The sequence below is a fragment of the Streptomyces sp. NPDC047917 genome (assembly GCF_043204345.1).
Lineage (GTDB): Bacteria > Actinomycetota > Actinomycetes > Streptomycetales > Streptomycetaceae > Streptomyces > Streptomyces sanglieri.
The window spans coordinates 182681-411749 of record NZ_JBIDCA010000005.1; the positions used below are offsets into that span (position 1 = coordinate 182681).

Annotated in this window: 198 protein-coding genes, 1 tRNA gene, 1 pseudogene and 1 riboswitch (1 of these 201 only partly in view); of the genes and pseudogenes, 82 read left to right on the forward strand and 118 right to left on the reverse strand. The window is 71.7% G+C overall.

The window, feature by feature from the left end; all coding sequences use genetic code 11:
* Positions 1-127 precede the first annotated feature (127 nt).
* Positions 128-439: a hypothetical protein gene (locus ACGF8B_RS13665; protein ID WP_392737703.1), complete on the forward strand. Its 312-nt coding sequence runs from the start codon at positions 128-130 to the stop codon at positions 437-439.
* Positions 440-455: 16 nt separating this feature from the next.
* Here ACGF8B_RS13665 and ACGF8B_RS13670 read toward each other — a convergent pair whose 3' ends face one another.
* The 3 genes from ACGF8B_RS13670 to ACGF8B_RS13680 all read right to left on the reverse strand — a co-directional run bounded on the left by ACGF8B_RS13670 (position 456) and on the right by ACGF8B_RS13680 (position 5932).
* Entirely contained in the window at positions 456-1760 is a 1305-nt protein-coding gene (locus tag ACGF8B_RS13670) for an SWIM zinc finger family protein (RefSeq protein WP_392737705.1), read from the reverse strand.
* Positions 1757-4786, reverse strand: a complete 3030-nt coding sequence (locus ACGF8B_RS13675) for a DEAD/DEAH box helicase (protein ID WP_392737707.1) — start codon at positions 4784-4786, stop codon at positions 1757-1759. Before ACGF8B_RS13675 ends, ACGF8B_RS13670 begins: the two co-directional genes overlap by 4 nt.
* 213 nt (positions 4787-4999) lie before the next feature.
* Positions 5000-5932: a slipin family protein gene (locus ACGF8B_RS13680; protein ID WP_392737710.1), complete on the reverse strand. Its 933-nt coding sequence runs from the start codon at positions 5930-5932 to the stop codon at positions 5000-5002.
* Positions 5933-6280: 348 nt separating this feature from the next.
* Here ACGF8B_RS13680 and ACGF8B_RS13685 point away from each other — a divergent pair, with 348 nt between their 5' ends.
* Positions 6281-6628, forward strand: a complete 348-nt coding sequence (locus tag ACGF8B_RS13685; RefSeq protein ID WP_392737712.1) for a hypothetical protein — start codon at positions 6281-6283, stop codon at positions 6626-6628.
* Positions 6629-6697: 69 nt separating this feature from the next.
* Here the strand turns inward: ACGF8B_RS13685 and ACGF8B_RS13690 are convergent, their stop codons facing one another.
* Together ACGF8B_RS13690 and ACGF8B_RS13695 are read right to left on the reverse strand one after the other, a co-directional pair.
* Entirely contained in the window at positions 6698-7408 is a 711-nt protein-coding gene (locus ACGF8B_RS13690) for a class I SAM-dependent methyltransferase (protein WP_392737713.1), read from the reverse strand.
* A gap of 82 nt (positions 7409-7490) precedes the next feature.
* Positions 7491-8702, reverse strand: coding sequence for a PucR family transcriptional regulator (locus tag ACGF8B_RS13695; RefSeq protein WP_392738339.1), 1212 nt, complete (start codon positions 8700-8702; stop codon positions 7491-7493).
* Between the two features lie 194 nt (positions 8703-8896).
* Between ACGF8B_RS13695 and ACGF8B_RS13700 the strand changes: the two genes are divergently transcribed.
* The 3 genes from ACGF8B_RS13700 to ACGF8B_RS13710 are packed head-to-tail and all read left to right on the forward strand — an operon-like array spanning position 8897 to position 12930.
* A complete protein-coding gene (locus ACGF8B_RS13700) occupies positions 8897-9793 on the forward strand; it encodes an SGNH/GDSL hydrolase family protein (protein WP_392737715.1) in 897 nt (298 codons plus the stop codon).
* A gap of 6 nt (positions 9794-9799) precedes the next feature.
* A complete protein-coding gene (locus ACGF8B_RS13705) occupies positions 9800-11791 on the forward strand; it encodes a hypothetical protein (protein ID WP_392737717.1) in 1992 nt (663 codons plus the stop codon).
* A 41-nt stretch (positions 11792-11832) separates the two neighbouring features.
* Complete coding sequence (locus ACGF8B_RS13710) at positions 11833-12930, forward strand: tyrosine-protein phosphatase (protein WP_392737719.1); 1098 nt, start codon at positions 11833-11835, stop codon at positions 12928-12930.
* A gap of 48 nt (positions 12931-12978) precedes the next feature.
* On the opposite strand, the gene ACGF8B_RS13715 is transcribed toward ACGF8B_RS13710, so the two are convergent.
* Entirely contained in the window at positions 12979-14097 is a 1119-nt protein-coding gene (locus ACGF8B_RS13715) for an ADP-ribosylglycohydrolase family protein (protein ID WP_392737721.1), read from the reverse strand.
* Positions 14098-14174: 77 nt separating this feature from the next.
* Between ACGF8B_RS13715 and ACGF8B_RS13720 the strand changes: the two genes are divergently transcribed.
* Positions 14175-14453: a DUF6343 family protein gene (locus tag ACGF8B_RS13720; protein ID WP_392737723.1), complete on the forward strand. Its 279-nt coding sequence runs from the start codon at positions 14175-14177 to the stop codon at positions 14451-14453.
* A 69-nt stretch (positions 14454-14522) separates the two neighbouring features.
* On the opposite strand, the gene ACGF8B_RS13725 is transcribed toward ACGF8B_RS13720, so the two are convergent.
* The 3 genes from ACGF8B_RS13725 to ACGF8B_RS13735 form a co-directional block, all read right to left on the reverse strand.
* Positions 14523-14891 carry a tetratricopeptide repeat protein gene (locus tag ACGF8B_RS13725; RefSeq protein ID WP_392738341.1) on the reverse strand — a complete coding sequence of 123 codons (369 nt, stop codon included), beginning with the start codon at positions 14889-14891 and terminating at the stop codon, positions 14523-14525.
* Positions 14892-14988: 97 nt separating this feature from the next.
* On the reverse strand, positions 14989-15594 hold the full coding sequence (gene coaE, locus ACGF8B_RS13730) for a dephospho-CoA kinase (RefSeq protein ID WP_392737725.1): 606 nt from the start codon (positions 15592-15594) through the stop codon (positions 14989-14991).
* A gap of 40 nt (positions 15595-15634) precedes the next feature.
* Entirely contained in the window at positions 15635-16573 is a 939-nt protein-coding gene (locus tag ACGF8B_RS13735; RefSeq protein ID WP_392737727.1) for a PAC2 family protein, read from the reverse strand.
* 453 nt (positions 16574-17026) lie between these two features.
* Between ACGF8B_RS13735 and ACGF8B_RS13740 the strand changes: the two genes are divergently transcribed.
* The gene (locus ACGF8B_RS13740; RefSeq protein ID WP_392737729.1) at positions 17027-17989 is read left to right on the forward strand and encodes a right-handed parallel beta-helix repeat-containing protein; all 963 of its coding nucleotides are present in this window, start codon (positions 17027-17029) and stop codon (positions 17987-17989) included.
* A gap of 108 nt (positions 17990-18097) precedes the next feature.
* Here ACGF8B_RS13740 and rpsA read toward each other — a convergent pair whose 3' ends face one another.
* A complete protein-coding gene (rpsA, locus tag ACGF8B_RS13745) occupies positions 18098-19609 on the reverse strand; it encodes a 30S ribosomal protein S1 (protein ID WP_072483117.1) in 1512 nt (503 codons plus the stop codon).
* A gap of 400 nt (positions 19610-20009) precedes the next feature.
* Here rpsA and ACGF8B_RS13750 point away from each other — a divergent pair, with 400 nt between their 5' ends.
* Positions 20010-20834, forward strand: coding sequence for a class I SAM-dependent methyltransferase (locus ACGF8B_RS13750; RefSeq protein ID WP_392737732.1), 825 nt, complete (start codon positions 20010-20012; stop codon positions 20832-20834).
* A gap of 61 nt (positions 20835-20895) precedes the next feature.
* The gene (gene hrpB / locus ACGF8B_RS13755; RefSeq protein WP_392737734.1) at positions 20896-23391 is read left to right on the forward strand and encodes an ATP-dependent helicase HrpB; all 2496 of its coding nucleotides are present in this window, start codon (positions 20896-20898) and stop codon (positions 23389-23391) included.
* 177 nt (positions 23392-23568) lie between these two features.
* Here hrpB and ACGF8B_RS13760 read toward each other — a convergent pair whose 3' ends face one another.
* The 3 genes from ACGF8B_RS13760 to ACGF8B_RS13770 all read right to left on the reverse strand — a co-directional run bounded on the left by ACGF8B_RS13760 (position 23569) and on the right by ACGF8B_RS13770 (position 26656).
* Positions 23569-24558 (reverse strand): DUF3068 domain-containing protein, encoded by a 990-nt coding sequence (locus tag ACGF8B_RS13760; RefSeq protein ID WP_392737736.1) that lies wholly within the window; start codon positions 24556-24558, stop codon positions 23569-23571.
* Between the two features lie 56 nt (positions 24559-24614).
* Positions 24615-24752 (reverse strand): SPW_0924 family protein, encoded by a 138-nt coding sequence (locus tag ACGF8B_RS13765; protein ID WP_107405773.1) that lies wholly within the window; start codon positions 24750-24752, stop codon positions 24615-24617.
* A 143-nt stretch (positions 24753-24895) separates the two neighbouring features.
* Complete coding sequence (locus tag ACGF8B_RS13770; RefSeq protein WP_392737738.1) at positions 24896-26656, reverse strand: lytic murein transglycosylase; 1761 nt, start codon at positions 26654-26656, stop codon at positions 24896-24898.
* Positions 26657-26842: 186 nt separating this feature from the next.
* Between ACGF8B_RS13770 and ACGF8B_RS13775 the strand changes: the two genes are divergently transcribed.
* Positions 26843-27682: a DUF4184 family protein gene (locus ACGF8B_RS13775; RefSeq protein ID WP_392737740.1), complete on the forward strand. Its 840-nt coding sequence runs from the start codon at positions 26843-26845 to the stop codon at positions 27680-27682.
* Between the two features lie 179 nt (positions 27683-27861).
* On the opposite strand, the gene ACGF8B_RS13780 is transcribed toward ACGF8B_RS13775, so the two are convergent.
* Positions 27862-28956: a hypothetical protein gene (locus ACGF8B_RS13780; RefSeq protein WP_392737742.1), complete on the reverse strand. Its 1095-nt coding sequence runs from the start codon at positions 28954-28956 to the stop codon at positions 27862-27864.
* Between the two features lie 308 nt (positions 28957-29264).
* Complete coding sequence (gene polA / locus ACGF8B_RS13785) at positions 29265-31976, reverse strand: DNA polymerase I (protein ID WP_392737744.1); 2712 nt, start codon at positions 31974-31976, stop codon at positions 29265-29267.
* Between the two features lie 155 nt (positions 31977-32131).
* Here polA and ACGF8B_RS13790 point away from each other — a divergent pair, with 155 nt between their 5' ends.
* The 7 genes from ACGF8B_RS13790 (at position 32132) to ACGF8B_RS13820 (ending at position 41289) form a co-directional block, all read left to right on the forward strand.
* The gene (locus ACGF8B_RS13790; protein WP_392737746.1) at positions 32132-34408 is read left to right on the forward strand and encodes an FdhF/YdeP family oxidoreductase; all 2277 of its coding nucleotides are present in this window, start codon (positions 32132-32134) and stop codon (positions 34406-34408) included.
* 111 nt (positions 34409-34519) lie between these two features.
* The gene (locus ACGF8B_RS13795; protein ID WP_392737748.1) at positions 34520-34990 is read left to right on the forward strand and encodes a PaaI family thioesterase; all 471 of its coding nucleotides are present in this window, start codon (positions 34520-34522) and stop codon (positions 34988-34990) included.
* Positions 34991-35638: 648 nt separating this feature from the next.
* Complete coding sequence (locus ACGF8B_RS13800; protein WP_342283400.1) at positions 35639-36856, forward strand: branched-chain amino acid ABC transporter substrate-binding protein; 1218 nt, start codon at positions 35639-35641, stop codon at positions 36854-36856.
* 101 nt (positions 36857-36957) lie between these two features.
* Positions 36958-37887, forward strand: coding sequence for a branched-chain amino acid ABC transporter permease (locus ACGF8B_RS13805; protein ID WP_124718262.1), 930 nt, complete (start codon positions 36958-36960; stop codon positions 37885-37887).
* Positions 37888-37892: 5 nt separating this feature from the next.
* Entirely contained in the window at positions 37893-39683 is a 1791-nt protein-coding gene (locus ACGF8B_RS13810) for a branched-chain amino acid ABC transporter permease (protein WP_392737751.1), read from the forward strand.
* A 5-nt stretch (positions 39684-39688) separates the two neighbouring features.
* On the forward strand, positions 39689-40576 hold the full coding sequence (locus ACGF8B_RS13815; protein ID WP_392738344.1) for an ABC transporter ATP-binding protein: 888 nt from the start codon (positions 39689-39691) through the stop codon (positions 40574-40576).
* A complete protein-coding gene (locus ACGF8B_RS13820) occupies positions 40573-41289 on the forward strand; it encodes an ABC transporter ATP-binding protein (RefSeq protein WP_392737753.1) in 717 nt (238 codons plus the stop codon). Before ACGF8B_RS13815 ends, ACGF8B_RS13820 begins: the two co-directional genes overlap by 4 nt.
* Positions 41290-41354: 65 nt before the next feature.
* Here the strand turns inward: ACGF8B_RS13820 and ACGF8B_RS13825 are convergent, their stop codons facing one another.
* Positions 41355-42005 (reverse strand): ANTAR domain-containing response regulator, encoded by a 651-nt coding sequence (locus tag ACGF8B_RS13825; protein WP_124718259.1) that lies wholly within the window; start codon positions 42003-42005, stop codon positions 41355-41357.
* A gap of 100 nt (positions 42006-42105) precedes the next feature.
* Here ACGF8B_RS13825 and ACGF8B_RS13830 point away from each other — a divergent pair.
* Together ACGF8B_RS13830 and ACGF8B_RS13835 are read left to right on the forward strand one after the other, a co-directional pair.
* Positions 42106-42178, forward strand: a tRNA-Leu gene (locus ACGF8B_RS13830).
* A 110-nt stretch (positions 42179-42288) separates the two neighbouring features.
* Positions 42289-43068 (forward strand): helix-turn-helix domain-containing protein, encoded by a 780-nt coding sequence (locus ACGF8B_RS13835; protein ID WP_392737755.1) that lies wholly within the window; start codon positions 42289-42291, stop codon positions 43066-43068.
* An 8-nt stretch (positions 43069-43076) separates the two neighbouring features.
* On the opposite strand, the gene pyk is transcribed toward ACGF8B_RS13835, so the two are convergent.
* Together pyk and ACGF8B_RS13845 are read right to left on the reverse strand one after the other, a co-directional pair.
* Positions 43077-44510, reverse strand: coding sequence for a pyruvate kinase (pyk, locus tag ACGF8B_RS13840; RefSeq protein ID WP_392737757.1), 1434 nt, complete (start codon positions 44508-44510; stop codon positions 43077-43079).
* Positions 44511-44636: 126 nt separating this feature from the next.
* A complete protein-coding gene (locus ACGF8B_RS13845) occupies positions 44637-45335 on the reverse strand; it encodes an SIMPL domain-containing protein (protein ID WP_392737758.1) in 699 nt (232 codons plus the stop codon).
* Positions 45336-45515: 180 nt separating this feature from the next.
* Here ACGF8B_RS13845 and ACGF8B_RS13850 point away from each other — a divergent pair, with 180 nt between their 5' ends.
* A complete protein-coding gene (locus ACGF8B_RS13850; protein WP_392737760.1) occupies positions 45516-47333 on the forward strand; it encodes a bifunctional metallophosphatase/5'-nucleotidase in 1818 nt (605 codons plus the stop codon).
* 69 nt (positions 47334-47402) lie between these two features.
* Here ACGF8B_RS13850 and ACGF8B_RS13855 read toward each other — a convergent pair whose 3' ends face one another.
* The 4 genes from ACGF8B_RS13855 to ACGF8B_RS13870 form a co-directional block, all read right to left on the reverse strand.
* Positions 47403-48818 carry a lysine N(6)-hydroxylase/L-ornithine N(5)-oxygenase family protein gene (locus tag ACGF8B_RS13855; RefSeq protein WP_392737761.1) on the reverse strand — a complete coding sequence of 472 codons (1416 nt, stop codon included), beginning with the start codon at positions 48816-48818 and terminating at the stop codon, positions 47403-47405.
* A complete protein-coding gene (locus ACGF8B_RS13860; RefSeq protein ID WP_392737763.1) occupies positions 48815-50218 on the reverse strand; it encodes a pyridoxal phosphate-dependent decarboxylase family protein in 1404 nt (467 codons plus the stop codon). The genes ACGF8B_RS13855 and ACGF8B_RS13860 overlap by 4 nt, the downstream gene beginning before the upstream one ends.
* Before the next feature lie 268 nt (positions 50219-50486).
* Positions 50487-52991 carry an aminopeptidase N gene (pepN, locus tag ACGF8B_RS13865; protein ID WP_392737765.1) on the reverse strand — a complete coding sequence of 835 codons (2505 nt, stop codon included), beginning with the start codon at positions 52989-52991 and terminating at the stop codon, positions 50487-50489.
* A gap of 79 nt (positions 52992-53070) precedes the next feature.
* Positions 53071-53715, reverse strand: a complete 645-nt coding sequence (locus ACGF8B_RS13870; RefSeq protein ID WP_392737767.1) for an SMI1/KNR4 family protein — start codon at positions 53713-53715, stop codon at positions 53071-53073.
* A 152-nt stretch (positions 53716-53867) separates the two neighbouring features.
* On the opposite strand from ACGF8B_RS13870, the gene ACGF8B_RS13875 reads away from it, so the two are divergent.
* A complete protein-coding gene (locus ACGF8B_RS13875; protein WP_392737769.1) occupies positions 53868-54596 on the forward strand; it encodes a PP2C family protein-serine/threonine phosphatase in 729 nt (242 codons plus the stop codon).
* 91 nt (positions 54597-54687) lie between these two features.
* Positions 54688-55521, forward strand: coding sequence for a hypothetical protein (locus ACGF8B_RS13880; protein WP_392737771.1), 834 nt, complete (start codon positions 54688-54690; stop codon positions 55519-55521).
* Between the two features lie 384 nt (positions 55522-55905).
* On the opposite strand, the gene ACGF8B_RS13885 is transcribed toward ACGF8B_RS13880, so the two are convergent.
* Complete coding sequence (locus tag ACGF8B_RS13885) at positions 55906-56223, reverse strand: 4a-hydroxytetrahydrobiopterin dehydratase (protein WP_392737773.1); 318 nt, start codon at positions 56221-56223, stop codon at positions 55906-55908.
* Position 56224: 1 nt separating this feature from the next.
* Positions 56225-57469, reverse strand: coding sequence for a Twin-arginine translocation pathway signal (locus ACGF8B_RS13890; protein ID WP_392737775.1), 1245 nt, complete (start codon positions 57467-57469; stop codon positions 56225-56227).
* Between the two features lie 182 nt (positions 57470-57651).
* Between ACGF8B_RS13890 and ACGF8B_RS13895 the strand changes: the two genes are divergently transcribed.
* The 4 genes from ACGF8B_RS13895 (at position 57652) to ACGF8B_RS13910 (ending at position 60488) form a co-directional block, all read left to right on the forward strand.
* On the forward strand, positions 57652-57867 hold the full coding sequence (locus ACGF8B_RS13895) for a hypothetical protein (RefSeq protein ID WP_392737776.1): 216 nt from the start codon (positions 57652-57654) through the stop codon (positions 57865-57867).
* 170 nt (positions 57868-58037) lie between these two features.
* Complete coding sequence (gene tgmA / locus ACGF8B_RS13900) at positions 58038-58337, forward strand: putative ATP-grasp-modified RiPP (protein WP_392737778.1); 300 nt, start codon at positions 58038-58040, stop codon at positions 58335-58337.
* Between the two features lie 7 nt (positions 58338-58344).
* Positions 58345-59310, forward strand: a complete 966-nt coding sequence (gene tgmB, locus ACGF8B_RS13905) for an ATP-grasp ribosomal peptide maturase (RefSeq protein WP_392737780.1) — start codon at positions 58345-58347, stop codon at positions 59308-59310.
* Positions 59307-60488, forward strand: coding sequence for a methyltransferase domain-containing protein (locus tag ACGF8B_RS13910; protein ID WP_392737781.1), 1182 nt, complete (start codon positions 59307-59309; stop codon positions 60486-60488). Before tgmB ends, ACGF8B_RS13910 begins: the two co-directional genes overlap by 4 nt.
* A gap of 48 nt (positions 60489-60536) precedes the next feature.
* Here ACGF8B_RS13910 and ACGF8B_RS13915 read toward each other — a convergent pair whose 3' ends face one another.
* Together ACGF8B_RS13915 and ACGF8B_RS13920 are read right to left on the reverse strand one after the other, a co-directional pair.
* Positions 60537-60863 carry a chorismate mutase gene (locus ACGF8B_RS13915; RefSeq protein ID WP_392737783.1) on the reverse strand — a complete coding sequence of 109 codons (327 nt, stop codon included), beginning with the start codon at positions 60861-60863 and terminating at the stop codon, positions 60537-60539.
* A gap of 11 nt (positions 60864-60874) precedes the next feature.
* Entirely contained in the window at positions 60875-61768 is an 894-nt protein-coding gene (locus tag ACGF8B_RS13920; RefSeq protein WP_392737785.1) for a helix-turn-helix domain-containing protein, read from the reverse strand.
* Between the two features lie 297 nt (positions 61769-62065).
* Between ACGF8B_RS13920 and ACGF8B_RS13925 the strand changes: the two genes are divergently transcribed.
* Positions 62066-63871 carry a beta-galactosidase gene (locus tag ACGF8B_RS13925; protein WP_392737787.1) on the forward strand — a complete coding sequence of 602 codons (1806 nt, stop codon included), beginning with the start codon at positions 62066-62068 and terminating at the stop codon, positions 63869-63871.
* Between the two features lie 24 nt (positions 63872-63895).
* Here ACGF8B_RS13925 and ACGF8B_RS13930 read toward each other — a convergent pair whose 3' ends face one another.
* Positions 63896-64672, reverse strand: a complete 777-nt coding sequence (locus ACGF8B_RS13930; protein ID WP_392737789.1) for a S1 family peptidase — start codon at positions 64670-64672, stop codon at positions 63896-63898.
* Positions 64673-64916: 244 nt separating this feature from the next.
* Here ACGF8B_RS13930 and ACGF8B_RS13935 point away from each other — a divergent pair, with 244 nt between their 5' ends.
* Both ACGF8B_RS13935 and ACGF8B_RS13940 read left to right on the forward strand, forming a co-directional pair.
* Entirely contained in the window at positions 64917-65825 is a 909-nt protein-coding gene (locus ACGF8B_RS13935) for a hypothetical protein (protein ID WP_392737791.1), read from the forward strand.
* 124 nt (positions 65826-65949) lie between these two features.
* The gene (locus tag ACGF8B_RS13940; RefSeq protein WP_392737793.1) at positions 65950-67122 is read left to right on the forward strand and encodes a hypothetical protein; all 1173 of its coding nucleotides are present in this window, start codon (positions 65950-65952) and stop codon (positions 67120-67122) included.
* A 72-nt stretch (positions 67123-67194) separates the two neighbouring features.
* Here ACGF8B_RS13940 and ACGF8B_RS13945 read toward each other — a convergent pair whose 3' ends face one another.
* Positions 67195-68106, reverse strand: coding sequence for an SDR family oxidoreductase (locus ACGF8B_RS13945; protein ID WP_392737794.1), 912 nt, complete (start codon positions 68104-68106; stop codon positions 67195-67197).
* Positions 68107-68204: 98 nt separating this feature from the next.
* Here ACGF8B_RS13945 and ACGF8B_RS13950 point away from each other — a divergent pair, with 98 nt between their 5' ends.
* Genes ACGF8B_RS13950 through ACGF8B_RS13965 form a run of 4 tightly spaced genes read left to right on the forward strand, consistent with a single transcriptional unit; the run spans position 68205 to position 71639 of the window.
* A complete protein-coding gene (locus ACGF8B_RS13950) occupies positions 68205-68948 on the forward strand; it encodes an enoyl-CoA hydratase family protein (protein ID WP_392737796.1) in 744 nt (247 codons plus the stop codon).
* Positions 68949-68950: 2 nt separating this feature from the next.
* Positions 68951-69820, forward strand: a complete 870-nt coding sequence (locus ACGF8B_RS13955; protein WP_392737797.1) for a CoA transferase subunit A — start codon at positions 68951-68953, stop codon at positions 69818-69820.
* On the forward strand, positions 69817-70578 hold the full coding sequence (locus ACGF8B_RS13960; RefSeq protein WP_392737799.1) for a CoA-transferase subunit beta: 762 nt from the start codon (positions 69817-69819) through the stop codon (positions 70576-70578). Before ACGF8B_RS13955 ends, ACGF8B_RS13960 begins: the two co-directional genes overlap by 4 nt.
* Positions 70578-71639 carry an NAD(P)H-dependent flavin oxidoreductase gene (locus ACGF8B_RS13965; RefSeq protein ID WP_392737801.1) on the forward strand — a complete coding sequence of 354 codons (1062 nt, stop codon included), beginning with the start codon at positions 70578-70580 and terminating at the stop codon, positions 71637-71639. Before ACGF8B_RS13960 ends, ACGF8B_RS13965 begins: the two co-directional genes overlap by 1 nt.
* Before the next feature lie 171 nt (positions 71640-71810).
* On the opposite strand, the gene ACGF8B_RS13970 is transcribed toward ACGF8B_RS13965, so the two are convergent.
* The 5 genes from ACGF8B_RS13970 to ACGF8B_RS13990 form a co-directional block, all read right to left on the reverse strand.
* Positions 71811-73475 (reverse strand): DEAD/DEAH box helicase, encoded by a 1665-nt coding sequence (locus tag ACGF8B_RS13970; RefSeq protein ID WP_392737803.1) that lies wholly within the window; start codon positions 73473-73475, stop codon positions 71811-71813.
* A gap of 197 nt (positions 73476-73672) precedes the next feature.
* A complete protein-coding gene (locus ACGF8B_RS13975) occupies positions 73673-73876 on the reverse strand; it encodes a cold-shock protein (protein ID WP_003969786.1) in 204 nt (67 codons plus the stop codon).
* A gap of 335 nt (positions 73877-74211) precedes the next feature.
* Positions 74212-75369 carry an acetyl-CoA C-acetyltransferase gene (locus ACGF8B_RS13980; RefSeq protein WP_392737805.1) on the reverse strand — a complete coding sequence of 386 codons (1158 nt, stop codon included), beginning with the start codon at positions 75367-75369 and terminating at the stop codon, positions 74212-74214.
* A gap of 31 nt (positions 75370-75400) precedes the next feature.
* Positions 75401-76012: a TetR/AcrR family transcriptional regulator gene (locus ACGF8B_RS13985; RefSeq protein WP_365464899.1), complete on the reverse strand. Its 612-nt coding sequence runs from the start codon at positions 76010-76012 to the stop codon at positions 75401-75403.
* 55 nt (positions 76013-76067) lie between these two features.
* Positions 76068-76850, reverse strand: coding sequence for an SDR family oxidoreductase (locus ACGF8B_RS13990; protein WP_392737806.1), 783 nt, complete (start codon positions 76848-76850; stop codon positions 76068-76070).
* Between the two features lie 93 nt (positions 76851-76943).
* Between ACGF8B_RS13990 and ACGF8B_RS13995 the strand changes: the two genes are divergently transcribed.
* The 3 genes from ACGF8B_RS13995 to ACGF8B_RS14005 are packed head-to-tail and all read left to right on the forward strand — an operon-like array spanning position 76944 to position 79992.
* A complete protein-coding gene (locus ACGF8B_RS13995) occupies positions 76944-77819 on the forward strand; it encodes an enoyl-CoA hydratase (protein WP_392737808.1) in 876 nt (291 codons plus the stop codon).
* Positions 77819-78964: an acyl-CoA dehydrogenase family protein gene (locus tag ACGF8B_RS14000; protein ID WP_392737810.1), complete on the forward strand. Its 1146-nt coding sequence runs from the start codon at positions 77819-77821 to the stop codon at positions 78962-78964. Before ACGF8B_RS13995 ends, ACGF8B_RS14000 begins: the two co-directional genes overlap by 1 nt.
* On the forward strand, positions 78964-79992 hold the full coding sequence (locus ACGF8B_RS14005; RefSeq protein WP_392737811.1) for an acyl-CoA dehydrogenase family protein: 1029 nt from the start codon (positions 78964-78966) through the stop codon (positions 79990-79992). The genes ACGF8B_RS14000 and ACGF8B_RS14005 overlap by 1 nt, the downstream gene beginning before the upstream one ends.
* On the opposite strand, the gene ACGF8B_RS14010 is transcribed toward ACGF8B_RS14005, so the two are convergent.
* From ACGF8B_RS14010 to ACGF8B_RS14020, 3 genes are all read right to left on the reverse strand, one after another.
* Positions 79972-80478: a pyridoxamine 5'-phosphate oxidase family protein gene (locus tag ACGF8B_RS14010; RefSeq protein WP_392737812.1), complete on the reverse strand. Its 507-nt coding sequence runs from the start codon at positions 80476-80478 to the stop codon at positions 79972-79974. The two genes, ACGF8B_RS14005 and ACGF8B_RS14010, sit on opposite strands and share 21 nt — an antisense overlap.
* A gap of 85 nt (positions 80479-80563) precedes the next feature.
* Positions 80564-81127 (reverse strand): HutD family protein, encoded by a 564-nt coding sequence (locus tag ACGF8B_RS14015; protein WP_392737814.1) that lies wholly within the window; start codon positions 81125-81127, stop codon positions 80564-80566.
* Complete coding sequence (locus tag ACGF8B_RS14020; protein ID WP_392737816.1) at positions 81124-81870, reverse strand: vWA domain-containing protein; 747 nt, start codon at positions 81868-81870, stop codon at positions 81124-81126. The genes ACGF8B_RS14015 and ACGF8B_RS14020 overlap by 4 nt, the downstream gene beginning before the upstream one ends.
* 141 nt (positions 81871-82011) lie before the next feature.
* Here ACGF8B_RS14020 and ACGF8B_RS14025 point away from each other — a divergent pair, with 141 nt between their 5' ends.
* A complete protein-coding gene (locus tag ACGF8B_RS14025) occupies positions 82012-82935 on the forward strand; it encodes a rhomboid family intramembrane serine protease (RefSeq protein ID WP_392737818.1) in 924 nt (307 codons plus the stop codon).
* Positions 82936-82969: 34 nt separating this feature from the next.
* On the opposite strand, the gene ACGF8B_RS14030 is transcribed toward ACGF8B_RS14025, so the two are convergent.
* Complete coding sequence (locus tag ACGF8B_RS14030; RefSeq protein ID WP_392737819.1) at positions 82970-88834, reverse strand: TIR domain-containing protein; 5865 nt, start codon at positions 88832-88834, stop codon at positions 82970-82972.
* 6 nt (positions 88835-88840) lie between these two features.
* On the opposite strand from ACGF8B_RS14030, the gene ACGF8B_RS14035 reads away from it, so the two are divergent.
* Positions 88841-90091, forward strand: coding sequence for an SLC13 family permease (locus ACGF8B_RS14035; protein ID WP_392737821.1), 1251 nt, complete (start codon positions 88841-88843; stop codon positions 90089-90091).
* Between the two features lie 4 nt (positions 90092-90095).
* Here ACGF8B_RS14035 and ACGF8B_RS14040 read toward each other — a convergent pair whose 3' ends face one another.
* The 6 genes from ACGF8B_RS14040 to ACGF8B_RS14065 all read right to left on the reverse strand — a co-directional run bounded on the left by ACGF8B_RS14040 (position 90096) and on the right by ACGF8B_RS14065 (position 100042).
* Positions 90096-90959, reverse strand: a complete 864-nt coding sequence (locus ACGF8B_RS14040) for an inositol monophosphatase family protein (protein ID WP_392737823.1) — start codon at positions 90957-90959, stop codon at positions 90096-90098.
* A complete protein-coding gene (locus tag ACGF8B_RS14045; RefSeq protein ID WP_392737825.1) occupies positions 90940-91626 on the reverse strand; it encodes a hypothetical protein in 687 nt (228 codons plus the stop codon). Before ACGF8B_RS14045 ends, ACGF8B_RS14040 begins: the two co-directional genes overlap by 20 nt.
* Entirely contained in the window at positions 91623-92573 is a 951-nt protein-coding gene (locus ACGF8B_RS14050; protein ID WP_392737827.1) for a hypothetical protein, read from the reverse strand. Before ACGF8B_RS14050 ends, ACGF8B_RS14045 begins: the two co-directional genes overlap by 4 nt.
* Before the next feature lie 220 nt (positions 92574-92793).
* Positions 92794-94254 carry a glutamate synthase subunit beta gene (locus tag ACGF8B_RS14055; RefSeq protein WP_392737829.1) on the reverse strand — a complete coding sequence of 487 codons (1461 nt, stop codon included), beginning with the start codon at positions 94252-94254 and terminating at the stop codon, positions 92794-92796.
* Positions 94247-98806, reverse strand: a complete 4560-nt coding sequence (gltB, locus tag ACGF8B_RS14060; protein ID WP_392737831.1) for a glutamate synthase large subunit — start codon at positions 98804-98806, stop codon at positions 94247-94249. Before gltB ends, ACGF8B_RS14055 begins: the two co-directional genes overlap by 8 nt.
* A gap of 501 nt (positions 98807-99307) precedes the next feature.
* Positions 99308-100042: a VIT1/CCC1 transporter family protein gene (locus tag ACGF8B_RS14065; protein ID WP_266420601.1), complete on the reverse strand. Its 735-nt coding sequence runs from the start codon at positions 100040-100042 to the stop codon at positions 99308-99310.
* 320 nt (positions 100043-100362) lie between these two features.
* On the opposite strand from ACGF8B_RS14065, the pseudogene ACGF8B_RS14070 reads away from it, so the two are divergent.
* From ACGF8B_RS14070 to ACGF8B_RS14100, 7 genes and pseudogenes are all read left to right on the forward strand, one after another.
* A pseudogene (locus ACGF8B_RS14070) lies at positions 100363-101211 on the forward strand (ADP-ribosylglycohydrolase family protein); the annotation flags it as partial.
* Positions 101212-101946: 735 nt separating this feature from the next.
* Positions 101947-103125 (forward strand): ADP-ribosylglycohydrolase family protein, encoded by a 1179-nt coding sequence (locus ACGF8B_RS14075; protein WP_392738347.1) that lies wholly within the window; start codon positions 101947-101949, stop codon positions 103123-103125.
* Positions 103067-104254 (forward strand): ADP-ribosylglycohydrolase family protein, encoded by a 1188-nt coding sequence (locus ACGF8B_RS14080; RefSeq protein WP_392737834.1) that lies wholly within the window; start codon positions 103067-103069, stop codon positions 104252-104254. The genes ACGF8B_RS14075 and ACGF8B_RS14080 overlap by 59 nt, the downstream gene beginning before the upstream one ends.
* Positions 104251-105624 carry an ADP-ribosylglycohydrolase family protein gene (locus tag ACGF8B_RS14085; RefSeq protein ID WP_392737836.1) on the forward strand — a complete coding sequence of 458 codons (1374 nt, stop codon included), beginning with the start codon at positions 104251-104253 and terminating at the stop codon, positions 105622-105624. Before ACGF8B_RS14080 ends, ACGF8B_RS14085 begins: the two co-directional genes overlap by 4 nt.
* Positions 105621-106505, forward strand: coding sequence for a ribokinase (gene rbsK, locus ACGF8B_RS14090; protein ID WP_392737838.1), 885 nt, complete (start codon positions 105621-105623; stop codon positions 106503-106505). The genes ACGF8B_RS14085 and rbsK overlap by 4 nt, the downstream gene beginning before the upstream one ends.
* The gene (locus ACGF8B_RS14095) at positions 106502-107701 is read left to right on the forward strand and encodes a CaiB/BaiF CoA transferase family protein (protein WP_392737840.1); all 1200 of its coding nucleotides are present in this window, start codon (positions 106502-106504) and stop codon (positions 107699-107701) included. Before rbsK ends, ACGF8B_RS14095 begins: the two co-directional genes overlap by 4 nt.
* Positions 107698-108504 carry an HpcH/HpaI aldolase/citrate lyase family protein gene (locus ACGF8B_RS14100; protein WP_392737842.1) on the forward strand — a complete coding sequence of 269 codons (807 nt, stop codon included), beginning with the start codon at positions 107698-107700 and terminating at the stop codon, positions 108502-108504. The genes ACGF8B_RS14095 and ACGF8B_RS14100 overlap by 4 nt, the downstream gene beginning before the upstream one ends.
* Before the next feature lie 61 nt (positions 108505-108565).
* On the opposite strand, the gene lgt is transcribed toward ACGF8B_RS14100, so the two are convergent.
* The 11 genes from lgt to hisI form a co-directional block, all read right to left on the reverse strand.
* Complete coding sequence (gene lgt, locus ACGF8B_RS14105) at positions 108566-109597, reverse strand: prolipoprotein diacylglyceryl transferase (RefSeq protein ID WP_392737844.1); 1032 nt, start codon at positions 109595-109597, stop codon at positions 108566-108568.
* A 110-nt stretch (positions 109598-109707) separates the two neighbouring features.
* Positions 109708-110532, reverse strand: a complete 825-nt coding sequence (locus ACGF8B_RS14110; RefSeq protein ID WP_392737846.1) for a DsbA family protein — start codon at positions 110530-110532, stop codon at positions 109708-109710.
* 74 nt (positions 110533-110606) lie between these two features.
* A complete protein-coding gene (trpA, locus tag ACGF8B_RS14115; RefSeq protein WP_392737847.1) occupies positions 110607-111419 on the reverse strand; it encodes a tryptophan synthase subunit alpha in 813 nt (270 codons plus the stop codon).
* Positions 111416-112696 carry a tryptophan synthase subunit beta gene (gene trpB / locus ACGF8B_RS14120; RefSeq protein ID WP_392737849.1) on the reverse strand — a complete coding sequence of 427 codons (1281 nt, stop codon included), beginning with the start codon at positions 112694-112696 and terminating at the stop codon, positions 111416-111418. Before trpB ends, trpA begins: the two co-directional genes overlap by 4 nt.
* Before the next feature lie 137 nt (positions 112697-112833).
* The gene (gene trpM / locus ACGF8B_RS14125) at positions 112834-113013 is read right to left on the reverse strand and encodes a tryptophan biosynthesis modulator TrpM (RefSeq protein ID WP_266693885.1); all 180 of its coding nucleotides are present in this window, start codon (positions 113011-113013) and stop codon (positions 112834-112836) included.
* A 47-nt stretch (positions 113014-113060) separates the two neighbouring features.
* Positions 113061-113870, reverse strand: coding sequence for an indole-3-glycerol phosphate synthase TrpC (trpC, locus tag ACGF8B_RS14130; protein ID WP_124718218.1), 810 nt, complete (start codon positions 113868-113870; stop codon positions 113061-113063).
* Between the two features lie 138 nt (positions 113871-114008).
* The gene (locus ACGF8B_RS14135; protein WP_392737851.1) at positions 114009-114509 is read right to left on the reverse strand and encodes a DUF2752 domain-containing protein; all 501 of its coding nucleotides are present in this window, start codon (positions 114507-114509) and stop codon (positions 114009-114011) included.
* A gap of 80 nt (positions 114510-114589) precedes the next feature.
* Positions 114590-114838, reverse strand: a complete 249-nt coding sequence (locus ACGF8B_RS14140; protein WP_124718216.1) for an HGxxPAAW family protein — start codon at positions 114836-114838, stop codon at positions 114590-114592.
* 127 nt (positions 114839-114965) lie between these two features.
* The gene (locus ACGF8B_RS14145; protein ID WP_392737854.1) at positions 114966-115625 is read right to left on the reverse strand and encodes a TIGR02234 family membrane protein; all 660 of its coding nucleotides are present in this window, start codon (positions 115623-115625) and stop codon (positions 114966-114968) included.
* Between the two features lie 14 nt (positions 115626-115639).
* The gene (locus ACGF8B_RS14150; protein WP_392737856.1) at positions 115640-117133 is read right to left on the reverse strand and encodes an anthranilate synthase component I; all 1494 of its coding nucleotides are present in this window, start codon (positions 117131-117133) and stop codon (positions 115640-115642) included.
* 12 nt (positions 117134-117145) lie between these two features.
* The gene (hisI, locus tag ACGF8B_RS14155; protein WP_093543499.1) at positions 117146-117529 is read right to left on the reverse strand and encodes a phosphoribosyl-AMP cyclohydrolase; all 384 of its coding nucleotides are present in this window, start codon (positions 117527-117529) and stop codon (positions 117146-117148) included.
* Positions 117530-117613: 84 nt separating this feature from the next.
* Here hisI and ACGF8B_RS14160 point away from each other — a divergent pair, with 84 nt between their 5' ends.
* A complete protein-coding gene (locus tag ACGF8B_RS14160; RefSeq protein WP_392737858.1) occupies positions 117614-118246 on the forward strand; it encodes a TIGR03085 family metal-binding protein in 633 nt (210 codons plus the stop codon).
* Between the two features lie 26 nt (positions 118247-118272).
* Here ACGF8B_RS14160 and ACGF8B_RS14165 read toward each other — a convergent pair whose 3' ends face one another.
* The 10 genes from ACGF8B_RS14165 to hisD form a co-directional block, all read right to left on the reverse strand.
* On the reverse strand, positions 118273-119523 hold the full coding sequence (locus tag ACGF8B_RS14165) for an MFS transporter (RefSeq protein ID WP_392737860.1): 1251 nt from the start codon (positions 119521-119523) through the stop codon (positions 118273-118275).
* A 25-nt stretch (positions 119524-119548) separates the two neighbouring features.
* A complete protein-coding gene (locus ACGF8B_RS14170) occupies positions 119549-120136 on the reverse strand; it encodes a winged helix-turn-helix domain-containing protein (protein ID WP_392737862.1) in 588 nt (195 codons plus the stop codon).
* 179 nt (positions 120137-120315) lie between these two features.
* Positions 120316-121071 carry an imidazole glycerol phosphate synthase subunit HisF gene (gene hisF, locus ACGF8B_RS14175; RefSeq protein ID WP_392737863.1) on the reverse strand — a complete coding sequence of 252 codons (756 nt, stop codon included), beginning with the start codon at positions 121069-121071 and terminating at the stop codon, positions 120316-120318.
* Positions 121068-121466, reverse strand: a complete 399-nt coding sequence (locus ACGF8B_RS14180) for a RidA family protein (protein WP_392737865.1) — start codon at positions 121464-121466, stop codon at positions 121068-121070. Before ACGF8B_RS14180 ends, hisF begins: the two co-directional genes overlap by 4 nt.
* Positions 121463-122188 carry a bifunctional 1-(5-phosphoribosyl)-5-((5-phosphoribosylamino)methylideneamino)imidazole-4-carboxamide isomerase/phosphoribosylanthranilate isomerase PriA gene (priA, locus tag ACGF8B_RS14185; RefSeq protein ID WP_342286411.1) on the reverse strand — a complete coding sequence of 242 codons (726 nt, stop codon included), beginning with the start codon at positions 122186-122188 and terminating at the stop codon, positions 121463-121465. The genes ACGF8B_RS14180 and priA overlap by 4 nt, the downstream gene beginning before the upstream one ends.
* On the reverse strand, positions 122188-122829 hold the full coding sequence (gene hisH / locus ACGF8B_RS14190) for an imidazole glycerol phosphate synthase subunit HisH (protein ID WP_342286413.1): 642 nt from the start codon (positions 122827-122829) through the stop codon (positions 122188-122190). Before hisH ends, priA begins: the two co-directional genes overlap by 1 nt.
* An 11-nt stretch (positions 122830-122840) precedes the next feature.
* Complete coding sequence (locus tag ACGF8B_RS14195) at positions 122841-123008, reverse strand: hypothetical protein (protein WP_342286415.1); 168 nt, start codon at positions 123006-123008, stop codon at positions 122841-122843.
* Positions 123005-123601 (reverse strand): imidazoleglycerol-phosphate dehydratase HisB, encoded by a 597-nt coding sequence (hisB, locus tag ACGF8B_RS14200; RefSeq protein ID WP_342286417.1) that lies wholly within the window; start codon positions 123599-123601, stop codon positions 123005-123007. The genes ACGF8B_RS14195 and hisB overlap by 4 nt, the downstream gene beginning before the upstream one ends.
* Positions 123598-124731, reverse strand: a complete 1134-nt coding sequence (locus ACGF8B_RS14205) for a histidinol-phosphate transaminase (protein ID WP_392737869.1) — start codon at positions 124729-124731, stop codon at positions 123598-123600. Before ACGF8B_RS14205 ends, hisB begins: the two co-directional genes overlap by 4 nt.
* Positions 124728-126050, reverse strand: a complete 1323-nt coding sequence (hisD, locus tag ACGF8B_RS14210) for a histidinol dehydrogenase (RefSeq protein ID WP_392737871.1) — start codon at positions 126048-126050, stop codon at positions 124728-124730. The genes ACGF8B_RS14205 and hisD overlap by 4 nt, the downstream gene beginning before the upstream one ends.
* 138 nt (positions 126051-126188) lie before the next feature.
* Between hisD and ACGF8B_RS14215 the strand changes: the two genes are divergently transcribed.
* From ACGF8B_RS14215 to ybaK, 4 genes are all read left to right on the forward strand, one after another.
* The gene (locus tag ACGF8B_RS14215) at positions 126189-127790 is read left to right on the forward strand and encodes an oxidoreductase (RefSeq protein ID WP_392737873.1); all 1602 of its coding nucleotides are present in this window, start codon (positions 126189-126191) and stop codon (positions 127788-127790) included.
* A 268-nt stretch (positions 127791-128058) separates the two neighbouring features.
* Positions 128059-129096 (forward strand): hypothetical protein, encoded by a 1038-nt coding sequence (locus ACGF8B_RS14220; RefSeq protein WP_392737874.1) that lies wholly within the window; start codon positions 128059-128061, stop codon positions 129094-129096.
* 5 nt (positions 129097-129101) lie between these two features.
* The gene (locus ACGF8B_RS14225) at positions 129102-129845 is read left to right on the forward strand and encodes an LON peptidase substrate-binding domain-containing protein (protein WP_392737875.1); all 744 of its coding nucleotides are present in this window, start codon (positions 129102-129104) and stop codon (positions 129843-129845) included.
* A 32-nt stretch (positions 129846-129877) separates the two neighbouring features.
* Positions 129878-130381: a Cys-tRNA(Pro) deacylase gene (ybaK, locus tag ACGF8B_RS14230; RefSeq protein ID WP_392737877.1), complete on the forward strand. Its 504-nt coding sequence runs from the start codon at positions 129878-129880 to the stop codon at positions 130379-130381.
* 348 nt (positions 130382-130729) lie between these two features.
* Here the strand turns inward: ybaK and ACGF8B_RS14235 are convergent, their stop codons facing one another.
* The 4 genes from ACGF8B_RS14235 to ACGF8B_RS14250 all read right to left on the reverse strand — a co-directional run bounded on the left by ACGF8B_RS14235 (position 130730) and on the right by ACGF8B_RS14250 (position 134956).
* The gene (locus ACGF8B_RS14235; protein ID WP_392737879.1) at positions 130730-131518 is read right to left on the reverse strand and encodes an ABC transporter permease; all 789 of its coding nucleotides are present in this window, start codon (positions 131516-131518) and stop codon (positions 130730-130732) included.
* Positions 131519-131552: 34 nt separating this feature from the next.
* Entirely contained in the window at positions 131553-132281 is a 729-nt protein-coding gene (locus tag ACGF8B_RS14240) for an ABC transporter permease (protein ID WP_392738350.1), read from the reverse strand.
* A gap of 271 nt (positions 132282-132552) precedes the next feature.
* Positions 132553-133527: an ABC transporter ATP-binding protein gene (locus ACGF8B_RS14245; protein ID WP_342284634.1), complete on the reverse strand. Its 975-nt coding sequence runs from the start codon at positions 133525-133527 to the stop codon at positions 132553-132555.
* Positions 133528-133672: 145 nt separating this feature from the next.
* The gene (locus ACGF8B_RS14250; protein ID WP_392737881.1) at positions 133673-134956 is read right to left on the reverse strand and encodes an NYN domain-containing protein; all 1284 of its coding nucleotides are present in this window, start codon (positions 134954-134956) and stop codon (positions 133673-133675) included.
* Positions 134957-135180: 224 nt separating this feature from the next.
* Here ACGF8B_RS14250 and ACGF8B_RS14255 point away from each other — a divergent pair, with 224 nt between their 5' ends.
* On the forward strand, positions 135181-135360 hold the full coding sequence (locus tag ACGF8B_RS14255; RefSeq protein ID WP_392737883.1) for a hypothetical protein: 180 nt from the start codon (positions 135181-135183) through the stop codon (positions 135358-135360).
* A gap of 99 nt (positions 135361-135459) precedes the next feature.
* Here ACGF8B_RS14255 and dnaE read toward each other — a convergent pair whose 3' ends face one another.
* Complete coding sequence (dnaE, locus tag ACGF8B_RS14260) at positions 135460-138999, reverse strand: DNA polymerase III subunit alpha (protein WP_392737885.1); 3540 nt, start codon at positions 138997-138999, stop codon at positions 135460-135462.
* 231 nt (positions 139000-139230) lie between these two features.
* Here dnaE and ACGF8B_RS14265 point away from each other — a divergent pair, with 231 nt between their 5' ends.
* The 6 genes from ACGF8B_RS14265 to ACGF8B_RS14290 all read left to right on the forward strand — a co-directional run bounded on the left by ACGF8B_RS14265 (position 139231) and on the right by ACGF8B_RS14290 (position 146028).
* Entirely contained in the window at positions 139231-140556 is a 1326-nt protein-coding gene (locus ACGF8B_RS14265; protein WP_392737887.1) for a DUF2252 domain-containing protein, read from the forward strand.
* Between the two features lie 177 nt (positions 140557-140733).
* A complete protein-coding gene (locus ACGF8B_RS14270; RefSeq protein WP_392737889.1) occupies positions 140734-141177 on the forward strand; it encodes a hypothetical protein in 444 nt (147 codons plus the stop codon).
* A gap of 227 nt (positions 141178-141404) precedes the next feature.
* Positions 141405-142124 carry a hypothetical protein gene (locus ACGF8B_RS14275; protein ID WP_392737891.1) on the forward strand — a complete coding sequence of 240 codons (720 nt, stop codon included), beginning with the start codon at positions 141405-141407 and terminating at the stop codon, positions 142122-142124.
* A 46-nt stretch (positions 142125-142170) separates the two neighbouring features.
* Positions 142171-142986, forward strand: coding sequence for a DsbA family protein (locus ACGF8B_RS14280; protein ID WP_392737893.1), 816 nt, complete (start codon positions 142171-142173; stop codon positions 142984-142986).
* A 97-nt stretch (positions 142987-143083) separates the two neighbouring features.
* Entirely contained in the window at positions 143084-144745 is a 1662-nt protein-coding gene (locus ACGF8B_RS14285; protein WP_392737895.1) for an alkaline phosphatase D family protein, read from the forward strand.
* Between the two features lie 314 nt (positions 144746-145059).
* Positions 145060-146028, forward strand: a complete 969-nt coding sequence (locus tag ACGF8B_RS14290) for a zinc metalloprotease (protein ID WP_392737897.1) — start codon at positions 145060-145062, stop codon at positions 146026-146028.
* A 44-nt stretch (positions 146029-146072) separates the two neighbouring features.
* Here the strand turns inward: ACGF8B_RS14290 and ACGF8B_RS14295 are convergent, their stop codons facing one another.
* The gene (locus ACGF8B_RS14295) at positions 146073-146651 is read right to left on the reverse strand and encodes a dienelactone hydrolase family protein (RefSeq protein ID WP_392737899.1); all 579 of its coding nucleotides are present in this window, start codon (positions 146649-146651) and stop codon (positions 146073-146075) included.
* 37 nt (positions 146652-146688) lie between these two features.
* On the opposite strand from ACGF8B_RS14295, the gene ACGF8B_RS14300 reads away from it, so the two are divergent.
* The gene (locus ACGF8B_RS14300) at positions 146689-147810 is read left to right on the forward strand and encodes a mechanosensitive ion channel family protein (protein ID WP_392738352.1); all 1122 of its coding nucleotides are present in this window, start codon (positions 146689-146691) and stop codon (positions 147808-147810) included.
* 58 nt (positions 147811-147868) lie between these two features.
* Here ACGF8B_RS14300 and ACGF8B_RS14305 read toward each other — a convergent pair whose 3' ends face one another.
* A complete protein-coding gene (locus ACGF8B_RS14305) occupies positions 147869-149455 on the reverse strand; it encodes a Na+/H+ antiporter (RefSeq protein WP_392737901.1) in 1587 nt (528 codons plus the stop codon).
* A gap of 241 nt (positions 149456-149696) precedes the next feature.
* Between ACGF8B_RS14305 and ACGF8B_RS14310 the strand changes: the two genes are divergently transcribed.
* Complete coding sequence (locus ACGF8B_RS14310; RefSeq protein ID WP_392737903.1) at positions 149697-152012, forward strand: glycoside hydrolase family 95-like protein; 2316 nt, start codon at positions 149697-149699, stop codon at positions 152010-152012.
* A gap of 14 nt (positions 152013-152026) precedes the next feature.
* Here ACGF8B_RS14310 and ACGF8B_RS14315 read toward each other — a convergent pair whose 3' ends face one another.
* Genes ACGF8B_RS14315 through ACGF8B_RS14330 form a run of 4 tightly spaced genes read right to left on the reverse strand, consistent with a single transcriptional unit; the run spans position 152027 to position 154950 of the window.
* Positions 152027-152509 carry a GNAT family N-acetyltransferase gene (locus ACGF8B_RS14315; RefSeq protein WP_392737905.1) on the reverse strand — a complete coding sequence of 161 codons (483 nt, stop codon included), beginning with the start codon at positions 152507-152509 and terminating at the stop codon, positions 152027-152029.
* Positions 152506-153447: an RluA family pseudouridine synthase gene (locus ACGF8B_RS14320; protein ID WP_342284626.1), complete on the reverse strand. Its 942-nt coding sequence runs from the start codon at positions 153445-153447 to the stop codon at positions 152506-152508. Before ACGF8B_RS14320 ends, ACGF8B_RS14315 begins: the two co-directional genes overlap by 4 nt.
* A 23-nt stretch (positions 153448-153470) precedes the next feature.
* Entirely contained in the window at positions 153471-154073 is a 603-nt protein-coding gene (lspA, locus tag ACGF8B_RS14325; RefSeq protein ID WP_392737907.1) for a signal peptidase II, read from the reverse strand.
* A gap of 58 nt (positions 154074-154131) precedes the next feature.
* A complete protein-coding gene (locus ACGF8B_RS14330; protein WP_392737909.1) occupies positions 154132-154950 on the reverse strand; it encodes a TraR/DksA family transcriptional regulator in 819 nt (272 codons plus the stop codon).
* Between the two features lie 566 nt (positions 154951-155516).
* Here ACGF8B_RS14330 and ileS point away from each other — a divergent pair.
* Positions 155517-158666, forward strand: a complete 3150-nt coding sequence (gene ileS, locus ACGF8B_RS14335; RefSeq protein ID WP_392737911.1) for an isoleucine--tRNA ligase — start codon at positions 155517-155519, stop codon at positions 158664-158666.
* A 537-nt stretch (positions 158667-159203) separates the two neighbouring features.
* Here ileS and ACGF8B_RS14340 read toward each other — a convergent pair.
* From ACGF8B_RS14340 to rsmH, 16 genes are all read right to left on the reverse strand, one after another.
* Positions 159204-160334, reverse strand: a complete 1131-nt coding sequence (locus tag ACGF8B_RS14340) for a DivIVA domain-containing protein (RefSeq protein ID WP_124718182.1) — start codon at positions 160332-160334, stop codon at positions 159204-159206.
* A gap of 49 nt (positions 160335-160383) precedes the next feature.
* The gene (locus ACGF8B_RS14345; RefSeq protein WP_072483208.1) at positions 160384-160668 is read right to left on the reverse strand and encodes a YggT family protein; all 285 of its coding nucleotides are present in this window, start codon (positions 160666-160668) and stop codon (positions 160384-160386) included.
* 70 nt (positions 160669-160738) lie between these two features.
* Positions 160739-161362 (reverse strand): cell division protein SepF, encoded by a 624-nt coding sequence (locus ACGF8B_RS14350; protein WP_342286275.1) that lies wholly within the window; start codon positions 161360-161362, stop codon positions 160739-160741.
* Between the two features lie 126 nt (positions 161363-161488).
* Complete coding sequence (locus tag ACGF8B_RS14355; protein WP_392737912.1) at positions 161489-162208, reverse strand: YggS family pyridoxal phosphate-dependent enzyme; 720 nt, start codon at positions 162206-162208, stop codon at positions 161489-161491.
* Between the two features lie 6 nt (positions 162209-162214).
* Positions 162215-162955, reverse strand: coding sequence for a peptidoglycan editing factor PgeF (gene pgeF / locus ACGF8B_RS14360; protein WP_392737914.1), 741 nt, complete (start codon positions 162953-162955; stop codon positions 162215-162217).
* Positions 162952-164166 (reverse strand): cell division protein FtsZ, encoded by a 1215-nt coding sequence (gene ftsZ / locus ACGF8B_RS14365; RefSeq protein WP_392737916.1) that lies wholly within the window; start codon positions 164164-164166, stop codon positions 162952-162954. Before ftsZ ends, pgeF begins: the two co-directional genes overlap by 4 nt.
* A gap of 277 nt (positions 164167-164443) precedes the next feature.
* Positions 164444-165238 carry a cell division protein FtsQ/DivIB gene (locus ACGF8B_RS14370; RefSeq protein WP_392737918.1) on the reverse strand — a complete coding sequence of 265 codons (795 nt, stop codon included), beginning with the start codon at positions 165236-165238 and terminating at the stop codon, positions 164444-164446.
* Between the two features lie 50 nt (positions 165239-165288).
* A complete protein-coding gene (gene murG, locus ACGF8B_RS14375) occupies positions 165289-166383 on the reverse strand; it encodes an undecaprenyldiphospho-muramoylpentapeptide beta-N-acetylglucosaminyltransferase (RefSeq protein WP_266691367.1) in 1095 nt (364 codons plus the stop codon).
* A 6-nt stretch (positions 166384-166389) separates the two neighbouring features.
* Positions 166390-167850 carry a putative lipid II flippase FtsW gene (ftsW, locus tag ACGF8B_RS14380; protein WP_392737920.1) on the reverse strand — a complete coding sequence of 487 codons (1461 nt, stop codon included), beginning with the start codon at positions 167848-167850 and terminating at the stop codon, positions 166390-166392.
* Between the two features lie 43 nt (positions 167851-167893).
* The gene (gene murD, locus ACGF8B_RS14385; RefSeq protein ID WP_392737922.1) at positions 167894-169327 is read right to left on the reverse strand and encodes a UDP-N-acetylmuramoyl-L-alanine--D-glutamate ligase; all 1434 of its coding nucleotides are present in this window, start codon (positions 169325-169327) and stop codon (positions 167894-167896) included.
* Complete coding sequence (mraY, locus tag ACGF8B_RS14390) at positions 169309-170379, reverse strand: phospho-N-acetylmuramoyl-pentapeptide-transferase (protein ID WP_124718175.1); 1071 nt, start codon at positions 170377-170379, stop codon at positions 169309-169311. The genes murD and mraY overlap by 19 nt, the downstream gene beginning before the upstream one ends.
* A complete protein-coding gene (gene murF, locus ACGF8B_RS14395) occupies positions 170376-171782 on the reverse strand; it encodes a UDP-N-acetylmuramoyl-tripeptide--D-alanyl-D-alanine ligase (protein ID WP_342286290.1) in 1407 nt (468 codons plus the stop codon). The genes mraY and murF overlap by 4 nt, the downstream gene beginning before the upstream one ends.
* A gap of 4 nt (positions 171783-171786) precedes the next feature.
* Positions 171787-173514: a UDP-N-acetylmuramoyl-L-alanyl-D-glutamate--2,6-diaminopimelate ligase gene (locus ACGF8B_RS14400; protein ID WP_392737925.1), complete on the reverse strand. Its 1728-nt coding sequence runs from the start codon at positions 173512-173514 to the stop codon at positions 171787-171789.
* Between the two features lie 18 nt (positions 173515-173532).
* Positions 173533-175512 carry a peptidoglycan D,D-transpeptidase FtsI family protein gene (locus ACGF8B_RS14405; protein WP_392737927.1) on the reverse strand — a complete coding sequence of 660 codons (1980 nt, stop codon included), beginning with the start codon at positions 175510-175512 and terminating at the stop codon, positions 173533-173535.
* 4 nt (positions 175513-175516) lie between these two features.
* Positions 175517-176179: a septum formation initiator family protein gene (locus ACGF8B_RS14410; protein ID WP_392737928.1), complete on the reverse strand. Its 663-nt coding sequence runs from the start codon at positions 176177-176179 to the stop codon at positions 175517-175519.
* 49 nt (positions 176180-176228) lie between these two features.
* Complete coding sequence (gene rsmH, locus ACGF8B_RS14415) at positions 176229-177194, reverse strand: 16S rRNA (cytosine(1402)-N(4))-methyltransferase RsmH (protein ID WP_392737930.1); 966 nt, start codon at positions 177192-177194, stop codon at positions 176229-176231.
* A gap of 378 nt (positions 177195-177572) precedes the next feature.
* Here rsmH and ACGF8B_RS14420 point away from each other — a divergent pair, with 378 nt between their 5' ends.
* The 4 genes from ACGF8B_RS14420 to ACGF8B_RS14435 all read left to right on the forward strand — a co-directional run bounded on the left by ACGF8B_RS14420 (position 177573) and on the right by ACGF8B_RS14435 (position 183308).
* Entirely contained in the window at positions 177573-178136 is a 564-nt protein-coding gene (locus tag ACGF8B_RS14420; RefSeq protein WP_392737932.1) for a beta-class carbonic anhydrase, read from the forward strand.
* A gap of 242 nt (positions 178137-178378) precedes the next feature.
* Positions 178379-179422 carry an AAA family ATPase gene (locus tag ACGF8B_RS14425; protein ID WP_392737934.1) on the forward strand — a complete coding sequence of 348 codons (1044 nt, stop codon included), beginning with the start codon at positions 178379-178381 and terminating at the stop codon, positions 179420-179422.
* A complete protein-coding gene (locus ACGF8B_RS14430) occupies positions 179422-180801 on the forward strand; it encodes a DUF58 domain-containing protein (RefSeq protein ID WP_392737936.1) in 1380 nt (459 codons plus the stop codon). Before ACGF8B_RS14425 ends, ACGF8B_RS14430 begins: the two co-directional genes overlap by 1 nt.
* Entirely contained in the window at positions 180798-183308 is a 2511-nt protein-coding gene (locus tag ACGF8B_RS14435) for a DUF3488 and DUF4129 domain-containing transglutaminase family protein (protein WP_392737938.1), read from the forward strand. Before ACGF8B_RS14430 ends, ACGF8B_RS14435 begins: the two co-directional genes overlap by 4 nt.
* A gap of 370 nt (positions 183309-183678) precedes the next feature.
* Here the strand turns inward: ACGF8B_RS14435 and ACGF8B_RS14440 are convergent, their stop codons facing one another.
* The 3 genes from ACGF8B_RS14440 to ACGF8B_RS14450 all read right to left on the reverse strand — a co-directional run bounded on the left by ACGF8B_RS14440 (position 183679) and on the right by ACGF8B_RS14450 (position 185751).
* Positions 183679-184071 carry a DUF3040 domain-containing protein gene (locus ACGF8B_RS14440; RefSeq protein ID WP_342287407.1) on the reverse strand — a complete coding sequence of 131 codons (393 nt, stop codon included), beginning with the start codon at positions 184069-184071 and terminating at the stop codon, positions 183679-183681.
* Positions 184072-184362: 291 nt separating this feature from the next.
* Positions 184363-185121: a class I SAM-dependent methyltransferase gene (locus tag ACGF8B_RS14445; RefSeq protein WP_392737940.1), complete on the reverse strand. Its 759-nt coding sequence runs from the start codon at positions 185119-185121 to the stop codon at positions 184363-184365.
* A 102-nt stretch (positions 185122-185223) separates the two neighbouring features.
* Complete coding sequence (locus tag ACGF8B_RS14450; protein WP_342287405.1) at positions 185224-185751, reverse strand: SAV_6107 family HEPN domain-containing protein; 528 nt, start codon at positions 185749-185751, stop codon at positions 185224-185226.
* Between the two features lie 168 nt (positions 185752-185919).
* Between ACGF8B_RS14450 and ACGF8B_RS14455 the strand changes: the two genes are divergently transcribed.
* The 5 genes from ACGF8B_RS14455 to ACGF8B_RS14475 all read left to right on the forward strand — a co-directional run bounded on the left by ACGF8B_RS14455 (position 185920) and on the right by ACGF8B_RS14475 (position 191996).
* The gene (locus tag ACGF8B_RS14455) at positions 185920-186723 is read left to right on the forward strand and encodes an ATP-binding cassette domain-containing protein (protein ID WP_392737943.1); all 804 of its coding nucleotides are present in this window, start codon (positions 185920-185922) and stop codon (positions 186721-186723) included.
* The gene (locus ACGF8B_RS14460; RefSeq protein WP_392737944.1) at positions 186695-188782 is read left to right on the forward strand and encodes a YhgE/Pip family protein; all 2088 of its coding nucleotides are present in this window, start codon (positions 186695-186697) and stop codon (positions 188780-188782) included. The genes ACGF8B_RS14455 and ACGF8B_RS14460 overlap by 29 nt, the downstream gene beginning before the upstream one ends.
* Positions 188783-188811: 29 nt before the next feature.
* Positions 188812-189423 carry a TetR/AcrR family transcriptional regulator gene (locus ACGF8B_RS14465; RefSeq protein WP_259930622.1) on the forward strand — a complete coding sequence of 204 codons (612 nt, stop codon included), beginning with the start codon at positions 188812-188814 and terminating at the stop codon, positions 189421-189423.
* Positions 189424-189830: 407 nt separating this feature from the next.
* The gene (locus ACGF8B_RS14470; RefSeq protein ID WP_392737947.1) at positions 189831-190448 is read left to right on the forward strand and encodes a DUF4126 domain-containing protein; all 618 of its coding nucleotides are present in this window, start codon (positions 189831-189833) and stop codon (positions 190446-190448) included.
* A 30-nt stretch (positions 190449-190478) separates the two neighbouring features.
* Positions 190479-191996, forward strand: coding sequence for a phytoene desaturase family protein (locus ACGF8B_RS14475; protein ID WP_392737949.1), 1518 nt, complete (start codon positions 190479-190481; stop codon positions 191994-191996).
* 46 nt (positions 191997-192042) lie between these two features.
* Here ACGF8B_RS14475 and ACGF8B_RS14480 read toward each other — a convergent pair whose 3' ends face one another.
* The 6 genes from ACGF8B_RS14480 to ACGF8B_RS14505 form a co-directional block, all read right to left on the reverse strand.
* The gene (locus ACGF8B_RS14480) at positions 192043-192978 is read right to left on the reverse strand and encodes a hypothetical protein (RefSeq protein WP_392737950.1); all 936 of its coding nucleotides are present in this window, start codon (positions 192976-192978) and stop codon (positions 192043-192045) included.
* A 49-nt stretch (positions 192979-193027) separates the two neighbouring features.
* Entirely contained in the window at positions 193028-193945 is a 918-nt protein-coding gene (gene metF / locus ACGF8B_RS14485) for a methylenetetrahydrofolate reductase [NAD(P)H] (protein WP_392737951.1), read from the reverse strand.
* Between the two features lie 145 nt (positions 193946-194090).
* Positions 194091-194744 (reverse strand): thiamine phosphate synthase, encoded by a 654-nt coding sequence (gene thiE / locus ACGF8B_RS14490; RefSeq protein ID WP_392737953.1) that lies wholly within the window; start codon positions 194742-194744, stop codon positions 194091-194093.
* 105 nt (positions 194745-194849) lie between these two features.
* Positions 194850-195215, reverse strand: coding sequence for an Rv2175c family DNA-binding protein (locus ACGF8B_RS14495; protein WP_124718155.1), 366 nt, complete (start codon positions 195213-195215; stop codon positions 194850-194852).
* On the reverse strand, positions 195212-195595 hold the full coding sequence (locus tag ACGF8B_RS14500; RefSeq protein WP_392737955.1) for a hypothetical protein: 384 nt from the start codon (positions 195593-195595) through the stop codon (positions 195212-195214). The genes ACGF8B_RS14495 and ACGF8B_RS14500 overlap by 4 nt, the downstream gene beginning before the upstream one ends.
* Positions 195596-196028: 433 nt before the next feature.
* Positions 196029-197285, reverse strand: a complete 1257-nt coding sequence (locus ACGF8B_RS14505; protein ID WP_392737957.1) for an NAD(P)/FAD-dependent oxidoreductase — start codon at positions 197283-197285, stop codon at positions 196029-196031.
* A gap of 207 nt (positions 197286-197492) precedes the next feature.
* A riboswitch (TPP riboswitch) is annotated at positions 197493-197605 on the forward strand.
* Between ACGF8B_RS14505 and thiO the strand changes: the two genes are divergently transcribed.
* The 6 genes from thiO to ACGF8B_RS14535 all read left to right on the forward strand — a co-directional run bounded on the left by thiO (position 197603) and on the right by ACGF8B_RS14535 (position 203296).
* Positions 197603-198787, forward strand: coding sequence for a glycine oxidase ThiO (gene thiO, locus ACGF8B_RS14510; RefSeq protein ID WP_392737959.1), 1185 nt, complete (start codon positions 197603-197605; stop codon positions 198785-198787). Its footprint overlaps the riboswitch before it by 3 nt.
* Positions 198784-199002, forward strand: coding sequence for a sulfur carrier protein ThiS (gene thiS / locus ACGF8B_RS14515; protein WP_392737961.1), 219 nt, complete (start codon positions 198784-198786; stop codon positions 199000-199002). The genes thiO and thiS overlap by 4 nt, the downstream gene beginning before the upstream one ends.
* A 2-nt stretch (positions 199003-199004) precedes the next feature.
* Positions 199005-199799: a thiazole synthase gene (locus tag ACGF8B_RS14520; RefSeq protein ID WP_392737963.1), complete on the forward strand. Its 795-nt coding sequence runs from the start codon at positions 199005-199007 to the stop codon at positions 199797-199799.
* A gap of 112 nt (positions 199800-199911) precedes the next feature.
* Positions 199912-201816, forward strand: coding sequence for a Stk1 family PASTA domain-containing Ser/Thr kinase (pknB, locus tag ACGF8B_RS14525; protein WP_392737965.1), 1905 nt, complete (start codon positions 199912-199914; stop codon positions 201814-201816).
* Between the two features lie 6 nt (positions 201817-201822).
* Entirely contained in the window at positions 201823-202701 is an 879-nt protein-coding gene (locus ACGF8B_RS14530; RefSeq protein WP_392737967.1) for a deoxyribonuclease IV, read from the forward strand.
* Positions 202702-202771: 70 nt separating this feature from the next.
* A complete protein-coding gene (locus tag ACGF8B_RS14535; RefSeq protein ID WP_392737969.1) occupies positions 202772-203296 on the forward strand; it encodes a DUF4396 domain-containing protein in 525 nt (174 codons plus the stop codon).
* Between the two features lie 55 nt (positions 203297-203351).
* On the opposite strand, the gene ACGF8B_RS14540 is transcribed toward ACGF8B_RS14535, so the two are convergent.
* A complete protein-coding gene (locus tag ACGF8B_RS14540; protein ID WP_384761022.1) occupies positions 203352-203984 on the reverse strand; it encodes a sulfite oxidase-like oxidoreductase in 633 nt (210 codons plus the stop codon).
* Positions 203985-204139: 155 nt separating this feature from the next.
* Here ACGF8B_RS14540 and bfr point away from each other — a divergent pair, with 155 nt between their 5' ends.
* Entirely contained in the window at positions 204140-204619 is a 480-nt protein-coding gene (gene bfr, locus ACGF8B_RS14545) for a bacterioferritin (RefSeq protein WP_124718145.1), read from the forward strand.
* A gap of 28 nt (positions 204620-204647) precedes the next feature.
* On the opposite strand, the gene ACGF8B_RS14550 is transcribed toward bfr, so the two are convergent.
* Together ACGF8B_RS14550 and ACGF8B_RS14555 are read right to left on the reverse strand one after the other, a co-directional pair.
* On the reverse strand, positions 204648-204932 hold the full coding sequence (locus ACGF8B_RS14550) for a bacterioferritin-associated ferredoxin (RefSeq protein WP_392737972.1): 285 nt from the start codon (positions 204930-204932) through the stop codon (positions 204648-204650).
* A gap of 171 nt (positions 204933-205103) precedes the next feature.
* The gene (locus ACGF8B_RS14555) at positions 205104-206450 is read right to left on the reverse strand and encodes a class II 3-deoxy-7-phosphoheptulonate synthase (RefSeq protein WP_392737974.1); all 1347 of its coding nucleotides are present in this window, start codon (positions 206448-206450) and stop codon (positions 205104-205106) included.
* A 103-nt stretch (positions 206451-206553) separates the two neighbouring features.
* Between ACGF8B_RS14555 and ACGF8B_RS14560 the strand changes: the two genes are divergently transcribed.
* Together ACGF8B_RS14560 and ACGF8B_RS14565 are read left to right on the forward strand one after the other, a co-directional pair.
* Positions 206554-206610, forward strand: a complete 57-nt coding sequence (locus ACGF8B_RS14560; RefSeq protein WP_107408160.1) for a trp operon leader peptide — start codon at positions 206554-206556, stop codon at positions 206608-206610.
* Between the two features lie 93 nt (positions 206611-206703).
* Complete coding sequence (locus ACGF8B_RS14565; protein WP_392737976.1) at positions 206704-208590, forward strand: anthranilate synthase family protein; 1887 nt, start codon at positions 206704-206706, stop codon at positions 208588-208590.
* A 69-nt stretch (positions 208591-208659) separates the two neighbouring features.
* Here ACGF8B_RS14565 and ACGF8B_RS14570 read toward each other — a convergent pair whose 3' ends face one another.
* From ACGF8B_RS14570 to ACGF8B_RS14585, 4 genes are all read right to left on the reverse strand, one after another.
* A complete protein-coding gene (locus ACGF8B_RS14570) occupies positions 208660-209664 on the reverse strand; it encodes a 2-hydroxyacid dehydrogenase (RefSeq protein WP_392737978.1) in 1005 nt (334 codons plus the stop codon).
* A gap of 131 nt (positions 209665-209795) precedes the next feature.
* Positions 209796-210488 carry a response regulator transcription factor gene (locus ACGF8B_RS14575; protein ID WP_342286885.1) on the reverse strand — a complete coding sequence of 231 codons (693 nt, stop codon included), beginning with the start codon at positions 210486-210488 and terminating at the stop codon, positions 209796-209798.
* The gene (macS, locus tag ACGF8B_RS14580; RefSeq protein ID WP_392737981.1) at positions 210485-211708 is read right to left on the reverse strand and encodes a MacS family sensor histidine kinase; all 1224 of its coding nucleotides are present in this window, start codon (positions 211706-211708) and stop codon (positions 210485-210487) included. The genes ACGF8B_RS14575 and macS overlap by 4 nt, the downstream gene beginning before the upstream one ends.
* 51 nt (positions 211709-211759) lie before the next feature.
* The gene (locus ACGF8B_RS14585) at positions 211760-212503 is read right to left on the reverse strand and encodes a lysophospholipid acyltransferase family protein (protein ID WP_392737984.1); all 744 of its coding nucleotides are present in this window, start codon (positions 212501-212503) and stop codon (positions 211760-211762) included.
* A gap of 237 nt (positions 212504-212740) precedes the next feature.
* On the opposite strand from ACGF8B_RS14585, the gene ACGF8B_RS14590 reads away from it, so the two are divergent.
* Complete coding sequence (locus ACGF8B_RS14590) at positions 212741-213520, forward strand: alpha/beta hydrolase (RefSeq protein WP_392737987.1); 780 nt, start codon at positions 212741-212743, stop codon at positions 213518-213520.
* Positions 213513-214190, forward strand: coding sequence for a hypothetical protein (locus ACGF8B_RS14595; RefSeq protein ID WP_392737989.1), 678 nt, complete (start codon positions 213513-213515; stop codon positions 214188-214190). The genes ACGF8B_RS14590 and ACGF8B_RS14595 overlap by 8 nt, the downstream gene beginning before the upstream one ends.
* A 21-nt stretch (positions 214191-214211) precedes the next feature.
* Here the strand turns inward: ACGF8B_RS14595 and ACGF8B_RS14600 are convergent, their stop codons facing one another.
* The 6 genes from ACGF8B_RS14600 to ACGF8B_RS14625 all read right to left on the reverse strand — a co-directional run bounded on the left by ACGF8B_RS14600 (position 214212) and on the right by ACGF8B_RS14625 (position 219251).
* Positions 214212-214970 carry an endonuclease/exonuclease/phosphatase family protein gene (locus tag ACGF8B_RS14600; protein WP_392737992.1) on the reverse strand — a complete coding sequence of 253 codons (759 nt, stop codon included), beginning with the start codon at positions 214968-214970 and terminating at the stop codon, positions 214212-214214.
* Between the two features lie 78 nt (positions 214971-215048).
* Positions 215049-215990 (reverse strand): ROK family glucokinase, encoded by a 942-nt coding sequence (locus ACGF8B_RS14605; protein ID WP_392737994.1) that lies wholly within the window; start codon positions 215988-215990, stop codon positions 215049-215051.
* Positions 215991-216065: 75 nt separating this feature from the next.
* Positions 216066-216524: a DUF5304 domain-containing protein gene (locus ACGF8B_RS14610; protein ID WP_392737997.1), complete on the reverse strand. Its 459-nt coding sequence runs from the start codon at positions 216522-216524 to the stop codon at positions 216066-216068.
* An 83-nt stretch (positions 216525-216607) separates the two neighbouring features.
* Positions 216608-217894 carry an ArsA-related P-loop ATPase gene (locus ACGF8B_RS14615; RefSeq protein WP_392737999.1) on the reverse strand — a complete coding sequence of 429 codons (1287 nt, stop codon included), beginning with the start codon at positions 217892-217894 and terminating at the stop codon, positions 216608-216610.
* 5 nt (positions 217895-217899) lie between these two features.
* Positions 217900-218349, reverse strand: a complete 450-nt coding sequence (locus tag ACGF8B_RS14620; RefSeq protein ID WP_266916385.1) for an SRPBCC family protein — start codon at positions 218347-218349, stop codon at positions 217900-217902.
* A 107-nt stretch (positions 218350-218456) separates the two neighbouring features.
* Positions 218457-219251: a metallophosphoesterase gene (locus ACGF8B_RS14625; RefSeq protein WP_392738002.1), complete on the reverse strand. Its 795-nt coding sequence runs from the start codon at positions 219249-219251 to the stop codon at positions 218457-218459.
* A 280-nt stretch (positions 219252-219531) separates the two neighbouring features.
* Between ACGF8B_RS14625 and ACGF8B_RS14630 the strand changes: the two genes are divergently transcribed.
* Positions 219532-221328 (forward strand): AMP-dependent synthetase/ligase, encoded by a 1797-nt coding sequence (locus ACGF8B_RS14630; RefSeq protein WP_392738005.1) that lies wholly within the window; start codon positions 219532-219534, stop codon positions 221326-221328.
* Positions 221329-221392: 64 nt separating this feature from the next.
* On the opposite strand, the gene ACGF8B_RS14635 is transcribed toward ACGF8B_RS14630, so the two are convergent.
* Entirely contained in the window at positions 221393-222535 is a 1143-nt protein-coding gene (locus ACGF8B_RS14635; RefSeq protein ID WP_392738007.1) for a glycosyltransferase family 4 protein, read from the reverse strand.
* Between the two features lie 121 nt (positions 222536-222656).
* Here ACGF8B_RS14635 and ACGF8B_RS14640 point away from each other — a divergent pair, with 121 nt between their 5' ends.
* Positions 222657-223901: a glycosyltransferase 87 family protein gene (locus ACGF8B_RS14640; RefSeq protein ID WP_392738010.1), complete on the forward strand. Its 1245-nt coding sequence runs from the start codon at positions 222657-222659 to the stop codon at positions 223899-223901.
* A gap of 13 nt (positions 223902-223914) precedes the next feature.
* Here the strand turns inward: ACGF8B_RS14640 and ACGF8B_RS14645 are convergent, their stop codons facing one another.
* The 4 genes from ACGF8B_RS14645 to ACGF8B_RS14660 all read right to left on the reverse strand — a co-directional run.
* Entirely contained in the window at positions 223915-225147 is a 1233-nt protein-coding gene (locus ACGF8B_RS14645) for a hypothetical protein (RefSeq protein ID WP_392738355.1), read from the reverse strand.
* Between the two features lie 19 nt (positions 225148-225166).
* Positions 225167-226198 carry an NlpC/P60 family protein gene (locus tag ACGF8B_RS14650; protein ID WP_392738012.1) on the reverse strand — a complete coding sequence of 344 codons (1032 nt, stop codon included), beginning with the start codon at positions 226196-226198 and terminating at the stop codon, positions 225167-225169.
* Positions 226199-226435: 237 nt separating this feature from the next.
* Positions 226436-227464 carry an NlpC/P60 family protein gene (locus ACGF8B_RS14655; protein WP_392738014.1) on the reverse strand — a complete coding sequence of 343 codons (1029 nt, stop codon included), beginning with the start codon at positions 227462-227464 and terminating at the stop codon, positions 226436-226438.
* 284 nt (positions 227465-227748) lie between these two features.
* Positions 227749-229069, reverse strand: partial view of an NYN domain-containing protein gene (locus tag ACGF8B_RS14660; RefSeq protein WP_392738017.1) — the 3' portion only. The gene runs 41 nt beyond the window's last position; only the last 1321 of its 1362 coding nucleotides appear in the window; the start codon falls outside the window, past its right edge; it ends in the stop codon at positions 227749-227751.

Genomic DNA, 229069 nt, shown 5'->3' on the forward strand with positions numbered 1-229069 from the left:
CGGCTTGTCCGGCGCCGGTGTGTGAGCGCCCGCCGCTGCGGAAGGGAGGAGCGGGCACACTCTTGTCGGGTAGTGTGCCGCGGCCGGGTGCGGAACCGCACACACGCACGAACGGGGAACGATCCACATGGGCACGCCAGTACGCCACTTCACGGCCTCGACACCGGACGGTCAGGAGTTCACCGTCAATATCGAGCGGGACTTCCGGTACGACCCGTACCGCGACTTCCTTGTCTGCGCCCACTGCGACTGGTCGCCGTCGCTGCTGACGATGAAGAAGATCGTCGACATGGCCGGGGAGCATCTGGCATCGGTGCACGGTGCCGACCAGGGCCTGTCCCAGCAGGACAACGAGGCGTTCCGCAAAGCGCGGCTGATCATGCTGCCGATCGTCGCCGTGCTCCTGGTCGCTCTCTTCGTCTATCTGCAGAACTTCTGAGGCCCGCAGGGCCTGTTCAGCTCCCGCTCAGCTCCAAGAGCGCGCTCACCGGGTCGGTGTCCGGCGTGGCCCGGGGCCACCAGTCGTCCTCTCCCGGCTCGGATTCGTAGCCGTACCAGCGGCCGTCGTTGCCGAAGCGGAGCTGAAGCGTGCCGCCGGGGTGGGTGAGGTGGTTGCGCCGGGGCTGGAAGCGGGGGAAGCCGGCGGCCGCGAGTGCGGGGCGGGCCCGGTCGAAGGGGCCGGCCGGGGGGTCCCAGGGGGTTTCGAGGACGGCCAGCCCTCCGGCGCCGCCCTGGCGCCAGGCCGCGACCGCGCGGGCCAAATCTGTGGTGGTGCGGCCGGTGGCGTACGCCAGCTCGCGGTAGAGCGCGCGGGTGGTGGCGGTGAGCCCGGCGGTGGGCCGGGACGCGGCCAGTCGTACCGCGTCCTGCCAGGGGGTGAGTCCGGCGAGCGGATCGAGGCCGGTGGTGAGCAGAGCGTGTGCGCGGGCCGCCGCGTCCGTGGCGAGGTGGTCGAGGGCCAGCGGGTCGCGTGCGCCGGGCAGGCTCGGGTAGGAGGGCGGCTGCGCGGGGTGCGGCAACACCGGCAGCGGGGCGGGGAGCGGGGGGAGAAAGCGGTTGCCGAGGGCCTCGCGGGCCGGCACGGAGGGGGTGGCGGGGGCCGCGGGGCGTTCCCGCGCGGAGTGGGCGGCGTTGCGGCGGCCCAGCTCTTCGAGGAGTTCCCGTTCGCCCCGGCCGCGCAGCAGCAGCAGGACGAACGGGTCGGTGTCCAGGAGCCTGGCCATCTGGTAGCAGAGCGCGGCCACGTGCTTGCAGGGCCGGCCGTGGTCCGGGCAGGAGCAGCCGGGGTCGAGATCTCCCGGGCCGGGCAGCAGAGCGATGCCGGCCTCGGCCGCCGTGTCGGCCAGCGAGTGCGGCATCTCCTTGGTGAGCAGCGCGGCGAGGTGTCCGGGCCGGGCCGCGACCGCGTCCAGGAAGGTGTCCCAGTCGGGGTCGGCGAGGGTCCGCAGCCGCAGTTCGCCGCGGTAGGGGCGGGGGCGGCTGCCGTGGACGTAGGCGACGACCCGGCCGGGGGTGACGGTGATCGCGGCGACCTTGCCGCTGTCGGCGTACGTACGGCCTCGGGAGAGCCGGGCCTCGTCCATCGAGAGGGATTCCAGGGCGGTCACCCAGGCGCGGCCCCACCAGCTGTCCGCGAAGGGTTCGTCGCCGTCGCCGGTGCGGGGCGGTACGGCCTCGAAGGTGCGCCGCAGATCGTCGGGGCCGGGGCGCGGGCGGGCGACGGGGCGGGGGTCGTGGCCGGGGCGCGGGCGGGGGCTCATGCCGGTCTCCGGAGCGAGACGAGGTCGGCCAGATCGCGGTCGCTCAGCTCGGTCAGTGCGGCCTCGCCGGTCCCGAGGACCGTGTCGGCCAGCGCCCGTTTGGCCTCCAGCAGCTCACCGATCCGGTCCTCGACGGTGCCTTCCGCGATCAGCCGGTGCACCTGCACGGGCTGTGTCTGGCCGATGCGGTAGGCCCGGTCCGTGGCCTGTTCCTCGACGGCCGGGTTCCACCAGCGGTCGTAGTGGATGACGTGGGCGGCCCGGGTGAGATTGAGTCCGGTGCCCGCCGCCTTGAGGGAGAGCAGGAAGACCGGGACCTCACCGGACTGGAAGCGGTCCACCATCCGTTCCCGCTCGGCGACCGGTGTGCCGCCGTGCAGGAGCTGGGAGGGGACGCCGCGCGAGGTGAGGTGGGCGGACAGGAGCCTGGCCATGGTCACGTACTGGGTGAAGATGAGGACGGCGCCGTCCTCGGCGAGGATCGTGTCGAGGAGTTCGTCGAGCAGGGCCAGCTTCCCGGACCGGCCGACGAGCCTGGTCGGCTCCTCCTTCAGATACTGCGCGGGGTGGTTGCAGATCTGCTTGAGCGAGGCCAGCAGCTTCATGATCAGGCCGCGCCGGGCGATGCCCTCCGACGCCTCGATGAACGCCATCGTCTCGCGGACCGCCGCCTCGTAGAGCGTGACCTGTTCACGGGTGAGGAAGACGGGGTGGTCGGTCTCCGTCTTGGGCGGCAGCTCGGGGGCGATGCCCGGGTCGGACTTCTTGCGGCGCAGGAGGAAGGGCCGGACCAGCCGGGAGAGCCGTTCGACCGCTTCGTCGTTGGCGAGTCCGGCGGCCGTGCCGGTGTTCTCGACGATGCGGGCGTGCCGGGCCCGGAACGCCTTGAGGGGGCCGAGCAGTCCGGGGGTGGTCCAGTCGAGCAGGGCCCACAGCTCGGAGAGGTTGTTCTCCACCGGGGTTCCGGTGAGGGCGACCCGGGCCGGGGCCGGGATGGTGCGCAGCGCCTTCGCCGTGGAGGACTGCGGGTTCTTCACGTGCTGGGCCTCGTCCGCGACGATCAGGCCCCAGCCGTGACCCGCCAGTTGTGCGGCGCTGGAGCGCATCGTGCCGTACGTGGTGAGGACGAAGCCGCCGCCGGACCCGGTGAGTGTGCGGTCGGTGCCGTGGAAGCGGCGGACGGGGACGCCGGGAGCGAAGCGGTTGATCTCCCGGTGCCAGTTGCCCAGGAGGGAGGCGGGGCAGATCACGAGAGTGGGCGCGGGGTGGGCGCGGTGCAGATGGAGTGCGATGAGGGTGATCGTCTTGCCCAGGCCCATGTCGTCGGCGAGGCAGCCGCCGAGGCCGAGCGAGGTCATCCGGTCCAGCCAGGCCAGGCCGCGCAGCTGGTAGTCGCGGAGGGTGGCGTCGAGGCCGGGCGGTGGGTCGATGGTGGTGTGGTCGGCGGTGATGCGCTCGCGGAGCGCGGCCAGCGCGCCGGCGGGCACCGCTTCGACCTGCTCGCCGTCGACCTCGGCGGTGCCGGTCAGGGCGACGGAGAGGGCGTCGACCGGATCGAGCAGGCCGAGCTCCCGCTTGCGTGCCTTGCGTACGAGCGCGGGGTCGACGACGACCCACTGGTCCCGCAGGCGCACCACCGGCCGGTGGGCCTCCGCGAGGATGTCCATCTCCGCCTCGGTGAGCCGCTCGTCGCCCAGCGAGAGCTGCCAGTTGAAGGCGAAGAGCTGCTCGGCGTCGAAGAACGAGGTGCCGTCGGTGGCCGAGCCGGGTGCGGGCCGCACGACGGCGGAGGCGGTGAGCGAACGGGCGAGCTCCCTGGGCCAGTGCACGTTCACCCCGGCCGCCGCCAGCCGCGCTCCGGCGTCGCTGAGCAGCTCGTACAGCTCATCCTCCTCCAGGGCGAGCACATCGGGCACCGGCTGGTCCAACAGCCGCTCCAGTGGTGCCCAGACGCGGGCGGCGCGGCGCAGGGCGAGCACGGCGTCGACCCTGGCGCGCGGGCCGAACGGCTCGCCCGCCACGCCGTTCCACAGCGCGGCGGCGTCGGTGACGTAGGTCGGGTCGGCGAGGCTGTGCACCTGGGTGATGGCCGCGGCGGCGTGCCGCGCGGCGCCGGTGCGGTGCGCGGTGGCCTCGCCGGGGCGGGCGGCGTCCGAGCCGCGGTGCGCGTCGGAGGAGTCGTACGTACCGGAGGCGTCGTTCACGTCGGAGGAGTCGTACGTGTCGGCGGTGTCGTTCACGTCGGAGGAGTCGTACGTGTCGGCGGTGTCGAAGAGTTCGTACGCCGACAGGTCCAGACGCAGCGACACCCGTACACCCGCGTCCAGCCCGGACGCGACCTCGACGGCCCAGTCACGCGCCCCCGGCAGGTGCTGGGCCTCGCGGGACGCGAAGGGCGCCCCCATCGCGTACGCCGCGGCGGGCGTACGGGGCAGGGTGTCGGCGACCGCGTCGAGGAAGGTGCCCAGCAGCCACTGGGGGTCGGGGAGCCGGAGCGGGGTGAGATCCGGCAGCGGGACCGCGTGGCCCTCGGCCGGCATGGCGGCGGCGATCGCCCGGAGATGGGCGATGTCCTCGGCGTCGCGCGGCCCGGCCCGCCAGGCGTCGTGGTCGTCGCCCGTCAGACCGGGGAGCAGTCTGCCGCGCGCCGCCAGGTTGAGCGCCTGGAGCGCGGCGGCGCCCCAGCAGCGCGCGGCGGGGTGGGCGGAGTCCTGGTGCCTGGCCCGCACCAGCAGCGGCAGCGCGTCGGCGACGGGCAGCAGCAGCGCGGGCACCGTCCGCCGTCGGACGTCGTCGTCCTGCCCCTGCCGGCGGGCGACGGTGATCTCGGCCGCGCTCGCACCGGGGGCCGGGCCCTCCGGATCCACGGGTGCCGCGCAGACCTCGCCCGGCTCCGGGAGGGCGCCGCCCGCGGGGTCCCAGAAGGCGACCCGCCCGTCCCTCGGCAGTGGCGCGGGCAGGAACACGGCGGCACAGCGCAGAAGACGGACGGTGGCGGCGTCCTGCTGGTGCTGTGCCGTACTCATCGGTCTCCTCCCCTCCCGCCCTGATCCGCTCGGCCCTTCCCGGACCTGCTGATCACCTTGCTCTTCATCGACTCCTGCGAGTCTAGGCGGGGGCTCTGACAACCAGGCTCCCACCCACGTTCCAGCAGGTCAGGCACCACATGAAACGCCCCGGTCCATGGGGTCGGACCGGGGCGGGGACGGTGGGGACAGGGCTGGTGCGGGCGGGCCGGATCAGTGCCTGGCCAACGGCTTCGAACGCGAGGGCCGTGCCGGAACGGCATTCGGCGCAGCGGGCGCGGGAGGCGGTGAGGGGGTGGGTGCGGAGGACGCCGCCTGCGGCGGTGCCACCTGCGGCTGCGCGGGCTGTGGCTGAACGGGCTGCTGTACGGGCTGCTGCTGCGCGGGCTGCTGTGCCCGCTCCAGGAAGCGGAGCAGCTCCACCGGGAACGGCAGCACCAGAGTGGAGTTCTTCTCCGCCGCCACCGCCACCACCGTCTGCAGCAGGCGCAGCTGGAGCGCGGCCGGCTGGGAGGACATCTCCTTCGCCGCCTCGGCGAGCTTCTTCGACGCCTGGAGCTCGGCGTCCGCGTTGATGACCCGGGCCCGCCGCTCACGGTCGGCCTCGGCCTGGCGGGCCATGGAACGCTTCATCGTCTCCGGCAGCGATACGTCCTTGATCTCCACCCGGTCGATCTGCACGCCCCAGCCGACCGCGGGACTGTCGATCATCAGCTCAAGGCCCTGGTTCAGCTTCTCGCGGTTGGACAGCAGATCGTCCAGATCGCTCTTTCCGATGATCGAACGCAGCGAGGTCTGTGCCATCTGCGACACCGCGAACCGGTAGTCCTCGACCTGGATCACGGCGCTCGCCGCATCGACGACCTTGAAGTAGATGACCGCGTCCACCCGGACCGTGACGTTGTCCCGGGTGATCCCGTCCTGTGCCGGCACCGGCATCGTCACGATCTGCATGTTGACCTTGCGCAGCCGCTCGACGCCGGGGAGCACCATGGTGAACCCGGGCCCTCGCACGTCGTCACGGAGCCTGCCGAGTCGCAGCACCACGCCACGCTCGTACTGCTTGACGATCTTGGCCGCCGCCGCCGTGTACAGCGCGGCCGCCGATGCCGCCGCCACTATCGCGATCACGAGCTCCTGGACCATGACGGCCCCCTGAAAGCCGGAAGGACTGCCTGACACTCCCGATCCCTGCGAGTCGTGCGCGACATACGGGTCGCGCAGGGGCGTGCGGGTCGCACGGGCCGCATGAATCAGTCGCTATTACCACGGTATGCCCAATATCAATCGATATGAACACGGATCGGGCCCTCGCCCTCCTGCCCGTCCCCCGCCCGGCCGCGCACCGGATGCCGGGGCGCCGGGGAGTGGGCAGGGTGACCAGCGTCAGCACCTAGCGGGTACGCGCCGCGTGGCCATCCGTGCGTACCCCGTGGCATACGCAGCGCCAGTGCCGGTGCAACGAGCCGGACGAGACAGACGAGGACCCCACCCATGCCCGTGATCGCTCACCGACGCCGCCGTCTCGGCATCGCAGCCGGGACCGCGCTCCTGACCCTCACCGTCACCGGCTGTTCCGGCCTCGGCCGGACCGCGGTCGGACCGATCGCCTACACGACGGAGCGCGATGTCGAGATCACGGTGAACAGCCCGCCCGTGAAGGGCTGCCACCGACTCGCCCCCTCGGGCGCCAAGGTGGTGAGCAACGGCACCCTGGTCGACATCATTCTGTACCGCACCCGCAACTGCACCGGGCCGGGCACGACGTACCTCGCGAAGTCGTTCACCGATGTCAACGCGGCCTCCGCCCTGCCGTGGCGCAGCTACAGCACGGTCCACTGACCGGCCGGCCCCGTCCGCCACGCCTCGCCGTCCGCGGTACCGGAAGCCGACGCTCACGGGCCGCGGGCCTCACCCGTTCCGAGGCCGCTCCGGCACGGCGCGCACCCATGTCCCGTCGTCCGTGAGATACCGGTCGACGGACAGGCCCGCCGCCTCCAGGTGCCCCTCGAACTGTTCCTTCGACAGCTCCCGCGACCGGAACGTCTGGGTCCATCGCGCGTCGTCGAAGACGTACTCGGCATGCACCGAGGCCACCCCGTCCCCCACGGGCTCCGCCGAGACGATCCGTACGGTGTATCCGGCCGGATGGGTCCTCTCCCGCGGCAGATCGGTGTGGTAGTCGGCGCCCTCGCGCTGGATGAGCACGACGCCGCCGTCCTTGACGTGCTTGCGGCACGTCCGCAGCATCCCGTCACGTACCCGGTGCTCGCTCGCGTGCACCAGGAACGACGCCAGCATCACCACGTCGAACCGCTGCTCGCCGAGGTCCAGCGACTCGATGGGGCTGCGCACGGTGCGGGCGCCCCGGATCTGCTCCAGCATCTGCGCCGACTCGTCCACGGCGGTGACCTCGAAGCCGCGCCCGACCAGCGGATGTGTCACCCGGCCCGCGCCGCAGCCCAGTTCCAGAATGGTCGCCCCGGCGGGCACCGCCGCCGCGATCACGTCCGGTTCGTCGCCGACGGCGAGCCGTCTGTACAGCTCGACCGCGCAACCGTCCGGTGTGATCTCGCCGGGGCCCGTCCCCGAATACCCTTCACGCACCAGTTGTCCGCTCATGCCCGTGGGAACGAACGGCAGTTGACCGCAGTTCCGGTCATCCCGCCCCGCACCGTCCCGCGCCGGCTCGCCCCGCGCCGGCTCACACCGAGCGACGGGCCACCAGTGCCGCGCTGATGTGCTGGAGGTCGGCCGGGCGGGCCGGGGAGAGGCCGGTCAGCCGGTCGATGCGGCGGATGCGGTAGTCGACGGTGTTGGGGTGGATGTGCAGGGCGGCCGCGGTGGCCCGCCGGTCCAGGCCCAGTTCGAGGTATGTCTCCAGGGTGCGCAGCAGCTCCGGCTTCGCCTCCAGCGGGCGCAGCAGCTGCGCGAGCCCCTGCAGGGCCTCGCTGGGCCGGCTGAGCTGGTATTCGAGCAGTACGTCGGCCAGCCGGTACAGGCCGGGCGGCCGGCCCGTACGGGTGATCAGATCGACGATCTCGGCGTTACGGGCCACCGCGGCCGGCACCGCCTCCGGTTCGGCGGTCTCCGCGGCGGCCGTGATGGGGACACCGGCGGCGCGGGTCGCCTCCTCGATCAGCGCACACAGACCGCCCGGCCCGAGCCACGGCGGCGGCTCGGCGGCGGGCAGCAGCACCGTGCCACCGGAGGCGTCGAGGGCGGTGAGCACCGGCGTACCGGCGAAGTGGTCCAGGGCGGTGCGGACCCGGCGGATCTTGCGCCGGGCCGCGACGCCCGCGCCGGGCCCGGGTAACTGGTTCAGCTCGTCGGGGTGCGGGGCGAGTGCGAGCGTCATCGTGAGGTAGCGGGCGGCCGGGCGCAGTCCGGTGCGGTGGGTGAAACGGTCCAGGGGTTCACCGGTCAGCAGGGCGGCCATCAGGGCGTGCCGGCCGCCGTGGTCCTGGCTGTCGAGGATCTGCCGGGCCTCCAGGTACGCGCTGCTGACGGCGGAGGTCAGCTGCTGCTGAAGGACCATGATGCGGTCCATGATCTCCAGGACGGTGGCGAGATCGCCGGGCAGCGCCCCCTTCGCGGCCTCCTGCCAGCACATCGCGGTGCCGACCTGGTAGGCGGTGAGGATCGCGTCCAGCGGCACGCCCTCCTCGGCGCGCTGGGCCGCCGAGTCGCGCTGCTGGGCGAGTTCGGCGTCCGTGGCGGGGCGGCGGTGCTCGACGACGTCGGCGAAGAGCCGCAGATTGTGCTGGACGATGTCGGCTATGTCGCCGGAGATCTCCTCGTGCGGCAGATCCGCGTAGACCGGCAGATCGGCCAGCAGCCGGGCCACGACACGGCCGGTCAGGGCCGGAACCCGGGCACGCAGCTGCGCGGCCACCGGACGTCCGGCGATGGACAGCGGCCGGCCCCCCGGCCCGCCCGGGACGCCGTGTCCGCCCGTGATGACGAGCGGCCGATTGTCACGCGTCACAAGTTCCCCCGCAGAAGTCTGCGTTACCCACCAGTTAAACGACGGCAGTTGAGTCTGCATGATGACCGGCGTCACACGCCATGCCACGTTCCCGCCCCCCACCGTCGGAGGATTTCGTGAACATGCCGCAGAAAAAGGGCATCTGTCGTTCCGCCAGGACCGTCATGGGCGCGCTCGCCCTGGCCGGTCTGGCCGTGGGGACCGGTGCGGTACCGGCATCCGCCGCCGGTACGGACGGCGCCACATCCTATGTCGCGCTCGGCGACTCCATGGCCTCGGGGCCGCTCATCCCCGACATCACGGGGCCGCTGCCCTGCGGACGTTCGACGCACAACTACGCGCACGAACTGGCCGATCGCCTCGGCGCCTCGCTGACCGACGTCACATGCAGCGGCGCCGCCTCCAAGCACATGACGGAGAAGCAGTCGCTGTCGCTGCTCGACATCCCGATGGGCTCGGCGCCGCCCCAGTTCGACGCGCTGCGCCCGGACACCGACCTGGTGACGCTGACCATCGGCGGCAACGACGCCGGGCTGGTCGGCATCGCGCAGAAGTGCACCACCCTCGACCCGAACGCCACCCCGTGCAAGGAGAAGTACAACGAGGGCGGCGTGGACCAGGTGGGACAGCGCATCGCGGAGTTCGCGCCGAAGCTGGGCGTCGTACTGGACTCGATCCACCAGCGTTCCCCGCAGGCCCGGGTGATCGTCACGGGGTACGGGCTGTACATCAAGCCCGGCGGCTGCTGGCCGCTGCAGCCGGTGCTGCCGGTGGACGCGGACTTCCTGCAGGGCAGCGTCGACCGGATGAACTCGGCGATCGCCGAGCAGAGCGCCGCGCACGGGGCCGAGTACATCGACCTGGCCACGCCCAGCAAGGGCCACGACTCCTGCCAGGCCCCGTCGGACAAGTGGGTCGAGGGCTACGTGCCGACCGCGGCAGCCGCCCCGCTGCACCCCAACCGCAGGGGTGAGGAGAACTACGCGGCCATCATCGGCGCGCATCTCCAGGGGAGCTGACCGAAGTTGCTCCATCGCCTGCTGCGCGGGCTGCTGGCGGCGGCGCTCGGCGCCGCCGCCCTGCTCGCCCCGGACGCCCGGCCGGCCCACGCCGCCGGGCCGTCCGGGCCGGGCTGCGACCCGCTGGCACCCGTCGAGTGCCTGCTGCCGTTCCCGAACGACTGGTACACCCGGCCCGACCCGGCCACCGACACCGGCCGCCGGGTGGCCTTCGGCGCCGGCGTCCTGCCGCGCGCCGCGGCCGGCCTGCCCATCGACCCGACGGCCTGGAACCGGTCCGACGGCTTCTCCCCCGGCTCGACGCTGATCGCGCACGTCCCCGGGCTCGACCCGGCGGCGACCGGTGCGGCCCCGATCACCGACATCGGCCGCTCCCTGGCCCCGGACGCCCCGGTCGTACTGCTGGACACCCGGACCGGCGAGCGGTGGCCGTACTGGGCGGAGCCGGACGCCAACGCCACCGACCCCGCACGACGGGCCCTGCTGATCCATCCCGCGCGCAACTTCCGCGAAGGCCACCACTACGCCGTCGCCCTGCGGAACCTCAAGGACGGGGCGGGGCGCACCATCGCGGCCGCCGGTCCGTTCGCCGCCGTCATCGGGAGGCCACTGCCCGGCGGGCATCCGCTGCACGCCCGGCAGCGCCGGCTCCACCCGGCCCTCAAGGCGCTGCACAGGGCCGGGGTGCGGTCCGAAGGGCTGTATCTGGCCTGGGACTTCACCGTCGCGAGCACCCGCGGTCTCACCGGTGACCTCTTCACCATCCGCGACGACGCGTTCCGCCGGCTCGGCGGCCGCTCCCCCGGGTTCGCCGTCACCCAGGTCACCGACTTCACGGCCGAGCAGGACCCCCGGATCGCCCGCGAGGTGACCGGCCGGATCGACGTGCCCAGCTATCTGAACCTGCCCGGCGGCCCGCCCGGCTCCGTACTGCGCCGCGGTCGCGACGGCCTGCCCCGGCGGCTCCCGCTCGACACCCCGCCCGCCACGTTCCGCTGCGAGATTCCGCGCTCCGCCTTCCGTACCGCCTCGCACCCCGCCCTCTACGGTCACGGCCTCCTCGGCCGCCGTTCCGAGGTCGGCGCCGGCAATGTCAAGGCGATGGCGGCGGAGCACAACTTCACGTTCTGCGCGACGGACTGGATCGGGATGGCCGAGGAGGACATCCCCGTGGTGCTCGGCGCGCTCGCCGACCCGAACCTCTTTCCCGCCGTCCCCGAGCGCAGCGAACAGGGCATGCTGAACGCCCTCTTCCTCGCCCGCGCCCTGATCCACGCCGGCGGGCTGAGCAGCGACCCGGCCTTCCGCGACGCGGCCGGCCGGCCGCTCGTCGACACCCGGCACGGCATCGGCTACGACGGGAACAGCCAGGGCGGAATCCTCGGCGGCGCGCTGGTGGCCGCCTCGCCCGACATCCGGCGCGGGGTCCTCGGCGTCACCGGCATGAACTACGGCCTGCTTCTCAACCGCAGCGCCGACTTCGCCCCGTTCCAGCAGGTCCTGGACACCTCCTACCCGGACAAGCTGCGCCAGCAGATCGTCCTCCAGCTGTTGCAGATGGTGTGGGACCGCGGTGAGACCAACGGGTACGCGAGCCACCTCACCGACCGTCATCAGGTGCTGATGCACATCGCGTACGGGGACCACCAGGTCGCGAACGCGGCGGCCGACGTGGAGGCGCGCACCCTCGGCGCCCGGCTGATCGCCCCCGCACTGGCACCGGGCCGCAGCCCGGACACCGTCCCGTACTGGGGCATCGGTACCGTCCCCCGGGCCCAACTGCCCTACCGGGGCTCCGCGATGACGGTGTGGGACAGCGGTACTCCCACCCCGCCGCTCACCAACACCCCGCCCACCGGGCCGCAGTACGGCCACGACCCGCACTCGGACCCCCGCAACTCGTCGGCCGCGCGTCAGCAGAAGGCCACCTTCCTGACCACCGGCCGTGTCATCAATGTCTGCGGCACCACGCCGTGCACCGCCGTCCCCGCCTCCTGACACCCCCCACCCCCCTGACAGGGATGCAGACAAGGAGCACCATGCGCACGCACCGCATCATCCAGGCAGCCGTCGCGGCCGCCCTGCTCGCCGGTACGGTCCTCGTACCGCCGGCCCTCGCCGCCACGCCCGCCGGCGCACCCGCGGCGAGCGCCGAGGCCGGCACCCGGGCCGCCGCGGTGCCGTTCACCGCGGCCACCGCCAAGCGCGCCGCCGACGGCGGCTACACGCTCTCCTGGTCCTCCGCCGCCGGTTCGGTGACCGTCACCGCCGTCACCTCCCCCGACGCGACCACCGGCACCCCGGTGGGCACCGCCCCCGGCACCGGTTCGCTGACCGTCCCCGCCGGAACCCTCGCCGAGGCCGGGCGCTGGTACTTCCGGCTGGTGCCGGACAGCGGCTCCCCGCTGGTCGTCGCCGAACGCTCGCTCGGGATCGAGTCCGCCCGCAACTTCCGGGACATCGGCGGCTACCGCACCACCGACGGCCGCTGGGTCCGCCCGGGGCTGGTCTACCGCTCCAACAAGATCAACAAGCTCACCGACGCCGAGCAGCAGCGCCTGGTCTCCCAGCGGCTCACCCTCGATGTGGACCTGCGCAACGCGGTGGAGCGGCACGACGACCCGGACCGGGTGCCCGCCGGTGTGAAGTACCAGGTCGCCGACGTGGTGTCGCTCAGCCACGGCATCCGCTTCCACGACTCGGCGCTGATGACCCTGGCCGAGGCCATAGCCGCGGGGCTGTTCTCCGGCTCGTCCGACCTCGGCCAGTCCATCGGCTACCCGTTCATGGTCAACTTCGTGGGCGCCGACTACGCCTTCCGCGACCTGCTCACGGCCGTCGCGACGAACGACTCCGGCGCGACGGTCTTCCACTGCAGCTCGGGCAAGGACCGCACCGGCTGGAGCACGGCCGTGCTGCTCACCCTGCTCGGCGTCCCGCGCGAGACCGTCGAGGCGGACTTCCTCGCCAGCAACGACTACCTGGGCAACCCGAAGGCCGTCGAACTGAGCTGGCTGCGCGCGGCGTTCGACGAGGTGAACCACATCTACGGCGACTTCGACACCTACGTGCGCGAGGGTCTGAAGGTCGACGACGCGACGGTGGCCGCCCTGCGCGCCAGGCTGCTGACCGACTGACGTGTCGTCAGGGTCCGGCGTGCCGACGGCCGGTGGTCCCACCGCCCGTCAGCACGCCGGGTATCGCCCGTCCGGCCAGGCGACCGCGTGCTCGGCCTCCAGGCAGAGATCGTCGGCCACCTCGGTGATCACCGCGCGGCCCTCGATCGACACCAGCCAGGACGGCGGAAGGTGTACGTCCCCGTGGCGTGCGCCGAGCAGGTTGCCGCAGATCGCCCCCGTGGAGTCGCTGTCGCCCGAGTGGTTGACCGAGAGCAGCAGGGCCGGGGCCACCTGGTCGGCGCCGGGCAGCACCAGGGCGCAGTACACGGCGATGGCGAGGGCCTCCTCGGCGACCCAGCCCGCCCCCAGCGTCTCCACCTTCTCGCCGGTCGGCGCACCCTCCGCGGCCAGCTCCACGGCGGCCCGCAGCGCCGCCGTGGTCTCCTCGTGCCCGGGGTGGTGGCGCAGCAGCTCCATCGCCCTCAGCACGGCGCCGGCCGTCGAGTCGCCCTCCAGGAGGTGTACGACGATCGCGGCGAGGGCCCCGGCCGCGTACGCGCCGGTCGGATGGCCGTGGGTGAGCTGCGCGCACCAGTACGCGAGCCGGAAGCCCGACTCGGGGTCCTGGCCCAGCAGGCCGAAGGGGGCGGACCGCATCACCGTGCCGCATCCCTTGGACCCGGTGTTGACGGGTCCGGGCTCCCCGAGCCGGCGTGTCGGTTCGGGGAGGTGGCCGGTGGCGAGCCCGGTCAGGCAGGCGTTGCCGGGGGCCCGGCGGGCGTAGAGCCAGGGCTGCTGCCGGAGCCAGCCGGTCCGTATCGGGTTGTCACCGCCCGCGAAGGGCGGCGCGGGGTGGTTCTGGGTGTCCAGCCAGCGGAGGTAGGCGTTCCGTACGAGCGCGGTCTCGGCACCGCCGATCCCCTTCGACGCCGCCCGGGCATGGGCCCTGATCAGCCCCTCGGCCGTGAACAGGGTCATCTGTGTGTCGTCCGTGACCCGGCCGGCGACCCCTTCCTCGTCCGGGAGAAGCCCCTGTACGCCGTGCGCACCGTGTGCCCGGCGGATACCGGCCAGGGACAGGAACTCCACCGGGTTCCCCAGGGCGTCCCCGATCGCCCCGCCCAGCAGACAGCCCCGGACCCTCGACCTGCGGCCGGTGCGGCCCTCCCACGCTGTGCCATTCACGCACGATCTCCTCAGTCCGACGTCACATGTCCCACAAACGCCGTCGCGGGTCCATGCTGGTAGAAGAGGCGATCGCCATGCGTACCGGCAATGAACCGACGACTGCCCGCAGTCCACTGCGGCTGCGGCTCTGGCTGAGTCTATGGGGGCTGGCCTGGGCCGTCTTCGGCCTGGCCGCCTTCACACTGACCGACCGGCCGGGCTGGGCCGCCGCCTGCGGCCTGCTGCTCCTGCTGGTCCTGGTGGATCTGACGGTGATCGTCCACCACATCCACCAGGGCCCGCACTACCAGCCCGGCCGCGATGTCCCGCCGTACGAACCCGACCACGGCGGTCGCGGCAGGTACGGGCACTGAAGCGCCCCCGGGGGCGCGACCCGGCGCCGGGTGCCAGTCCGGAGCCGGGCGTCGGTCCTGGGCCGGGCGTCAGTCCTGGGTCGGGAAGCGGGCGGCCTTCAGATACTCCGGGTTCGGGTCGAGCGCGGCCGCCAGCCGGAAGTGGCGGGCGGCCCGGTCCGTGCGGCCGGAGCGCTCGAAGGTGCGGGCCAGCGCGAAGTGCGCGAAGGCGTTGTCCGGTTCGCGCTCCAGGACGAGTTCGAATTCGAGCTCGGCGGGACGCAGCTGAGCGGCGGCGAAGAACGCGCGGGCGCGCAGCAGCCGGGCCGCGGTGTTCTCCGGATGGGCCGCGATCACCGAATCCAGCAGTTTCACCGCGCCCCGGGGGTCGCGCGCGGCCAGCAGGTGTTCGGCCGCGCGGAAGTCGATGACGTCGGTCTCCGGGGTCCTCTCGGGCACGGTCTCGTCCTTCCGTTCGTCGCCGGGTGCTCGACCCACCACCGGCTCCTCAACGTCCGGCCGAGGTCCGGTATTCCGGTCCCGGCCGGTGCCGGGGTCAGCCGGCCGCGGCGGCCCGCCCGGCCAGCTCCGACCAGACCTTGCGGACCTGCGGTTCCAGGTTCTCCAGCGGTCCGTCGTTGTCGATGATCAGGTCGGCCACGGCCCTGCGCTGCTCGCGGGTGGCCTGGGCGGCCATCCGGGCGCGGGCCTCGGGCTCGGTCATGCCGCGCAGCCGTACGAGCCGGTCGAGCTGGGTCCCGGGGCTCGCGTCCACGACGACCACCAGGTCATAGAGCGGCGCCAGGCCGTTCTCGGTGAGGAGGGGGACGTCGTGGACGACGACCGAGTCGGGGCCCGCGACCCGTTCCAGCTCGGCGGAGCGGGCGCCGACCAGGGGGTGCACGATCGCGTTGAGGGTGGCGAGCCGGTCGGCGTCGGAGAAGACGATCGAACCGAGCTTCGGCCGGTCCAGTGTGCCGTCGGTGGTGAGGATGCCCGCGCCGAACGCGTCGACGACGGCCGCGAGCCCCGGTGTCCCCGGCTCGACGACCTCCCGGGCGATCCGGTCCGCGTCGATCAGCACGGCCCCGTATCCGACGAGCAGTCGTGACACTTCACTCTTGCCGGCGCCGATCCCACCGGTCAGGCCCACTTTCAGCATGCCCGGCAGCCTAGTACGCGGGGGTGACCGGCGGGGATGGTCAGACGTCCCCCTCGCGCTCCGCGAGGAACCGCTCGAATTCGAGGCCGATCTCGTCGGCGGACGGCAGGTCCACGGGCTCGGCCACCAGGTTGCCCCGGGTCTCGGATCCGGCGACCGCGTCGTACTGGTGCTCAAGGCCCTCGACGAGCGAGACGAGCTCCTCGTCGCCCTGGTCGATCTGCCGGTCGATCTCGGTCTGGGTGCGGTGCGCCTCGGTGCGCAGCGCATGGGCGAGGCTCGGCAGGACCAGTCCGGTCGCGGCCGTGATCGACTCCAGCGCGGTGAGCGCGGCGTCCGGGTACGCGGAGCGCGCGACGTAGTGCGGGACGTGGGCGGCCACGCCGAGGACGTCGTGTCCGGCCTCCATCAGCCGGTACTCCACCAGGGCCTCGGCGGAGCCGGGCACCTGCGCCTCGTCGAACGGGCTGCGGTGGCCGGGCATGAGGTCCGTGCGGTTGCCGTGCGGGGTGATGCCGACGGGGCGGGTGTGCGGGACGCCCATCGGGATGCCGTGGAAGTTCACCGCGAGGCGGACGCCGAGGCGCTCGACGATCTGCTCGACGGCGGCGGCGAAGCGCTCCCACTCCACGTCGGGCTCGGGCCCGGACAGCAGCAGGAACGGCGCCCCGGTGGCGTCCTGCACGACCCTGACGTCGAGCGTCGGGGTCTCGTAGGCGGCCCAGCGGTCGCGCCGGAAGGTGAGCAGCGGGCGGCGGGCGCGGTAGTCGACCAGACGGTCGTGGTCGAAGCTGGCCACGACCTGGTGCGGCAGCGTTTCGAGCAGACCGTCCACGATCTGCTCGCCGGTCTCGCCCGCGTCGATGTATCCGTCGAAGTGGTAGAGCATGACCAGGCCGGCCGACTCCTGGGCGAGCGCCATGTCGACGACGGCCAGGCCCTTCGGCTCCCATTCGTACAAACTCTGCGGATCAGGCACGGTTACCGCTCCTCCTCGTGTTCCTGGAGAAGAACGCCCGGCGGGGCACATGCATTCCCGGACTGTGCCCTTTCACCCGCCGGTTCATGCCGGATCCGGTGCGAGAACCCCGGGGCCGCCCGCAGGGCGGGAGCCGGTGGCGGGCGTACGCCCTCCCGTCCGGGACAGCGGCGTTGACGTTCACGTCGGTGAACACAGCGCCGGGGACGCCGAGTTCATGACAGCGGGCCGGACCCCGGGGCCGCGCACGGAGGGCAACGGACCGTCAGTTTCCCGTGCACCACACAGGCGTTCCCCGGTTCACCCGGTTCACCGGTCCGCCCTCCCGAGGCATTGGTCCAGACATTGACAGGGCCGCACCCCGTCCCTACCGTCACTGGGCAGAGCGTTCAGAGACTCGCCCCACATTCATGTACGAGAACCTCGAACCCCTTCGACGGGAAGGCACCCCCCATGCGCACCCGCACTCCGCTCCCGGCCCTGCTGGCGACCGCGCTCGCCACCGGCGGACTCGCCCTCGCCTCCGCCACCACGGCCGGCGCGGCAACGGTCATCGACGTGAGCACCGCCGCGCAGCTCAAGTCCGCCCTCACCGCCGCGGCCCCGGGCGACACCATCCGGCTCGCCGACGGCACGTACACCGGCAACTTCAAGGCGACCGTCCCCGGCACCGCCTCCGCCCGGATCACCCTCACCGGCTCGGCCGGGGCGGTCCTCACGGCCGGCGGGGGCTACGGACTGCACATCGACGGCGCCTCCTACTGGACCGTCAAGGGCATCACCGTCACCGGCGGCCAGAAGGGCATCATGGCCGACACCGCCACCGGCGTCGTCATCGATTCGGTGACCGTGCACGACCTGGACATGGAGGGCGTCCACTTCCGCAGGTCCAGCAGGAACGGCGTCATCAAGGACTCGCGGATCTACGACACCGGGCACGACGGCCGGGGCATGGGCGAGGGCGTCTACGTCGGCACGGCCGGCGATCTCTCCGACCGGAGCGACGGGGTCCAGATCCTGCGGAACACGATCGGCCCGGGGGTCGGCGGCGAGAACGTCGACATCAAGGAAGGCACCACCGGGGCGAGGATCATCGGCAACACCTTCGACGGCAGCGGGCTGACCGGAGCCAACTACGACGACTCCTGGGTCGACGTGAAGGGCAATGACGTCCTGGTCGAGGGCAACAAGGGCTCCCGTACGAGCAACAACGGCTACGAGACCCACACCCAGCAGAGCGGCTGGGGCTGCGGCACCGTCTTCCGCGGCAACACCTCGGACCTGACCGGCGCCAAGGGCGACAAGCAGCTCGCCGTCAACGTCACCAACTACGGCACCGACTGCCCGACGACCGTGCACAGCAGCAACACGGTGACCGGCGGCAAGGGACTGACCAACATCACCGTCACGCCGTAACGGCGGGCGTGGACGGTCGTGGAAACGAGTGAGGCCCGCTCCCCTAAGGGAGCGGGCCTCACTTTTCAGCTACTGCGGTCGATCACCGGCCGGAGGGGGTGCAGAGCGTCAGCTCTGGCCGCCCGCCAGCTTCTCGCGCAGGGCAGCCAGGGCCTCGTCCGACGCCAGGGCGCCGGAGTTGTCCGCGGACTCCGAGGAGTACGAGCCGCCACCGCTGCCGCCGGAGGCAGCCGGGGCGCCACCGGCCGGGGCGGCAGCGCCCTCGGCAGCAGCGGCCTCGTCGGCCTCGCGGGACTTGATGACCTGGGCCTGGTGCTGCTCGAAGCGCTGCTGCGCCTCGGCGTACTGCGTCTCCCACGCCTCGCGCTGGGTCTCGTAGCCCTCGAGCCAGTCGTTGGTCTCGGGGTCGAAGCCCTCGGGGTAGATGTAGTTGCCCTGGTCGTCGTAGGACGCGGCCATGCCGTACAGGGTCGGGTCGAACTCGACCGACGCCGGGTCGGCACCGAAGGACTCGTTGGCCTGCTTCAGCGAGAGGCTGATGCGACGACGCTCAAGGTCGATGTCGATGACCTTGACGAAGATCTCGTCGTTGACCTGGACGACCTGCTCCGGGATCTCCACGTGGCGCTCGGCCAGCTCGGAGATGTGGACCAGGCCCTCGATGCCCTCGTCGACGCGCACGAACGCACCGAACGGAACGAGCTTGGTGACCTTACCGGGAACGACCTGCCCGATCTGGTGCGTACGGGCGAACTGCTGCCACGGGTCTTCCTGCGTCGCCTTGAGCGACAGGGAGACGCGCTCGCGGTCCATGTCGACGTCGAGAACCTCGACGGTGACTTCCTGGCCGACCTCGACAACCTCGGAGGGGTGGTCGATGTGCTTCCAGGACAGCTCGGAGACGTGCACGAGACCGTCGACGCCGCCGAGGTCCACGAACGCACCGAAGTTGACGATCGAGGAGACGACGCCGGAGCGGACCTGGCCCTTCTGCAGGGTCGTGAGGAACGTCTGGCGAACCTCGGACTGGGTCTGCTCCAGCCAGGCACGGCGGGACAGGACCACGTTGTTGCGGTTCTTGTCCAGCTCGATGATCTTGGCCTCGAGCTCCTTGCCCACGTAGGGCTGGAGGTCGCGGACACGGCGCATCTCGACGAGGGAGGCCGGCAGGAAGCCACGGAGGCCGATGTCGAGGATGAGACCACCCTTGACGACCTCGATGACGGTACCGGTGACGATGCCGTCCTCTTCCTTGATCTTCTCGATCGTGCCCCAGGCACGCTCGTACTGAGCGCGCTTCTTGGACAGGATGAGGCGGCCTTCCTTGTCCTCCTTCTGGAGAACCAGGGCCTCGATCTCGTCGCCGACCTTGACGACCTCGTTCGGGTCGACGTCGTGCTTGATCGAAAGCTCGCGGGAGGGGATGACGCCTTCGGTCTTGTAACCGATGTCGAGCAGGACCTCGTCCCGGTCGACCTTCACGATGACGCCGTCGACGATGTCGCCGTCGTTGAAGTACTTGATCGTCTCGTCGATCGCGGCGAGGAAGGCTTCCTCGTTACCGATGTCGTTGACCGCTACCTGCGGGGTGGTGGCGGTGGTCTCGGTGCTGCTCGTCATGTGGGAAAGGGCTCCGGTACGGACAGTGAGTCGTAGGTACTGCTACGCCGGGAGCCCGTATCACCTCTGCAGAAGCCGGACAGCTCGGGAAGCACCGAACCCGCCGGACGGGAGGCGCCTCGTGAACCGAGGGGACATACAACAGATGCGAGCGCGGCCTGCTAGGTCTGAGGCGCGCAGGCTCGCAGCGCAACTTGTAGCATACGGGGGCAGCCGGGCACGGTCAATGCGCGAAGGCGCACACCGGGGGCGCAACGGCTCATATCCGGCACAACTCGTGTTCCCCGAGGCCAGATCGGCCCCAGGAGACAAACCCACGGGCACGGGAGCCGTACTCACAGGTACCCCCAGGTACGTACCGCGTGCGGCGGGGTGAAGGCAAACTACAACGACGGACACGATGAGCCAAGAGATCTACCCGGCCGAACCCGAAGCGACCCGCCGCGGCGCGTCGGAGGCCGAGAGCAGCCGGGCCAGTCGCGGCTGGTGGGACCGGAACGCCGACGAGTACCAGAGCGACCACGGCGCCTTCCTCGGCGACGACCGCTTCGTCTGGGGGCCGGAAGGGCTCGACGAGGCGGAGGCCGGTCTGCTGGGCCCCGCCGGGTCGCTGCGCGGCCTGGACGTCCTGGAGATCGGCGCGGGCGCCGCGCAGTGCTCGCGCTGGCTCGCCGCGCAGGGGGCCCGGCCGGTGGCGCTGGACCTCTCGCACCGGCAGTTGCAGCACGCGTTGCGGATCGGCGGCGGCGACGCGCCGGCGGTCCGGCTGGTCGAGGCGGACGCCGGGGTGCTGCCGTTCCGGGACGGCTCCTTCGATCTGGCGTGCTCCGCCTACGGCGCGGTGCCGTTCGTCGCCGACCCCGTGCAGGTGTTCCGCGAGGTGCACCGGGTGCTGCGTCCCGGGGGCCGCTGGGTCTTCTCGGTGACGCATCCGGTGCGCTGGGCGTTCCCGGACGAGCCGGGGCCCGAGGGCCTGTCGGTCGCGGCCTCCTACTTCGACCGCACTCCCTATGTCGAGCAGGACGAGCGGGGCGAGGCCGTGTACGTCGAGCACCACCGGACGCTCGGCGACCGGGTGCGGGACGTGGTGGCCGGCGGCTTCCGGCTGGTCGACCTCGTCGAACCGGAGTGGCCGGCCTGGAACCACCAGGAGTGGGGCGGCTGGTCCCCCCTGCGCGGAAACCTGATCCCCGGCACGGCGGTCTTCGTCTGCGAACGGGGCTGACGGGACCGGTCGCGCGGCACCGGCGCTCCGGCACGGGGCCGGGTCGTACGAGACTGGGGGCGTGATCCGTACCGACGCCCTGGACCAGTTGCCCGTACGCACCGCTGTGCCCGACCTGGAGCGGGCGCTCGACGAGCGCGGTGTCGCGGTGCTGTGCGCGCCGCCCGGCACCGGCAAGACGACCCTCGTACCGCTGGTCCTGGCCGGTCTGACCGGTGGCGGTCCGGTGCGCCGGGTGGTGGTCGCGGAGCCGCGGCGGATCGCGGCGCGGGCGGCGGCGCGGCGGATGGCGTGGCTCATCGGGGAGCGGGCCGGAGGCCGGGTGGGGTTCACGGTCCGCGGGGAGCGGGTGGTGGGGCGCGACACGGTGGTGGAGGTGGTGACCACCGGTGTGCTGCTCCAGCGGCTCCAGCGCGACCAGGAGCTGGCCGGGGTCGACGCGGTGATCATCGACGAGTGCCACGAGCGCCATCTGGACGCGGACACGGTCGCGGCGTTCCTGCTGGACGTGCGGGAGGCGATCCGGCCCGATCTGCGGCTGGTCGCCGCGTCCGCGACGACGGACGCGCAGGGCTGGGCCCGGCTGCTGGGCGATGCCCCGGTGGTCGAGGCGGAGGGTGTCTCGCATCCGGTGGAGGTGGTCTGGGCGCCGCCCGCCTCGCCGGTGCGGCCGCCGCACGGGATGAGGGTCGATCCGGCGCTGCTGACGCATGTGGCCGCGACGGTGCGCCGGGCGCTCGCGGAGCGGGACGGGGACGTGTTGTGTTTTCTGCCGGGGGTCGGCGAGATCGGCCGGGTGGCGGGGCAGCTGACCGGGGTGGCCGCCGAGGTGCTCCAGGTGCACGGGCGGGCTCCGGCGGCGGTGCAGGACGCGGTGCTGGCCGGGTCGTCCGGCGGGGGGCGCCGGGTGGTGCTGGCGACCTCGGTCGCGGAGTCGTCCCTCACGGTGCCCGGGGTGCGGGTGGTGGTGGACTCGGGGCTGGCCAGGGAGCCGCGTACCGATCACGCCCGGGGGCTGAGCGCGCTGACGACGGTGCGGGCCTCGCTGGCGGCCGGAAGGCAGCGGGCGGGCCGGGCCGGGCGGGAGGCGCCCGGGGCGGTGTACCGGTGCTGGGCGCAGGCGGAGGACGGCAGGCTCGCCCGGTTCCCGTCCCCGGAGATCAAGGTCGCGGACCTGGCGGCGTTCGCGTTGCAGGCGGCGTGCTGGGGCGATCCGGGGGCGTCGGGGCTGGCGCTGCTCGACCCGCCGCCCGCGGGTGCGATGGGTGCGGCGCGCGAGGTGCTGACGGCGGTCGGCGCGGTGGACGCGGAGGGGAGGGTGACCGGCCGGGGCACCCGGATGTCGCGGCTGGGCCTGCATCCCCGGCTGGCGCGGGCGTTGCTGGACGGGGCCGCCGAGGTGGGCGGCCGGCAGGCGGCCGAGGTCGTGGCGCTGCTGAGCGAGGAGCCGCCGAGGGAGTACGGGGACGATCTGGCGGCCGCGTTGCGCGCCGCGCGGCGGGGCGGTGACGGGTACGCGGGGCGTTGGCGGCAGGAGGTGCGGCGGCTGTCCTCCTTCGTCGCGGACGCGGGCGGGGGCTCCGGGCCGGACGACGCGGCGGTGGGCCTGGTGGCCGCGCTGGCCTTCCCGGAGCGGGTGGCGCGGGCGCGGGGCGAGGGGGCGTTCCTGATGGCGTCGGGGACGGGTGCGGAGCCGCGGGACGGTTCGGGGCTGCGCGGTGCGCCGTGGCTGGCGGTCGCGGTGGCGGACCGGCCCGCGCACTCGGCGTCCGCGCGGGTGCGGCTCGCGGCCGTCATCGACGAGGACACGGCGCGGTCGGCCGCCGGGCATCTGCGGTTCGCGGGCGAGGAGGTCCGCTGGGCGGGCGGCGACGTGGTGGCCCGCCGGGTGGAGCGGCTGGGGGCCGTGGAGCTGTCGGTGCGTCCGTTGAAGCAGCCGGCGCCCGGTCCGGTGCGTGAGGCGCTGGTCGAGGGGTTGCGGCGCGAGGGGCTCGGGCTGCTGCGCTGGACGCGCGAGACCGGGCAGCTGCGGGAGCGGCTCGCGTTCCTCCACCGTGAGCTGGGCGAGCCCTGGCCGGACGTGTCGGAGGGTGCGCTGCTGGAACGTACCGGCCAGTGGCTGGAGCCCGAGTTGTCACGGGCCCGGCGCCGTTCCGACCTGGCCCGGATCGACGCGGGGCAGGCGCTGCGGCGGTTGCTGCCGTGGGCGACCGGTGAGGCGGTGCGGCTCGACGAGCTGGCGCCGGAGCGGATCGAGGTGCCGAGCGGTTCCCGGATCAGGGTGGAGTACGGCGGGGCGCAGCCGGTGCTCGCGGTGAAGCTCCAGGAGCTGTTCGGTCTGCGGGAGACCCCGAGGGTGGCCGGGGTGCCGGTCCTGGTCCATCTCCTCTCCCCGGCCGGCCGCCCCGCCGCCGTCACCGCCGATCTGGCGTCGTTCTGGCAGGACGGCTACCGCGCCGTACGGGCGGAGCTGCGCGGCCGCTATCCGAAGCACCCGTGGCCGGAGGATCCGACGACGGTGGAGGCGACCCGGTTCACCAAGAGGGCCCGGCGGTAGGCAGCGCGGGTGGAGGAGCGGGGCTGGGGTGTGTGCGTCGCAGGGCGGAGGACTGAGCCGACGCGGAGCGTCGGTGATCCACGACAACACCGCGAGGCGCGTGCCCCGGCCCCGCGACGCCGCGGTGCCGGCCGCCGGGTCCTCCGGGGCGCGGCTCAGGCGGGAGCAGGGAACGGCTCAGGCGGGAGCGGGCGTAGGGGCGGGGTCGGGTGCCGGGCCCGGGCGGCGGGAGCGGGCCTCCAGCCAGAGGGCGAGGGCGAGCAGTCCGGCGCCGAGGACCAGGAAGCCCCAGGGCAGGTACGAGGTGAGGAGCAGGACCAGCAGGCGCTGGGACTTGACGAGGTCGACGATCGATTCGACGTAGTCCGGGCGCATCTTCACGTGCCCGGCGAACACGGTCATGGTGTCCTTCGGCATCCCCATCTTCTTGGCGTTGCGCAGCTCCTCCTTGTGAATTTCCTCGCCGTTGACCGGCGCTCCGGTGACCGGGTCCACCCAGAACATCCGCCGGGTGGTGTACCAGCGGGTCATGCCCGTCTTCGCGATCTGTTCCGGGCTGACGCCCTTGATCGGCATCTTCTTCGGCATCGGGACCTTGGTCCACGGGATGGTCTGCTCGAAGTAGTAGACGTCCATGCCGTGGAAGGTGCGGGTGCCCTTGAAGTGGATGGGCGAGCTGGTGCGGGTCTGGGCGTCGAAGTACTCGTAGTCGCGTTTCTGGGTGAGGAAGGGCCACTTGAACTCGATGCCGTCGCGCCTGACCGGGTCGCCGTCGACCATTTCGCCGGTGGCGTGGACGGGGGCCTGGCTGTGGGCGTCGAAGATGTAGCGCTCGGGGATCTCGGAGACCATCTTGCCGTCCGGCCCGGCCACGTAGCTGAGGGCGTCCCAGACGACGACGTCGCGGCCGGCGCTGCGTTCGATCTTCTCGGACTCCTCGACGTTCCCCTTGAGGGTCTGCACGATGGTGACCTTGGGGACCGTCTTCACCTTCATGTTGTCGTTGTAGTCGAGGAGGGTGGCGGGCTTCGCCTCCAGCACCGTCTCCTGGTACTGGCTGGGCGGGATCTTCGCCAGCCTGGGGAAGGCGTACCAGCGCAGCAGTGGCGACATGGCGGCGAAGAAGACGGCGAATGCCAGGAGTACGAGGCTGGCTCGGCGGCGCATGTGGGTGCCCTCCCTCGGCTTCGGTTGCTTCCGGTGGTCAGTGCCGGGTCGGGGCACTAGTTCTTGGGGCCCGGGACGGTGGTCAGCAGAGGCTTGGGCGAGGTCTCTCCGGGCGGGGCGCCGATCGCCGTGATGGTGAAGACGAGCGCGAGGGCTGCGGCGAGCCCGATGGCGGCGGCGACGAGAGCTCGCATGCCGGTCCTCCCGGAGAGCACGGATCTGATGGGTCGTCAGGGTTGGGGCACCGTAGCAACGCGGGCGCGAGATGAGAACACGTGGAACAGCCCCTCTGCCGGGTGGTGGCAAAGGGGCTGCTCCGACGCGCGGGGGAACGGGGTCAGGCGGTGGGCGTCCCGGAGGGCTCGGGCGTCCTCGACGGTTCGGGGGTCTTCGACGGCTCGGGTGTTCCGGAGGGTTCGGGCGTCCCGGTGGGGTCGGGCGTCCCGGTGGGAGCGGCCGGCTCGACCTTCAGCTCGATGACGACCGTGGCGCCGCCCTCGGTGGTGAGGCGCAGCTTGTAGGTGCCCGCGGTGCCGTCGGCGTGGATCTCGGGCAGCTTCAGGGTGCCGTCGGCGCCGGTCTTCAGGTCCGTGAGGGTACGGACCGTCTTGTCGTCGGCGTCCTTGAAGTAGGGGCCCTTGTCGTTCTCGACCGGCTTCTCATCGTCGGTGATCATGGTGGCGGTGACGGCGACACCCGCCGCGATCGCGCCCTTGTAGGTGGCCTTGACCTCGACGGTGTCGGCGAACTCGGTGCCGGCCTCCGTGGTCAGCGCCTTCTCGTCGGTCCTGGCGATCTTGTCGGCCGGGCGGCCGGTGACCGTCGCGCGGTAGCCGACGGCGGGCAGCGAGCGGCCGGTGGCGACGGCCCGCACCGTGAACTTCCCGGCCTTCTCGCCGGCCTTCAGGACCGGGGCGGTGACCGTGCCGTCGGCGCCGGTCCGGAGGGTGACCGTCTTCTTCCCGCCGTCGAAGGCGGCGTCGGTGTCACCGGCGACGGTGAAGGTCACGGACACCTTGGCGAGCGGGCCGCCGAGCTTGTTCTTGGCCCGGACCTTGATCCGCTCGGCGAAGGCGTCGCCCGCGGTGGCCGTCAGCGGGCCGGTACCGGCGTTCTCCACGCCCGCGAGGGTCTCGGCCGGCTCGGTGGGCGGCTTCGGCTCCGGGGTCGGCTCGGTCGATCCGCCGTCGCCCGGCTTCGAGGGGCCGGGGGCCGGCTTGCCGGGCCCGGACGGCGACGGCGAGGGGCTCGGCCTGCCGGGGTCGCGGTCCGTACCGCCGCCGAGGCCGGGCGGGACGGTGCCCGTTCCGTCGGGGATCTCGTGGGTGCCGCGCTTGTAGTAGTCGAACCACGAGCGGACGGTACGCAGATAGGCGTCCGAGTGGTTGTAGCTCAGGACCGCCCGGTCGAGGTCCGCGGCGAGGGACAGGTCGCGGGAGCCGGCGCAGAGGTAGCGGCCGGCGGCGAGCGCCGCGTCGTAGATGTTGTTGGGGTCCTTGCGGCCGTCGCCGTTGCCGTCCTGGCCCCAGGTCGCCCAGGTGGACGGGATGAACTGCATCGGGCCGACGGCACGGTCGTGGGTCGAGTCCCCGTCGTACGCCCCGTTGTCGGTGTCCTTGATCATGGCGAAGCCCCGGCCGTCCAGGACCGGGCCGAGGATCGGTGAGAACGTGGTGCCGTTCGCGTCGACCCGGCCGCCGCGGGCCTGGCCGGACTCGACCTTGCCGATCGCGGCGAGCAGTTGCCAGGGCAGCCGGCAGGCGGCGTCGCTGCCGGCGACGGTCTGCTCGGCCTTCTTGTACGCGGCCAGGATCGAGGCCGGGATGCCGGATTCCGCGCTGCCGGTGACGGGCGGATTCGTGGACGTGCCGGGTTTGTCGGGGGTGTTCAGCGGCGGCAGGTCCGTGTAGTACGGCGAGTTGCCGGTGGCCGCGCTGTCGTCGGGCGGCGGTGTCGACCCGGTGGCCTGCGGGTCGTCGCTCCCGGTGACCAGCGTGGCACCCGGGGCCCCCGAGGCGGAGAGCGCCGCCACGGCGACGGCGGCCACAGCGGTGGTGGTCGCCCCCTTGCGAAGCCGGCGACCGAATTGCGCTGCCATACCTCTGGCCCCTCCCCTTCGTCGACAGTCCGCGCTCCCCAGCGACAGGACTCAGGCGACCCTACGGCAACATGTGCCGTCGGGACACTGCGTACTGACCGGTTCTTACCTGTTTTTCACGTTCCCGACGGGAAGTTGTACGGCGGGGGTCGGAGGGGCTCGCACGACTCACGCATACTTGCCGCCATGCCCTTCACACTCAGTCATGCCGCCGCCGTACTGCCGGGTATGCGGCGGGACGGGACGGCGCGTGGAGGGCTGTTCGCCTCGGCCCTGGTCGCGGGTTCATTCGCCCCCGACATGACGTACTACGCGGACACCGCGATCCCCGGCGCCATGGAGTTCGGGCAGGTCACCCACTCGGTGTGGGGTGTATTCACCGTCGATGTGCTGATCACCGCGGCCGTGGTGGCGCTGTGGCTGCTGCTGCGCGAACCCCTGGTGGCGCTGCTGCCGGCGGACTGGCAGGGGCGGGTGCACGCGTTCATCCGGGGACGGCGCGGTGCGTGGGGGGTCCGGGAGGCCGTCGGGTTCGTGGGGTCGGCGATGATCGGGGCCGCCACGCATGTCGTCTGGGACGCCTTCACCCATCACGACCGGTGGGGTGTGCGCCTGGTGCCGGTGCTCGACGGGAGCGTCGGCGGATTCCCGGTGTTCCAACTGGTGCAGTACGGCAGTTCCGCGGTGGCCCTGGCCGTGCTCGCCCGGTTCACCGCCTCGGGGCTGCGCGCCACCGGGGCCCGCCCGCTCCCGCTGTCGGTGCCGGTGCTGGACCGGCGGGGGCGGTGGGCGGCGGGGGCGCTGCTGAGCGTCTGCGCACTGCTCGGCATCGTCCACCGGTGCGCGCGCTGGTACGCGTACTTCGGGCACATCGACACCCCGCTCGACATCATCCCGACCGCCTGCTTCGGCGCCGGGGCGGGCCTGGCGGTGGGCCTGGTGCTGTACGGGGTGTGGATGCGGCTGCGGACGCGACGACCGCGTCCGGCCGCCCCCGTGGCCGAGGCCGTGTCCGTAGAGCCCTGATCCGGGCGAGGGGCCCTGAGGGCTGTCCCGCAATTCCTGGTGGAACAGCGTGCGGCGTCGGATGCGGTGCATCGCAAGGCGGAGGGACGTCCACATACTGGGTGTATGTGGACGTTCCGACAACGCGGCGAGGTGCCGTAGCTGTCGTCGCACGCCCGCCAGGAATTGCGGGACAGCCCTCAGGAGCGGGTGGCGGTCGCGCAGTTGCCGCCCGTGACCCTCGTGCCGTTGCTCGTGTCGATCGGCTTGCTGCGGTCGTACGGATCGACGCGACGGGCCTTGTCGGTGGCCTGCTCGTCGTCCGTACCGAAGGGCGGCACGAAGTAGCCGGTCGGGGCGGAGCAGCCGCCGTTGGTCAGGTCGAGCGTGTACGAGACGAGGGTCAGCGTGCCCGGTTCGGTGATGATCCTGGCCGGGTCGTCCCAGCTCATCACCACCTGGCGCCGCACGATCGTACGGACGACCTCGTCGTCCCGCCCGCCGTCTCCCGCCGGGGTGACCGGGTACACGAAGGTGACGTCCGCCGTCACCTCGACCGCCCCCTTCCTCCCCTCCCGGTACGTGAGCCGACCTCGGGTCCTGACCACGTCGCCGACCAGTCGGGACTGCTCCGGCCGGAAGCGGCTGAACAACAGCAGCGGGTCGGTCCTGCCGCTGGGCGCCTTGGACGACAGGGCGGTACGGAGATACTCCTGGACGTCCTCCTGGTGCGGGTTCAGCAGCGCGATCGCCTTCGTGGGCCGCTCACCGCGCAGCACCCGGGAGTCGAGCCCCGCGGCCACCAGGAAGTCCCGGCTCCGGCGCAGTGCCCGCTCGACCTGGGCGGTGTCCATCCAGCCGGTCGCCTCGGCCGGCGGCACCGTGATCCCTGCCGCTCCGTCGGCCCAGCGGGCGGCGGGCGAACCCCGGAACGGTTCGGCGAGGGTGGGGCGCAGATCCGGCTCGGTGCCGGGAGCCTCCCGCGGGCGCTCCGACTCGGCGGCCTGCGGCGCCCCGTCCTGCCCGCCGTCGTCGCCACCGCCGAACCAGCCGAGGACCTGCTGCGGGAAGAGCGTCACGACCAGGAGGGCCACGACAGCCACCAGCCCGGTCACGTACCAGCCCGTCCTGCGCCGGGGCCGGGCCGGAGTGTACGTACGCCAGCCCTCCGGCTCCCCGGGGCGCTCCCGCTGCCGCCGCTCCACTTCACGGGCGCGCGCCGACGGCTCCGTGGGAGCCCCGGGCGCACCCGTCACCGATTCGCGGAGGAACCGCTCCCACTCCTCATCGGACACGGACGACTCGTCCTGCCCCCCAGCCCCGCTCACACCGCGCTCCCGTCCTCGCTCGATCGCTCGATGCCCGGTGGGCCCGTCGTCCGGCCTTCCGGTCGGCCGACAGTGCACCGGTCCATCGAAAGTCGGTCATATGATCGCATGGTCAAGTCGGTTGCCTGTCAGGGACGGTGAGTGGCTGTCAGGTCGCCGCACTGTCCCCGGGCACGGGCGCGGCGTGTGACGTTCCGACGGCACAGCCCGGGGTCCGGACACGCGTACGGGCCCGGGGGCAGCACGCCCCGGGCCCGTCCGGCACCTCCGGCAGGTCAGTGCGCCGCGGACTCCCAGTCCGCGCCGACGCCCACCGAGACGTCCAGCGGGGCGCGCAACTGCACGGCCGTGGACATCTCGTGGCGCAGGATCTCCTCGACCCGCTCCCGCTCGCCCCCGGCGATCTCCAGCACGATTTCGTCATGGACCTGGAGCAGCATCCGGGACTTCAGCTTCGCCTCGGTCAGCGCCCGGTCGACCTGGAGCATGGCCACCTTGACGATGTCCGCGGCCGTGCCCTGGATCGGTGCGTTGAGCGCCATCCGCTCGGCCATCTCGCGGCGCTGGCGGTTGTCGCTGTTGAGGTCGGGGAGGTAACGGCGGCGGCCGAAGGCCGTCTCCGTGTAACCGGTGGCCCGCGCCTCCTCCACCACCCGGTGCAGATAGTCCCGCACCCCGCCGAACCGCTCGAAGTAGGTGTCCATCAGACCGCGCGCCTCGCCGGCCTCGATGTTCAGCTGCTGGGAGAGGCCGAACGCGGAGAGCCCGTACGCGAGTCCGTAACTCATGGCCTTGATCTTGCGGCGCATCTCCGGGTCCACGGCCGGCTTGTCGACGCCGAAGACCTGCGAGGCGACCGTGGTGTGCAGGTCCTCGCCGGAGGTGAACGCCTCGATCAGGCCCTCGTCCTCGGAGAGATGCGCCATCACCCGCAGCTCGATCTGGCTGTAGTCGGCGGTCATCAGCGTCTCGAAGCCCTCGCCGACGACGAAGCCGCGGCGGATGGCCCGGCCCTCGTCCGTACGGACCGGGATGTTCTGCAGGTTGGGGTCGGTGGAGGAGAGCCGGCCCGTCGCCGCCACGGTCTGGTTGAACGTGGTGTGGATCCGGCCGTCCGCCGCGATCGTCTTGACCAGACCCTCGACGGTGACCCGCAGCTTGGCCTGCTCGCGGTGGCGCAGCATGATCACCGGCAGCTCGTGCTCGGTCTGCGCGGCGAGCCAGGCCAGCGCGTCGGCGTCCGTGGTGTACCCGGTCTTGGTCTTCTTCGTCTTCGGCAGGCCCAGCTCGCCGAAGAGGACCTCCTGGAGCTGCTTGGGCGATCCGAGGTTGAACTCGCGGCCGACCGCGGCGTGCGCCTCCTTCACCGCCTGCTGCACCGCACCGGCGAACTGCTGCTCCATGCCTTCCAGATGGGCCCGGTCGGCGGCGATGCCGTGCCGCTCCAGACGGGCCAGCAGCGCGGACGTCGGCAGCTCCATGCCGTGCAGCAGCTCGGCCGCGCCGACCTCCGCCAGCCGCGTGGTGAACGCGTCGCCCAGGTCCAGGACCGCGCGGGCCTGCGCCATCAGGGACTCGGCCTCGGCCTGGTCGTCCGCGCCGAAGGCCAGCTGCCCGTCGGACGCGGCGGCGGGGGTCAGCTCGCGGCCCAGGTACTCCACCGCCAGCGCGTCCAGCGCGAAGGAACGACGGCCGGGCTTGACCAGATAGGCGGCCAGCGCGGTGTCCATCGTGACGCCCTCGACCTGCCAGCCGTGCTCGGGGAAGACCCGCATGGCGCTCTTCGCGTTGTGCATGACCTTGGGCCGGTCCGCGTCGGCGATCCACGCGGCGAACGCCTGCTCGTCGCCCTCGTCGATCGCGGCCGGGTCGAACCACGCCGCCGCACCGTCCGCCGCGGCCAGCGCGACCTCGGTGACCGCGCCGGAGCCCAGCGCCCAGGTGTCGACGGTGGCCACACCGAGCGGCTGCCCGCCGTGCCCGGCGAGCCACGGCGCGAGCTCGCCCGCGCCCAGCACCGCACCGTCCAGCTCGATGCCCGCGGCGGGCGCCGGGGCCTCGTCCTCGGCCGCGCCCGGGTCGACGGCCAGCAGCCGCTCGCGCAGGCTCGGGTTGCGGATCTCCAGGACGTCCAGCACACCGGTCACCGCCGTGCGGTCGTACGGGGCGCGCTCCAGGTCCTGGGGGGTCTTCGGCAGCTCCACGTCGCGGACCATCTCGGTCAGCCTGCGGTTCAGCCGCACCGCGTCCAGGTGGTCCCGGAAATTCTGACCGGCCTTGCCCTTGACCTCCTCGGCCCGCTCGACCAGCTCGGCGAACGAACCGAACTGGTTGATCCACTTCGCGGCGGTCTTCTCACCGACGCCGGGGATGCCCGGGAGGTTGTCCGACGGGTCGCCGCGCAGCGCCGCGAAGTCCGGGTACTGCTGCGGCGTGAGCCCGTACTTCTCCTCGACCTTGGCCGGGGTGAACCGGGTCAGCTCCGAGACGCCCTTGGTCGGGTACAGCACCGTGACGTTGTCCGTGATCAGCTGGAACGAGTCCCGGTCACCGGTGACGATCAGCACCTCGAAGCCGGCCGCCTCGGCCTGGGTGGCCAGCGTGGCGATGACGTCGTCCGCCTCGAAGCCGTCGACCGCGAAACGGTCCGCGTGCATCGCGTCCAGCAGCTCGCCGATCAGCTCGACCTGCCCCTTGAACTCGTCCGGGGTCTTCGAGCGGTTCGCCTTGTACTCCGGGAACTCCTGGGAGCGCCAGGTCTTGCGGGAGACGTCGAACGCCACCGCGAAATGCGTCGGCGCCTCGTCACGCAGTGTGTTCGCGAGCATCGACGCGAAGCCGTACACCGCGTTCGTCGGCTGCCCCGACCCTGTCGTGAAATTCTCCGCAGGCAGCGCAAAGAACGCCCGGTACGCCAGGGAGTGCCCGTCCATCAGGAGCAGGCGCGGTCGGTTGTCTGCCGTCTTCTTCGATGCCGTCTCAGCCACGCCCCCGATCCTGCCACGGACCACTGACATTCCCGACCGACCCGGCTCGGCGCCCGCCCTGTCCGTGCCGCGTGACAGGATCGCGGGAGGAACACGGACAGCACCGATGCGCACAGCACACCGCCCAGGTCCACCGGCCCGAAGGGGAGCACGCAATGGCCACCAAACCGCCCACGGGGGACCCGGTCCAGGACGCCCCGCAGGTCGAGCCCGCCCAGCACTCGGCCGCCGGGCTGCCCGCCGTCGGCCACAGCCTGCTCATGGCCCGGCAGCAGATGGGCGTGCGGCGCACCGCGCAGACCCTCCTCAAGGTCAACCAGAAGAACGGCTTCGACTGCCCCGGCTGCGCCTGGCCCGAGGGCGACAAGCGGCACACCGCGGAATTCTGCGAGAACGGCGCCAAGGCCGTCGCCGAGGAGGCGACGCTGCGCCGGGTCACCCCCGGCTTCTTCGCCGCGCACCCGGTCGCCGACCTCGCCGCCCGCAGCGGGTACTGGCTGGGCCAGCAGGGCCGGATCACCCAGCCCATGTACCTCCCCGAGGGTGCCGACCGGTACGAGGCGGTGACCTGGGAGCGCGCCTTCGGCATCATCGCCGAGGAGCTGCGCGCGCTCGGCTCCCCCGACGAGGCGCTCTTCTACACCTCGGGCCGCACCAGTAACGAGGCCGCGTTCCTGCTCCAGCTGTTCGCCCGCGAATTCGGCACCAACAACCTCCCCGACTGCTCCAACATGTGCCACGAGTCCTCCGGCTCCGCCCTGACGGAGACCATCGGCATCGGCAAGGGCAGCGTCTCCCTGGAGGACCTCCACCGGGCGGACCTGATCATCGTCGCCGGGCAGAACCCCGGCACGAACCACCCGCGGATGCTCTCCGCCCTGGAGAAGGCCAAGTCGGCCGGCGCGAAGATCATTTCGGTGAATCCGCTCCCCGAGGCCGGCCTGGAGCGGTTCAAGAACCCGCAGACCCCGCTCGGCATGATCAGGGGCGCCGCGCTCAACGACCTCTTCCTGCAGATCCGGATCGGCGGCGACCAGGCCCTCTTCCGCCTCCTCAACAGGATGATCCTGGAGACCGACGGCGCCGTCGACGAGACCTTCGTACGGGAGCACACCCACGGCTACGAGGAGTTCGCCGCCACCGCCCGCGAGGCCGACTGGGCACAGACCCTCGCCGCCACCGGCCTCGACCGCGGGACCATCGAGGAGGCCCTGGCCATGGTCCTCGCCTCGAAGCGCACCATCGTCTGCTGGGCCATGGGCCTCACCCAGCACAAGCACTCCGTGCCGACCATCCGCGAAGTCGTCAACTTCCTGCTGCTGCGCGGCAACATCGGCCGCGCCGGCGCCGGGGTCTGCCCCGTCCGGGGCCACTCCAACGTGCAGGGCGACCGCACCATGGGCATCTTCGAGCGCCCCGCCCCCGCCTTCCTCGACGCCCTCGACGCGGAGTTCAAGATCACCTCGCCGCGCCACCACGGCTACGACGTCGTCCGCTCCATCCGGGCCCTGCGCGACGGCGACGCCAAGGTCTTCTTCGCCATGGGCGGCAACTTCGTCTCGGCCACCCCCGACACGGACGTCACCGAGGCCGCGATGCGCCGCGCCCGCCTCACCGTCCACGTCTCCACCAAGCTCAACCGCTCGCACGCGGTGACCGGCACCCGCGCGCTGATCCTGCCGACACTGGGCCGCACCGACAAGGACGTCCAGGCGAGCGGCAAGCAGTTCGTCACCGTCGAGGACTCCATGAGCATGGTCCACGCCTCGCGCGGCAACCTCACCCCCGCGAGCCCCCACCTGCTCTCCGAGCCCGCCATCGTCGCCCGCCTCGCCCGTGCCGTGCTCGGCCCCGCGTCACACACCCCGTGGGAGGAGTTCGAGAAGGACTACGCCACGATCCGCGACCGCATCTCCCGCGTCGTCCCCGGCTTCGAGGACTTCAACACCCGCGTCGCGCGCCCCGGCGGCTTCACCCTCCCGCACGCCCCGCGCGACGAACGCCGCTTCCCCACCGCGACCGGCAAGGCCAACTTCACCGCCGCCCCCGTCGAGTACCCCGAACTCCCCGAAGGCAGACTGCTGTTGCAGACCCTGCGCTCCCACGACCAGTACAACACCACCATCTACGGCCTCGACGACCGCTACCGCGGTATCAAGGGCGGCCGCCGGGTCGTCCTGGTCAACCCCGACGACGCCCGCGCCCTCGGCCTGGCCGACGGGACGTACACCGACCTCGTCAGCGAATGGAAGGACGGCGTGGAGCGCCGCGCCCCCGGCTTCCGGGTCGTCCACTACCCCACCGCCCGGGGCTGCGCCGCCGCCTACTACCCGGAGACCAATGTGCTGGTCCCCCTCGACTCCACCGCCGACACCAGCAACACCCCGGCCAGCAAGTCCGTCGTCGTCCGCTTCGAGAACACCACCGCATGACCGGCCCGTGTGACCTGCCCGACAGGCCCTAAGCGTCCGCTCAGCCGTCTGATAAGAACGATGCACACAGCAATGAAGCAGTGACCATCGCAGACGATCGGAGCCGGACCCATGGGCGAGCACACCGCACCCAAGTTCCCCCAGGAGATCATCGACGAGTACGCCGCCCTCGGCGTCGACCTGCCCGCGCTCTTCTCCGCCGGCCACCTCGGCGAACGCATGGGCGTCACCATCGTCGAGGCCTCCGCGGAGCGCGTCGTGGGCACCATGCCCGTCGAGGGCAACACCCAGCCCTACGGACTGCTGCACGGCGGCGCCTCCGCCGTGCTCGCCGAGACCCTCGGCTCCATCGGCTCCATGCTCCACGGCGGCGCCGGCAAGCTCGCCGTGGGTGTCGACCTGAACTGCACCCACCACCGCGGCGTGCGCAGCGGACTCGTCACCGGTGTCGCCACCCCCGTGCACCGCGGCCGCTCCACCGCCACCTACGAGATCGCCATCACCGACGAACAGGACAAGCGGGTCTGCACCGCACGCCTCACCTGCATGCTCCGTGACACCCCCCGTCCCGACGCCGCCTGACGGTCCGGAACACACCGCACAACACACCGCGGCACCACTGCCCGGCCGGAACACAATCCGGCCGGGCAGCGCCATATCCGCACACAACAACGGCCACCACAACATGAGTTGGCAATCAAATGCGCCAACTCCCTTGACCAGAACTCGCGTTGTGTGGCCAACTCGGCATCCCACGCACACCACACCGCGTCGATCACATCCGCCCCGGTGTGACACTGCGTAACCATCACCCGGTCCGCGGACACCACCACACGGACCCGGCAGCCCGGCCGCGAAGCCGCCGGGCACCTCGCCGCGCCCACCCGCGCCGCACCCCTCCCCACCTCGTGCGACAGCAGCATGATCGGCTCAAGCCCCTTAGCAGAGCTGCAAGTTCTCAGAATGCGGTCACTTCACGGTCCGGTAAAAAGCCGTACATGTCCGCACAGCCACCTCAAGCCTTCCTCAACGGCATAACAAGACAGTCACATCCTGCGGCTGAGTCATCCCCGACCCCCACACCTGCGCCTAGAGTCACCGCCAGTCACCGCGCCGCCGGGCGCGTCTACAGCACGGCCCTGTACCACCCAGTACGGCCCGGCGAACGACACGGCACCTCAAGCAGAGGAGGCCGCGCCAGGGAAAGGACCTTTCGTGCGACACCGTTCTTTGCTCATACTCACCACCGTGCTCACGACCGGAGCACTGACCCTCACCGCCTGCGGGTCGCGCGACGACAGCAAGAAGGGCGGCGACAGCGGCGGCACCCAGACCGTCGTCATCGGCGTCGACGCGCCGATCACCGGCGACCTGTCCGCCCTCGGCCTCGGCATCAAGAACTCCGCCGACCTCGCCGCCAAGACGGCCAACAAGGAAAACACCGTCCCCGGCATCAAATTCGAGGTCAAGCCCCTCGACGACCAGGCACAGCCCTCGGTCGGCCAGCAGAACGCCCAGAAGTTCATCGACGACGACACCGTTGTCGGCGTCGTCGGCCCCCTGAACTCCGGCGTCTCCCAGTCGATGCAGAAGCCGCTCAACGACGCCAACCTCACCCAGGTCTCCCCCGCCAACACCGGCACCGAGCTCACCCAGGGCGAGAATTGGAAGACCGGCGACAAGAAGCGCCCCTTCAAGACCTACTTCCGCACCGCCACCACGGACCAGATCCAGGGCGCCTTCGCAGCGAAGTACCTCTACAACAACGCGAAGATCAAGCAGGTCTACCTCATCGACGACCAGAAGCCCTACGGCGCCGGTCTCGCCGCGTCCTTCAAGAACACCTTCACCACCCTCGGCGGCAAGATCGTCGGCTCCGACCACGTCAACCCCGACGACCGCGACTTCAACGCCGTCGTCACCAAGGTCAAGAAGTCCGGCGCCAAGGCCGTCTACTACGGCGGCGAGTACCCCGCCGGCGCACCCCTGAGCCAGCAGCTCAAGGACAGCTTCCAGGTCCCGCTCATGGGCGGCGACGGCATGTACAGCGCCGACTTCATCAAGCTGAACAAGAAGGCCCAGGGCGACATCGCCACCTCCGTCGGCAAGCCCGTCGAAGAGCTCGACTCGGCCAAGGCCTTCATCGCGAACTACAAGGCGGCCGGATACAAGGACGCCTACGAGGCGTACGGCGGCGGCACCTACGACGCCACCTGGTCGATCATCGAAGCCGTCAAGATCGCCGTTGCCGACAACGGCGGCAAGCTCCCCAGCGGCGACGACGCCCGCACCAAGGTCCTCGCGGCCATGGCCAAGGTCAAGTTCGACGGCGTCACCGGCCCCGTCTCCTTCGACGAATACGGCGACACCACCAACACCATGATGACCGCCTACCAGGTCGACGGCGGCAAGTGGACCTCCAAGCTCAGCGAGGCCTACAAGCCGTAACAAGCTCCCGGGCCACGCCCTGACCCACACCAGACCGCGCGGGAGCGCCACCAGCGCCCCCGCGCGGTGCCATATCCGAACCACTCCACGGAGGCCCTGCGGTGAACGAACTGCCGCAACAGCTGGCCAATGGACTCATCCTCGGCGCGATGTACGGACTCATCGCGATCGGCTACACGATGGTCTACGGAATCATCCAGCTCATCAACTTCGCCCACGGCGAGATCTTCATGATCGGAGGCTTCGGAGCTCTCACCGTGTACCTCTGGATGCCGGCCGGTGTCTCCCTCCTCGCGATCATCCCCCTCATGATCATCGGCGGCGTCATATGCTCCGTCGCCGTCAGCACGGCCGCCGAACGCTTCGCGTACCGACCACTGCGCACCGCCCCCCGGCTGGCCCCGCTGATCACCGCGATCGGACTCTCGCTCGCACTCCAGCAAGCCATCTGGAAGTGGTACCCCGACGCCAAGAAGGACCGCTCCTTCCCCCAGTTCAAGGGCGAAGCGATCGACATCTTCGGCGCCCACATCCAGCGCGGTGACCTCTTCGTCCTCATCACCGCACCCATCTGCATGCTCGCCCTCGGGCTCTTCGTCTCCAAGACCCGCTCCGGCCGCGGCATGCAGGCCACCAGCCAGGACCCCGACACCGCCAAGCTCATGGGCATCAACACCGACCGCATCATCGTCATGGCCTTCGCCATCGGTGCCGCGTTCGCCGCCGTCGCCGCCGTCGCCTACGGGCTCAAGAACGGCCAGATCGGCTTCAAAATGGGCTTCATCATGGGCCTCAAGGCCTTCACCGCAGCCGTACTCGGCGGCATCGGCAACATCTACGGAGCCATGCTCGGCGGCGTCGTACTCGGCATCGCCGAATCCCTCGCCACCGGCTACATGAGCAACGTCCCCGGCATGGACCTCTTCGGCGGCGGCGCCTGGAAGGACGTATGGGCCTTCGTCCTCCTCATCATCGTCCTGCTGCTCCGTCCCCAGGGACTGCTCGGCGAACGCGTCGCGGATCGGGCGTGATACGGATGACCACCAACCACACCACCGCACCCGGCCCCGCGTTCCTGCCGATCCCCCCGGCCGCGGCCCGCATCGGCACCGTCACCGGCTCCGCCGTCGCACTGGCCGGCACCTTCCTCGCCTGGACCTGGACCGACGAATTCCCCGGCGACCTCACCGTCACCGGCTACCCCGGCGGCCTCCAGGTCCTCACCCTCATCAGCGCCGCACTCACCCTGCTGCTCACGCTGTCCGGATACGGCATCCGAGGCCTGCGCTGGCTCACCCCCGGCGGCACCAACAGCCCCGTCCGCCTCCTGGCCCTAGGCACCCTCGGCACCACCGGCTACACCATCGGCGCCATCGCCTACGACCTCGGCGGCATCGTCAACCTGGAACCCGGCGCCTGGGTCAGCGGCATCGGCGCCCTCCTCACCACCGTCGCCGCACTCGGCCTCCCCGGCGACCAGCCGCTCGACGGAACCGCGACCACCGCCTGGCAGCGCTTCCGCAACAGCCTCGGCGCCCCCCACGCCCCCCGCGCCAAGGCACTCCCCTCCTGGGCCGAAATCCTCATCATCGTCGCCGCGTTCGGCATCGGCCTCTACGTCTTCGCCTACGGCATCGACACCGACTACACCGAACTCTTCATCGGCTTCCTCATCACCGTCGGCTTCGCCTTCACCGCACTCCACCGGGCCGGACTCGTCTCCCGCCTCACCGCGCTGACCTCGAAGCACCGCAACATCACACTCGCCGCCGCCCTCGTCGCAGCCGTCTGCTTCCCCTTCACCCAGCAGAAGGAGGAGTTCGCGCTCATCGGCGCCAACATCCTCATCTTCGGCACGGTGGCACTCGGCCTCAACGTCGTCGTCGGCCTCGCCGGCCTGCTCGACCTCGGATACGTCGCCTTCCTCGGCGTCGGCGCCTACGCCGCCGCCCTGGTCTCCGGCTCCACCATGTCCGCGATCGGCGTCGAATTCCCCTTCTGGGCCGCCGTCCTCACCGGCGCCGGAGCCTCACTCGTCTTCGGCGTACTCATCGGCGCACCCACCCTGCGACTGCGCGGCGACTACCTCGCCATCGTCACGCTCGGCTTCGGTGAAATCTTCCGCCTCACCGTGAATAACCTCAACGGCAACAGCGGACCCGACCTCACCAACGGCTCCCAGGGCATCCCCAGCATCCCCGACCTCAACTTCTTCGGATTCGACTTCGGGCTCAAGCACAACATCCTCGGCTTCGACCTCGGCAGGTCCTCCAACTACTACCTGCTGATGCTCGTCTTCACCGCCGTCGTCGTGCTCGTCTTCCGCCGCTCCGGAGAATCCCGCATCGGCCGCGCCTGGGTCGCCATCCGCGAGGACGAAACCGCAGCCACCGCCATGGGCATCAACGCCTTCCGCCTCAAGCTGCTCGCCTTCGCCCTCGGCGCCACCCTCGCCGGACTCGCCGGAACCGTCCAGGCACACGTCAACTACACCGTGACGCCCGAGCAGTACCAGTTCGCCGGCTCCGTGCCCCCCAACTCCGCGTTCCTCCTCGCCGCCGTCATCCTCGGCGGCATGGGAACCCTCAGCGGCCCCCTGGTCGGCGCCGCGATGCTCTACCTCATCCCGGCGAAGCTGCAGTTCATGCAGGAATACCAGCTCTTCCTCTTCGGCATCGCACTCATCCTCCTGATGCGCCTGCGCCCCGAAGGACTCGTCGCCGACCGCCGCAAACAACTCGAATTCCACGAGAACGACCAGCCCGACGTACCCGAACCGCGACAGTCCGAAGAGACCGCCGCCGGCATCGCCAAGGCGGGGGCGTGACCACCATGACCACCACCACGACAACCGCCACCACCGTCCTCGACGCCAACGGCGTGACCATGCGCTTCGGCGGCCTCACCGCCGTACGCAATGTCGACCTCACCGTCAACGCGGGCGAGATCGTCGGCCTCATCGGCCCCAACGGCGCCGGCAAGACCACCTTCTTCAACTGCCTCACCGGCCTGTACGTCCCCACCGAGGGCAAGGTCAGCTACAAGGGCACCGTCCTGCCGCCCAAGCCCCACCTCGTCACGCAGGCAGGCATCGCCCGCACCTTCCAGAACATCCGGCTCTTCGCCAACATGTCCGTCCTGGAGAACGTCCTCGTCGGACGCCACACCAGGACCAAGGAGGGCCTCTGGTCCGCCCTCCTGCGCCTGCCCGGCTTCGCCAGGGCGGAGCAGGCCAGCCGCGAACGGGCCATGGAACTCCTGGAGTTCATCGGCCTCGCCGACAAGGCCGACCACCTCGCGCGCAACCTCCCCTACGGAGACCAGCGCAAGCTGGAGATCGCCCGCGCACTGGCCAGCGACCCCGGACTCCTGCTCCTCGACGAGCCCACCGCCGGCATGAACCCGCAGGAAACCCGCGTCACCGAAGAGCTCATCTTCGCCATCCGCGACCAGGGCATCGCCGTCCTCGTCATCGAGCACGACATGCGGTTCATCTTCAACCTCTGCGACCGCGTCGCCTGCCTCGTCCAGGGCGAAAAACTCGTCGAAGGCTCCCCCGACACCGTCCAGAGCGACGAACGCGTCGTCGCCGCCTACCTCGGCACCCCCTTCGAAGGCGCCCCCGGCGCCGAAGAGGCCGCCGAGGTCGAAGCGGCCGAAGCCGAAGCCGGCACCGCGAAGACAACCACCACCAGCACCGAGGAGGAGGACACCCGATGACCGCACTTCTGGAGGTCGAGGACCTCCGCGTCGCCTACGGCAAGATCGAAGCCGTCAAGGGCATCTCCTTCACCGTCGAGGCCGGCCAGGTCGTCACCCTCATCGGCACCAACGGCGCCGGCAAGACCACCACCCTGCGCACCCTCTCCGGCCTGCTCAGGCCGGTCGGCGGCCGCATCGTCTTCGACGGCAAGCCGCTCACCGACGTACCCGCCCACAAGGTCGTCGCCCTGGGCCTCGCGCACTCCCCCGAGGGACGCCACATCTTCCCCCGGCTCACCATCACCGAGAACCTCCAGCTCGGCGCCTACCTCCGCAACGACAAGGCAGGCATCGAGAAGGACATCCAGCGCGCCTACGAACTCTTCCCCATCCTCGGGGAACGCCGGAAGCAGGCAGCCGGAACCCTCTCGGGCGGCGAACAGCAGATGCTCGCCATGGGCAGGGCCCTCATGTGCCGGCCCAAGCTCCTGATGCTCGACGAGCCCTCGATGGGCCTCTCGCCGATCATGATGCAGAAGATCATGGCGACCATCGTCGAGCTGAAGGCCCAGGGCACCACCATCCTGCTCGTGGAACAGAACGCCCAGGCGGCGCTCTCCCTCGCGGACCAGGGCCACGTCATGGAGGTTGGCAAGATCGTCCTCTCCGGCACCGGCCCGGACCTCCTCCACGACGAGTCCGTCCGCAAGGCGTACCTCGGCGAGGACTGACACACAACGGAAAGGCCCGCGCCCCGGACATCCGGGACGCGGGCCTTCCTCGTACTCACCTACGCCTACTCGGCCGCCTTCTTCTTCTCCTCGGCGTCCTCGATCAACGCCTCGGCCAACTGCTGCATCGACAGCCGCCGGTCCATCGACGTCTTCTGGATCCACCGGAACGCGGCCGGCTCGGAAAGCCCGTAATCCGTCTGCAGAATACTCTTCGCCCGGTCGACCAGCTTCCGCGTCTCCAGCCGCTGCGCGAGATCCGCCACCTCGGTCTCCAGCGCCTTCAGCTCCGCGAACCGCGACACCGCCATCTCGATGGCCGGCACCACGTCGCTCTTGCTGAACGGCTTCACCAGATACGCCATCGCCCCGGCGTCCCGGGCCCGCTCGACGAGATCGCGCTGCGAGAACGCGGTGAGCATCAGGACCGGCGCGATGGACTCCTCGGCGATCTTCTCGGCGGCGGAGATCCCGTCCAGAACCGGCATCTTCACATCGAGGATCACCAGATCCGGCCGGTGCTCCCGCGCCAGCTCGACGGCCCGCTGCCCGTCCCCGGCCTCGCCGACGACCGCGTAGCCCTCTTCCTCCAGCATCTCTTTGAGATCGAGACGGATGAGCGCCTCGTCCTCGGCGATGACGACGCGGGTCGTCAGCGGCGGAACGTGCGACTTGTCGTCGTCTGCGGCGGGCTGGGGCGACTCGGGCGTGGTCACGGGGCTCCTTTTTTCAAGGCAGGTGCTGCTACCTGAGCCTACCTAGCTCCTGTATGTTTGAGTCACAGCGGGCCTACGCTAACCTTTGATGCTAAGGCCAGCCCTGGTAGTCCAGCGGAAGAGACACGGTGCTCAAACCACCGACAGCGTGGGTTCGAATCCCACCCAGGGCACTTTACCTTTGATTCCAAGGACCGACGTCACTTCGTGATCTTCACTCCTGTCGGTGAACGCGTCTTCGAATCCGGGACGCATCGGCGAGGGCCGCACAAGACTCCGCCACATGGAACAGCACAATCCATCGATACGTGACGAAGCACTTGCCCTCTTGCGGGGCGGCAACACCAATCGAGCGGTTGCAGAACTCCTCAATGTCCCTCGTGGAACTGTCGGCTGGTGGCTGCACCAGGATCGCAAGCGCCGCGGCGTGCGATACGAGCAGCCCACCGACTGCCCGTCATGTACCGGGCGAGACTTCGACCGCATCGCGTACGCGTATCTGCTGGGCCTCTACCTCGGAGACGGCCACATCATCTCCAAGCCCAAACAGCACCACCTGTCAATCTTCTGCGGTGATACATGGCCCGGCCTGATCGATGAGGCAGAGTCGGCAATGCGCAAGGTGATGCCCTTGCCACGTACCGGGCGGCGGCAAAGAAACGGGTGCGTCGAGATCAAGTCCTTCACGAAGCACTGGACATGCCTCTTCCCCCAGCACGGCCCCGGCAAGAAGCACGAACGTCCCATCGTTCTGGCCTCCTGGCAGCAGGAGCTCGTCGACGCCCATCCCTGGGACTTCGTCCGTGGACTCATCCACTCCGACGGCTGCCGGAACATGAACTGGACCACCAGGGTGGTCGGGGGTGTGAAGAAGCGCTACGAGTATCCGCGGTACTGGTTCACCAATGTCTCGGACGACATCCGGCAGCTCTACACCGACACCCTGGACAAGCTCGGCATCGAGTGGAAGCACTGCACCCGCGCCGGAAAACACTACAACATCTCCGTCGCCCGACGGGCGTCCGTCGCGCTGATGGACGCCCACGTCGGGCCGAAGTACTGACGACCGGCCTACTCGGGGCTGTCGTCCTCGCCGATGTGGTGCACCCGCACCAGGTTCGTCGAGCCGGGGACACCGGGCGGGGAGCCGGCCGTGATGACCACGACGTCGCCCTTCTCGCAGCGGCCGATCTTCAGCAGCTCCTCGTCGACCTGGGCGACCATCGCGTCCGTCGAGTCCACGTGCGGGCCGAGGAAGGTCTCGACGCCCCAGGTCAGGTTCAGCTGGGAGCGGGTGGCCGGGTCCGGGGTGAAGGCGAGAAGCGGGATGGGTGAGCGGTAGCGGGACAGGCGCCGGACCGTGTCACCGCTCTGGGTGAAGGCGACCAGGAACTTCGCGCCGAGGAAGTCGCCCATCTCGGCCGCCGCGCGGGCCACCGCGCCGCCCTGGGTGCGGGGCTTGTTGCGGTCGGTCAGCGGCGGGAGGCCCTTGGTGAGGATGTCCTCCTCGGCGGCCTCGACGATGCGGGACATCGTGCGGACCGTCTCCACGGGGTACTTGCCCACACTGGTCTCGCCGGAGAGCATCACCGCGTCCGTGCCGTCGATGACGGCGTTGGCGACGTCGGAGGCCTCGGCGCGGGTGGGGCGGGAGTTGTCGATCATCGAGTCGAGCATCTGGGTGGCGACGATGACCGGCTTGGCGTTGCGCCTGGCGAGTTTGATCGCGCGCTTCTGGACGATCGGCACCTGTTCCAGGGGCATTTCGACGCCGAGGTCGCCGCGGGCGACCATGATGCCGTCGAAGGCGGCGACGATGCCGTCGATGTTCTCGACGGCCTGGGGCTTCTCCACCTTGGCGATGACGGGGAGGCGGCGGCCCTCCTCGTCCATGATGCGGTGGACGTCCTCGATGTCGCGTCCGCTGCGCACGAAGGAGAGGGCGATGATGTCGGCGCCGGTGCGCAGGGCCCAGCGGAGGTCTTCGATGTCCTTCTCGGAGAGTGCGGGGACGGAGACGGCGACGCCGGGGAGGTTGAGGCCCTTGTGGTCGGAGACCATGCCGCCCTCGATGACGGTGGTGCGGACGCGGGGGCCGTCGACTTCGGTGACTTCGAGGGTGACGCGGCCGTCGTCGACGAGGATGCGTTCGCCGGGGGTGACGTCGTCGGCGAGGCCGTCGTAGGTGGTGCCGCAGGTGTGGCGGTCGCCTTCGACGGGTTCGACGGTGATGGTGAAGCTGTCGCCGCGTTCAAGGAGTACGGGGCCTTCGCGGAAGCGTCCGAGACGGATCTTCGGGCCTTGAAGGTCGGCGAGGATGCCGACGCTGTGGCCGATCTCGTCGGATGCCTTGCGCACGCGGTGGTAGCGCTCTTCGTGTTCGGCGTAGGTGCCGTGGCTGAGGTTGAGGCGGGCGATGTCCATTCCCGCTTCGACCAATGCCTTGATCTGGTCGTATGTGTCGACGGCGGGGCCCAGGGTACAAACGATTTTTGCTCGGCGCATGGTTCGACCCTAGACCTTACCTACGGGTAGTTATTCAGCGTGCCGTGACCGCTCAACGACCTTTGGATGAAGGGTTATTGACAAGTGTTGAATTGTGCGGCGGGGTGCTCGGATGAGCATTCTTTTTTAGAGTTTTGGCGGTGACATGATGAAGCGGGCGTTCACCTGGGCGTGGACGGTCTGGCGTTGTGGTTCGAGGTCGAGGGCGGGGGCGGGCTCGGGTGCCGCTCCCCCGAAGGCGGCTCTGCCACGCATGGTGCCGGGTGGGGCGGGGACGGGTGGGGCGGTGTTCTCCGCGCCGAGGTCGGCGAGTTCGACGAGGGCGGTGAGGTGGGCGCCGAGGGCGTCGGCGTACTCGCGGGCGCGTTGGACGGCTTCGTGGACGGCCTGGCGGCGGGCGGTCGCGTGTGCGGGCGAGTCGGGGCGCAGTCCCCACCAGGGGCCGTTGACCCGGGTCATTTCGAGGTCGGCGATGCGGGTGGTGAATTCGCCCAGGGCGGTGAAGTCGTTGAGGACCGCGGTGATGTGGACGCGGCCGTGGTAGGCGTGGATTTGTTCGTTGCGGCCCTTCTGGGTGAGTTCGGGCGTGATGGAGAATGCGCCGGTTTCGAGTTTTTCCACGGCTTGTCCGTAGGAGCGTGCGAGTTCGAGTACGTGGTCGTTGCGGCGGGTGAGGTCTTCGAGGGCGTTGCGGCGGTTCTTGCCGCGGGCGGTGACGGTGATGCCGATGCGGGCGGTTTCGGGGTCGACCTCCAGGCGGGCTTCGCCGCGGACGGCGACGCGGGGGTGTTCGGGGGTGCCGTAGGACGGCGGGGTCTCGGTCATGGGTCCACTGTGGCACTCGGGTCCGACAGCGGCTGGTCACCAGATCGAAACCCGTCAGGGGTGTTGCGTGGCGTGGCTCCTGGGTCAGAATCTACGCGCGTTGTGTGCGGTGGCCTCGTTGCCGAGGAGCCGCTTCGCGCGAGAACCGAGTTGCGTGAGAACTGAGATGTGGGAGACGAAATGCCGCTGAACCGTAGGACGTTCCTGGGCACATCGGCGGCCGCCGGTGCGGGTGTGGCGATCGCGGGGGCCTCGGGTGCGCCCGCCTCGGCGCACGGTCACGGGCATGGGCATGGGCACGGTCACGGGCGTCCGCCGAAGCGGTACTCGTTCACGGTGATGGGCACCACCGATCTGCACGGGAACGTCTTCAACTGGGACTACTTCACGGACAAGGAGTTCGACGACACGGCGCACAACGATGTCGGCCTGGCGAAGATCTCGACCCTGGTGGACCAGGTGCGCCGGGAGAAGGGCCGTCGCAATACGTTGATGATCGATGCCGGTGACACCATCCAGGGCACCCAGCTGTCGTACTACTACGCCAAGATCGATCCGATCACGGCGAAGCGTGGTCCGGTGCATCCGATGGCTCAGGCGATGAACGCGATCGGGTACGACGCCGCGGCGCTCGGCAACCACGAGTTCAACTACGGCATCCCGGTGCTGCGGAAGTTCGAGGAGCAGTGCGACTTCCCGCTGCTGGGTGCGAACGCGCTGGACGCGAAGACCTTGCGGCCGGCGTTCGCGCCGTATGTCATCAAGCGGATGCGTACCCCGCACGGCCGGGACGTGAAGGTCGCGATCCTGGGGCTGACCAACCCGGGGATCGCCATCTGGGACAAGGCGAATGTCAGCGGGAAGATGGTGTTCCCGGGGCTGGAGGAGCAGGCGGCGAAGTTCGTGCCGCGGCTTCGTTCGATGGGCGCGGACGTGGTGATCGTCTCGGCGCACTCGGGCAACAGCGGTACGTCTTCGTACGGTGACCAGATCCCGTACGTCGAGAACGCGGCCGGTCTGGTGGCCGAGCAGGTTCCGGGCATCGACGCCATTCTCGTCGGGCACGCGCACCTGGAGATTCCCGAGTACTTCGTGGAGAACAAGCAGACCGGCAAGAAGGTGGTGCTCTCGGAGCCGTTGAAGTGGGGGCAGCGGCTGACGCTGTTCGACTTCGACCTGGTGTGGGAGAAGGGCCGCTGGGTGGTGGAGAAGGCGGGTTCGCAGGTGCTGAACTCCAACACCGTGGCCGAGGACCCGAAGATCACCCGGCTGCTGGCGGACGAGCACAAGAAGGTCGTGGCGTACGTCAACCAGGTCATCGGTACGTCGACGGCGGCGATGACGACGGCGGAGGCGGCCTGGAAGGACGAGCCGATCATCGATCTGATCAATGTGGTTCAGGCGGAGACGGTGAAGGCGGCGCTGGCGGGTGGCGCGTACGCGGCGCTTCCGGTGCTGTCGCAGGCGTCGTGCTTCTCGCGGACGGCGCAGATTCCGGCCGGGAACGTGACGATCAAGGATGCGGCGGGTCTGTATCCGTTCGAGAACACGCTTGAGGCGCGGTTGCTGACCGGTGCGCAGCTGAAGGACTACCTGGAGTTCTCGGCGCGGTACTACGTGCAGACTCCGGCGGGTGCGCCGGTGGACACCGCGAAGCTGACGAACGCGGACAACACTCCGGACTACAACTACGACGCGGTGTCGGGGCTGACGTACGAGATCGACGTCGCGAAGCCGAACGGCTCGCGGATCGTGGGTCTCTCGTTCGAGGGGAAGCCGATCGATCCGGCGGCGGAGTTCGTGCTGGCGGTGAACAACTACCGGGCCAGTGGTGGCGGGAACTTCCCGCATGTCGCGGGTGCCAAGCAGTTGTGGGCGAATTCGGAGGAGATCCGCAACACGATCATCGCCTGGGTGCAGGCGAAGGGGTCGGTGGACGGTGCGCAGTTCGCGTCGGTGGACTGGCGGCTGACGCGTGAGGGCACGCCGGTGTTCTAGGGGTTGTTCCGGTGGGCGGCCGTCTTCTCCTTCGGGAGGGAGGCGGCCGCCTTCTGTGTGTGGGGGGTGTCAGTTGTTCCGGGCGAGGGGGATGAGGTCGGGGCCCTGGGTGGGGACGTGTGGGGTGTGGGGGGTGAGGCCGAAGGTGGTGAAGGCGGTGCGTTCGGGGAGGGGGTAGGGGTTGGTGCCGGTGAGGTCGTTGAGGATGGTGGCGCTGCGCCAGGCGGCGAGTCCGAGGTCGGGGGCGCCGACGCCGTGGGTGTGGCGTTCGGCGTTCTGTACGTAGACGTTGCCGGTGACGGTGGGGTCGAGGACGAGGCGGAACCGGTCGTCGATGCGGGGTCGTTCGGAGGCGTCGCGGCGCATGTAGGGGTCGAGGCCGGTGAGGAGGCGGTCGAGGGAGCGTTCGCGGTAGCCGGTGGCGAGGACGACGGCGTCGGTGGTGAGGCGGGTGCGGGTGTTCTGCTGGGTGTGTTCGAGGTGGAGTTCGATGCGGGTGTTGGCGACGCGTCCGGCGGTGCGTACGGAGACGCCGGGGGTGAGGGTGGTGTCGGGCCAGCCGCCGTGGAGGGTGCGGCGGTAGAGCTCGTCGTGGATGGCGGCGATGGTGTCGGCGTCGATGCCCTTGTGGAGTTGCCATTGGTGGGGGACGAGTTCGTCGCGTACGGCTTCGGGGAGGGCGTGGAAGTAGCGGCTGTAGTCGGGGGTGAAGTGTTCGAGGCCGAGTTTTGAGTACTCCATGGGTGCGAAGGCCTGGGTGCGGGCTAGCCAGTGGAGGTTTTCGTGGCCCTGAGGGCGGGCGCGCAGGAGGTCGAGGTAGATCTCGGCGCCGGACTGGCCGGAGCCGATGACGGTGATGTGGGGGGCCTGGAGGATTTCCTGTCGGTGGTGGAGGTAGTCGGCGGAGTGGATGACGGGGGCGTTCTCCGCTTCGGTGAGGGGTTTGAAGAATTCGGGGACGTACGGTTCGGTGCCGATGCCGAGGGCGATGTTGCGGGTGTGGGCGCGGCCGAGTGCTTCGGCCTCGCCTTCGTTGTCGAGTTGGGTGAAGTCGATCTCGAAGAGTTCGCGTTGGTTGTTCCAGCGGACGGCGTCCACCTGGTGGCTGAAGTGGAGGCCGGGCAGTTGGTCGGTGACCCATCGGCAGTAGGCGTCGTACTCGGCGCGTTGGATGTGGAAGCGTTCGGCGAAGTAGAAGGGGAAGAGGCGGTCCCGGCTGCGTAGGTAGTTGAGGAAGGTCCAGGGGCTGGCGGGGTCGGCGAGGGTGACGAGGTCGGCGAGGAAGGGGACCTGGAGGCTGGCTCCGTCGATGAGGAGGCCGGGGTGCCAGTGGAAGGCGGGGCGTTGTTCGTAGAAGGCCGCGGAGAGGGGGCGGTCGGTGGGTACGCCGTGGGCGAGGGCGGCGAGGGAGAGGTTGAAGGGGCCGATGCCGATGCCGACGAGGTCGTGTGGCTGGTCGGTGTCGGGGGTGGGGAGGTCGGTCATCGGGGGGTCTTGCCTTCCGCGAGATCGTTGGTGAGCCGGTCGACGAGGTCGAGGAGTGTGTGCAGGTCCTGGGGGGTGGTGTGGGGGTTGAGGAGGGTGGCTTTGAGCCAGAGGCGGTTGCCGGTGTGGGCGCGGCCGAGCACGGCGCGGCCTCGGGTGAGGAGGGTGCGGCGGATGGTGGCGACGGTGGTGTCGTCGGCGCCGGTGGGGCGGAAGAGGACGGTGCTGATGGTGGGGCGGTCGTAGAGGTCGAGGGTGGGGGTTTCGTCGATGAGGTCGGCGAGGTGGTGGGCGGCGGCGAGGGTGCGGTCGATGAGGTCGGCGAGTCCGGAGCGGCCGAGTGCCCGGAGGGTGACGGCGATCTTGAGGGCGTCGGGGCGCCGGGTGGTGCGCAGTGAGCGGCCGAGGAGGTCGGGGAGGCCGGCTTCGGTGTCGTCCTCGGCGTTGAGGTAGGAGGCCCGGTGGTGGAGCGGGTCGAGGTGGTGGCGGTGCGGGACGGCGAGGATTCCTGCGGATGCCGGTTGCCAGCCGAGTTTGTGGAGGTCGAGGGTGACGCTGTCGGCGCGGTCGAGGCCGTGGACCTTGTGCCGGTGGGTGGGGCTGAAGAGGAGGGGGCCGCCGTAGGCGGCGTCGATGTGGAGTTCGGCGCCGTGGGCGGTGCAGAGGTCGGCGATGTCGGTGAGCGGGTCGATGCGGCCGGTGTCGGTGGTGCCGGCGGTGGCGGTGACCAGGAGTGGGCGTCGGCTCCGGGTGAGGGCTTCCCGCAGTGCGGGGAGGTCCATGACGCCGGTGGGGGCGGGGACGACGAGGGGTTCGGGGAGGCCGAGGAGCCAGGCGGCGCGGGTGATGCTGTGGTGGGCGTTGGCGGCGCAGATGGTCTGTACGGGGCCGTTGCGCTCGCGGGCGAGGAGGAGTGCGAGTTGGTTGGACTCGGTGCCGCCGGTGGTGACGAGTGCGTCGGGGGTGGGCCGGCCGGGGTAGACCTCGGTGGCCAGGGCGGCGGTGATGTCGGCTTCCAGGGCGGAGGCGGCGGGGGCCTGGTCCCAGGAGTCCATGGAGGGGTTGAGGGCGGATGCGGCGAGGTCGGCTGCGGCGGCGAGGGCCAGGGGTGGGGTGTGGAGGTGGGCGGCGCAGAGGGGGTCGGCGGGGTCTGCGGCGCCTTCGGTGAGGGCGGTGATCAGGGTGCGCAGGGCCTCGTGGGGGCCGGTGCCGTGGTCGGGGACGACGGGGTGGGTGGCGGTGCGCATCCGGGGGGTGACGGCGTCGGGGCCGCCTGCGGGCAGGGGGCCGTCGCGTCGGTGGGCTCCGTCGTGGAGCGCGGTGAGGACGGTGTCGAGGAGGGGGCGCAGGGCGGTGGGGCCGGTGGTGGTTCCGGCGAGGGGTGGGGGTGGGGTGGGCATGGTGTGGGCCCTTCGGATGCGCGTGGCCGGGCATGGGTGGACATGCCAGCTTGTCCGGGTTTTCGGTGGCGCCGCCGTGGAGCCGGGGGATGTGAACTCGAAAGGGGGACGGTTGGTGGGGTGTGGGGTGTTGCGGGGAGTTCCGGTGGTATGGGTGCGGCTCGGGATACGGGTGTGCCCGGCGTCCCCTGTGGTGGGGGCGCCGGGCACGGGTGGTGCGGGTGCGGGTCGGTGACCCGGTGGGTCGGTGACCCGGTGGGTCGGTGGGTCAGTGAGCCTTGCGTACGTCGAGGGCGCGGCGCAGGTCGTCGATCTGGTCGGTGAGCCTGCGGTGCAGGGCGGGGATGAGGGCGGGGTCGTCGAGGGCCTGTTCGCCGAGGCGGAGGTTCTCGGCGTCGACCGCGTACGCCGGGAAGGCGTAGCGTCCGGCGGCGTCCGCGATGGCGGGGCCGCGGCGGGCGGCGAGGTCGGTGGCCTCGGGGTAGTAGCGCGGCACGTAGTCCTGTACGAGGTCGGCCTGTTCGGGCTGCCAGAAGCCCTGGGCGACGGCGGTGAAGAGGTAGTTGGAGAGGCTGTCGTCGTTGAACATGGCGTGCCAGGCTGCGGCCTTGGCGTCGGGGGTGGGGAGGGCGGCGCGGCAGCGTGCGGCGCCTTCCTGTCCGGTGGCGCTGGGGTCCTGTTCGAGTTCGGCGGCGATGGTGGTCTCGTCGACGGCGCCGAGGACGGCGAGGCGGGTGAGGATGCGCCAGCGCAGTTCGGGGTCGAGTTCGGGTCCGCCGGGGACGGTGCCGTTGGTGAGCCAGTCCTGGATGGTGTCGGGCTGGGTGGCGGCGTCGATGAGGTGGCGTACGGCGACGAGGCGCAGGCCGGGGTTGTGGCCGTCCTCGGTGCGGCGGATGAGGTCGCGGCACAGGGTGGTGAGGGTGGCGAGGGCCGCGGGGCGGTTCTCGGGGCTCACGTAGCGGTCCGCGACGTAGGTGCCGGCGAAGGCGAGTACGCCCTGGGCGAGGGCGAGGTCGGTCTCGTGCGGCAGGTGGGCGCGGGCGGCTTCGAGGTAGGTGGCGGGGGCGAGTTCGCCGTCGCGGACCATGTCGCGGGCGGTGTTCCAGATGACGGCGCGGGTCAGGGCGTCGGGGATGCCGGAGAGGCCGGTGACGACGGTTTCCCAGGACCGGGTGTCGAGGCGGACCTTGGCGTAGCTGAGGTCGCCGTCGTTGAGGACGAGGAGCGCGGGGCGGTTGCCGGGGTGCGCGTCGGGGGTGCCGTCGTGGGGGACGTCGATCTCGAACCGCTCGCGCAGGACGAGCCGCCCGTTGCCGGTGCCGGCGTCCGGGGCCTGGTCGTAGGCGCCGACGGCGATGCGGTGGGGGCGGCTGCCGTGGTGGTCGACGTCGAGGGTCCAGGTGCCGTCGGACTCCTGGACGCGGGGGGTGAGGGTGTCGACCCCGGTGGTGCGCAGCCAGGCTTCGGCCCAGGCGTGGACGTCGCGGTCGGTGGCGGATGCGAGGTTGTCGATGAAGTCGGCGAGGGTGGCGTTGGCGAATTTGTGGCGGGCGAAGTGGGTGTTGATGCCGGCCAGGAAGTCCTTCTCGCCGAGCCAGGCGACGAGTTGGCGCAGGGCGGAGGCGCCCTTGGCGTAGGAGATTCCGTCGAAGTTGAGCATCGCGGACGCGGTGTCGGGGACGGCGTCCGGGTCGGGTGCGACGGGGTGGGTGGAGGGGCGCTGGTCGGCGTCGTAGCCCCAGCCCTTGCGGGCCACGCCGAAGTCGACCCAGGTGTCGGTGAAGCGGGTGGCTTCGGCGAGGGTCTGGTAGCCCATGTACTCGGCGAAGGACTCGTTGAGCCAGATGTCGTCCCACCAGGCGAGGGTGACGAGGTCGCCGAACCACATGTGGGCCATCTCGTGGGCGATGACCATGCCCCGGGTCTGGCGTTCGGTGTCGGTGACGGCGGAGCGGTAGACGAATTCGTCGCGGAAGGTGACGAGTCCGGGGTTCTCCATGGCGCCGGCGTTGAACTCGGGGACGAACGCCTGGTCGTAGGAGTCGAAGGGGTAGGGCTCGTCGAACTTCTCGTGGAAGCGGTCGAAGCAGGCCCGGGTGATGTCGAGGATCTCGTCGGCGTCCGTGTCGAGGTACGGGGCCAGGGAGCGGCGGCAGTGGATGCCGAAGGGCAGTCCGGCGTGTTGGGTGGTCACGGAGTGCCAGGGGCCGGCGGCGACGGCGACGAGGTAGGTGGAGATGAGCGGGGTGGGGGCCAGGGTCCAGTGGCCGTCGCCGCGGTGTTCGGCGACGCTGTTGCCGAGGACGGTCCAGCCCTCGGGGGCGGTGACGGTGAGCGCGAAGACGGACTTGAGGTCGGGCTGGTCGAACGCGGCGAAGACGCGCTGGACGTCTTCCATGAAGAGCTGGGTGTAGAGGTAGGTCTCGCCGTCGGTCGGGTCGGTGAAGCGGTGCATGCCTTCGCCGGTGCGGGAGTAGCGCATGGCGGCGTCGACGCGCAGTTCGTGGGTGCCGGGGGTGAGTGCGGTGAGGGGGAAGCGGTTCTCGACGAGGTCGGCGGGGTCCAGGGGCTGTCCGTCGAGGCTGATCGAGCGCAGAGTGGCCGGCTTGAGCTCGACGAAGGTGTCTCCGGCCGCGGCGGCGGTGAACTGGATGACGGTGCGGGAGTCGAAGGTCTCCTCCCCTGCGGTGAGATCGAGGTCGATCGTGTACCGGTGTACGTCGAGGAACTGGGCTCGGGTCTGCGCTTCGTCGCGCGTCAGTACGGACATGTGTCCATGCTGCCGTACGCGGTGGGCGGACCGCAGGCGGGTTCTCGCACGGCTGAGCGGTCTCCTCCCGGGCGGGTGGTCACTTCGTCTCGCCGCGGAAGCGGCGGTACTCGTCGTGCATGAGGTCCCAGAAGGAGCGGTGGCGGACCGCGCCGGGCAGCCAGTGGGCGAAGTACCAGGCCTCCCACTCGCCGTCGGGGGTGACGACGCGGGGGTTGAGCAGGTAGACGTCCGATGCCCCGGGGGTGTGGCTGATCTTGAGCAGGTCGTTCAGGTATTCGGTCCGGATGGCCCAGGGTTCCTGCTGGTCGCCGTAGACGAAGTACTGCTCGTCGGGGAGGCTGTCCGGTTCCCCTCCGTCGGGCCGGTCCTCGATCAGTTCCGGGTCGAGGTCCCTGACCCAGCCGATCTCGCGTACGGGAAGGAGCCGCCGGATCTCGCTCGTGGTGTCGAGCCATCCGTCGCTGGTCCGCAGGAACTTCCGGTAGCTGGGCGGCAGTACGGCGCCGAGCCGTGCTTCGAGCGCCGAGATCTCCTGCGGTGTCGCTCCCGCCGATCCCAGCCATCGGGCCGCCCGCACCGCGTCCGGAAAGGGCTCGGATCGCTCCTGCTCGTGCAGGACGGGGTCGAGCCATTCGTCGCTCCAGCGTTGGAGCAGTTCACGCCATGGGTGAGGAGTGGGGTGGAACTCGGGTGCGGGCTCGTCCCGTTCGGTGTCCGGCATGGTCGAACGGTACGCGGGGCCGCTGACAGCCGCTCTGGCAGAATGCGCGGCTGATGAGCGAGATCACGAAGTGTGTTCTGTGCGGCGGGACGGTCGCTCCCGACGGCTGTTGCTGGGACTGCGGTGGCGCCCAGCCGTCGTTCCGTTCTCGGGTGGAGATCACGGCGGGCGGTGGTGCGGCGGGGGTCAGTGACCGGGGCCGGCACCGGGGTGTCAACGCGGACGCGATGGCGCTGGCCACGGTCGGCGGATGGACGGCCGCGGTCGTCTGCGACGGGGTTTCCATGTCGCCGCGGTCGGAGCGGGCGGCCCGGGTGGCGGCCGGGGTCGGGCTGAACGTGCTGGTGGCCGGGTTGCGGGAGGGAGCGCTGCCGGAGTATGCGCTCGCCGACGCGGCCGTGCGGGCGGGACGCGCCGTCGTCGGTCTCGCGGAGTCGGTGGCGGCCGCGCCCGCCTGTACGTTCGTCGCCGGTGTCGCGGGCCCCGAGGGTGTCTGGAGCGCCTGGATCGGTGACAGCCGTGCCTACTGGCTGCCCGATCAGGGGCCGGGAAGGGCGCTGACCGAGGACGACACGGGCGAGCACGGGGCGCTCTCCGCGTGGTTGGGGGCCGATGCCGGTGATCCGGCGCCGCGAGTGCGCAGCTACCGGCCCTCGGTGCCGGGCCGGCTGCTGCTGTGCACCGACGGGCTGTGGCGTTATCTGTCCGGCGCGGCCGCGTTGCGGGAGGTGCTCGGCCGTCGTCCGGCCGGTGGTGGTGTTCCGGAGGAGGCGCGGTCGCTGGTGGGGTACGCCCTGGAGGCGGGCGGGCACGACAACGTGACGGTGGTGCTGGTCCCCGTCGTACCCGGTCCGCCGGGTGTTCCGGTGGCCGGGGCGTAGCCGGGCCGGATCGTGCAACCGTGCGGGCGGCCGCCGCGTCCCGCGTTGCGACGGGCGCTGCTGCCCGGTGCCGGGCGGGAGGGGTGGGCGGATGGGGCGGACGGTGTCCGGGGCGGTGCGGGAGGTGGCCGGGCGGGGTGCGGGAGCTTCCGGTGGTGAGCGGCGATGGGTCGTGGGGGTCGCGCCGTGGGGTGTGGCGGCGGGTGCGGTCGCCTGGTGTCTCGCGGGGAGCTGGCGGGCCGCGCACACGCGGAACTACCCGTGGAACGTCTGGACCCCGGTCGGCTACGGGGCGGTCAAGGGGGTGTTCCTGGGGCTGCTGGCCGGCTGGTGCGCCGTGGTGGTGCTCCGGTTCGTTCCGGCGGACCGGTGGCGGGCGGGCGGCGGGGCGGTGGCGCGGTTCGCGGGGCTCGTGTTCGCCGGAGGGCTGCTGGGCGCTCTGGTGCCCGGCACCCTCCGGGACTTCCTGGGTGAGCCGCAGCCGCGGACCCTGTACTACTTTGACGGGCCGAGGCCTCGCTCGCAGTGGTTCTGGCGGCCGTTGCTGGCCGAGTGGCTGACGTACACGGTGCTGCCGGCGTTCGGGTGTGCGGTGCTGCTGACCGTGGGCGCCGTGCTGTCGGCGCGGTGCTCGCGCCGTGACCGGTTCGGCTGGGCGGTGCCGGCCCTGGTGGGTGTGGGGCTGTTGTTCCTCCCCGGCCGGGCGGCCGCCGGACTGCCCGAACCCCAGGGCAACGGTGATCATGTCAACGAGTCGGCGGGGGCCGGGCTCGTCGTACTGGCCACGGGGCTCGGGCTGCTACTGAGTGCCTGGGCGGTGCGGTCGTGGCGCCGGTCGCACCGGCCGGTGGGTCCTCGGGCCCCGGCGCTCACGCCTGCCCGTTCGTCGCCGCCTCCTCCGCGATCCGCTCGTGGTGGCGGATGACCTCGGCCACGATGAAGTTCAGCAGCTTTGAGCGGCGTCCCGAGGTGCAGGTCACTCGACTGAGTTCTGGCCCGTGAACTGGGCAAATGCCCGCCCGCCGCAACCTGGCCTGCAATGACTGCGCTCTGCCTTGACTCTGGCACCACTCTCAGAGCACTCCCAGCGCTCCGCCTCGACCACCACGGCCTCCACGCTGTCGTCTGCCCAGCCGAGGAGGTGGGCGTACGCCCGGTGCGTCGGGGTCGGCTTGGTCACGGCGCTGGGCGCACTGCTGGCCTCGCCCCTGGCCGCGGCAGCGGCTGTCTCCAGTGGAACGCCGCCGCTCATGAACAACGCCCCTGCCTGGCCTCGGTCAGAGCGGGGTGCGGCTTCGTGCGTCCGGAGTCAGTCGAGCGGCGTGGCCTGGTGCGCTTCGGCAATGGCGTCGATCCGGGCTGCGAGGTCAAAGTCTGCCTCGGTCAGCCTGTAGTCGGCGTCATGTGTCGTGACAGCGATATGCAGGTGGTCGATTCTGAGATCGATGTCTGCGTGGTGGCCAATGCGCCGTTCCCGGTCGGCGATGTGCACGATCATCGCCACCCCCGCGTGATAGCGGATATCCACCCTGCGGTGAATCTTGTCGCCGTCACGGGTCCACTTCGGCACCTTGGCCAGCCGCGCTTCGATCTCCTCGTCCGTCAGCGGCTCCGGTACGCCTGCCACGTCATCCCCTCTCGGTCACGGGCCCCAGGATCTCCGCAAGATCCCGTCCGACCGGGGCATCCTGCCACGGCCGCATGGCCCGCTCCAGGGCGAGCAGTTCCCGTCGCATCCTGGCTGACCGGGTCTCTACTGCGATCGTCACTACGGTTCGGGCGATTTCCACCGCCTGATCCGGCTCACGCGAAGCCGCCGCGGCTGCTGCCTGCCTGGCCATGTACACCCCGCGGTCGCGGCGGGCGGTTTCCGGAACGACCGCAAGTACCTGCGACCAGAGCGCGCCGGCCTCGACGCCGAGACCAAGCCGCCCGTAGCACGTGGCGCGCTGCACTTCGAGGTATCCGGGGGTCCTCCGGCACGCGTTGCCCCACGGCAGATCGTCATCCACGCGCGGCAGCAACCGGTCAGCTTCGTCGATGAGCTGGTCGACCAGGCTGCGTTCCCCGGTAAGACTGGCGCCGTGGGCTTGCTGTTGCATGGCCATGATGCGCACCTTCGGAACGAGCCGGTCAGCGTCGTCGAGTGCTGCTTCGCACAGGTCGACGACTGCGTGCCCGTCACCAAGATCAGTCCTGACCTGGGCCTGGTTGACGAGCGAGTACCCGATGAGGTGCGGGTCACGAGACCTCATGGCGATCTCTTGGGTGACACCGCGCCAGAACGCTGCTCCGTCCATGTCTCCGGCGTCCTGGTACAGCCAACCAACGAGAGCCGCATAGGCCGCGCCGACCCGCAGAAGACCGCGGCGAGTCTCACCCTTCGCCGAACGCACCAGTTTGTCGATGAGCTGGTATTGAGCAGAGACGGTGCCGATCAGGTCGTGAGGGCCGAGGAACATGTCGGCCCGATAGTGGCCCTCCAACTGCTGCTGGAAGTAGTCGATAAGGGCAGGGTCAACATGCTGTGGTGCGACCGGTCCCACGGCAAGTGCGGCTGCGGTGACGGAGGAGAAAGCTTGGCGGCGCACCCGTTCCTCTTCGTGGTGCTCAGGCCGGATCCATCCCGGCGGAGTCGTAAACCCGAGGTCTTCCGGCCAGCGGCCGAGCGCGTCGTGGATGACGATCGCGGTCTCCTCGGCCGGCCACCCGGGACGGTCGCCCTCCCAGCGCCTCCAGGTGCGGGCTGAGACGGTGAACTGGTTGTCTTCGAGGAGCTGTTGCCCGTGCTCTGTGAGAACTTTGGCGGCTGCCTCGATGGTTCGCCAGCCCGCGCGCAGCCGTGCGGCCCTCAGCGCGTCGTTGCGGCTCATGTGCCCAGTCCGAGGTGTCATCCCGCCCGCTCTTTTGGCCGTGGCCGCTACGTGGCCACGCATGGCCATTCGGCGGCCTATTCGCTGCTCACCGTGCACACACATCATCGGGGGGTGAAGGCGGGCGGTACAGCGAACTGGCTGGATGCCCCTCAATCGACGTAGGCCGGGGGCCGGACCTCATGACTACCAAGCTGATCGACCTTCCTCCTGTGGTGTCGCTGTCCGTGGCTCAGCAGCGCGGCGCGCGTTGTGTCTGGTGCGCGGTCGCGCCGGCCGGCGGAACGGCGCACGACCTCGGGCCGCACCCGGTGGACGCCCACGGAACGGCTGCGCACTGGTTCCCCCGGCGCTGCCGCCGCTGCTGGAGCGATCGGGGGCTGTCCGAATGGGGATGACGATCACGGTGTACGAGGTCGACCGGCACGGCCATACGCGGGTCATTCGTCCGACGACGCGGGTTGTCCCTCTCAAGGATCCGCCCCGGACATCCAGGTACCCGCCGTGCGAGTGCGACCGGTGCGGCAACAGCACGCCCCGCCACAGCAACCCATAGGAGGAACGACGCATGATCACCACCATTGCGGATCCGCGGGAAGTCTTCCCGCTCGCGTCCAAGCTGTCGCGCGCCTTGCGCGGCAGCGAACTGCCGAGCAACGTGAACACCCGCCCGTGGGTCCTGCGGTTCGCACGGACCCCGGACGCGACAAAGGCCGTCGTGCTGCCGCCGGCCGTCTACGACAACGAGTTGCAGATGTCCGTCGGTCTCTACGAGGGCCCGCTGCCCTACATGCAGACCCACCAGCCCACGGTCCCCGACGGAAGCATGACCAGCCCGCCGCCGCTCGACGAGGGCCCGAAGGACTGACTACCCCGTGTCCTCCGTTCTCGTGATCGCAGCGCGCGACGACTGGCCGACCGACCGAGTCGTCAAGGCCCTCGCGGACGGTGGTGCGGAGGTGTTCCGCATGGACACCGCCGAGTTCCCGCAGGATCTCACCCTTGCCGGGCGCATCGATGCCCGGCAAGGGTGGGCCGGCGGACTCACCACCGCCCACCGCGCCGTTGACCTCGCCGCTATCTCCGCCGTCTACTACCGGGCCCCGAACCCGTTCGTCTTCCCCGTCACCATGTCGGAGTCCGAGCGTCGCTTTGCTGCCGCTCAGGCCCGCGCCGGCCTCGGCGGCATCATCACGGCGCTCGACTGCCGATGGGTCTCCCATCCGGCCGCCATGTCCCGCGCCGAGTACAAGCCGCTTCAACTCGCCACCGCGCAGCAGGCCGGTCTTGCTGTTCCGCCGACGCTCATCACCAACTCTCCCGATGCCGTCCGGGCGTTCGTCGGCGATGTCGGCGGACAGATGATCTGCAAGCCGGTCGCCACCCCCGTGTTCGTCGAGGGCGACCGGCTCAAGACCGTGTACACCCACCGCATCACCGAGGCCGACCTCGACGACCTGCGTGGCATCGACACCACCGCCCACCTCTTCCAAGCGTGGGTGGAGAAGGCGTACGAGGTACGTCTCACGGTCGTGGGCGACCGCTTGTTCGCCGCCGAGGTGCACGCCGGCAGCGCCGCCGCTCACACCGACTGGCGCAGTGATTACGCCTCGCTCACCTACCGCCCGACCACGACGCCCGACGACACCGCCGAGGGCGTACGCCGCTACATGTCCGCCCTCGAACTGCGTTTCGCCGCGATGGACTTCATCGTCACCCCGGACGGGGAGTGGATCTATCTGGAGGCGAATCCCTGCGGCCAATGGGACTGGATCGAGCACGCCACCGGCTTGCCCATCGCGTCGGCCATCGCCAACGAACTGCTGGGAGTCCCCGCATGAGCGCTCCGACCATCGATCACGCCCGCCCCCACATGTCCGCCCTCGCCGACGAACTGACCCGCTCCCGCGCCATCCGGACGCCCCCATGGGCCGAGGCGTTCCGGTCCGTACCCCGGCATCTGTTCGTGCCCCGCTGGTTCGCTCAGGAGACGAACGACCGCGGCATCGCTGTGTGGCGCGAGCACCGCGGCACGGAGACGGCTGACGACCTCGCAGCCGTCTACCGCGATCAGACGCTCGTGACCGCTCTCGACCCGGACACGGCCGAGCAGGTCGACGACACCGCGTGGACCGGCATCCCCACGTCGTCCAGCACGCTGCCCAGCCTCATGGCCGGAATGCTCGAAGACCTGAGCGTCGAAGACGGAAACCGGGTGCTCGAAATCGGCACCGGCACCGGCTACAACTCGGCCTTGTTGAGCGCACGCCTCGGCGAGCAGCTCGTGTACTCCGTCGACATCGACCCTGACCTCGTCCTCGCCGCGCAGGACCATCTGTCGTCCGCCGGGTTCATGCCGCGGCTCGTCCCCGGGGACGGAACCCGGGGTTACCCCACCGGGGAGACGTTCGACCGGATCATCGCGACCTGCTCCGTACCGGCCGTCCCGGCTGCCTGGATCGAGCAGAGCAGGCCCGGAACCATCCTGGTCGCCGACATCGCCCTCGGCATCGAGGGCGGGATCGTACGCCTGGAGGTCGACGAGCAAGGCCGAGCCCTCGGCCACTTCACCGAGACCGCCGGCCGGTTCATGGCGGCCCGCAGCGAGGCCCGCACATACCCGATGCCGCAGCGACCCGAGCGCGCCTCGGAGACGGGCACCTGGCCGTCGGCCGTCACCGCCGCGGACGTCCGTTCGCACTACCCCTTCCGCCTGCTCCTTGCCCTGCGCCTGCCCGGGGCAGAGCTCGTGTACCACGTCGATGACTCGGGCGCGATGGCTCTGCAAATCCAGGACCCCGCCGGGTCATGGGCCCGGTTGCCTCTCGGCGGCGACGGCGTGGGGGCGGTCACGTACGGCGGCGATCCTGGCCTGTGGACCCGGGCCGAGGACATGTGGCGCTGGTGGAACGATGCGGGCCGCCCCTCACACGACCGGTTCAGCTACGCCCGCGAGGCGGATGGCAGTACGCATATCTGGCACATCCCCGACGGCACCCGGTTGGACGTCTCCGCCTGACTGCCGGCACTAAACGATCTTCCTTCGCCGTCCTGCTGGGGCACTGTTTCAGCTCCCCTCCAGGTCAGAAGCCTCCTCCGCGATCCGCTCGTGGTGGCGGATGACCTCCGCCACGATGAAGTTCAGCAGTTTCTCGGCGAAGGCCGGATCCAGGTGTGCGCTCTCCGCCAGTTGCCGCAGCCGTTCGATCTGCCTGCTCTCGCGGGCCGGGTCGGCCGGCGGGAGGTGATGGGCGGCCTTGAGGTGGCCGACCTGCTGGGTGCACTTGAAGCGCTCGGCGAGCATGTGGACAACAGCGGCGTCAATGTTGTCGATGCTCTCGCGCAGCCGGTTCAGTTCCGCGCTCACGGACTCGTCGATGTCCCTGGTGGTCATGGTCAGCGAGCTTAGACGGCCGGGCCCAGTGGGGTGATCGTCGGTGGGTGCTCCGGGTCCGGAACCTGGTCGCTCCAGCCGCCGGGCACGTTGCGGCCCTGCTGCTCGCGGAAGCGGACCGGGGCGGTGCCGACCCGGCGGGCGAAGAGGCGGGAGAAGTACGCCGGGTCGTCGTAGCCGACGCGCCGGGCGACGGCGGCGACCGGCAGGTCGGTGGCGGCGAGGAGTTCCTTGGCGCGGCCCAGCCGGATGCCGAGGAGGTAGTCCTTGGGGCTGCATCCGGCGCCCCGGCGTACCGCCGTGCGCAGTTCGGCGGGGGTCATGCCGTGCCGGGCCGCGTGCTCGGCGACGGACAATGGCTGGAAGGCGTCACGGGCCAGGGCCTGGAGCACGGGGTCGCCGTCAGGGCTGACATCGGCGCGGGCCCGGCGCAGGGCGACGAGGAGTTCGTGGACGGCGGCGCCGGTCTCGACCTCCAGCAGCGGGTTGCCGCGCCGTGCCGCGCGTACGATCCGTCCGATCGCGGCGCGGGGGCCCGCCGTGTCGGCGAGCGGGACGAGCGGGCGGTCGGGCTCGATGTAGCCCAGTTCGGTGTAGGTGGCGGTGGCGGGGCCGGTGAAGTCGACGAAGCTCTCGTCCCAGCCGGTGCCCGGATCGGCGCCGTAGTGGTGCGGGGTGCCGGGGGTCAGCCAGATCAGGCTGGGGGCGGTGACGGGCACCCGGCGGCCGTCGGGTGCGGTGAACCAGCCGCTGCCGGAGTTGACGACGACGGCCACGTGGTGGTCCAGGGTGCGGGGGCCGACGGTCGGCAGCGCGCCGTGCTGGAGTCCCACGCCCAGGCAGACCAGACCGAGCCGGTGGTGGAGCGGGCTGGGAGTGAAGAAACGCATCCAGGTGTGGTACATCGGCCTTCCTTCCTCCCCTTTCTCACGTGGGTACGAATTTCTCACGTGGGTACGAACAGTTCTCACGCAGGTCCGGACAGCCGGCCCGGACAATTGGTCCGAACAATCCGGCCCGGACAATTGGTCCGAACAATTGTGTCCAAACAGCAGTGATCTTTGTCCATGGACCGGCAGGGCGCCAGGGGGCGAGGGTGGTGGCAACATTCCTCCCGGGTTCGCCCGCTCCGTGGTGCGTGCTGTCGTACGGGCCCGGGCCGTGCGGTTCCGGGGGCCGCACGCACAGAGAGTACGAGCACGATGGCTGACTTCACCGTGGGGGACGACCACTTCCGGATCGACGGGAAGCCCGTACGGCTGCTGTCGGGGGCCCTGCACTACTTCCGGGTGCACGAGGCGCAGTGGGACCACCGGCTGTCGATGCTGCGCGCCATGGGGCTCAACTGCGTCGAGACGTATGTGCCGTGGAACCTGCACGAGCCGCAGCCGGGCCGGTTCCGGGATGTGGCGGCGCTCGGCCGGTTCCTGGACGCGGCGCAGCGGGCCGGGCTGTGGGCGATCGTCCGGCCGGGTCCGTACATCTGCGCCGAGTGGGAGAACGGCGGTCTGCCGGTCTGGGTGACGGGGCGGTTCGGCCGGCGGGTGCGCTCGCGTGACGAGGAGTACCTGGGCGCCGTGGAGCGGTGGTTCGGTGTGCTGCTGCCGCAGGTGGTGCAGCGGCAGATCGGGCGCGGCGGGCCGGTGATCATGGTCCAGGCGGAGAACGAGTACGGCAGCTACGGCTCCGACCAGGTCTATCTGCGGCGGGTGGCCGGGATGCTGCGCGAGCGCGGGGTGACCGTGCCGCTGTTCACCTCGGACGGGCCGGAGGACCACATGCTCACCGGCGGCTCGGTGCCGGGGCTGCTGGCCACGGCGAACTTCGGGTCGGGTGCCCGGGAGGCGTTCGAGGTGCTGCGCCGCCATCAGCCGAAGGGGCCGCTGATGTGCATGGAGTTCTGGTGCGGGTGGTTCGAGCACTGGGGTGCCGAGCCGATCGTGCGGAAGCCGGCGCAGGCCACCGAGGCGTTGCGGGAGATCCTGGAGTGCGGGGCGTCGGTGAACATCTACATGGCGCACGGGGGGACGAACTTCGCCGGGTGGGCGGGGGCGAACCGGTCCGGCCCGATCCAGGACCAGGACTTCCTGCCGACGGTGACGTCGTACGACTACGACGCGCCGATCGACGAGTACGGCCGCCCCACGGAGAAGTTCCGGCTGTTCCGCGAGGTGCTCGCCCGGTACGCGGACGGGCCGGTCCCGGAGCTTCCGCCGGAGCCGGTCGGGCTGGCGGTTTTGGTGCGGGCCGGGCTGACCGACTGGGCGCCGCTGGATGCCGTGCTGGACGCGCTGGGCGACGAGGAGGCGGCGCCGTCCGGTGTGCCGCCGACCTTCGAGGAGCTGGGTGTCGACCGGGGTCTGGTGCGCTACCGGGTGTCCGTTCCCGGTCCGCGCCGGCCGTACACCCTGGACGTGACGGGGCTGCGGGACCGGGCCGTGGTGTACGTGGACGGGGTCCGGGAGGGGGTGCTCACCGAGGAGAACCGCGCCCTGGACGAGCCGGTGGCCGGGCCCGCGGAGGTCGAGCTGTGGGTGGAGTCGCTGGGCCGGGTCAATTACGGGCCGCGGCTCGGTGAGCCCAAGGGGATCACCGGCGGGATACGCCACGAGCGGCAGTTCCTGCACGGGGTGCGGGCGCGGGCGCTGCGGCTGGAGGCGTTCGAGGAGCCGGACGCGCTGGCCGGGGTGGCGTTCGCCGACGCCGGGGAGGCGGGTTCGACCGGGCTGTTCCGGGGGACGTTCGAGGTCTCCGGGGCGGCCGGCACCGATCACGCCGGTCTCGAACTGCCCGGCTGGACGCGCGGGTTCGTCTGGGTGAACGGCTTCTGCCTGGGGCGCTACTGGTCGCTGGGCGCGCAGCGGACGCTGTACGTGCCGGGGCCGGTGCTGCGGGAGGGCGTCAACGAGGTGTGGGTGCTGGAGCTGGAGGGCGCGGGCGCGCCGTACGCGGAGCTGGGCCCGGGGGTGCCCGTCAGGACGGACACCCCCGGGGATGCTCAGGCGTGACTCAGTGACCGGCCGGGGCCGGGGTCAGAGCGTGGCCGCGGCGGACGCGATGTTGGCGGCGAAGGTCGAGACCTCGCTGTACACGCCGGGGTAGCCGGGTTCGGCGCAGCCCTGGCCCCAGCTGACGATGCCGACCTGGATCCAGGCTCCGGCGTTGTCCTTGCGGAACATGGGGCCGCCGGAGTCGCCCTGGCAGGTGTCGACGCCGCCGGTGTCGATCAGCCCGGCGCAGATCTCGTCACCGGGGACGAGGTCGCTGCCGTACGCGGCCTCGCAGTCGGCGTCGGAGACGAACGGCACGGAGGCCTTGAGCAGGTAGCGCTGCTGGGCGCCGCCCTCGGTGGCCGCGCCCCAGCCGGCGATGTTGAAGTCGCCGTTGTTGTACGCGGTGGTGGTGGCGATCTTCAGGGTCGGCAGGTCGATGGGCTTGGCGAGCTTGATGAGCGCCCAGTCCTTGCCCGCGCCGTTGTAGCCGGGGGCCTGGAGGACCTTGGTGGACTTGACCTTGATCGCGCTGGAGGACTGCAGGTCGACGACGCCCGCGGTGGCGGTGATGGAGGTGTTGTTGCCCGATCCGTCCACGCAGTGTGCGGCGGTCAGGACGATGTCCTTGGCGTAGAGGGCGCCGCCGCAGCCCATCGACAGCCGGACCATGAACGGGAATTCACCCTGGGCGGCGCGGGTTCCGCCGACGACCGGCTGGGGGGCCGCGGAGGCTCCGGCGGGCTGGAGGCTGACGGCCGCGAGAACCACGGCGGCTATGACGGAACATCTCTTCACGGCACGCAGAAGCTGCTTCAAGAGACTGCCTTCTTTCGTGGGGGGGGTGCTTGTGGGGGGTACGTGTGGGGAGTGCCTGCCGCCCGCGCCGGGTGCCGACCGCGGGCGGCAGGCACCGCACCGATAGTCATGCTCCCGACAAAGGCGTGGTTCGGATTATCGGGAAATGATCACGACCCCCACAAGGATCACTTTCCGGCCAAGATCATCTGCGGCCCTGCGGCTACAGTGGGAGCCGGTCGGACCTCGCGGACGGGGGTGGCAGGTGGCGCACGACGGCCGGAGCACCGGCAGCCCGGTGGTCCACGGTTTCCCGCATCTCGCAACGGTCCGGTCCGCGATCACGGCGCTGTACCGGCGGCTGTCGTACGACGGCGTCCGCGGCTACGCCACGAGCCTCGCGCCCGTCGACGCCGCCTTCGGCGACCAGGACGACCTGTATCTCGGCAGCCAGCGGGTGGCCCGGGCGGTGGTCCGGCACCTCCATCTGCCGGACGCCCGCATGATCGTCGGCTTCCGCGCGATGGAGCACGCAGCCGGGGTCGAACTGACCGCCGGCCCCGAGTACTTCGTCGAGCTCAACGACCGCTTCCGCGCCCACCGCAGGGACATCGGCGCGGCGCTCTCGCACGAGGTCACGCATGTGCTGCTGCACCGCCTGGGCCTGGAGTTCCCCGGCACCCGGGACAACGAGATCCTCACCGACACCGTGACCACGTACCTGGGCGCGGGGTGGCTGCTGCTCGACGCCTTCCGGGAGGACCGGGTCTCCAGCCAGAAGCTCGGCTACCTCACCCCGGAGGAGTTCGGGTACGTCCTCGCCAAGCGGGCGTTCGCCTTCGACGAGGACCCGTCACCGTGGTTCACCAGCCCGCAGGCGTACGAGGCCTACACGAAGGGGCGCGCGCGGGCCCTCCAGGACACCCGGCAACCACCGCTCACCGCGGCGGGCTGGGCGGGCCGCCGCCGCTACGCCAGGGACCGGCGGCACGCCCTGGACCGGCCGGGCACCTGCGCGGACCCCGGTCTCCCGTACGCCTTCGAGGACGGCCCGGACGGGCCGCGGGTCGCCTTCGCGTGCCCGGTCTGCCACCAGCGCATCCGCGTTCCGGTACGGGGCCGGGTGCGCGCCCGGTGCGGACTGTGCCGCACCGTGCTGGACTGCGACACCTGAACGGGGCCGCCACGCCGGACCGGCGGCCCCGGCTCCTGCGCCGTACGGCCCGTCCGGCGGCGCCACCGGCCGTACCCTTCGGGGGCGGAGCGGTGACAACCATGGGTGGACGGGGTGGACGGAAGTGACAGTCTCGGGGGCCGGCTGGGCGCCGCTTCTGGACGACATCGTCCGCGTGGTCCTCTCGTGGGACGAGGATCCCGCCCTGGCGGTGCGGCGTCTGGACGGCGTGCTCCGAAGGGCGACCCCGCACGAACTGATCCGGATCGAATCGGGCTACCGCGGCCGGCGCCACGGTCTCGGCACACTCGGTCCCGGGGCCCTGGCCGGCGATCCGGAGCCGGACGACGCGACGGCCGAGCGGCACGGCACCTCCGTGGCGGCGCTGATGTCGTTCGACCGGTCGGGGTATCTGCGGGAGGCCGGCGTCGCACGGCTCGCCGCCACCGAGGACCCCTTCGCGATTCCCTTCCTCCTGCTGCGGCTGAACGACCCGGTCGGACAGGTACGGGCTCTCGCGCAGGGCTCGGTGGCCGCCCGGCTGGGCCCCGAACACGTGGAACTCCTCGTCCGGCTCCTCCCCCTGATCGACGGACTGCGCGGACGCGGCCGGGCCGGCCGGGTGCTGACCGCGGTGGAGGACCTTCTCCACCGCGCCGGGACGGACGCGCTGTGGCGGGGTGCCCGCTCGGACGACCCCCTGGTGCGCGGGAGTTGCCTGCGGTGGCTCACCCGGACCGATCCGGTCGCGGCCGTCGGGGCCGCCTTCACGACCCGGGACCCCGCCCTGTGGCAGTGGGCGGCCCGCACCGCCACCTCCTCACGGCTGACCCCGGCCCAGCAGGACGCGCTGCTTCCGCTCCTCGAAGGCAGCAGCAGCCCCCGCATCCGTCTGCGGGCCCTGCGGGCCAGGGCCCGCAGCCCTCGGGGCGAGGCACAGGTGCGACGGGCCGTACTCGACCCGGACGCCCGGATCCGGTACCACGCCCGCGCCACGCTGTACGCCCGCGGGCACAAGGATCTCGCGCCGCAGGTGTACCGCGACGCCCTGGCACCGGCGTCCGTCCCGGACGCGACCGCCATCGGCGCGCTCGGCGGGCTGGCCGACCTGGGCGGCGCGTGCGACGTGCCCCGGATCCTGGACTTCACCGCCCACCCCAGGGCCCGCGTACGCGCCGAGGCCTGGCGGGCCCTGAACATCCTGGACCCGCTGGAAGTGGCCCGGAGGGCCGAGCAACTGGCGGCCGACCCCAGCGGCAAGGTGCGGCGCCACCTCCCGGGCCCGCGCACAAAGTGACACCGGCGCCGGACCGACACCCGCGAAGCCGTCCCTCCGGAGCCCCTCCGCCGGGCCCGCGCGGGCCGGGCCCTACCGCGCCCCGTACACCGGCTGCGCCGGCTCCGCCCGGGCGAGCAGTTTCCGTACCGCCTCCCCCGCCTCCCCCGGCGCCCACCGCGCGCCCCGGTCCGCGGTGGGGCCGGGCCGCCAGCCCTCCATGACCGTGATCCGGCCGGCCTCCACCTCGAAGACCCGCCCGCTCACCCCGTCGCTCGCGGCCGAGCCGAGCCACACCACCAGCGGGGACACGTTCTCCGGGGCCATCGCGTCGAACCCGCCCTCCCCCGGCGCCGCCATCGTGCGCGCGAACGTCTGCTCGGTCATCCGGGTCCGGGCCGCCGGTGCGATCGCGTTGACCTGGACCCCGTAGCGGCCGGTCTCCTCGGCGGCGACCAGCGTCAGACCGACGATCCCGGCCTTCGCGGCGGAGTAGTTGCCCTGGCCGACGCTGCCGAGCAGCCCCGCGCCGGAGCTGGTGTTGATCACCCGGGCGACCGGTGCGCGGCCCGCCTTCGCCTCGGCCCGCCAGTGTGCGCAGGCGTGCTTCAACGGCAGGAAGTGGCCCTTGAGATGGACCCGCATCACGGCGTCCCAGTCGTCCTCGTCCAGATTCACCAGCATCCGGTCGCGCAGGAACCCCGCGTTGTTGACCAGGGTGTCCAGCCGCCCGAAGCCCTCCAGCGCGGCCGCGACCAGCGAGGCGGCCCCCTCCGTCGTGGCGATGTCGCCCCCGTGGGCGACCGCCTCGCCGCCCGCCGCCACGATCTCGTCGACCACCAGCTGCGCCGGGTCCAGGGAGCCGCCGTCACCGCCGGGGCCGACCCCCAGATCGTTGACGACCACCTTCGCGCCCTCGGCGGCGAAGGCGAGCGCATGGGCCCGGCCGAGCCCCCGCCCCGCACCCGTCACGACCACCACACGGCCGTCGCACAGACCAGTCATCACTCGTCTCCCTACTCGTCCCCTTATTGGCGATGCGGGGGCAGGCTGCTACCTTCCACACCTAACAAATGTTTGGTGGAAAGGTAGCTGATTCGCTCATGGGTGTCTCCACCACAAGCCCCGCCGAGGGCATCCGGCTCGTCACCGTCGACCACCCGCCCGTCAACGCGCTCCCGGTTCAGGGCTGGTACGACCTCGCCGACGCGCTCCGCACGGCGGGCCGCGACCCCGAGGTCCGCTGCGTCGTGCTGGCCGCCGCCGGACGCGGGTTCAACGCGGGGGTCGACATCAAGGAGATGCAGCGCGACACCGGGCACACCGCCCTGATCGGCGCCAACCGCGGCTGCTACGAGGCGTTCGCCGCCGTCTACGAGTGCGAGGTACCGGTCGTCGCCGCGGTGAACGGCTTCTGTCTCGGCGGCGGCATCGGCCTGGTCGGCAACGCGGACGCGATCGTGGCGAGCGACGACGCCACGTTCGGCCTGCCCGAGCTGGACCGGGGCGCGCTCGGCGCGGCGACCCATCTGGCCCGGCTGGTGCCCCAGCATCTGATGCGGGCGCTCTACTTCACCTCGCGCACCGCCACCGCCGCCGAACTGCACGCCCACGGCTCCGTCTGGAAGGTCGTGCCGCGCGAGGAACTGCTCGGTGCGGCACTGGGGCTGGCGGGCGAGATGGCCCGCAAGGACGGATATCTGATCCGGCTGGCCAAGGCCGCCATCAACGGCATAGACCCGGTGGACGTACGCCGCAGCTACCGCTTCGAACAGGGCTTCACCTTCGAGGCCAACCTCAGCGGGGTCGCCGACCGCGTACGCGAGAACTTCGGCAAGGAGGCATGACCATGACCGACAAGACCATGACGGCCGACGACGTCGTCTCCCGGCTCAGCAGCGGGATGACGATCGGCATCGGCGGCTGGGGCTCGCGCCGCAAACCCATGGCGCTGGTGCGGGCGCTGCTCCGCTCCGACGTCACCGACCTCACCGTGATCTCCTACGGCGGCCCCGACGTGGGGCTGCTCGCCGCGGCCGGCCGGATCCGGAAACTGGTCGCGGCCTTCGTCACGCTCGACTCGGTCCCGCTCGAACCCCACTTCAGGGCGGCCCGCCAGCGCGGCGCGTTCGAGCTGATGGAGATCGACGAGGCCATGTTCATGTGGGGGCTGCACGCCGCCGCGAACCGGCTGCCGTTCCTCCCCGTGCGGGCCGGTCTCGGCTCCGGCGTGATGCGGGTCAACCCGGGCCTGCGCACGGTGACCTCGCCGTACGAGGACGGCGAGGAGTTCGTCGCGATGCCCGCGCTGCGGATGGACGCCGCGCTGGTCCACCTGAACCGCGCCGACCGGTCCGGCAACGGCCAGTACCTCGGCCCCGACCCGTACTTCGACGACCTGTTCTGCGAGGCCGCGGACGCCGCGTACGTGTCCTGCGAACGCCTCGTGGAGACGGCCGAACTGACCGGGAACGCCGCCCCGCAGACCCTCCTCGTGCGGCGCCACTCCGTCACCGGCGTCGTCGAGACCCCGAACGGCGCGCACTTCACCTCCTGTGTGCCCGACCATCCGCGCGACGAGGCGTTCCAGAAGGCGTACGCGACCGCCGCCGCCGACCCCGGGGCCTGGGCGGCCTTCAGCGAGCGCTTCCTGCCCGCCGGGGGCGACGAGAAGGGCTACCAGTCGGCCGTCCGTACCTGGCACGAGGAGCAGAAATGACCACGAGGAACGCGCCCGCGAACCCGGCAGCCGTCACCCGGGCCGAGTACTGCGTGATCGCCTGCGCCGACGCCTGGCGCGACAACGGCGAGGTGCTCGCCAGCCCGATGGGCCTCGTCCCGTCCGTGGGCGCCCGGCTCGCCCGGCGCACCTTCTCGCCCGATCTGCTGCTCACCGACGGCGAGGCGATGCTCCTTGCCCCGGACGGCACGACGGAGGGCTGGCTGCCCTACCGCCGGCACCTCACCATGGTCACCGGCGGCAGGCGCCACGTGATGATGGGAGCGAGCCAGATCGACCGGTTCGGCAACCAGAACATCTCCTGCATCGGCAACTGGGAACAACCCTCCCGCCAGCTGCTCGGCGTGCGCGGCGCCCCGGTCAACACCCTGAACAACCCGGTCAGTTACTGGATCCCCCGGCACTCCACCCGGGTCTTCGTCGAGCGCGTCGACATGGTCTGCGGGGTCGGCCACGACAGCGCGGCGGCGGCCGGTCCGTCGGCCACCCGCTACCACCGCATCCCGCGCGTGGTGAGCGATCTCGGCGTCTTCGACTTCGCGACCCCGGACCGCTCCATGCGGCTGGCCTCGGTGCACCCGGGCGTCACCGTCGGCCAGGTCCGCGAGGCCACCGGTTTCGCGCTCACGATCGCGGACGACGTCCCGTGCACCCGGGAGCCGACCGCCGAGGAGCTGGCCCTGATCCGCGAGGTCATCGACCCGCAGGGCACCCGCGACCGCGAGGTCAGGGTCTGATGCGGACGGCGCTCACGGAGCTCGTCGGCGTCCGCCACCCCGTCGTGCAGACCGGCATGGGCTGGGTCGCGGGCCCCCGCCTGGTCTCCGCCACGGCCCGGGCCGGCGCGCTGGGCATCCTGGCCTCCGCGACGATGACCACCGAGCAGCTGCGGGCGGCGGTACGGGAGGTCAAGTCCCGTACGGACGAGCCGTTCGGCGTCAATCTGCGGGCCGACGCGGGCGACGCGCGCGAGCGGGTACGGATCATCGTCGACGAGGGCGTGCGGGTGGCGTCCTTCGCGCTGGCCCCCTCGAAGGAGCTGATCGCCGAGCTGAAGGACGCGGGGGTGGTCGTGATCCCGTCGGTCGGCGCCGGGCGCCATGCCGAGAAGGTCGCGGCGTGGGGCGCGGACGCGGTGATCGTGCAGGGCGGCGAGGGCGGCGGGCACACCGGTGAGGTGGCGACCACGGTGCTGCTGCCCCAGGTGGCCGACGCGGTGGACATCCCGGTGATCGCGGCGGGCGGCTTCCACGACGGCCGGGGCCTGGTGGCGGCGCTGGCGTACGGGGCGGCGGGCATCGCGATGGGCACCCGGTTCCTGCTGACCTCGGACTCGACCGTGCCGGACGCGGTGAAGGCCCGGTATCTGGCGGCGGGCGTCAAGGACATCACGGTCACCAGGGCGGTGGACGGGCTGCCGCACCGGATGCTGCGTACGGAGATGGTCGCGGCACTGGAGCACGCGGGCCGGGTCCGGGCGCTGGCCCAGGCGGTGCGCCGGGCGGCGGGCTTCCGGCGGATCTCCGGGAGCAGCTGGTCCCGGATGGTGCGTGACGGCCTGGCGATGAAGCACGGCAAGGACCTGTCGTGGAGCCAGATCCTGCTGGCGGCCAACACCCCGATGCTCCTGAAGGCGTCCATGGTGGACGGCCGGACGGACCTGGGGGTGATGGCCTCGGGCCAGGTGGCGGGCGTGATCGAGGACCTGCCCAGCTGCGCGGAGCTGGTGGAACGGGTGATGGCCGAGGCCCACGAGGCACTGCGCACGGTGATCCGCGCGGAGGCCGCGGACGCGTAGGCGACGGACGGCGCAGGCGACTGGCGCGGACGCGCAGGCGACTGGTGCGGACACGCAGGCGACTGGTGCGGACACGCAGGCCGCGGGCGCGCAGCCGGCGGGCACGGACGCGGCGAGGGGCGCCCGGATCCCTCCGGGCGCCCCTCGCCGTGTGCCGGTGCGTACGTACGGCTACGCGGCCCTGCGGCCACGTCCCGCCGCCGCGCCGCCGCGGCCGGCCCCGGAACGCCCGGCACCCGCGCCGCGCGCCTCGCCGTTGCCACGGCCACCGCCCGAGCCGGCGCCGCGCGCGGAACCGCCCGTACCGGCGGTGCGGGAGGCGCCGCCCGTGGAGCGGTTCTCGCCGCCGCCCTGTCCGGCACCGCCGCGCCGGCCACGGCCCCGGCTGCCCGAGCGGAAGCCGGTGCCGCCCGCCGAGGTCCCGCCCGAGCGCGTGCGCTGCTTCGGCGGGGTCGGCTGCGGGACCTCGATGACGATCGCGATGCCCGACGGCTCGCGGGCCCCGGTGATCCGGGTGAGCTCCTCGTCGCTGGACTTGATCCGGGTGGTCTGCGGGGCGATGCCCGCGTCGGCCATCAGCCGGGTCATGTCCCGCTTCTCCTCGGGCAGCACCAGCGTGACGACGCTGCCGGACTCACCGGCACGCGCGGTGCGCCCGCCCCGGTGGAGGTAGTCCTTGTGGTCGGTCGGCGGGTCCACGTTGACGACCAGGTCCAGGTCGTCGACGTGAATGCCGCGGGCCGCCACGTTGGTCGCGACGAGTGCGGTGACCTGGCCGTTCTTGAACTGGTCCAGGGTCCGGTTGCGCTGCGGCTGCGAGCGCCCGCCGTGCAGGGCGGCAGCCCGTACACCGCTGGCGAGCAGCCGCTTGGCGAACCGGTCGGCGGCGCGCTTGGTGTCCACGAACATGATCACCCGGCCCTCACGGGCGGCGATCTTCGTGGCGACGGCCTTCTTGTCGGTCTCGTCGATCACATGGAGCACGTGGTGCTCCATGGTGGTGACGGCACCGGCGGACGGGTCGACGGAGTGCACGACCGGGTCGGTCAGGAACATCTTGACCAGCCGGTCGATGTTCTTGTCGAGCGTCGCGGAGAACAGCATCCGCTGGCCGTCCGGCTCGACCTGCTTGAGCAGGGCGACGACCTGCGGCATGAAGCCCATGTCGGCCATCTGGTCGGCCTCGTCGAGGACGGTGATGGCGACCTGGTCGAGGCGGCAGTCGCCGCGCTCGATGAGGTCCTTCAGCCGTCCCGGCGTGGCGACGAGCACCTCGGCGCCCCGGCGCAGCGTGCCGGACTGCTTGGTGATCGACATGCCGCCGACCACGGTGGCCAGGCGCAGGTTCACGGACGTCGCGTACGGCGTCAGCGCGTCGGTGACCTGCTGGGCCAGCTCGCGGGTCGGGACCAGGACGAGTGCCAGCGGGGCCTTCGGCTCGGCGCGCCGGCCGGCGGTGCGGGCCAGCAGGGCGAGGCCGAAGGCGAGGGTCTTGCCGGAGCCGGTGCGGCCGCGGCCGAGGATGTCCCGGCCGGCGAGCGAGTTCGGCAGGGTGGCGCCCTGGATCGGGAACGGATCGGTCACGCCCTGCGCGGCAAGGGTCTTCAGCAGGGCTGCGGGCATGTCCAGCTCGGCGAACGCCGCTACGGCGGGCAGTGCGGGGGTCATGGTTTCGGGCAGGGCGAATTCACCCTGCGGCGGCGTGGCCCTGCGACGGGGCGACGCCTTGCCGGATCCCTTGCCGGAACCCTTAGCGGTTGCCTTTGCCGGGGCCGTGCCGCGCCCCCTCGACGGGCGGTTGCGGGCGGGTCGGTCCTGGCGTTCGGAGCGGGTCATACGGAATTGCCCTCCTGGGGGATTCCTGAGGAGTCCTGGGGATTCCTGAGAACTGCGTGGGACTGCGGGGAACTGCATGGGCTGCCGGGAGCGCGCCGTGGGCGGGCGCGTCTGTTCCGGCATGTCCCGGGGACAGCACAAACCGGGACCCGCACCTTCACGGTGCGGGCCCCGGTTGCGAGGTACGCGTCCGGCGATTAGGCCGGGACGATGTTCTCCGCCTGCGGGCCCTTCTGGCCCTGCGTGACGTCGAAGGAGACCTTCTGGCCCTCCTGGAGCTCACGGAAGCCCGAGGTGGCGATGTTGGAGTAGTGGGCGAAGACGTCGGCGCCGCCGCCGTCCTGCTCGATGAAGCCGAAGCCCTTTTCCGAGTTGAACCACTTCACGGTTCCAGTAGCCATGTCATTCTCCTAAAAGAGGTGCAGTGCCGGAAATCCGCACTTTACGAATTTCAAGTCGCCGCATTGAGCCCCATCCGGAGAAAGCCGGAAAACAATAATGCGCCTGAGGAAGCATTCCCGTCAGGCGCACATAAAGTTCATGGGTACCAAAACTGCAACTCGGCAACCGTAGCACGTTCCGTCGGCGAGCGGTGGGAACACGCCGCGCGGACGGTCGGCGGATTCGGGTCCTGCCCTTGCGGGAACTGGCCGGGCCGGACCGGAAAGACCGCCGGAATCCTTGGCGCGACCGGTGCCGCGGCGGCCCGGCGGCCGGGTCCGGACCGGGTCCGCGGTCAGAGCCGTTCGATGATCGTCACGTTCGCCTGGCCGCCGCCCTCGCACATGGTCTGGAGGCCGTAGCGGCCGCCGGTGCGCTCCAGTTCGTGCAGCAGGGTCGTCATCAATTTCGCGCCGGTTGCGCCGAGCGGGTGACCGAGGGCGATCCCGCCGCCGTTGACGTTGACCCGGTCGGGGTCGGCCCCGGTCTCCTTCAGCCAGGCCAGGACGACGGGGGCGAATGCCTCGTTGATCTCGACCAGGTCCATGTCGTCGATGGTCATCGAGGTCTTCTTGAGCGCGTACGCGGTGGCCGGGATCGGTGCCGACAGCATGCGGATCGGGTCCTCGCCGCGCACCGAGAGGTGGTGGACGCGGGCGCGCGGGGTGAGGCCGTGCTCGGCGACGGCCCGCTCGGAGGCGATGAGCAGGGCGGCGGCACCGTCGGAGATCTGCGAGGAGCACGCGGCGGTGATGGTGCCGCCGTCCAGGACCGGCTTCAGCCCCGCCATCTTCTCCGGGGTGGTGTCGCGGCGCGGCCCCTCGTCGGTGGTGACGCCCGCGAGGGCGACGGTCTCGCGGGCGAAGCGGCCCTCGTCGATGGCACGGATCGCGCGCCGGTGGGAGCGGAGCGCGAACTCCTCCATGTCCTGGCGGCCGATGCCCCACTTCTCGGCGATCAGCTGGGCGCCGTGGAACTGGTTGACCGGGGCGTCGCCGTACCGGGCGCGCCAGCCCTCGCTGCCCGCGTACGGGCCCTCGGCCAGCCCGAGGGGTTCGGCGGCCCGGCGGGAGGCGAAGGCGATGGGGATCTGCGTCATGGACTGGGTGCCGCCCGCGACCACCAGGTCCTGGGTGCCGGAGAGGACGCCCTGGGCAGCGAAGTGCAGGGCCTGCTGGGAGGAGCCGCACTGGCGGTCGACGGTCACGCCGGGGACCTCCTCGGGCAGTCCGGCCGCCAGCCAGCAGGTGCGGGCGATGTCTCCGGCCTGGGGCCCGACGGCGTCGAGGCAGCCGAAGACCACGTCCTCGACGGCCGCCGGGTCGATGCCGGTCCGTTCGACGAGGGCCTTCAGGACATGGGCGCCGAGGTCGGCGGGGTGGACGGCGCCGAGGCCGCCCCCGCGCCGGCCGACCGGGGTGCGTACCGCTTCGACTATGTATGCCTCGGCCATGACTGCTGCTCCTTGGTGAGCGCGGGTGGGGTCAGGTGTCGAGGGCGATGCCGTCCAGGACCATCGAGAGGTACTGGCGGGCGATCTCCTCGGGGCTGTGCAGTCCGCCCGGCCGGTACCAGGACGCCGCGACCCAGACCGTGTCGCGGACGAAGCGGTAGGTGAGACGGATGTCCAGGTCGGCGCGGAAGCTGTGGTCGGCGACGCCGCGTTCCAGCGTGCCGAGCCAGGCCTTCTCGAACTTCTGCTGGGAGTCGGCGAGGTACTGGAAGCGCGGCTGGTCGGCCAGATGTCTGGCCTCCTTCTGGTAGATGGCGACGGCGGCGCGGTGCCGGTCGATCTCCCGGAAGGACTCGGTGACGAGCGCCTCGATGGTTTGCCTGGGGGCCAGCTGGGCGGCGAGGACCGTGTCGTACCCCTCCCAGAGTTCGGTGAGGAAGGTCGAGAGGATCTCGTCGAGCATCGATTCCTTGGAATCGAAGTGGTAGTAGAGGCTGCCCGCGAGCATCCCGGCCGCGTCCGCGATCTTGCGGACGGTGGTGGCGTTGTATCCCTGGGCGGCGAAGACCTCGGCGGCGGTGGCGAGCAGTTCGCGACGCCGCTCGGGCGAGGGGGTCACCTGGGGCTTCTTCTTGGTAGGCACCCGGCCATTCTCCGCCCGGCGGCCGCTGCCGCGGGTGTCCCGTGCCGTCGCACGGTCAGGCCCGCTGACTGCTGACGGAGACGACCTCGCCGGTCAGGTACGAGGAGTAGTCGCTGGCGAGGAAGACGATGACGTTGGCGACCTCCCACGGCTCGGCGTACCGGCCGAAGGCCTCCTTCGCGGTCAGTTCGTCCAGGAGTTCGGCGGAGGTGACCTTCACCAGGTGCGGGTGCATGGCGAGGCTGGGCGCGACGGCGTTGACGCGTACGCCGTACTCGGCGGCCTCGATCGCGGCGCACCGGGTGAGCGCCATGACGCCGGCCTTCGCGGCGGCGTAGTGCGCCTGGCCGCTCTGGGCGCGCCAGCCGACGACGGAGGCGTTGTTGACGACGATGCCGCCGCGGCCCGCGGCCCTGAAGGAGCGCAGGGCGGTCCGGGTGCAGCGGAAGGTGCCGTTCAGGGTGACGTCGAGGACCTTGGTCCACTGTTCGTCGGTCATCTCGGTGAGTTCGGCGGTGCCGCCGAGGCCGGCGTTGTTGACGACGATGTCGAGGCCGTCGTGGGTCCGTTCGGCGAGCTCGAAGAGGGCCCGGACCTGGGTCTCGTCGGTGACGTCGCAGGGCAGCGCGGCGACGCGGTCCGCGCCGAACTCCTCGGCGAACGCCTGCTCGGTCTCCTTCAGCCGACGGGTGTGCGCGTCGCCGATGACGACGCGGGCGCCCTCCTCCAGGAATCTGCGGGCGGTGGCGCCGCCGATGCCGGCGCCCGCGGCCGCGGTGATCACGGCGGTGCGGCCGGCCAGCAGCCCGTGCCCGGATACGTACTGCGGTGCGCTCACGCCCGTACCTCCTCGGTCCCGGCTCCCGGGTCCTCGACGGTGCTCGTGCCCGTACGTTAACCTACCAAACACTTGTTAGGGAAGGATGAGCCGATGCCCTCTGCCCACGACCCCTCCGCCGCCGAGCACCGGGACGGCCCGGTGCTCTACGAGCGCCGCGGCCCGGTCGCGTACCTCACGCTGAACCGCCCGCGCTACCGCAACGCCCAGAACTCGGCCATGACCTACGCCCTGGACGACGCGTTCTACCGGGCCGCCGAGGACTCCGAGGTCAAGGTGGCCGTGCTGGCGGGCGCCGGGGAGCACTTCTCGGCGGGCCATGACATCGGCACGCCCGAGCGCGACGCGCATCTGCCCTTCGAGCGCCGGGCGGGCCTGTGGTGGGACCACTCCGACAAGACCGGCGCGGAGAGCCGCTTCGCCCGCGAGTCGGAGGTCTATCTGGGCATGTGCAGGCGGTGGCGCGAGCTGCCGAAGCCGGTCGTCGCCTCCGTGCGGGGCGCCTGCGTGGCCGGCGGGCTGATGCTCGCCTGGATCTGCGACCTGATCGTGGCGAGCGAGGACGCCTTCTTCGCCGATCCGGTGGTGCGGATGGGCATTCCCGGCGTCGAGTACTTCGCCCATCCCTGGGTGATGCCACCCCGGATCGCGAAGGAGTTCCTGTACACCGGCGACCGGATGAGCGCCCGCCGGGCGTACGAGGTCGGCATGGTCAACAAGGTGGTGGACCGGGATGAACTGGCGGACGCCACCCATGAGTTGGCGCTGCGGATCGCCGCGATGCCCCGGCTCGGGCTGGCCCTCACCAAGCGCGCGGTCAACCAGGCCGAGGACCTCCAGGGGATGCACACCGGGATGGACTCCGTCTTCGGACTGCACCACCTCGCCCACGCGCACAACGCGGAGACGGCGGCGGATCCGCTGGGCGGCATGGACATCGCCTCGATGAAGAAGAAGGCGGACGGCTGATGGATCTGTCGGGCACGGAGCAGGAGGCGGAGTTCCGGGACGAGGCGCGCCGCTGGCTGCGGGCCCACGTGCCCGCCACCCCGCTGCCGTCGCTGGAGACCGCCGAGGGCTTCGCCGCGCACCGGGAGTGGGAGGCGCGGCTGTACGCGGACCGCTGGTCGGTGGTCTCCTGGCCGGCCGAGTACGGCGGCCGGGGCGTCGACATCTTCCGGTGGCTGATCTTCGAGGAGGAGTACTACGCGGCCGGTGGCCCCGGCCGGGTCTCGCAGAACGGCATCAACCTCCTCGCCCCGACCCTCTTCGACCACGCCACGGACGAGCAGCGGGCGCGGGTCCTGCCGTCGATGGCGAGCGGCGAGGTGATCTGGGCGCAGGCCTGGTCCGAGCCGGAGTCGGGCTCGGACCTGGCGTCGCTGCGTTCGCGGGCGGTGCGCACGGACGGCGGCTGGCTGCTCTCGGGGCAGAAGACCTGGTCGTCCCGGGCCGCGTTCGCGGACCGGGCGTTCGGCATCTTCCGCAGCGATCCGGGCGCGGCGCGGCCGCACCACGGGCTGACGTATCTGATGTTCGACCTGTCGGCGCCCGGGGTCTCGGTCCGGCCGATCGGACGGCTCGACGGCAAGCCGGCCTTCGCCGAGCTGTTCCTGGACGAGGTGTTCGTACCGGACGAGGACGTCATCGGGGAGCCCGGCCGGGGCTGGCGTATCGCCATGTCGACAACGGGCAACGAGCGAGGGCTGACGCTCCGCTCCCCCGGCCGCTTCCTGGCCGCCGCCGACCGGCTGGCCGTGCTGTGGCGCACCCATGGCGACCCCTCGGACACGGCGACGCGGGACCGGGTGGCGGACGCGGTGATCGGGGCGCGCGCCTATCAGCTGTTCACCGCCGCCAACGCGTCCCGCTTCGCCGCCGGGTCGGCCATCGGCGCGGAGTCCAGCCTGAACAAGGTGTTCTGGTCCGAGTACGACATCGCGCTGCACGAGACCGCGCTCGATCTGCTGGGGCCGGACGCGGAACTCGCCGCGTCCGACTGGGCCGAGGGTTACGTCTTCTCCCTCGCGGGCCCCATCTACGCCGGCACCAACGAGATCCAGCGCGACATCATCGCCGAGCGGCTGCTCGGCCTGCCGAAGGGACGGCGCTGATGCGTTTCCTCCTGGACGACGAGCAGCGGGAGTTCGCCCGCTCGCTGGACGCGATGCTGACCGCCGCGGACACCCCTTCGGTGGTACGGGCCTGGGCCGCCGGGGACCACGGACCGGGCAGGGACCTGTGGGCGCGGCTGGCGGCCGCGGGGGTCTTCGCACTGGCGGTGCCGCAGGCGTACGAGGGTGTCGGTCCGCTGCCGGTCGAAATCGCCGTCGCCTTCACCGAGTTGGGGCGGCACGCGGTGCCGGGGCCGGTGGTGGAGACGGTCGCGGCCGCGGTGCTGCTGGCGGAGCTGGGCGGGCCGGCGGCGAAGGAGTGGCTGCCCCGGCTGGCGTCGGGCGCGGCGTCGGCGACGCTCCGGGCGGACGGGTACGGGCCGTACGCGCTGGACGCGGACGCGGTGGACGCGGTGTTCACGGTGACCGGTGACGAGCTGCGGCTGGCGCCCGGCCCCGGCGCGCTCAGCGTGTCGTCCGACCCGGCCCGGCGGCTGTGGCGCCCCGCGCCCGGCGGGGAACCGCTCGCCTCGGGGCCCCGGGTTGCCGGGGCGGCGGCGCGGGCGGCCGGGTGGGCGGCCTTCGCGACGGCGGCACAGGCGCTCGGCACGGGCGAGGCCCTGTTGCGGACCACGGTCGAGTACGTGAAGCAGCGCACCCAGTTCGGTACCGCCATCGGCTCCTTCCAGGCGGTGAAGCACCGGCTGGCCGACACCCTGATCGGGCTGGAGTTCGCCCGTCCGCTGCTGTACGGGGCGGCGCTCGCGCTCGCCGAGGACGCGCCGGACGCCGGTGCGCAGGTGGCGGCGGCCAAGGTGGCGGCGGGCGAGGCGGGGTACGCGGCGGCCGGGACGGCGCTTCAGCTGCACGGGGCGGTGGGGTACACGCAGGAGCTGGACCTGGCGCTGTGGCTGCGGAAGGCGCGGCCGCTGCGGGACGCCTGGGGGACGCCGGGGGCGTGCCGGGCGCGGGTGCTCGCCGACGGGCCGGCCGCGCCCGGCAGGCCTTCAGGATGCCTCGCGCGGTGAGCGGTCGTCGTTGCCCTTCCGGAAGGTGCGCAGCGGGTGACCGGGGCGCCATGCCCGGATGACCAGGGTGTCGCCGCCCTCGATCCCGGTGCGCACCACCTCGGTCAGCTCCGTCCGGAAGAGGTGGAAGGGCTCCGGCGGCTTCACCTCCTCGATGAAGCGGGCCAGTACGGCGGGGTCGGTCACCTCCACGGCGCGGCCGGAGATCCGGACGTCGCCGTCGGCCATCTCGGCGTCCGGTCCGGGGTTGGCGTGCACCGCGAACCGCGGATCGCGCATCAGGTCCAGCGCCTTGCGCGAGTCCGGCATCATGCCGAGCCACACCTCGCCGAAGCGGAAGTCCACCTCAAGACCGGTCACACGCGGCGATCCGTCCTTGCGCAGGGTGGCCAGGACGTGGTGCTTGTACTGCTGGAAGCGGGCCCGGACGGTTTCGGCGAAGGCAGGCTCCGCCGACCGGAAATCTTTCCAGGAACTCGATGTCATGCGTCCATGGAACCGTGGATACCCGCCATCTTCTGTCGTGTTTTCCCGGCCCGCGCCGGCTCGTCCGTCCTTCGGCCCGGCCGGCTCAGCCGTCCGACAGCGTGACCAGCAGCGCCCACCCGTGGGTCCGGAGCACCCCCGCCGCTGCGTCCCGGGTCAACAGCGCGTCGTGGCGGTCGAGTTCGCACTCCGTACCGTCGAGCACCGCGCCGTCCTCCAGCGCGACGGCGAGCACCGCCCCGCCCGGGGGCGCCGACAGCCGGACCGTGCCGCGCACCACCGCGACGGCCGCGCTCGTCCGCCCCCTGCGGCACATCACATTGAGGTTGACGACGGGGCCGCCGAGCAGGATGCCGTCGGTCGCCACGTCACCGGGGAAGTCGTACGGCCAGTACGGCTCGTCGACGATGTGGTGCTCACCGTCCACCATGAGGTCCATACCCGCGCCCTCGACCACGGTCAGGACGCGGTCGACGCCGGGGAACGTGGAGAACGGCCCGTCCTCGGTCACCTCGGCGAGGCTGACCCGCCAGTCGAAGGCGTCCATCGGCGCGCCCTCGGGGTATGCCGCGATCTCCCGGGTGACTCCCCCGCCGTTCCTCCAGGGCGTGGCCGTACGGCCGGCCGCGCGCAGCACCCGGGCGGTCACCTGACGATCCCCTGGGCCCTGGCCGAGGCCAGCCACTGCGGGAATTCGGCGACGATCCGGTCGTACAGCTCGGCGTCCGGGACCCGGCGCGGGTCGGGTCCGGCGTGGAAGAACCCGGCGTTGTCCACGGCGCGCTTGGCGGGCACGGCCAGTTCGTCGAGCTTGCGCAGGAAGTCGAACTGATTGCTCCGCTTGTTGCCGAAGCCGATGAACTGCCAGAACAGGGGGAGTTTCGCCGCCTTGCAGAGATAACGTTCCGCCGCGTGCTTGCTGATCGGGCCGCCGTCGGTCTGGAAGACGACGAGCGCGGGCGCGGTGGAGCCGCTGTCGAGGTAGTGGTCGATGACGGCGTCCATGGCCAGGTGGTAGCTGGTCTTCCCCATGTGTCCGAGGCCGGCCACGATCGCGTCGACCCGGCCGCGGTGGTCCTTCAGCGCGATGTCGGTGACGGCGTCGACCTCCGTGGAGAACAGGACGAGGGGGATGCGGCCGTCGTCGTCCAGATGGGCCGAGAGGCCGAGCACCCGGTCGGCCAGGGCCTGGACGCTGCCGTCCTTGTAGTACTCCCGCATGGAGCCGGAGTAGTCGAGCACCAGATAGACCGCGGCGCGCTCGCCGCTCATGCGGTGCTTCGTCAACGAGACCCCGGCGCTCTTGTAGAGGCTGACCAGCGCGGGCGCGCTCTCCTCGATCGTGTGGAGGCCGATGGCCGGACCTGGTGCGGCGGCGGGCGAGCCGGCCATGCGGTGTCTCCGATCCTCGACGTGCCGGGCCCCTTGAGCGTAGGCCACCCGGGCATGCCCCGGCCGGGCGGTGTTCGCTATGTTGATCTGCCGCCGCCCCCACCGGCCGCTCGTGTCCGCCCACCCGTGAAGGAGCCTGCCGTGGAGGCCGCGGTCACCACCTGTTATCGCCATCCGTCCTACGAGACGTATGTGAGCTGCACCCGCTGCGAACGCTTCATCTGCCCCGACTGCATGCGTGAGGCCGCCGTCGGCCACCACTGCGTGGAGTGCGTGAAGGAGGGGCAGCGCTCGGTCCGGCAGGCACGGACCGTGTTCGGCGGCGCGGTGTCGCGGACCGCGGTGCCGGTCGTCACGTATGTGCTGATCGGGCTCAACATCGCCGCCTACCTGGGCGAGTTGATCCGTCCGGGGATCATCGACCGGTTCGCGATGCTCGGCGCGGGGCTGAACGGCCCGGCCGGCGAGCAGTACGTCTACGAGTCCGGGGACTTCCCCGGCCTCGATGTGATCGGGGTGGTGGGCGGCGAGTGGTACCGGCTGCTGACCGGGGCCTTCCTGCACCTGCCACCGGGCGGCTCGTCCCTCGGTTCGCTGCCGTTCGGGGTGCTGCACATCCTGTTCAACATGTACGCGCTGTGGAACCTGGGCCGGGTCGTGGAGGAACAGCTCGGCCGGGCCCGCTATCTCGCGCTGTATCTGCTGTCCGCGCTGGGCGGTTCGGTCCTGGTCCATCTGATCGCGCCGTTCACCGGCACGGTGGGCGCCTCGGGTGCGATCTTCGGGCTCGCGGCGGCGTTCTACGTCATCAACCGGCGGCTGGGCCGCGACATGCGGGCGGTCAACCGGTTCATGGCCGGCTTCCTGATCTGGATGCTGATCTCGGCCGGATTCGCCTCGTGGCAGGGCCACTTGGGCGGGCTCCTGACGGGTGGCGTCGTCACGCTCGCGTACGCCTACGCCCCCGCGAAGCGCCGTACGACGGTCCAGGCCGCCGCGTGCGTGGTGCTGTGCGCCGTGCTGGTGCTGCTGGTGGTGCTCAAGAACTCCGCGCTGACGGGCTGAGCCGGGACCCGGCCGGGTTCCCGCCGGGCGCGCCTCAGGAGCTCGGGTGAGGACCCTGGAGCGGCTCGCCCGGCGCCAGCCGGTGCACTCCGGGCAGGTGCGCGTCCAGCTCGCCGGGGGCGAACCGGGTCATGCCCACCACATGCCAGAATTCCCCCGCGGCGTCCCCGTCGTACTTGTAGCCGCCCGCCGGGGTCAGCGTCGCCCAGCCGCCGGGCAGCCCGATGAGCGTGGCCGTGGGGACCGGGACCGAGCCGTCCGGCGGCAGGTCCCACAGCCGTACGGTGCCGTCCGCGCCGGCGCCGGCCAGGGTGCGGCCGTCCGGGCTGAACACGAGCGAGAGGATCCGGCCGGTGGGGCCGGTGAGCAGCCCGAGCCGTTCGCCCGTCTCCGCGTGCCACAGGCCGACCGTGCGGTCGTCGCCCGCCGTGGCGAGCAGCGGCCGCACCGGGTGGGCGGCGACGGTCCAGAGCTTGCCCGTGTGACCGGTCAGCCGCAGCGTCGGGGTGCCGTCCCGCCGGACGGTCGCGAGGCCGTCCCAGCCCGCCGTGGCCAGCCAGGTGCCGTCGCCGCCGAAGGCCACCCCGTACACACGGTCGGTGTGCTCGCGCAGTTCCGTCAGGAGTTCGCCGGTGTCGGCCCGCCACAGACGGACGGCTCCGTCGTCGCAGCCGGTGGCGAGGGTGGGCGGGCCGCCGGTGCCGAAGGCGATGGACCTGACCCTGCCCCGGTGCTCGGAGAGGGTGACGACGGGTGCCCCGGTGGAGCGGTACCAGAGGCGGACGGTGTCGTCGTCGTTCGCGGTGGCGATCAGGGTGCCGTCGGCGCTGAACGCCCCGGCCCAGATGTGCTCGGTCTCGGCGTCCAGTTCACGCAGATGAGCCCCGCCCACGGCGCTGCGCAGATGGATGTCGCCGTCGTTGCTGACGGTGGCGAGGATGTCCTCGGCAGGGCTGAAGAAGGCGGAGACGAGGTGGTTGCTGCGGCCCGTCAGCTCGTCGGCGCACTGACCCGTCCGGGTCTCCCACAGCCGTACGGCGCCGTCGTTGCCGGTCGCCGCGAGCAGCGAACTGTCGGCGCTGAAGGAGAGCCCGGTGACCCGGCGGCCGTGGCCGCGCAGGATGCGGCGGCCCTGCCCGGTGTCGGCGTCCCAGATCTGGGCGCCGCCGTCGTTGCCGACGGTCAGGAGCCTGCGGTCCCCGGGGCGGAAGGCGCAGGCCCAGGCGGAGCCCCGGTGCGCGGTGGGCTGCCGGTCGTGGAGGGTGACGGTGCGGCCCGTGCGCGCTTGGCCGGAGACCTTCCACAGCCGGACCTTGCCGTCGCTGTCGCAGGAGCCGAGCAGCTGTCCGGTGGGGTCGAACAGCACCACGTAGACCGCGCCGGTGCAGCGTTCCATGACGCCCGCGGGCGTGCCGACGACCGGGTCCCAGAGCCGGACCTGCCCGTCGGTGTCGCCGGTGGCGAGCAGGTTCCCCTCGGGGTGGAAGTCGAGGGCGTAGACGCGCCCGGTGTGGCCGGTGAAGGTGTGCAGCAGCCGGGCGTCGTCGGCCCGCCATATCCGGACCGTGCCGCCGTTCGGGCCACCCTGGTCCGCGGTGGCCAGCAGCGTGCCGTCGGGGCTGAACCTCGCCCGGTACACGGTTCCCCGATGGCCGGTCAGCTCTCCCTCGCAGACGCCGTCGGAGAGGTTCCAGCGCCGGACGCGGCCGGCCGCGTCCCCGGTGATCAGGGTGTCCCCGCCGGGTGAGAAGACGGCCGTGTAGACGGGAGCGGTGTGTCCGGGCAGCCGGTGCACCGGCCGGCCGGTGGCCACGGACCAGACCGTGACCATGCCCTCGCGGTCGCCGGTGGCGAGCAGGGTGCCGTCCCGGTCGAGCACGACCGGCCACACCCCGCCCGGATGTACGTCCAGCCGGTGGCGGCAGGCCCCGGAGACCGGGTCCCACAGGCGTACGGTGCCGTCGGAGCAGCCGGTCGCGATGGTGTCTCCGGCGATCTTCACCGCGTACACCCGGCCCGAGTGCCCCTGGAGCGTGCGCAGGGCCATGCCGGTCTCCGCGTCGCAGATCAGTACGCCGCCGTCCTCGCTGCCGACCGCGAGGATCTCTCCGTCGGGGCTGAAGGCGATGGGCTCCGGAAGCCTGCTGGTCCGGGTGTCGAAGCCGTAGGGCACGCCGACCGCGGACGGGCGGTAGCCGGCTTCGACGGGCATGCCGGGGGCGATGGCCGCGACCCGCAGTTCGGGGGCCGTCCGTACGGGCTCGTCCCAGACCGGGGCGATCAGCGCGGCCCGGTTCCAGCGGCTCCCCGCGAGGTCCGCGCCGGTGAGGTCGGCGCGGGTGAGCCTGCTGCCGGTGAAGTCGGCGCCCGTGAGGTCCGCCCCGGCGAGGCCGGCGTGGTCGAGCCTGGCCCCGGCGAGGGTGGCGTCGCGGAGCACGGCGCCGGACAGGTCCGTCCCGGTGAGCCGGGCATCGGTCAGGACGGCTCCGGACAGGTCGGCTCCCGAGAAGTCCCGGTAGGACAGGTCCTCGCCGGCCAGCCTGGCCCCGCGCAGATCGGCGCCGGCCGGAACCCGGAGCCGGTCGCCGACGCGCAGGGCGTTGCCGCGGGCCGCCTCGCTCACGGCGGGACCGTCCGGGGCGAGGGTGTCGCGGACCCAGCCGGCGCAGATCTCGTGGTCGGCGAGGTCGCAGAGGAATTCGATGGCGAGGCGGCTGAACGGGCGGGCCGCGAGCAGCCTGTCGTCCCCCTCGCCCAGCCGGTTCGCGGCCTCCCTGGCGACCAGCCATTCGAGTACGGAGCCGTGGATGAACTGGAACACTCCGTCGTCGCTGCGGACCAGCAGGCTGCCGGCGCCGACCGCCTGGGCCTGCTCGTCGGAGGAGAGGGCCGCGCTCCGGAGTTCCGGGGCGGTGAGCCCGCCGAGGGCGGTGGCCACGGTCTCGGCCAGTTCGTCCAGGCGCAGTGCGGTCCGGCCGGACTCCCACAGGTGCAGGGCGAGCGCGGTGACGGCGGACCACAGGGCGGCGGCGCCGAGGCCGGGTGCCGCGCCGGCCCCGCCCTGGCCACGCCGTTCCTCGTGGTCGATCCAGGAGGTGAAGACGTCTTCGTAGAGCCGGGCGGGGCTGAGCGCGTGGCCCGCTCCCGCGACGGCCCGCAGCCGGTCCTGGCTGAGCAGCGAGGCGAAGGAGAGCAGCCGCGGGTTGCCGCACAGTGCGAGCAGGTCGGGGATGTTGCACAGCAGTTGGAAGCGCTGCTCGGCGATCTCCTCGTCGCCGAAGACCCGGACGAGGTAGGAGCGCACCTGGTCGGGGGTGAAGCCCTGGACGGCGAGAATCCGGCGCTGGGGCAGCAGTCCGACGCGTTCGCCGAGGGCGGTGAGGATCTGGTCGTGGGACTTGAAGTGCTGGGTGCGGCTGCTGACGACGATCTTCGCCCGGTCCACCGCCGCGTCGAGGAGGACCTGAAGGTGGTCGGCGGCGCGGTGGTAGCTGACCCGGTTGACGAGTTCGTCGAAGCCGTCGAAGAGCAGGACGACACGGCCCTGGGCGAGCATGTAGCGCAGTGCCCGCAGGTCGATGGTGTCGACGCCGTGGCCCGCGAGGTGGGCGGCGACCAGGCCTTCGAGGCTGTGGGCACGGTCGAGGGCGTTGAGCGGGATGAGCAGCGGGATGAGGTGGGGAAGCTGTTCGGGGATGCGCCGGGCCAGTTCGCGCAGGGCGAAGGTCTTGCCGTGGCCGAAGTCGCCGAGGAGCAGCAGGAACCGTCCCTGGTCGCTCTCCAGGAGGTCGATGAGGTCCTCGACGAGACCGTGGTGTTCGGCGTTCTCGGACCGGTCGGCGTCGCGGTAGCGCTGGGGCAGGTAGCGGGCGGGCGGGTACTGCTCGCTGCTGTTCAGCCGGGCGGTCTGGGCGGCGACGTACTCGCGCAGGTCCAGCAGTCCCTGGAACTCGATGAAGCTGCGCAGCCGGATGCGGACGGACCGGGAGGCGGCGCGCTCGCGCAGGGCGGGGTCCGGGGCGTCGCCCGCGTAGACGAGCGTGGCGTCGGTGGCCGGTCCGGCGGCGTGCGCCCGGGCGACGAAGCGGTCGAGTTCGGGTTCGGTGGGGGTGGTGGGGTGGACGGCGATGCGCTGCTGGCGCACCACTCCGTCCTCCTGCCAGGTGGCCATGATCTGCGCCATGTCGGCGGGGTGGCGGCGGGGGATGTCGCGCAGGAGCACGCCGTCCCTGCGGGCCCGGCAGATCTCCTTGACGCGGTCGGTGAGCGAGTCTCCGGAGGCGTCGGCGGCCGGCTGGTCGAAGTCGGGTGCCGTCGGGGCGGTGGCGGCCGGGTCGCCGGCCGGGAAGACCCGGCCGGTACCGCGCCATGATCCGGGAATCCGGACGGGGTCCGTGGCGGCGCTGCGGCCGTCCCAGCGGGTGACGCCGTCCGCGGCGATCTGCAGGAGCTGGAAGCCGGCGGGGGCGGCCGCGCCGAACACGGGCAGTTCGCCGGAGCCCGCCGTGACGGTGTGGTGGGCCGGTTCGGCGTCGGTGGTGCGGGGGCCTCCGGTGGGGCCGTGCAGCAGCAGGTTGAGCCGGGGGCCGGCCAGCCGGGCGAGGGCGTCCGCGTCGCGCAGCGGGCCGGGGCCGCCGGCGGCGTCGGCGCGGTGGCGGGCGGCGGTGAGCGGGTGGCGCAGGGCCCCGAGGCGCAGCCAGCCCTGCTCCTCGTAGCCGCGCAGCGCGTCGGCGAACCAGGCGGCCTGGTCGCGGCCGACGGAGCCGTACTGATCGTCGGGGCGGTGGCTGAAGGCCATGGAGGAGTTGAACCCGGCGACCACCGTGTTGAGTTCGGGCACCGGGAACAGGGTCCAGGGCTGATCGCTGTCGAACACGACGTCCAGCCCGTGGTACAGGCTGCGGAACAGCCGGGTGTAGTGGCGCCATTTGGGCCAGTACGGGGGCTGCGGCGCGACCTCGTCCGCCTCGCAGCTGTGGAAGTAGCCGCGGCAGGCGGCCTGGTTCACGTCCTGTGCGCCGGGAACCACCATCACCCGTTGCGGCGGCAGGTCGAGTTGCGAGCGGACCGCGGTGAGGAAGCTGAGTGCCTGGTCGCATTCGCGGGGGCTGCCGGAGGCGGTGAGGTCGCCGGTGACGACCAGCAGATCGGGGGCGGGTGCTCCGGCGTCCCGGAGTTCGACGATGTCGCCGCGGATCTGCCGGCTGAGGGTGTCGGGTTCCCGGCCGCGCCCGAAGTCGGGGCCGGCGAGGTGCAGGACGGTGACCGTCTCGCGGGCCGCGGCCGCCGCCGCGGCGGGCGGGAATCCGGGAGCCCGGGCGGGCCTGCGGCGGCCCGACGACCGGCCGGAGGTGCGGGCGGCCAGGGGGTTCGGGCCGGGGGGATACGGGTCCGGTCCGGTGGCCGGCCGGCCGGGTCCCGAGCCGGGGTATCCGGGGCGGCGGGCCGGCCTGGCGTGGCCGTCCATGGCCTGCCCCACCCGGGTCAGCAGCAGGGAGCGCGCGGTGTCGGCATCGTCGACCCCGACCAGGTCCACGTAGGTGATGGTGGCCAGGAGCCCCTCGATCGGGATGTCGTCGACCCGTACGGTCAGCAGCCGGCGTTCCGGGTCCTCGGGGGCCGCGCGGAGCGCGGCCTGCCATTCCATGCGGCCGTAGGTCGAGCGTTCGTAGTGGCGGGAGAGGACGGCGATGACGGCGGCGGACTCGCTGACCCCACGGTCCATGTAGTCGATGAAATTGGTCCCGGGGACGAAGTCCCAGGCCTGCACGACGGTGCGGTATCCGGCGGATTCCAGCGACCACGCTATCCAGGCGGCCCACTGTTCGTCGGCCGGGGAGTAGCTGATGAAGAAATCGAACTCACTTGCCGATAAACCCAGTTCACCGTCTGCCACCATGGGTCCATGGTAAGAGATCTCTCCCTGCGGCGTCTGCGTGACGGGCAGTCCGAAGGCACCGGTGCGCGGTCGGTCGTGCGGCGGCTGCATCCGCTGGACTGGCTCGCGGGCGGGCTGCTCGTGCTGGGAGTGGTGGCGGTGACGACCGGGCTGCTGCCCGCCGGTCCGGCGGCCGAGCAGATGCGGCGCATCGGTCCGCTGCTGGCGTTTCTCGCCACCGTGATCGTGCTGGCCGAGCTGGCGGGCCGGGCCCAGGTCTTCGATGTGGTGGCGTCCTGGGTGGCGCGGGCCGGCCGGGGCCGGTATCCGCTGCTCTTCGGGCTCTGTGTGGTCTTCGCCTCGCTCACCACCATCACCCTGAACCTGGACACCACCGCGGTCCTGCTCACTCCGGTGATGCTGGCGCTGGCGGCACGGGTGGGCATCGCGGCGGTGCCGCTGGCGATGACGACGGTGTGGCTGGCGAACACCGCGAGCCTGCTGCTGCCGGTCTCGAACCTGACCAATCTGCTGGCGGCGGACCGGGTGGCGCTGTCGCCGTCCGGGCTGGCGGCGGTGATGTGGCTGCCCCAGCTGGTGTCGGTCGGGGTGACGTCGCTGTGTCTGTGGATCTTCTACTGGCGGCGCGGCCGGCGGGGCGCGGACCGGTACGTCCCGCCCGCGGTGCCCGCGCCGGACGATCCGGTGCTGCTGCGGATCTGCTCGGTGGCGTGCGGTGGATTCCTGCTGGCGATCCTGGTCGTGGACGTACCGCTGTGGTCGGCCTCGCTGGTCGCGATGCTGGTGGTGGTGGCGGCCTTCGCGGTGCGGCGGCGGGAGGAGGTGCGGCTGTCGCTGGTCCCGTGGCGGCTGCTGGTGCTGGTCCCCGGCATGTTCCTGGTGGTGGAGACGGTCAGCGTGCACGGTCTGCACGATCTGCTGGAACGGGCGCTGGGATCGGACGACGGTTTCGTGGGCATGCTGCGCTCGGCCGGCGTGGGCGCGGGGCTGTCCAATGTGCTGAACAACCTTCCGGCCTATGTGGCGGGCGAGGCGGTCATCCCGGTGGCCAACCACGACCAGTTGCTCGCGCTGCTGGTCGGGGTCAACGCGGGGCCCGTGATCACCCCGTGGGCGTCGCTGGCGACCCTGCTGTGGTTCGAGCGGTGCCGGTGGCACGGGACCCGGATCCGCACCGGGCGCTTCGTGCTGACCGGTCTGGTGCTGTCGGTGACGGTGACGCTCGCCACCACGTGCGCGCTGGCGCTGGTCCGCTGAGGTCTCAGAGGCTGCCGGGCAGCTCCGGGCGGGGCACCGAATCCACCTGTGCGAGCAAGTAGTCGAGCGCGTCGGCGCGAGCGGCGACAAAGCTGTGTCCCTCGCCCTGTGCGGTGTCCTCGGGCCGGAGCACCTCTCCGCGCAGCGTCCGCAGACGCACCCCCGACTCGGCGGCGAGCAGCGCCCCGGCGGGCAGGTCGAGGCCCTCGGCGCGGTATCCGACGAATCCGTCGATGGTGCCCCGGGCCAGCATGCTCCAGCCCAGCAGCGGGGCCCACAGCTGGAGCACCCGGCGGCATCCCAGCTCCAGCTGTCTGCGGAGTCCGGTGGCGGCGGCGTCGGCCCGGCCCACCGCGTACCCCTGGGTCCAGGCGATGACCGGTCCGGTGGCGGGCAGGGTTCCGTCCGGGCCGGTGAGCGGGCCGGACCCGCCGTGCGCGCCCCGGCCGGAGACCGCGTGCCAGGTGCTACGGGTGAGCGGTTCGTGGATCACGCCGAGCACGGGCGCTCCGGCCACGCACAGTGCGATGCCGACGACGCAGGCCGGCAGGCCGATGGCCACGTTGTTGGTGCCGTCCAGCGGATCGACCAGCCAGGTGCGGTGGCCGCCGCCGTCGAGCAGTCCGGCCTCCTCCGACAGGATCCGGTCGTGCGGGAAGTGCCGCCGCAGTCTGCCGAGCACCACTTCCTCGGCCGCGAGGTCCAGGGAGGTCACGACGTCCCCGGACGCGCTCTTCGTACGGACCGTCATGGGTGCCCGGAAGTGCTCCCGGAGCACGGTCCCGGCCGCTTCGGCCGCGGCCACCGCCACCGTCCGTTCGTACTCGTACGGGCCGGCGGGGTCCGGGTCAGGCGCTGATGCGGCCATCGATCCTCCTGAGTGCCGTACGGACCAGCTCCGTCGTCTGCTGCTCGTCGCACAGTCCGCGGGTCATGGTGCGCGCGGGGCCGTCGAGGGGACCGAGCGACAGGTCCGCGCCGCCGGGCACCGAACGGCCCAGCACCAGCGTGGCCGCCGGGGCCGGGTCCGCGACGGAGGTGGCGTGGAACTCCCCCGCGGTGAGCGTGTACGTCTCCCCGCGGCCGCTGATGTGCGCGCGCCCCGGTTCGCCGCGGACCAGTTCGGTGGTGGGCACGATGTCGTCGACGCCGCCGGGCCCGCTGCGCACTTCGAATATCCGGTGGGTGGGCCGGGCGGTGGCCGCGCTGACCCGCACCGGAAGATTGGCGACCCTGCCGTACAGGACGTGACTGCGCAGCTCCCAACTGTGGGCGTGCCACGCCGCGGTGTCCGGTTCCGCGCCGTAGCCCGGGTCGAAGAGGTGGACGCAGATCCCCCGCGGTCCGTCGCGCAGCACCGGCAGGCAGAGGAAGCCCAGTGGATGGCGGACGGCACGCAGCGCGCGAACGCCGGTGGCGACGTCGGTGAGCGCGTCGACGGTGTGGCCCCGGGCATCGGTGGAGCTCCGGCCGCCGTCCAGGAGGGCCCGTTCCAGCTCGTCGTAGTCCATGGGATCGCGCCGGCGGCGCCTCACCTCCGGTAGGGGTCCTCCGCGTGCAGTGCCTTGACGATGATTTCGCCGATGTCGCTGTCGGTGAACGTGCGGGGCAGGGGCAGATCCAGTGCCTCGAAGAGACCGCGGGTCTCGTCGACCGTGGGTTCCTCGCTCAGTGGTGCGTCGGTGCGGATCGGGATCGCGACGGCCTGTTCCCGGCTCTGGTGGAGCTCGGTGACGTAGTAGTCGTAGAGCGGCTGCCGGCGTTCCACCATGAGGTTCACCCGTGAGGTGTCGTCCTGGGTGACGATCAGGCAGGACTCGGACAGGTCGAAGCGGAGCGTGGGCACGGAGGCGGAGAGGTGCACCGAGATGTCCAGGGTGGTGAGTCTGCCCTGGTACCAGCAGGCGGCGAGGACCGTCGCGTACGACTCCTTGCGGACCCGGTCGGTCGTCCAGTGTCCGGCGTGCCCGGTGATGGTCTGGCCGGCGAACATCTGCCGGAACCTGGCGTACGCCTGGCAGATCCGTTCGTCGGCCGGGTTGATGATGTCGATCTTCATCGTGAGCTGGGAGCGCTGCTCCCTGGCGGTGGCGACGCACTGGGGCAGGGTGACGGCCCGCAGGTAGGTTCCGGTACCGCCCTTGAAGTACCAGAGGTTGGTGTGCTGCCGGGCGGTGCGCAGCGCCTCGGCGACCTCGTTGCCCGCGAGGGAGCGGACCATGGTGAGGTCCTCCAGCGCGCGGCGGGTGCCGGCCATCGCGTCCTGGATCGCGGCCGGCTGGCGCAGTCTTTCCACGATCGAGCCGAGTGCCAGAGCACCGAGGACCACCAGCGTGGCGCCGGACGACACGTCGCTGGAGATCACGTCGCCGAAGATGTCCAGGAATCCGATGGTCAGCGCGACGCTCGCGGCGATGACGACGTCGATGTTCTTCAGGATCCAGGCGACGGACCGCTCCAGGCGTCGTCCGCGCGCAGTCATGGGCATGCTCCTCCCCCGTGGAATGCCCTCCTGATCGTAGGAGAACGGGGCGGTGGGCCGCCAGGGGGTATGAGGGGCTCACGGCCGCGGTCCGTGAGCCCCCCTCCCGGGCGGACCGGCCCCGGACGCGCCACGGCGCCTGCCGAATCGTCCGGTCGGGGACGGGCAGGCGCCGCGTTCAGTTCCGCACGCCGTTGTGCGGGACGTCTGTGTGCCGTGATCAGACCGTCAGTGAACGGTCCGTCGGGCGGATCGGGGCCGGCAGGGCGCTGGCTCCGGTCAGGAAGCGGTCCACCCCGCGGGCCGCGGAGCGGCCCTCGGCGATGGCCCACACGATGAGGGACTGGCCGCGGCCGGCGTCACCGGCGACGAAGACTCCGCCGACGTTGGTGGCGTAGTCCGTGTCGCGCGCGACGTTGCCGCGCTCGTCGAGTTCCAGGCCGAACTGCTGGACCAGGCCGTTGGCCTGGTCGGTGCCGGTGAAGCCCATGGCGAGGGTGACCAGCTGCGCGGGGATGGACCGCTCGGTGCCGGGCTTCTGCTCCGGCCTGCCGTCCTTGAACTCGACCTCGACCAGGTGCAGTGCCTGGACGTTGCCGTCCTCGTCGCCCTCGAAGTGGGTGGTGGAGACGGAGTAGACCCGCTCGCCGCCTTCCTCGTGCGCGGAGGTGACCTTGTAGAGCATCGGGAACGTCGGCCAGGGCTGGTTGGCGTTCCGGTCCTCGCCCGGCCGGGGCATGATCTCCAGCTGGGTGACGGAGAGCGCGCCCTGGCGGTGGGCGGTGCCGACGCAGTCGGCGCCGGTGTCGCCGCCGCCGATGACGACGACGTGCTTGCCCTCGGCGGTGATCGGGGAGACCGTCAGGTCGCCCTCCTGCACCTTGTTGGCCAGCGGCAGGTACTCCATCGCGAAGTGCACGCCGTTCAGCTCACGGCCCGGGACGGGCAGGTCGCGCGAGACGGTGGCACCCGCGGCGATGACGACCGCGTCGTAGCGGCGGCGGAGCTTGGCGGCGTCGATGTCGCGGCCGATCTCCGTCTCGGTGCGGAACTTGGTGCCCTCCGCGCGCATCTGCTCGATGCGGCGGTTGATGTGCGACTTCTCCATCTTGAACTCGGGGATGCCGTACCGGAGAAGACCTCCGATGCGGTCCGCGCGCTCGTAGACGGCGACGGTGTGGCCGGCCCGGGTCAGCTGCTGGGCGGCGGCGAGACCCGCCGGGCCCGAGCCGATCACGGCGACGGTCTTGCCGGAGAGCCGCTCGGGCGGCTGCGGGGTGACGTCACCGTTGCCCCACGCCTTGTCGATGATGGAGACCTCGACGTTCTTGATGGTGACGGCCGGCTGGTTGATGCCGAGCACGCACGCCGACTCGCACGGGGCGGGGCAGAGCCGCCCGGTGAACTCCGGGAAGTTGTTCGTGGCGTGCAGGCGCTCGGACGCGGCCGACCAGTCCTCGCGGTAGGCGTAGTCGTTCCACTCGGGGATGAGGTTTCCGAGCGGGCAGCCGTTGTGGCAGAACGGGATGCCGCAGTCCATGCAGCGGCCGGCCTGCTTGCTGATGATCGGGAGCAGCGAGCCCGGAACGTAGACCTCGTTCCAGTCCTTGACGCGCTCGCCCACGGGGCGGGTCTCGGCGACCTCGCGCCCGGTGGTCAGGAAGCCCTTGGGGTCAGCCATTGGTCGCCGCCTCCATCATCTTCTCGGTGGTCTCCTGCTCGGAGAGACCGGCGAGCTCAGCGGCGTCCTTGGCGGCGAGCACTGCCTTGTAGGTGGACGGGATGATCTTGCTGAAGCGGGTCACGGCGGTGTCCCACTCGGCAAGCAGCTTCTCGGCGACCGTGGATCCGGTCTCCTCCTGGTGACGGCGCACCACGTCGTGCAGCCACTGCCTGTCGGCGTCGGAGGGGGTCTCGACGGCACCGAGGTTGCCGGCGTTGACGTTGTCGGGGTTCAGGTCGATGACGTACGCGACACCGCCGGACATGCCCGCGGCGAAGTTGCGTCCGGTCTCGCCGAGGACGACGGCGTGCCCGCCGGTCATGTACTCGCAGCCGTGGTCGCCCACGCCCTCCGAGACGACCGTGGCGCCGGAGTTGCGGACGCAGAACCGCTCACCGGTGCGGCCGCGCAGGAACAGCTCGCCGCCGGTGGCGCCGTAGGCGATGGTGTTGCCCGCGATGGTGGAGTACTCGGCGAGGTGGTCGGCGCCGCGGTCCGGGCGGACGACGACCCGGCCGCCGGAGAGGCCCTTGCCGACGTAGTCGTTGGCGTCGCCCTCCAGGCGCAGCGTCACGCCGCTCGGCACGAACGCGCCGAAGGACTGGCCCGCGGAGCCGGTGAAGGTGATGTCGATGGTGTCCTGCGGCAGACCGGCGCCGCCGAACTTCTTCGTCACCTCGTGGCCGAGCATGGTGCCGACGGTCCGGTTGATGTTGCGGATCGCGATCTGGGCGCGGACCGGCTGGGCGGCTTCGGCGCTGTCCGCGTTCAGGGCGTCGGCGGCGAGCCTGATCAGCTCGTTGTCGAGGGCCTTGGCGAGCCCGTGGTCCTGCTCGGTCCGCGCGTGGCGGACCGCGCCCTCGGGCAGCTCGGGAACGTGGAAGAGCGGCTTCAGGTCGAGCCCCTGCGCCTTCCAGTGCGTGACCGCGCGGTCGGTGTCGAGCAGCTCGGCGTGGCCGACGGCCTCCTCGATCGTACGGAAGCCGAGCTCGGCGAGGATCTCGCGGACTTCCTGGGCGATGAACTCGAAGAAGTTGACGACGTACTCGGCCTTGCCGGAGAACCGACTCCGCAGGACGGGGTTCTGGGTGGCGATGCCGACCGGGCAGGTGTCCAGGTGGCAGACGCGCATCATGACGCAGCCGGAGACGACGAGCGGCGCGGTCGCGAAACCGAACTCCTCGGCACCCAGCAGTGCGGCGATGACCACGTCGCGGCCGGTCTTCAGCTGGCCGTCGGTCTGTACGACGATGCGGTCGCGCAGGCCGTTGAGCAGCAGGGTCTGCTGGGTCTCGGCGAGGCCGAGCTCCCAGGGGCCGCCCGCGTGCTTCAGGGAGGTGAGCGGGGAGGCGCCCGTTCCGCCGTCGTGGCCGGAGATCAGGACGACGTCCGCGTGTGCCTTGGAGACACCGGCGGCGACCGTGCCGACGCCGACCTCGGAGACCAGCTTCACGTGGATGCGGGCCGCCGGGTTGGCGTTCTTGAGGTCGTGGATCAGCTGAGCCAGGTCCTCGATGGAGTAGATGTCGTGGTGCGGTGGCGGCGAGATGAGGCCGACGCCAGGGGTGGAGTGCCGGGTCTTCGCGACCCAGGGGTAGACCTTGTGGCCGGGCAGCTGGCCGCCCTCGCCGGGCTTGGCGCCCTGCGCCATCTTGATCTGGATGTCGTCCGCGTTGACCAGGTACTCGCTGGTCACACCGAAGCGGCCGGAGGCGACCTGCTTGATGGCCGAGCGGCGCGCCGGGTCGTAGAGCCGGTCGGCGTCCTCGCCGCCCTCGCCGGTGTTGGACTTGCCGCCCAGCTGGTTCATGGCGATGGCGAGGGTCTCGTGCGCCTCGCGGGAGATCGAGCCGTACGACATGGCGCCGGTGGAGAAGCGCTTGACGATGTCGGAGACGGACTCGACCTCGTCGATGTCGATCGCCTCGCGGTCCGAGGTGAAGCCGAACAGGCCGCGGAGCGTCATCAGGCGCTCGGACTGCTCGTTCACCCGGTCGGTGTACTTCTTGAAGATGTCGTAGCGCTTGTTGCGGGTGGCGTGCTGGAGGCGGAAGACCGTCTCCGGGTCGAACAGGTGCGGCTCGCCCTCGCGGCGCCACTGGTACTCGCCACCGATCTCCAGCGCACGGTGCGAGGCGGAGATGCCGGAGGCGGGGTAGCCCTTGGCGTGCCGGGCGGCGACTTCCTTGGCGACGACTTCGAGGCCGGCGCCGCCGATCTTGGTGGCGGTGCCGTTGAAGTACTTCGCGACGAAGTCCTCGTCCAGGCCGACGGCCTCGAAGACCTGGGCGCCCCGGTAGGAGGCGACCGTCGAGATGCCCATCTTGGACATGACCTTCAGGACGCCCTTGCCCAGGGCGTAGATGAGGTTGCGGATGGCCTGCTCGGCCTCGATGCCCTCGATGAAGGTGCCGGCCCGGACCAGGTCCTCGACGGACTCCATGGCCAGGTACGGGTTGACCGCGGCGGCGCCGTAGCCGATGAGCAGCGCGACGTGGTGGACCTCGCGGACGTCCCCGGCCTCGACCAGCAGCCCCACCTGGGTGCGCTGCTTGGTGCGGATGAGGTGGTGGTGGACGGCAGAGGTGAGCAGCAGCGACGGGATCGGCGCGTGCTCGGCGTCGGAGTGCCGGTCGGAGAGGACGACCAGTCGGGCGCCGTCCTCGATGGCGGCGTCGACCTCGGTGCAGATCTCCTCGATCCGCGCGGCCAGCGACTCGCCGCCACCGCCGACCCGGTAGAGACCGGAGAGCGTGGCGGCCTTCATGCCCGGCATGTCGCCGTCGGCGTTGATGTGTATCAGCTTGGCCAGCTCGTCGTTGTCGATCACCGGGAACGGCAGCGTGACGCTGCGGCAGGACGCGGCGGTCGGCTCCAGCAGGTTGCCCGAGGGGCCCAGCGTGGAGCGCAGCGAGGTGACGAGTTCCTCGCGGATGGCGTCCAGCGGCGGGTTGGTGACCTGCGCGAACAGCTGGGTGAAGTAGTCGAAGAGCAGCCGGGGGCGCTCGGAGAGCGCGGCGATCGGCGAGTCCGTGCCCATGGAGCCGAGCGGCTCGCCGGCGGTGCGGGCCATCGGCGCGAGGATGACGCGGAGCTCTTCCTCGGTGTAGCCGAAGGTCTGCTGGCGGCGGGTGACGGAGGCGTGCGTGTGCACGATGTGCTCCCGCTCGGGGAGGTCCTCCAGCTCGATCTCGCCGGTCTCCAGCCAGTCGCCGTACGGCTGCTCGGCGGCGAGGGCGGCCTTGATCTCGTCGTCCTCGATGATGCGGTGCTCGGCGGTGTCGACGAGGAACATCCTGCCGGGCTGGAGGCGGCCCTTGCGGACGACCTTCGCGGGGTCGATGTCCAGGACGCCGACCTCGGAGGAGAGCACGACGAGTCCGTCGTCGGTGACCCAGTAGCGGCCGGGGCGCAGGCCGTTGCGGTCCAGGACCGCGCCGACCTGGGTGCCGTCGGTGAAGGTGACGCAGGCCGGGCCGTCCCAGGGCTCCATCATCGTGGAGTGGTACTGGTAGAAGGCGCGCCGGGCCGGATCCATCGAGTCATGGTTCTCCCACGCCTCGGGAACCATCATCAGCACCGAGTGCGGCAGCGAACGGCCACCGAGGTGGAGCAGCTCCAGGACCTCGTCGAAGGAGGCGGAGTCGGAGGCGTCGGGGGTGCAGACGGGGAAGATCCGGTCGAGCCGGTCCGCACCGAAGAGGCCCGACGCGAGCTGGGACTCGCGGGCCTTCATCCAGTTGCGGTTGCCCTTGACCGTGTTGATCTCGCCGTTGTGCGCGACGAAGCGGTACGGGTGGGCGAGCGGCCAGCTCGGGAAGGTGTTGGTGGAGAACCGGGAGTGGACCAGGGCGACCGCGGTGGCGAAGCGGCGGTCGGAGAGGTCCGGGAAGAACGGCTCCAGCTGCCCGGTGGTGAGCATGCCCTTGTAGACGATCGTGCGGGCGGAGAGCGAGGGGAAGTACACCCCGGTCTCCCGCTCGGCGCGCTTGCGCAGCACGAATGCCTTGCGGTCGAGGACGATGCCGGTGCTCTCACCGTCCGCGACGAAGAGCTGACGGAACTCGGGCATGGTGGCGCGGGCACCGTTGCCGAGGATGCCGGGGGCGACGGGGACCTGACGCCAGCCGAGGACCTTGAGGCCTTCCTCGGCGGCGATCTTCTCCAGCTTGCGGACGGCCTCGGTGGAGTCGTCGGCGGGCAGGAAGGCGATTCCGACGGCGTAGGCACCGGCCTCGGGGAGCTCGAAGGCGGTCTCTTCGCGCAGGAAGGCGTCCGGCACCTGGAGGAGGATCCCGGCGCCGTCGCCGGAGTCGGGCTCGGATCCGGTGGCACCGCGGTGTTCGAGATTGCGCAGCACGGTCAGCGCCTGCTCGACCAGCTCATGGCTGGCCACACCGGTCAGAGTGGCCACGAACCCGACACCGCAGGCGTCGTGCTCGTTACGGGGGTCGTACATCCCCTGCTGGGCGGGGCGACCGTCCATGGGCGACCAGGCGTCGATGCGCATTGGCTCTCCCGTCGTCGTCGTGGCATGTGCAGTGCCGAGGGACGACGTTGGCCCTCTGCGAAATTTGGTGCAGGTTACATGATGGGGCGCTTCTCAAGAAGCGGATAGCTCGTTCCAACATGCGGACACCGTCCGAGACGGTGGGGGTGGGTCGCAGTCGGAGGACCGGCGCCCGAGGGGGACCGCAGAGAGCAGGCGTCGTTGCCTGCGGCGTCTACGGGTCATGCCCGGCGGCAAGGGAAATGAAACCGCCGGGTAACGGCTACTTATGTGTAGCCCTGCATAGGGACTCATTTTAAGCCCGTGGTGGCCGTTCCGCCCAGGGATGTTCACCAAGACGTACGTCACACGGGTGGCGGACACGGAACGGGCAGGCACCCCCGCCTGCGGGTATGCCTGCCCGTTCCTTCGACGCTCCCATCCCCGTCGACGCTCCCGTCCCCTCCGGCGCTCCCGTTTCCGTCGACGTCCGGGGTGCTGGGCGCGGGGTGCGGGGTGCGGTCAGCTCCCGACGGCCACACCGAACAGCGTGCCCAGTCCGTAGGTGATGGCGGCCGCGGCCCCGCCCAGCACCAGCTGGCGCAGCCCGCTGTACAGCCAGCTGCGGGCCGTCACCCTGGCCACCACCGCGCCGCAGGCGAACAGCCCGACCAGCGCCAGCAGCACGGCCGGCCACAGCGCGCTCGCACCGAGCAGATACGGCAGCACGGGCAGCAGGGCGCCCAGCGCGAACGCGCCGAACGACGACACCGCGGCGACCAGCGGCGAGGGCAGATCCCCCGGGTCGATGCCCAGCTCCTCGCGGGCGTGTATCTCCAGCGCCTGCTCCGGGTCGCGCGACAGCTGCCGCGCGACCTCGCGGGCGAGCCCCGGCTCGACACCACGGGACTCGTAGAGCTCGGCGAGCTCCCGCTCCTCATCCTTGGGGTGCTTGCGCAACTCCCGCCGCTCGACGTCGAGTTCGGCCTCGACCAGCTCACGCTGCGAGGCCACGGAGGTGTACTCGCCGGCCGCCATGGAGAACGCGCCGGCGGCCAGGCCCGCCAGACCGGTGATCACGATCGTCTGCTGGGAGACGGAACCACCCGCGACGCCGGTCATCAGCGCGAGGTTGGAGACCAGCCCGTCCATGGCACCGAAGACCGCAGGACGCAGCCAGCCACCGTTCACATCACGGTGGGTGTGGTTGTCGCGGTGCGCCTCGTGCAGTACGGCGTCGGTCTCGATGATGGACATGCCTCTCCCCTTCTCCGGCAGCGGGCTTCCCTCGCTCCGCCCCCGCTCAACACCATCGAAAGTACGCACGAAAAACGGCTCCCGCCAGCAAGGCAGGCCGTACTTACCACGCTCCGTGAGCAGGTAAGTACGGCCTTCCTCAGTGCTTCTGACCCGTCATCCGACTGGCCCTTTTGTTGCGGTTGTCGGCCTCTGTCCGGGCTCTGCGTGGCACATATCGAGCAGGACGAGAACTGGCTCGGTGCGAGCGGAGGGTCGACGCGATGGAGCTGATCGCAGGAAATCCGGCGGAGCCGCGGACCGGCGGCGCGGAATCGGGGATGCCGGTGCGTGCGGTGAGGGGCCGGGTGCCGCGGGGAAAACTGGCCGACCGGGCCCGCGGCTCACTGCTCGGGCTCGCGGTCGGGGACGCGCTGGGCGCACCGGCGGAGAATCTGCGGCCTTCGGAGATCCGTCGTCGCTGGGGCCGGATCGAGGGCTTCGTGAGCGACGACCCCGCGGGCACCGACGACACCGAGTACGCGATCTTCTCCGGGCTGCTGCTCGCCCGGCACGGTTCCGCGCTGACCGTCACCCATGTGGAGCGGGCCTGGCACCTGTGGATCGCCGATCTCGACGAGGGGCCGTTCCGGGGTGCCGGGTTCAGCGAGCGGGGAACGCTGGAGAACCTGCGCCGGGGGCTCGCCGCCCCGATCTCCGCCCAGCACCGGCACGCCTGGAGCGACGGCCTGGCGATGCGGGCGGCGCCGTTCGGCGTCTTCGCGGCCGGCCGGCCGGACGAGGCGGCCCGGCTGGTCGCGGTGGACGGGCGGGTCAGCCACGACGGGGAGGGCATCTACGGCGGCCAGGCGGTGGCGGCCGGGGTGGCCGCCGCGATGACGGGCGCGGGGGTCACTTCGGTGATCGCCGCCGCGCTGTCGGTCGTCCCCATGGACTCCTGGACGGCGCGTTCGCTCCGCCGAGCGGTGGCGGCCGCACAGCGCGGCTACCCCGACCGGCTCACCATGGAACGCGCGGTGCGCTCGGCGGTGGTGGTCGGCGGCTACCCGTGGACGGACCTGGCGCCGGAGGCGGTGGGCCTGGCCTTCGGGGCGTTCGCGGCGGCGCACGGCGACTTCCGTACGGCGGTACTGACGGCGGTCAACATGGGCCGCGACGCGGACACCACGGCCGCGGTGGCGGGGGCCCTGGCCGGCGCGCTGAACGGGGCGTCCGCGATTCCGCGGCACTGGGGGGACGCCATCGGCCCGGTCCGGGGCAGCTGCCTGCCGACGATGCGGGGTCACCACGTCCTGGAGATCGCGGAATTGCTCACTCCGGACGAGGCGGAGGAGGGCGAGGTGGAGGACGCGGTGGAGGAGGCGGAGGAGGCGGAGGACGTAGTGGAGAACGAGGCGGAGGAGGTGGGGTCGGGCGAGACGGGCGAGGTCGGGAGCAGGACCGGGAGCAGGAGCGGAATCGCGGTCGGAATCGGGGTCGGGGAAGGGGAAGGGGAAGGGAGCAGAATCGCGGGCCGGAACGACGAGCCCCGGAGCGAACCGCGTACAACCGCCGACGCACCACCACCCCCGCACAACACCTCCTGCACCCCCGTCACCCCCGCCGGCCTCACCACCCCTGACAACCCCGCCGACCTCACCACCCCCAACACCCCTGCCGACCGCACCACCCCCGCTGCCCCCACCAACCTCACCACCCCCGCTGCCCCCGCCGCCCCCGCCGACCTCACCACCCCCGCGGGCCTAGCCACTCCCGTCGGCTCCGCCGCCCATCACTCCGCCGCCCATCGCTCCCCCACCGGCTCCCCCACCGGCTCCGCCACCCCCGTCAGCTCCGTCGCCTCCACTCCCGCTTCCCCCGCCGCCCGGCTCCGCACCCGGCCCGTCGTCGGGCACCGGGCCCGGATCGAGGGGCTGTTGCTCGGGCTCGCCGCCGGTGATGCCGCCGGTTGGCCCGCCGCCCGGCACCGGGCGGCCCGGATGCCCGAGTGGACCCGGCGCCTCACCCGGGAGCTCGACACCTTCGCCGAGCAGAACGCCACCACCACGCTGCCCGTCCCCATCGCGCTCAACCAGCCACCCGAACCACTGCGGCTGGGGCCCTCCGACGATGCCGAATGGGCGGCCTTCGCCGCCGGGACCGTGCTCACCTCGGCGGCCGGTCCGCTGCACGGACTCTCCCCCGGACGCCGGCTGCGGGCCGCCATCGACGTCGCCTGGAACGCGCTGGCCGCCGAGGTCGCCGCGGCGGCCGCCCGCGCCCCCGAGGTCGAGTCCGCGGTGCTCCCGCTGCGCGCCCGGATCTCGGTACGGGCCGGGCTCGGCAATCTCGCCGCCGGGCTCCGCCCGCCCGCCACCGGCCACGACAACCCGCACTACTTCGACGACGCGGCCTGCGTACGGGCCGCCGTGCTCGCCGTCGCCCACCCCGCCGACCCCGCGGCCGCCGCCGACCTGGCCGAGTTCGACGCGCGCTACACCCAGGACGGCGACGGGGTGCACGGCGCCCGCGCGATGGCGGCGGCGATCGCCGAGGCGCTGGGCGGTGCGGACGTGGACGTCGCGGTGAACGCCGCGCTCGCCCAGCTCCCCGAAGGCACCGAGATCGCCCGCAACGCCACCGACGCCGTGCGGATCGCCCGTGACTTCGTCGGCGAGGCGGCGGGCGCCTTCGCCCTGGTCCCGGTGCTGGAGCATCAGATCGTCGACCACGTCTACAGCTACGGGATCGCCGCCGCCGAGACCGTACCGGTCACCCTCGCCCTGGCCACCGCCGCCCGCGGCCGGATCGCCCAGGCCGTTCCGGCGGCGGCGTGCCTGTCCCGGGTGGCGGACTCGGCGCCCGCCCTGGCCGGCGCGCTGACCGGTGCACTCGGCGGGATCGGTGCCGTCCCGGACGGCTGGCGCGAGGCCTGCCGCACCCTCGCGGGCTGCGCGCTGCCCCGTCTCGCGGGGACCGACCTCATCGAACTCGCCGGGCTGCTGGCAGACACGGAACCGAAGCCCCCGGGTGGACAATTCGGACATGACATCCATGACGCCCACGCTGTCCGAGGCCGGACCCACGACACTCACACTCGATGAACGGATCGCCGGCGCACTCGTCGGCGCCGCCGTCGGCGACGCGCTCGGCGGCCCGGTGGAGGGCCGGTCCCCCGAGCAGATCGTGGCCCGCCACGGCGGGCGGATCGAGGGCGTCGTGGGCCCGTGGGACGGCGAGAACTGGCGTACCGCACGCCCCATCGCCCCGTACCACAAGGGCGACGGGCACGTCACCGACGACACCCTGATGACCCATGCGCTGGTGCGGGTCTACGGCGAAGTGCGCGACCACCTCGACGCCTACGCGGTCGCCGGCCATCTCGTGCCCGAGCTGATCTCGCGTCCCCGCTGGATCCCGGAGCTGGAGGCCGAGGCGCTGCCGCTCCAGCGGATCTTCCTCGCCGAGAAGTGGATCGTCGCCCGGCTGCACTACGGCCACGTCGATCCGCGCGAGGCCGGCTCCGGGAACATCGTCAACTGCGGTGCGGCGATGTACATGGCCCCGGTCGGCCTGGTCAACGCCGCCCATCCGCAGGCCGCGTACGCCGAGGCGCTGGATGTCGCAGGCGCCCACCAGTCGAGTTACGGAAGGGAGGCGGCCGGGGTCTTCGCGGCTGCCGTCGCCGCCGCCTGCGCGCCGGGCGCGACCCCCGCCACCGTCGTCGACACCTGCCTGTCGCTCGCCAAGGACGGCACCCGCTCGGCGATCGAAGCGGTGTGCGAAGCGGCCGCGGGCCACAGCGACTTCGAGTCCGCGCTGACCCCGCTGCGCACCGCCGTCGCCCCCTTCGACACGGTCGGCCCCGACTACCGCGCCCCGTCCCTCGGCGCCCGCAGACCCTCCCGGCTGCACGCCATCGAGGAGCTCCCGATCGCCCTCGGCATGCTGCTCGTCGCGGACGGCGACTACCGGCGCACGGTCCTGGGCTCGGTCAACTACGGCCGGGACTGCGACTCGATCGCCACCATGAGCGGTGCCGTCGCCGGGGCGCTGCACGGTGCGCGGGCGATCCCCGCCGACTGGGTGAGAACGGTCGCCGAGGCCAGCCGCCTCGATCTGCACGCCCCCGCACGGACCCTGGCGGACGTGGCCCGCGAGGTGTTCGTACGGGACACGGCCCGGCGCCGCGCGCACGAGTCGGCGTTCGCCGCGCTGGTGGGTGCGCCGTGACCGTACGGGTGACATGGGTGCAGCCGGAGGACCTGGTCGGGCACGAACTGCGCCAGGCGGCCGAGGACGGACGGGACGCCCGGGACGTCGCGCGCCGGTGGTACGAGGCGGGCGGCGCCCCCGCCCCGGAGCGCGCGGGCGCGTCCACCCCGCCGGCACCCGAACTGCGGGCGCTCGCCGAGCGACTGCTCGACGAACTCGCCCTGCTGGAGTCGCCGTCGGCGGTGGACGAGCCGACGGACCGGGCGGCGATCCGGGCGGCGTGCCCCGACTGGCCGGCGCCCCGGACGGACGCCCCGGCGGTGAGCCGGGACCGGCTGCACGCCGCCTGGCTGGGCCGGGCAGCCGGCTGCCTGCTCGGCAAACCCGTCGAGAAGCTGCCGCTGGAAGGCATCCGCGCACTGGCCCGCGCCACCGGCAACTGGCCGCTCACCACCTGGTTCACCGCCAAGGGGCTGCCCGCCCCGCTGGCCGCCACCTACCCCTGGAACCGTCGCTCCGCGCCCAACTCGCTGGCCGAGAACATCGACGGCATGCCCGAGGACGACGACCTCAACTACCCCTTGCTCACTGTGCTGTTGATCCAGCGGTACGGTCCGTCCTTCACCACCGGCGATCTGGCCAGGCTCTGGCTCGACGAACTCCCGGCGGGCCGGACGTTCACCGCCGAGCGGGTCGCGTACCGCAATCTGCTGGACGGCGTCGAGCCCCCGCACACCGCCGGGTACCGCAATCCGTTCCGGGAGTGGATCGGCGCGCGGATCCGGGCCGATGTGCACGGCTGGACCAACCCGGGCGACCCGGCGGCCGCGGCGGAACAGGCCCATCGGGACGCCGTGCTCAGCCACACCGCCAACGGGGTCTACGGGGCGATGTTCACCGCCGCGGCGCTCGCCGAGGCGGCCGGGGGAACAAGCGATGTGCACGGCTGCCTGGCCACCGGGCTGCGCGTGGTACCACCGCGGTCGCGGTTCGCGCGGGCGGTGCGCTTCGGCATCGCGGCGGCCCGTGACAACGCCGACTTCGACGCGGTGACCGACCGGCTGCACGCCGAGTACGGCAGGTACCACTGGGTCCACACGCTGCCCAACGCCGCGCTGCTCGCCGCCGCCCTCACCCATGCCGACGGCGACTTCTCGCTCTCCGTCTGCCGGGCGGTGTCCGGCGGTTGGGACACCGACTCCAACGGCGCGACCGCCGGTTCGCTCGCCGGGCTGCTGGCCAAGGCCCCTCCGCTGCTGCCCGACCGCTGGACCACCCCGCTGAAGAACCGTCTCGCCTCGTCCGTCCCCGGTTTCGACTCCGTCGGCTTCGACGAACTCGCCGAACAGACCCACCGGCTCACCCACAAGGAGGCACTGTGCCCATGACCGGCATCGCGGTGCTCGGCAGCACCAATATGGACCTCGTCGCATACGTCGAACGGGCCCCGGGGCGCGGAGAGACCGTCACCGGACGGGAGTTCCGCACCGTCCCCGGGGGCAAGGGCGCCAACCAGGCCGTCGCCGCCGCCCGCGCGGGCGGCGGGGTGACGATGATCGGCGCGGTCGGGGACGACGAGTACGGTGTACGGCTGCGGTCGAATCTGGAGCACGCGGGCATCGACACCGATCTGCTGCACACGGTCGAGGGCCCCAGCGGCACCGCACACATCGTGGTGGACGGCACGGGGGCCAACTCCATCGTGGTGGTCCCCGGCGCCAACGGCACCGTCACCGCCCTCGGCCCCGGCGAGATGGCCGCCATCGCCGGCGCCGATCTGCTGCTGCTCCAGCTGGAGCTGCCGCTGTCCGCGGTGATCGAGGGCGCCCGGGTGGCCCACGCCCAGGGCGTCCGGACCATCCTCACCCCCTCGCCCGTGCAGCCGCTGCCGTCCGAACTCCTCGACTGTGTAGACCTGTTGATCCCCAATGAGCACGAGGCGACCGCGCTCTCCGGCTTCACCGACCCGCATGCCTCGGCGCAGTACCTGCTCAGCCAGGTCCCCGCGGTCGTCATCACGCTCGGCTCGAAGGGCTGCCTGTACGCGGCCCGGGGCGGCGAACCCGTCATCCTGCCCGCCCCCGAGGTCACCGCCGTCGACACCACCGGGGCCGGCGACACCTTCGTCGGCACCCTCGCCGTCGCGCTCGGCGAACGACGGCCCGTGCCCCGGGCGCTGGCCTGGGCGTCGGCGGCCGCCGCACTGTGCGTACAGCGGCCGGGCGCCTCGACCTCCATGCCGTACCGCACCGAGATCGACGCCGCATGACCGCGCCCGCGCAGGCTCCCCTGACCGGGCTGCGGGTCGTCGACCTCGCCACGCTCTTCGCCGGTCCGCTCTCCGCCACCATGCTCGGCGACTTCGGCGCCGAGGTGATCAAGGTCGAGCATCCGCACCGGCCCGACCCCTCACGCGGGCACGGCCCCACGAAGGACGGCGTCGGCCTCTGGTGGAAGCTGCTCGGCCGCAACAAACGCAATCTGACCCTCGATCTGTCCACGCCCGGCGGCCGCGACATCCTGCTCCGGCTGGCCGCCCGAACGGATGTGATCATCGAGAACTTCCGGCCCGGGACACTGGAGCGCTGGGGCATGGGCTGGACGGAGCTGCACGCGGTCAATCCGCGCCTCGTCCTGGTCAGGGTCACCGGGTTCGGGCAGTTCGGCCCGTACGCGCACCGCCCCGGCTTCGGCACCCTGGCCGAGGCGATGAGCGGCTTCGCCGCGATCACCGGGGAGCCGGACGGGCCGCCCACGCTGCCGCCGTTCGGCCTCGCCGACTCGATCGCGGCACTGGCCACCGCGTACGCCGTGATGGCCGCACTCGCCGGACGCGAGCGCACCGGCCTGGGGCAGATCGTCGACATGGCGATCATCGAGCCCATCCTGACCGTGCTCGGCCCGCAGCCCATCTGGTACGACCAGCTCGGCTACGTCCAGCCGCGCACCGGCAACCGCTCCCGCAACAACGCCCCGCGCAACACCTACCGCACCTCGGACGGGCACTGGGTCGCGGTCTCCACCTCGGCGCAGTCGATCGCCGAGCGGGTGATGCGCCTGGTCGGCCGGGCCGAACTGATCGACGAGCCCTGGTTCGCCGCCGGCACCACCCGCGCCGAGCACGCCGACGAGCTCGACGAAGCGGTCGGCAACTGGGTCGCCCGGCACACTCGCGAGGAGGCCCTCTCGGCCTTCGAGAAGGCGGAGGCGGCCATCGCGCCGATCCATGACGTCCAGGACGTGATGGAGGACCCGCAGTACCGGGCCCTGGACTCCGTCACCGAGGTCGACGACCCGGAGCTGGGCCCGCTACGGATGCAGAACGTGCTGTTCCGGCTCTCCGCGACACCGGGCGCGATCCGCTGGGCGGGCCGGCCGCACGGTGCGGACACCGAGGAGATCCTCACCGGGCTGGGTCTGTCGGGCCCGGAGATCTCGGCGCTGCGGGCGGAGCACGTCCTGTGACGGCGGCGGTCCCGCTCACCTGGCTGTACGTTCCCGGGGACCGGCCGGAAGTGGTACGCAAGGCACGGGCCTCGGGCGCGGACGCGGTGATCGTGGACCTGGAGGACGCGGTCGCCCCGGACCGCAAGGAGTACGCGCGCTCGGCCACCGCGGAGCTGCTCTCCGAGGCGGCCGGGGACCTGGCCGTGCCGCTCCACGTCCGGGTCCACACCGAGGCGGACGTCATCGCCCTGGCCGGGCTGCCGGGCCTCGCCGAGCTCCGGCTGCCCAAGATCACGCACGCCGCGTCGGTCCACCACATCGCGGCCGTGGCACCGGGCGTCGCGCTCTGTCCGCTGCTGGAGTCGGCGCTCGGCATCGAGCACGCGTACTCGGTGGCCGCGTCCCATCCCCAGGTGCGTTCCATCGCCCTCGGCGAGGCGGACCTGCGGGCCGATCTGGGGGTACGGGACGACGCCGGCCTCGACTGGTCGCGCAGCCGGGTGGTGGTCGCCGCCCGCGCGGCCGGGCTCGCCCCGCCCACCCAGTCGGTGTTCCCGGACGTCCGGGACCTGGACGGCCTGTGGACGTCCTGCGCGCACGGCCGAGCACTGGGCTTCCTGGGCCGGGCGGCGATCCACCCCCGCCAGCTCCCGGTCATCGAGCGGGCGTTCCGCCCGACGCCGCAGGAGATCGAGGCGGCGGCGGAGATCGTGGCGGCGGCCGTGGCGGACGAGGGTGCGCTGGCCCTGCCGGACGGCCGGTTCGTCGACGCGGCGGTGGTGGCCTCGGCCCGTCGGACGCTCGCGCTGGCAGGCGGGTGAGACCACATGCGTGGGGCCCCGGACCGGTCGGTCCGGGGCCCCACGCACGGGTTCACACGGCTCAGCCCTTCTTGGCCGTCTCCGCGGTACCGCTCTTCTCTGTCTTGACGGCATCCGCGGGCGCGGCGTCGCCGTCCGCCTCCGGCGCCTTCTCCGAAGCCTCGTCGGCGCCACCCCCGGCGGTCGTGGACGCCTTGGTCTCCTCGGAAACCTTGGAATCCACGGCGGTCTCGACACCCTCGGCGTCACCGGCCTCCGCCGCGGCCGCCGCTTCCTCCGCGGCTCCCGGCTCCACGATCTCCTCGCGCCCCGGCCGCAGCTTCGCCGAGATCACGAAGTACACCACGGCCAGCACGAAGACGATCAGCGCGGTCCACACGTTCAGGCGCAGGCCCAGGATGTGGTGGGCCTCGTCGACCCGCATGTACTCGATCCAGCCCCGCCCCGCGCAGTACGCGGCGACGTACAGGGCGAACACCCGGCCGTGGCCGAGCTTGAAGCGGCGGTCCGCCCAGAGCACCAGCAGGGCGGCACCGATGCACCACAGCGACTCGTAGAGGAACGTCGGGTGGTAGGTGCCGGCGACCCGGTTGGGGCCCTCGCTGATCTTCAGCGCCCACGGCAGGTCGGTCGGCTTGCCGTACAGCTCCTGGTTGAACCAGTTGCCCCAGCGGCCGCAGGCCTGGGCGATGGCGAGGCCGGGGGCGAGCGCGTCGGCCCAGGCGGGCAGCGGGATCCCGCGGCGGCGGCAGCCGATCCAGGCGCCGACGGCACCGAGCGCGACCGCGCCCCAGATGCCGAGGCCGCCCTGCCAGATCTTGAAGGCGTCGACCCAGTTCTCACCCTCGCTGAAGTACAGCTGGTAGTCGGTGATCACGTGGTAGAGCCGGCCGCCGACGAGGCCGAAGGGCACCGCCCAGACGGCGATGTCGGCAACGGTGCCGGATCTGCCGCCCCGGGCGACCCAGCGCTTGTTGCCGAACCAGACGGCGACGAAGACACCGATGATGATGCAGAACGCGTAGCCGCGGAGCGGGATCGGGCCGAGATCGATCACGCCGGTCGACGGGCTGGGAATATAGGCAAGGTCCATGGCAAGGTCGACGCTACCTTGCCGGGTGGGGCGTACGGCAACCCACCCGACAACGTCTGGGTAACGGGCAGGTCATCGATTCCCCTTGCCGGACCCCGCCCGGGGACCGGTCAGGAACCCGACGGGGCGGGGGTGACCGCGCCCGGCTTCTTGCCCTTGTTGGCCTCGGCCACCCACTTCTTCAGGTTCGCCACGGTGATCGGTTCGTTCCCCTTCTTCGGGAAGATCGATTCGCCGTTGAGCAGCGCGGTCGGTGTGCCCTGGAATCCGCCGTTCTGGAACGCCGTGTTGGACTTCTGGACCCAGCTGTCGTGCTTGCCGTCGTTCACACAGCTGCGGAAGCCGGGGGTGTCGAGCTCCGGCACCTTCCCCGCGAGCTCGATCAGCTTGCCGTTGTCACCGAAGGTGTCGACGGACTCCTGCGGCTGGTTGCGGTAGAGCACGTCGTGGTACGCGGGGAACTTCCCCGCGTCCTGTGCACAGGCCGCCGCGTTGGCCGCCCGCAGCGAGCCGCTGCCGCCGAGATTCCCGTCGATGATCGTCGCGAGGTGGTACTCGACCTTGAGCTGTCCGCTGTTCTCCAGCTGGTGGATCGTGTCGCGGAAGGCGTTCTCGAACTGGGCGCAGACCGGGCAGCGGAAATCCTCCCAGATGGTGAGTGTGGACGGGGCGTTGTCCGCGCCGACCTGGATGGCCAGGCTGTCCTTGCCGGTCGCGCCGGACGGGGCGACGAGGGGGCCCGCCTCGCTCTTGCCGCTCTTGCCGCCCGAATTCGCGGCGATCACGCCGACGACGGCGGCCAGCGCCAGCACGCCCACCACCGCGCCGGTGACGATCAGCGTGCGCCTGCGGCGCTCACCCGCCCGCTGGCGCTCGCGCTGCTGTACGAGCCGGTCTCGCGCGGCCCTTTTTCCCTGTTCGTTCTTCTCGCTCACACCCGCAGCAACGAACCGGGGAGGCACGTGCGTGCCTCCCCGGTTAAGGTCCACCCGTTCGGATTACACCCGGTTCAGCGCTTTCGAACGCCTTCGGCGAGTTCGCCCGCCAGAGAGCGGACGGCGGCCAGACCGGCCGCCTCGTCGGGGGCGTCCAGGATCGCCTTGACGAAGGCGGAGCCGACGATCACCCCGTCGGCGAAGCCCGCGACCTCGGCGGCCTGTCCGGCGTTGGAGACGCCCAGGCCGACGCAGACCGGCAGCTCCGTCGTGGCGCGGGTGCGCAGGACCAGGTCCTGGGCCTGCTCTCCGACCGAGGCGCGGGTGCCGGTGACACCCATCAGCGAGGCCGCGTAGACGAAGCCGGAGCCAGCCGCGGTGATGGTGGCGAGGCGCTCGTCCCTGCTGCTCGGCGCGACGACGAAGACGGTCGCGAGACCGTGCTTGTCGGCGTGCTCGCGCCACAGCGCGGACTCCTGGACCGGCAGGTCGGGCAGGATGCACCCGGCACCGCCGGCTTCGGCGAGCTCGGTGGTGAAGCGCTCGACACCGTACCGGTCGATCGGGTTCCAGTACGTCATGACGAGGATCGGGACACCGGTCGCCTCGTGGGCCTCGCGGACGGTGCGCATCACGTCGGCGATCTTCACACCGCCGCGCAGTGCGATGTCGTCGGCGGTCTGGATGACCGGCCCGTCGAGCACCGGGTCGCTGTGCGGCAGCCCCACCTCGACGATGTCCGCGCCGCCCGCCACGACCGCCTTCACGGCCTCGATCCCGCCGTCGACCGTCGGGAACCCGGCCGGGAGGTACGCGATGAGGGCGGCCCGGTTCTCCGCCTTCGCCTGCGCGAGGGCGGAACTCAGCAGCTCCACATTGCCGCTCACTTGGTGACCTCCTCTTCCCCGTCGGCCACATCGGCCTCGACGACCCCGTCGGCCCCGTCGTACAGCCCGAAGTAGCGGGCTGCCGTGTCCATGTCCTTGTCGCCGCGGCCGGACAGGTTGACCACGATCAGCCCGTCCTTGCCGAGTTCCTTGCCGACCTCCAGGGCGCCGGCCAGCGCGTGGGCGCTCTCGATGGCCGGGATGATCCCCTCGGTGCGGGAGAGCAGGCGCAGCGACTGCATCGCGGCGTCGTCGGTGACCGCGCGGTACTCGCCGCGGCCGATGTCCTTGAGGTACGAGTGCTCCGGGCCGATGCCCGGGTAGTCCAGGCCGGCCGAGATGGAGTACGGCTCGGTGATCTGGCCCTCGTCGTCCTGGAGGACGTAGCTGCGCGAGCCGTGCAGGATGCCGGGCTCGCCCGCGGTCAGGGTCGCCGCGTGCTCGCCGGTCTCCACGCCGTGTCCGGCGGGCTCGCAGCCGATCAGCCGGACACCCGCGTCCGGGATGAAGGCGTGGAAGAGCCCGATGGCGTTGGAGCCGCCGCCGACACAGGCGATGGCGGCGTCCGGCAGCCGGCCGGCCCGCTCCAGGATCTGCCGGCGGGCCTCGACGCCGATGACCCGGTGGAAGTCGCGGACCATGGCCGGGAAGGGGTGCGGTCCGGCGACGGTGCCGAAGAGGTAGTGGGTGCGGTCCACGTTGGCGACCCAGTCGCGGAACGCCTCGTTGATGGCGTCCTTCAGGGTCCTGGAGCCGGACTTCACGGCGATGACCTCGGCGCCGAGCATCCGCATCCGCGCCACGTTCAGCGCCTGCCGCTCGGTGTCGATCTCGCCCATGTAGATGGTGCATTCGAGGCCGAAGAGCGCGCAGGCGGTCGCGGTGGCGACGCCGTGCTGGCCGGCGCCGGTCTCGGCGATGACCCGGGTCTTGCCCATACGCCTGGTGAGCAGCGCCTGGCCCAGCACATTGTTGATCTTGTGCGAGCCGGTGTGGTTGAGGTCCTCGCGCTTGAGGAAGATCCGGGCGCCGCCCGCGTGCTCCGCGAAGCGCGGGACCTCGGTCAGCGCGCTGGGCCGGCCGGTGTAGTCGACCATGAGCTCGTTGAGCTCGGCGGCGAAGGCCGGGTCGTGTTTGGCCTTGTCGTACTCGACGGCGACCTCGTCCACGGCTGCGACCAGCGCCTCCGGGATGAACTTGCCGCCGAACGCACCGAAGTACCCCTCGGCGCTGGGGATCAGACCCTCCGGGTCCGGAATGAAGAAGTCAGATGACATCCGACGTGCTCCTCGACATCGCAATGGGTGGATTCACCGTATGCGCCGTGAGCGGAGCGCCACCGCGACCGGCGATCGGTCGGGCGGTGCGGTCGTACGTACGACTGGAGTGGTGCGGGTACGTCGGCCGGGGCTCGCTACAGCGCGGTCCCCGTGCGCCATCGCATGCCGTTGACCTGTCCGGGCTCGTCCCCGATCACGTACCGCACGCGCCTGCCGTGCACCCGGCGCGCTGGGGCGCGGCAGCCGCGCGGGCGGCAGCCGCGCGCCAGCGGGGCGTGCGGGTCACGGGCGACCGTCGTACCGGCGGGGCGCAGCCCCGGCCGGACTCGGTACGCGCAGCGGTCGGTGGTCACGGTCGCGGTCAGCCCCGTCCGTGCCGGAGGGCCGGGTGGGCGCCGGCGGCGACCAGGTCCGCGACGGCGGACCGCGGGTCGCGGCCGGTGACCAGGGATTCGCCCACCAGCACCGCGTCGGCGCCGGCGTTGGCGTACGCGATCAGGTCGTGCGGTCCGCGGACGCCGGATTCGGCCACCTTGACGATGTGGTCCGGGATCTCCGGGGCGACGCGCTCGAACGTGGAGCGGTCGACCTTGAGGTCCTTCAGGTTGCGCGCGTTGACACCGATGATCTTCGCCCCGGCGTCCACGGCACGCTCCGCCTCCTCCTCGTCGTGCGCCTCGACCAGCGGCGTCAGGCCGATGGACTCGGCGCGCTCGATCAGGGAGACCAGGGCCTCCTGGTCGAGGGCGGCGACGATCAGCAGGGCGAGGTCGGCGCCGTAGGCGCGGGCCTCCCAGAGCTGGTACGAGGTGACGATGAAGTCCTTGCGCAGGACCGGGATGTCGACCTTGGCGCGGACGGCCTCCAGGTCGGCGAGCGAACCGCCGAAGCGGCGCTCCTCGGTGAGGACCGAGATGACGGACGCGCCGCCCGCCTCGTAGTCCGCGGCGAGCGCGGCCGGGTCGGCGATCGCGGCCAGGGCCCCCTTGGAGGGGCTGGAGCGCTTGACCTCGCAGATGACGGTGACGCCCTCGCCGCGCAGGGCGGCGACTCCGTCCTTGGCACCGGGAGCACGCGCGGCGCGTTCCTTCAGCTCGTCGAGGCTGACACGCGCCTGCCGCTCCGCGAGGTCGGCGCGTACGCCGTCGATGATCTCGTCGAGCACACTCACGCGAGCGGCCCCCTTCCGGAACGGTGATGAGGTGAACAGCAGAACAGGTTCAGCCATATCAATGCTATCCGCAGGAGGGCTGTCGGCCCGAATCCGGTCGGCAGATGTCCCACTACCCGGGCACGGAGAGCGGACGCTCTAAGGTGCCAGAGCCGAACCGATCGGCAGGTTCCGCACCACCGAGAAGATCAGCAGCACGGCCCCGATCCCCCACCAGACGGCCGGTTTCACCGCGATGCTCATCGGCCTGCCCCGCCCGGCGCGGACCACCCAGACCACCCACAGGACGGCGAAGACGCCGTATCCGACGACGGCGAGCGCGTTGGAGCCGAGGGCGGCGGCGATGTCGCCGTGCGCGACGGCGTGGGCGCTGCGCAGTCCGCCGCAGCCCGGGCAGTAGAGCCCGGTGAACCGGAGCAGCGGGCAGAGCGGGTAGTGGCCCGGCTGATTGGGGTCGACGGCGCCGACGTAGCCGAAGGCCCCGACGACGACGGCCAGCACGCCCGCCGGGACGGCCAGCCGCCGGATGCGCGAGGGGGGTACGGGGGCCGGGGGGAAGACCGGCGGGGACGGGCGGCCGGGAGCGGGCCCGGAGGCCGGGGCCGGCACTGCGGCGGCGGAGGTAGGCGATGCGTCCACCCGGTGATTGTCCCCGTTGACGCAAGAAGGCGCAGCCCGGGTCGGGCCGCGCCTCGTGCGTGTACGGGTGCCGCGTGGTGTCAGGAGAGCTGGGCCTGCCCGGCACGGGCCCTGGCCTGGGCCATCTCCGCCGACTCCTTCGGCATGCCGAGGCCCGCGGCCTTCATCGCGAGGCCGACGACGCCGCCGAGGAGGACGATGGCGATTCCGGCCCAGAAGCCGACGACGTTGGCCGCGACCATGAAGACGCCTGCGACGCAGAAGCCGATGAAGGAGATGATGACACCGGTCCAGGCGGCCGGGGTGTGTCCGTGGCTGCTGCCCGCCATGAGTTGCTCCTTGTTGGTGATGCGCTGTGGGTATCGCTGTACGCAAAGCTGGTGGCGCTGTTGGTGCCGCCGTACTGAAAGATCGGCTTCATTGTCCCGTACGTGCGGGTAGGACGTGAGTTGGGGGTCACGTCTCGCGCGTCGGGTCCTCGCCGCGGTCCAGGGCCTTCCAGAGGTCCTCGGGCCGGTCCGGGTCCGGGGTGGTGCGGGCGGCCTTGCGGGGGCGGGGGGTGCCGTCCCGTTCGTACCGTCCCGACATGGTGGGCCAGAGCTTCCCGTAGCGCAGGGCGAGCAGCCCGGCGAGCAGGATCAGCAGGCCGCCGGCCGCGGTGACGTAGGGCCACGCGGTGTGGGTGAGCGCGCCGATGGTCGCCGAGGTGTCGCCGGTCGTCCGTGCCGCCTTCTCGTCGAGCGCCGCGCCGTCGGCGGCACCGAGGCAGGCGCTCAGTCCGGCGCCGAGGCCGCTGAGGGCGAGCAGCCCGGCGACCAGCAGCCGGCCGGCGCCGCGGACCGCGAAGACGGCGACGAGGGCGGCCAGGCCGACTATGGCGAGGGCCGCCGGGAGGCCGGTGACGTCCTGGCCGTCGGCGGTCAGGGGCAGCGAGCCGCCGCCGACGGACGCCCGGCCCTCGGCCCAGGTCTGGCCGGAGGCGAGCAGGACGACGGTGGCGCCCGCCGCGCCGAGGAGCAGACCGGCGGCCAGGCTGCGGCGGCTTCCCGGGGCGTCGGACGCGGTGGCGACTCGGGCACGGGGCTGGGGTACGGGGACAGCACTCACGTACTCCACTATCCCCTACCGCCTCAGACGCCGTGGAGCCGGTTGGCGGTATGCACCGCGCGGAGCACCGCGGCGGCCTTGTTGCGGCACTCGGTGTCCTCGGCGACGGGGTCGGAGTCCGCGACCACGCCGGCCCCGGCCTGGACGTACGCGGTGCCGTCCCGCAGCAGGGCGGTGCGGATGGCGATGGCGGTGTCGGAGTCCCCGGCGAAGTCGAGGTAGCCGACGCAGCCTCCGTACAGACCGCGGCGGGTGGGTTCGAGCTCCTCGATGATCTGCATCGCGCGGGGCTTGGGGGCGCCGGAGAGGGTGCCGGCGGGGAAGCAGGCGGTGAGTACGTCGAAGGCGGTGCGGCCCTCGGCGACGCGGCCGGTGACGGTGGAGACGATGTGCATCACGTGCGAGTACCGCTCGATCGACATGAAGTCGACGACCTCGACGGTGCCGGGTGCGCAGACCCGTCCCAGGTCGTTGCGGCCGAGGTCGACCAGCATGAGGTGCTCGGCGCGTTCCTTCGGGTCGGCGAGGAGTTCGTCGGCGAGCGCCTGGTCCTCCCGCGGGGTGGCGCCGCGGTGCCGGGTGCCGGCGATCGGGTGGACCATGGCGCGCCCGTCCTCGACCTTGACCAGGGCCTCCGGACTGGAGCCGGCGACGTCGAAGCCGTCGAACCGGAAGAGGTACATGTACGGCGACGGGTTGGTGGCGCGCAGCACCCGGTAGACGTCCAGCGCGCTTGCCGTGCACGGGGTTTCGAAGCGCTGGGAGGGGACGACCTGGAAGGCCTCGCCGGCCCTGATGCGCTCCTTCACGTCCTCCACCGCGTCCTGGTACGCCTCGCCGCCCCACAGCGCGGTGTACGGGGGCAGCTCGGAGGGCGGGAGGGCGGCGGGGGCGTTCTCGACGGGGCGGGAGAGGTCCCGTTCCATGGCGTCCAGGCGCGCGACGGCGTCCGCGTACGCCTCGTCGACGCCGGTCGTCAGGTCGTTGTGGTTGATCGCGTTGGCGATCAGCAGGACGCTGCCGTCCCAGTGGTCGAGCACCGCCAGGTCGGAGGTGAGCAGCATCGTCAGCTCGGGGAGGTGCAGGTCGTCCTCGGTACGGTCGCCGATCCTCTCCAGGCGGCGCACGATGTCGTAGCCGAGGTAGCCGACCATGCCTCCGGTGAACGGGGGCAGCGCGTCGTCGACGACCAGGTCGTGCGGGGTGTGCAGGGTCTCGATGGTGGCGCGCAGGGCCTGGAGCGGGTCGCCGTCGACGGGGACGCCGACGGGCGGGACGCCCAGCCAGTGGGCCTGTCCGTCGCGTGCGGTGAGGGTGGCGGCGCTGCGTACCCCGATGAAGGAGTAGCGCGACCAGGTGCGGCCGTTCTCCGCGGACTCCAGGAGGAAGGTGCCGGTGCGTTCGCCCGCGAGTTTGCGGTAGAGCCCGACCGGGGTGTCGCCGTCCGCGAGGAGCCTGCGGCTGACGGGGATGACGCGCCGGTCGACGGCAAGCTTGCGGAAGGTGTCGAGATCCATGGCGGCCGGCCCTTACTGCGCGAGGGGGAGGACGTCGGCGTCGAAGCAGGTGCGGTCGCCGGTGTGGCAGGCGGCACCCGTCTGGTCGACCCGGACGAGGACGGTGTCGGCGTCGCAGTCGAGCGCGACGGACTTGACCTGCTGGATGTGGCCCGAGGTGTCGCCCTTGACCCAGTACTCCTGGCGGCTGCGGGACCAGTAGGTGCAGCGGCCGGTGGTGAGGGTGCGGTGCAGGGCCTCGTCGTCCATCCAGCCGAGCATCAGTACCTCGCCGGTGTCGTACTGCTGGGCGATGGCCGGGACGAGTCCGTCGGCACCGCGCTTGAGTCGGGCCGCGATGGCCGGGTCGAGGTTGCCGGACGGCGGCGGGGTGCTGGGCGTGGGCGCGCTGGTCATGCGCCCATTGTGCCGTGGTCGCGGGGGCGGTTCCGTGCGGCGTCCACTGGGCGGACCGCGGGCGGCGGTCGTACGCTGGCGACCATGTCGACCCATGCGAAGCGTGAACGACTCCTGCTCGCCGATCTGTTGGAAGCGGCGGGACCGGAGGCCCCGACCCTGTGCCAGGGCTGGACGGCCCGGGACCTGGCCGCCCATGTGGTGGTCCGGGAGCGCCGGCCGGACGCGGCGGGCGGGGTGGTGCTGGGCGTTCTGAAGAACCGTCTCGACCGGGTGCAGGCGGAGTACGCGGCCAAGCCGTACGAGGAGCTGATCCAGCTGATCCGTACCGGACCGCCGCGGATGTCCCCGTTCGGCCTGAAGCAGATCGACGAGGCCGCCAACACCGTCGAGTTCTACATCCATACGGAGGACGTCCGCCGGGCCCAGCCGGACTGGTCGCGGCGGGAGCTGGACCCGGTGTTCGCCGATGTGCTGTGGGCACGGGCCGAGCGGACGGCCCGGCTGCTGGGCCGCAGGTCCCCGGTGGGGCTGGTGCTGCGCCGCCCGGACGGCCAGACGGTGGTGGCGCACAAGGGCACCCCGGTGGTGACGGTGACCGGCGAGCCGGGCGAGCTGCTGCTCTTCGCGTTCGGGCGGCAGGACGCGGCCGCGGTGGGCATCGAGGGCGACGAGCAGGCGGTGGACCGGCTGCACACGGCGGAGCTGGGGATGTAGGCCCACCCGGGCGTACGGGGGCGGGGTCAGCGCGGGAGCTCCGCGCGGCGCAGCCGGGTGAAGGCCAGGCCCGTCACCGCTCCGGCGGCGCACAGCGAGGCGCTGGTGGCGAAGACCGGGCCGGTCCCCCAGATCGCGACGGCGGCACCCGTGACCGGGTAGCTGAGCGGGGCGATCGCATGGGTGAAGAGCGTCGAGACCGAGGTGACCCGGCCGAGGTAGGCGGGTTCGGTGACGGTCTGGATCAGGGCCCCGCCCAGGGAGCCGCCGAGTCCCGCGAAGAGCCCGACGCAGACCGCCGCGGCAGCTGCGAGGGCCACCGAGGGCAGCTGGGCCAGGGCGCCGATGGCGACCGCGCCGACCAGTACGGCCAGGCACATCACCAGTCCGGCGCGCGGCACCCGGCCGCGCACGGCGAGCAGCAGTGCCGTCGCGCCGGCGCCGATGCCGAAGGCGGCGATGATCCAGCCCATGCCGGACGCGCCCCAGTGCCGCTCCTCGGCGAGCAGGATCAGGCCGAGGTTGAGCGGCCCGACGAAGCCCAGTTCGCTGACGGCGACGACGATCATCAGCGGTCCGAGCAGCGGGTGGCGGCGGATGTGGCGCAGCCCGTCGGCCAGGTCGTGCCAGGCGGTGCCGGAGGGTTCGGCGCCCTTCCGGTCGGGCAGCGGGCGCATCCGCAGGGACAGCAGCAGCGGCAGCGACACGGCGAAGAGCATCCCGGCGGCGGCGAACGCGAGCGTCGGCCCGCCGAGGGCCACCGCGACGCCGCCGAGCGGGGCGCCGACGACATTGGCGAGGCGGGTGGCGAGGCCGCGCATTCCCTGGACCCGGGCCAGCTGTCCGGGGGCGGTGACCCGGGGCGGCAGGGCGCCGACGGCGGGCAGGAAGAGGGCGTCGACCACGCCGAAGACGAGCGCGACGGCGATCAGCATCCACAGCGCGGGCGAGGTGAACAGCAGGGCGGCGGCCAGGCCGAGGACGACCAGGCAGCGGGCGGTGTCGCTGCCGATGACGACGCGGCGCGGGCCGATCCGGTCGGCGAGCACTCCCCCGCCGAGCATCAGCACGGCCCGGGGTATGGAGCCGACGGCGAGGACGACCCCGGTCTGGGTGCCGCCGCCGGTGCGGGCGGCGGCCCAGGCGAGCGCCATGTAGTAGACGCTGTCGCCGATCATCGACGCGGTGTAGGCGCCGAGCCAGCGCAGGACGTTGGCGTCGCGGTGGGCGGGGCGTTCGGCGGTCCGCGCGGGTGTTGCCGTGTCGGTGACGGTCATGGGGTCGGCCTTCCGGGGCGGCGGGTCAGGGGCGGAACGGGAAGGTGTACAGGTGTACGGCGACGTTCTCGCGGCCTTCGGTGTCTCCGGCCTCCTCGCGGGCGCGGCCGAGTTCCTCGTACCGGTCGACCACCTCGTGCATCTCGCGGCTGAGCGCGGCGAGCTCCTCGGCGGTGAGCCGGGCCAGGTACTCGGAGCTGGAGGCGGCGCTGCGCCACTGGAGCGGCCAGGTCGGGGCCGAGTCGAGGTAGCGGCGGTACAGCTCGATGTGCTGGTCGAAGGAGAGCCTGCCGACGGCGGCGTGCGTGGCGGCCTTCTCGGGGGCGTCGGTGAAGTCCTCCTCGTGGAAGTTCAGCCCCTTCGAGGCGGGCTGCCACCAGCGTTCGCGGGCGTCCGTGCCCTGCTGCCCGGCCTCCTCGATCAGGCCGTGGTCGGCGAGCTTGCGCAGGTGGTAGCTGACCAGCGAGACCGCCTCGTCGACCTGCTCGGCCAGTTGGGACGCGGTGGCCGTGCGGGCGATGTAGAGCGCCCGGTAGAGCCGCATCCGCAGGGGGTGCCCGAACGCCTTCAGGGTCTCCAGGTCCGAGACCCGGCGTGATTCCTTGCTTGCCATGCCTCGACCGTAGATGGAAAAGAAAACTTGCGCAATCATTCTTGCGCAATAAAAGCTGCGGAATCCGCGCGCGGTGGAGCGGAGGCCCGCGCGGTGGAGCGGAGGCCGTGGAAAAGCCCGACGCCGGGCGGGGCCGGTTTTCCGGCTCCGCCCGGCGTCGGGCTCGTTCGTGCGACTGCTCAGCGGACCGGGTGGCCGGCCTCCCTGAGCGCGCCCTTGACCTCGGAGATCCGCAGATCGCCGAAGTGGAAGACGGACGCGGCGAGCACCGCGTCGGCTCCGGCCTCGATGGCGGGCGCGAAGTCGGCGAGCCGGCCGGCGCCGCCGGAGGCGATGACGGGGACGGTCACATGCTTGCGTACCGCCGTGATCATCTCGGTGTCGTAACCGTCCTTGGTGCCGTCCGCGTCCATCGAGTTGAGCAGGATCTCGCCCGCGCCCAGCTCGGCGGCCCGGTGCGCCCACTCGACGGCGTCGATGCCGGTGCCCTTGCGGCCGCCGTGCGTGGTGACCTCGAAGGTGCCGGCGGGGGTGCGCCGGGCGTCCACCGAGAGCACCAGGACCTGGCGGCCGAAACGCTCGGCGATCTCCCGGAGGAGGTCGGGGCGGGCGATGGCGGCGGTGTTCACGCCGACCTTGTCCGCGCCGGCCCGCAGCAGCTTGTCGACGTCGTCGGCGGTGCGGACGCCACCGCCGACCGTGAGCGGGATGAAGACCTGCTCGGCGGTGCGGCGCACCACGTCGTAGGTGGTCTCCCGGTCGCCGCTGGACGCGGTGATGTCCAGGAAGGTCAGCTCGTCGGCGCCCTCGGCGTCGTACAGCTTCGCCATCTCGACGGGGTCGCCCGCGTCGCGCAGGTTCTGGAAGTTGACGCCCTTGACGACCCGGCCGTTGTCGACGTCCAGGCAGGGGATGACGCGTACCGCGAGGCTCACCGCGCACCTGCCCGGTACGCCTCGACCTCGACCTCGACGACCAGGCTCGGGTCCACGAAACCGGACACGATGATCATCGACGCGGCGGGGCGGACGTCGTCGAAGAGCTCCTTGTGGGCGCGGCCGACCTCGTCCACGTCCCGGGCGTGCGTGATGTACATCCGGGTGCGGACGACGTCGTCGCGGCCCAGGCCGAACTGCTTCAGCGCGTCGAAGGCGATCCGGAAGGAGGTGACGGCCTGCTCGTACGGGCCGCCCGCGGAGATCTGCCCGTTCTCCACCGCGGTGCAGCCGGACACCAGGACGAGGCCGTTCGGCAGCTGCACCGCGCGGGAGTAGCCGAACTTCTCCTCCCACGGGCCGCCGGAGGAGACACGGTTGACGGAGTCGCTCATCCGGAGACCACCCGCAGCGCCTCTTCGAGGGTGAACGCCTTCGCGTACAGCGCCTTGCCGACGATCGCGCCCTCGACGCCGTCCGGTACGAGCGAGGCGATGGCCCGCAGGTCGTCCAGCGAGGAGACGCCGCCGGAGGCGACGACGGGCTTGTCGGTGGCGGCGCAGACGTTCTTCAGGAGCTCCAGGTTGGGGCCCTGGAGCGTGCCGTCCTTGGCGATGTCGGTGACGACGTAGCGGGCGCAGCCCTCGGAGTCGAGCCGGGCGAGCGTCTCGTAGAGGTCACCGCCGTCGCGGGTCCAGCCGCGGCCGCGCAGCGTCGTGCCCCGGACGTCGAGGCCGACGGCGATCTGGTCGCCGTGCTCGGCGATGACCTTGGCGACCCACTCCGGGGTCTCCAGTGCGGCGGTGCCCAGGTTGACCCGGCGGCAGCCGGTGGCGAGGGCGGCGGCGAGCGAGGCGTCGTCGCGGATGCCGCCGGACAGCTCCACCTTGATGTCCATGGCGCCGGCCACCTCGGCGATCAGCGCCCGGTTGTCACCGGTGCCGAAGGCGGCGTCCAGGTCGACCAGGTGCAGCCACTCGGCGCCGGCGCTCTGCCAGGCGAGGGCGGCCTCCAGCGGCGAACCGTAGGAGGTCTCGGAGCCGGACTCGCCGTGGACGAGGCGGACGGCCTGGCCGTCGCGGACATCGACGGCGGGGAGCAGTTCAAGCTTCGGCATTACAGCGTCTCGATCCAGTTGGTCAGCAGCTGGGCGCCGGCATCGCCGGACTTCTCGGGGTGGAACTGGGTGGCCCACAGGGCGCCGTTCTCCACGGCGGCGACGAACGGCTCGCCGTGCGTGGCCCAGGTGACCCGGGGGGCGCGGATCTTGGGGTTGGTGACTTCCAGGCTCCAGTCGTGCACCGCGTAGGAGTGCACGAAGTAGAACCGGGCCTCGGGGTCGAGACCGGCGAAGAGCTGGGAGTCCTCGGGGGCCCGCACGGTGTTCCAGCCCATGTGCGGGACGACCGGGGCCTTCAGCGGGGCGACGGTGCCGGGCCATTCGTCCAGGCCCTCCGTCTCCACGCCGTGCTCGATGCCGCGCTCGAAGAGGATCTGCATCCCGACGCAGATGCCCATGACGGGGCGGCCGCCGGAGAGCCTGCGGCCGATGATCCACTCGCCGCGGGCCTTCTTCAGCCCGTCCATGCAGGCGGAGAACGCGCCGACGCCGGGCACCAGCAGCCCGTCGGCGTTCATCGCCTTGTCGAAGTCGCGGGTGATCTCGACGTCCGCGCCGACGTGGGCAAGCGCCCGCTCGGCGGAGCGGACGTTGCCGAAGCCGTAGTCGAAGACGACGACCTTCTTGTTGTCGCTCACAGCTCGTTCCCTCAGTCCCAGAGTCCCTGGATCCGCAGAATGCCTGCCACCAGGCACATCACGGAGGCGAGCGAGAGCAGGACGAGAACTCCCTTGGGCATGCCCTGCTTCGCGAAGGAGTAGACGCCGCCGGCCAGGAAGAGGCCGACGACGATCAGGATGGTGTTGAGGCCGGTCACAGCGCGCCCTTCGTGGAGGGGAGTATCCCGGCGGCGCGCGGGTCGTGTTCGCTGGCGTAGCGCAGGGCGCGGGCGAGCGCCTTGAACTGGCACTCCACGATGTGGTGGGCGTTGCGCCCGTACGGCACGTGGACGTGCAGGGCGATCTGCGCCTGCGCGACGAAGGACTCCAGGATGTGCCGGGTCATCGTCGTGTCGTACGCGCCGATCATCGGCGCCATGTTCTCCGGCTCGGTGTGCACCAGGTAGGGGCGGCCGGACAGGTCGACGGTGACCTGGGCGAGCGACTCGTCCAGCGGGACGGTGCAGTTGCCGAAGCGGTAGATGCCGACCTTGTCGCCGAGCGCCTGCTTGAACGCGGCGCCCAGCGCGAGGGCGGTGTCCTCGATGGTGTGGTGCGAGTCGATGTGCAGATCGCCGTCGGTCTTGACCGTGAGGTCGAAGAGGCCGTGCCTGCCGAGCTGGTCGAGCATGTGGTCGTAGAACCCGACCCCGGTCGACACGTCGACCTTCCCGGTGCCGTCGAGGTTTATCTCGACGACCACCGAGGTTTCCTTGGTGGTGCGTTCCACGCGGCCTACGCGGGGGCTCATGCGTCGTGCTCCTTCTTCAGTTCGCGTACCGCATCGAGGAACGCGTCGTTCTCTGCCGGGGTGCCCGCGGAGACCCGCAGCCATCCCGGTACGCCGTTGTCCCGGACCAGGACGCCCCGGTCGAGGATCCGCTGCCAGGCGGTGTGGCTGTCGGCGAAGCGGCCGAACTGGACGAAGTTGGCGTCCGAGTCGGTGACGTCGTAGCCGAGGGCGCGCAGCTCGGTGACGATCCGGTCGCGCTCGTCCTTGAGCTGCGCGACGTATCCGAGCAGCGTATCGGTGTGCTCCAGGGCGGCGAGCGCGGTGGCCTGGGTGACGGAGGACAGGTGGTACGGCAGCCGCACCAGCTGGACCGCGTCGACGACCGCCGGGTCGGCGGCGAGGTAGCCCAGCCGCAGTCCGGCGGCGCCGAACGCCTTCGACATGGTGCGCGAGAGCACCATGTTCGGCCGGCCCTCGATCAGCGGGAGCAGCGAGGCGTGGTGGCTGAATTCGCCGTACGCCTCGTCGACCACGACCATCGACGGCCGGGCCGCCTGCGCGGCGTCGTACAGCGCGAGCACGGTCTCCGCGTCGACGGCGGTGCCGGTGGGGTTGTTGGGCGAGGTGATGAAGACGACGTCGGGCCGGTGCTCGGCGATGGCCTTTCTGGCGGCCGCGACGTCGACGGTGAAGTCCTCGTTGCGCGGTCCGGAGATCCAGCCGGTGCCGGTGCCGCGGGCGATGAGGGCGTGCATGGAGTACGAGGGCTCGAAGCCGATCGCGGTGCGGCCGGGGCCGCCGAAGGTCTGCAGCAGCTGCTGGAGCACCTCGTTGGAGCCGTTGGCCGCCCAGACGTTGGCGAGGGAGACCTCGTGCCCGGCGGTGCGGGTGAGGTAGCGGGCCAGCTCGGTACGGAGCTCGACGGCGTCCCGGTCGGGGTAGCGGTTGAGGTCGCGGGCGGCCTCGCGGACCCGCTCGGCGATCCGGTCGACGAGTGCCTCGGGCAGCGGGTAGGGGTTCTCGTTGGTGTTCAGCCGCACGGGTACGTCGAGCTGCGGCGCCCCGTACGGGGACTTGCCGCGCAGCTCGTCGCGGACCGGGAGGTCGTCGATGCGGGTGGTCCTGCGAGGGGTGTCGCTGTTCGTCACTGCTGCGGGACCTCTCCGCCGAACCTGGCCTTGAGCGCGGCGCCGTGGGCGGGGAGGTCCTCCGCCTCGGCGAGGGCCACCACGTGGTGGGTGACCTCGGCCAGGGCATCGCGCGTGTAGTCGACGATGTGGATGCCGCGCAGGAAGGACTGCACGGAGAGGCCCGAGGAGTGGCAGGCGCAGCCACCGGTGGGCAGGACGTGGTTGGAGCCGGCGCAGTAGTCGCCGAGCGAGACCGGGGCCCAGGGGCCGACGAAGATCGCGCCGGCGTTGCGGACCCGGTCGGCGACGGCCGCGGCGTCGGCGGTCTGGATCTCCAGGTGCTCGGCGGCATACGCGTCGACCACCTTGAGGCCGTCCGCCAGGTCGTTGACCAGGACGATCGCGGACTGGCGGCCGGCCAGCGCGGGCTCGATCCGGTCGGTCACGTGCTTGGTCGCGGCGATCTGCGGCTTCAGCTCGGCCTCGGTGGCCGCGGCCAGCTCCTCGGAGTCGGTGACCAGGACTGCGGCGGCCATCGGGTCGTGCTCGGCCTGGCTGATCAGGTCGGCGGCGACGTGCACCGGGTCGGCGGTGGAGTCGGCGAGGATCGCGATCTCGGTGGGGCCCGCTTCCGCGTCGATGCCGATGCGGCCCTTGAGGAGGCGCTTGGCGGCGGCGACGTAGATGTTGCCGGGGCCGGTGACGAGATCGACCGGAGGACATTCGGCCGTTCCGTACGCGAACATCGCGATGGCCTGTGCGCCACCGGCCGCGTACACCTCGTCGACGCCGAGCAGGGCGCAGGCGGCGAGGATCGTGGGGTGCGGCAGGCCGCCGAAGTCCTTCTGCGGCGGGGAGGCGACGGCGATGCCCTCGACGCCCGCCTCCTGGGCCGGTACGACGTTCATGACCACGGACGACGGGTAGACGGAGCGCCCGCCCGGCACGTACAGCCCGACGCGCTCGACCGGCACCCACTTCTCGGTGACGGTGCCGCCGGGGACGACCTGCGTGGTGTGCGTGGTGCGGCGCTGCTCGCGGTGGACGAGGCGGGCGCGGCGGATCGACTCCTCCAGGGCGGCCCGCACGGCCGGGTCGAGCCGCTCGACGGCCTCGGTGATCGCCCGGGCAGGGACCCGGATCGATTCGAGCCGTACGCCGTCGAATTTCTCTCCCCACTCGATCACTGCCGCGGAGCCACGATGGCGTACGTCCTCGCAGATGGGCCGCACTGTCTCCAGGGCGGCTTCCACATCGAACTCGGCACGGGGCAGCAGGTCGCGCAGGGCTCCACCCTCGGGGAGGGCATCGCCGCGCAGATCGATTCGAGAGATCACACCGCAATTCTCGCAGACCGGCTCCGGCGTCCGGTCGCCCGTATCACTGGCTGATACATGTCCCGGACGTCACTGCTGACCAATAGCGTTCACGTCGTCACCCAGAGGGAAGAACAGCTCCGAGCGGAAGGGGCACCCGTGACCGAACCGCACGACGGCGATTTTCCGGACGGTCTGAGCGCGGCCGAGCTGGGCATGTGGCAGGCCTTCCGGAACGGCAGCACCTACGATCTGCGCGCCCGCGATCCCGCGCGCGACGATCCGTTCGCACCGCTGGTCTGGGGACCGGAGCGCAGTGTGGACGGGCGTGTCGTCGCCAGGCTGCTGCTCTCGGGGCCGCCGCCGCGCCCCGGCCGGGTGGCGGCGCTGAAGCTCCGGGGGGTGCGGATCACTGGGACGCTCGACCTCGCGGGCGGGCGCGTCTCGCCGTACGTCGAGATGACCGGCTGCCGCTTCGAGAACGAGGTGGTGCTGCCGGAGTGCCATTTCACGACGTTGCGGATCGTCGGCTGTGCGATGCCGCGGCTGGAGGCGGCCCGGCTGCGCACCGAGGGCGATCTGCATCTGCCGCGCTGCCGGATCCCGCGCGGGATCCGGCTCACCGACGCCCAGATCGGCACCGATCTGCTGATCAACCAGATCGAGATCGGCCCGGACCGGGGCGGCCGGGCGCTGGCCGGGGACGGGCTGGCGGTCGCCCAGGACCTTCAGGCGGAGCTGATCGAGGCGCGCGGCGAGCTGAGTCTGCGCGGGGCGAAGGTCGGTGGTTCGCTGAGTCTGCGCGGCAGCCGGCTGCGCGGCAGGGAGGGGCGGCGCGCGCTGAACGCCCCCCAGCTGAGCGTGGAGCGGACGCTGTACATGAGTGAGGCGTGGGTGAGCGTGGAGACGGGGATCCAGGGCGCCACTCCGCCGTACGGCATCGTCATGGCGTCGACCCCGGCGAGCGGCACCCGTTCGCAGGTCCTCGACTGCCGCGGCGGGGTGCGGCTGGACGACGGGCGGTTCGGCGACGCGGTCGATCTGCACAAGGCGCGGTTCGTGATGGCCCGGCACGAGGAGCTCTCGCTGCGCCGGATCGTCACCCCGGAGCTGCGGTTCAACGCGGAACGGCCGGAGGAGGGCCGGGTCGTGCTGAACGGGGCGAAGGTCGTCACGCTGATCGACGTGTCGACGAGCTGGCCGGGGCCCGGCGGCCTGGCGATGGGCGGTTTCGTGTACGAGAACCTCGTCCCGTACGGACACTTCCCGCTCTCCCGGCGCCTGGAGTGGGTGGCGGCGGCGACCCCGGAGTACGTGCCGGAGCCGTACGAGCGCCTCGCGACGGTGCTGCGCAACTGCGGGGAGGACGCGGACGCCCGGGAGGTGCTGCTGGCCAAGCAGCGGCGGCGGCGCGAGACGCTGCCGCCGGCCGGGAAGCTGTGGGGCTTCATCCAGGACTGGACGGTGGCGTACGGCTACCGGCCGGGGCGGGCCGCGGTCTGGATGGCCCTGCTGTGGGCGGCGGGGGCGGTGGCCTTCGCCCAGCACGCCCCGGCGGCGATCAAGCAGGACGAGCATCCGCAGTGGAACCCGGCGCTGTACGCGCTGGATCTGCTGATCCCGGTGATCAATCTGGGCCAGGACGGTTACTGGCGGATGGAGGACGGCTGGCAGTGGGCGGCGGCCGTGCTCGTCCTGCTGGGCTGGATACTGGCCACGACCGTGGCGGCGGGCGCCTCACGGCTGCTCCGCCGGGGCTGACCGGATCCGGCCACGGTGGATCGGGCGGCGGGCCGTCCGGCGGCTTGTGCCCGTTCCGCCGAACGGCCCGGTACGACACCCGTACACCGTGGTCGAACGACCGCCCGAGCCGCGTCAGAAGTGCCGTACACCATCGGCCGGAACCGCAGGAACAAGCCAGATTCCGAACTTTCCTTTACTTTTTCTTGACCCGGTCCGATACAACCCATTCACTCGGCACCAAAGCTTCACAGCGAGCCTCTGGCGCCGCTCCGACCAGGGCTTTTCAATGGTCTGCACCATGCCAATCCTTCGTGCTCTGCTCCGCGCCGCGCGCGCGGTCCGGCGCCCCTCGCAGGGGACCGCCGGACTGCCCGCCGACGACGAGGTGCTGCTCGACGCCCCCGACGAACGGCTCTCCCCGGCCCTCGTCGCCGCCGCACTCGGGGAGTACGGACCGGCCGCCAAACTCATGGCCACCACCCGGGACGGCGCCGAGTGGGAGAACCGCGACCGGTATCTCGGCCGGCTCGTCGCCTTCGCCCGCAGCCGCGACGGCTGGCTGACCGACTGGCTCGCCGCAGCTCCGCACGACCCGGACGCGCTGCTCGTCAAGGCCCAGCTGGCGGTCCACCGGGCCTGGGAGTCGCCGGCCCGCGCCGAGCAGCTGCGCGAGGTGGGGCCGCTGATCTCGGCGGCTGCCGAGAGCGATCCGCGCGACCCGGTGCCCTGGCGCCTCGCGCTCGACCACGCCCGCGGCACCCACGCCACGCACACCGTGTTCGAGGCGCTGTGGGAGCAGGCGATCCAGCGCTCCTCGCACCACTACGGCTGCCATGTCGCGGCGCTGCGGTACCTCTCCGCCGCCTGGTACGGCTCGCACCGCGAGTGCTTCGACTTCGCGGAGCGGGCCGCCGAGGACTCGCTGCCCGGCTCGCTGGTGCAGGCGCTGCCGCTGCGGGCGGCCTTCGCCCTGCTGATCGAGGGTCCGGGCACCCGGACCACCTCGGTGCAGGAGGAGCGGATCGACGCGGCGGCGGATCTGGCCATCGCGCTGTCCGCCTCGTTGGAGCCGGGCGATCCGTGGTCCGCCGAGGTCCGCAATCTGCTGGCGTTCGTGCTGGTCGGCCGGGGGCGCTGGGACGAGGCCCTGGAACAGTTCCGGCGGATCGGACCGCACGCGGCGTCGTTCCCCTGGTCGTCGGTCTCCGAGGATCCGCTCGGCCGGTTCCTGGAAGCGCGGGACGACACGCGAGTCCGGGTGGCCTGTGCGGCACCTTTCGCGGGACGGGCCGACCGGGGCGGGCCCGGCGGCCATTACGCTTGACCGTTGTGACCACCGCTCGCCTGCCTCTGTTCCCGCTGAACGCGGTGCTGTTCCCCGGCCTCGTGCTGCCGCTGAACGTCTTCGAGGAGCGTTATCGCGCCATGATGCGCGAGCTCCTGAAGACCGACGAGGACGAACCCCGCCGGTTCGCCGTGGTCGCGATCCGTGACGGCCATGAGACCGCCCCGACGGGCGCCGGAATGCCCGACGCGGTGAGCGTCCCCGCCGAGCGCGGCCCCGCGGACGGCTTCGGCCCCGACCCGGTGCAGACCTTCCACCGGGTCGGCTGCATCGCGGACGCGGCGAAGATCCGGGAGCGGCAGGACGGCAGCTTCGAGGTCCTGGCGACCGGCACCACCCGGGTCAGGCTGCTCTCCGTGGAGGCGAGCGGCCCGTTCCTCACAGCCGAGCTCGAAGAGCTGGACGAGGAGCCCGGCGAGGAGGCGGGGGCGCTGGCCGAGGGCGTACTGCGGGCCTTCCGCAGCTACCAGAAGCGGCTGGCCGGGGCGAGCGAACGGTCCCTGACGACCGGCGCGGACCTGCCCGACGACCCCTCCGTCGTCTCGTACCTGGTCGCGGCGGCGGCCGTACTGGACGTCCCGACCAGGCAACGGCTGCTCCAGGCGCCCGACACCGCGACCCGGCTGCGCGAGGAACTGACGCTGCTGCGTGCCGAGACCGCGGTCATCCGCCATCTGCCGTCGCTGCCCGCGGTGGATCTGACCCGCGCCCCGACCCACCCCAACTGATCCGACCACCGATCGACCGAGGACCCGTCCCCGTGGCGAAGAAGCCCAAGAAGCAGCAACAGTCCGGCGGCACCCCGGCCACGGTCACCCTGACCGCGGCCGGCACGCCCTTCACCGTCCACGCCTACGACCACGACCCGGCCTCCGCCTCCTACGGCGAGGAGGCGGCCGAGGCTCTGGGCGTCTCCCCCGACCGGGTCTTCAAGACCCTGGTGGCGGACGTGGACGGCACGCTGACCGTGGCGGTGGTCCCGGTGGCCGGCTCACTGGACCTGAAGGCCCTGGCCGCCGCGGTGAACGGCAAACGGGCCACCATGGCCGACCCGGCAGCCGCGGAACGCACCACCGGCTATGTGCGGGGCGGCATCTCCCCACTGGGCCAGCGGAAGCGGCTGCGTACGGTGCTGGACGCGTCGGCACGCTCCCACGACACGATCTGCGTCTCGGCGGGCCGCCGGGGCCTGGAGGTCGAACTCTCCGCCACGGACCTGGCCGCCCTGACGGACGCGGTATTCGCAGACATCGGCCGCGCCTGACCCCGTCCGGGACGGAGCTGCCCGGTCCATCCCTCAGCCCGCCCGGCAATCGAGTACCAGAGCCCGGGACAGAGCCACCCACTCCACCCCTCAGCCCGCCCGGCGATTGAGGACCGGGGCCCGGGACAGAGCCACCCACTCCACCCCTCAGCCCGCCCGACAATCGAGGACCAGAGCCCGGGACAGAACCACCCACTCCACCCCTCAGCCCGCCCGACAATCGAGGACCAGAGCCCGGGACAGAACCACCCACTCCACCCCTCAGCCCGCCCGGCGATTGAGGACCGGGGCCCGGGGCAGAGCCCCGGTTCGGGAAGGGGCGGGTAGGGGACAAGCCCCGCGCAGCGGCTACGCAGGCGGCACAGGCGGCGCGCCCTCACCGGCGGACCCCCCGGCCCCGTTCACCCCAGGCACACCCGGCGCCTCAGGCGCCCCCGGCGCACCCGGCGCACCCGGAAACGAGTACACCCCCCACTCCGGCTCCGGATCCCGCGGCCCGAACAGCGCCGTCAGCCCGAGATGCACCGCCATCGCCCCCAGCGGCCAGGCCAGCAGCGCCCCCTTCGCCCGCAGCTGGAGCGGTGCGTCGAAGACCACGCCCTTGCCGACCGCCCGCGCGTGCGCGACCACGTCCTGGGTCGGCCCGAGCCACACCCCGAGCCGCCACGCCAGCAGCGAACCGAGCAGCCCGCCCAGCGCGAGACCCAGCACCAGCGCGATGCCGCCGCGCCGCTGGAACCAGAAGACCAGTGCCGCGGAGAGCGCCCCGAAGGCCAGGCCCAGCAGCACGAACGTTCCGTCGGCGCCGATCGCCTCCTCGCCCTCGCTGTCGTTCAGGAAGACGGCGGTGCTGTCGGAGATCAGCGGAACCCTGGGCGCCAGCCACAGCCAGAGGAACCCGAGCGCGATGCCCGAGACGGTCACCAGAGCGGTGACGATCGCGGCCTTCCGCAGATCAGGCCCGCGGTCCTTCTCCTCCTGCGACTCCAGCAGGGCCCCCGGGTAGTGCCCAAAGGCTCCACCCGGACCGCCGGGCCGACCGGGCCCGCCGGATCCCCCCGGGCCACCCCAGTTCGGCGGGGTCTGCCAGGGATCGTTGGACGAAGGCTGGTGAGGCGGCGTCAGAGGTGCAGTCACCGTGCCATCGTGCCAGGCGCCCCCGCGCCGCGCCTCACCGGACCGCTGCCCTGCGGTACGCCCAGGTCGCCGCGGCCAGCGAGAGGACGCCGACCACCGCGCAGACGGCGAGGTCCAGCGCGACGACAGCCCAGTCCGGGTGGGCGTCGAAGGAGCGGGCGAGCGCCTCGACACCGTAGGTGGAGGGCAGCAGATCACGCGCCCAGCCGACCGGCGCCGGCAGCCGGTCGGCGGGAAGCACACCGAGCAGCAGCGCCGCCGACATGCCCAGCTGGCCGAGCAGCGTGGCCAGCTCCTGCCGGGGCGCGAGCAGCCCCAGCGCCGCGCCCAGCCCCGAGAGCGCCGCCCCGGAGAGCGGGATGACGGCGACGAGCACCCACAGATGTGTCAGCGGCAGCCCGAACATCACGCTGCCGGCCACGGCCGTGACGATCGTGCCGGGCACGGTGAAGGAGGCGTACGCCCCGGCCGCGCCGAGCACCACCGCGGCGGGCGGCACCGGCAGGGTCGCGTAGTGGTCGAGCCCGCCGCCGGCCCGCAGCTGCCCGAAGTACTGGGCGAGGAGATTGAGCGCCACGAAGGCCACGACGAGGACACTGGAGCCGGCGACGACGGCGCGTGCCTCGGAGCCGCCGTCGACCACCCCGCGCATCAGCACCATGATCCCGACGGACTGGAAGGTCGCGACGAAGAGCAGCGGGATACGGGCGACCCTGGCCCTGGACAGCTGCGCGCGGTAGACCGCCGCGAGCGAGGGGAACAGCCGGGCCCGCGGGGCGAGCGGCGCGGGCGCCGTCCCCTCGTGGCCGGAGCCGTCGCCGAGGAGACCCGCGGGGCCGTCCTGCGCGGTCCGGACGGGTCCGGTCACCGCCTGCGCGGGAACGATGCTCGTCACCTGGCGCTGCTCCTGTTCGCTGCCTGCCCGGCCACGCACCCGCACCCGGTCGTCCCGCTGCCCCCGGCCGTACGACTCACCCCGGCCACCTCTCCGGCCCCGGGCGCCCCCTCGGCCCCGACCACCCCGCAGGCCCCCGTCATGACTTCACCAGTCCCTTGGCCGCGTCCCCGCCGAGCGCCAGATAGACGTCCTCCAGGCTGGGCGTGGCCAGCGTGAAGTCGTCGAGGGCGGCGAAGGCCGCGCCGCCGGTCACCGCGGCGACCGCCGCCCGCGCCTCGTCGGGTCCGAGCCGCAGCACCCAGCGCCGGCCGGATTCCTGGGCCGAGCCGCGCAGCGCGGCCACCTCGGGTACGTCGAGGGGCGCCCGGTCGCGCCACACCAGCTCCACCCGGACCTCCCCCGCGACGCGTTCCTTGAGCCCGGTCGGAGTGTCGCAGGCGATGACCCGGCCGCGTTCGATCACGGCGACCCGGTCGAGGACGGTCTCGGCCTCGATGACGTTGTGGGTGACGAGCAGCACCGTCGTGCCGCGCTCGGCCCGGCGCCGGTCCACGGCGGCCCAGACGGCGCGCCGGGCGACGGGGTCCATGCCGGTGGTCGGCTCGTCCAGCACCAGCACCGGCCGCTCCCCCACCAGCGCGGCGGCGAAGCAGGCCAGCCGCCGCTGGCCGCCGGAGAGCTTCTTCAGGGGGCGTCCGGCGATCTCGGTGAGGCCGAGCTCGCCGAGCACGGCGTCGCGTTCGGCGCGGGCGTCCGCCGCGGCGAGGCCGCGCAGCCGTCCGGTGGTCTCGGCGGCGAGCGACACGGTGAGCTCGTCGAGGGCGGTGGACTCCTGCCCGAGGTAGCCGATCAGCCGGGAGGCGCGCTCCGGGTGGCGCACGAGGTCGTGGCCCAGCACGTCGACGCTGCCGGAGTCGGGTCGCATCAGCCCGGTGAGCTGCCGTACCAGGGTGGATTTCCCGGCGCCGTTGGGGCCGAGGAGCCCGAAGATCTCGCCGCGCCGCACGTCCAGGCTGATCCCGTCGGTGGCGCGCACCTCGGGTGTGGCGGGAGTGCCGCGGCGGCCGCGGGCCGCGCGATAGGTCTTGACCAGATCACGCACCGCGCACACGGTCCCGGTCGCCGGCTGCGCCTGTGCTGTGCCCGTACTCACGAGGTACGAGGGTACGGGGTCGGATGCCCCGTATTGCGCCCGGGGCCACGCCGGAGGGGCCGCGGGCGTGCCCGGAGCACCCGCCCGCGGCCCGGCTCGGCCGTCAGCCGGCGGACGGGGTCGTCCGCTCCGCCGCGGGGGTGTGCTCGGCGGCGGCCCGTACATCGATCTCCCGCCAGAATCCCGCCCGGATCGCGTAACGGTCGTGCTCGTCGATCTGGTCGTCCTTGTGGGCGAGCAGGCCGAACCGGGCCGCGTAACGCAGCAGCTCGCCGTCGATGCGGTGCGGGATGCGCGGATACATGGTCGAGAGCTTCTGCAGATGGACGGTCTCCGGGAGTCGCTCCATCCAGCGACGGGCGAAGACCTGGCCGACCTCGAAAGGGTCACCGCCGACGGTGGTGATGTCCTCCTCGCGGTCCGCCCAGCGCTGTTCGGCGCTGGTGAGCTGGGCCAGCGTCGGCAGCGAGGCGGTCTCGGCGGGCTCGCCCAGCGGCCCGCCGCGCTCCGCCCAGCTCTTGTCGGAGGACCAGCGCAGGGTCGCGCCGGCGGGCGAGGGCTGCGGGAGGTGCCGGTCGGGCTGGGCGCCGGGCCCGCGCAGACTGCCCGCCAGGTCCTTGGGGGTGGGGACGCCCCGGCCGCCGTGCTCGGGGCGGTCGGGGCCGGTGCTCTCCTCGGGCGGTGGCTGGGCGCCGTTGGCGGCGGCCGCCGCCTGGGCCTCCGAGGCGCGCTCGGCGGAGGCGGCGAGGGCGGCCTCGGGCAGCGGCGCGGAGAGGATCGCGGCGATCTCCGGACGGGGCACGGGGGACGGGGCACAGACGCCACCCGTCTCCTTGGCCCGTACCGCCTGGGTGATCCAGGCCCGGTCGAGCACCCTTCGCTCGTCGGCCTCGGCCACCAGGTCCTCGGACTGGTTGTAGTCGCCGTCGGCGGCCTGGACGGCCCACAGATGCACGGCGACGCCGTGTTCCTTGGCGGACATCAGGCCGGGCAGCAGATCACCGTCGCCGGTCACCAGCACCACGTCCGAGCAGGCCCGGTTCCTGGCCAGTTCGGTGAGCTCGGCGTGCATCGCGGCGTCGACGCCCTTCTGCGCCCAGCGCCCGTCACTGCGGGTGAGGGCGCCGAGCCGGACGGTGACCCGGGGCATCACGCGCAGTCTGCGGTGCTCGGGCTGCGGCACCCGGTCGGGGGCGCCGTCGAACCAGTAGATCCGAAGCAGCGGCTGCTGCGTGTCGGCCTCGGCCCGCTCGCGCAGGCCCCGGATGAGGGCCGCGTGGTCGACCGTGATGCGGGAACGGGCGGGCTCCCCGGCCAGCAGGCTCGCGGCTGCGCCCAGCAAGTAGCCGGCGTCCACCAGGACGACGCAACGGTCCACGAGATCCACCCTCTTCCAGAAGTTCGGGTGCGGTCCTTGCCAAGGGTTTCCTTCGAGTCTGCCCGACCGCGCAGGGCTTGACGGCCGGAACTCGATCATCGGCGTGGCGGAACCGGAAAACGGCGTGTCACACACCCCCGCTACGCACGGTAATGATCCAACATGCACGGTTTATCCCGCCATGTGAATCTGAACGCGGTCCTGGCCCCGAGAGTTTCCCGAGGAGGAACACCATGGCCAAGAACAAGAACCGCAAGCAGGGCAGCCAGCAGAACCGCGCGTCCGGTCCGGAGCGCGGTGCGGAAGAGGCGAAGACGACCCCGTACGAGTCTCAGATACAGCCTCAGTCGCAGGCCCAGGGCAGCCCTGCCGATGTTGCCCGTAAGCACCAGCGGCGCTTCGGCCACAACTGACCGGGGACTTCTCCGGTCCGGTCGCGGGCCGGGTGACCGAGAGGGGCGCTCCCGCTTTCGCGGGGCGCCCCTCTCGTACGTCTGCTCGGGAGAGCCGGCTCAGCCGGCCAGGCAGGACGGGCCGAGCAGCACCTTCAGGTCACCGAAGAGCGCCGGGTCGGGCTTGACCCGGTGCCGGTCGAGCCGGAGCACCGTGGTCTTGCGGGGGCCCTGGAGCCTGATCCGTACCTCGGTGTCGCCGCGGTGACTGCTGAGGACCTCGCCGAGGCGGCTGACCATGGGCGGGGTGATCTTGACGGTGGGGATGGTCAGCACCACGGGGGCGTTGGTGCCGGCGTTGGAGATGTCGGGGACCTGCATCTCCATGGCGACCAGCCGGGGCACGTCCTCCCGCTTGTCGAGGCGCCCCTTGACGAAGACGACGGTGTCCTCGACGAGCTGGGTGGAGACCAGCTGGTAGGTGGCCGGGAAGAACATGCACTCGATGGAACCGGCCAGGTCCTCGACGGTGGCGATGGCCCAGGCGTTGCCCTGCTTGGTCATCTTGCGCTGGAGGCCGGAGATGATGCCGCCGACGGTGACGATGGCGCCGTCGGCGTGCTCGCCGCCGGTCAGCTGGGAGATCGAGGAGTCCGCCTTGTCGGACAGCACGTGCTCCAGGCCGAAGAGCGGGTGGTCGGAGACGTACAGCCCGAGCATCTCGCGCTCCTGGGCCAGCAGGTAGGACTTCTCCCACTCGATGTCGGAGAACTCCACGTCGAGCCCGAAGCCCGGCTCGTCGCTCTCCTCCTCGCCCATGCCGCCGAAGAGGTCGAACTGGCCCTCGGCCTCCTTGCGCTTGACCTGCACCACGTTGTCGATCATGGGTTCGTGGTGGGCGACCAGGCCCTTGCGGGTGTGGCCCATCTCGTCGAAGGCGCCGGCCTTGATCAGCGATTCGACGGTGCGCTTGTTGCAGACGACCGCCTCGACCTTGTCCAGGAAGTCGGGGAAGGTGTTGTACTTCCCCTTCGCCTTGCGGCACCGGATGATCGAGTCGACGACGTTCTGGCCGACGTTGCGCACGGCGGTGAGACCGAAGAGGATCACGTCGTCGCCCTGGGCGGCGAAGTTCGACAGCGACTCGTTCACATTGGGCGGCAGCACCTTGATGCCCATGCGGCGGCACTCGTTGAGGTAGACCGCCGACTTGTCCTTGTCGTCCTTGACCGAGGTCAGCAGCGCCGCCATGTACTCGGCGGGGTAGTTCGCCTTGAGGTACGCGGTCCAGTAGGTGACCAGGCCGTACGCGGAGGAGTGCGCCTTGTTGAAGGCGTAGCCGGCGAACGGGACCAGCACGTCCCACAGCGCCTTGATCGCCGCGTCGGAGAAGCCCTTCTCCTTGGCGCCCGCCTCGAAGAGGACGAAGTTCTTCGCCAGTTCCTCGGGCTTCTTCTTGCCCATCACGCGGCGCAGGATGTCGGCCTCGCCGAGCGAGTAGCCGGCGACGATCTGGGCGGCCTTCTGCACCTGCTCCTGGTACACGATCAGGCCGTAGGTGAGGCCGAGGACCTCCTTGAGGGGCTCCTCCAGCTCCGGGTGGATCGGGGTGATCTCCTGGCGGCCGTTCTTGCGCTCGGCGTAGTTCGTGTGGGAGTTCATGCCCATCGGGCCCGGCCGGTACAGGGCCGAGACGGCGGAAATGTCCTCGAAGTTGTCGGGCTGCATCTGGCGCAGCAGGGAGCGCATCGGACCGCCGTCGAACTGGAACACGCCGAGCGTGTCACCGCGGCAGAGCATCTCGTACGTCTTGGGGTCGTCCAGCGGGAGGCCGAGCAGGTCCAGCTTGACGCCCTTGTTGGACTCCACCATCTTCACGGCGTCGTCCATGATGGTGAGGTTGCGAAGGCCCAGGAAGTCCATCTTCAGCAGGCCGAGCGACTCGCACTGCGGGTAGTCCCACTGCGTGATGGTGACGCCGTCGGTGTGCCGGACCCAGATCGGGGCGTGGTCGACGATCGGCTCGCTGGACATGATGACGCCCGCGGCGTGCACGCCCATCTGGCGGACCAGGCCCTCGACGCCCTTCGCGGTGTCGATGACCTTCTTGACGTCCGGCTCGTTCTCGTACATCCCCCGGATCTCGCCCGCCTCGCTGTAGCGCGGGTGCTTGGGGTCGGTGATGCCGTTGAGGTCGATGCCCTTGCCGAGGACGTCGGCGGGCATGGCCTTGGTGAGCCGGTCGCCCATCGCGTACGGGTAGCCGAGGACCCGGGCGGAGTCCTTGATGGCGTTCTTCGCCTTGATCTTTCCGTACGTGCCGATCATGGCGACCTTGTCGGCGCCGTACTTCTCCGTCACGTACCTGATCACTTCGACGCGCCTGCGCTCGTCGAAGTCGATGTCGACGTCGGGCATGGAGACGCGCTCGGGGTTGAGGAACCGCTCGAAGATCAGTCCGTGCTCGATCGGGTCGAGGTCGGTGATGCCCATCGCGTACGCCACGATCGAACCGGCGGCGGAGCCTCGGCCGGGGCCGACCGCGATGCCGTTGTTCTTCGCCCACATGATGAAGTCGGCGACGACCAGGAAGTACCCCGGGAACCCCATCTGGATGATGATGTCCATCTCGTACTCGACCTGCTTCTGCCGGTCGTCGGGGACACCGCCCGGGAAGCGCCGGTTCATACCGACGCGGACCTCTTCCTGGAACCAGGTGATCTCCGTGAAACCGTCCGGGATGTCGAACTTCGGCATCAGGTCGCGCTTCTCGAACATGCCGGTGGTGTCGATCTGCTGCGCGACCAGCAGGGTGTTGGCGCAGCCCTCCTGCCAGGCGTCGGAGGAGTCGACGGCGTACATCTCGTCGGTCGTCTTGAGGTAGTAGCCGGTGCCGTCGAAGCGGAAGCGGTCCGGGTCGGAGAGGTTCTTGCCGGTCTGGATGCAGAGCAGGGCGTCGTGCGCGGTGGCCTCGTGCGCGTAGGTGTAGTGCGAGTCGTTGGTCACCAGCGGCGGGATGTCCAGCTTCCTGCCGATTTCGAGGAGCCCGTCACGGACCCGGCGCTCGATCTCGATGCCGTGGTCCATCAGCTCCAGGAAGTACCTGCCCTCGCCGAAGATGTCCTTGTAGTCGGAGGCGGCCTGGACCGCCTCGTCGAACTGGCCGAGCCGCAGCCGGGTCTGCACCTCGCCCGAGGGGCAGCCGGTGGACGCGATCAGGCCCTCGGACCACTGCGCGATGGTCTCCTTGTCCATGCGGGGCCACTTCTGCAGCCAGCCCTCGGCGTAGGCGTCGGAGGACAGCTTGAAGAGGTTGTGCAGGCCCTTCGCGTTGGACGCCCAGATCGTCTTGTGGGTGTATCCACCGGAACCCGAGACGTCGTCGCGCTTCTGGTGCGGCTGGCCCCACTGGATCTTCCGCTTGTGCTTGCGCGACTCGGGGGCGACGTACGCCTCGATGCCGATGATCGGCGTGACGCCCGCCTTCTGCGCCGAGTGGAAGAAGTCGTAGGCCCCGTGCAGGTTGCCGTGGTCGGTCATCGCGATGTGCGACATGCCCATTTCATTACAGGCAGCGAACATGTCCTTGAGCCGCGCGGCACCGTCCAGCAGCGAGTACTGGGTGTGGACGTGAAGGTGCGTGAATGGCGGCTTGGTCACGGCGCTGTGCCTCCGGTGTGCCGGCGCGGCGCGGAACGCCTCCGTGAGGGCGGCGGTCGGGCGACGGGCGGGCGGGCGATGACGGGCTGGGGGACAGCGTGGAAGTCTACGTCTTCGAGGTGACGGACGACGGGCACTCCCGGGTACGGTCACGCGTTGGAAGGGCGGGATCACTCGTCCCTTTTGTCATGTACGTCGTCACGCACGTCAGGTACCAGGAGGCACCCAGAGATGTCGGAAGCGCAGACCGGCGCGGCGCAGCGCGGGGAGCAGATTCTTGAGGTCTTCGACACCGCTTTCGGGGAGCTGCTGGCCGCCGATCCGGCCGCCTTCCGGGTCAAGTTCCGCAAGATGGCGGGCTCGGCCTTCGCCTTCTACCGCGGCACGGCGTGCCTGTTCTACAACGACCTGGAGCGGGAGCGGCACGGCGGCCCGTACCTGGACGAGCGGACCGGCCGGGTGTGGATCCACGGCGATCTGCACGCGGAGAATTTCGGCACGTACATGGACGCCAACGGCCGGCTGATCTTCAACGTGAACGACTTCGACGAGGCGTACGTCGGCCCGTTCACCTGGGACCTCAAGCGGTTCGCCGCCTCCGTCGCCCTGATCGGGTACGCGAAGGCGCTGGGCGACGACCAGATCAGCGAGCTGGTGCGGGTCTACGCCACCGCCTACCGGGAGCGGATCCACGCGCTGGCGACGGGCGCGAAGAACGACGAGCTGCCGCCGTTCACGCTGGACACCGCCGAGGGTCCGCTGCTGGACGCGCTGCGTGACGCCCGCTCGCTGACCCGGTTCTCGCTGCTGGACTCGATGACGGAGATCCGGGACTTCGAGCGCCGGTTCGCCCCGGGCGGCGGCTCCATCGATCTGGACGCGGCGACGCGCTACAAGGTGCTGGCGGCCTTCGACGGCTATCTGGAGACGCTGCCGGAGTCGAGCCTGACCCGCCCGGACTCGTACCGGGTGAAGGACGTCGTCGGCCGTCGAGGCATCGGCATCGGTTCGGCCGGGCTGCCCTCGTACAACATCCTCCTGGAGGGCAACAGCGACGCCCTGGAGAACGATGTGGTGATCTACCTCAAGCAGGCCCAGACGCCCGCCGTCTCCCGGCACATCACCGATGCCGCGGTGCGCGGCTACTTCCAGCACGAGGGCCACCGCACCGTGATCTCGCAGCGCGCCCTTCAGGCGCACGCCGACCCGTGGCTGGGCTGGACCGAGCTGGACGGGGCGGGGCAGCTGGTCGCCGAGGTGTCCCCGTACGCGGTCGATCTGGACTGGTCCGACATCGACGAGCCGGAGGAGATCGCGGCGGTCGTCGCCGATCTCGGCCGGGCGACGGCGACGATGCACTCCGCGGCGGACGACGAGAGCGGCCACTCGCTGGTGCCGTTCTCCACCGAGCGGGCGATCGACGCGGCGATCGCGGCCGACGAGGAGGGCTTCGCCGAGCTGCTGGTGGACTTCGCCCACAGCTACGGCGCCCGGGCCCGGACCGACCACCAGATCTTCGTGGATCTCTTCCGCAACGGCCGGATTCCGGGCCTCTGAAACACCCTTGACGGCCGACGGGAGCTGCAGGAGCTCCGCGGGGTGTCTATGCGGCAACTGCGCGGCGGATGGCTGGATTTCGCCCCCGTCGGCTCCACAGAAACCCCCTTGGCACCACGGTTTCCCCCTTGTAGCGTCACCAGCGTTGATCTTGACCAGTCATCAAGGAGGAACCCCGTGAACCGTCGAGTCACGCTGACCGCCGCCGCCTGCATAGCCGCTGGAGCCTCGCTCCTCGCCGCCCCCGCCCACGCGGCCGAGCGCGACACCTCCGCCTCCGTCGCCGTCGCGGCACAGCCGTCGCAGAACGTTTCGGTCACAGCCAGCGACCGGGTCAAGTGCACCAGCCTGAGCAACGGGCAGCTCTGCATCTCCCTGAACACGAGCCCCTCCCGTATCGAGGTCTTCTACACCAAGAGCGGTGGCTCGACGATCAAGGCCAACCTCGGGTTCCGCGTGGCCACCACGTCCTGGAGCGGGCTGAAGACCATCAGCACCGGCGAGCGGGCCAACGCCACCTGGAACATGAGCTACCCCTGTGGCAAGAAGTACGTGGGGCTGATCAAGGTCCAGGGCCAGGGGACCTTCGAGACCCCCGCGGCCACCCCGCCCTGCGGCTGAGGTCTTCCGTTCGGATCAGGCCGGGCCCGGCCTGATCCGAGCGAGAGCCTGGGCATCATCCGCGCACGGTAGTGGGGGCGAACCGATCCGCAGCCTCCGACGGGCCGTCGCGCCCGTCACCGAGGCGGGCCCCCACTGCCGCGCCGGCCGTCCGCCCGCCACCTGTACCGGCCGATCCGCACCCTTTCGGGGGTCGCCCACAGGTGCGCATGCGACACTCCTCAACGATGGACATATCCGGGACGCAGCTCAGAGTCGTTCGCGCGGCGCTTTTCACGGCGCTCGTCGTGACGCTCTCCGCTGCGTCCCATGTGCTGCTCTCCCGGGTTCCGCTGCCGCTGACCGCCGTCGCCCTGCTGGCCGGCGTGGTCTTCGCGGTGGCGTACGCGCTGGCCGGCCGGGAGCGCGGCTTCGGGGCGATCGCCGGGCTGCTGGTCCCGCTGGAACTGGCCGCCGACACCGTCTTCACCACCGGTCAGCACGTCTGTTACGGCGCGGCCGGCGGCCCGATCGCGGGGCCGCTGCGTTCGGTCGGCGTCGATGTGCTGTGCGGCGGCATGGTCGGCACCGGTGCGGCGCGGGCCGGCGCCGGGGTCGACCCGCTCGCCTCGGTGACCGATGCCGGACACACCACGGCCGCGCTGCTGGCCTCGCCCGCCCCCGCGGTGCCGTGGCTGCTGCTCGCCGCCCATGTGTCGGTCGGCCTGCTCGCCGCGGCCTGGCTCCGGCGGGGCGAGGCCGCGCTGGCCGGCCTGCTGGAGGCGGCCGCCGTCCTGGCGTTCCGGCCGCTGCTGATCGCGGTCGCCGTGATCGGTACGGCACGCCGCCCGGCCCGCCGCCGTACCCGGCCCGCCGGGCACGGCCCGCACCTGCTCGTACACGCCCGTCTGCTCGTGCACTCCGTGGGACGCAGGGGACCACCGCGCTCGGCCTTCACCATCGCCTGAGCACGCACATCCCCCGAGACACCCCTCACCCCATGGAGACACGGACATGAGCAACCGCAACACCCAGGCCAACAAGGCAGCGGCCCGCGAGCGGCTGCGCGCCGAGCGCGAGCGCCAGGCCAAGAAGGACAAGGCCCGCCGGCAGATCATCGTCGGCGTCTCGATCGTCGGCGTGCTGGCCGTCGTGGGCGGCGTCACCTGGGGCGTCATGCAGCTGAACAAGCCGTCCCACTGGGAGGCGGCCAAGGACACGAAGAACGTGACCGCGCCCAAGAACACCTCGGGCGAGAACGGCACCACCGTCGTCATAGGCAAGCCGACCGCCAAGAAGACCCTGGAGCTGTACGAGGACTCCCGCTGCCCGGTCTGCGCCTCGTTCGAGCAGATCATGGGCGAGACGGTGCACAAGGACGTCGACGCCGGCAAGTACAAGATCAAGTACGTCGGTGCCACGTTCATCGACAACGCGGCCAACGGCGAGGGCTCGAAGAACGCGCTGAGCGCGCTCGGTGCGGCGCTCGACGTCAGCCCGCAGGCCTTCCTCGACTACAAGTACGCGCTCTACTCCGCGAAGTTCCACCCGGAGGAGACCGTCGACAAGTTCAAGGACGACTCCTACCTGATCAAGGTCGCCGACTCGGTGGACGCGCTGAAGGGCAATGCCGCCTTCCAGAAGAACGTCAAGGACGGCACGTACGACGGCTGGGCGATGAAGATGTCCGAGGCGTTCGACAAGAGCGGTGTGCGGGGCACCCCGACGCTCAAGATGGACGGCAAGAAGCTCACCGACGGCAAGAGCGAGAACGCTCCGATGACGCTGGAGGACTTCAACACCGCGATCACGGCCGCGCTGAAGGGCTGACCGGCCGGCGACATCCGGGCAGCGGCTCCCCGACGGGCAGGCGAACTTCCTTCGTTCGCCTGCCCGTTCGGCTTACCGGTCAGTAGGGTGCTGCTCCGTGACCAGTCGACACCTTTCCCCGCCGCCCTCCGCCCCCAGCCGCCGCACGGTCGTCAAGGCCGCTGCGGCCACCGCCGTCGCGGCCCCGGTGCTGGGCTCCGCCACCGCCGCCCGCGCCGCGGACGGCCCCGCCTTCCTGCACGGCGTCGCCTCCGGCGATCCGCTTCCCGACGGCATCCTGCTCTGGACCCGCGTCACCCCGTCCCCCGACGCGATACCCGGTTCGGGCCGCGGCGCGGACACGGCGGTGCGCTGGGAGGTCGCCGAGGACCGGGACTTCTCCCGGGTCGTCGCCCACGGCACGACCGTCGCGAGGGCCGCGTCCGACCACACGGTCAAGGCCGATGTACGGGGCCTGGCCCCCGCCACCGCGTACTGGTTCCGCTTCTCTGCGGGCGAGGGGACGCGGACCGTCTCCCCGGCGGGCCGCACCCGGACGGCTCCGGCGGCCGGTGCCGCCACGCCCGGCGTGCGCTTCGGCGTGGTGTCCTGCGCCAACTGGGAGGCCGGGTACTTCTCCCCGTACCGCCACCTCGCCGCCCGCGCCGACCTGGACGCGGTGCTCCACCTCGGGGACTACATCTACGAGTACGCGTCGGGCAGTTACCCGGACGCGAAGTACGTCGTACGGCAGCACGAGCCCAGGCACGAGATCCTCACGCTCGCCGACTACCGCACCCGGCACGCCACGTACAAGACGGACCCCGATCTCCAGACGCTGCACGCCACGCACCCGGTGATCGCGATCTGGGACGACCACGAGTTCGCCAACGACGCCTGGTCGGGCGGGGCCGAGAACCACACGCCGGGCACCGAGGGCGCCTGGGCGGACCGGGTCGCGGGCGCCAAGCAGGCGTACTTCGAGTGGATGCCGGTCCGCGCCTCCACCGAGGGCACCGTGTACCGGCGGCTGCGCTTCGGCAACCTGGCCGAGCTCCACCTCCTCGACCTGCGCAGTTTCCGCTCCCAGCAGGCGGGGATCGGCAGCGGCGCGGTCGACGACCCGGAGCGCAGCATCACCGGGCGGGCGCAGCTGGACTGGCTGAAGTCGGGGCTGGCCGGCTCGGACGCCGCCTGGAAGCTGGTCGGCACGTCGGTGATGATCTCGCCGGTCGCGTTCGGTTCCGTGCCGGCCCATCTGCTGGAGCCGCTGGCCGGGTTGCTGGGGCTGCCCAAGGAGGGCCTGGCCGTCAACGTCGACCAGTGGGACGGCTACACGGACGACCGCAAGGAGCTGATCACCCACCTGCGGGACCGGTCGATCACCAATACGGTCTTCCTGACCGGTGACATCCACATGGCCTGGGCCAACGACGTGCCGGTGAAGGCGGCGACGTATCCGCTCTCCGCCTCGGCCGCCACGGAGTTCGTGGTGACCTCGGTGACCTCGGACAACATCGACGACATCCTGCACGTGGCGCCGCAGACGGTCTCGGTGGTCGCGGCCGCCGCGGTGAAGGCCGCCAACCGCCATGTGAAGTGGGTGGACATGGACTCGCACGGCTATGGCGTCCTGGACGTGACGGCCGAGCGCTCACAGATGGACTACTACGCCGTCTCCGACCGGACGAAGCGGGACGCGACCTCCGCCTGGACGCGTTCGTACCGGACGCTGAGCGGGACGCAGAAGGTCGAGCGGGTGGACCGCCCGGTGCGCTGAGGCGCCATTTTCGGCCACTCCGCCATATGTTGACGGCACATTACGTCGCTACGGCGGGTGGTGTGTCCCATGGACCGAATGGGGACACACCACCCGCCGAGGTAACGCCCATGGTTACGTCGCCGTCTCAAACTCTGGAACGCAAAGAAGATTCCGCCCGCTTTCCACCCTTTGGCGACCGGTCGATTGGGCCTGATCATTCCTCCTCGGGACCTGACATGCGCACGTAATCTCCCGGCGGCGGGTGAGGAAATACCTCCCCCACACATCCGCGAGGAGTCCACGTGCGCACTCTTGTCCGCATATCGCCGCGTATGCGAAACCGTGCGATCGGCACCGCCGTCCTGGCCGGAACCCTGGCCCTGGCACCGCTCTCCGCTCCCTCCGGCTCCGCCGCCTCGGCCGCCCCCAGGAGCTCCGCGTCCGCCGCCCAGAAGTGCGGGGACGAGACCGGCGCCGGCGCCGCGGCGCGCGAGGCCCGCCCCGCGGGCGCCGCCCACACCGACGACCCCAATGAGCTGACCGCGAGCCGGGCCAGGGCCATGGACACGCAGTTGAAGCGGAGACTCGCGGACCGCCGGGTCAGCGGCCCCTCGCTCGCCGCGGGCGCGACCATCCCGGTCTACTTCCACGTCGTGCACTCCGGGACGACCGGCAAGCTCAGCGCGTCAGCGATCAGCAGCCAGCTGAGCGTCCTGAACGCCGCCTACGGCGGACAGGGCTCGGGCAATACGAACTCCGGCTTCCAGTTCACGCTGGCCGGCACGGACTACACGGACAACAGCTCCTGGTACAACGGCGTCTCCCCCGGCTCCGCCGCCGAGAAGGCCATGAAGTCCTCGCTGCGCAAGGGCGGCGCGAACGCCCTCAACATCTACACCGCCGACCTCGGCGGCGGTCTGCTGGGCTGGGCCACCTTCCCCAGTTCGTACAAGTCCAACCCCTCGGACGACGGCGTGGTCATGCTCGACGCCTCGCTGCCCGGCGGCTCCGCCACCAACTACAACGAGGGCGACACCGCCACCCACGAGGTCGGCCACTGGATGGGGCTCTACCACACCTTCCAGGGCGGCTGTAACGGCAACGGCGACTACGTCGCCGACACCCCGGCCGAGAAGAGCGCCGCGTACGAATGCCCGACCGGGCGCGACACCTGCACCAACAAGACCGGGGTCGACCCGATCCACAACTTCATGGACTACACCTACGACTCGTGCATGACCCAGTTCACCGCGGGCCAGGTCCAGCGGATGAGCGACAGCTGGACCGCGTACCGGGGCTGACCCGGCCGAGGGGCCCCGCGCGCGATGCGGGGCCCCTCGCTCCGTCACAGTGTGGCGAGGAAGCCGAGCGCGACCTTCCAGGCCAGTTCGGCCGACGCCTGGTCGAAGTCGGGCAGTTCGGGGTCCGTGAAGAGATGGCCGGCGCCCGGGTAGCGGTAGATCTCGACGTCGGCGCCGGTCCGCTGCATCTGCAGGTACCAGGAGTTCAGCCAGTCGTGGGTCTCGAACGGATCCGGGTCGGCGACGTGCAGCTGTACGGGCAGCTCGTCCACGGACGCGTTCTCGGCGATGTCCGAGGTGCCGTGGAACATCAGCAGACCGCGGGCCTTCTCGTCGCCGAGTGCCAGGGTCTGGGCGGTGGAGGCGCCGAACGAGAAACCGGCGTACACCAGGCCCCGGTCGGAGTAGGGCGCGGCGGCCAGCACGGCCCGCCTGAGCAGTTCGTCCTTGCCCAGCTCTTCCTTGAAGGCGAGGCCCTCCTCGACGGTTTCGAACGTGTGCCCCTCGAAGAGGTCGGGCACCTGTACCTCGTGCCCGGCGGCACGAAGCCGGTCGGCCGCCGCGTGCACCGCGGGGCGCAGACCGTACGTCGAGTGGAAAAGCATGATGTTCATGAGTCCCATGGTGCCAGCTACGGTCGGGAGCATGGAGAACGACGGGATGGAGAACGTGCTGCGCCCGCTGATCGTCGTCGGCGGCTCGGTCCTGATCACGCTGCTGGTCGGCTGGCTGGTCGATCTGCTGCTCAGACGGGCCGACGGCCGACGCCCCGACACACCGTTGTGGGGGCTGCTGCGGCGCTGCCGGATACCGCTCCAGCTGACGCTGTGCGCGGCGCTGCTGCGGGGCTCGTACACCCACACCCGGCTCGAATTGATCAGGGATCACCGGACGGGGATCGGTCAGGTCCTGTCGCTGGTGCTGATCGGGGCCTCGGCCTGGCTGGTGGTGCGGATCGCGACGGCCGTCGTCGACTCCCTCTACGCGAGGTACGCCGCGAACACCCCCGATCCGGCGCGGGTGCGGCGGGTCCGGACCCAGGTGACGCTGATCCAGCGGGTGGTCACCGCGATCGTGGCGGTGGTCGCCATCGGCGCGATGCTGCTGACGTTCCCGGCGATGCGGACGTTCGGCACCTCGATGCTGGCGTCGGCCGGGGTGCTCGGCATCGTCGCGGGCGTGGCCGCCCAGTCGACGCTCGGCAATCTCTTCGCGGGGCTGCAGATCGCCTTCGGCGACATGGTGCGCATCGGCGACACGGTGGTGGTGGACGGCGAGTGGGGCACGATCGAGGAGATCACGCTGACCTTCCTCGCGGTGCGGACCTGGGACGAGCGGCGGATCACGATGCCGGTCTCGTACTTCACCAGCAAGCCGTTCGAGAACTGGTCGCGCGGCGGTGCGCAGATGACCGGCTCGGTCTTCCTGCACCTGGACCACTCGGCCCCGATCGGGGCGATGCGCGAGCAGCTGCGGGACATCCTGGGCGAGTGCGCCGCCTGGGACGGCCGCGACTGGTCCCTGGCCGTCACCGACACCACACCGTCGACGATCCTGGTCCGCGCGGTGGTCACGGCGAAGGACTCGGGCGACATCTGGACGGTGCGCTGCGCCGTACGGGAGCAGCTCATCGGCTGGCTGCGCGACCACCATCCGTACGCGCTGCCGAAGATCGCGACGGCGCCCGCAGCGCTTGGGCCGGGGACGTGGACGGACCGGCACCGCCCGGTGCACGAGAGGCCGTCGGACCGGGACAGAGCGCCGCGCACCGGACTCGGCTGACGGCGACGGCAGGCGGGACGGCGGGCAGCGGGACGGCGGGCCGCGCCGTCCACCCTCCTCACCGCAGGCTGCGGACGTCCAGCTGACGCAGTACCCGGTCGACGATCTCCGGGTCCGCCCCGGCCTCGTTGCGGGCCGACAGCACCGCGTGGCGGGCGGCCGACATCATCTCGCGCTGGACCCGGCTGACCGCCTTGAAGCGCTCGGCCCGCTTCGCGTACGCCTCGCGGCGCTCGTCGTCGACCATGTCGGGACTGATCCGCGCCCCCACGTCGTACGCGAGCCGCTGGAGCCGCTCGGTGACCTCGTCCGGGAACTCCTCGACCTCCTGGATCTCCTTGAGGCGCTGCTTCGCGGCCTTCGCGGCGCGGATCGCGAGCTCCTTCTCCAGCGCCTCCTCGGCGTCCGTGTCCGCCTTGACCCGGAGCTTGCGGACCAGCCACGGCAGGGTGAGCCCCTGGACGACGAGCGTGGCCATGATCACCGCGAAGGCGATGAAGACGATCTCGTCGCGGCCCGGGAACGGCTTCCCGTCGTCCGTCTTCAGCGGGATCGCCAGCGCCAGCGCGACCGAGGCCACTCCGCGCATCCCGGCCCACCACATGACGACGGTCTCCCGCCAGCTGGTGGGGATCTCCTCGCTGACGTCGCGCCGGGTGTGCAGCCGCTTGGCGAGCCAGGTGGCCGGCAGCAGATACAGCAGCCGCACACCGACGACGACCACGACCACGGCGAGTCCCCAGCCCAGCATCTGGAGTTCGCGCCCGTCCGCCGTCCCGAAGACGTTGTGCAGTTCGAGTCCGATCAGCCCGAAGGCGACGCCGGTGACGAGGGTGTCGACGATCTCCCAGAAGGTACGGCCGGTGAGCCGCCCGAGGACGTCGTCGGCGTCGGCGGTGTGCTCGGCGAGGAAGAGCGCGGTGGTCAGCACGGCGAGGACGCCCGAGCCCATCAACTCCTCCGCCAGCACATAACTCACGAACGGCACCAGCAGGGTCAGCCCGACCTGGAGCGTGGCGTCGCCGAGCAGCCCCATGAGCTTGATGGTGAGCCAGCCGAGCACCAGCCCCACCGCCACGGCCACCACCGCGGAGAGGATCAGCAGCCCGAACGCCTCCGGGAGCGAGAAGCTGCCGCTCACCGCGGCGGCGATCGCCACGTGGTACAGCACGATCGCGGTCACGTCGTTGAACAGGCCCTCGCCCTCCAGGATGGAGACGAGCCTGCGCGGCAGCCCGACCGATCCGGCGACAGCCGTCGCCGCGACCGGGTCGGGCGGGGCGACGAGCGCGCCGAGTGCCACGGCCGCGGCGATCGGCAGCCCGGGGACGATCGCGTTGGCGACCGCGGCGACCGCGGCCGTCGTGACGAAGACCAGCGCCACGGCCAGCAGAAAGATCGGTCGTTTATTGGCGGCGAACTGCCGCCAGGAGGTTCGCTGCACGGAGGCGTAGAGCAGCGGCGGCAGCAGCGCCGGAAGGATGATCTCGGGTGGGATGTCCACATTCGGCACGAAGCTGAGGAAGGCCATGCCGACCCCGGCGAGTGTCATCAGCACCGGCGCCGGCAACCCCAGACGCTCCCCCAGTGGCACCGTGACCACAGCCCCGAGCAACAGCAGGAGGAGCAGTGCCATTTGGTCCACGGGGTGCCTTCCGGAGCGCGGCGCGCCGATCTCCGTGATCGGCGGATCTGGGTTCAAAGCCTGCCACGCAGGGCCCGCAATCCAGACAACACCCCCCGATTCCCGACTCCTGGAACAGCATTCCTCCGATGTATCTGCGGTCGAACCCCTTCCGCCGCCTCTTCGGGGCGGGCAGTATGCGGCGTGCGTGATTCAAGGACAAGAACTCTCACCACGTACATGACTGGCAGGAGAGACCCCCGTGACCGCGTTCTCCCGAAGGCATTTCGTCTCCACCGCCGCTGCCGGAACATCCGCACTCTGGCTGGCCGGCTCCCCCACCTCATGGGCGGCGGCCGGCCCCGTACCGACGGAGCGTCCGGACATCGACATCCACGAGCGGACCGTCCGCGACGCCGCCATGACCTGGCGCACGCTCCCCACCGGCTGGCAGGACGCCCCGTTCCTCGCCAACGGCCGCCTGGGCGCGCAGTTGTACGCCGGAGCGACCGCGAACACGCTGAAGCTGATGGTCGGTCACAGCCAGGTGCAGGACCAGCGCGGCCAGTGGCGGGGCGGCATCGGCTTCTCCCGCCTCCCCATCGGGTACTTCACCCTGACCCTGGCCGGGGAGATCACCGCCGTCGACTGGACGCTGGACCTGTACGACGCCGAGCTGCACGGCACCGTCACCACCACCCGGGGCTCGCTGGCCCTCTCCGCCCTGGTCCACAACGACAACGGCGCCCTGCTGGTCTCCACCCGCCCCACCCCCGGCGAGGAGTCCGCGGCCTGGAGCTTCCAGTGGCTGCGGGCCGCCACCACCCGTACCAGCGGCAGGCCCGAGGACTACACACCCAATCCGGACCCCCGCGCCGGCGACGGCTTCGTCGAGCAGCCCCTGCTGGCCGGCGGCGGCTGGACCACGGCCTGGCGCGAGCGGCGCGAGGGCACCGGCCGGCTGCTCGCCGCGCACCTCGTGTACCGCTTCCCCGGCCGGGTGTCCGAGGCGACGGCCGACGCGCTGCGGGCCGTGGACCGCACCCTGGCCACCGCCCCGGACCGGCTGGTGGAACGTCACCGGCGCTGGTGGCACGCGTACTACCGGCGCAGCTTCCTCTCCGTGCCCGACAAGCGGCTGCAGAGCTTCTACCTCATCCAGCTCTACAAGCTCGCCGCGTCGACCAGGGCCGACGGCCCGACGATCTCCGAATGGGGCCCCTGGTTCCCCGAGGTCGGCAACAACTGGACCGCGGTCTGGTGGAACCTCAACGTCCAGATCGGCATGGCCCCGATCCACGGCTCCAACCACCCCGAACTCGACTCGGTGACGGGCGCGTTCCGCCGTTTCGAGCACAACCTCCCCGCCTCCGTCCCGGCCGACCACCGCGACGGCGAGAGCTATGCGCTGGGCCACCCCTCCGACTGGCAGCTGCGCGCGGGCGACACCTACGACGTCGGTGCCCCCGGCTCGTCCCACGTCTCCGACAACTTCGGCAATCTCACCTGGGCCCTGCACAACGTCTGGCAGTCCTACCGCCACTCCATGGACCTGTCGGTGCTGCGCGACGTGGTGTATCCGATCCTCGCCAGGGCCGTCAACTTCTACGCGCACTTCCTGCACGAGGGCCCGGACGGCAGGCTGCACCTGCTGGAGACCCGCTCCCCCGAGTACGCCAACGCCGAGGACTGCACCTACGACCTCTCGCTGATCCGCTGGGGAGTGCGCACCCTGATCGCCTCGGCGCGGCTGCTGCGCAACGGCGATCCGCGGCTGAGACGCTGGCAGGACATCGAGCGGCGCCTGACCCCGTACGCCGAGGACCCGGCGGCCGGCGTCATGATCGGCAGAGACGTCCCGCTGGCGGGTTCGCACCGGCACCATTCGCACCTGCTGTGGCTGTACCCGCTGCGTGAACGGAACTGGGACCGGGCGGGGGACCGCGGGGTGATGCGGCGTTCCATGGACCACTGGGTCTCCATGCAGGAGCTGTGGCACGGCTACAGCTACGCCACCGCCTCGTCCATGTACTCGGTGATGGACGAGCCGGAGAAGGCCCTCGACTTCCTGACCTTCTTCACCGGTCTGAACGTGGTCGCGGACTGCGCGATGACGGTCAACACGATGTACCGGGAGGGCAGGAACCTGGCCCTGGAGAGCCCGCTGTCCGCCGCCCGGTCGATGCTCGACATGGTGGTGCAGAGCCACGAGGGGGTGGTGAAGGTCTTCCCGTCCGTCTCGGAGCGCTGGGCGGACGCCTCGATCGCGTCGCTGCGCACCCAGGGCGCCTTCCTGGTGGACGCGGACCGCTCGGGCGGTGTCACGCGCTGGGTACGGGTGCGCAGCGAGGCGGGCGCACCGCTGACCCTGGACCACTCGGTCACGGGCCGGATCGAGGTACGGGACGCGCACGGGCGCCCCCTGCGCTGGCGGGAGACCGGGCCGGGCCGGATCACGCTCACCCTGCCGCGCGGCGCCACGGCGGTGATCACTCCGCGGGGCGCTCCCCGCCCGCGGACGGTCCCGCGCGACGTGCCGTCGAACGGCACGTGGACCCGCTGGGGCCTGCCGGAGTAGGGCTGCCCGCGCCCTCAGTCCCGCAGGGCGCGGCGCATCGCCCGGTGGGGGATGCCCGCGTCCGGGAACTCGGGGCCGTACACGACATAGCCGAGGCGTTCGTAGAAGCCGAGCGCATGGGTCTGGGCGTGCAGGTCGACGGCGTCCAGACCCAGCTCCCGGGCCGCGTCCTCGATGGCCCGGACCAGCGCGGCGCCGATCCCGAGGCCGCGCGCCTGCCTGGTCACCGCGAGCCTGCCGAGCGAGCCGACGGCCGGGTCGCCCCCGGTCCGGCCGGCGGCGGCCGGGCCGTGCAGCAGCCGCCCGGTGCCCAGTGCCGAGCCGTCCGCCGCGACGGCGATGACGTGCAGGGCGACCGCGTCGAGCTCGTCGTACTCGATCTCCTCGGGTACCTCCTGCTCACCGACGAAGACGGCCTTGCGGACCAGGAAGCAGGCCGCGAGGTCCTGCTCGTCGACGACGGTGCGCGTGGTGTACGGGGCGGGCACGGAGGTCATTCGCTCTCCGCCGCGATCTTGTCCAGGGCCTGCTGGAGGTCGTCCGGGTAGCCGCTGGCGAACTCCACCCAGCTGCCGTCGGACGGGTGCTCGAAGCCGAGCCGGACGGCGTGCAGCCACTGCCGGGTCAGGCCGAGGCGCTTGGCCATCGTCGGGTCGGCGCCGTAGGTGAGGTCGCCGACGCAGGGGTGGCGGTGGGCGGACATGTGCACCCGGATCTGGTGCGTACGGCCCGTCTCCAGCTTGATGTCCAGGAGGCTGGCGGAGCGGTAGGCCTCGATGAGGTCGTAGTGCGTCACGGAGGGCTTGCCCTCGGCCGTGACGGCCCACTTGTAGTCGTGGTTGGGGTGGCGCCCGATGGGGGCGTCGATGGTGCCGCTCATCGGGTCCGGGTGGCCCTGCACCAGCGCGTTGTACTTCTTCTCCACGACCCGGTCGCGGAACTGCGCCTTCAGCAGGGTGTAGGCCCGCTCGGACTTGGCGACGACCATCAGGCCGGAGGTGCCGACGTCGAGGCGGTGGACGATGCCCTGGCGCTCGGCGGCGCCGGACGTCGAGATCCGGTACCCGGCGGCGGCGAGACCGCCGATGACGGTCGTACCGGTCCAGCCGGGGCTGGGGTGGGCGGCGACGCCGACCGGCTTCACGATCACGACGATGTCGTCGTCGTCGTGCACGATCTCCATGCCCTCGACGGGCTCGGCGACGATCTGTACGGGAGCGGGCGCCTGCGGCATCTCCACTTCCAGCCAGGCCCCGCCCCGGACCCGCTCGGACTTCCCGACCACCGAGCCGTCCACCTGCACCTTCCCGGAGGCCGCCAGCTCGGCGGCCTTGGTACGGGAGAAACCGAACATCCGGGAGATGGCGGCGTCGACACGCTCGCCCTCCAGACCGTCGGGTACGGGCAGGGTGCGGACCTCGGGATACGTACTCACCTGTCGAGTATGCCTTGCCGGTACTAGTCCTTGTGCACGGTGCCGTCGGGGTCCAGGCCCTTGAAGGAAAGGATCACGATGAGGAAGCCGCCGCAGACGATCGCGGAGTCCGCGAGGTTGAAAACGGCGAAGTGGGCAGGGGCGATGAAGTCCACCACGGCGCCCTGGAAGGTGCCGGGGGCGCGGAAGATGCGGTCGGTGAGGTTGCCGAGCGCACCGCCGAGCAGCAGGCCGAGCGCGATGGCCCACGGCAGGCTGTAGAGCTTGCGCGCGAGCCGGGCGATCACCACGATGACGGTCGCCGCGATGAACGTGAAGATGATGGTGAACGCCTCGCCGATGCCGAACGCGGCGCCGGCGTTACGGATCGCGCTGAGCTGGAGCCAGTCGCCGATGAGCTCGATCGGCTCGTGGTGCTCCAGCTTCGCGACCACGAGCATCTTGCTGCTCAGGTCGAGGAGATAGGCGAACACGGCCACGGCGAAGAGCACCATGATCTTGCGCCTGCCCCTGCCCGGGGCGGTCTCCCCGCCCCGGTCCTCAACCCGGTCCGCGGCCTCGTCCCCCTCTGTCCCCTCAGCATCGGGGATGTCCGGCGTACCGATGATGCGCTCCGCCTCTGCCACGTGAATCCCTCAACCTAGGTTCCTGACTGAGGACGAGGGTACGACACACCGCCCGGGATCAGCCGCGTCGCTCCTGCTTCTGTTTGTCCTCGACACAGAGCGTGGCGCGGGGGAACGCCTGCATCCGTGCCTTGCCGATCGGATTGCCGCAGATCTCGCACAGTCCGTACGTCCCGGCGTCGAGCCGGGCCAGCGCCCGCTCGGTCTGCTCCAGCATCTCCTGGGCGTTGGCGGCGAGCGACATCTCGTGCTCGCGGGTGATGTTCTTGGTGCCGGTGTCCGCCTCGTCGTCACCCGCGCCGTCGCCGGAGTCGCGCATCAGCCCGGCGAGCGCGGCGCTCGCGGCCTCCAGTTCACTGCGCAGCCGCATGGCCTCGCTGCTCAGCTCGGCCCGCGCCTCGGCGACCTCGTCCGGGGTCCAGGGATCCTCCCCCGGCCTGACCGCCAGCTCGCCGGGGGCTGTGGCGGCGACCCCGCGGGCCGGGGGCACGGGCGCCGCGCCCGTGCCGGCCGTGCGGGTCCGGGCCGCGCTCTTCTTGGCTACCACCGTGTGGGCTCCCGTCTTCCCGGCGGCCTCGGCCGCCCCCTCGGCCGCGTCGGCGGCCTTCTTCGAAGCCTTCTTGGCTGCGCTCTTCTTCGCCGGCGCCTTCCTGAGCGGCGCCTCGTGCCCGGCGTCCGCCTGTCCGGCGGCCGCCACCTTCTTCGCGGCGGTCTTCCTCGCCGCAGCCTTCGTCGCGGCGGTCTTCTTCGCCTCGGCCTTCGTCGCACCGGCCTCCGGGACGGTCTCCATGCCCGCGTCGCCACCCGTCTCCCCGGCCGCCGCGCCCGTGGATCCGGCCGACGCCGTCTTCTTTGCGGCGGTCTTCTTCGCCACCATGGCCGCGGCCCCTTCACATATTGTGATCTTGCACGCGAATCGTGCTGGGACGATAAATCGACCCCAGCCCCGCGGCAACGGGGCACGCCGCCGGATCGCTCCTCCCCGCGTCCGGATCCCGGCCTGCCTGCATCCGTTGTGCCCAGCTCACGGCCGGGTAATCCGCCCCCGGATCCCCCGCCCGGACTCCGTACTCCGCCGTCTGGCCATTCGGGTCACGCCCCGTCCGCCGCGTTAAACCGGTCGGCCGTCCCCCGTACGGGCCCGTACACTGGCCTCAGCGAGAGGCGTGGATGGGACGAGTAGCGTCGTACGCAGCCAGGAGCGACCCGGGGACGGTGGAAGCCCGGGGGCGAGCGCGTCGTGAAGATCACCCGGAGCCGTCGGAAGAAAGCTCTGGACAGTGGGCTCCGCCCACGGGCACCAGGCAAGTAGAACCGGCATCGCGCCCCAATGAGGGGGCCACGGGCGCACACCCGGGGCCAAGGAGGGTGGTACCGCGGGAGCCGATGAGGCCCTCGTCCCTCCGACGGAAGTGGAAAACGTCCGCCGGAGGAAGTCCGCCCATGACATCGCCGCAGTACCACCAGGTACCCGCCCAGGTCGACCTGCCCGCGCTGGAGCACGCCGTGCTCGATTTCTGGCGCGACAGCAAGGTCTTCACCAAGAGCCTCGAACAGTCCGAGGGACGCCCCGAGTGGGTCTTCTACGAGGGCCCGCCCACCGCCAACGGCATGCCCGGCGCCCACCACATCGAGGCGCGCGTCTTCAAGGACGTCTTCCCCCGCTTCCGGACCATGCAGGGCTACCACGTCGGCCGCAAGGCCGGCTGGGACTGCCACGGACTGCCGGTCGAGCTCGCGGTCGAGAAGGAGCTGGGCTTCAACGGCAAGAAGGACATCGAGGCGTACGGCATCGCCGAGTTCAACGCCAAGTGCCGGGAGTCCGTGACCCGCCACACCGACGCGTTCACCGACCTCACGACCCGCATGGGCTACTGGGTCGACCTCGACGACGCGTACCGCACGATGGACCCCGAGTACGTCGAGTCCGTGTGGTGGTCGCTGAAGGAGATCTTCAACAAGGGCCTGCTGGTCCAGGACCACCGCGTCGCCCCCTGGTGCCCCCGCTGCGGCACCGGCCTCTCCGACCACGAGCTGGCGCAGGGGTACGAGACGGTCGTCGACCCGTCGGTCTTCGTCCGCTTCCCCCTCACCTCCGGCCCGCTGGCCGGCGAGGCATCCCTGCTCGTCTGGACGACCACCCCCTGGACCCTGGTCTCCAACACCGCCGTCGCCACGCACCCCGACGTCACCTATGTCGTCGCGACCGACGGCGAGGAGAGGCTCGTCGTCGCGCAGCCGCTGGTCGAGAAGGCGCTGGGCGAGGGCTGGGAGACCACCGGCGAGAGCTTCACCGGCCGTGAGATGGAGCGCTGGACCTACGAGCGCCCCTTCACCCTGGTGGACTTCCCCGCCGAGGCGCACTACGTGGTCAACGCCGAGTACGTGACGACCGAGGACGGTACGGGTCTGGTCCACCAGTCCCCCGCCTTCGGCGCCGACGACCTCGTCGTCTGCCGCTCCTACGGTCTGCCGGTCGTGAACCCGGTCCGCCCCGACGGCACCTTCGAGGAGGGCCTGCCGCTGGTCGGCGGCGTCTTCTTCAAGAAGGCCGACGAGACGCTCACCGAGGACCTGGCCGCCCGCGGCAAGCTCTTCCGGCACGTCCCGTACGAGCACAGCTACCCGCACTGCTGGCGCTGCCACACCGCGCTGCTCTACTACGCGCAGCCGTCCTGGTACATCCGCACGACCGCCATCAAGGACCGGCTGCTCCAGGAGAACGAGAAGACCAACTGGTTCCCGGACTCCGTCAAGAACGGCCGTTTCGGCGACTGGCTGAACAACAACGTCGACTGGGCGCTGTCCCGCAACCGCTACTGGGGCACCCCGCTGCCGATCTGGCGCTGCGAGGACGGCCACCTCACCTGCGTGGGCTCCCGCACCGAGCTCGGCGAGCTGACCGGCACCGACCTCTCGGGCCTCGACCCGCACCGCCCGTTCATCGACGAGATCACGTTCACCTGCACGCACGAGAACTGCCAGCTGGAGGCGTACCGCGTCCCGGAGGTCATCGACGCCTGGTACGACTCGGGCTCGATGCCGTTCGCGCAGTGGGGCTACCCGTACAAGAACAAGGAGCTCTTCGAGAGCCGTTACCCGGCGCAGTTCATCTCGGAGGCCATCGACCAGACCCGCGGCTGGTTCTACACGCTGATGGCGGTCGGCACCCTGGTCTTCGACAAGTCGTCCTACGAGAACGTGGTCTGCCTGGGCCACATCCTCGCCGAGGACGGCCGGAAGATGTCCAAGCACCTCGGCAACACCCTCGAACCGATCGCCCTCATGGACCGGCACGGCGCGGACGCGGTCCGCTGGTTCATGGCGGCCGGCGGCTCCCCGTGGGCGGCGCGGCGCGTCGGTCACGGCACCATCCAGGAGGTCGTCCGCAAGACGCTCCTCACGTACTGGAACACGGTCGCCTTCCAGGCCCTGTACGCCCGTACGTCGAACTGGGCGCCGTCCGCGGCCGACCCGGCCCCGGCGGACCGCACGGTCCTGGACCGCTGGCTGCTGAGCGAGCTGAACGCGCTGGTCGACCAGGTCACGCAGGCTCTGGAGGGTTACGACACCCAGCGCGCCGGCAAGCTGCTGTCCGCCTTCGTCGACGACCTGTCCAACTGGTACGTACGCCGGTCGCGCCGCCGGTTCTGGCAGGGCGACAAGGCCGCGCTGCGCACCCTGCACGAGGCGGTCGAGACGGTGACCCGGCTGATGGCCCCGCTCACCCCGTTCATCACCGAGCGGGTCTGGCAGGACCTGGTCGTCCCGGTCACGCCGGGCGCCCCCGAGTCGGTCCACCTCTCCGCCTGGCCGAAGGCGGACCTGTCGGTGATCGACCCCGCCCTCTCCACGCAGATGGCCCTGGTCCGCCGCCTGGTCGAGCTGGGCCGGGCCACCCGCGCCGAGTCCGGTGTGAAGACCCGTCAGCCGCTGTCCCGCGCCCTGGTCGCGGCGTCCGGCTTCGGGACGCTCTCCCCCGAACTGCACGCCCAGATCACGGAGGAGCTGAACGTCTCCTCGCTGGCCTCGCTCTCCGAGGTCGGCGGCTCGCTGGTCGACACGACCGCGAAGGCGAACTTCCGGGCGCTCGGCAAGCGGTTCGGCAAGGGTGTCCAGGCGGTGGCCAAGGCAGTCGCGAACGCCGACGCGGCGGCCCTCTCGCTGGCCCTTCGCGAGGGCACGGCCTCGGTCGAGGTGGACGGCGAGACGGTCACCCTCTCCCCGGACGAGGTGATCATCACCGAGACCCCGCGCGAGGGCTGGTCGGTGGCGTCCGACTCGGGCGCCACGGTCGCCCTGGACCTGGAGATCACCCCGGAGCTGCGGCGCGCGGGCCTGGCCCGTGACGCGATCCGCCTCATCCAGGAGGCCCGCAAGAACAGCGGCCTGGACGTCGCCGACCGCATCGCCGTCCGCTGGACGTCGGCCTCCCCCGCCACGGTGGAGGCCCTTACCGAGCACGCGGGCCTCATCGCGGACGAGGTCCTCGCCCTGGACTACGCCCAGGGCGAGGCGGACCCGACGTACGGCGAGCCGTTCGAGGACGAGGGTCTGGCGCTGGCGTTCCGCCTCCGCAGGACGGAGCAGTAACCCACGAAGAAACAGGAGGGCCCGGCCGGACACCAGTCCGACCGGGCCCTCCTGCTGTCCCCCGCACCCTCCCGGCCCTTCCCGATTCCGCCACGCCCCGGCACCTCGCTACCACCCGGCCGCCCCAACGCCTCGCTACCGCCCAGCCCCGGCACCTCGCCCCCACCCCGCCCGGCACCTCGCTCCCCCAGCCTCGACGCCTCGATTCCAGCCCTCCCCGAGGCCGCTCCCACCTCGCCCCAACCGTCCGTTTCGGCCGGCCCCGCACCCTTCTCAGCCCCTCCGGCGATTGAGGAGCGGGGTCCGGGGCAGAGCCCCGGTTCCGGGAAGGGGCGGGTAGGGGAACAGCCCCGCGCAGCGGCCCAACACCCCCGACCCCACAGCCCCCGTCACCGACCCCACCCCCACCCCACCTCGCCCCACCCCGCCCGCCCCGCGAAGCGCCCCGCACACGGCAAAAGGGCCGGGCCCCGGGGAAATCCCCGGGGCCCGGCCCTCAGCCTGCCGACGGCTACGCGCTCACCGCGCGCACCCGGCTCAGTTGTCGTCCTCGTCGATCAGGAACCCGCGCATCGGCGAGGGAGCCTGCTGCATCGGCTGCGGCGCCTGCGGCCGCACCGGCGCCATCGGCTGGGTCATCGCCGGCGACATCTGCTGCTGGCCGCCGTACGAGGGCCCACCGCCCATGGACGGGTTGCCGCCCATCGGCTGGTTGCCGTGGTTGCCGCCCATGGTGTGGCCCATGGCGCCCGCACCGGCCGGAGCCAGCGAGGGCGACGGCGGCAGCGAAGCGGTCGCCGGGGTCCGCGGCGGGGCCAGCGAGTCGTCCGCCTGGGTCTCCAGCTGACGCAGCTGGCTCTCCAGGTAGGACTTCAGGCGGGTCCGGTACTCACGCTCGAAGCCACGCAGATCCTCGACCTTGCGCTCCAGCGTCGCGCGGGCCGACTCCAGCGAGCCCATCGCCACGCGGTGCTTCTCCTGCGCGTCCCGCTCCAGGGCGTCCGCCTTGGCACGCGCGTCGCGCTCCAGGCCCTCGGCGCGGCTGCGCGCCTCGCCGACGATCTTGTTGGCCTCGGAACGGGCCTCCGCGATCGCCTGGTCGGCGGTCTGCTGCGCGAGCGAGAGGACACGGGCGGCACTGTCGCCACCGGGGCCCTGACCGGGCTGCTGCATCTGCGGCTGCTGCATCTGCTGCATCTGCTGCTGCGGGGCGTGACCACCCATGGGGCCGCCCATCGGGCCACCCATGGGACCGCCCTGCATCGGGCCGGGGCCGTGCGGGCCCTGCGGACCGGGGCCGTGCTGGCCCTGGGGACCAGGACCGTGACCACTGGGACCGGCGGGCAGCTGCGGAGCACCACCGGGCAGCTGGGGGGGACCCATCTGCGGGGGCTGCTGCTGGACCGGCGGACCCGATATGGCGGCGGGCACCGGCGCCCCGGGCCGGTCCTGCGGCTCCGGCTTGCGCATGCCCTGCTGCTGGTTCTGCGCGGCGGCACGCGTGGCGGCGGCCAGCTTCGCGCGCAGGTCCTCGTTCTCACGGAGCAGGCGGGTCAGCTCGGACTCGACCTCGTCGAGGAAGGCATCGACCTCGTCCTCGTCATAGCCTTCTCGGAGGCGGACGGTCGTGAACTGCTTGTTCCGCACGTCCTCAGGAGTCAGCGGCATCTCTTCTTCACCTCTACGTAGTCGTCGGCAGTCGGCAAGACCGTATCGCTCACAGCCTGATCACAATGCTGATCAGGATGTAGACGATGATCATCAGAACGAAGAAGGACAGGTCGAGTGCCACGCCCCCGAGACGCAGCGGCGGGATGAACCGCCGCAGAAGCTTGAGCGGTGGATCGGTGACAGTGTAGGTGGCCTCAAGTATGACCACCATCGGCTTGCCGGGCTGCCATGAACGCGCGAACTGGAAGACGTAGTCCATGACCAGCCGGAAGATCAGCACGATGAGGAAACACATCAGCGCGATATAGACAACCTGCAGTGCGACGCCCATTTCGCGCTTCCCTCTCCCCTGGCTCTCGTAGCTCCGACCTCGCGGCCGGGTTGTTCCCGGTGTCGTGTTCTCAGCTCTGGTTGAAGAATCCGCCCTCAGCGATACGGGCCTTGTCCTCCGCCGTGACATCGACGTTAGCAGGCGACAACAGGAACACCTTCTGCGTCACGCGCTCAATGCTGCCATGGAGACCGAAGACGAGTCCTGCGGCAAAGTCGACAAGTCGCTTTGCATCCGTATCGTCCATCTCCGTGAGATTCATGATCACCGGAGTGCCCTCACGGAAGTGTTCCCCGATGGTACGGGCCTCGTTGTAGGTCCTGGGGTGCAGCGTGGTGATGCGGTACGGCTCCCGCTCGGACACGACCTTGGGCATGATCACCGGTGCGTTCTTCTCCATGTTCGGGCGTTCAGGTGTGATGGATGCCACGGGGGCGATTCGGGCGGGTCGCTCTCTCTCCGCCGGGATCTGAACCGGCTCCCGCTGCGCGGGAGGCTGCACCGCTCGTACCGGTTCGTCCCGCTCCCGGTCCCGTTCCCGCTCCACCTGATGCGCGGGCTGGTGCCGCCGCCGGTCGCGCTCCGGCTCCGGCTCGGGTTCGAATTCGTCGTCGGGGTCGAACCCCGGACCGTCGTACCCATCGTCCTCCACGAGGCCGAGGTAGACCGCCATCTTGCGCATCGCGCCGGCCATGCTCCGAGTCCTCCGCTCTGTGGTGGATCGGCATCTGTCACCAAGTGCCCCGCGATCCACTGAGGCCTGCCCGCCATAGGCGGGAATGACCATATTTTCTGCTGTGGTCCGACCTGCTTGGCGACGTTACCCGAGCCCGGGTCGGACTCCGAGTACCGCCGTACCGACGCGCACATGTGTCGCTCCGGCCGCGACCGCGTCCTCGACGTCCGCGCTCATCCCCGCAGAGACCATGTTCGCAGCCGGATGGTTCCCGCGCAGGCGGGATGAGAATTCCATCAGCCGGTCGAAGGCGGCCCGTTGGCGACCCGCGTACGGCCCGGCGAGCGGCGCGACGGTCATCAGACCGCCGAGCCGCAGCCCCGGCGCGGACTCCACCGCGTCGGCCAACTCCTCGATCCCGTCCGGTGCGACGCCGCCCCGGTCGCCCCGCTCGCCGCTCTCCGCGTCGAGTGCCACCTGGATGAGGCAGCCGAGTTCGCGCCCTTCGCGTTCGGCGGCGGCCGAGAGGGCCGTGACCAGTCTGACCCGGTCCACCGACTGCACAACATCGGCATAACTCGCTACAGAACGAACCTTATTCGTCTGCAATTGACCGACAAAGTGCCATGTGAGCGACAGATCCGCACATTCGGCTGCCTTGGGGGCCGCGTCCTGGTCACGATTCTCCGCGACATGACGTACACCCAGTCCATGCAGAATCCGCACATCGCTCGCGGGGTAGGTCTTCGTGACCACGATGAGCGTCACTTCATCCCGCTCGCGACCTGCGGCGGCACAGGCGGAAACGATGCGTTCCTCCACCCGCGCCAGATTTTCGGCGAGTTGAGCCTTACGGTCCGTCATGCCCTATCAGTCCAACCAGACATATCCGGCGAGCCGCCCGGTGATGCGGTCGCGGCGGTACGAGAAGTGATCGCCCGATTCGAGGGTGCAGACCGGCGAGGCCTGCCGGTCCTCGACGCCGAGCTCCTTGAGCTGGGCGTGGACCCCCGCGGTGACATCCACCGCCGGAGTGCCCCAGCTGGTCTCGGACCAGGCGGCCGGGACGCTCTTCGCGACGTCGGCGCGCATGTCGGCCGGGACTTCGTAGCACCGCCCGCAGACCGCCGGCCCGGTACGGGCGACGATCCGGGAGGTGTCGGCGCCGAGCCCGGCCATGGCCTCGACCACGGCGGGGACGACCCCGGCGGCCAGACCGGGGCGGCCCGCGTGCGCCGCCGCCACGATCCCGGCGACCGGGTCGGCCAGCAGTACGGGGGTGCAGTCGGCGGTGAGCACGGCGAGCGGAAGCCCGCGCCGCGCGGTCACCACCGCGTCCACCGCGGGGATCTGCGAAGCGTCTCGCCACGGCCCGTCGACGACCGCGACGTCCCGCCCGTGCACCTGGTTCATCCAGACGACCCGCGCCGGATCCAGACCGAGGGTCCGGGCGGCGCGCTCGCGATTGGCCAGAACGGCGGCGGGGTCGTCTCCGACCGCGCCGCCGAGGTTGAGCTCCTCGTACGGAGCGGCGCTCACTCCGCCCCACCGGTCGGTGAAGGCGAAGTGCGCGCCGCCCGTCGAGGACAGTGCGTGGTGCTGAGCTATCACTTCAAGAAGTCCGGGACATCCAGCTCTTCGGCCTGGGAGTCCTGGTACGGACGGGCCGTCGGGACGTGCGGCGGGGCGACCGGCGGCAGGTGGGTCTCGCTCGCCACCGGTACGGGCTCCGACTGCACCGGCGGCTCCTCGCGGATGGGCACGGAGCCCAGTCCACCGGTCTGACGCACGGGCTCCGGGGTCCGGACCGGTGCGGTGGGCTCGTCGCGCTTGGCGGAGTTGGCGCCCAGGACGTTCTCGCGGCGGGCCGGCGGCTGTCCGCCGTCGAAGCCCGCGGCGATCACGGTGACCCGTACCTCGTCGCCCAGCGCGTCGTCGATGACCGCGCCGAAGATGATGTTCGCCTCGGGGTGCGCCGCCTCGCTCACCAGCTGGGCGGCCTCGTTGATCTCGAAGAGACCGAGGTCGCTGCCGCCGGAGATGGAGAGCAGGACACCGCGGGCGCCGTCGATGGACGCCTCCAGGAGCGGCGAGGAGATCGCCATCTCCGCGGCGGCCACCGCGCGGTCGTCGCCACGGGCCGATCCGATGCCCATGAGTGCCGATCCGGCCTCGGACATGACCGACTTGACGTCGGCGAAGTCGAGGTTGATCAGACCCGGGGTGGTGATGAGGTCGGTGATGCCCTGGACACCCGAGAGCAGCACCTGGTCGGCCGACTTGAACGCGTCGAGCACGCTGACCTGGCGGTCCGAGATGGACAGCAGCCGGTCGTTGGGAATGACGATGAGGGTGTCGACCTCTTCGCGGAGTTCGGCGATGCCGTCCTCCGCCTGGTTCGCGCGTCGCCGGCCCTCGAAGGTGAACGGGCGGGTGACCACGCCGATCGTCAGGGCGCCGAGCGAGCGCGCGATGTTGGCGACGACGGGTGCGCCGCCGGTGCCGGTGCCGCCGCCTTCTCCGGCGGTGACGAAGACCATGTCGGCCCCCTTGAGGACCTCCTCGATCTCCTCACGGTGGTCCTCTGCCGCCTTGCGACCGACTGCCGGGTTGGCGCCGGCGCCAAGGCCGCGGGTGAGTTCGCGGCCGACGTCGAGCTTGACGTCGGCGTCGCTCATCAACAGGGCTTGCGCATCAGTGTTGATCGCGATGAACTCGACGCCCTTGAGACCGACCTCGATCATTCGGTTGATGGCATTGACACCACCGCCGCCGACACCGATGACCTTGATGACTGCGAGGTAGTTCTGCGGTGCTGCCACGTCGAAGGCCTCTCGCCTCGAGTTACGTGTCGTCGCTTCGCGGTAGTCCCGCCGCGACGACGGATGCCGATTGGGGCGGTCCGAAACGCCGACCCAAACCCTAACGTTGAAGTTTAGGGTTACCAGTGTGTCTGCTTCATGGACTCTTCCGAACAGGACACTAAGTCGACAAGTGGCGCACGTTCAACGAACACGCCGAACCTCCCGTTTTTCTTTTCACCCTATGTGATCACCCGTAGCGCTGACCAACCAGGGTGCTGGCCAGGCCAAATGTGCGTCAACTGCCCGACACGGAAGGGGCGGTGGGTGCACTCACGTCGAAGTGTCCCGCTTTGGGAGCGGCTTTCATGAGAGCGGTGAGGACTTTCGCCTTCACCGGACCCCCTTCGCCACTGCCCCAGATCACCGTGCGCCCCCGGGTGAGTTGCAGGGAGATCGAGTCGTACGAGGTGACTCGCACGACCTCGGTGTCCTTGGCCACTCCGCCCGGAAGTTCGCCCGCGACCCGGACCGCTTCCCGCACCAGCCGGGCACTGCCGAATCGGCGCAGACTCGCGGACTGATCAGGTTTCAGTTCCAGCAGAGGTACGCGACCGGGCGATTTGTCCACCGTTGCGAAATGAACGCCTTTCGCGTCCACTTCAATGAACTTTGCGCCCTTTTTGACCAACAGGACCGGCTGTCGTTCCGTCACCTTAAGTCCGATTCCGTGCGGCCATGACCGTACGACATCCACGGAGTCGATACGAGGCAACTTCTGGCGCAATCGGGCCGCGACGGCGTCGGTGTCGACAGAGATCAGCGGGGCCCCGATCGGGACCTCCGCCGCGGCCTCCACCTCGGCCGGTGTCAGCACGTCGACACCGGTGGTCGCGACCTGCTCGGCACGGAGCCAGGAGGAGCCGTAGAGCGCCCAGACGGCGCCGGAGGCGAGCAGCAGCACGAGAGCGCCGGACACGATCAGCGTTCTGCGGCTGGGCAGTCGGCGTTTCCGGGGGCGCGGACGCGGCGGGCGGGCCGGGGAGTCCTCCCGCTGCGTTCTCCCGCGCTGGGCGGTCGTCGGTCCGGCCACGCTCGCTCCTTATGCCGGGTCCGGGAGCACCGCTCCCGGACCCGTCCGCCTCACGCGCCTCGGCGTGCGGCAATCGCCTCGTACACCATGCCGACGAGCAGGTCGTCGGCGTCCCGGCGGCCGAACTCGGCGGCGGCGCGGGACATCTCGTACAGCCGGTGCGGATCCGCGAGCACCGGGAGGACGTTGCCCTGCACCCACTCGGGGGTGAGCGCCGCGTCGTCCACCAGCAGCCCGCCGCCGGCGTTGACCACCGGCTGGGCGTTGAGCCGCTGTTCGCCGTTGCCGATGGGCAGCGGTACATAGGCGGCGGGGAGCCCGACGGCGGAGAGTTCGGCGACGGTCATCGCACCGGCGCGGCAGAGCATCATGTCGGCCGCGGCGTACGCGAGATCCATCCGGTCCACGTACGGTACCGGGATGTAGGGCGGCATCCCGGGCATGTTGTCGACGCGCGGCAATTCGTTCTTCGGGCCGACCACATGGAGGATCTGGATTCCGGAGCGCTGGAGCAGCGGCGCGACGCGCTGGACCACCTCGTTGAGGTGGCGGGCGCCCTGCGAGCCGCCGGAGACCAGCAGCGTCGGCAGGTTGGGGTCGAGGCCGAAGGCGGCACGCGCCTCGGGGCGGACCCGGGCCCGGTCCAGGGTGGCGATGGTGCGGCGCAGCGGGATGCCGATGTAGCGGGCTCCGCGCAGCTTGCTGTCGGGGGTGGAGACGGCGACGCCGTGGGCGTACCGCGAGCCGATCTTGTTGGCCAGGCCCGGCCTGGCGTTGGCCTCGTGGACGACGATCGGCACCCCGGCCCGCTTGGCGGCGAGGTAGCCGGGCAGGGCCACGTAGCCGCCGAAGCCGACGACGCAGTCCGCCCTGGTGCGTTCCAGGATCTGCTCGGCGGCCTTGATGGTGCCGCGCAGCCGTCCCGGGACGGTGATCAGTTCCGGGGTGGGCTTGCGCGGCAGCGGCACGGCCGGGATCAGGGCGAGTTCGTACCCCCGCTCGGGTACGAGCCTGGTTTCGAGTCCGCGCTCCGTGCCTAGGGCAGTGATTCCCACGGTCGGGTCCTGCCTGCGCAGGGCGTCCGCGAGGGCAAGCGCGGGCTCGATGTGGCCGGCGGTCCCCCCACCGGCGAGTACGACATGCACCGAAATTCACCGCTCTCCGGACGGACGCTTCTTGACGCGCCGTCTCATCGTCTTCCATCTCACCCCGGGCCTCCGCATGGCCAGGGCAGCCTTCGCCGCGGGATCCTCTCGCGCGAACGCGATCAGCAGCCCGACGGCGAACATGGTCGGCAGCAGGGCCGATCCTCCGTAGGAGAACAGCGGGAGCGGGACTCCGGCGATCGGCAGCAGGCCGAGCACCGCACCGATGTTGATCACGGCCTGCACCGTGATCCAGGTGGTCACACCTCCCGCGGCGTACCTCACGAAGGGGTCCTCCGTGCGTCCGGCCACGCGGATACCCGCATAGCCTAGAGCCGCGAAGAGGGCGAGTACCGACAGCGTCCCCGCCAACCCCAGTTCCTCCCCGGTGATGGCGAAGATGAAGTCGGTGTGCGGTTCAGGTAGTTGGCCCCATTTTTCCACACTCGCACCGAGCCCGGAACCGAACCATCCGCCGGACGCCAGAGCATAGATGCCGTGCACCGCCTGCCAGCAGGAGTCCCCCGGTCCGGGCTCGCTGGCGCCGATGCAGGCGAGCCTGGACATCCGGTTCGGGCTGGTCTTGATCAGCACGAAGGCGATCAGTGCGGCGAAGCCGAGCACCCCGCCGAAGAGCCGGGTGGGCGCCCCCGCCAGCCAGAGCAGTCCGAACAGGATCGCGGTGAGAATGATCGCAGTTCCCATGTCGCCGCCGAGCATGATCAGCCCGAGGAGCATGAAGGCGACCGGGACCAGCGGTACGAGCAGGTGCTTCCACTGGGTCAGCAGCCGTTTGTCCTGTTTGCGGGCGAGCAGGTCCGCTCCCCACAGGATCAGGGCGAGTTTGCCGAACTCGCTGGGCTGGAGCTGGAAGGGCCCGCCCAGGTAGAGCCAGTTCCGGTTGCCGTTGACCGACATCCCTATCCCCGGCACCTGGACCAGCACCATCAAGAAGACGGTGCCCATGAGCAGCGGATAGGCGAGCGCCCGGTGCAGCTTGGCGGGCATCCGGGCGGCGAGCGCCATCAGTCCGGCGCCGATGACGGCGGCCAGGAACTGCTTGCGGAAGAAGTAGGTGCCCGGTTTGTCGAGTTCCAGGGCTTTGATCATCGACGCGGAGTAGACCATCACCAGGCCGAGCACGGTGATCAGCAGCCCGGCACCCAGGATCAGGTAGTACGCGGTCAGCGGGCGGTCCCAGGCCCGGCGCACCCGCTCGTACGTCCCCCGCATCCGCCCGCGCGGGGAACGGGGCGCGCGGGGGCCGCCGGTGGAACGGCCCTTGGAGCCGGGCGCCGAGGGGCGCCGGGAGCCGGCGACCGAACGGACCCTGAGGGCGGGGCCGAGCGCCGCGGGGGCGCCTGCTGCCGCCGTCACGAGCAGTGGTGGGGCGAGTGCCCGGCTGATCGCCGCGGTGGCCCGTGAGCGGCCCCCACGGGGCCCGGCAGAGCTCTCTTCGGCCGGCATCTTCGCTGTCCCCTCCACTGCTCGTGCGCGGAGGCCGGGCCCGTCAGGCGCTCTCGGCAGCGAGTGCGCGGACCGCGTCCGCGAACGCCTCGCCCCGCTTGTTGTAATTGACGAACATGTCCATCGAGGCGCAGGCCGGGGCCATCAGTACGGTGTCTCCCGGCCGGGCGAGCCGTGCCGCCTCGCGGACCGCCTCGGACATCGCCCCAGTGTCGGTCCGGTCGAGGTCGACCACCGGGACCTCGGGGGCGTGTCGCGTGAGGGCTTCCCGGATCAGTTCCCGGTCCCGGCCGATCAGTACGGCGCCCCGCAGCCGCCCGGCTGCCCCGGTGACCAGCTCGTCGAAGGTGGCCCCCTTGGCGAGGCCGCCGGCGATCCAGACGATCGGGTCGTAGGACGCCAGGGACGCCTCGGCGGCATGGGTGTTGGTGGCCTTGGAGTCGTCGACGTACGCGACCCCGTCGATGTTCGCGACGTGCTCGATGCGGTGCGGGTCTGGGCGGAAGGCCCGCAGTCCGTCGCGCACGGCCGCGGGCTCGACGCCGAACGCCCGGGCCAGGGCCGCGGCCGCGAGGGCGTTGGCGACGTTGTGCGGGGCGGGCGGGTCGATGTCCTTGACCTCGGCCAGCTCCTGCGCCTGCTTCTGCCGGTTCGCCACGAAGGCGCGGTCGACGAGAATGCCGTCGACGACGCCCAGCTGGGACGGGCCCGGTGTGTTCAGGGTGAAGCCGATGGCCCGGCAGCCCTCCTCGACGTCGGCCTCACGGACCAGGTCCTCGGTCGCCGGGTCGGCCGCGTTGTAGACGCAGGCGACGCGGTTGCCCTCGTAGACCCGGCCCTTGTCCGCGACGTACGCCGCCATGGAGCCGTGCCAGTCGAGGTGGTCGGGGGCCAGGTTGAGGACGGCGGCCGAGTGGGCGCGCAGCGAGGGCGCCCAGTGCAGCTGGTAGCTGGACAGCTCAACGGCGAGTACGTCGTACTCCTCGTCGCCGAGGACGGCGTCCAGGAGGGAGACGCCGATGTTGCCGACCGCGGCGGTGCGCAGCCCCGCCGCCTGAAGGATCGAGGCGAGCATCCGTACGGTCGTGGTCTTGCCGTTGGTACCGGTGACCGCGAGCCAGGGGGCCGCGCCCGGGCCCCGCAGCCGCCAGGCGAGTTCGACGTCGCCCCAGACGGGGACGCCCGCCTCGGCGGCCGCGGCGAAGAGCGGCTTGTCGGGCTGCCAGCCCGGGGCGGTGACGATGAGCTCGGTGGACTCGGGCAGGGTCGCCCCGTCGCCGAGGCGCACGGCGATGCCCTGCGCCTCCAGCTCCGCGGCCTGCGTGCGGGAACGCTCGTCGTCCCCGTCGTTGACCACGGTGACGACGGCCCCTAGGCCGTGCAGCACCCTGGCCGCCGGGATCCCGGAGACTCCGAGTCCCGCGACGGTGACGTGCTTGCCCTGCCAGTCCTGGTTGCTCACTTCTCGGCTGCCCATCCCGCGTAGAAGAGTCCGAGTCCGACGATCACGCACATGCCCTGGATGATCCAGAAGCGGACCACGACAAGGACTTCGGACCACCCCTTGAGTTCGAAGTGGTGCTGGAGCGGCGCCATCCGGAAGACCCGCTTGCCGGTCATCTTGAAGGATCCGACCTGGATGACCACGGACATGGTGATCATCACGAAGAGGCCACCGAGGATGGCCATCAGGAACTCGGTGCGGGAGCAGATCGCCAGACCGGCGAGGGCGCCGCCGAGGGCGAGCGAGCCGGTGTCACCCATGAAGATCTTGGCGGGCGAGGTGTTCCACCACAGGAAGCCGAAGCAGGCACCCATCAACGCCGAGGCGACGACCGCGAGGTCGAGCGGATCTCGTACCTGGAAACAGGCGTTGGGATTGGTCAGGGTGTCCGCGTTGACGCAGGACTCCTGGAACTGCCACAGCCCGATGAAGGTGTACGCGCCGAAGACCATCACCGAGGCACCGGTGGCCAGACCGTCCAGACCGTCCGTCAGGTTCACGCCGTTGGACATGGCCAGGATCATGAACAGCGCCCAGACGACGAACAGCACCGGGCCGATCGACCAGCCGAAGTCCGCGACGAACGACAGCCGGTCGGAGGCCGGGGTGTTGCCGTGCTTGTCCGCGAACTGGAGCGAGAGCACCGCGAAGGCGATGCCCACGATCAGCTGGCCCGCCATCTTCGCCTTGGCCCGCAGGCCCAGCGAACGCTGCTTGACGATCTTGATGTAGTCGTCGAGGAAGCCCACGAGGCCCATTCCGGCCATCAGGAAGAGCACCAGCACGCCGGAGAATCGCATCTCCTCGCCGGTGATCAGCTTCGCCGCGACGTACGCGATGATCGTCGCCAGGATGAAGGCAATGCCGCCCATGGTGGGCGTGCCCTTCTTGGACCCGTGGGTACGCGGGCCGTCGTCCCGGATGAACTGCCCGTATCCCTTGCGGGCGAGCAGCTTGATCAGCAGCGGAGTTCCGACCAGGGTCAGGAAGAGCCCGATGGCCCCCGCGAAGAGGATCTGCCTCATCGGCCGGCGACCTCGCCCTCGGACGCGTTCTCCAGCAGTGCCATGGCGACCTGCTCCAGGCCGACCGACCGGGACGCCTTCACCAGCACGACGTCTCCCGGGCGCAGTTCACTGCGCAACAGGTCGACCGCGGCCTGTGCGTCGGACACGTGCACCGACTCCTCACCCCACGAACCCTCGTTGTATGCGCCCAGTTGCAGCCAGGAGGCTTCTCTGCCCCCGACCGCGACGAGCTTGCTGACGTTGAGCCGGACGGCGAGCCGTCCGACCGCGTCGTGCTCGGCGAGCGAGGCGTCGCCGAGCTCGGCCATCTGGCCGAGCACCGCCCACGTACGCCGGCCCTTCCCCATGGCGGCCAGCGCGCGCAGCGCGGCTTTCATGGATTCGGGGTTCGCGTTGTAGGCGTCATTGACGAACGTCACGCCGTCCGGACGCTCGGTGACCTCCATGCGCCAGCGGGAGAGGGTGCCCGCCTCGGAGAGCCCTTCGGCGATCTCGTCTGCGGACAGGCCCAACTCATGGGCGACGGCGGCCGCGGCGAGCGCGTTCGACACGTGGTGCTCACCGTACAGGCGCATGGTCACGTCGCTGCACCCGGTGGGTGTGTGGAGCCGGAAAGCGGGGCGTCCGTCGTCGGTGAGACGGACCTTCTCGCCCCGTACGTCCGCATCCGCGGCTTCACCGAAGAACAGCACCCGGGCCTTCGTACGGGAGGACATGGCGCGTACGAGCGGGTCGTCGGCGTTGAGTACGGCGAGGCCGTCCTCGGGCAGCGACTCGACCATCTCGCCCTTGGCCTGGGCGATCTGCTCACGGCCGCCGAACTCGCCGATGTGGGCGGTGCCGACGTTGAGGACGAGGCCGATGCGGGGCGGGACGAGGCCGGTGAGGTAGCGGATGTCGCCGATGTAGCGTGCACCCATTTCGAGGACGAGGTGTCGAGTGTCCTCGGTGGCGCGCAGCGCGGTGAGCGGCAGGCCGATCTCGTTGTTGAGGTTGCCCGCCGGGTAGACGGTGGGCCCCTTGCGTTCGAGCAGCTGGGCGATGAGGTCCTTGGTTGAGGTCTTGCCCGCCGATCCGGTGAGGGCGACGACGGTGGTGCCGAGGCGGCCCACGACGGTGCGGGCGAGCGCGCCGAGTGCGGCCACGACGTCGTCCACGACGATCGCCGGAACGCCGACGGGGCGGGCGGCCAGCACGGCTGCCGCGCCCGCCTCGACGGCGCGCTGCGCGTAGTCGTGGCCGTCGACCCGCTCACCGGCGAAGGCGACGAACAGGCTGCCCTGCGTCACCTTTCGGGAGTCGATGACGACCGGCCCGCTGACGGTTGCTGCCGGATCGGGTATGTCGTGCGACTGCCCGCCGACGATTTCGGCGATCTCGGCGAGGGAAAGGGCGATCACTTGGTCATCCCTGACTGTTGTTCTCGTGGGTGTGGGCGCGGTGGCCGGCGCTCTCGGTGCGCTCGTGCCCCAGGGACCGCTCGATGGCCGCGCGCAGGACCACGCGGTCGTCGAAGGGGCGTACCACGCCGTGGATGTCCTGCCCCTGCTCGTGGCCCTTGCCGGCGATCAGTACGGTGTCACCGGGCTCGGCGCGGGCGACGGCGGCGGCGATGGCGGCGGCCCGGTCGGCGTCGACCAGGACGTCGCCCCGCTCGTGGACGGGCACTTCTGCGGCGCCCGCGAGCATGGCGGCGAGGATTCCTAGGGGGTCCTCGGAACGGGGGTTGTCGGAGGTCAGTACGGCGGTGTCGGCGAGGCGGGCGGCCGCCGCGCCCATCGGGCCGCGTTTGGTGGTGTCGCGGTCGCCGCCGCAGCCGAGGACGATGTGCACCTTGCCCTCGGTGACGGTCCGCAGGGAACGCAGCACGGATTCGACGGCGTCGGTCTTGTGCGCGTAGTCGACGACCGCGAGGTAGGGCTGTCCGGCGTCGACGCGTTCCAGCCGGCCGGGGACGCCGGGGACGGCCGCGACGCCGTCGGCGGCGGTCTGCGGGTCGATGCCCGCGACGGCGAGCGTGACGATCGCGGCGAGGGTGTTGGCGACGTTGAACGGGCCGGGCAGCGGGGCCCTGGCCGCGATCCGCTCGTCCTTGGGGCCGATGACGGTGAAGGTCGATCCGAGCGGCCCGAGTTCGACGTCCTCGGCGCGCCAGTCGGCGTCCGGGTGGCCCTCGGCGGAGAAGGTGACGACCGGGACGGACGCCTCGGTGATCAGCCTGCGGCCGTACTCGTCGTCGTGGTTGACGACGCCCTGCCTGCTGCGGGCCGGGGTGAAGAGCTGCGCCTTGGCCTGGAAGTAGTCCTCCATCCCGGAGTGGAACTCCATGTGTTCCGGGCTGAGGTTGTTGAAGACCGCGACGTCGAAGACGCAGCCGTCGACCCGGCCGAGCACCAGGGCGTGGCTGGAGACCTCCATGGTCACCGAGTCGACGCCGCGTTCGCGCATGACGGCGAACAGGGCCTGCAGATCGGTGGCTTCGGGGGTGGTGCGCTCGGACTTGATGCGCTCGTCGCCGATCCGCATCTCCACCGTGCCGATGAGCCCGGTGGCGCGCCCGGCGCCGCGGAAGCCGCCCTCGATCAGATAGGCGGTGGTGGTCTTGCCGGACGTTCCGGTGATGCCGATCTGGAGGAGGTCGGCACCGGGCCGTCCGTAGATCTCCGCGGCGAGCTCGCCCATCCGGCCGCGCGGGTCCTCGGTGACCAGCACCGGAAGCCCGGTGGCGGCGGCGCGCTCGGCACCCGCCGGGTCGGTGAGGATCGCCGTCGCGCCGAGACCGGCCGCCTGGGCCGCGAAGTCGGCGCCATGGAAGCGGGCGCCCGGCAGGGCCGCGTAGACATCGCCGGGGCGTACCGCCCGGGAGTCGTGGGTGATGCCGGTGACCTCACCGGGTCCCGGCGGCTCTACGCCCAGCCGGGCTGCCAGTTCGCCGAGCGCGGTGGGCCCGATCCGGTCCGGGCGGGGCGCTCCCGGGTAGTTCACAGGGGCGGCCTTCTGGGTGGTTTGGGACTGATCAGCGTGGGGCACGGCGGTGAGCGTACCGGGCGCACCCGGCCTCTCGCGAAGTGAGGGGCCGGGGTTCTGGTGGTTCCCGTTCCGGTTCCCGGGATCGGGCGTGATGGTTGTCACTGGATGGTTTCCCCGAGTTCACTCGCCGGGCTTGAAGGACACCGGCAGCCGGGCTGAGCCGCTGCCGGACGGTGGGGTCTGGAGGGTCTTGAGCGCGAACTCCATGACCTGCTTGTAGATCGGTCCGCAGATCTGGCCGCCGAAGTAGCTGCCCTTGGTCGGGTTCTGGATCGCGCAGTAGACGGTGATCTGCGGTTTGTCGGCGGGCGCGAAACCCGCGAAGGAGGCGGTGTAGCCGTGGTAGCCGCCGCGCACCGGGTCGACCCGGTTGGCCGTACCGGTCTTGCCCGCCACCCGGTAGCCCGGGATCTTGGCCTTCGTTCCGGTGCCCTCCTCGTCGCCGACCACCGACTCCAGCATCGCGGCCAGCGCCTTGGCGGTCTTCGCGCTGACCACCCTGGTCCGCTCGGGCGGTTCGGCGGCCTGGAACCGCCCGTCGGCGCCCTTGGTGCCGCGTACCAGCGTGGGTGCCACGCGGACTCCGTCGTTGGCGATCGTCGAGTAGATGGAGGCGGCCTGCATGGCGTTGAGCGAGAGGCCCTGGCCGAACGGGATCGTGTACTGCTGCGAGGTCGACCAGTCCTGGGGCTTGGCGAGGATGCCGGGGGTCTCGCCGGGATAGCCGAGTCCGGTCGGTGAGCCGATGCCGAACTTGCGCAGGTAGGAGTAGAGGACCTTGTTGGCCTCGGCCTGCGTCTTTCCCAGTTCGCCGGTGGCCAGGATGGTGCCGATGTTGCTGGACTTGGCGAGTACGCCGTTGAGCGTCAGGTACCAGGTGGGGTGGTCGATGTCGTCCTTGAAGAGCCGGTCGCCCCGGTGCAGCCGGTTGGGGACCGTGACGTGGGTGCCGGGGGTGGCGGCGCCCTCCTCCAGCACGGCGGCCATGGACATGACCTTGCTGGTGGAGCCGGGCTCGTAGACGTCCTGGAGGGCCGCGTTGCCCAGCGACGCCGCGTCGGCCTGCGAGAGGTCGTTGGGGTCGAACCCGGGGGCGTTGGCCATGGCGAGGACCTCGCCGGTCCTGGTGTTCTGGACGACCACGTAGCCGCGGTCGGCCCTGGACTTCTTCACCTGGTCGCTGATGGCCTGCTGGGCGGCCCACTGGATGTCGCGGTCGATGGTCAGCTCGATGTCGGCCCCGGGTACGGCCGGGACCTCCTTGGTGCCCGCGGTGGGCACCCGGCGGCCGCCCGCCTGGGCGTAGCGGATCTTGCCGTCCTCGCCCGCGAGCTCCTTGTCCAGCTGCGATTCGAGGCCGCCCGCGCCCTTGCCGTCGGCGTTGACGTAACCCAGTATCCCGGCGGCGAGGCCCCCGTTGGGGTAGACCCGTTTGGTGGTCGCCTCCTGGAACACGCCGGCCAGCACGTTGGTTCCGGCACCGCCGCTCGCCCGGTCCTTGCCCGCCTTCTCGGCGAAGACGGACTTGAGGTCCTTGATCTGGTTCCAGACCTGCGGGGTCTGCCGGCGGGCCAGGACGACGTAGCGGCCCTTCCCGGACAGCTTCCGGGTCAGCTCGGTGACGTCGGTGCCGAGGATCGGGGCGAGGAGCGCCGCCGCCTGCCGGGGCGCGTCGGGGGCCTTGCTGAATTCGGGCGTGAACATCGAGGGGTCGGCGGTGATGTTGTACGCGTCGACACTGGTGGCCAGGGCGATCCCGCTGCGGTCGGTGATCTCGCCGCGCTCGGCGGCGATCGTGTAGCTGAGGTAGCGGTTCTCTTTCGCCTTGGCCGCGTACGCGCTGGCGTCGACGGCCTGGACCTGGAGCAGCCGGACGACGAACGCCAGCATGACGAGCGTCAGGGCGAGGCTGACCAGACGGAGCCGCGGGCGCGGGCTGCCCAGCCGCAGCCGACTCGCGCTCCGGCTGCGGGGCGGGCGGGGGCGCGGTGCCGGGGTGGAGCGGCGGGCGGCGGGCCGGGGGCGCCCCTGGGCGCCTGCGGCGCCGCGCGGGCGTGCGGGGCCGGGGACCCGGCGGCGCGGTGGATCCTTGGGCGGCACTGCGTCACCTGCCGGGGCTCGTCGGGGTCTGTTCTGCCGGGGTACGCGTCCCGGCGGGCGGGGTCGCAAAGGCGCCGGTCGCGGCGGTTCCGGTCGCGGCGGTTCCGGTTGCGGCGGTGCCCGAAGTCGTGGCGGTGCCGGTCGTGGAGGCGCCGGTCCCGGCGGCGCCCGAAGCCGTGGCCGACGGCAGCGGTGCGGGCGGGACCGGGGCACTGGGCCCGGGGCCGGCGGCGGGGGACGCGGAGGCGGCGGGCGCCACCGGCGCACTGCTCTTCGGCTGCGGCGGCGGGACGGGCTCGGCCGTGGTCTCGGCGGGTACGCCGCGGACCGTGCCGTCCGGGTTCAGGAAGGCGGGGCTGCCGCCGGGCACCATGCCCAGCTCGCGGGCGCGCCGCTCCAGCGCGTCCGGCTCGGAGAAGTTGTCGACGTCGCGCTGGAGGGCCTGCTGCTCGTCGGTGAGCTCGGTGGTCCGCTTCTTCAGCTCGCTCAGCCTGAACGACCCCTCGTTGAGGGCCGAGTTGAGCACCAGGAGCGTGATCAGGCCGCCGCCGAGCAGCACCACGACCAGCAGCACGAAGGGCGTACGGGCCGCGTTGCTGGGCCCGGACGGCATCAGCCGGACGAGCCGCGCGGCGCGCCCTTTCAACTGTCCGGCCGGTCCGCTCACCGCGCCGCCCCGTACATCACCGGTTTCCGGGCACCCGGAGGCCGGGTGCTCATCGTTCCTCCTCGCGGATCCGCTGGGCGCCGCGCAGCCGGGCGGGGGCGGCGCGCCGGTTCTCGGCGACCTCCTCCTCGGTGGGCAGCTCCGCGCCGCGGGTCAGCAGCTTCAGCCGGGGCTGGTAACGCTCGGGGACGACCGGCAGTCCGGGCGGCGCCGTGGTGGCGGCGCCCGCCGCGAACACCTGCTTGACCAGCCGGTCCTCCAGCGAGTGGTACGAGAGGACGGCGATCCGGCCGCCGACCGCGAGGCTCTGCACGGCCGCCGGAACGGCCCGCTCCAGGACGCTGAGCTCACCGTTGACCTCGATGCGCAGGGCCTGGAAGGTCCGCTTGGCGGGGTTGCCACCGGTGCGCTTGGCCGCCTGGGGCAGCGAGTCGCGGATCAGCTCGACGAGCCGGGCGCTGTTGCTGAACGGCTCCTTCTCGCGCTCGCGCACGATCGCGGAGACGATCCGCTTGGCCTGCTTCTCCTCGCCGTACGCCCGCAGGATCCGTACCAGTTCGCCCGGCGGGTAGGTGTTGAGCACCTCGGCCGCGCCGATGCCGGTCGTCTGGTCCATGCGCATGTCGAGCGGGGCGTCCTGGGCGTACGCGAATCCGCGGTCGGCCTCGTCCAGCTGCATGGAGGAGACGCCGAGGTCGAACAGGACGCCCTGGACCTTGGGGATGCCGAGCCTGTCGAGCACCTCGGGCAGTTCGTCGTAGACGGCGTGCACCAGGGTGGCCCGGTCGCCGTACGGGGCGAGCCGCTCGCCGGAGAGCCGCAGCGCCTCCTTGTCCCGGTCCAGGCCGATCAGCCGTACGGAGGGGAAGGCGGAGAGCAGCGCCTCGCTGTGACCGCCGAGGCCGAGGGTGCAGTCGACGACCACGGGCTCCTGCGGTCCCGGCGCCTGAAGAGCCGGGGCCAACAGGTCCAGGCATCGCTGGAGCATCACCGGGACGTGTCGGGTCTGGCTCATGCGCCCTCTCAGGCTCAGGTCCCGTGTGGCCGCACGTACGGCCTGGTCCCCGCCCGCTCAGAAGGGGAGGTGGGCCGGCGCCGGGGAAGGGGCGTCGGCCGACCGCGAGCGGGAGAGGGCCGGGCCCGTACGTACGCCGCACACAGGGGAAATCTACGGAATGTGCAGGGTGTCGGTAACTTCCCGTCACTTTAGTCCACCCTGCCATTCGATCGATTCCCGATCAATCAACCCGGCTGCGCGTCGCCGGGCCCCCTGCGCACCCGCCACGACGAACGGTTGCGAGGCTTGTGGGTTACCTCACAACAAGCCTCGTCCACGTTCTTTGTCCCTTCCCGCACCCCGACGGGAGCAGGTGCGGGGGCTAACGTCGTATCCATGTCGACCTCCGCGCACTCCCCCGTCCGGCTCTCCTCGAACGATGCCGACCAGGCCCGTGACGGAGGTACGGTCACCGACCGTCTCGTCGAGGCGAACGTCCGGTACGCCGCCGAATTCGAAGACCCGGGCATGGACGCCAAGCCGGTGCTGCGCGTCGCCGTGGTCGCCTGCATGGACGCCCGGCTCGACCTGCACGACGCGCTGGGCCTGGCGCTCGGTGACTGCCACACCATCCGCAACGCGGGCGGCGTGGTCACCGACGACGTGATCCGTTCGCTGACCATCAGCCAGCGGGCCCTCGGCACGCGCAGCGTGATACTGATCCACCACACCAACTGCGGTCTGGAGTCGATCACCGAGGAGTTCCGCCAGGAGCTGGAGGTGGAGGTCGGCCAGCGTCCGGTCTGGGCGGTCGAGGCGTACAAGGACGCCGACCAGGACGTACGGCAGTCGATGCAGCGCGTGCGCACCTCGCCGTTCCTGCTGCACACCGACGACGTCCGCGGCTTCGTCTTCGATGTGACCACCGGTCTGCTGCGGGAGATCCTTCCCGTCGTCTGACCTCCCCGGCACCACCCTCCAGGAACCGAAAACCCCATCGAAACCGGCATTTCGCCCCCAGTTGTCCACAGGCGAGTGACACGAAGCGGTAACGGCGACGAGAATGCGCGTGTGACATCCCGCCGGACGTGTCCGAAGGGGTGTCCGTGTTTCGGGGTGGGCTGGACCGCTGCGTGCGCCGGCCCGTGAATGGGGTACCCCACTGCTCCTGGAGAGCGTGGGGCAGGGCCGAGGAGGGCCGGGTGACGACCTATGACGATCGAGCGAGCCTCACAGATCTGACCACGACCGCGGAGCGGGTGCGCGGGTCGGTGGAGAGTGTGATCGAGGGCAAGCCTGAGGTCGTACGGCTTTCGCTGACCGTACTGCTGGCGGAGGGGCATCTCCTCATCGAGGACGTCCCCGGGGTCGGCAAGACGATGCTGGCCAAGGCTCTGGCACGGTCCATCGACTGCTCGGTGCGGCGCATTCAGTTCACGCCGGACCTGCTGCCTTCGGACATCACCGGTGTGTCCATCTTCGACCAGCAGCGGCGCGACTTCGAATTCAAACCGGGCGCGATCTTCGCCCAGATCGTGATCGGCGACGAGATCAACCGGGCCTCGCCGAAGACCCAGTCGGCGCTGCTGGAGTCCATGGAGGAGCGCCAGGTCACCATCGACGGACACAGCTACGAGCTGCCCGATCCGTTCATGGTGGTGGCCACCCAGAACCCGGTGGAGATGGAGGGCACCTATCCGCTGCCCGAGGCCCAGCGCGACCGGTTCATGGCGCGGGTCTCGATCGGCTATCCGAGTGCGGAGGCCGAGCTGCGGATGCTCGACGTGCACGGCGGCCTCCCGCCGCTCGACGACCTCCAGCCGGTGGCGCACGCCCACGACATCGTGAAGCTGATCGACGCGGTGCGCACGGTCCATGTGGCCGACGCCGTGCGGCGGTACGCGGTGGAGCTCGTCGCGGCCACCCGCAGCCATCCCGATCTCCGGCTCGGCGCCTCGCCGCGGGCCACCCTGCATCTGCTGCGCGCGGCGAAGGCCTCCGCGGCTCTGAGCGGCCGGGACTACTGCCTGCCGGACGATGTCCAGGCGCTGGCGGTCGCGGTGCTCGCGCACCGCCTGCTGCCGACGGCACAGGCCCAGCTGAACCGCCGTACCGCCGAGCAGGTCGTGCAGGAGATCCTCCGGCAGACACCGGTTCCGACCGCGGACGGCGGAACGCAGGTGCAGCCGCAGCACCAGCCGGGCCGGGTGCCGTACGGCCGGCAGCCCGGCGCACGGCGGGTGTGATGGCCGCCGGGGGGCCGGCCGCGACGGACGACGGCGGCGAGAAGGGCGCTCTGCGCGCCGCGCTGAGCGGGCTGACCACGCGTGGGCGGTCCTTCCTGGCGGCCGGGATCGCCGCGGCGGTCTGCGCCTATGTGCTCGGGCAGGCCGATCTGCTGCGGGTCGGGCTGCTGCTCGCCGCGCTGCCGCTGGTCTGTGTGGTGGTGCTCGTCCGCACCCGGTACCGGGTCGCGGGCACCCGGCGGCTGTCGCCGTCCCGGGTCCCGGCAGGCTCGGAGGCCCGGGTCCATCTGCGGATGGAGAACGTGTCACGGATGCCCACCGGGCTGCTGATGCTCCAGGACCGGGTGCCCTATGTGCTCGGGCCGCGCCCCCGGTTCGTGCTGGACCGGGTGGAGGCGGGCGGCCGTCGCGAGGTGTCCTACCGGGTGCGGTCGGATCTGCGCGGGCGCTATCCGCTCGGGCCGTTGCAGCTGCGGCTGAGCGATCCGTTCGGGATGTGCGAGCTGACCCGTTCGTTCAGCGCGTACGACACCCTCGTCGTCATTCCGCGGACCGAGCCGCTGCCTCCGGTGCGGCTGGCCGGGGAGGCGTCGGGGTACGGCGAGGGACGGCAGCGTTCGCTGGCGCTGGCCGGTGACGACGACGTGATCCCGCGCGGTTACCGGCACGGCGACGATCTGCGCCGGGTCCACTGGCGCTCCACCGCGCGCTACGGCGAGCTGATGGTGCGCCGCGAGGAGCAGCCGCAGCGGGCCAGGTGCACGGTCCTGCTGGACACCCGGCAGATCGCCTACCAGGGGGCGGGGCCCGACTCCGCCTTCGAGTGGGCGGTGTCCGGGGCGGCGTCCGCGCTGGTGCACATGCTGGAGCGCGGCTTCGCCGTCCGGCTGCTGACCGACGACGGGACCGCGGTGCCCGGCGACGGCGCGGGCGGTTTCGCCGGATCGACGCAGGAGTCCGCCGATTCGGCGGGGCTGATGATGGACACGCTGGCGGTGGTCGGCCACTCCGACGGCAGTGGCCTGTCGCGCGCGTACGACGTGATGCGAGGTGGCAACGAGGGGCTGCTGATCGCGTTCTTCGGCGATCTGGACGAGGAGCAGGCGGCGGTGGCGGCGCGGATGCGGCAGCGCAGCGGCGGTGCCGTCGCGTTCGTGCTGGACAGCACGGACTGGGTGCAGGGCGACGTCCCGCCCGCGGGGGCGGAGGCGGCGTCCGAGCGGCGGCTGCGGCTGCTGCGGGAATCGGGGTGGACGGCGGTGGCGGTCTCGCCCGGGGCCGGGCTCGCCCGGTACTGGCGGCAGGCGGGGCAGCAGGGTGTGGCGGCACAGTCCGCCGCGGCGGACGGCACGACGGGTTTCTCCGGGGGATGGTCATGAGCGGTCGTGGTCGGCTGGCGCTGTGCGCCTTTGCGGCGACGCTGATGGCGGCGGCCTCGATGCTGCCGCTGGTCGAGCCTGCCGGGTGGATCCTGCAGGCGGCGTTCCTGCTGGCGGTCCAGAGCGGGATGGGCGCGCTGGTCCGCCGGGCGCCCGTGCCCCGTGCGCTGGTCGTCGCGGCGCAGGCGCTGGTCACGCTGGTCCTGCTGACGGTGGTGTTCGCCAGGCAGCAGGCGATGGCCGGTCTGCTGCCCGGCCCGGAGGCCGTCCAGCGGCTGTCGCATCTGCTGACGTCGGGCGCCGAGGACGTGGGCAGGTACGCCGCCCCGGCTCCCGTGACGGACGGCATCCGGCTGATGCTGATCGGCGGTGTGCTGCTGGTCGGCCTGGTGGTGGACGCCCTCGCGGTGACGTTCCGCAGCGCGGCCCCGGCCGGCCTGCCGCTCCTCGCGCTCTACTCGGTGGCCGCGGGGCTGTCCGGAGGCGGGGCGGACTGGCTCTGGTTCCTGCTGGCGGCCGGTGGATATCTGCTGCTCCTGCTGGCGGAGGGCCGGGACCGGCTCTCCCAGTGGGGGCGGGTCTTCAGCGGCGCGACCGGCAGGCCCCCGGGAGGACCGGCGCTCGGAGCGGCGCTCGCGGGCAGCCGGCCGACGGCCCCGGTCCGTACCGGACGCCGCATCGGTGCGCTGGCGCTGGGCGTCGCGCTGGTCGTCCCGGCGGCGCTGCCTGCGCTCGAAGGCGGAATGCTGTTCGGCGCGGGCGCCGGCAGCGCCGGCAAGGGGGGCGGCGGCACCATCTCCGCGGTGAACCCTCTGGTCTCGCTGCAGGACAATCTGAACCAGCCGGAGAACCGGCAGGTGATGTCCTACCGCACCAATTCCGGCGCCCCGCAGGACTTCTACCTGCGCATCCTGGCCCTGGACCAGTTCAACGGCAGCGAGTGGCGGCCCTCCACCCGCCGTCTCAAGGACGTGCCCAAGCGGCTCCCGGCGCCGGAGGGCCTCGGGCCCGACGTGGCGGTCACCGAGATCACGTCGAACATCTCCGCGTCCCGCTCCTACCAGCAGACCTATCTGCCGCTCCCCTACCCGGCGACCGAGGTCGGCATCGACGGGCGCTGGCGGTACGAACCGGAGGGGCGGACCCTCGTGGGCGACCGCGGGGAGACGACCCGCGGCGCGCAGTACCGGGTCTCCAGCCTGGTGGTCGAACCGACCGCCGAGCAGCTCGCCTCGGCGGGCCCGGCGCCGGCGGAGCTGCGGCGCGAGTACACCCGTGTTCCCGGCTCACTGCCGAAGATCGTGGAAGAGACCGCGAACCAGGTGACCCAGGGCGCCGCCAACGATTACGAGCGGGCGGTGAAGCTGCAGGACTACTTCGCCTCGGACGGCGGCTTCAGCTACAACACCTCGGTGAACTCGGGCACCGGCAGCGCTGCGATCACCCGGTTCCTGAAGGAGAAGCAGGGCTTCTGCGTCCACTTCTCCTTCTCGATGGCCGCGATGGCCCGGACGCTGGGCATACCGGCCCGGGTCGCGGTGGGCTTCACCCCGGGCACCGGGCAGCCGGACGGTTCGGTCTCGGTGGGGCTGCGCGATGCGCACGCCTGGCCCGAGCTGTACTTCGAGGGCGTGGGGTGGACCCGGTTCGAGCCGACCCCGACGCGGGGCACCACACCCCCGTACACCCAGCAGAATGTCCCCACGGGCGACACGGACATCCCGGCCCTGCCCGAGAAGGGCTCCTCGGCGGCTCCGTCGGCCGCACCGTCCGTCCCGGACAGCTGCCCGGCGCAGATGCGCAAGCAGGGCGAGTGCGGCAGCGTGGCGGCACCGGGCGTGAAGCCGCCGACGGATTCGGGGACGCCGACGGGCACCGTCGTCGGTGTGGTGCTGCTCGCCGTGGTGCTGCTCGCGCTGCCCCTGCTGCCGCTGCTCTGGCGGTTGCGGGCACGCAGGCGCAGGCTGGGTCTCTCCGCCGGGCGTACGCCGGGGGGCGGTCGGCTCGCAACGCCGCCCATGGGGCAGGGCAGCACCGGCGGCGACCGGGGCCGGGGCGTCGAACCCGACGCACCGGAGTACGCCACGGCCCGGACGCTGGCGGCCTGGCAGGAGATCACCGACACCGCCTGGGACCACGGCATCGAACCGGACGACTCCCGGACCCCACGCAAGGCGGCGGACCGGGTGGTGCGGCTGGGGCAGCTCGGACCCGACGCGGCCGATGCGGTGCACCGGGTGGCCGGAGCGGTGGAGCAGGTGCTCTACGCCCCTGAGCCCCGGGTGAGCACCGGCCTGGCCGAGGACGTGGCGACGGTACGGGCCGGTCTGCGGGCGTCCGCCGGCCGCCTGGCCCGGATCCGGGCGGTCGTGGCTCCGCGTTCGGCCGTTCGGGTGGTCTGGGCGGCCGCGGACCGCTGGGCGGCGTTCACCGGCGGATGGACGGCGCTGTGGAGCCGTGACCGGTGGGCGGGGTGGCTGCGGCGCCCGTCGCGCCAGCAGGGTTGACCTGGGGCGTGGTCCGCGGCAGGTCGCGGACCGCGCCCCGCCGCGCCGACGGCGGCTGTCCCACGAGGCTCGGCCGACGGCAGCGGCGGTCCGGCCCGCCCCTGTGCGGCCGGGCGGGGCCGCCCAGGTACGCCCCGCCCGCCGAAGCCTCCGCCCGCTCGAAGCCCCGGCCCCTGCCCCGGCCCCTACCCCTGCCTCGGCCCCGACTCCTGCCCCCCGCTCCCGCACGGGAAGTCGGCTACCTCTGATCCTGCTCAGGCACGGCAATCGGCCCGGTGGCCCGGTACGAGTCCGCGGTGACCGGTCCCGGGCATACGTGAGGGGCGGCCGCGTCGCCGCGGCCGCCCCTCACCCAAGTGTGTCCGAGGACCTACTGGCCCTGCTCGTCGCGGCGGCGCTGCCACCGCTGCTCGATCCGGTTCATCACGGTCCGGCGTTGCCTGGGCCGGCTGCGCTCGCCACCGCGCCCGGCTGCCGGATGCTCGCCCGGTTTGGGCGCCTTGCGCCAACCAGTGACCGCAAGGACCGCGCAGCCCAGCATGACGAGAAAACCCACCACGCTGATCCAGATCTGCTGGGCGACCATTCCGGTCATGAGGAGCGCGATACCCACAAGGAAGCCTGCGACCGCCTGGTAGACCCGTCGCCGGGTGTACGTACGCAGCCCGCTTCCCTCGAGCGCTGTCGCGAACTTGGGATCTTCGGCGTACAGCGCTCGCTCCATTTGCTCGAGCATTCGCTGCTCGTGCTCCGAGAGCGGCACGGAGTCCTCCTCGTCGTCGGCCGCGGGGGGCGGCCGGTATGCGGCCCTTCCAGGATAGGCAGGGAATCGCCCCCGTGAAACCCGCCTTCTTGCCCATCAGCCAGTCCGGGCCGCCACGACGGCTCAGCTGCTGAGGCGTTGATTCCCCAACCTCCGATCCGTCATGCCGGATGGTGTCCCCCGATCATACGGGGCGAAGCCCCCGATCGGGGGGCCCGGTGCGTACTCCGTCTGCCGCTGCGTCGCTGATCAGCAGCGCTACGGCCGAGCTACCACCGGACCCGACCGCGCTCAGGCGCGCTTGGTGCCCAGAACGTGCAGCTGCGTCGCCACCGAGTGGAAGGCGGGCAGTTCGGCCGCGGCGGACTCCAGCTTCAGCAGGGCCTCGACCGCACCGGGCTCCGTGTCCACCAGCACGCCCGGCACAAGGTCCGCGAAGATCCGTACGCCGTGGACCGCACCGACCTCGACATCGGCACCGGAGACCAGCTCGGTGAGCTGCTCCGCGGTGTAGCGCCGGGGCACCGGGTCGCCCTCGCCCCAGCGGCCCGCCGGGTCGTCGAGCGCCTGCCGGGCCTCGGTGAAGTGTCCGGCGAGCGCCCGGGCCAGGACGGCGCCACCGAGCCCGGCGGCGAGCAGGCTGAGTGCACCGGACGGCCGGAGCGCCGCCACGGCGTTGCGCACCCCTTCGGCCGGGTCGTCCACGTACTCCAGGACGCCGTGGCACAGCACCGCGTCGTACCCATCGCGCTCGACCACGTCGAACAGGCCGTGGATGTCGCCCTGGACACCGCGGACCCGGTCGGCGACCCCGGCCTCGGCCGCGCGGCGCTCCAGCGCGAAGAGCGCGTTGGGGCTGGGGTCGACGACGGTGACACGGTGGCCGAGACGGGCGACCGGCACCGCGAAGTTGCCGGTGCCGCCGCCGGTGTCCAGCACATCCAGGGCGTCCCTGCCGGTCGCCTTCACCCGGTGGTCGAGGGCGTCCTTGAGGACCTCCCAGACCACGGCGGTACGGAGGGAGGCGCGGGGGCGCAGCTGGTCCGACACGGCAGATGACTCCTCGGCACGGTGCCGCCTGGGACGGCGGAGCGTGAACAGTGCAGGTGGTACGAGCGCTGCCCACCCTATTGCCTCACACCGCCGCTGCCGTCATCCCGCGTCCGGCCGCTCCCTCCTGGCCTGCGGAAGCACCGGCTGGAGCACCAGCAGCCGCTCGACCAGACGCAGGAACATCGCCGCGTCACGCAGCAGGTCGTCGGCGTCCCGCCGGCTGGCGGCACCCGGTATCCCGGCTTCCGCGCGGGCCCGGCGGCGGGCGCCGGAGGCGAACAGCGCGCTCCACTCGGTCAGCTCGGGGGCGATTTCGGGCAGGACCTCCCAGGCGCTGCGGATGCGCCCGCGGCGCCGCCCGGACGTCTCCGGGCGGGCCCGCGCGGCGAGCACCGCGGCGGCGGTGCGCAGCGCCGCGAGGTGGGCGGTGGCGTACCGCTCGTTCGGCACGTCGAGAACGGCGGCCTCGTCGAGGCCGGCGCGGGCCTTGGCGAGCAGATCGAGGGCGGCGGGCGGCGCCGTGGTGCGGCGCAGAACGGGGTGGACATCGCTTGCCGGGCCGGTCAGTGAGGGGGCAGGGCCGTCTGCGCGGCGCCGGGGTGCGGCTGCTGCGGACGAGTGGGCCATGACGAAACCTCCTGTCTCGTGTAACGGCTCCGTGGCCGTATGTATCCATCGTGGGGGTCACCACTGACAATCGGTCTCGACCCCGCCCTGACCTGCTCTTTTGCTTCGTTCGCAAGTTCGGGCTACCTTTTTGAACTGACCGGTCAGTTCAAAACAGGGGGAGGGACCGTGGACAGCCCGCACGGGGCATCCGTCACCGCCGAGAACTTCGGCCTCAAGGGACCGCGCGGCTGGGCCTTCCGGGGCCTGGGGGTCGACGCCGGGCCCGGTTCGCTGGTGGCGATCGAGGGCCCGTCCGGCTCCGGCCGCACCTGCCTGCTGCTCGCCCTCACCGGCCGGATGCGCCCCACCGAGGGCCAGGCGAAGATCGGCGGGCTGCGCCTGCCGCGCAAGATGGCCGCCGTACGCCGCATCGCCGCGCTGGGGCCCGTCCCGGGTGTCAGCGAGCTCGACCCGGCCTTCACCGTCGCCGAGCACCTGCGCGAGCGGGCCCTGCTGCAGCGCCGCTTCGACGGTTCGCTGCGGGCCCTACTGCGTCCGCGTGCCGAACGGATCGCCACCGCCCGGGGACGGATCGACGCGGCGCTGGACGCCGCCGGGCTCGACCCGGCCACGCTGCCCAAGGGCGAGCGGACCTCCGTACGGGACCTGGAACGGCTGGAGGCACTGCGGCTGTCCATCGCCCTCGCGCTGATCGGCAACCCCCGGCTGCTCGCGGTGGACGACACCGATCTCAAGCTCTCCGACGCCGAACGCGCCGAGGCCTGGGAGCTGCTGCGGTCCGTCGCGGCCGGCGGCACCACCGTGCTCGCCGTCTGCAGCCAGGCGCCCGAGGGCGCGATCACCCTGCGCACGGACACCGCTGCCGGGGCCGACCCGGCCGGGGAAGAAACCGCCGAGGCAGGCACGACCGAGACAGACACGACCGAGGAAGGAACGGCCGATGCGTTCGCCGAGACTGGCCGCGCTTGAGCTCAGGCGCTTCGGCAGGGGAAAGCTGCCGCGCGCCGCACTCGTCGCACTGCTGCTCCTGCCGCTGCTCTACGGCGCGCTGTACCTGTGGTCCTTCTGGGATCCGTACGGCCGCCTCGACAAGATCCCCGTCGCGCTGGTCAACAACGACCAGGGCACCACCGCCGCCGGCAAGCGCGTCGCGGCCGGCGACGAGATCACCGGCAAGCTCCTCGACTCCAAGGTCTTCGACTGGCACGAGGTGAGTTCCGCCGAGGCCGACAAGGGTGTCGAGGACGGCACGTACTACCTCTCGCTCACCATGCCGTCGGACTTCAGCAGGCGGATCGCGTCCAGTTCCGGTGACTCCCCCGAGACCGGCGCCCTCCAGGTGCGGACCAACGACGCCAACAACTACATCGTCGGGCAGATCTCCCGGACGGTCTTCTCCGAGGTGCGCACCGCCGCGTCGACCAATGCCTCGCGCGGCTTCTACGACCGGATCTTCATCAACTTCTCCGACCTCCACGACGCGACGGCGAAGGCCGCCAAGGGGGCCGACGACCTCAAGGGCGGCATCGGCAAGGCCAAGAAGGGATCGGAGGATCTCGCGGACGGGCTCAAGGACGCCAAGGCCGGCAGCGGCCGGCTGGCCGGCGGGATCGTCAAGCTGAACAAGGGCGCGGGCGATCTGGAGACCGGCTCCCGGCAGGTGGCCGACGGCACCCAGCAGCTCGCCGACAAGGTGAACGGGGTGGCGGCCGACGTCCGCCCGTTCCTGAAGGACAACGGCAAGTCGATCGCCGACACCGCCCGGCTGGTCTCCGACTCCTCGCAGACCGTGCTGGACAACCTCGACCTGCTGGTGAAGGCGGCACCCACCGCGGCCACCGCCGCCCACACGGCCTCCGACGACCTGGCCGAGATCCACCGCACCACCTGCGTGGACCAGCAGCCCGACGACCCCGACGTCTGCCCGCCGCTCAAGCGCGCCACGACCACGGCGGCCGATGTCGCGAAGGTCGCCGACGACGTGAACGTACTGGTCACGAACCAGAACGGGGACCTGAAGAAGCTGCGCACCCAGCTGACCACGTTCCAGCGGCAGGCCGACGACCTGGCCGAGCACGCACCGCGGCTGGACGAGGACCTGGAGTCCGCCGTCAAGAAGATCAACGCGCTCAACACCGGCGCCCACAAGGTCGCCAAGGGGGCCGACGACCTGCACACCGGCCTGGCCACGGCCAGGACCGGCTCCGCCGACCTGGACTCCGGTGTGAGCGACCTCAGGAAGGGCGCGACGAACCTGGACGGCGGGCTGATCCGGCTCGGCGACGGCTCGGCCACCCTCGCCGAGGGGCTCAACGACGGCGTCGGCAAGATCCCCGACTACGACAAGAAGGACCGCGACGCCCGTACCGGGGTCATGGCCGACCCGGTGCAGCTGGCCTCCCAGTCGCTGCACGCGGCCCCCAACTACGGCACCGGCTTCGCGCCCTACTTCATCCCGCTCTCCCTCTGGGTCGGCGCGATGGTGGCCTACATGCTGATCCAGCCGCTCAACCGGCGCGCGCTCGCCGCCGGGGCCTCCGCCTGGCGGATCGCCTTCGCGGGCTGGCTGCCGGTGGCCGCGATCGGTCTGCTCCAGGTGGCCGCCCTGATGTCCGTACTGCACTGGGGACTCGGCCTGCAGATGACCCGCGCCGCCGGAACGGTCGGCTTCCTGGCACTGGTGACCTGCTGCTTCGCCGCGATCGTTCAGTGGCTGAACGCCCGGTTCGGAGCCGCGGGACGGATCCTCGTACTGGCGGTGCTGATGCTCCAGCTGACCTCGGCCGGGGGAACGTATCCCGTCCAGACCAGCCCCGGGTTCTTCAACGCGATCCACCCCTACCTGCCGATGAGTTACATCGTCGAGGGGCTGCGCCGGCTGATCACGGGCGGCGGCCTGGGCCCGGTCTGGCAGGGCAGCGCGGTGCTGCTGGCCTTCACCGCGGGGGCGCTGGCCCTGACCGCGCTCGCCGCACGCCGCAAGCAGGTGTGGACCCTGGACCGGCTGCACCCGGAGCTGAGCCTGTGAGCACGCCGGAACCTGTGAGAATCGGGGGCATGGAAAGCAGCAGCACCACGCGTCGGCGGGCCACCCGGCAGAAGCTCTACGAGGCGGCCGTGACCCTCATCGCCGAGAAGGGCTTCTCCGCGACCACGGTGGACGAGATCGCCGAGCGGGCCGGGGTCGCCAAGGGCACGGTCTACTACAACTTCAAGAGCAAGACCGAGCTCTTCGAGGAGCTGCTGCGTCATGGCGTCGGGCTGCTGACGGCCTCGCTGCGCTCCGCGGCCGAGGAGACCGAGGAGCGCGGCGGCACCAAGGTCGAGGCCCTGGACGGGATGATCCGGGCCGGCCTGGTCTTCATCGACCGCTATCCGGCCTTCACCCAGCTGTACGTCGCGGAGCTGTGGCGCACCAACCGGGCCTGGCAGGGCACGCTCCTGGTGGTGCGTCAGGAAGCCGTCGCGGTGGTCGAGGGGGTACTGCGCGAGGGCGTGGGCAACGGTGAGCTGAGCGAGGAGATCGACATCCCGCTGACGGCGGCCGCGCTGGTCGGCATGGTGCTGGTGGCGGCCCTGGACTGGCAGGCGTTCCAGCCGGAGCGTTCGATCGACGATGTGCACTCGGCGCTGTCGCTGCTCCTGTACGGGCGGGTCAGCGGGCGCTGACCCGCCCGGCCCGGCGCGTGGCGATCGCGGCGCGCGCGGCACGGAAGACGCCGGTCCGGCGAGGCTCGATCCCCCCGAGCCTCCGCCGGACCGGCGTCTTCCGTGCTGCCGGAGAGCCTTCCCCCGTGGCCCCGTTCTCCCCCGTGGCCCCGGACTCTCCGTCGAACTCCCCCGTGCTTCCCCCGATTTCCCTCGTTTCCCCTCGTGCCGGAGGGAGCGCCGCGACCGTTCCGCCGCCCCGTGTCGGCGGTGCGGGAGCCGCGCCCCTCTCCGTGCGCTCCACTCTCCCGTCCGCGCAGGTGGGAGCCCATCCGCACACCTACTCATCTCGTCGCCTAGGTACGGATACTCAGGCCTGCGCACCGAACCCCTCCCCGGCGTTGCGCCATCTGGTTACGATCGCGTCCGTGTCCGTACTTCCTCTGGTATTCACAAGCGGCTGGGCGAGCGGGATCAACTCCTACGCGGTGGTCCTGCTGCTCGGCGTCTTCGGCGTGACCGGTCTGAGCGACGAGGTTCCCGCATCACTGCAGCGCACCGATGTCCTCGTGGTGGCCGGCGTGCTCTTCCTGTGCGAGGTGGTGGCGGACAAGATCCCGTACGTGGACACGGTCTGGGACTCGGTGCACACCGTCGTCAGGCCGCTCGCCGGTGCCGTCGTGGCCGCGTTGCTGGCCGGTGAGAGCGGTTCACTGCCGGAACTCGCGGCGGCGGCGATCGGCGGGTCCACTGCGCTGATGAGCCATCTGGTGAAGGCGGGCACCAGGATGGCGGTGAACTCCTCCCCCGAGCCGTTCAGCAATGTCGCGGTGAGCATCGCCGAGGACCTCGGCGTCGCCGGGATCGTCACCTTCGCGATATTCCATCCGGTGGCGGCCGCGGTCATCGCGGGGACGCTGTTGCTGCTGGGCATCGTCGTAGTGGCCTTCCTGGCCTCCAGAATCCGCCGGTTCCTGCGCCGCAGGGCCCAGCGGCGCGAGGAGAAACGCCTGGCCGGAGCGGGTGCGCACCAGCCGCCGGGGTGACTGTCGGTGGCGGCCGTTAAGGTCACTGACATGGCACGTATTGCGGTGATCGGCGCCGGGATGGGCGCGATGGCGGCGGCCGCCCGGCTCGCCGTGGCAGGCCACCGGGTGACGGTGTACGAGCGGTCGGAGACCTTCGGCGGTTCGGTGGGCCGGTACGCCCATGAGGGCTTCGTCTTCGACACCGGCCCGGCGCTGCTCCATCTGCCCGCCGTCTACCGCGACCTGTTCGTGAAGACCGGCAAGGAGCCGCTGGAGCGGTGCGTCACGATGACGCAGGTCGATCCGGCGAGCCGCCACCTGTTCGCCGACGGCACGGCGGTCTCGCTGCCGAACGCCTCGCGGGCCGGGGTCGTCTCCGCGCTCGACGGCGCGCTCGGCGGCGGTGCGGGCGCGGTCTGGGGCGGGTTCCTGGACCGGGCCCGCGACGCCTGGGACCGGTCACGTCGCCCGCTCCTGGAGGAGCCGCTGCGCGCCGACCGTCAGGTGCTCGGCCGCGATCCCTATCCGGCGCTCCGGCAGCGCCGCCTGCTGCGCTCCGCCCGGCAGGCGGGCACGGTCGCGGAGATCGGCGCGTGGGAGCTGACGGACCCCCGGCTGGCCGCGCTCCTCGACGGGTACGCCCTGTCGTACGGGCTCGACCCGCAGCGCGCACCGGCGGCGGCGGCCCTGCTGCCGTACATGGAGGAGACGTTCGGCAGTTGGTACGTCTCCGGTGGGACACGGGCCCTGGCGCGGGCGGTGTACGAGCGGTGCCTGGCCCGGAAGGTCGAGTTCGCCTTCGGCACCGAGGTGGCCCGGGTCGTCGAGAAGGACGGCCGGGCGGCCGGCGTCGAGCTGGCGGACGGGACGGTCGCGGAGGCCGGTCATGTGGTGCTGGGGGCCCGGCCGTGGCCGGGGCTGGTGCCGGGTCAGGAGCTGTGGCAGGACGACGACATGGCGGGGCGGCCGGGCCCCGGGCACGGATCGGTGCCGGGCCGGTTCATGGTTCTGCTCTCGTTGCGCGGCGCCCGGCCCTCGGAGACCGCGCACCGGACGGTGGTGCACCCGGCCGACGGTGCGGCGGAGCGCGAGGCGGTGTTCGGCGGACGGCTCGCCGAGCGTCCCACGGTGACGGTGCTGCGCCCCGACGACCCGTCGACCCGTCCCGACGACGGCCACGAGGCGGTGACCCTGACGGCGACGGTCGCCCCGCACGGCGCGGTGGACTGGACGGACCCGGCGGTGCGCGAGCGGTGTGCCGATTCGCTGATCGAGGCGGCGGCCGCGGCCGTGCCCGGGATACGGGAGCGGCTGCTCCGCGCCGAGGTGCGGACGCCGGCCGAGACGGCCGCCGAGACCGGCGCCGAGGGCGGTTCGGTGCCCGCGCCCGCGCTGGCCGGGGCGGGCGGCGCGTATCTGCGTCCCGGCAATCGCACCCGGCTGCCGGGGCTCTACGCCGCGGGCGGCTGGTCGCACCCCGGCGGCGGGCTCGCGCACGCGGGCATGTCCGGAGCCCTGGTCGCCGGGCTGATCGTGGAGGGCGACGACTTCCGCGGCTCGCAGTGACCTCCGCGCCTCGCGGGCTCCCGCTGGTCCGGGCAGCCGTCCGTCGTCAGTAGCGGTACTGCTGTTCGTCGTAGCCGTTGCCGTTGTTGTAGCCGTTCGGGTACGGGGCGGGCTGTGCGGGCGGCTCCGGCGGTGCGGCCGGGTACTGCTCGCCCTCGCGCTGCTGCGGCACCCAGACGCCGCCCGGCGGGGTGTCGGTGGCGTACTGCTGGGCGTACGGGTCGGCGGGGTACTCCTGCCGGCCGCCGAAGCTGTCGTAGCCGTTGCCGTTGCCGTAGCCGTCGTACGCGTCGTACTGCGGGGCGCCGCCGGTGGTGCCGGTCCCGATGTACGGGTCGGAGTAGGCGGCGTACTGCTGCCGGTCGGTCCCGTAGTCGTACTGCCCGGCGAGCGGGTCCTGACCGGCGTAGGCGTCGTGCCCGGCGTAGGCGTCCTGGCCCGGGGAACCGTACGGGGCGGGGTCGGTGTACGGCTCGTAGGCGGCGTACTGGGGCTGGGGCTGCTCCTGGGGGTCCTGCTCCTGCCGGGACCGGTGGTGGTCGGAGTAGACGCCGTACTGCCCGGTGTCGTCCGGCATCGGCTCGGGTTCGTAGACCGCCTCGGCCGGAGCCCCGGGGGCGGGCTGCGGGGCGTTCTCGTCGTGCGCCATCTCCAGGTCCGACACCTGGAGGGTGGGCCCGCGGCCCTCCCGCTCGCCGCCGCCGCGACGACGACGGCTCTCACCGGGGTTGCCCCCTATGGCCCAGCCGGTGGAGAACCCGCGCCGGAAGGAGAGCGTGACGTACGTCTGGCCGGTCGCGAAGGCGATCGTGCCGAGGACGATGACGAACACCGACGGCATCAGCACGCCGACGACCACGATGCCGAAGCCCGCGAAGGCGAGCAGACGCCATCTCAGGCGCGCCTTGTACTGCAGGAGCACCTCGCCGAGCAGCCACAGCGCGACGATTCCGAACGCGATGTAGAGGACTGTCCAGCCCATGCCCGCCCCCTCCTACGGCCACCCCCCGGGTCGCGGCGGGTACGGCCGGTCACGACTGCTTGTGCAGTCCGAGATTTTCGTAGATTTCGAGCGTCGCCGTCGAGTTGTTGAGCGTGATGAAGTGCAGTCCGGGCACACCCTCGGATCGCAGCCTCGCGCAGAACTGCGTTGCGAAGTCGATGCCAATGGAGCGTACAGCGGCGGGATCGTCCTTGGCGGCGAGGATGCGTTCTTTCAGGGACGAGGGGAAAGACGCGTTGCTGAGCTGCGCAAATCTGTCCAACTGTTTGACGCTGGTCAGTGGCATGACTTCGGGAATGATCGGAGTTTCGCAACCCGCAGCGACCACCCGGTCACGCATACGCAGATAGTCCTCCGGATTGAAGAACATCTGCGTGATCGCATAGTCGGCACCGGCGCGGCACTTGTCCACGAAATGCCGGATGTCGGTGTCCCAGTCGGTCGATCGCGGGTGCATCTCGGGAAATGCCGCGACGCCGACACAGAAATCACCGGATTCCTTGATGAGCCGGACGAGATCGGCCGCGTACCGCACGCCCTGCGGGTGCTCGATCCACTCGCCCATCGGGTCGCCCGGCGGGTCTCCGCGCACGGCGAGGATGTTCCGGATCCCGGCGTCCGCGTACTGCCCAACCATGTTGCGCAGCTCGGCGACGGAGTGGTTGACCGCCGTGAGGTGGGCGACCGGAGTGAGGGTGGAATCGGCCGCGATCTGCTCGGTGGCCTTGACCGTCCCGGCCCGGGTGGAGCCACCGGCCCCGTAGGTCACGGAGACGAAGCTCGGCCGCACCGCCTCGACCCGGCGCAGCGCGTTCCAGAGGTTTCGCTCGCCCTTCTCGGTCTTGGGCGCCCAGAACTCGAACGAGTACGAGGTCTTGCCGGTCGCGAGGAACTCACGCACCGTGCGTGCGTGATCTGTCCTGGTGGATGGTGTGCCAAGGGCCATACCGGCAGGTTAACCAGAGCGCGACGGCCGATGGACCGGACCAGCATGAATTGCCCGAATTGACTGGTTGTTTGTCCATCCCTCGGACAGTCGGCCGGATATCGCCTCCCGGCCGCCGGAGACCGCTTCCGGCCGGTCGGCCGGATCACACCGCGGCGCGCTCCCTGATCCTCCTGGCCAGGCCGGCGGTGGCGGCGGCCGGATCGGCGGCCTCGGTGATCGCCCGGACGACGACCACCCGACGGGCCCCGGCGTCCAGCACCTCGTCGAGATTGCCGGCGTCGATCCCGCCGATGGCGAACCAGGGACGCGGCTGGTCGAGCGAGGCGGCGTACCGCACCAGGTCCAGGCCCGGGGCGTGCCGCCCGGGCTTGGTCGGGGTGGCCCAGCAGGGGCCGGTGCAGAAGTAGTCCACGCCGGGCTGGGCGACGGCCGCGTCGACCTCGGAGCGGGCGTGTGTGGAGCGGCCGATCACCACGTCCCGGCCGATGACGGCGCGGGCGGCGGGCACCGGCAGGTCGCCCTGGCCGAGGTGCAGCACATCGGTGCCGATGGCATGGGCGACGTCGGCCCGGTCGTTCACGGCGAGGAGCTTGCCGTGGCGCCGGCACGCCTCGGCGAGGACGGCCAGATGGTCGAGCTCCTCGGCCGCCTCCATGCCCTTGTCGCGGAGCTGGACGATGTCCACCCCGGCGGCGAGGACGGTGTCGAGGAACTCGGGGAGGTCGCCCTGGCGCCTGCGGGCGTCCGTGCACAGATAGAGCCGGGCGTCGGACAGCAGCGCGCGAGGCGTGGACATGGTGCGGTTCCCCCCTGGGAGAGCGTGGTGGAGCGGTTGTCGACGGTCGGTGCGGGCGCGGGCCGCGCGCTCTCGCGCGGCCCGCGCCTCACCTGCGGCCGGCCGTCAGACGGCGAGCGCCTGGGCGCGGCGCTTCACCTCCGTGCCGCGATTCTCGCTCAGTGCCTGGGCGGGGGTGCCGGGCAGGGTCGGGTCGGGGGTGAAGAGCCACTCAAGCATCTCTTCGTCGTTGTAGCCGTCGTCCCTCAGGAGCGTCAGGGTGCCGGAGAGGCCCTTGACCACCTTGTCGCCGTCGATGAAGGCGGCGGGCACCTGGAGCGTCCGGTTCTCACCACGTCGTACGGCGATCAGCTGGCCCTCCTTGACCAGCTGCCGCACGCGCGTCACCTGGACATCGAGCATTTCGGCGATGTCGGGCAGGTGCAGCCAGGCGGGGACGAGAGCATCGATCTTTGCGTCAATCTCGGTCACGGGGACAAGCCTGCCATCCCGCGCCGACAGCCGATACCCGGACTCAGCCCTTCAGGGCCACCGCGGCCACGCCGGCGAGGCGGCAGTGGCCCTGCCGGTCGCCGGGCGACCCGGCCGTGCGCGGTCGCCAGGGACCGCGAGCAGCGGGCCCCGGTGCCGGTGGTGCCCCGGTACGTCTCGGACGAGGCGCCGCCGGCGGCCCGGACCACGCCGTTCTCGCGGGCGGGGCCGCCGGTCGTGTCCACGGTGTCGTCCGTGACCGCGTCCGTGCGCCACCGGTGCGCGTGGACCGTCCTGGATGTGGCGAGAAGCACTCGGCGCCGGGTGACGGCGGCCTTCGGTTCGTAGGTGTCGTGGTCGCCGTGCAGCGGGGTGTCCATGCCGACGCCGATGGGGTGGGACCGGGCGTGCCGGCGGGCCTCGGTGCGCGGTGCCGGTCTTCGTCGTCACGGTGGTCGCGCCGTGGTCGCGCCGGCGCGTCGTCTGCTGCTGCCCGGTCCTGGGGACCGTGTCGTCGTTGGTGTACGCGGAGTTCCGCCCGACGGTGGTGGTGACCCGGCCCTTCGAGGTCCGGACGCAGCCCGGGATCTTCCGGGAGCGCCCGGTCGGCACGGCGACATGGGTGGAGCGGTGCCGCGCGGGGTCCGGACGGTCTTCACCACCGGCCGGTCGGTGAGGGTGTCGACGGTGACCCTGCCGCCGGTCCGGGCCGCGTGCGCGCCGGTGCGGAGGAAGAGCGAGATGCACCGGTTCCTGGCCGCCGTCCAGGGGGGCCGCCCGCGTTCCGGACGCCCCCGTACGCCCTGCGGCACGCTACTGACGGATCGCCGACTTCAGCGGTACGGCCGGGTCGGCGGCCCGTTCGGGATCGAGCCGCGCCCCCGCCTCGATGAGCTTGCGCCCCTGGGCCAGATCGCGCGGCCGCCCGACGGCGAGCACCGCGACCAGGACATCGTCCCGCAGCCAGCACACCGACCAGGCGGGTCCGGCCGGATCGCCGCGCCACAGCAGGGTGTCGGCGTTCCCGTGGTGGCCCGCGTACTGCACGAACCGGTCGAACTGCTCGGACCAGAAGTACGGCACGGGGTCGTACGCCACCGGCTCCGGGACGTCGTCGGCCGCCGCGCCGATGATGTTGGCGGCGGCGGTGCGCGGGCCCTGGAGCGCGTTGTCCCAGTGGTGGACGAGCAGGCGTTCGCCGTACCGGGCGGAGGGGAACGAGGCGCAGTCGCCCACCGCGTACACATCGGGCGCCGAGGTGCGCAGCGCCTCGTCGGCGGTCACCGATCCGTCGGGGCCGAGCGCGATGCCCGAACCGGCCAGCCAGCCGGTGGCGGGGCGGGCGCCGATTCCGACGACGACCGCTCCGGCCGGGACGGTACGCCCGTCCGCGAGGACCACCCGGCCCGGCTCGATGCGCTCGACCCGGGCCCCGGTGAGGAGTTCGGCGCCGGTCTGCGCGTACCAGGCGGCCATCGGGGCGGCGACCTCCGCGGGCATGGCGCCCGCCAGGGGCCGGTCGGCGGCCTCGACGACGGTGACCGCGCAGCCGGCGGCGCGGGCCGCGGTGGCGAACTCGGCGCCGATCCAGCCCGCGCCGACGACCACGACGCCGTGCTGCTCGTCGAGGACCGGCCGCAGCCGTGCCGCGTCGTCGAGGGTGCGCAGCAGATGGACGCCGGGAACGCCCTCGGTGCCGGGCAGGACGACCGGTTCGGCACCGGTCGCGATCACCAGGGCGTCGTAGGGAACGGGCCCTTCCGGGGTGTCCAGTTCGTGCGCGTCCGGCCGGACACCGGTCACCTCACGCCCCAGGTGCAGCTCGATCTCCAGCGCCTCGAAGTCGATGTCGAAGGCGGAGTCCTCGGCCTTGCCGAGCAGCACCGCCTTGGACAGCGGGGGGCGGTCGTAGGGCTGGTGCGGTTCCGCGCCGATCAGGGTGACGGGGCCGGTGAAGCCCTGTTCCCGCAGGGCCACCGCGGTCTGCACCCCGGCCATGCCCGCGCCGACGACGACGACGCGGCGTCCTGTCCGCCGGTCCGGCTGCTCTGACTGCTGCTGATCGCTCACCCGTACACCATAAGCACCTGATTGATCGTCAGGAAAGGGTGGGTTGCCCGACCCTGCTCGTCCCGCCGCCCTGCCGCGGCTCCCGCTCCCACCACTTGTCCGGCCGGATCCGGCCGTCCTCCCGGTGCGGGCGATGACGTCGGGCGGGCGGGCCGTGTGACAGCTCCCGCACCGGTCCGGTGGGGGCGGGGTTTAGGGTGGCCGACGTAAGACACTCGCGGGAGCCCGGACGCACCGGGCTGAGAGGGAGGCTGGGCGGCCTCCGACCGTACGAACCTGATCCGGGTCATGCCGGCGAAGGGAGGGGCTGGAAGCCCATGCGTTCTTCTCGGAACGGGAACGGATCCGATGTCCTCGTCATCGGGGGCGGGATCATCGGCCTGGTGACGGCCTGGCGGGCCGCTCAGCGCGGACTGCGTACGGCGGTGGCCGACCCCGAACCGGGTGGCGGCGCCGCCCGGGTGGCGGCCGGCATGCTGGCCGCCGTCACCGAACTCCACTACGGCGAACAGCTGCTGCTGGGCCTCAACGTCGCCTCGGCCGCCCGCTATCCGGCCTTCGTGGCCGAGCTGGAAGAGGCGAGCGGCCAGGAGACCGGCTTTCGCACCTGCGGCACGCTGGCCGTCGCGCTGGACTCCGACGACCGTGCCCATCTGCGGGATCTGCATGCCCTCCAGCAGCGTTCGGGCCTCGAATCGGAGTGGCTCACCGGCCGTGAGTGCCGTCGGCTGGAGCCGATGCTCGCGCCGGGCGTCCGGGGCGGCCTGCGGGTCGACGGCGACCACCAGATCGATCCCCGCCGGCTGGCCGCCGCCCTGCTGACCGCCTGTGAACGGGCCGGGGTGGTCTTCCACCGCGGCTGGGTGGAGCGGCTGGGCGTGGTGGGCGGCAGGGCCTCCGGGGCGGTGCTCGCCGGAGGTACGGAGCTGGCCGCCGACCAGGTCGTGCTCGCCGCGGGGAGCCTCAGCGGGCGGCTGCCCGGGCTGCCGGACGAGGTGGTGCCACCGGTCCGGCCGGTGAAGGGCCAGGTGGTGCGGCTGACCGTGCCCGCCGGGTACGCGCCGTTCCTGAGCCGGACGATCCGGGCAGTGGTCCGGGGCGGCCACGTCTACCTCGTACCGCGCGAGAACGGCGAGCTGGTCGTCGGTGCCACCAGCGAGGAGATGGGCTGGGACACCGCGGTCACCGCGGGCGGGGTCTACGAGCTGCTGCGCGACGCCCACGAGCTGGTCCCCGGCATCACCGAACTGCCGCTCACCGAGACCCTGGCCGGCCTGCGCCCCGCCTCCCCCGACAACGCCCCGCTGCTGGGCCCCACCGCCCTGCCCGGCCTCCACCTCGCCACCGGCCACCACCGCAACGGGGTGCTGCTCACCCCCATCACCGGCGACGTCATGGCGGAGTTCCTCACCGGCGGCGAGCCGCCCGAGCCGGCCCGCCCCTTCACCCCGCACCGTTTCGCCTCCGCCACCGCCTCCGTACGTCAGGAGCAGCCCGCATGACCGAGTCCGCACCGCCCACCGTGTCCGTGAACGGCGAGGCCCGTCCGGTCGCCGCCGGCACCACCCTGGCATCGCTCGTCGCCTCGCTCACCACCGCGCACACCGGTGTCGCGGCCGCCGTCAACGAGACCGTCGTACCGCGCGGCCGGTGGTCCACCGCCGTGCTCCGTGACGGCGACCGCGTCGAGGTCCTGACCGCCGTCCAGGGAGGCTGACCGTGTCCGACGACCTCTTCACCCTCGGCGGCACCGCGTTCGGCTCCCGGCTGATCATGGGTACGGGCGGGGCGGCCGGCCTCGACGTGCTGGAGCGCTCGCTGACCGCCTCCGGCACCGAGCTGACCACCGTCGCGATGCGCCGCCTCGACCCGACCGTCCAGGGCTCGGTGCTCTCCGTCCTGAAGCGGCTCTCCATCCGCGTGCTGCCGAACACGGCGGGGTGCTTCACCGCGGGTGAGGCCGTGCTGACCGCCCGGCTGGCCCGCGAGGCGCTCGGCACCGACTGGATCAAGCTGGAGGTGGTGGCGGACGAGCGGACCCTGCTGCCCGATCCGATCGAGCTGCTGGACGCCGCGGAGATCCTGGTGGACGACGGCTTCACCGTGCTGCCGTACACCAATGACGACCCGGTGCTGGCGCGCCGGCTCCAGGACGTGGGGTGCGCGGCGGTGATGCCGCTCGGCTCCCCCATCGGCTCCGGGCTCGGCATCCGCAATCCGCACAACTTCCGGCTGATCGTCGAACAGGCCCGGGTGCCGGTGATCCTGGACGCGGGCGCCGGGACGGCCTCCGACGCGGCGCTCGCGATGGAGCTGGGGTGTGCGGCGGTGATGCTGGCGTCCGCGGTGACCCGGGCCCAGGAGCCCGAGCTGATGGCGGCGGCGATGCGTCACGCGGTGGAGGGCGGGCGGCTGGCGTACCGGGCCGGCCGGATTCCGCGCCGCCACTTCGCCGAGGCGTCGTCGCCGGTGGAGGGGCGGGCGGTGCTGGACCCGGAGCGCCCGGCCTTCTGAGCCGCCGGTACGGCGGTGGAACGCGTGTTCCTGTCACGGCTCGGCTTCAGTACGGCCCCGGGACCGCCCCGGCCCGTGGGTCGTGTCCGTGGCGGCTCGTAGACTCGCCTGCGTGGATACGACCCTCCAGGACCCTCTTGTCGGGCAGCTGCTCGACGGCCGCTACCGCGTCGATGCCCGCATCGCCGTGGGCGGCATGGCCACGGTCTACCGGGCCGTGGACACCCGGCTGGACCGGGTGCTCGCCCTCAAGGTGATGCACCCGGCGCTGGCGACCGACGCCTCGTTCGTCGAGCGCTTCATCCGCGAGGCCAAGTCGGTGGCCCGGCTCGCGCACCCCAATGTGGTCGCGGTCTTCGACCAGGGCGCCCAGGGGCAGTACGTCTACCTGGCGATGGAGTACGTCGCGGGCTGCACGCTGCGCGACGTGCTGCGCGATCGCGGCGCCCTCCAGCCGAGGGCCGCGCTGGACATCCTGGAGCCGGTCCTCGCCGCGCTCGGCGCCGCACACCGGGCGGGGTTCGTGCACCGCGACATGAAGCCGGAGAACGTCCTGATAGGGGACGACGGCCGGGTCAAGGTGGCCGACTTCGGCCTCGTGCGCGCGGTGGGCACCGTCACCAACACCACCGGGTCCCTCCTGGGCACGGTCTCCTATCTCGCCCCCGAGCAGATAGAGAACGGCACGGCGGACACCCGCACCGACGTGTACGCCTGCGGCGTCGTGCTGTACGAGATGCTGACCGGCTCCAAGCCGCACGGCGGCGACACCGCCGCCCAGGTGCTCTACCAGCACCTCAACGAGCCCGTTCCGGCGCCGTCGGCCGCCGTCCCGGGGCTCCCGGCCGGGCTGGACGACCTGGTGGCGAGCGCCACCGCCCGCAATCCCGAGGGCCGCCCGTTCGACGCGGTGGCGCTGCTCGCCGAGACCCGTGCGGCCCGCTCCGGCCTCACCGACGCCCAGCTGGACGCCGTGCCGCCGCAGGCCACCGCCGAGACGCACGACGCCGCCGAGGACCGCACCAGCGTGATCCCGCGGCTGCTCCCGGCCGGCCAGGGCGTCTCGCACCACACCAGTCGGCTGGAGGTGCCCCCGCCCACCGCGCCGCAGGACCGGCGCCGCCGCGGTCCGCGGCGCTCGGTGGTCGCCGTGGTCGTCGGCGTGCTGCTGGCGCTGGGGATCGGCACCGGTGTCTGGTACATCAACTCCGGGCAGTTCACCCAGGTCCCCCTGCTGCTCGGCCAGACCGAGAAGGACGCCCGGCAGCGGCTCTCGAAGGCCGGCCTGGAGCTCAAGGGCGTCGAGCGGGCGTACAGCGACACCGTGGACCGCGGCAAGGTCATCAGCAGCGATCCGGGGTCCGGCGAACGCGTCAGGGGCAACGACGCGGTGAAGCTCGTCGTCTCGCGCGGCCCCGAGATCGTGAAGGTGCCCGACGTCCGGGACCTCTCGCTCGCCGACGCCAGGCGTGAGCTGAAGAAGGCCGGCCTGGTACCGGGCATGGTCACCAAGGAGTTCAGCGACGGGACGGTCCGGGGCGACGTGATCCGTACGGACCCGGCGGCGGGCACCGAGCGCCACCCGGACTCGGCGGTCGCCCTCCATGTCAGCAAGGGCGCCCCGGTGGACGTCCCGGACGTCAGCGGGCTGTCCGTCGCGGACGCCACCGCCACGCTGGCGGACGAGGGGCTCAAGGCCAAGGTGCTGCCCGGCCGGGTCCATTCCCCCGAGGACGCGGGCGACATCGCCCGGCAGTCGCCGGGCGCGGGTGCCGAGGCCGCCGAGGGCGACACCATCGAGCTCACGGTCTCCGACGGGCCGCGGATGATCGACGTCCCCGACGTCACCGGGAAGGACGTCGACGAAGCCACCAGCGAGCTGAAGGACGCGGGCTTCGAGGTCAAGGTCGACCGTCCGTTCCTGTCCTTCAGCGACACCGTCGCGAGCCAGTCCGTCGACGGCGGCGAGCAGGCCGCCGAGGGCAGCACCATCACCATCAAGACCAAGGGACTCTAGATCCATATGCGCAACCCAGTCGGCGGCCACATCCCGGTGGCCGGCGGCCTCGCCAAGGTCGGCCTCCCCTACGCCCGCGAGATGGGGGCGGAGGCCGTCCAGGTCTTCGTCGCCAATCCGCGCGGCTGGGCGACCCCGGTCGGAAGTCCGGCCCAGGACGAGCGGTTCCGCGCCGAGTGCGCCGCCGCGTCCATGCCGGCGTACGTGCACGCCCCGTATCTGATCAACTTCGGATCGCACACCGGGGCGACCGTGGAGAAGTCGGTGGACTCGCTGCGCCACTCGCTGCGCCGGGCCCGCGAGATCGGCGCCCTGGGCGTCGTGGTGCACACCGGGTCGGCGACCGGCGGGCGGCCGCGCGAGCAGGCCCTCGCGCAGGTGCGCACGCACATGCGGCCGCTGCTGGACGAGCTGACGCACGACGACGACCCGTATCTGCTGCTGGAGTCGACCGCCGGGCAGGGGTTCTCGCTCTGCTCGCGGACCTGGGACTTCGGCCCGTACTTCGACGCGCTCGACGCCCATCCCAGGCTCGGCATCTGCCTCGACACCTGCCACATCTACGCGGCGGGCCACGACCTGACCGGGCCGGTGGGCATGCGGCAGACCCTGGACCAGCTGGTGGCGACGGTCGGCGAGGGCCGGCTGAAACTGATCCACGCCAATGACTCCAAGGACGTGGTGGGAGCCCACAAGGACCGGCACGAGAACATCGGCGCCGGGCACATCGGCGAGGAACCCTTCCGCGAGCTCTTCTCGCACCCGGCGACCGAAGGCGTACCGCTGATCATCGAGACGCCGGGCGGCAAGGAAGGCCACGCGGCGGATGTGGCGCGGCTGAAGGGGCTGCGCGACCTGGACCGACGGAGCTCCCCGACCCATTGAGGAATACCCCAGGGGGGTATACGGTTCCTGCTGTCGGCAGGAACCGTTACTCGACGTCCGGGGGTTCACCATGCAGCACGGCACACACCACGAACACGACGGCCGGCCCGTCAGCCATGCGGATCACGCCGCACACACCACCTCCCATCACCCCGGCGGGGTCGGCTGGTCCATGGCCGCCAGGGCCACGCTGCACTGCCTCACCGGCTGCGCCATCGGCGAGATCCTCGGCATGGTGATCGGCACGGCGCTCGGCTGGGGCAACACGGAGACGATGGTCCTCGCGATCGTCCTGGCCTTCTTCTTCGGCTACTCGCTGACCCTGCGCTCCGTCCTGAAGGCCGGCGTCGACTTCCGTACGGCGCTGAGAGTCGCCTTCGCCGCCGACACCCTGTCCATCGCGGTGATGGAGCTGATCGACAACGGCGTGATCGCGCTGTGGCCGGGCGCCATGGACGCCACACTCGCCGACACGCTGTTCTGGGGCGCCCTCGCGATCTCGCTCGCCGTCGCCTTCGTCGTCACCACACCGGTCAACAAGTGGATGATCGGCCGGGGCAAGGGGCACGCGGTGGTGCACCAGTACCACCACTGAGGAGCGCCACGGGGCCGGACGGGACGGGACGGACCGGCCCCGGGAGCCGCCGGGATCAGAGCTCGGGGCCGTCCCCGGGCTCTTCCTGGTAGGAGTACCGCTGCTCGCTCCACGGGTCACCGATGTTGTGGTACCCGCGCTCCTCCCAGAAGCCCCGGCGGTCGGCCGTCATGTACTCGACGCCCCGGACCCACTTGGGCCCCTTCCAGGCGTAGAGGTGCGGCACGACGAGGCGGAGCGGGAATCCGTGCTCGGCGGTGAGCAGTTCCCCGCCCTTGTGGGTGGCGAAAAGTGTTCGGTCCGAGGCGAAGTCGGAGAGCCGCAGATTCGAGCTGAATCCATACTCGGCCCAGACCATCACATGGGTGACGTTCGGCGCGGGCGGCGCGAGTTCCAGAACCGTACGGGCGAGGACTCCGCCCCATTCGGCACCGATCATGCTGAATTTGGTGACGCAATGCAGGTCGGCGACGACCGAGGCGAACGGCAGCACCGAGAATTCCTGATGGTTCCAGCAGTGCTTCTCGCCGTCCGCGGTGGCCCCGAAGACCCGGAACTCCCAGCGGTCCGGCTTGAACTTCGGCACGGGCCCGTAGTGGGTAACCGGCCAACCGCGCTGGAGTCGCTGGCCCGGCGGAAGCTCGGACTGCTCTGACGCGCGTTGTTCCCGGCTTTCCGGCTGACCCATGTCTCCATGGTGACAGACAGGCAGGGGTGGTCCCGACCAGGGCGGGGGGCGATTCGGACAACTCACAGTAAGCCTGCACTTACTGGACGGTCATCGGGTGCGATGCGAAGATGCGGCCAACTTGCCCAGTTCACCGGTTGGAAGGAGCCTGTGCGATGCAGGGCGACCCCGAGGTCCTTGAGTTCCTGAACGAGCAGCTGACCGCAGAATTGACTGCCATCAACCAGTACTTCCTGCATGCGAAGATGCAGGACAACTTCGGCTGGACGAAACTCGCGAAGTACACCCGCTCCGAGTCGTTCGACGAGATGAAGCACGCCGAGATCCTCACGGACCGGATCCTCTTCCTCGACGGACTGCCCAACTACCAGCGGCTGTTCCATGTGCGGGTGGGCCAGACGGTCACCGAGATGTTCCAGGCGGACCGTCAGGTCGAGGTGGAGGCGATCGACCGCCTCAAGCGCGGGATCGAGCTGATGCGCGGCAAGGGCGACATCACGTCCGCGAACATCTTCGAGTCGATCCTGGCGGACGAGGAGCACCACATCGACTATCTCGACACCCAGCTGGAACTGGTCGAGAAGCTCGGTGAGCCGCTCTACATCGCCCAGCTGATCGAGCAGCCGGACAGCTAGGACCCATCGGCCGGCACCGGCGAAACGATCAGGCCGCGTCGGGAAGCGCGATTCCCGGCGCCGTGCCGGGGGCGATGCCCGGTTCGGTTTCGGGGCCCGTCACGGCGTCGGCGCCGGGCATCCGCTTGCCGTCGAGCAGTTCGCGGCGCGGGCAGGCACCGCGGCCGAGCATCGCCTGGATGGCCCGGACGCAACCGCCGCAGTCCGTGCCCGCCTTGCAGGCGGAGGCTATCTGCCGGGGCGTGCAGGCCCCGGCGTCCGCATGCTCCTTGACCTGCTTCTCCGTGATGCCGAAGCATGAGCAGACGTACACGCGGTTCACCTCCCGGCGGGATCGGGTCGTTCGCTGCCACCCCGTTTATCGGTGAGGCTAACCTAACCTTACCCGGCGCTCAGAGGCGTTAAAAGCCTCCGGACGCCCTGTGGGGCACGGATCACATCGATCCGTGCCCCACAGTCGTACGTCCGCTGCCTGCGGTGATGCCTACTGGTCCCGGTACATCTCGGCGACCAGGAACGCCAGGTCGAGGGACTGGCTGCGGTTGAGCCGCGGGTCGCAGGCCGTCTCGTAGCGCTGGTGCAGGTCGTCCACGAAGATCTCGTGTCCGCCGCCCACGCACTCGGTGACGTCGTCACCGGTGAGCTCGACGTGGATGCCGCCCGGGTGGGTACCGAGGCCCTTGTGCACCTCGAAGAAGCCCTTGACCTCGTCCAGGACGTCGTCGAAACGGCGCGTCTTGTGGCCGGAGGCGGCCTCGAAGGTGTTGCCGTGCATCGGGTCGGTCACCCACGCCACGGTGGCGCCGGAGGCGGTGACCTTCTCGACCAGGGCCGGGAGCTTGTCGCGGACCTTGTCGGCGCCCATCCGGACGATGAAGGTCAGCCGGCCGGGCTCGCGCTCGGGGTCGAGGCGGTCGACGTAGCCGAGCGCCTCGTCGACCGTGGTGGTCGGGCCGAGCTTGATGCCGATGGGGTTGCGGATCTTCGAGGCGAACTCGATGTGCGCGCCGTCCATCTGGCGGGTGCGCTCACCGATCCAGACCATGTGGCCGGAGGTGTCGTACAGCTCGCCGGTGCGCGAGTCGGTGCGGGTCAGCGCCGACTCGTAGTCCAGCAGCAGGCCCTCGTGCGAGGCGTAGAACTCGACCGCCTTGAACTCGGCCGGGTCCGTGCCGCACGCCTTCATGAAGTTCAGCGCGTTGTCGATCTCGCGGGCGAGCGCCTCGTAGCGCTGGCCGGACGGGGACGACTTCACGAAGTCCTGGTTCCAGGCGTGCACCTGGCGCAGGTCGGCGTAACCGCCGGTGGTGAAGGCGCGGACCAGGTTCAGCGTGGAAGCGGATGCATGGTACATCTGCTTCAGTCGCTCGGGGTCCGGGACGCGTTCCTTCTCGGTGAAGGCGAAGCCGTTGACGGAGTCGCCGCGGTAGGTCGGCAGGGTGACGCCGTCGCGGGTCTCGGTCGGCTTGGAGCGCGGCTTGGAGTACTGCCCGGCGATCCGGCCCACCTTGACCACGGGCACGGAGGCCGCGTACGTGAGGACGGCGCTCATCTGGAGCAGCGTCTTCAGCTTGGCCCGGATGTGGTCGGCCGACACGGCGTCGAAGGCCTCGGCGCAGTCACCGCCCTGCAGCAGGAACGCCTCGCCCTTGGCGACGGCTCCCATGCGGGCGCGCAGCTGGTCGCACTCGCCCGCGAACACGAGGGGCGGATACGACGTGAGGTCCGCGAGTACATCGCGCAGAGCCTCGGCATCGGGGTACTCGGGCTGCTGCGCCGCGGGAAGGTCTCGCCAGGTGTGGCCACCGGCGACGGAGGTATTGGCGTTCACGGTCACATCCCCAACATTACGGGGTTCGGCGGTGGGTCCATCCACAGGCTCAACAGATGAGACACGCGCTCGGACGAGACAGGCGTCCGCTAGGGTACGGAACATGTTCGCGCAGACAAACCAGAACTGGTGGTGGACCGCTCATCCGGCGGCCCACTGAAAATCGCGCGCGACAGACCACGCGAAGGCCGCCCGAGGGGCGGCCTTCTCCGCGTTTTCGGGAGCCGTTCCTCCATCCGGAAGGAACAACCCCATGCCTCACCGCACCGATGCCGTCGTCGACCGGCTCCTGAGTGACGGCTGCCCGCCGTTCGCGCTGCTGCGCCGGCGCACCCCCGGCCACGACCAGGACACCGTCGAGGTGCTGATCGGCCGGGTGCGGGAAGCGGACCGGCTCGCCGGTCTCCCGGTCGGTGAACTGCCCTCGCTCGCCCTGGTGCCGTTCCGGCAGATCGCCGAGCGCGGCTTCGATGTGCGCGACGACGGGACTCCGCTGTCCGTGCTGGTCGCCGAGGAGACGTACGAACTGCCGCTCGCCGAGGTGCTGGACCGGCTGCCGGTGCGGGAGGTGCGGGTCGAGGGCGGTGCCTTCGACGTGCCGGACCAGGAGTACGCCGGGATCGTCCGGCGGGTCGTCGAGGACGAGATCGGGCAGGGCGAGGGCGCGAACTTCGTCGTCCGGCGGACCTTCGAGGGCGAGATCCCGGGCTTCGGGCGGGCCGACGCGCTGGCGCTCTTCCGGCGGCTGCTGGCCGGTGAGCGGGGGGCCTACTGGACCTTCGTCGTGCACACCGGGGACCGGACGCTGGTCGGCGCCAGTCCGGAGGTCCATGTGCGGATGTCCGGCGGAACGGTCGTGATGAACCCGATCAGCGGCACCTACCGCTACCCCGCCGAGGGCCCGACCGCTGAGGGCCTGCTGTCCTTCCTCGCCGACCGCAAGGAGACCGAGGAGCTCTCCATGGTGGTCGACGAGGAGCTCAAGATGATGTGCACCGTAGGCGACATGGGCGGGGTGGTGATCGGACCGCGGCTCAAGGAGATGGCCCATCTCGCCCATACGGAGTACGAGCTGCGCGGGCGTTCCTCGCTGGATGTGCGGGAGGTGCTGAAGGAGACCATGTTCGCCGCCACGGTCACCGGCTCCCCGGTGCAGAACGCCTGCCGGGTCATCGAGCGGTACGAGCCCGGCGGGCGCGGCTACTACGCGGGGGCCCTGGCGCTGCTGCGGCAGGAGCCGGGCGGGGCGCAGACCCTGGATTCGCCGATCCTGATCCGTACCGCCGACATCTCGGCGGGCGGCCGGCTGCGGGTACCGGTCGGGGCGACCCTGGTACGTCACTCCGATCCGGACGGCGAGGTCGCCGAGACCCATGCGAAGGCGGCAGGGGTGCTCGCCGCGCTCGGGGTGCGGCCCGGCCGGCCAGTGGACGAGGCGGCCCGGCCGCGGCTGGCGGGCGACCCGCGGGTGCGGGCGGCGCTGGATGCCCGGCGGGACGGGCTCGCGCCGTTCTGGCTGCGGATGCAGGAGCGCACCCACGAGCTGTCCGGCCGGGCGCTGGTGATCGACGGGGAGGACACCTTCACCGCGATGCTGGCGCATCTGCTGCGTTCCTCGGGCCTCGACGTGTCGGTGCACCGTTACGACGAGCCGGGGCTGCGCGAGCTGGTACGGGCGCACACCGGTCCTGTCGTGCTGGGCCCCGGGCCGGGGAATCCGGGCGACACCGGCGATCCGAAGATGCGGCTGCTGCGCGGGCTCGCCGCGGAGCTGGTCCGTGACCACCGGTACGGCCTGCTGGGGGTCTGCCTCGGCCATGAGCTGATCGCGGCGGAGCTGGGCCTGGAGATCGCCCGCAAGTCCGTGCCGTACCAGGGCGCGCAGACCCGGATCGAGCTGTTCGGGCGGCCGGAGACGGTCGGTTTCTACAACAGCTTCACCGCGCGCTGCGACGGTCCGGTGGCCGACGAGCTCGCGGCGCACGGTGTCGAGGTGAGCCTGGACGCGGCCACCGGTGAGCTGCACGCGCTGCGCGGGCCGGGCTTCGCCTCGGTGCAGTTCCACCCGGAGTCGGTGCTGACGCTGCGCGGTGCGGCGATCGTGGCGGAGCTGCTGGCGGGATTGCCGGTGGCCGGCTGAAGGGACGGGATCCCGGAGGGCCGTCGGGTGGGCTCCGGTCGCCGGGCCGGAGGCCGCCCCGCCGGCGGCTCAGGCCGCCGGGAGCGCCGGGACCAGGACGTTGTCGCTGCGGCGGCCGGCCAGGTAGTCGGCGACGTTGCCCACCGTCGCGTCGATGATCTGGCCCACCGCGTCCTCGGTGTAGTACGCCTGGTGCGAGGTGACGATGACGTTCGGGAAGGTGACGAGCCGGGCCAGGGTGTCGTCGTCGATGCCCTCCAGCGACTTGTCCAGGAAGAACAGCCCGGCCTCCGCCTCGTACACGTCGAGTCCCACGCCCAAAAAGCGGCCCGCGCGCAACTCGGTGACCAGCGCCGTGGTGTCGATGAGTCCGCCGCGGCTGGAGTTGACCAGGATCGCGTCGTCCTTCATCCGGGCCAGGGCGTCCGCGCCGATGATGTGGTGGGTCGCGGGGAGCAGCGGCACGTGCAGGCTGATCAGGTCGGACTCGGCGAGCAGCTGCTCCTTCTCCACGTACTTCATGCCGAGGGCGGTGCAGGCGGGGTTCTCCGCGACGTCCCAGCCGAGCAGTTCCATGCCGAAGCCGTGTGCGATCCGGGTGAATGCCTCGCCGATCTTGCCGGTGCCGATCACGCCCGCCGTGCGGCCGCGCATGTCACGGCCGAGGAGTCCGTCGAGCCGGAAGTCGAAGTCGCGGGTGCGGCTCGCGGCCCGGATGATCCGGCGGTTGACGGCCATCGCCAGGGTCCAGGCGAATTCGGCGACCGAGTACGGCGAGTAGTAGGAGACCCGGGCGACCCGCAGCGCGAGGCGTTCGGCGACGTCCAGGTCGATGTTGTTGAAGCCGGTGGATCGCTGGGCGATCATCTGTGTGCCCCCGGCCGCCAGGGTCTGCAGGACGCTGCCGCCCAGGTCGGCGTTGACGCTGGTGGAGATGATCTCGTGGCCCGCCGCGATGGGGGCGGTGTCCTTGTTCAGGAAGACGTCCAGGCAGCGGACCTCGTGCTGTCCGGCGAAGGCCCTCTCGATCAGCGGCTTCTCGTCGGACTGCACACCGAAGGCCAGGATTTCCACGGCTTCTCCCGTTCGTCGGGCGGATCGGGGGCCCGGCGGATCGGGGACACGGGCCGGTCATCGCGAACACGCCGGTCATCGCGAATATACGGCCCATGCCCCTGCCGCGCCGCCCGGCCGGGGCCGCCGGCTCAGGCGTCGTCGAGACCGCGCTCGATCGCGTACCGCACCAGCTCCACCCGGTTGTGCAGCTGGAGCTTGCCCAGGGTGTTCTGCACGTGGTTCTGCACGGTGCGGTGCGAGATGACCAGCCGCTCGGCGATCTGCTTGTACGAGAGGCCCTTGGCGACCAGCCGCAGCACCTCGGTCTCGCGCTCGGTGAGCTGCGGGGCCTTGGGCTCGTCGGACGCGGCGGGCACGGGGTCGGAGGCGAGCCTGCGGTACTCGCCGAGGACCAGCCCGGCCAGGCCCGGTGTGAAGACGGGGTCGCCGACGGCGGTGGACCGCACGGCCTCGGTCAGCTCCTGCGTACTGGCCGACTTGAGCAGATAGCCGGTGGCGCCGGACTTGACCGCCTCCAGCACGTCGGCGTGCTCACCGCTGGCGGAGAGCACCAGCACCCGCAGCCCGGGGTGGGAGCCGACGAGCTCCTTGCAGACCTGGACGCCGGGCATGCCGGGCAGATTCAGGTCGAGCACCAGGACGTCGGGGGTGACGGCCTTGGCCCTGCGGACGGCCTGCGGTCCGTCGCCCGCGGTCGCCACCACGTCGAAGCCCGACTCGGAAAGGTCGCGGGCGACGGCGTCGCGCCACATCGGATGGTCGTCGACCACCATGACCCTGATGGCCCGCTCCTGCGCGACCCCGGTGTTCTCCGTGCTCATCTCGCTGATCCTGCCTTCCCCCGTGGAACCTTCGGAACCTTCAACTCGACCTCGGTGCCCTGGCCGGGCACCGAGATCAGCTCGGCCGTGCCGCCCAGGTCACGCAGCCGCCCCCGGATCGACAGGGCCACACCCATCCGCCCTTCCCCCTCGGCCTGGGCGAGCCGCCCGTCCGGGATTCCGGGGCCGTCGTCCCGGACCGTCACGATCACCTCGTCCGGCCAGTCCTCGACGAGGATCCATGCCTGGGCATTCTCCCCCGCGTGGACCCTGACATTGTCCAGGGCGGCACTGACAGCGGCCGCCAGCTCCGTCGCGGCCGCGGCGGCCAGCAGCACCGGAGCGCCCGGCTCCGCGAAGCTGACCCGGGATCCGGCGTGCGGGGCGAGCAGTGCGCGCAGGTCGCGGTCGGCCTGTTCGGACGGTTCGTCGTCGACCTCGACGCTGCGGACCACCGCGCCCTCGGCGGCGTCCTCGGAGACCCGGGTGGTGGGCACGAGACCGCTGGAGACCAGGGTGCGCAGGGCGACCTCCTGCTCCCCGGCCATCCGGCCCAGTTCGGCCGCCTCCCCGCCGATCGCGGTGCCCCGGCGCTGCACCATCGCCAGGACCTGGAGCACGCTGTCGTGGATGTCCCGGGCCAGCCGTTCCCGCTCGCGGGTGGCGGCCTCGATCTCCAGGGCTCGGGCCAGGGTGCGCTCACTGGCCCTGGCCACCTCGATGACGTACCCGATGGCGATGGAGGCGACCCAGACCAGCAGCACGTTGTGGAAGGTGTCCCGGCTGGGATGACCGCGCTCGACGATGTTGGCGACGGCGACGAAGCTCGACGCGAAGGCCGCCCAGCGCCAGCCGCCCTTGATCGCGAAGGCCAGCACGGAGCCCGCGGTCCAGATCGACGGCAGCGTCGGGCCGTCCATCTGCTGGGCCTCGAAGTCGGCGAGCGGGGTGAGAAGTATGCCGGTGAGCGCGACGGTCAGATCGGCGCCGAGGAAGCGTTTGGTGCAGGCGGTGGCGTTCGAGACCTTCGGGAGGGTGGCGAGCGTCCAGACCACCAGCACCGCCAGGAAGGCGACGGCCACCCACGGCCGGTCGTACTTCTCCCGGCCGAAGACGGCGAGCAGTACCGCGTACAGCATCGTCAGGATGCGATACGCGGTCAGCGCACTCCACAGCGGCTGCTCGACCGACATACGTACGACCCGCTCACGCCTGGCCACAAACCCCACCCCCTGGACGGAACGGACGCGTTCACGCGCCGTACCGTTCCTTCACCCCTGCGTCGCAGACCCGGTGTCCTTGTGCTTCTCCGCCTCGGCGCGGCGCTTGGCCTCGTCCGCGATCTGCCGCTTGGCCGCCGTCGCGTAGATGTCGACGTACTCCTGGCCGGAGAGCTTCATGATCTCGTACATCACCTCGTCGGTGACCGAGCGCAGGATGAAGCGGTCCCCGTCCATGCCGTGGTAGCGGCTGAAGTCGAGCGGCTTGCCGATCCTGATCCCGGGGCGCATCAGCTTGGGCATCACCTGGCCGGGCGGCTGGATCTTCTCCGTGTCGATCATCGCGACGGGGATGACGGGCGCCCCGGTGGCCAGCGCCACCCTGGCCAGCCCGCCGGGCTTGCCCCGGTAGAGACGGCCGTCGGGCGAGCGGGTGCCCTCCGGGTAGATACCGAAGAGGCCGCCGCTCTCGATGACCTCGATGCCCGCCCTGATGGCCGCCTCACCGGCGCCGCGGGCGCCCGAGCGGTCCACCGGGAGCTGGCCGACGCCCTTGAAGAAGGCGGCGGTCAGCTTGCCCTTCACTCCGGGGGCGGTGAAGTACTCGGACTTGGCGATGAAGGTGACCTTGCGGTCCAGGACGGCCGGCAGGAAGAAGGAGTCGGAGAACGACAGATGATTGCTCGCGAGGATCGCCGGTCCCTGCGCGGGGATGTTCTCCAGGCCCTCCACCCATGGCCGGAAGGCGAGCTTCAGTGAGCCGCCGATGGAGAACTTCATTGCGCCGTAGATCAACTCGGGTGCCTCCTGTGTGCTGTCCGACAGACCTTAACCCGTGGGGCGCCCGCGCTCCCGCCCGGCACGGAGCCGCTGTGGCGGCCGCAGCGGGTGACGGCCCTGGTCGGTGCCCGTGACGGCTCCGGTCGGTGTCGGTGACGGCCCTGGTCGGTGTCGGCCCGGTCGCGTACGGTGAAGTAATCCTCTGCACTCCCCCTTTCGCTCCCCCGCGAGCCTCACGAACAGGAGACCCCGGTGCCGGTCCTTCCCGGAGCCGAGCCGTTCCGCCACGAGGGCGGAGAGGTCGGCGTCCTCCTCTGTCACGGATTCACCGGTTCCCCGCAGTCGCTGCGCCCCTGGGCCGACCACCTGGCGGAGCGCGGGCTCACGGTCTCGCTGCCCCTGCTGCCGGGGCACGGCACCCGCTGGGAGGACATGCAGCTCACCGGCTGGCAGGACTGGTACGCGGAGGTGGACCGGGAGCTGCGCTCCCTGCTGGAACGGTGCGCCCAGGTCTTCGTCTTCGGGCTGTCCATGGGCGGCGCGCTGACGCTGCGGCTGGCGGCGAAGCACGGGGACGCGATCAGCGGCCTGGTGCTGGTCAACCCGGCCAACAAGGTGCACGGCCTGTCGGCGTACGCGCTGCCGGTCGCCCGCCATCTGGTGCGGACGACGAAGGGGCTGGCGAGCGACATCGCCCTGGCGGGGTCCGACGAGGTGGGGTACGACCGGGTGCCGCTGCACGCGGCGCATTCGCTGCGGAAGTTCTTCCGTCTGGTCGATGCCGAGCTGCCCCAGGTCACCCAGCCGCTGGTGCTGCTGCACAGCCCGCAGGACCACGTGGTGCCGCCGGCCGACTCGGCCCGCATCCTCAGCCGGGTGTCGTCGACGGACATCGAGGAGATCCTGCTGGAACAGAGCTACCACGTCGCGACGTTGGACCACGATGCGGAGCGGATCTTCGACGAGAGCTACCGGTTCATCGGCCGCCTCGCCCCGAGCGTCGGAAAGAAGGGGAGCACGTCAGGTGGCTGAGCACGACGCGGAGCGCGCGGGCAGCGAGGAGGAGCGCGAGCCTCTCCCCGCCGAGGGAGCGGCCGTGCCCGACGACGGCACGGGCCCGCAGGACGGCGCGGCACAGCAGGCGGCACCGGGCGCCGACGGCACCCGGTCCGAGCCGCCGGTCGACGAGGACGCCGCGTGGCAGGCGATCGTCGCCGGGTACGGCGAGGAGCCGCCGGACCCGCCGGGCGCCAGGCCGTTCAGGTCGATCGAGGATCTGGCGCTGCCGGACGACGACCAGCCCGTCCTGGATCCGGACAAGGGGATCGGTACGAAGTCCGCGAAGCCGCCGGAGAAGCCGCTCGGCAGCTCGGTGGTCTTCGCGCCCGGAGTCATCGGTCCGCGCGACTACGAGGTCCCGGAGCCGAAGGACGGCGATCCGGACGGCGGCGACGAGGGGCATTTCGTCCCGCCGGAGCCGCCGCCGCTGCCGGAGGCCGATGTCACGGCGAAGTTCGCCTGGCTCGCGGTCGTCGGCGGTCCGGTGCTGATGCTGATCGCGGTGCTGTTGCGGTGGGACATGACCTGGTGGCTGACGACGGTCTGCGTCGGCGGTTTCCTGGGCGGTTTCGTCACGCTGGTGGCGCGGATGAACGACGACGACGAGGACGGCGACGACCCCGGGCGCGGGGCGGTCGTCTGAGACCGGGGCGGAGCTCGGGTGTCAGGGCAGCATCGCGGGCACCCGCAGCACCGCCAGCACCGGCAGGTGGTCGGTGGCCGCCCGCAGGTCCGCCTCGGTGACCCCGGGCAGCCCGGCGGGGACTCCGCAGCCGAGCACCTCGATCCCCTCCGTCGCGAAGATCGCGTCGATGCGCCGTCGCGGGTGGTCCGGCGAGTAGGTGTGCTCCTCGCCCCACGGCCGGACCGCCCAGCAGTCCTGGAGCCGCCCGGCCAGCCGCCGGAACGCGCCCCCGGTCGGTACGTCGTTGAGGTCGCCGGCCGCGATCGCGTGCTCGACACCCATGTCGTCCAGCCGCTCCAGCAGCATCTCGGTCTGGGCCAGGCGTTCGTCCCGTTGCAGGCTGAGGTGGAAGCTCAGCAGCCCGATCCGGGTGCCCGCGATCCGTACCACCGAGGTGGCGAAGCCCCGGCGGTGCAGCCCTGGGGTGAGCGGCAGCAGCACGTCCTGCGTCCGCTCCACGGTGGCCCGCAGCGAGCAGAGCAGCAGCGGCCCGGCCGCCGTGGCACCGCCGCCGAGCACGACCAGGTCGGTACGGGCCGCGAGCCAGGCCGCGCGCTTGCGCCAGCGGAAGAACCGCGGTGCTTCCTGGACGAGGACGAGGTCGGGGGCGCAGGCGTTGATGACGCGGGCCAGCGCCTCGCGGTCGTCGCGCATCGACCGGATGTTGTAGCTGAGCACTCTGATGACGGCCGAACCGTCCGGCTCGGTACGGGAGTCGGGCAGTGGCGTCAGGACCATGCGGCTCACGATACGACGGACGCCCGCCGCTGCCACAAGGGCGCGACGGGCGTCCGGGTTCGCTGCCGTCCGGCCGGCTCAGCCCTGACGGGCGAGGTCGGCCGCGCCCACCAGACCGGCCTTGCCGCCCAGTTGGGCCGCGAGGACCTGGGCGTGCGGGCGCCATTCGCCACCGATCAGCCAGCGCCGGAACGACTTGCGGATCGGGTCGAGCACCAGCTCGCCCTCGTCCGAAACGCCGCCGCCGACGATGAACGCGGACGGGTCGAAGAGCGAGGCGAGGTCGGCCAGTCCGGCGCCGGCCCAGCGGGCCAGCTCGCGGAACGAGTCGACCGACACCGGGTCGCCCTGCCGGGCGGCCTGGCTGATGTGCTTGCCCTCGATGCCGTCCACCGTGCCGTCGCCGAGCGACAGCAGGATCGTGGCGTTCTCCGGGGTGGCGTTGGCACGCTGCTTGGCGTACCGGACGAGTGCGCGTCCGGACGCGTACTGCTCCCAGCAGCCCTGACTGCCGCAGCCGCAGAGCAGACCGTCCGGGACGACCCGGATGTGGCCGAACTCGGCGGCCACACCGAAGCGTCCGCGGCGCAGCTTGTTGCCGATGATGATGCCGCCGCCGAGGCCGGTGCCGAGCGTGATGCAGATGACGTCGTCGTGGCCCTGGCCGGCACCGAAGCGGTACTCGCCCCAGGCGGCGGCGTTGGCGTCGTTCTCGACGACGACGGGAAGGCCGACGCGCTGTTCGACCTTGTCCTTCAGCGGCTCGTGCCGCCAGTTGATGTTCGGCGCGAAGAGCACGGTGGCGCGCTTGTCGTCGACGTATCCGGCGGCGCCGATGCCGACGGCCTCGATCCGACGGCCCTCGCTCGCACCGGACACGGCCGAGGCGATGGCGTCGACGATGCCTTCGGCCGTCGGCGGGGTCGGCACCTTGTGCGTCGAGAGGATCCGGCCCTCTTCGTCGACCACTCCAGCCGCGATCTTCGTGCCGCCGATATCGACGCCGATGGTGAGTCCCATGAATCCCTCAGTTCCGGTCGAGCCCCGCTGAGGCCAACCGTACCCGAGCCGGGGACCCGGCCCTTTCGGTGCCGGTCAGTCCAGGTCGATGTGTTCGCCCGCGGCGGGGCCCTCGTCACGGGGGTCGGAGGGGTCGTCTGCCTTCTTCTCGGTGCCGGCGGGGTCCTGGGTGCCCTGGGTCCAGCGGCGTTCCTGGCCCTCGACGGCGGAACGGTAGGCGGCGAGGAGTTCGCCGCCGGCCGCGGCGATGTGGTCGAAGACGTCGGGGTTGCGCTCGATGACGGGCTCGACAGCGGACTTCGCCTGCTTGATGATCTGCTGCACGGTGCCCTGGGCCGCCGCGCCGAACAGCGGCGACTGGAGGGACGAGAACTTGTCGGCCACGGCGTCGACCAGCTTGCGCAGCTCCTCGGCGGCGGAGCCGGGCGGCGGGCCGTGCTGGGCCCGGCGGCGGGCCTTCTCCGCTTCGAGGTCCTCGGCGCAGGCCTTCGCCCACGCGTCGTCGTCGACGGGACGATCGGTGGCATCGCTCATGGCGGACTCCTGCGACGTGGTGTGCCGGCGGCCCGGCATACGGGGCACGTACTACCGACGTTACCCGAAGCGCGACGCGCCGTTCAGCCCGTCCTCGGCCACAGCCCGGGGTCCGGCGTGAACCGGACCCGGAGCACCCCGTCGGTGAGGGCGGCGCCGGAGACGGTGCAGCGGCGCAGTCCGGACTCCAGCGGGACGATCCGGTGGAACGGGCCGACGGTGAGCAGCAGTTCGTCGCCGCGGCGGACCAGCTGGAGGTCCTTCTTGGCGGCGCCGGGCAGCGGCAGGCACCAGACGAGGACCGGGTCGCCGTCGCCGGACGGCGGGCCGGTGGTCACGATCCGGGCGCCGGGGAGCAGCCCGTCGAGGCCGTCCGGGGTGTCGGGGCTCTCCACCCACCAGGGATCGTCGGCCCGGCCGGGGCCCCGGCCCTCCAGTCCCCCGGCGAGTCCGCCGTCCGCGCGGGAGGCGCCGGCCGCGGTGTCGAGGCGGGCGAGGTCGTCGGGGCCGCGCGGGTCGCGGCCGAGGTGGGGCACCTCGCGCAGCGCGGCGTCGGGCGCCCACTCCTCGTACCAGTGGTCGACGGTCTTCTCCTGCTGGGCGGCGAGTTCCGCGAACCAGGGGTCGGCCGAGTGCCTGGGCAGCACCCGGTTGACCGCGAGGGCGTCGACCCGCAGTCCGTGCAGGGCGAGGCCGGTGCGGGCGGTGCGCAGGGCGTCCTCGGCGGCGGGGCCGGGCTCCGCGACCAGCCGGACCGTGGTGTCGCGGGCCTCGATCAGGGTCTGCACGGCTGCCAGCTCGGCGTCCCTGCGGGCGGCCGCCTCGTACAGCCACTGGGCGGGCATGGGCACACCGGCGAGCTGGGCGAGCATCGGGCGCAGGGCGCGGGCGGCCTGGCGTTCCGGGGGGAGCAGCCGGCGCAGATAGCGGCGCAGCTGTTCGGGGAGGGCGAGCAGGGCGAGTGCTTCGCGCAGGGGTGGCAGGTCGACGACGAGGAGGTCGTGGCCGGCCCGCGACCAGTCGCCCTCGGCGGCGCGGCGCAGGCTGTGCAGCAGGGCGAGCTGGGTGCTGCCGGGGAGCTCGGTCAGCTCCTCGCCGTCCAGCCGGTTCCCGCCGAGCAGGTCCAGTACGACGGAGGCCTGGTCCTGGAGGGCGAGCAGTTCGCCGCGGAAGTGCTCGCCGGAGTCGACGCGGGCGGACCACAGCCCGTCGGTGACCTCGGTGGGCTCGGTGTCCTCGGGGAAGCCGGGTATGCCGTCGGCGGTCAGCAGCAGGGTGCGCCGGCCCCGGCGGGCGGCGGCCAGCGCGGTCGCCGCCGCGACGGTGGTACGGCCGGCGCCGCCGGGACCGGTGACGAGGACCGTACGCATCCGGATCAGGCCTTCGGGACGGACTCGACGCGCTTCTTCAGTCCGGCCAGGGCCCGGTCGATGATGACCTTCTCGGCCTTGCGCTTGATCATGCCGAGCATCGGGATCTTGACGTCGACGGTGAGCCGGTAGGTGACCTCGGTGCGGTCGCCGTCGCCGAGCGGGGCCAGTGCGTAGGAGCCGTCGATGGCGCGCAGCATCTGGGACTTGACGAGGGTCCAGCTGACCTCGTAGTCGCCGATCCAGGTGTAGGCGAGGGTGTGGTCGTCCTTGATCGCTCCGGCGTCGAGGACGAGCCGGACCTTCTCGGCGCGGCCGTGGTCGTCCTCGGCGAGGACCTCGGCCTCCTTGACCTCACCGGTCCACTCCGGGTAGCGGGCGAAGTCGGCGATCACTCCCATGACGTCGGCCGGTGCCGCCTCGATCGTGATGCTCGAGCTGGTGTGTTCAGCCATCGCCGTGGCTCCTCCAGTGCGGTGTACCGGTGCGTCGGCAGATGCCTGCCGTCAGAAGGCTATCGCGTGTGCGCGGCGCCTCGTTCCAGGGTCCGGCGCCGGTGTGGTCACCACTCCAGGGACCAGGGCCTGCCGGTGGACGCGAAGTGGCCGACGTTCACGCATTCGGTGGCGCCGATCCGCATCCGGCGCACCAGCGGCTGGTGGACGTGGCCGAACAGGGCGTACCGGGGGCGGGTCCGGTGGATGGCGTCCAGCAGGGCCCGGCTGCCGCGTTCGAAGCGGCGCGCCACTGTGTCGTACGTCAGCTCCGGCACATCGGGCGGGATGTGGGTGCAGAGCACGTCGACCGGGCCGAGCGCCTCGATCTTCGCCGCGTACTCCTCGTCGCCGATCTCGTACGGGGTGTTCATGGGGGTCTTCAGACCGCCGCCGACGAAGCCGAAGACGCGGCCGCCGATCTCGGCCCGTTCGCCGTCCAGGACGGTGGTGCCGGGATGCGCGTACTCGGACCACAGGCCGGGGATGTCGACGTTGCCGTAGGTGGCGTACGTCGGGGTGGGGAAGGCCGCGAAGAGCTCGGCGTACTGCTTGCGCACCGCCGAGACGATCGCCGCGTTGCGGTCCCGGCCCGCCCACAGGCCCCGGCCGAACTCGCGGGCCTCCTCGAAGCGGCGCGCGGTGCGCAGCGCGACGATCCGGTCGGCGTTCTCCACGCCGAAGAGGTCGGGGAAGATGCCGCGCGAGTGGTCGGCGTAGTCGAGGAAGAGCACCAGGTCACCGAGGCAGACCAGCGCGTCGGCGCCGTCCCCGGCGCGGGCCAGCGCCTCGGTGTTGCCGTGCACGTCGCTGACCACATGGATACGCGTGCGCTGTCTGGTGCTGTCCGGTCCGGCTCGCATGACGATCACCCTAGGACTCCGCCGGTCACCTGGGTAGAGGCCGCCGGACCTGCGAAAATCTTCGCCCGGTCATACGGGTGGACTACTGTGCGCCCAAGGATCACCGTGATGTGTGACGCGTAAGACATCTGACCGGAACCCCCTATCGGGAACCGAGTACTGGTGGGTAACGTCCGGGCAGTCCAGTCGTGCTCACCCCACTGAGCACCTGCCAATCTTGGACCGCAGCCGGTGCGTCACACAGAGCCGTGGCACCGGAGCCCGATGAGGAGCAGCAGTCTTGCGCGAGTTCAGCCTTCCGGCCCTGTACGAGGTCCCCTCGGACGGCAACCTGACGGATCTCATCCGCCGCAATGCCGCTCAGCATCCCGACGTCGCGGTGATGAGCCGCAAGGTGGGGGGCTCGTGGACCGATGTGAACGCCGCGCAGTTCCTGGCCGAGGTCAGGGGCGTCGCCAAAGGGCTGATCGCCGCGGGCGTCGACGCCGGTGACCGGGTGGCCCTGCTCTCGCGCACCCGCTACGAGTGGGTACTGCTGGACTTCGCGATCTGGAGCGCCGGCGCGGTCACCGTCCCGGTGTACGAGACCAGTTCGCCCGAGCAGATCCAGTGGATCCTCGGTGACTCCGCTGCCACCCTGTGTCTGGTGGAGTCCGAGGCGCACCAGGCCTCCGTGGTCTCCGTCCGGGCCGACCTGCCGGCCCTGAAGGGCATCTGGCAGATCGAGGACGACGCGATCCGCGGGCTGACGGCGATCGGGGAGGACGTCTCGGACGAGACGCTGGACCTGCGGATGACGAGCGCCAAGGCGGACGACCCGGCCACCATCGTCTACACCTCGGGCACCACCGGCCGCCCCAAGGGTTGTGTGCTCACGCACCGCAGCTTCTTCGCCGAGTGCGGCAACGTGGTGGAGCGGCTGAAGCCGCTCTTCCGTACCGGTGAGTGCTCCGTACTGCTCTTCCTGCCCGCCGCGCACGTCTTCGGGCGGCTGGTCGAGGTGGCCGCGGTGATGGCCCCGATCAAGCTCGGCTGCGTGCCGGACATCAAGCACCTCACCGATGAACTGGCCTCGTTCCGGCCGACGCTGATCCTCGGTGTGCCGCGGGTCTTCGAGAAGGTGTACAACGCGGCACGCGCCAAGGCGCAGGCCGACGGCAAGGGGAAGATCTTCGACAAGGCCGCGGACACGGCGATCGCCTACAGCCGCGCGCTGGGTACTCCGCAGAGCCCCCCGCTGGGCCTGAGGCTGAAGCACAGGCTCTTCGACCGGCTGGTCTACGGCAAGCTGCGCGCGGTGCTCGGCGGGCGCGGCGAGTACGCGATCTCCGGCGGCGCGCCGCTGGGCGAGCGGCTCGGCCACTTCTACCGCGGTATCGGCTTCACCGTCCTGGAGGGCTACGGCCTGACCGAGACGTGCGCGGCCACCGCCTTCAACCCGTGGGACCGGCAGAAGATCGGTACGGTCGGCCAGCCGCTGCCCGGTTCGGTGGTGCGGATCGCCGACGACGGCGAGGTGCTGCTGCACGGCGAGCACCTGTTCACCGGTTACTGGAACAACGAGGCGGCGACGGCCGACGCGCTGGCCGACGGCTGGTTCCACACCGGTGACATCGGCACGCTGGACGCGGACGGCTATCTCGCGATCACCGGCCGCAAGAAGGAGATCATCGTCACGGCGGGCGGCAAGAACGTCGCTCCCGCGGTGATCGAGGACCGGATCCGCGGGCACGCCCTGGTCGCCGAGTGCATGGTGGTCGGCGACGGACGGCCGTTCGTGGGTGCGCTGGTCACCCTGGACGAGGAGTTCCTGGGCCGCTGGGCCGCGGAGCACGGCAAGCCGGCCGGTTCGACGGCGGTGTCGCTGCGCGAGGACCCGGAGCTGCTGGCCGAGGTGCAGCGGGCGGTGGACGACGGCAACGCGGCCGTGTCCAAGGCGGAGTCGGTGCGCAAGTTCCGCATCCTGGACTCGCAGTTCACCGAGGAGGCGGGCCACATCACGCCGTCGCTGAAGCTGAAGCGGAACGTGGTGGCGAAGGACTTCGCGGACGAGATCGAGTCGATCTACCGGGGCTGACGACCGGGACGCATCCGCGAGAGGGGCCCGCACGGCGCGTGCGGGCCCCTCTGGCGTACGTGGCTCAGAGCAGCTCCCGCAGCCGCTCGGCGAGCAGGTCCCAGCGCCACTTCTCCTCGACCCAGGCCCGCCCCCGCTCCCCCATCCGCCGCCGCAGCTCCGGGTCGCGCAGCAGCGTGACGATCCGGTCGGCCGACTCCTGCGCGCTGCCGCCGCGCACCACCCACCCGGTCTCGCCGTCGAGCACCGCGTCGGGCGCGCCGCCCGAGTCGCCCGCCACCACCGGCAGACCGGTCGCGGAGGCCTCCAGGAAGACGATGCCGAGCCCCTCCACGTCGAGGCCGCCGCGCCGGGTGCGGCACGGCATGGCGAAGACGTCGCCCGCGCCGTAGTGGGCGGGCAGTTCCTCCCAGGGCACCGGTCCGGTGAACCGCACGGACTCCCCGACCCCGGTCTCCTCGGCCAGCCGCCTCAGCTCCTTGTCGTACGGTCCGCCACCGACGATCAGGAGCACCGCGTCCGGCACCTGCGCCAGGATCGCGGGCATCGCGAGGATCAGCGTGTCCTGGCCCTTGCGCGGCACGAGCCGGGACACACAGACGACGACCGGCCGGTCCGAGAGGCCGAGCCCGGCCCTGGTCCGGTCCCCGCCGGAGTCCGGGTGGAAGGTCTTCTCGTCGACGCCGGGCGGCAGTTGGACCATCCGTGCGGCGGCCCCGGGGGTGAGGGCGGGGGCGATCCGGGAACGGGTGTACTCCCCCAGGTACGTGATCGTGTCCGTGCCCTCGCCGATCCGCCGCAGCAGCTGCCGGGCCGCGGGCAGCTGCGCCCATCCCGCCTCGTGCCCGTGGGTGGTGGCGACCAGGCGGCGGGCGCCGGCCCTGCGCAGCGCCGGTGCCATCAGCCCGAGCGGGGCGGCGGCACCGAACCAGACGGAGGTGCAGCCGTGCTCGCGCAGCAGCCGCACCGCGCGCCGGGTGACCCGGGGGGTGGGCAGCAGCATCGTCACGGGGTCGCGCACGACGGTGAAGGGCTGCTCGGCGTCGAAGGCGGCGGTGGCCGCGCGGCCTTCGGGGGTCCGCTTCCAGGTGGAGGCGTACACGACGACCTGTGCGGGATCCAGGCGCAGCGCCATGTTGTGCAGGAACGCCTGGATGCCGCCGGGGCGGGGCGGGAAGTCGTTGGTCACGATCAGGGTCTTGTCCATCCCGGCCGACAGTACCGGCAGCCCGGCCCGATGGCTCTCGCGCGCTCCGGGCGGGCATCATGGCTCCTCGTACTGCCCGGTACCCACCGGGTACCCCCCGACCAGAACGGATGAGGCCGTCATGACGGGATCGACCGGCGCGCGGCTCGCTGTCGCGGTGTGGGCCCTGACCAGGGTCGCGCTGCTGCTCTGCGTCACCAAGGTGATCACGCTGCCCGGACCGGACGTGACCAGCGATGTCTCGGTGATCTACCACGGCTGGTCCGAGGTCCTGAAGACCGGTACGTATCCGCAGTCCGACGTCACCTGGCAGTACCCGCCGCTGGCCGCGCTCGCCGTCCTCTCCCCCGCGCTGCTGCCGTTCCTGGACTACGCCTCGGCCTTCTTCGTCCTCGCGTTCGTCTGCGACCTGCTGGTGCTGGGGCTGCTGCTGTACGCGGGCCGGGGGGACGGCCGGTGGCCGGCCGGCGCCTGGGTGTGGGTGGCGGGGGTGCCGCTGCTCGGCACGACCGCGTACGCCCGCTACGACGTGATGGTCACGGCGGTCGCGGTGGCGGCGCTGCTGGCCGGGGTGCGGCATCCGCGGGTGCTGGGGGCGCTGGCCGCCGTCGGCGCGCTGCTGAAGGTGTGGCCGGCGCTGATCCTGGCCGGTACGGCGCGCGGGCGGCGGACGCGGGTGGCGTGGACGGCCGCGGCGGTGACGGCGGCCGGGCTGCTGGTGGTGTGCACCCTGGCGATGCCGGGGGCACTGGCCTTCCTGGGGTTCCAGCGCGACCGGGGCACCGAGGTCGAGTCGCTGGGGGCGCTGGTCTTCCATGTGGCGCGGCAGTTCGGCTGGCAGGGCCGGGTGGAACTGCACTACGGCTCCCTGGAGTTCCTGGGCCCGCACGTGCCGCTGGTGAGCACGCTCGCCCTCGGTCTGTCGGTCCTGGCGTTCGGCTGGCTGCTGCTGTGGCGGCTGTGGGCCCGTGAGTTCGGCGTGAGCACCCCGGCGGACGCGGCGTTCGCGGCGGTGCTGCTGTTCACGACGACGAGCCGGGTGATCAGCCCCCAGTACATGCTGTGGCTGGTCGGTCTGGCGGCGGTGTGCCTGGTGTTCCGGGACAGCCGGATGGTGCTGCCGGCCGGTCTGGTGCTGGCGGCGACGGGCGTCACCCAGTGGGAGTTCCCGCTCGGTTTCGTGCACGTGGTGACCAGCGACGCGACGGGCGTGACGCTGATGTTCCTGCGCAACGGCCTGTTGGTCGCGGCGACGCTGATCGCCTGCCGCCGGCTGTGGCGGCGGACGGTCACCGCGGTGGCGCGCGAGGGCGGTCCGGCCGCCCGGTCCGGGCGCGGCCGTGCGGCGGAGCCGGTCGAGGTCTGAGCCGCCCGTCCGCTCAGCCGAGCGTGGTGCGCAGGTGGTCGCGCCAGAGCACGGTGAAGTCCTCGGGAGTCGTGCCGAGCACCTCGTGCATGGCCTGCTCCACCGCTCCGTCCCGTCCCCGGTGACCTCCGACGGCCCGGTAGAAGGCGAGCAGCTTCTTCTCGCCCCAGTGGTCGGCGATCAGCTCGCAGGCCGCCCAGCCGCCCTCGTACGCCCTCGCCAGGCGCGCGGGGTCGCCCGCGAAGCCGAAGTCCTCGTCGGTGGGGAGCCCGGCCGGCAGTTCGCCGCGTGCGACTGCTTCCGCGAGTCCGGGCGCGATCTGTGCGGCGGTGCGGTCCTCGGGGAGGTAGGCCGCCCAGTCCGCGAAGCCCTCGGAGAGCCAGGTCGGGGTCGCGGCGGAGGTGCGGGCGCGGGTGGCTACATGGGTGGTCTCGTGGGTGAGCACGACCCGCTGCCCGAAGGCGCCGAGGGTGCCGTACGCCTGCGGGTTGACGATCACCCGGTCCGCCGGGGCCCGGCCCGTGCCGCCGGTCCGTCCCGTGGTGACGGCGGCGATCCCCCGGTAGTCCGCGTCCGTCGACCCCAGCAGCCCCGCCATGTCCCGTACGGTCCTCGGCACGAGCACCACCACGCGGCCCGCCCAGCGCTCCGGCCAGGCGGCCGAGACGGCGGGCACCGCGCGGTCCGCGGTCCGGGCGATCCGGTTCAGCTCCCGGTCCGTGCGGCCGACGCCGAGCACCAGGCTGTGCTTCCCGCGCACCACCCGGACGTCGCCCTGCTGCCAGAGCTCGGCACCGTCCCCGACCGCCCGGTCGCCGACGACGTACCAGCGGCCGGCCGCCCGGTCCCGCTTCAGGTCGAGCACCCGGTCCGCGGTGACCGGCGCCGCGTCGTAGCCCTTGATCCGGTAGCGCAGCTCGACGTCGGCGGTGGCCCGGTCGGCGCCCTCGGCGGTCACGTCGCGCAGCCGGTACGTCCAGGAGCCGAGCGGTACGTCGGCGAGGTTGCCGAGTTCCCGGCGCTGGGCCGCGCGCAGCGCGGTGGCCCCGGGATCCGTGGTGGCGAGGTAGGCGTCCGTGTCGTGGTCCAGCACGGCGGCGGCCCGGCGGTCCAGCGTGGCGCGGACGGCCCGGGTGGTGGATCCGGGGGCGGCGCCGTCGGGGGCCGCGCAGCCGGAGACGAGCAGCGCTCCCGCGAGCAGCGCTCCCGCCGCCCGTCGCCCGCCGTTCCGTCCCCGCCGCCGCATCACCCGATCGAGGGTACGGTCAGACGCGGGTGACCGACGAGACGGGCATCATGCCGACGGGGTCGTAACGCACCGGGGCCCCGGGGTACGGGGCGTGGATCACCTGTCCGTCGCCGACGTACATCGCCACATGGCTCGCGTCCGCGCGGTAGACGACCAGGTCGCCGGGGCGGGCCGCGGAGAGCGGCACCATGTGTCCCGCGTACCGCTGGGCCTGCGAGGTGCGGGGCAGGCTGACCCCGGCCCGGGCGTACGCCCACTGCATCAGCCCGGAACAGTCGAATCCGGCCGGTCCGTTGGCCCCCCAGATGTACGGGCGGCCGAGCGCCTGCCGGACCGCCACGACGGCGGCCGCCGCCCGCGCGGAGCCGGCCGGGAGACCGGCCATGGCGGGGTACCCGGCGTCCCGGCCGGCGCGTGAGGCCCGCTCGAACTCCGCCCGGTCGGCGCCGGGCAGCGCACCCAGCAGCTTCCTGGCTTCGGCGAGCTTGCGCTCGACGGTCCGCTTGTGGCGGGTGGCGTCCGCCCGGCTGCGCTCCAGTTCGGCCAGCGCGCGGGCCGCCTCCGCCCGGGTCTGCGTCAGCCCGCGCTGGACCTGCTGGAGTTCCCGCAGCTCGGCGGCCTGAAGGCCGGTCAGGCGCTCCAGCACGGCCGCCCGGTCGAGGTAGCTGTCCGGGTCGGAGGAGAGCAGCAGAGCGAGCGAGGGGTCGATGCCACCGGAGCGGTACTGCGCGCTCGCCGCCGAACCGAGCGCCGTACGCATCCGGTTGACCCGCTCCTGCCCGCGGGCCGCCCGGTCCTGGGCCCGGTCGACCTCGCCGCGCAGCCGGCCGATGTTCTCACCGGCCGCGTTGTACTGCTCGGTGGCCCGCTCCGCCTCGGTGTACAGCCGGTCGACGCGGGCCTTGGCGGTCCTCGGCGCGTCCTGCGGGTCGGCGTTCGCGGTGGCCGCGCCGAGGGTGGCGGCCGCGGTCGCCGCCGCGGCGGACAGAACGGTGGCCCGGACGCTCAGATTGAGGCCGGACTGTGTGGAACGGCGATGGGACACCACAGGACGCCGCACTCCCTTCCGCTGTACGCAGACGCGCGCAGCCCCTGCCGCCCGGGGCGGGCGGACCGACGACCGGGAGCTGCACGGCAGGCAGACAGTAGTCGGACGATCACGGAGCGGCCAAAGACCGCGCCGGGAGGAAGTGTGGCGGAAACGACGGCGCCCCGCCGGTGACCTGTGGTCTCCGGCGGGGCGGACTGTCGGCGCGGGCGCGGGAATTCGCCCGTTCGGGCGTCGTCAGCCGACGCGCACGCCGAACTGGAAGCTGCCCATGGTGTTCATCGACTCGAAGCGCACGACCGTGCCGGTGTACGGGGCGTGCAGAACGGTGTTGTTGCCCGCGTAGAGACCCACGTGCGAGGTGTTGTTGAAGAAGACCAGGTCGCCCGGCTTCAGCGCGCTGCGCCCGATCCGGACGCCGTCGTTGACCTGGGTGTACGTGACCCGGGAGATCTGGACGTTGGCCTGGGCGTAGGCCCACTGGGTCAGCCCGGAGCAGTCGAAGGCGCTGGGGCCCGTGCCACCGCGCTGGTACGGCTTGCCCACCTGGGTCTTGGCGGCGTTCAGGGCCGCGGCACCCCAGGCGGAGGCGGGGAGTTCGTTGCCCAGGTCGACGCGGTCGCCCGCGGAGCGGCTGGCGCGCTGCTGGTCATCGCGCATCTTCTCGCGCTCGGCGGCGGTCATCGAGTTGAGCAGGCGCTGGGCCTCGCCGAGCTTGCTCTGGAGCTTCTTCTTCTTCTCGCCGAGCGTCTTGCGGACGTCCGCGAGGTCACCGAGCTTGTCCTGGGCCTCCTTGCGCTCCTGCGCGAGGGACCGCTGCTTCTCCTGGATCTTCCCCAGGGTCTCGGTCTGCTTGGCCGTCAACTGGTCGAGGGCCGAGGCCTCGTCGAGGAAGGTGTCCGGGTTGGACGAGAGGAAGAGCTGCACCGACGGGTCGATGCCGCCGGAGCGGTACTGCGCGGCGGCGAGCGAACCGAGGCCGTTGCGGAGCGTGTTGATCTCCTGCTGGCCGCGGGCCACCTTGTCCTGCAGCGCGCCGACTTCCTTCTCCAGCTTCTGCTGCTTCTCCTTGGCGCCGTAGTACTGCTCGTTGGCCTCGCCGGCCTCGTGGCCGAGCTTCTCGACCTTCGCCTTGACCTCGCTCTTGGAGGGCTTCGGGTCGGCCTGGGCCGCCTGGGAGGACAGGGCGACGGCTGCGGCGGCGGTTGCGGTGAGCACGGTCACACGAGCGCGGCTCGGCTGCTTGGGACGACGGTGGGACGCCACGGAGGCGAGCTCCTTCTTCCTCGAGCCGCCTACCGGGCTGTGGGGGATGTGAATCCCCGGCTCCGTGCACGTCACGGACTCGGCGGTGCCTTCACCGTCACCCCGGATGGGTGATCAACCGTGCGAAGGTTCGAGGCCTGACCCTAGTGACCATCTTGTGATCAGTTCAAATCCTCGCCGGAAAAATCTCGTCACGGACCGCACTTCTTTACCCACGACGCACGGGGTGTAGCGGTGACCTGACGGTCCGTTCCCCGAATTCCACCGAGAACCGGCAAGTGCCGCTAGACGCGCGAAAGGCGCTTCAGGAGCAAGACGGACGCAACGGGCCTGGCGCCCGCCTTGGCGACTCCGTCGGCCACTTCGCGGTCGGTGGAGACCACCACGACCGGCCTGCCCGGCGGTTCGGCGCGCGCCAGCTGACGGATGAGTTCGTCGGCGGTCACCCCGGGCTTGCTGAACAGCACCCGGACCCCGCGCGGCGGTGCGAGCAGCACCGGGGCCGCCAGCTCGGCACCGTCGAAGACGCAGGTCATCTCCGCGCCGGTCTGCGCGGCGAGCATCGAGAGCCCGCCCAGCAGCCGCAACCGCTGCTTCTCCAGCGGCAGCTGCGGATAGCCGGTCTTGGTGACGTTGTAGCCGTCGATGATCAGATGCGCCTGCGGCAGCGCGAGCAGCTGGTCGAGCAGGGCCGGGTCGGTCTCCGAAAGGGCCCTGGCGGCAATGTCCTTGGGCGACATCCGGCCCGGCTCGACCGCGTCGACACTGTCCGCCGGACGCATCGAGGAGGGCGGCAGGGCCAGTTCGCGGCGGAGCCCGCTCGCCGCGTCGAGCACCGTGTCCAGCAGCAGCCGCAGCCGCATGTCCTCGACCGAGCGGCCCTCCCTGGCCGCCCGGCGGCCCGCCTCCACGGACGCCTCGGCCTCACCCAGCCGCGCCTTGAGCCGGCGGCTCTCGCTCTCGGCCGCGGAGACCTGGGCGGCCGTCTCGGACCGTACGGCGTCGGTCTCGGCACGGCTGCGGCGCAGCGCGGCCTCGCCGCGCTTGACCTCGCTGACGGCACTGCGCAGCTTGCGCTGGAGGGATTCGGCCTCCTTGCGGGCGGCGTCCAGCTCGACGCGCAGCCGCTCCGTCTCGGCCTTCGTCTGGGAGCGGGCCCGGACCAGCTCCTCGCGCAGCCGCTCCAGCTCGCGGCGGCTCTCCTCGTCGGCGCGCTCGGCGTCCGCGCGCTGGACCTCCTCGCCGGCGGCGGCGACCAGCTTGACCCAGCCCGCCGGGCGCAGCACATAGGCCGCGGCAGCCACGTCGACGGGGTCGGCGGCGGCCGGCGGCGCCCCGGCCTCCAGGGCACCGGCCAGCTCCGGCTGGCCCTCCTTGAGCCGATCGCCGATGCGCTGCCGGAACAGCGAGTCGCTCTCCAGGGCGGCCGCCATCGCGTTCCCGGCGAACTTGGCCCGCCGGGTCGGGGTGAAGCGGGCGTACTGCCGCAGCTGGGCCGGGAGTTCGGTGACCGTCAGGCCGCCGAAGGCGTCCGAGACCAGCGCGACGACCCGCCGCCGTACGCCTTCGGGCAGCGGGCGGTCGAGCGCCTCGACGGCGTCGTCG

Excerpts from the sequence above, each read along its gene's own strand:
- ACGF8B_RS14295 (WP_392737899.1), bottom strand. The coding sequence starts at position 146,651 with ATGGGACTCATGAACATCATGCTTTTCCACTCGACGTACGGTCTGCGC.
- ACGF8B_RS13970 (WP_392737803.1), bottom strand. The coding sequence starts at position 73,475 with ATGACCCGCTCCGAACGCCAGGACCGACCCGCCCGCAACCGCCCGTCG.
- ACGF8B_RS14435 (WP_392737938.1), top strand. The coding sequence starts at position 180,798 with ATGAGCGGTCGTGGTCGGCTGGCGCTGTGCGCCTTTGCGGCGACGCTG.
- metF (WP_392737951.1), bottom strand. The coding sequence starts at position 193,945 with ATGGCCCTTGGCACACCATCCACCAGGACAGATCACGCACGCACGGTG.
- ACGF8B_RS13850 (WP_392737760.1), top strand. The coding sequence starts at position 45,516 with ATGCCGCTGAACCGTAGGACGTTCCTGGGCACATCGGCGGCCGCCGGT.
- ACGF8B_RS14450 (WP_342287405.1), bottom strand. The coding sequence starts at position 185,751 with ATGGCCCACTCGTCCGCAGCAGCCGCACCCCGGCGCCGCGCAGACGGC.
- ACGF8B_RS13685 (WP_392737712.1), top strand. The coding sequence starts at position 6,281 with ATGCCCGTGATCGCTCACCGACGCCGCCGTCTCGGCATCGCAGCCGGG.
- ACGF8B_RS13760 (WP_392737736.1), bottom strand. The coding sequence starts at position 24,558 with ATGCGCCGCCGAGCCAGCCTCGTACTCCTGGCATTCGCCGTCTTCTTC.
- rpsA (WP_072483117.1), bottom strand. The coding sequence starts at position 19,609 with ATGACGAGCAGCACCGAGACCACCGCCACCACCCCGCAGGTAGCGGTC.
- ACGF8B_RS14165 (WP_392737860.1), bottom strand. The coding sequence starts at position 119,523 with ATGACCGTCACCGACACGGCAACACCCGCGCGGACCGCCGAACGCCCC.
- ACGF8B_RS14575 (WP_342286885.1), bottom strand. The coding sequence starts at position 210,488 with ATGAGCACGGAGAACACCGGGGTCGCGCAGGAGCGGGCCATCAGGGTC.
- ACGF8B_RS14605 (WP_392737994.1), bottom strand. The coding sequence starts at position 215,990 with ATGGGACTCACCATCGGCGTCGATATCGGCGGCACGAAGATCGCGGCT.
- ACGF8B_RS14280 (WP_392737893.1), top strand. The coding sequence starts at position 142,171 with ATGAGCAACCGCAACACCCAGGCCAACAAGGCAGCGGCCCGCGAGCGG.
- trpB (WP_392737849.1), bottom strand. The coding sequence starts at position 112,696 with ATGTCATCTGACTTCTTCATTCCGGACCCGGAGGGTCTGATCCCCAGC.
- ACGF8B_RS14610 (WP_392737997.1), bottom strand. The coding sequence starts at position 216,524 with ATGAGCGATGCCACCGATCGTCCCGTCGACGACGACGCGTGGGCGAAG.
- ACGF8B_RS13665 (WP_392737703.1), top strand. The coding sequence starts at position 128 with ATGGGCACGCCAGTACGCCACTTCACGGCCTCGACACCGGACGGTCAG.
- ACGF8B_RS14355 (WP_392737912.1), bottom strand. The coding sequence starts at position 162,208 with ATGACGGACCGTAAGGCTCAACTCGCCGAAAATCTGGCGCGGGTGGAG.
- ACGF8B_RS13750 (WP_392737732.1), top strand. The coding sequence starts at position 20,010 with ATGAGCCAAGAGATCTACCCGGCCGAACCCGAAGCGACCCGCCGCGGC.
- ACGF8B_RS13770 (WP_392737738.1), bottom strand. The coding sequence starts at position 26,656 with ATGGCAGCGCAATTCGGTCGCCGGCTTCGCAAGGGGGCGACCACCACC.
- ACGF8B_RS14640 (WP_392738010.1), top strand. The coding sequence starts at position 222,657 with ATGACGGGATCGACCGGCGCGCGGCTCGCTGTCGCGGTGTGGGCCCTG.
- ACGF8B_RS13680 (WP_392737710.1), bottom strand. The coding sequence starts at position 5,932 with ATGGTCCAGGAGCTCGTGATCGCGATAGTGGCGGCGGCATCGGCGGCC.
- ACGF8B_RS14645 (WP_392738355.1), bottom strand. The coding sequence starts at position 225,147 with ATGCGGCGGCGGGGACGGAACGGCGGGCGACGGGCGGCGGGAGCGCTG.
- ACGF8B_RS13950 (WP_392737796.1), top strand. The coding sequence starts at position 68,205 with ATGGGTGTCTCCACCACAAGCCCCGCCGAGGGCATCCGGCTCGTCACC.
- ACGF8B_RS13810 (WP_392737751.1), top strand. The coding sequence starts at position 37,893 with ATGACCACCAACCACACCACCGCACCCGGCCCCGCGTTCCTGCCGATC.
- rbsK (WP_392737838.1), top strand. The coding sequence starts at position 105,621 with ATGACCGGCATCGCGGTGCTCGGCAGCACCAATATGGACCTCGTCGCA.
- ACGF8B_RS13960 (WP_392737799.1), top strand. The coding sequence starts at position 69,817 with ATGACCACGAGGAACGCGCCCGCGAACCCGGCAGCCGTCACCCGGGCC.
- ACGF8B_RS13925 (WP_392737787.1), top strand. The coding sequence starts at position 62,066 with ATGGCTGACTTCACCGTGGGGGACGACCACTTCCGGATCGACGGGAAG.
- ACGF8B_RS14530 (WP_392737967.1), top strand. The coding sequence starts at position 201,823 with ATGCGCAACCCAGTCGGCGGCCACATCCCGGTGGCCGGCGGCCTCGCC.
- ACGF8B_RS14625 (WP_392738002.1), bottom strand. The coding sequence starts at position 219,251 with ATGCGAGCCGGACCGGACAGCACCAGACAGCGCACGCGTATCCATGTG.
- ACGF8B_RS13855 (WP_392737761.1), bottom strand. The coding sequence starts at position 48,818 with ATGACCGACCTCCCCACCCCCGACACCGACCAGCCACACGACCTCGTC.
- ACGF8B_RS14290 (WP_392737897.1), top strand. The coding sequence starts at position 145,060 with ATGCGAAACCGTGCGATCGGCACCGCCGTCCTGGCCGGAACCCTGGCC.
- ACGF8B_RS14465 (WP_259930622.1), top strand. The coding sequence starts at position 188,812 with ATGGAAAGCAGCAGCACCACGCGTCGGCGGGCCACCCGGCAGAAGCTC.
- lgt (WP_392737844.1), bottom strand. The coding sequence starts at position 109,597 with ATGGACCTTGCCTATATTCCCAGCCCGTCGACCGGCGTGATCGATCTC.
- tgmA (WP_392737778.1), top strand. The coding sequence starts at position 58,038 with ATGATCACCACCATTGCGGATCCGCGGGAAGTCTTCCCGCTCGCGTCC.
- ACGF8B_RS13965 (WP_392737801.1), top strand. The coding sequence starts at position 70,578 with ATGCGGACGGCGCTCACGGAGCTCGTCGGCGTCCGCCACCCCGTCGTG.
- ACGF8B_RS13995 (WP_392737808.1), top strand. The coding sequence starts at position 76,944 with ATGCCCTCTGCCCACGACCCCTCCGCCGCCGAGCACCGGGACGGCCCG.
- ACGF8B_RS13675 (WP_392737707.1), bottom strand. The coding sequence starts at position 4,786 with ATGAGTACGGCACAGCACCAGCAGGACGCCGCCACCGTCCGTCTTCTG.
- ACGF8B_RS14030 (WP_392737819.1), bottom strand. The coding sequence starts at position 88,834 with ATGGTGGCAGACGGTGAACTGGGTTTATCGGCAAGTGAGTTCGATTTC.
- ACGF8B_RS14565 (WP_392737976.1), top strand. The coding sequence starts at position 206,704 with ATGCCTCACCGCACCGATGCCGTCGTCGACCGGCTCCTGAGTGACGGC.
- ACGF8B_RS14220 (WP_392737874.1), top strand. The coding sequence starts at position 128,059 with ATGGTCTGCACCATGCCAATCCTTCGTGCTCTGCTCCGCGCCGCGCGC.
- rsmH (WP_392737930.1), bottom strand. The coding sequence starts at position 177,194 with ATGAGCCAGACCCGACACGTCCCGGTGATGCTCCAGCGATGCCTGGAC.
- thiS (WP_392737961.1), top strand. The coding sequence starts at position 198,784 with ATGACCGAGTCCGCACCGCCCACCGTGTCCGTGAACGGCGAGGCCCGT.
- ACGF8B_RS13915 (WP_392737783.1), bottom strand. The coding sequence starts at position 60,863 with ATGACCACCAGGGACATCGACGAGTCCGTGAGCGCGGAACTGAACCGG.
- ACGF8B_RS14040 (WP_392737823.1), bottom strand. The coding sequence starts at position 90,959 with ATGGCCGCATCAGCGCCTGACCCGGACCCCGCCGGCCCGTACGAGTAC.
- ACGF8B_RS14055 (WP_392737829.1), bottom strand. The coding sequence starts at position 94,254 with ATGGCTGACCCCAAGGGCTTCCTGACCACCGGGCGCGAGGTCGCCGAG.
- ACGF8B_RS14035 (WP_392737821.1), top strand. The coding sequence starts at position 88,841 with ATGGTAAGAGATCTCTCCCTGCGGCGTCTGCGTGACGGGCAGTCCGAA.
- ileS (WP_392737911.1), top strand. The coding sequence starts at position 155,517 with ATGACATCGCCGCAGTACCACCAGGTACCCGCCCAGGTCGACCTGCCC.
- ACGF8B_RS14150 (WP_392737856.1), bottom strand. The coding sequence starts at position 117,133 with ATGGATCTCGACACCTTCCGCAAGCTTGCCGTCGACCGGCGCGTCATC.
- ACGF8B_RS13870 (WP_392737767.1), bottom strand. The coding sequence starts at position 53,715 with ATGCCGGACACCGAACGGGACGAGCCCGCACCCGAGTTCCACCCCACT.
- ACGF8B_RS13955 (WP_392737797.1), top strand. The coding sequence starts at position 68,951 with ATGACCGACAAGACCATGACGGCCGACGACGTCGTCTCCCGGCTCAGC.
- bfr (WP_124718145.1), top strand. The coding sequence starts at position 204,140 with ATGCAGGGCGACCCCGAGGTCCTTGAGTTCCTGAACGAGCAGCTGACC.
- ACGF8B_RS14065 (WP_266420601.1), bottom strand. The coding sequence starts at position 100,042 with ATGTCCATCATCGAGACCGACGCCGTACTGCACGAGGCGCACCGCGAC.
- ACGF8B_RS13895 (WP_392737776.1), top strand. The coding sequence starts at position 57,652 with ATGACTACCAAGCTGATCGACCTTCCTCCTGTGGTGTCGCTGTCCGTG.
- ACGF8B_RS14500 (WP_392737955.1), bottom strand. The coding sequence starts at position 195,595 with ATGGACACCCCGCTGCACGGCGACCACGACACCTACGAACCGAAGGCC.
- ACGF8B_RS13820 (WP_392737753.1), top strand. The coding sequence starts at position 40,573 with ATGACCGCACTTCTGGAGGTCGAGGACCTCCGCGTCGCCTACGGCAAG.
- ACGF8B_RS13765 (WP_107405773.1), bottom strand. The coding sequence starts at position 24,752 with ATGCGAGCTCTCGTCGCCGCCGCCATCGGGCTCGCCGCAGCCCTCGCG.
- ACGF8B_RS13790 (WP_392737746.1), top strand. The coding sequence starts at position 32,132 with ATGGCCACCAAACCGCCCACGGGGGACCCGGTCCAGGACGCCCCGCAG.
- ACGF8B_RS13700 (WP_392737715.1), top strand. The coding sequence starts at position 8,897 with ATGCCGCAGAAAAAGGGCATCTGTCGTTCCGCCAGGACCGTCATGGGC.
- thiE (WP_392737953.1), bottom strand. The coding sequence starts at position 194,744 with ATGTCCACGCCTCGCGCGCTGCTGTCCGACGCCCGGCTCTATCTGTGC.
- coaE (WP_392737725.1), bottom strand. The coding sequence starts at position 15,594 with ATGCTGAAAGTGGGCCTGACCGGTGGGATCGGCGCCGGCAAGAGTGAA.
- ftsW (WP_392737920.1), bottom strand. The coding sequence starts at position 167,850 with ATGCCGGCCGAAGAGAGCTCTGCCGGGCCCCGTGGGGGCCGCTCACGG.
- ACGF8B_RS13670 (WP_392737705.1), bottom strand. The coding sequence starts at position 1,760 with ATGAGCCCCCGCCCGCGCCCCGGCCACGACCCCCGCCCCGTCGCCCGC.
- ACGF8B_RS14080 (WP_392737834.1), top strand. The coding sequence starts at position 103,067 with ATGACATCCATGACGCCCACGCTGTCCGAGGCCGGACCCACGACACTC.
- ACGF8B_RS13975 (WP_003969786.1), bottom strand. The coding sequence starts at position 73,876 with ATGGCTACTGGAACCGTGAAGTGGTTCAACTCGGAAAAGGGCTTCGGC.
- ACGF8B_RS13710 (WP_392737719.1), top strand. The coding sequence starts at position 11,833 with ATGCGCACGCACCGCATCATCCAGGCAGCCGTCGCGGCCGCCCTGCTC.
- ACGF8B_RS14000 (WP_392737810.1), top strand. The coding sequence starts at position 77,819 with ATGGATCTGTCGGGCACGGAGCAGGAGGCGGAGTTCCGGGACGAGGCG.
- ACGF8B_RS13860 (WP_392737763.1), bottom strand. The coding sequence starts at position 50,218 with ATGCCCACCCCACCCCCACCCCTCGCCGGAACCACCACCGGCCCCACC.
- ACGF8B_RS14010 (WP_392737812.1), bottom strand. The coding sequence starts at position 80,478 with ATGACATCGAGTTCCTGGAAAGATTTCCGGTCGGCGGAGCCTGCCTTC.
- ACGF8B_RS14315 (WP_392737905.1), bottom strand. The coding sequence starts at position 152,509 with ATGACCTCCGTGCCCGCCCCGTACACCACGCGCACCGTCGTCGACGAG.
- ACGF8B_RS14615 (WP_392737999.1), bottom strand. The coding sequence starts at position 217,894 with ATGCGTACGGTCCTCGTCACCGGTCCCGGCGGCGCCGGCCGTACCACC.
- ACGF8B_RS13720 (WP_392737723.1), top strand. The coding sequence starts at position 14,175 with ATGCGTACCGGCAATGAACCGACGACTGCCCGCAGTCCACTGCGGCTG.
- ACGF8B_RS14340 (WP_124718182.1), bottom strand. The coding sequence starts at position 160,334 with ATGCCGCTGACTCCTGAGGACGTGCGGAACAAGCAGTTCACGACCGTC.
- ACGF8B_RS13845 (WP_392737758.1), bottom strand. The coding sequence starts at position 45,335 with ATGACCGAGACCCCGCCGTCCTACGGCACCCCCGAACACCCCCGCGTC.
- hisI (WP_093543499.1), bottom strand. The coding sequence starts at position 117,529 with ATGACCAGCGCGCCCACGCCCAGCACCCCGCCGCCGTCCGGCAACCTC.
- ACGF8B_RS13920 (WP_392737785.1), bottom strand. The coding sequence starts at position 61,768 with ATGTACCACACCTGGATGCGTTTCTTCACTCCCAGCCCGCTCCACCAC.
- ACGF8B_RS13910 (WP_392737781.1), top strand. The coding sequence starts at position 59,307 with ATGAGCGCTCCGACCATCGATCACGCCCGCCCCCACATGTCCGCCCTC.
- ACGF8B_RS14170 (WP_392737862.1), bottom strand. The coding sequence starts at position 120,136 with ATGGCAAGCAAGGAATCACGCCGGGTCTCGGACCTGGAGACCCTGAAG.
- ACGF8B_RS13835 (WP_392737755.1), top strand. The coding sequence starts at position 42,289 with ATGGAACAGCACAATCCATCGATACGTGACGAAGCACTTGCCCTCTTG.
- pepN (WP_392737765.1), bottom strand. The coding sequence starts at position 52,991 with ATGTCCGTACTGACGCGCGACGAAGCGCAGACCCGAGCCCAGTTCCTC.
- ACGF8B_RS14350 (WP_342286275.1), bottom strand. The coding sequence starts at position 161,362 with ATGGCCGGCGCGATGCGCAAGATGGCGGTCTACCTCGGCCTCGTGGAG.
- ACGF8B_RS13980 (WP_392737805.1), bottom strand. The coding sequence starts at position 75,369 with ATGGCCGAGGCATACATAGTCGAAGCGGTACGCACCCCGGTCGGCCGG.
- ACGF8B_RS13690 (WP_392737713.1), bottom strand. The coding sequence starts at position 7,408 with ATGAGCGGACAACTGGTGCGTGAAGGGTATTCGGGGACGGGCCCCGGC.
- ACGF8B_RS14460 (WP_392737944.1), top strand. The coding sequence starts at position 186,695 with ATGCGTTCGCCGAGACTGGCCGCGCTTGAGCTCAGGCGCTTCGGCAGG.
- ACGF8B_RS14005 (WP_392737811.1), top strand. The coding sequence starts at position 78,964 with ATGCGTTTCCTCCTGGACGACGAGCAGCGGGAGTTCGCCCGCTCGCTG.
- pyk (WP_392737757.1), bottom strand. The coding sequence starts at position 44,510 with ATGCGCCGAGCAAAAATCGTTTGTACCCTGGGCCCCGCCGTCGACACA.
- ACGF8B_RS14180 (WP_392737865.1), bottom strand. The coding sequence starts at position 121,466 with ATGAGCGACTCCGTCAACCGTGTCTCCTCCGGCGGCCCGTGGGAGGAG.
- ACGF8B_RS14345 (WP_072483208.1), bottom strand. The coding sequence starts at position 160,668 with ATGGGCGTCGCACTGCAGGTTGTCTATATCGCGCTGATGTGTTTCCTC.
- ACGF8B_RS14535 (WP_392737969.1), top strand. The coding sequence starts at position 202,772 with ATGCAGCACGGCACACACCACGAACACGACGGCCGGCCCGTCAGCCAT.
- ACGF8B_RS13890 (WP_392737775.1), bottom strand. The coding sequence starts at position 57,469 with ATGAGCCGCAACGACGCGCTGAGGGCCGCACGGCTGCGCGCGGGCTGG.
- ACGF8B_RS13795 (WP_392737748.1), top strand. The coding sequence starts at position 34,520 with ATGGGCGAGCACACCGCACCCAAGTTCCCCCAGGAGATCATCGACGAG.
- gltB (WP_392737831.1), bottom strand. The coding sequence starts at position 98,806 with ATGCGCATCGACGCCTGGTCGCCCATGGACGGTCGCCCCGCCCAGCAG.
- murD (WP_392737922.1), bottom strand. The coding sequence starts at position 169,327 with ATGGGCAGCCGAGAAGTGAGCAACCAGGACTGGCAGGGCAAGCACGTC.
- ACGF8B_RS14480 (WP_392737950.1), bottom strand. The coding sequence starts at position 192,978 with ATGGGCTGGACAGTCCTCTACATCGCGTTCGGAATCGTCGCGCTGTGG.
- ACGF8B_RS14020 (WP_392737816.1), bottom strand. The coding sequence starts at position 81,870 with ATGGCCGGCTCGCCCGCCGCCGCACCAGGTCCGGCCATCGGCCTCCAC.
- ACGF8B_RS13775 (WP_392737740.1), top strand. The coding sequence starts at position 26,843 with ATGCCCTTCACACTCAGTCATGCCGCCGCCGTACTGCCGGGTATGCGG.
- ACGF8B_RS14635 (WP_392738007.1), bottom strand. The coding sequence starts at position 222,535 with ATGGACAAGACCCTGATCGTGACCAACGACTTCCCGCCCCGCCCCGGC.
- ACGF8B_RS14160 (WP_392737858.1), top strand. The coding sequence starts at position 117,614 with ATGTCGACCCATGCGAAGCGTGAACGACTCCTGCTCGCCGATCTGTTG.
- ACGF8B_RS14140 (WP_124718216.1), bottom strand. The coding sequence starts at position 114,838 with ATGGCGGGCAGCAGCCACGGACACACCCCGGCCGCCTGGACCGGTGTC.
- ACGF8B_RS14095 (WP_392737840.1), top strand. The coding sequence starts at position 106,502 with ATGACCGCGCCCGCGCAGGCTCCCCTGACCGGGCTGCGGGTCGTCGAC.
- ACGF8B_RS14275 (WP_392737891.1), top strand. The coding sequence starts at position 141,405 with ATGGACATATCCGGGACGCAGCTCAGAGTCGTTCGCGCGGCGCTTTTC.
- ACGF8B_RS14540 (WP_384761022.1), bottom strand. The coding sequence starts at position 203,984 with ATGGGTCAGCCGGAAAGCCGGGAACAACGCGCGTCAGAGCAGTCCGAG.
- ACGF8B_RS13740 (WP_392737729.1), top strand. The coding sequence starts at position 17,027 with ATGCGCACCCGCACTCCGCTCCCGGCCCTGCTGGCGACCGCGCTCGCC.
- ACGF8B_RS14430 (WP_392737936.1), top strand. The coding sequence starts at position 179,422 with ATGGCCGCCGGGGGGCCGGCCGCGACGGACGACGGCGGCGAGAAGGGC.
- mraY (WP_124718175.1), bottom strand. The coding sequence starts at position 170,379 with ATGAGGCAGATCCTCTTCGCGGGGGCCATCGGGCTCTTCCTGACCCTG.
- hisB (WP_342286417.1), bottom strand. The coding sequence starts at position 123,601 with ATGAGCCCCCGCGTAGGCCGCGTGGAACGCACCACCAAGGAAACCTCG.
- ACGF8B_RS14300 (WP_392738352.1), top strand. The coding sequence starts at position 146,689 with ATGGAGAACGTGCTGCGCCCGCTGATCGTCGTCGGCGGCTCGGTCCTG.
- thiO (WP_392737959.1), top strand. The coding sequence starts at position 197,603 with ATGCGTTCTTCTCGGAACGGGAACGGATCCGATGTCCTCGTCATCGGG.
- ACGF8B_RS13815 (WP_392738344.1), top strand. The coding sequence starts at position 39,689 with ATGACCACCACCACGACAACCGCCACCACCGTCCTCGACGCCAACGGC.
- ACGF8B_RS13880 (WP_392737771.1), top strand. The coding sequence starts at position 54,688 with ATGGGGCGGACGGTGTCCGGGGCGGTGCGGGAGGTGGCCGGGCGGGGT.
- ACGF8B_RS14620 (WP_266916385.1), bottom strand. The coding sequence starts at position 218,349 with ATGGCTGAACACACCAGCTCGAGCATCACGATCGAGGCGGCACCGGCC.
- ACGF8B_RS13945 (WP_392737794.1), bottom strand. The coding sequence starts at position 68,106 with ATGACTGGTCTGTGCGACGGCCGTGTGGTGGTCGTGACGGGTGCGGGG.
- ACGF8B_RS14420 (WP_392737932.1), top strand. The coding sequence starts at position 177,573 with ATGTCGACCTCCGCGCACTCCCCCGTCCGGCTCTCCTCGAACGATGCC.
- ACGF8B_RS14050 (WP_392737827.1), bottom strand. The coding sequence starts at position 92,573 with ATGACTGCGCGCGGACGACGCCTGGAGCGGTCCGTCGCCTGGATCCTG.
- ACGF8B_RS14255 (WP_392737883.1), top strand. The coding sequence starts at position 135,181 with ATGGCCAAGAACAAGAACCGCAAGCAGGGCAGCCAGCAGAACCGCGCG.
- priA (WP_342286411.1), bottom strand. The coding sequence starts at position 122,188 with ATGCCGAAGCTTGAACTGCTCCCCGCCGTCGATGTCCGCGACGGCCAG.
- ACGF8B_RS14600 (WP_392737992.1), bottom strand. The coding sequence starts at position 214,970 with ATGGTCCTGACGCCACTGCCCGACTCCCGTACCGAGCCGGACGGTTCG.
- ACGF8B_RS14475 (WP_392737949.1), top strand. The coding sequence starts at position 190,479 with ATGGCACGTATTGCGGTGATCGGCGCCGGGATGGGCGCGATGGCGGCG.
- ACGF8B_RS14265 (WP_392737887.1), top strand. The coding sequence starts at position 139,231 with ATGTCGGAAGCGCAGACCGGCGCGGCGCAGCGCGGGGAGCAGATTCTT.
- ACGF8B_RS14330 (WP_392737909.1), bottom strand. The coding sequence starts at position 154,950 with ATGGTGGCGAAGAAGACCGCCGCAAAGAAGACGGCGTCGGCCGGATCC.